Genomic DNA, 230,686 nt, shown 5'->3' with positions numbered 1-230,686 from the left:
TTGCTTGACCAGAAAAGCGCCCTCGACACCCAGCGCGACCAGTTGGACAAGGTCCGCAAGGAGCGCCAACTGGCCCTGGCCAAGCTCAATGACGATGTCAAAGTCCGCGACGCCAAGCTCCAGGCCCGCGAGCAAGACCAGGCCGACCTGGCCAAAGTGCTCAAAACCATCGAAGAAACCCTGGCACGCCAGGCACGCGAGGCAGAAGAGGCGCGGCAAAAAGCGCTGATCGCCCAGCAGGAAGCGGAAAAAAAGCGCCAGCGTGAGGCCGAACTGGCTGCTACGACGGACGCACCGGCGCCCCGCAAACCCGCGCATTCAGCACCTGGCCCACTGGTGTCCAGCGCGGGCGAATCGTTCGGCGGCCCTTTTGCTTCAGCCCGCGGCAAACTTCCATGGCCTGTTGATGGTCGATTGTTGGCACGCTTTGGGGAAACCCGTGGCGACGACACCCGCGCCAAGTGGGATGGTGTGATGATCAGCGCCTCTGCTGGCAGCCAGGTGCACGCCGTCCACGGTGGCCGCGTGGTGTTCGCCGATTGGCTGCGCGGCGCCGGTTTGCTGGTGATTCTTGACCACGGTAATGGCTATTTGAGCCTTTATGGCCACAATCAGACTTTACTCAAGTCGGCAGGTGATGTTGTAAAAGCCGGTGAATCCATCTCCACTGTCGGTAACAGTGGTGGCCAGGACACCCCGGCGCTGTACTTCGCTATTCGTCAGCAGGGCCGCCCAAGCGATCCTGCACAATGGTGCCGTTCCCAAGGATAGGGCCGCATCTACATTAGGAGTTCGTTCGACATGCTGCATTTGTCCCGCCTCACTTCGCTGGCCCTGACGATCGCCCTGGTGATCGGCGCGCCTCTGGCTTTTGCCGACCAGGCCGCACCGGCTGCACCTGCCGCCACGGCTGCGACCACCAAGGCGCCGCTGCCGCTGGACGAGCTGCGCACGTTTGCCGAGGTCATGGACCGGATCAAGGCAGCCTATGTCGAGCCCGTAGACGACAAGACCCTGCTGGAGAATGCCATCAAGGGCATGCTCAGCAACCTCGACCCGCACTCCGCCTACCTCGGCCCCGAAGATTTCGCTGAGCTGCAGGAAAGCACCAGCGGCGAATTCGGCGGCCTGGGCATCGAAGTGGGTGCCGAAGACGGCCAGATCAAAGTGGTGTCGCCGATCGACGATACTCCGGCGTCCAAGGCCGGGATCCAGGCCGGCGACCTGATCGTGAAGATCAATGGCCAGCCGACCCGTGGCCAGACCATGACCGAAGCCGTCGACAAGATGCGCGGCAAGCTCGGCCAGAAAATCACCCTGACCCTGGTACGCGACGGCGGTGCTCCGTTCGATGTGACCCTGGCCCGCGCGACGATCACGGTCAAGAGCGTGAAGAGCCAGTTGCTGGAGTCGGGCTACGGTTACATCCGTATCACCCAGTTCCAGGTCAAGACCGGCGACGAAGTGGCCAAGGCCCTGGCCAAGCTGCGCAAAGACAACGGCAAGAAGCTCAACGGCATCGTGCTCGACCTGCGCAACAACCCGGGCGGCGTGCTACAGGCGGCGGTGGAAGTGGTCGACCACTTCATCACCAAGGGTCTGATCGTCTACACCAAAGGCCGTATCGCCAACTCCGAGCTGCGCTTCTCGGCCACCGGCAACGACCTGAGCGAGGGCGTGCCGCTGGCGGTGTTGATCAACGGCGGCAGCGCCTCGGCCTCGGAAATCGTCGCCGGCGCCCTGCAGGACCAGAAGCGCGGCGTGCTGATGGGCACCACCAGTTTCGGCAAAGGCTCGGTGCAAACCGTATTGCCGCTGAACAACGAGCGCGCATTGAAGATCACCACGGCGCTGTACTACACGCCCAATGGTCGCTCGATCCAGGCTCAGGGCATCGTCCCGGACATCGAGGTGCGCCGGGCCAAGATCACTAACGAGACCGACAGCGAGTTCTACAAGGAAGCCGACCTGCAAGGTCACCTGGGCAATGGCAACGGCGGCGCAGACCAGCCGACCGGCAGTGGCGCGAAGGCCAAGCCGATGCCGCAGGACGACGACTATCAACTCGCCCAGGCGCTGAGCCTGCTCAAGGGCTTGAGCATCACCCGCAGCCGTTGATATGCGTTTTGCTCTGATCATCGCTGTACTGTGCAGCCTGGCAGGCGTCGCCCACGCGACACCTGCGGGCGAGCCACACAAAGCCTACCTGACCTTGATCATTGACGACCTGGGGCAAAACCTGCCCCGGGATCGTCGCGTGCTGGCCCTGCCGGGACCTGTGACCACGGCGATCATGCCCGACACGCCCCACGCCGCCGAATTCGCCCGCGAAGCCCATAAGGCCGGCAAGATCGTGATCCTGCATATGCCCATGGACCCGGCCACCGGCCCGTTTGCCTGGCACCCCGACCTGCCCATCGAAGAACTGGGCAAACGCCTGGACGCAGCCTTCCAGGCAGTGCCCTACACCGCCGGTATCAACAACCACATGGGCAGCCGCATGACCGCGCAGCCGGCCGCAATGGCCTGGTTGATGGCCGAACTGCAACGGCGCAACAAGTTCTTTGTCGACAGCCGCACCAGTGCGCAAACCGTCGCCGCCGCCGAAGCACAGAAGATCGGCCTGGCCAGTGTCTCACGAGACGTGTTTCTCGATGACGAGCGCACCGAAGCCGCAATCACCACGCAACTGCAAACCGCGATCAAGCTCGCCCACAAGCAGGGTTCAGTGGTGATGATCGGCCACCCCTACCCGCAAACCCTGGCAGTCCTGGAGCGGGAACTGCCCAAGCTCAAGGCCCAGGGTGTGGAGTGGATCGATATCAAGTTGATGATCAGCGTGCGCAGCAATCAAGCGATGGCCGGCCACGGAAAAAACGGCGCTTATTTACCCGCGCGTAGATAAGTACTGCCCGGCCAACCCGGCATTTTTCGATAGTGACGCCTCCCACTCATAGGAGAGCTTTCGAATGCCACATTTACAATTCAAGGACCTGCTCATCAGCTTCACCAGCGAATTCCTGCCGCTATGGAATGACCTGGGGTCCGGTGCTCACAAAGCGGTCAGCATGTGGCGCCCCAGCACCTCTGCCGACACCCTGGGCCAGTTTTTCCCCGTGGGTGACATCGCCACCGACAGCTATCGCAATATCAACCAGCGCAAGATCGTGGCCGTAGTCAGTGATGCCAACAAAGTTGACGGCACTGCGTTGCGCTCGCCGGAAAATTACCAGTTGGTCTGGAAAGACACGAACTCAGGCGCACACACCGACTTTTCCCTATGGCGGCCGCTGGCACCTGAAGGCTACGTCGCCATGGGCCTGGTCTGCGGCGTCGGCTATGAGAAACCTTCACGCAATGCCGTGCGCTGCGTGCGCGCCGATTTAGTCGTCAATGCAAAACCCGGCGATTTGATCTGGAATGACTACGGCAGTGGCGCATCCAAGGATTTCAGCGCCTGGTCGATCACGCCTCCGGACGCAGAGCCCGGAGAAATCTACCTGGCGCCCGGCACCTTTGTCGGCAATGCACGCTATGCCAAGCCTGATCTGCCGACCTATGCCCTGCGCCTGAATCTAACGGCGCAACTGGGCGAGCCGTTACCCCCGCCTACACTTACCGGTTACGAGCCGCCCACCGCAGAAGAGACACCGCCGGCCCCCCAGGAATGTGAGCTGCCCTGGTTCTGCGTGAAAGACCCGGAGCTGAGTGCAAGCGAGCAACTGCTATCGTCGCCGATCTACCGACTGGAACGCACTGACCACCACCAATTGGCGGGTTTCGGGCACAACACCAGCGCCACCAGCCAGCCGTTCATGTGGACAGCGAGCAAAGGTGAGATCGGCGATTATTCACTAGCGCTGTCGGCAATCTCCCGCGTTTCGATGTGGCGGCATTGGTCGGCGAGCCTTCGTCCTTTCGAGTTGAGCTTCTCGGCAAACCTCGAGCCGGCCTTCACTCATACCCAGCGTTCGGCCAAAGGCTGGAATTATTCATCGCCACTGGAAATCATCACCTACATTCCAGCCCAAAAAGCCGTCGCGGCTTACCTGGTCCGAAGTGAATACCGCCTGCTGCGCCAAGACGGCAGCCAGGTGGCCGCCACCGTCAATTACATCAACGGCGATCACATTTACATGAGTGAATTTCCCGAAGATCAGGCGGTATTCGTCGGCCTCCCGGAAAATGCGTCAGCCGAGGACAAGCCCGTGACCGCGGTGGAGCTTGAGAATGCCGCCGCACAAGTAGAACCGGTGCTAGAGGTAGCGGGCCATGACCTCGTCAATGAAACCCTCGCTCCGTAACTGATCCAATGCTGCCTGGAGCCTGGTCACCACCTCATCCGGCACATCCTTGTTCAGCGCCAGGTACAGTTGCGCGCTGTTGAAGCGCAGCACGGTCTTGAGTCCGGTCACACCGACCTGGCGCGCCAGGTAGCGCCCGGCGGGATCGCCGGTGGCCCACAGGTCGATCTGGCCCTCCAGCAGCTTTTGCGCGTTGTCCTGGTCGCGCAGTACGACTGACGGCTTGAGCCCCTGTTTTTCCAGGGTCTCAGCAATCGCATCGCCCTTATAAGCGCCAATCTTGTAATGGCGGGCGTGCTCCAGGTCAGGCAGTTGGATCTTGCTGTCAGCCTTGGCCAACATCACCCAGTCGTCCGGGCCGATGGGGCCGACCCATTTGAACAGGCCTTCACGGTCCGGTAGACGCGCCATCACGAATACGCCGTAGCCGGGTTTCTCAAGGGCGAGTTTGTAGATCCGCTCCCATGGGAAACGCAGGGTGAGGTTGTAGGAAATGCCGGCACGCTTGAAAGTCTCGCGCACAATGTCGACGGCGATGCCTTCGATGTTCTCGTCCCTGGCGAAGTTCTTGCCGTTTTTCGCCATGTTGTAGGGCGGGAAGTTTTCCGTCAGCAACACCAGGGAGGCGTCGGCCGGCGCTTCGGCATTCGCCGAGCCGGCCAGCAGGACGGACAAGCCGGCGAGGGCGAGCAGCAGATGTTTGAACATGAAGGTTACCGGAATCCGTGGCAAGCGCAGAGAGTGCCCCGCGCCTGCCAGGGTGTCCAGCGGCGTTTAGCGAACGACGATACCGCGCGCCGCCATGTACGCCTTGGCTTCGGGAACGGTGTATTCACCAAAGTGGAAAATACTCGCCGCCAGTACCGCGCTGGCGTGGCCTTCGAGCACGCCGTCGGCCAGGTGCTGCAGGTTGCCGACACCGCCGGAGGCGATCACCGGAATGCCCAGCGCATCACTGATCGCACGGGTAACACCCAGGTCGAAGCCATTTTTCATGCCGTCCTGGTCCATGCTGGTCAGCAGGATTTCACCGGCACCCAGGCCTTCCATCTTCATCGCCCACTCCACCGCGTCCAGGCCGGTGGGCTTGCGGCCGCCGTGGGTGAAGATCTCCCAACGCGGGGTTTCGCCCGGGCCGGAAACCTTCTTGGCGTCAATGGCGACGACAATGCACTGCGAACCGAAGTGTTGCGCCGCTTCGCCGACGAACTCCGGGTTGAACACGGCAGCGGTGTTGATAGACACCTTGTCCGCACCCGCGTTGAGCAGGTTGCGGATGTCTTGCACGGTGCGTACGCCACCGCCCACGGTCAGCGGGATGAATACCTGGCTGGCCATGCGCTCCACGGTATGCAACGTGGTGTCGCGGCCGTCGACGCTGGCGGTGATGTCGAGAAAGGTAATCTCGTCGGCGCCTTGCTCATCGTAGCGACGGGCGATTTCCACCGGGTCGCCGGCATCACGGATGTTCTCGAACTTGACGCCCTTGACCACACGACCGTTGTCGACGTCCAGGCAAGGGATGATGCGTCTGGCTAAAGCCATAGGCTTATCTCCGATAAGAGTTGCAAGCTTTGAGCTACAAGCTGCAAGTAGAAGCAAATCTGCTTTTACTTGCAGCTTGCAGCTTACGACTTGGAGCTGGCCGCGTAGCCATCACAAAAAGCTTGAGCTTCAGCCACGTCCAGCGTGCCCTCATAGATCGCGCGGCCGGTAATGGCGCCGATGATGCCAGGCGCCTTGGCGTCCAGCAGCGACTTGATGTCGCCCAGGTTGTGAATGCCGCCGGATGCGATGACCGGAATCTTCGTGGCCGCGGCCAACGCAGCGGTGAACGGCACGTTGCAGCCCTGCATCATGCCGTCTTTGGCGATGTCGGTGTACACGATGGCGGACACGCCGTCGGCTTCGAACTGCTTGGCCAGGTCGATCACCTGCACGGTGCTGATCTCAGCCCAGCCGTCGGTAGCGACGAAACCGTCCTTGGCGTCCAGGCCCACGATCACTTTGCCTGGAAACGCGCGGCAGGCTTCGGCCACGAAAGCCGGGTCTTTCACGGCCTTGGTGCCGATGATCACATAGCTCACGCCAGCCTTGACGTAGTGCTCGATGGTTTCCAGGGAGCGGATGCCACCGCCGATCTGGATCGGCAGGTTCGGGTAGCGCTTGGCAATTGCAGTCACCACCTCGCCGTTGACCGGCTGGCCTTCGAAGGCGCCGTTCAGGTCCACCAGATGCAGGCGACGGCAGCCTCCTTCCACCCATTTGGCGGCCATGCTCACCGGGTCATCGGAGAACACGGTGGAATCTTCCATGCGGCCTTGGCGCAGACGTACGCAGGCGCCGTCCTTGAGATCGATAGCGGGGATAATTAGCATGCTTTTCCTTCGTCAAAGAGCTGCAAGCTGCAAGCTGTAAGCTGCAAGCAAGCACGCGTATCAATTCTTGCAGCTTGGGGCTTGACGCTTTCAGCTGCTCTTTTCAAGCGACCACAGGTCGCTTTCGATGCTTTCGAACCTTTCTTTAAGGAGCGTCTGCGTGTCGAAAATCGCCCGGTTGTAATAGTGCGGCGCTACTTCAGTGGTGAACAGCTCAAGAATCTCGGCCACCTCAAACGAGCCCAGCTTGAGCTCGAAGCGGTCTTCCATGAAGACCTTGATCTTGTGGTTTGCCTCACGCTCCTGTTCGGGCGTGAGGTTCAAGATCGGCGGTTTCGGCTTCCTGGCCATTTACCAGCGGCCATCCCAAACGGCGAAGTTCTGCAGCAATTGCAGGCCATGGGTATGGCTCTTCTCCGGGTGGAACTGCACGGCAAAGCGCGAACCCTCGGCCAGCGCGGCGGCGAAGTCGACGCCGTAATGCCCGCCACCCACCACCTGGCCGGGTTTACCGGCGGCAATGTAGTAGCTGTGCACGAAGTAGAAACGCGCCAGGTCCGGGATGTCATGCCACAGCGGGTGATCCACGGTCTGGCTGACTTCATTCCAACCCATGTGCGGGACTTTCAGGTGTTCGCCGTCTTCGTGCAGGTCCTTGCCGAAGAACTTCACCTGGCCCGGGAACAGGCCGATGCAGTCGACGCCGTCGTTCTCTTCACTGTGGTCGAGCAAGGCTTGCATGCCCACGCAGATGCCGAGGAACGGGCGGTCCTGGCTGACTTCGCGCACCAGGCTGTCAAAGCCCAGGCGGCGGATCTCGGCCATGCAATCGCGAATCGCGCCGACACCAGGAAACACCACCCGGTCGGCTTCGCGAATCACGTTGGCATCGCTGGTGATCAGCACCTTGCCGGCACCCACGTGCTCGAGGGCCTTGGCCACCGAGTGCAGGTTACCCATGCCGTAATCGATAACCGCGACCGTCTGCATTACAGGACGCCCTTGGTCGAGGGCATTTGCCCGGCCATGCGCTCATCCAGCTCCACGGCCATGCGCAGCGCGCGGCCGAAAGCCTTGAACACGGTTTCGATCTGGTGGTGGGTGTTGGTGCCGCGCAGGTTGTCGATGTGCAGGCTGACGAGTGCGTGGTTGACGAAGCCCTGGAAGAATTCCTGGAACAGGTCGACGTCAAAGCCGCCCACGGTGGCGCGGGTGTAGGGCACGTGCATCTGCAGGCCTGGTCGGCCGGAGAAGTCGATGACTACGCGCGACAGCGCTTCATCCAGCGGGACATAGGCGTGGCCGTAGCGACGGATGCCTTTTTTGTCGCCGATAGCCTTGGCAAACGCCTGGCCCAGGGTGATGCCCACGTCTTCCACTGTGTGGTGGTCGTCGATATGCAGGTCGCCCTTGCTGACGATATCCAGGTCGATCAGCCCGTGACGGGCGATCTGGTCCAGCATGTGCTCAAGAAAAGGTACACCGATATCAAATCGGGCCTTTCCGGTGCCATCCAGGTTGATCGAGGCTTTGATCTGGGTTTCCAGAGTGTCGCGCTCGACGGACGCCTTACGTTCGGCCATCACCAGCTCCGCAAAATCATTGGGCGAAAAAGGCAGCCATTATAGGGGCGCGGGCGCCAAACAGAAACATCGGAGGGGATAAGACTGACGAGTTGAAGCGAGGTATGGCGAGGATAGACATGTGCATACAAGCAGGCGCTCCAAGATGGTGCGCCCGCCTGCATTCAACTCAGTGGAACAGTACTGCCGTCTTCTGCAGGGTCACCCACACACCCCACGCCAACGGAATGCCCACCACCAGCCATGCGGCGATGGCTAACGGCACGCTGCCGGACGCGGCTTTCCACTCCAGGGAAGTGGAGGCATCTGCGCCTTTGTCATGGCCCAGCGCCTGTTCGGCGGCCAGTTCGGCATCGGTCATGAAGTACTTGTCAGCCACCGGGCGTACCAGCATGTTGCAGATGAAGCCCAGAACCAACAGGCCGGCAAGGATGTACAGGGTGATGTCGTAGGCAGCGGCTCGCTCGACACCGATGCTCAACTGGTACTCACGCAGGTAGTTCACCAGCACCGGACCCAACACGCCCGCCGCAGCCCACGCGGTCAGCAGGCGACCGTGGATCGCACCGACCATCTGGGTGCCGAACAGGTCGGCCAGGTAAGCCGGAACCGTCGCAAAACCACCGCCGTACATCGACAGGATGATGCAGAACGCCGCTACGAACAGTGCCACGTTACCCAGGTGCCCCAGGTTCGGAATCAACGCATACAGGGCAAAGCCCAGGGCGAAGAACACGAAGTAGGTGTTTTTACGGCCCAGGTAGTCGGAGAACGACGCCCAGAAGAACCGGCCACCAATGTTGAACAGGCTCAACAAACCCGTGAATCCGGCGGCGATCGCTGCAATGGAAGCCAACTGACCCGCATCCAACTGACCGAACGGCACGTCAACGCCCAGCAACTTGCCGCCAAATACTTCCTGCAACAGCGGAGAAGCCATGCCGAGGATGCCGATACCGGCGGAAACGTTCAGGCACAGCACCAGCCATACCAGACGGAACTGCGGGGTTTTCCAGGCCACGTTCACATGGACATGGCGATGGGTGATCATCGCGTTGCTGGCTTTTTTCGCCGGAGCGGTCCAGCCCTCGGGCTTCCAGCCGGTCGGCGGGACGCGGTAAGACAAGGCGCCACCGATCATGAACACGAAGTAAATCGCAGCCATCACCAGGAAGCTCTGCCATACGCCTACGCTGGTCGGCGACGCGAAGTGGCCCATCAGCGCCGCAGCCAGAGGTGCACCGACCATCGCACCGCCGCCGAAGCCCATGATTGCCATGCCGGTCGCCATGCCGCGTTTGTCCGGGAACCACTTGATCAGGGTCGATACGGGCGAGATATAGCCCAGGCCCAGGCCGATACCGCCAATGACCCCGGAGCCGATCCACATCAGCCAGATCTGGTGGGTGTAGATACCCAACGCCGAGATCAACAGCCCGCCGCACCAGCACAACGCCGACACAACGCCCGCCTTGCGAGGCCCGGCGTGTTCCAGCCAGCCCCCCCAGATCGCTGCCGAGCAGCCCAGGAAGATGAAGAACAGGGTGTAGATCCAGCCCAGCATGGAGATGGGCCAGTCGCATTGAGACGAGAAGACCTGGGCGATAAAGCTCATGTCCGGCGCGCAGGCGACGGGCGCGGTGATCCCCAGCGCCTTGGACAGTGGCAGCCAGAACACAGAGAAACCGTAGGCCATGCCGATGCACAAGTGGATCGCCAGAGCGGCCGGCGGAACCAGCCAGCGGTTGAATCCGGGCTTGGCGATGATGCGTTCCTTGGACAGGAACGCAGGCTGCGCGGCAGTACTACCCGCCGCAGTGCTAGTGCTCATTGATGTTTCCCCCAGTTATTGATTTTTGATCGTCGGGCGCTCTCTCACTCAGCCTTACACGCAAAGCGATGGCCGTTTTTTGTTGAGTAGAAGCTCCTATGGGCGCGACGCTGTGTCGCAGAAGGCAGACGAACCCGCGCAGATTAGCACCTGCGAATGACAGAAAAACCAAAATGACATCACCTTTTTGCGATAACTGTATTTTTTGGCGCCAAAATCCCGTTTCACACGGACTCGATACAATGTAACCATCCGTGAACTGACGGGGGCCTGCGGGCGTTATACTCTCCGGCTAAATTTTGAATTCGACATACAAGGACTCGCCCATGAAAGCGTTCGGCAAAATCCTGGGTCTGGTACTTCTCGGGCTGTTGCTGATCATTGTGGCCCTCGGCTTCGCCTTGACCCACCTCTTCGATCCCAACGACTACAAAGACGAGATTCGCCAGATTGCCCGCGACAAGGCCCACATCGAGCTGACGCTCAATGGCGACATCGGCTGGAGCCTGTTCCCCTGGCTGGGCCTGGAACTGCACGAAGCCAGCGTCGCCACCCTGACCAATCCGACCAAACCGTTCGCCGACCTGCAGATGCTCGGCCTGTCGGTACGCGTGTTGCCGCTGCTGCGCCGCGAAGTGCAGATGAGTGACGTGCGCGTGGAGGGCCTCAACCTTCGCCTGAACCGCGACAAGCAAGGCCATGGTGACTGGGAAGACATCGGCAAGAACGTACCGGTGGCAGGCACCGAAGCTCCAGCCTCCGCGCCTGTGGAAAAGCCTGCCCAACCGGAGCCTGAGAAACCGTCAAAGCCGATCCGCCTGGATATCGACAGCCTGACCATCAACAACGCCCGCGTTGAATACAACGACGAGCAGACCGGCAAGCAGTTCAGCGCCGAGAGCATCCAACTGAGTGCCGGTGCCGTGCACGAAGGCGCCAGCATCCCGCTGAAACTCACCGCATTCCTGGGCACCAACCAACCCCTGATGCGCGTCAAGACCGAGCTCAACGGCAACCTGCGTATCCAGAACGCCCTCAAACGCTATCAGTTCGAAGACATGCGCTTGAGCGGCGAAGCCACCGGCGAGCCGCTGCAAGGCAAGACCGTGACCTTCTCCACCCAGGGTCAGGTATTGGTGGACCTCGCCGCCAATATCGCCGAATGGACCAACCTGAAGCTGTCCGCCAACCAGTTGCGGGCGTTGGGTGAACTGAAGGTCAACGACCTGAACAAAACCCCGCAACTCAACGGCGCCCTGTCCGTCGCCCAATTTGACCTGGCCAAGTTCCTCGAAAGCATCGGCCACCCGTTGCCAGCCATGGCCGAGGGCAGCCTGAGCAAGGTCGAACTGGTCAGCCGCCTCAAAGGCACGCCCACCAGCGTGGCCCTGGAAGACCTGAACCTGAAGCTTGATGGCAGCACCTTCACCGGTCGCGTCGCCGTGGATGACTTCGCCAAACAATCCCTGCGCGTTCAGCTCAAGGGCGACACCTTCAACGCCGACAACTACTTGCCGGCCAAATCCGAATCCGCCAAAGGTGCAGCCGCCGCACGCCAGGCCGAAGTCCAGAACAGCGAAATGGGCGCCATGGCTGCCGGCGGCACCACTCCGCTGCCGGACGCCCCGACCAAAGGCGCCTGGAGTACCGACAAGCTGCTGCCGCTGATCCGCCTGCGCACCCTGGACGTGGACGCCGACCTGGCCTTCGGCCAACTGACGCTGAGCAAGCTGCCGATCCAGAACGCTGCGCTGAAAGCCTCCGGCCTCGACGGCCAACTCAAGCTCGACAGCCTGAGCGGCGGTATCTACAACGGAACATTCCAAGCCAACGGTACGCTTGATGTGCGCCAGGACATCCCGGTCGTGGCGGTGCAAACCCATATCAGGCAAGTGCCGGTTGAACGCATCCTGCAGGCCCAGGGGCAAAACCCTCCGGTCAAAGGCCAGGTCAACCTGGACAGCAACCTCACAGGCCGCGGTAACAGCCAGAAAGCGCTGATCGACAGCCTCAACGGCACCGCCAGCTTCGTGATCAATAACGGCGTGCTGCTCAATGCCAACCTTGAACAGCAACTGTGCACCGGCATCGCCCTGCTCAACCGCAAGACCTTGAGCAGCACGCCACAGGGCAAGGACACGCCATTCCAGGAACTGCGCGGCAACCTGACCTTCCATAACGGCGTGGCCAGCAACCCGGACCTGAAAGTGCGCATCCCGGGGCTGACGGTCAATGGTAATGGCGATATCGACCTGCGCGTACTGGGCATGGACTACCGCGTCGGCATCATCGTCGAAGGCGACAAGCGCGACGTTCCGGACCCGGCCTGTCAGGTCGGCAGCAACTTCCAGGGCATCGAAGTACCGCTACGCTGCCGTGGCCCGCTGGAGCTGGGCGCCAAGGCGTGCCGACTGGACAAGGATGGCTTGACCCAGGTGGCGATCAAAGCGGCCGGCAACAAGCTCAGCGACAAGCTTGAAGAGAAGCTCGACAAGGTCAACCCACAACTGAAAGACGCCCTGAAAGGCCTGTTCAAGCGATGAGAGACGAGCAATTTTCACAGGCGGTGCTCGATTGGTACGACCGCCACGGTCGCCATGACCTGCCTTGGCAACAGGGCATCACGCCGTACCGGGTATGGGTCTCGGAGATCATGCTGCAGCAGACCCAGGTCAGTACGGTGTTGAACTACTTCGATCGCTTCATGGCCTCGCTGCCAACGGTCGAGGCCCTGGCCGCTGCGCCGGAAGACGAAGTGCTGCACCTGTGGACAGGCCTGGGTTACTACACCCGCGCCCGCAACCTGCAGAAGACCGCCAGGATTGTCGTCGCCGAATACGGCGGCGAATTTCCCCGTGACGTCGAAAAACTCACCGAGCTGCCCGGTATCGGCCTGTCCACCGCCGGCGCGATCGCCAGCCTGAGCATGGGCCTGCGCGCGCCGATCCTCGACGGCAACGTCAAACGCGTGCTCGCGCGTTTTACCGCGCAGGAGGGCTACCCAGGCGAACCCAAGGTCGCCAGGCAACTGTGGGCGACCGCAGAGCGCTTTACACCCCATGACCGGGTCAACGCCTACACCCAGGCAATGATGGACATGGGCGCCACGCTCTGCACCCGCAGCAAACCCAGCTGCCTACTGTGCCCGCTGGAAAAAGGCTGCGAAGCCCACCTGCTCGGCCTGGAGACGCGCTACCCGGTCCCCAAGCCGCGCAAGACCATCCCGCAAAAGCGCACGCTGATGCCGCTGCTGGCCAACGCCGAAGGCGCGATCCTGCTTTATCGTCGCCCTTCCACGGGCCTGTGGGGCGGTTTGTGGAGCCTGCCCGAGCTGGATGACCTGGAAGACCTGGACCACCTCGCCAACCAGCACGCACTCGCACTGGGCAAGCAACAGGCACTGCCGGAACTGATCCACACTTTCAGCCACTTCCAGCTGGCCATCCAACCCTGGCTGGTGCAGGTTGAGGAAACCGCCCATCACGTGGCCGAGGCCGACTGGCTCTGGTATAACCTCGCCACCCCGCCGCGCCTGGGCCTTGCCGCCCCGGTAAAAAAACTGCTGAAGCGCGCGGCCGATGCATTGAACGCAGGAGAGTTGTCATGACCCGCACCGTAATGTGCCGCAAGTACAAAGAAGAACTGCCGGGCCTGGAGCGCCCTCCCTATCCGGGCGCCAAGGGCCAGGATGTGTTCGATCACGTCTCCGCCCAGGCCTGGGCCGACTGGCAGAAACACCAGACCCTGCTGATCAACGAAAAACGTCTGAACATGATGAACGCCGAAGACCGCAAATACCTGCAGGGCGAAATGGACAAGTTCTTTTCCGGCGAAGATTACGCCAAGGCCGACGGCTACGTGCCACCTGCTCAATAACTGATCAAAAATCGGGGTCGGAACGTAAGCGACGGTAATAATTAAATATTTTTTGAAAACTTGCTTGACGACCCCCTGAAAAACCCGTTTAATGCGCCCCGTTGCCCAGATAGCTCAGTCGGTAGAGCAGGGGATTGAAAATCCCCGTGTCGGCGGTTCGATTCCGTCTCTGGGCACCACTAATACCGAAAAACCCCAAGCGAAGATAATTCCTTGGGGTTTTTTATTGCCCGCGATTTAAGGGTGCCCGGGCAAGCTCAAGGCCTGGCCCTACTCAAGAAAGAACGGAACAGCCTGATTCAAACGATCACGCCGAACCGTCTCCCCGCCTGAAGCTTGTTTATCGCGCGGCTCAACCGTTTAGCTTTTATATTTCTTGCTGCAAGGTAGTGATTTGATGACCCGGTATGTGTTCTGCGCGCTGTTACTGCTGACTGCATTGCTCAGTGGGTGCGCCACGCAAATGGATGTCTCGATCAACGCGACACCTGATCCGGACTATGACTTTGATCGACAGGCAACCGTGCTGGTGACCACGTCCGTCGGGGGCAATGCGCAGAACACGCTCAATGCCCGCTACTACCTTCGAGACATGGTCAGAGCCCTGAAGGACCAGGGCTTTCGAGAGGTGTTCACTGACACCACCCTGCCTCAGAACCATGCACCGATCAGAATGACCGTCACGCTCGATGTCGACAGCCGGCAGGTCACTTATCGCTATACCGCCACCGAGTACGGCCAGGTACCGACCAGCACCACCACTGAGTGCAAGAAGAACAAGAAAAAAGACGACCAACTGACCTGCACCAGCAAACCCAACACCACCTATGGCCCAGTGGGTACCTCGGAGCGAACCGGCTACACCACGCTTACCACGTTCACGGCTACTGCCCGGGATGAAGCGAGCAGGCGCGCGGTGTATGTACTCCGGGCGATGTCCTACAACGAAGATTGCCAGGCCGCCAAAGTCGAGGCGTTCCTGGTTGAACAGGGTCTGCAGAACCTGAACTTCCAGGACCGCGTGCAACGCAACTACACCGTCAAGATGCCCGAGGGTTACCAGTGCAATTAGCCTGCACTGGATCAGCCATCTACTTGAGCAAAAACACCATCAACGGATTGTCATTCAAACGCCCTTCATAGCTGGGTGCCAGTTGCTCCACCGGGGTCCCTTTCAACAGCGCAGTCTCTTTGCGCGAGACAATCACCCAGGATGGGCGGGGCAACGCGTTCAACTTCTCAAGCTCATTACGCCCCACAAACAGCGGCTGCTCATCGTGGTCCAGGTTCATCATGTAGCGCACCGCCCAGGTGTCGCGCGCCAGATTGACAAACACCAGCGGGCCGGGCTGCGATACCCGAAGCGTTTCCACCTGGCTGACAAACCGCCGCGTGTCGAATTGCAGGTCCTTGGCGGGCTCGATCACCACCACCAGCAGCAGCCATTGCGCCGCCAATGCGATGACGCTGAGCCACACCAACCTCAGCTCCCGCCGCCAGGCCACCAACGCCACCGCTTGTAGAATGACCAGCACACCGATCAGCAGCGGTAACGAAACATCAGGCCAGTAACCGTGCTTTTGCCACGTATACCGACAAACAAAGAGTACAACCACGCCCAAAGCCGGTAGCGCCGCGACAAGCCCTTCATAGCTGCGACGCACGCCCGCGAACCAACCTTGCGCGTGAAGCAGCCCATAGGCGGCCACAGCGGCAAACATCGGCACCATCGGCAGAATGTAGTAGGCACGCTTGAAGTGTGGCACCGACAGGCCGAGCAAAATCATCAAGCCACAAGCGCCGAGACGCGCCAATAGTTGCACGTCTTCATTCGCCCACCGCTCAGACCAACGATGGCGCAGCGCAATCATGGTCGCCAGCGCCAATGGCACCACAGGGAAGTAGCGATACAGGCTCAGCTGGAAGTAGAAATAAAACGGCTCGCCCGATTCATCGAGACGGCCGCCAACCTGCATCTTGAACACTTCGTCGGCAAAGGCATCGCCACCACTGACCCGCGCAAGCTTCATCAGCACCCACCAGCACGCCGCAAGCAGCCCTAACCCGACAACGCCGTGGACCAGCACCCGCTTGACCCTTTCACCTGGCCGACCCAGCGCCCAGTACACGCACACCACCCCACAGACCTCGATCAACCCCAACGGCCCGCGGATCGCGAAGCCCAGGACGAACAGCGGAAAAACCGCCAACTGCCGTACCCGCGACCCCAGACGCTCGCCGCTGTGCAGCAGATAGAAACTGCCGACACACAACAACGCCACCATCTGGTCCAGGCACACCGAGCGGGATTTTTCCAATAACTGGGTTGTGAGCAGCGTCAGCAACACCGTGAGCAGCGCCCAAGGACGACTGGCAGGCGCCAGCAGGCGATAGATCAGGGCAACCACCCCCGCCGAGGCGAGCGCCGTCGGCAGCACATTGGCCAAGTGATTCGGCGCACCAAACAACCGGGCAAATACAAAACTGAAGAAAGTCGCAGTGCCGGGGTAATCCGCATACGGCTGGCCGTAGGTAGTGGGGAAAAGGCTCGCACCATGGCGAAACATTTCCTGCATGAACAGCGCCCAACGCCCGTCAAAACCTTGGGGTTGCTGATCCCAGATGCCCAAGGTGAATAGCAGCAGGGCGATCAGGAAAATGCCCAGGGACTCCAGGCGAAAACGACTGCGGTGATCCATTGGTTGTCCTTTCAGATAGGGTGCGCCGGCTATATGGTGCCGCAGCGCGTCCTGAATAACGCCTGAACAAACCCCAACATTCACGCTTTACCGATTGGCGGGCCATACCCACAGTGGCACCAGGCGAACGTAGATCAGCTCACCCACCAACTCGACCAGTGTTTGCAGAATGACCGCCGTTGCGGCAATGCCACGCACATCTTCGGGCAGAGCCAGTGCCAGGGGCAGCACCACCAGCGAATTGCGCGTCGATGCGCTGAAGGTCACCGCACGCGCCGTCATGGCCGGCAACGCGAACAGCTTGGATGCCAACGCCCCCATCAGCGGCGCCAACAGCAGGAACCCCAAGTAGACCGGAATCACCGGCAACAACAGGCCGATATCGCGCACCACCGCCGTGATCTGCGAGCCGATCACCACAAACAGCACCAGCGCCATCGCCGGCACCGGCAGCCAGGCCCAGGCATTGCTCCACAGGCGTGCAACGCTGGAGCGGCGTGCCAGGGGCATGGTCAACACCGCGAGGAACATCGGTGCCACGATCAACCACAGGAACGCCTCGACGAATGGCCCCACAGCCACCACCCCTTCGAACTGCGCGCCCAACATGAAACTCAGGTATACCGGCAGAAACACCAACTGCAGCAACAACAGCAGCGGCGTCGCCGCCAGCATCAACCGCGAATCGCCCTTGCCGATATGGGTAAACACCACCACGTAGTCGATGCACGGCGTGAGCAGCACCAATAGCGCCCCCACCAGCAAAGCCGGGTGCCCCACCAGGCCACGGGTCAACGCCCACACCAGCAACGGCACCAGAACAAAATTGGCCAGCAGCAATGCCGCGAGGAAGCGCTTGTTGATCAAGCCCTGGCGCAGCTCCAGAAACGGGATTTGCAGGAACATCGCATACATCAGGATCGCAATGGCGGGCATGACCAGCGTGCCAAGACCTTGGGCCGCCATGGGCGCAAGCAGGCCGAAAGAGGTCGCCAGGATGACAGCAGCGAAGTAGATCGGGATCTGGTGGTGTTCAAGGGTGTCGCGGGTCATGGGCCAACTCTGGTCAATCAAAAAAGATCGCAAGCCTGGGCAGCCAATGCGATACGTCGAGCATACCGGCACTTTCTGCACGCATGGCCGGTTAAATTTGATAATTTCGGCTTCTTATAAAAAGCGCGTGTGTCTCCGAGCCCACCCAACAAGCGCATGGATTGAACCAACCGATGAACCTGCCGACCCGACCTGCCCCAGAAGCATTTCGACAGCCTGCCGCCGACGGCTACCTTATCGGCGGCTTCACCTGGCGTCATATTCGTACCGACGCCACGCGCCCGGTGGTGATCATCAACGCCGCCACCTCCGTGCGTTGCCGCCATTACTCACGCTTCGCCGACTATCTGTTTGCCAATGGCTTCGACGTCATCACTTATGACTATCGCGGCATCGGCGAATCCAGAAAAGGCTCTTTGCGAGGCTTCAATGCCTCCTGGTCAGATTGGGGCGTGCTGGATTTCGAGGCGATGCTGCAGCGCGCTCAGCGAGAATTTCCCGGACAACCGATTGATGTGGTCGCCCACAGTTTTGGCGGTTGCGCGGCCGGACTGGGGGCATCGGGCGCGGTGATTCGGCGGATCGTCACGGTGGGCGCACAGTTCGCCTACTGGCGCGATTATCACGCGAGCGAGCGCTGGCGGATGCTTGCCAAATGGCATGTGGCGATGCCCTTGATAACGGCCCTGTGTGGGTACTTCCCAGGCAAACGGCTGGGCTGGCTGGAGGACACGCCCAAAGGCGTGGTGAGAGACTGGGCCACGCCGGCATCGAAGTACGAACAGCGCCCCAGCGGACGTACCCTGGGTGAGTTGCCATTCCGGCGCGTGAAGGCTCAGCTACTGGCCATCAGCATTACTGACGACCCGTTTGGCACAGTGACGGCCATCGAGCGATTGCTGGGCTATTTTGACAGCAGCGAGCGTACTCATTTGCGTATTGCCCCCGAAGATATCGGCGAGAAAACCGTCGGGCATTTCGCGTTCTTTCGCAGTGAGTATCAGCATCGACTGTGGCCCATCGCGCTGGCGTGGCTACGGCAAGGGGTGCTGGCAAACGACACGCCCGGGTACCGAGTGACGGAACGCACGTAGATTCCCTTGGGATTTCCCCCAACCTGCGCTTCAATACCCGGCCCAGATCCTGAACCAAGGACGCAAGCCCATGGCTTCGCCAAACAAACAGCAAAAACGTGCCCACCGGGCAAAGGCCAAGGCCAAGCAAAACCGCACCCAGCGCGCCGTTGCGGCGAAGCCGGATGCATTCGCCGGCGATGACAGCCGTATCGACCTTAAATCGGTGGATTTGACCGAGCTGTTTGTAGAGATGCGCACGGCAGGTGATATCAGCCAACAGGCGTTGTGCGCGGCATTCCTGGCGCATCCACTGCTGGCACTGGTGCTGGAGCAGGAGGGCGAAGAGGAAGCCACCGACTTTATCCTGGCGGCGCTGATTGAATATCGACAGTGGGTCACGGACAGCGATGACGAAGCGGCTGCGCTGGCGTGGATCGAGTCACCGCAGTTCCAGGCGGATTACGTGGCGGCGTCCCAGGCACTGACCCAGTCAGCGGACTGACCCAAAACCAAATGTGAGAGGGACTCGCTCCCTCCCACACTTGAACTGCAGCACATCAAGCACTGCATTCAATCACATCAATTGAGTACCGCAGTACCCAGCTTCTGTGCCTTGCGACGGCTCGCCACAAGCAACCCCGCCAGCACCACCAACAAGCTCAAAATACCGGTCGCGATAATCTCGACCCGGTGCGCTTCCTGGAACAGCATGATGGTCAACGTACCGACGATGAACACCATCACTGCGTAGGTCAGGCCGGGGAACAGCCACATCTTGAACGCGATCTTCTCGCCCGCCGCCGTGCGCTTCTGGCGCATGCGCAATTGCGACACCGCAATCACCAGGTACACCAGCAACGCAATGGCACCAGAGCTGGCCAGCAGGAACTCGAACACGGCCGCCGGGGCCACGTAGTTGGCAAATACCGCCAGGAACGCCGCGCCAGTGGACAGCAAAACCGCCCAGTAAGGCGTACCGCTTTTGTTGGTGCGCTTGGACACGGCCGGGGCATCACCGCGACGGCCCAGGGAAAACAGCATGCGCGAGGCGGTATACAGCGCCGAGTTCAGGCAACTGGTCACGGCAACCAATACCACCAGATCGACGATCATCTTGGCATTCGGGATGCCCATGCGCTCCAGCACGGTCTGATAGGAACCTACCGCAGCCAGGGAAGGATCGTTCCATGGCACCAGGGACACGACGATGAAGATCGACAACAGGTAGAACAAACCAATCCGCCAGATCACCGAGTTGGTGGCCTTGGTGATTTGTTGGCCGGGGTTCTTTGATTCAGCTGCAGCGATGGTGACGATCTCGGTACCCATGAACGAGAACATCGTCGTCAGGATGGCCGCCAATACCGCGCCCATGCCGTTAGGCATGAAGCCTTGGGTGTCGAACAGGTGCGAAACGCCGCTGACCTGGCTGGTTGGCAGGAAACCGAAAACGGCCGCCAACCCGAGGATCACAAATCCGACGATTGCCACCACCTTGATCAGCGCAAACCAGAACTCGAACTCGCCATAGTTCTTCACGCTGAACAGGTTAGTCGCCGTCAGCAGCAACGTGATGATCAGGGTAAACGCCCAGATCGCCACACCGGGGAACCAGGCATGAAGGATGGTCGCAGCGGCGTTGGCCTCCAAAGGAATCACCAGCACCCAGAACCACCAGTACAACCAGCCAATGGTGAAACCAGCCCAGTGGCCGATCGCACGGTCGGCATAAGTGGAAAACGAACCGGTGTCCGGCGACGCAACGGCCATCTCGGCCAACATCCGCATCACTAATACCACCAGCGTACCGGCAGCCGCATAGGCCAACAGAACGGCCGGGCCGGCTGCAGCGATCGCATGGCCGGAGCCGACAAACAAACCGGCACCAATTACGCCGGCAATCGACAGCATCGTGACGTGACGCGGTTTGAGCCCCTGTTCGAGGTCATTGGAGCTTTGCGTACTACTCATTGACACACCTTTGCGAGGAATTGCGAAAACGGTCCGTCCCGCCTGCAGTCTTTCTCGTGAAAAGAATGCAACGGGGCGTTCTTTATTTTTTACGCAAGAACTGCGCCAAAATGTTACAAAGTCCCGATTGATGCGGCTTGTAGGACGATTCCATAACCGTCGCAAGTCATTGAGAACAATGGCATTCCGCTATAGCGTTACCGTGCGACTCACATTCACCCCAACAAACGCACCAAAAACACACACACAAAATTACGTGACGCCTCATAAAAGGGCTGATATGCGCCGTTTGCCCGGTTAACCCTTCCAACACCCGGCCAAAGCTGGCACCATCGCGCCCTTTTTTACGCGAAGCCTGTGGATTTTCCGGGGTCAAACGTCTGTAGGTTGTAGATGGCGCGACACGCTGCTGTGCCGATGCGACACCCTGCCGCAGACCACCGGTCAACCGTCCGCAGCGCTGTTGGCGGCCATCCAAACGCATGCTAGCTTGGCGCCTCGCTAGGAAGGCGGCCCAACAGCGAAGAACGCAACGAACACAATGAGGACCGCACATGGCCGAGGCCACGCCCGCGCTTGAAATCCGCAACTTGCATAAACGCTATGGTGAGCTGGAGGTACTTAAAGGTATCTCGCTGACCGCCCGCGACGGCGACGTGATCTCGATCCTGGGTTCCTCCGGTTCCGGCAAGTCCACCTTTCTGCGCTGCATCAACCTGCTGGAAAACCCCCATCAGGGCCAGATCCTGGTAGCCGGCGAAGAGCTCAAGCTCAAGGCCGCGAAAAATGGCGAGCTGATGGCCGCCGATGGCAAGCAGATCAATCGCCTGCGCAGCGAAATCGGTTTTGTGTTTCAAAACTTTAACCTGTGGCCACACATGAGCATCCTCGACAACATCATCGAGGCGCCCCGCCGTGTGCTCGGCCAAAGCAAGGCCGAAGCCATTGACGTAGCCGAAGCCCTGCTGGCCAAGGTCGGCATCGCCGACAAGCGCCACGCTTACCCTGCGCAACTCTCCGGCGGCCAGCAACAACGGGCAGCCATTGCACGCACCCTGGCGATGCAGCCCAAGGTCATCCTGTTCGACGAGCCGACCTCGGCCCTTGACCCGGAAATGGTTCAGGAAGTACTTAATGTGATCCGCGCGCTGGCCGAAGAAGGTCGCACCATGCTGCTGGTCACCCATGAAATGGGCTTCGCCCGCCAAGTGTCCAGTGAAGTGGTGTTCTTGCACCAAGGCCTGGTCGAAGAGCAAGGATCGCCACAGCAGGTGTTTGAAAACCCGCTTTCGGCGCGCTGCAAACAATTCATGTCCAGCAACCGCTAACGGAGCAACATGCATGCAGACCTATAAAAAATTCCTTCTGGCCGCGGCCGTCTCGATGGCGTTCAGCGCCACGGCCATGGCAGAAACCTTGAAGATGGGGATTGAGGCGGCCTACCCGCCCTTCAACAATAAAGATGCCAGCGGCAACGTCGTGGGCTTCGACAAAGACATCGGCGACGCCCTGTGCGCCAAGATGAAAGTCGAGAAGTGTGAAGTGTATGTGTCCGACTGGGACGGCATCATCCCGGCCTTGAACGCCAAGAAGTTCGACTTCCTGGTGTCTTCGCTGTCCATCACCGATGAACGCAAGCAGGCCGTCGACTTCACCGACCCGTACTACTCTAACAAGCTGCAATTCATTGCGCCGAAAGCCACTGCGGACTTCAAGACCGATGCGGCGTACCTGAAGGGCAAAACCATCGGCGCACAACGAGCGACCCTGGCCGGCACTTACCTGGAAGACAAGCTGCCGGACACCACCGCCAAGCTCTATGACACCCAGGAAAACGCCTATCTCGACCTGACGTCCGGGCGCCTCGACGGCATCCTTGCCGACAAGTACGTGCAGTACGAATGGCTCAAGAGCAAAGACGGCTCGGCCTACGAGTTCAAAGGCGACCCCGTGGTGGAGAGCGACAAGATCGGTATCGCCGTACGCAAGGGCGACCCTCTGCGCGAGCGCCTGAACAAAGCCCTGGCGGAGATCAAGGCAGACGGCACCTACAAGAAGATCAACGACAAGTACTTCCCGTTCAGCATCGAATGATCTGAACGACTTGCCCGGCGTGCTCACTTGGGCACGCCGGCTTTTAGCAATGCCTTGCGATATGAAAACACCATGAATTTCGATCTCTACGGATTCGGCCCGGCGCTTGCCGCCGGCGCGCTGATGACCGTCAAACTGGCGCTCACGGCCCTGTGCCTGGGGCTGGTGCTGGGCCTTGCCGGCGCCTTGGCCAAGACCTCCCCGTACAAGCCGCTGCAATGGCTTGGCGGCGCTTACTCGACCATCGTTCGCGGCATTCCGGAATTGTTGTGGGTGCTGCTGATTTATTTCGGCACGGTCAACCTGATGCGCGCCCTCGGCGAGTTCTTCGGCAACCCCGATCTTTCTCTCAGCGCCTTTGCCGCCGGGGTGATCGCTCTGGGGCTGTGCTTTGGGGCCTATGCCACGGAAGTGTTCCGTGGCGCGATCCTCGCGATTCCCAAGGGCCACCGCGAAGCGGGCGTGGCGTTGGGGCTGTCGAAACTCAGGATTTTCACCCGCCTGATCATGCCGCAGATGTGGCGCATCGCCCTGCCGGGCCTGGGCAACCTGTTCATGATCCTGATGAAGGACACCGCGCTGGTCTCGGTGATCGGCCTCGAAGAAATCATGCGCCACGCACAGATTGGCGTGACCGTTACCAAGCAGCCGTTCACCTTCTTCATGGTCGCGGCGTTCATGTACCTGGGCCTCACCGTGCTGGCCATGACCAGCATGCACTTCCTGGAAAAACGCGCCGCCCGCGGCTTTGCAAGGAGCACCCAATGAGCGGCGACTACAGCTGGCTGGCGCATTTCGACCTGGGCCTGAACTGGGCCGTGATCATCAAGTGGCTACCCAAACTGGCCCAGGGCGCCATCCTCACTCTGGAACTGGTGGCCATCGCGGTTATTGCCGGCCTGCTGCTGGCGATCCCGCTGGGCATTGCCCGCTCCTCACGCCGCTGGTATGTGAGCGCCCTGCCCTACGCCTACATTTTCTTCTTCCGCGGCACGCCGTTGCTGGTGCAGTTGTTCCTGGTCTACTACGGCCTGGCGCAGTTCGATACGGTGCGCGAGAGCTTCATGTGGCCGTACCTGCGCGATCCGTTCTGGTGCGCCACGGCGACTATGACTCTGCACACCGCCGCCTATATCGCCGAGATTCTGCGCGGCGCAATCCAGGCCATCCCGCCGGGTGAAATCGAAGCGGCACGCGCCCTGGGCATGTCCAGGCCCAAGACGTTGTTCTACATCATCCTGCCCCGCGCCTCGCGCATCGGCCTGCCGGCGTACAGCAACGAAGTGATCCTGATGCTCAAGGCCAGCGCCCTGGCCAGTACCGTAACCTTGCTCGAACTGACTGGCATGGCGCGCACGATCATCGCCCGTACCTGGCTGCCGGTGGAGATCTTCTTCGCCGCCGGGCTGTTCTATCTGCTGATGGCTTATATCCTGATACGCGGCTTCAAACTGCTCGAACGCTGGTTGCGCGTCGATGCCTGCCAGGGACGCTGAAGCGCGTTTCGAGGCGCTGGATGCGTTTCTGATCGAGCACCAGGGGCTGTGGCGACCACGGCCCTTTACGCACCTGCAATTACCCTGGGAAGCCGAGCATCCCGAGCTGGCCCAATGGCTTCGCCAACGCTCGTTGGCGGATGCCGAAGCCAGTCACAACCACGCCCATGAGCTGCCGGCACCTGCGCCTTTCCCACAGCTGGCGGAGCGGGCATTGCGCCTCAGCGCGGTAGACGAGCTGCCAAAACGGCCACTTGCTCCCGCTCGCCACCGTCTGAACGTCGATGTGCCGGGCCGCAAATGGCAGCAGATCGAAGCCTTCGGCGCCGCATTGCAGTTCGCCGAAACACCTGGCCACTGGCTGGACTGGTGCGCCGGCAAAGGTCATCTCGGCCGCCGCCTGCTGCAATCCAACCAACAACTGACTTGCCTGGAATACGACCCAGCCCTTGTCGCCTCGGGCCAGGCGCTGAGCGAGCACCATGGATTGGCCGTCACGCATCGCCTGCAAGACGTAATGGCGCAGGTGACACTCAGCCCCGAACACACGCCTGTGGCCTTGCACGCCTGCGGCGACTTGCATGTGCGCCTGCTGCAACTGGCCAGTGCGGCTGGCTGCAAACAGCTGGCGGTGGCGCCCTGCTGCTACAACCGCATCAGCGCCACACACTACCAACCGCTCTCCAGCGCCGGCCGCAGGTCAGCCCTGCGTTTGTCAATTGATGACCTGGCCCTGCCACTGAGCGAAACCGTCACCGCCGGCAACCGCGTGCGCCAGCAACGCGACACGTCCATGGCTCGACGCCTGGGTTTTGATCAGTTGCAGCGGCAGTTGAGCGGCCGCGACGAATATTTACCCACACCGTCGCTGCCCGCCAGTTGGCTGGACAAACCCTTTGCCGACTACTGCCGCGACTTAGCCAACCTCAAGGGTTTATCCACAGGTGAACAGGATTGGGTGGCGCTGGAGGCCCATGGATTGCGCCGGCTGGCGCAGGTGCGAAACCTGGAGTTGGTGCGTGGCTTGTTTCGGCGCCCGTTGGAGATGTGGCTCGTGCTGGACCGCGCACTTTATCTGTCGGAACAAGGCTACAAGGTTGAGATAGGCAGCTTCTGTGAACCCGCACTGACCCCACGCAACTTGATGGTGCTGGCCGAGCGCGATTAAGGGGCAAAAATTCCTACATGCCCCTGTGGATAACTCTGTTGATGAATTCTTTACAGAGGCTGTCACCATCAGCGCTACAGCCCAAAAGGCGAGCTGGTCATTTTTTGTTCACAAAATAAAACGCACACAAAACAGGCAGTTGCAGCGTGTTGAGAACCGCGCCACAAAATGGCTGTTTCATGACAGCCTCAACCAATCGATTGTGCATAAGCATCTGGCGTTAAGCCTATAAACAGCGTTTTTACGCGCTTTTTTTCGGCGCCTTCAACACCCGACAAATCTCGTTGATATCGTCACTGGCCAGGTGTTTGGCCACGTTATCCAATGGATCGGCCGCAAACGCCAGCGCCTCGTTGATCGCCACGTCGCGATGAACCTCCAATGGAGGTTTCTCCAGGCGCTGCTTGAAGGCCTCGACCATGTCCAGGCTGAAGGCATCGCTCTCATCCACCTGGTTGACCACTACATACACACAGGGTGGGCGCTCACCTTCAAGGTAGGGCGCCAGCAATGGGTCCAAATGGTCCAGGGTGCCCAGACACGCCGCATCTGGATGAACCACCAGCAGCACCACATCAGCAACACTCAGCGCTTGATGGAAGTAGACATTATTACCGGCAGGCGTATCGATGATCAGCGTTTGCCGCTCGCTCAGGCACAGGGACGAAAGACGCCGTGCCAGCCAGCCAGGTTCGTGCTTGAGCCAGCGCTCCAGGTTTTCCTGCTGTTGGGTATCGATATCGCCAAAGGTAATCACCTGACAACCGGCAAACCCGACCTGTTGCAAATCCCGCCATTGACCATGTTCCAAGCTGGTGCGGCCAATACCGGGCAACGTCGCACTGACGCCGAAGTGGTGGTGCAGGGCATTTTGCGGATCCAGGTCCAGCGCCACCACCGACTCACCATGACGCTGCAACCCGCTGCTCAAAGCCGTAGCCAGCGTGCTGCGGCCAACGCCGCCGTTGATAGACACCAACGCGACAACTTTCGCGCGCACGACGGCGGTATCGGCGGGCTGGGAATGTAATGGGGGGGGTTCGTCGGCGGGCACACTGCCAAAAAAATGCATTCGCGCATTGATGCCTTGGGCATCGTGGCTGACATCTTTGCCAAACAGCGCCAGAAGTTCTTCGCTAAGGCTCATAGCCCTCTCCTCACGACGCAACTAAAGACGTGATGCTCGGCAAGCAGGCACTAGCCGCAGGTCTTATTATAGGCGTCTCAGTCGACGCATTTTGTGACAGGCATGGCAGAGTGTCATTATTTTGTTGTTTTCATCGATCACTTTTTAGACAAGCGGTAGTTCGTCAATTTTATGACCAAGCCCTCCGTTCAGCACATTTCCAGCGCCTTCGTATCAACACGTACATAAGTCTCTCGCCAATACACAACGAGACAAAATCCAACACCGACGACACAGACCAGATACCTCACCGGCGCTCAATGGCCTCACCCACCATTGACTCCAAGAGGACATCACCATGAACCCCAACAACTGGAAAGCCTTCTTCGCCGCCAGCCTGTTAGCCGTCACCTTCACCGCCCACGCCGACGTCGCCCACAAACCCGACATCCAACGCGTGTTGTCGACCAGCGAAACCACCCTCCCGGGATGCGGCGTGGTCAATGCACGGATGACCTATCTGGACTCCGAAGGTGAGACGCAAGTATTGGAGTACATGAAATTCACCGACCATTGTGGCGACGGCAATTGAGGCTGATTTAAAGCCTCTGGCTGGCTGAAAAATCACCAATCGCAAAAAAACCTCCGTCTCTGCAAAAATAGTCAGAATTCAGGGGTTTACAGAAGCTTGCCAATCGCTATAATCGTCGCCCTAACACGCCGGTATAGCTCAGTTGGTAGAGCAACTGACTTGTAATCAGTAGGTCCCGGGTTCGACTCCTGGTGCCGGCACCATATAAGACGAAGCCCTCACAGCAATGTGAGGGCTTTGTTGTTTCTGGAGTTTGGGATGCACCGTGTCCACAAAACGTCCACGCCCTTCCCTTCGTATTAAGCCCCATCCGCTTTCCTTGCTCGTATTGTCTAGCCCTCCCAAACACCAAACGCCCACACCACCTGCATATAACTCCTATTCAGTAGACGACTCTACCTCAGCGCCCAGTACGAACTCGCCGGCCCACCGGATCAAGCAAACCGACCACCTTTTCTGCGCAGGTACATCATCTGCGCGGTGACGCCGATGATCAGCGCCACTGCGATGCTGGCTTGTGCGCCGATCAGTACAGGCGATTTCAAGTCGGTGACGAAGGGATGCCCGTCGGGTACTCGGCGCAGTGTTTCGGAGACGGTGGGCACCATCAGGAAAAATGCCGTAAGGCTCAGGAAAATGGTTTCCAGGTACGCCCGTGCGCGTCCCAGCCAAGCCACGTGCCCTACGCCGTAACCCGCCACCAGCAAGGCAATCGTGATGACGCCAATGAGGTTGCTGACCGGCTGCTTGGCGACCAGGAACACGCTGAAAGCGCCGATCAGCATCGACACCAGGTAGAACCTGCCCGGTGCTGAACGGGGAACAATGCGGCCGGAGCGGATGAACATGTAAGCCGCCAGTGGAATGGCGGGCAGGCTGCCGAGGGTGTGGATCCAGCCAAGGGCGGAGATTCCGAACATTTTGCTTTTCCCGTGTGATTGGAAGATAGGCATAAACGACCGGCGCTGGAAACGTTCATCCAGATCGCCTCAGAGCGTTATGATCCGGGAATCAGCTTATTGAAGGCATGGCCGGACAGACATGACCAATCCCCTCGAAAATTTGATCATTCATCCGGAAATGCAGCTGGAAGGCTTGGCCAAGGGCGACCTTTTGTCTCAGGTACTGGCGCAGATTCGCCTGACGGGCGACCGCGTCTATGCATCTGAGCTGGTTATCGGGCAGCCGCTCATGCTCGATGAAAAGAGCGCGCATATCTGCGTAGTCCAGCAAGGTCAGTTGCATCTGGAGGGCGGCGGCCAACCATCGGTGACGCTGGAACAGGGCGACGTGCTCCTGTTGCCTCACGATCCCACAGGCATCACGATTACGGCGCGCAACGAGCCAGCCGCAGTGGTGGTCTGCCGATTCTGGTTCGATGCGAGCAGTTTCCAGGCGATGCTGTTTGCCCTGCCCCAGTTGATCCACATTCGACAAACCGAGGCGGCGGCCTGGGCCGAAGGCATTCTGCATTTCATGCTGCTCGAAGCGCATGACACGCAGCCGGGCGGTGCGTTGATGATTTCTCGCCTGATTGATCTGGTGGTGATTCGCATCCTGCGCACCTGGGTTCAGCAGGGTGGCGCTTCGGGATGGCTTGGTGGGTTATCGGATGCGCGTATCGCGCGGGCGCTGAGGGCTCTGCACGAAACGCCTGGCCGGCAATGGCGCATTGACGCGCTGGCGGAAGTTGCCGGCATGTCGCGCTCCAATTTCTGCGAGCGGTTCAGCGCGCTGGTCGGGCGCTCGCCGTTGCGTTATCAGAATGAATGGCGGCTGACCTTGGCGAAAACCATGCTTTCCAGGCAGGGAGGTCGCATCGGCGAGGTTGGTTTTGCGGTTGGCTATGAGTCCGAGGCCGCATTCAGTCGAGCCTATAAAACCTTTTTCGGGCGTTCGCCTCGGGACGACAACGCCCGACGCTCTTCAGACAAATGATTGCCTGGGCATAAAAAAACCCCGAACCAGTCGGGGTTTTTATCGCCTGTCGTCAGGCGCGACTTGCGATCAATCAGAAAACGTTGATCGGGTAGTCGGCGAACAGACGGATTTCGTTACCGCCTACGTTGTAGTTGCTGGCGTTGTTGGAGACGCGCAACCAGGACGCACGAGCGCGCAGGCTCAGGTCTTTGGCTGGGCCGCTCTGTACGACGTACTTGAACTGGTTCCAGATTTCACGCTCGGTGCCGTCGCCACGGTTGCTACCGTCGTCGATGTTGGTACCGCGTACGTAGGCAACGTTGTAGGTCAGGCCCGGTACGCCGAAGGTGGCGAAGTCGATGCCGTAGCCAACCTGCCAGGAACGCTCGTCCTTGCCGTTGAAGTCAGACCAGTAGGAGTTGGCCAGCAGGATGGTGTTGCCACCGTCGCCGATGCCGCTGTCCTTGGTGTTGTCGCGGTAGCCGCCGTACAGGTACCCGGTGTCACCGGTGCTGCGCTGGTGGGCCACTGTGAAGCTGTGCGGGCCGACCGCCCAGGTAGCGCCCAGGCTCCAGATCTTGTTGTCGCGGGCGTCTGCGTCACCTTGGGTCTGCTGGGCGAAGCTCTTGTCCAGCTTGGTTTTGTAACCGTTAAAGTCAAACGTCAGGGACTGTTTCTCTGGCAGGGCCAGCACGTAGTTGACATTGACATATTGCTTCTTCAGCACGTCCTGCATGTTGGAGGCATACAGTGCAGCCGACAGGCTTTCGGTGAATTTGTAGCTACCACCGATGTAGTCGATGCTTTTCAGGTGGCCGCTGTCGCTGCCTTCGGCGCTCTTGCGCGCTTCTTTGGTGAAGTGACCAGCGTCCAGTTGCAGGCCGGCGATCTCTTTGGAAACGATCGAGGTACCTTCATAGGTTTCCGACAACAGGCGGGAGTTGTCGTACTGCAGGACCGGTACGGCTGGCATCTGCTGACCGTATTTGATTACGGTGTTGGAAATGCGTGCCTTGACGGCTGCGCCACCTTTGGCCAGGTCGTTGGCAGCTTCGCCGCTGTCGCCTTGTTTGAAGAAGTCGATACCGCCAGCGCCGCTACGGCCTTTACCACCGTCCAGACGGATAGCGTATTGGCCGATCACGTCCACACCCACACCGACGGTGCCTTGGGTGAAGCCGGACTCGAACTTGCCGATGAAGCCTTGGCCCCATTCGGCTTTGTCTTTCTTGCCGTTTTTGTAGTCGCGGCTGATGTAGGCGTTACGGGCAGCGATGTTCAGGTGGCTATCATCGACAAAACCCTTGGACTGCTCCTGGTCGTTTGCCATGGCTGTCGATGCGCTCAAAATCCCCAGAGCGATCAAACTCATCCGTTGCTTCAACATGTTCTTATATTCCTTATTACTGGTTGAGTACGCACTGTGACACCAGGCTCCGTGTCGCTTTCTGGTGTCGACTTTCTCCGGAAAAAAGAAGGCCCGCGGACGACTGAACTGCCGCGGGCCTTTTTTTATTGGATTAAGTCATGGCGGTTAGCCACAGGCGTTGGGCGCAATCCTATGCGCGCGTTGAACTATGTGTCAATTTCGTGAATCGTCTGTATTTAGGCGAAATAATTCTAAGCCCCCATCTGCACGCCCTTTAGTTTTTCAACAACTCACATAACGCTTGCACTTCATCTTCACTGAAGAACCCCGCCGGGTAGCGCTCAATCATCACGCTGCGCAGGTCTTCCCGCCTGGCATGTCGCGAGCCGTTTGCCTTCAACCACAGCCCCAATGCATGGATCGCATCACCGTTGACCCGCGTCGGGTGGAACGGGCGCGTGTAGATCCGGTTGATATCGGCATTCATTTAAGCGCTCTCTCCTACTGCTTGAGCGGCTAACTTACTCAAGGTTTATGACAGAACTGCGCAGTCATCAAACCTGAATTACGGAGGCAATACCGATACAAAAGCTATGCCAATGTCCCGTGTTTATAGGCTTCCGGACACAAAAAAGCCCGCGACCGTGATGGGCCGCGGGCTTGCTGTGCACGCTAAAAAAGGGTAGCGCGCAGGTAGGGTTCAAACACTGTTACAACTGCACTCAGTTTTTGTGCGGCGCCGGCTGTTGTTGGGTCAGGCAATGGATGTTACCGCCGCCCAGTAACAGTTCACGACCTGGCACCATCACCACTTCGTGTTGCGGGAACAGGTCCTGCAGGATTGCCCTGGCCTGGGCGTCCATTGGGTCGTCAAAGCTCGGTGCAATGATGCCGCCGTTAACGATCAGGAAGTTGACATAGGAACCGGCCAATCGCACGGTCGGGTTGCGCTCCTGGCTGCCATCCACCGGATCCACGCCCGCGCACTCTTCCTCGGTGGCGAACAGCGGCCCCGGGATCGGCATTTTGTGCACGATGAACGAGCGGCCCTGAGCGTCGGTGCTGCTTTTCAGCACATCCATGGCAGAGTGGCAGCGCGCGTAGTTCGGATCTTGCGGGTCGTCGGTCCAGGCCAGCAGCACTTCACCCGGGCGCACGTAGCAGCAGAAGTTATCCACATGGCCGTCGGTTTCGTCGTTGAACAGACCGTCCGGCAACCAGATGATCTTATCCACAGCCAGATTGTCGCTCAGCACGGCCTCAATGGCCGCGCGATCCAGGTGCGGGTTGCGATTACGGTTCAACAGGCATTCTTCGGTGGTGATCAGCGTGCCTTCGCCGTCGACATGGATAGAACCGCCTTCCAGCACAAACCCTTCGTTGCGGTAACGCGGCGCGCGCTCGATCTCCAGGATCTTGCCGCCCACCTGCGAGTCACGGTTCCACGGTGCATACAAACCGCCGTCAAAACCGCCCCAGGCATTGAAATCCCAGTTCACCCCACGCACTTCGCCACTGTTGTTGATGACAAAAGTCGGGCCGGTGTCCCGCACCCAGGCATCATCGCTGGACATTTCCACTACACGGATATTGGGCACGTCCAAACGCGTACGGGCGTTTTCGTACTGACCGGCTGAAACAGCCACCGTCACCGGCTCAAAACGTGCGATAGCCTTGGCCACCGCTACGTGAGCCGCCTGCGCCGGCTTGCCGCCCAGACGCCAGTTGTCCGGACGCTCGGGCCAGATCATCCAGGTTTGGGTCTGTGGCGCCCATTCGGCGGGCATATGGAAGCCATCGGCGCGAGGTGTGCTGTGCAGGGTAGTCATGGCGTTCAGGGCTCCGAATGAGTGGATGGCCGACTTTATAGCGGATAAAAATCGGCTTTAAAAGAGACAAAAGATCATGGCAAGCAAACATTACAAAAAATAGCCGATAAAAATCGAATGATCATAATTGCTCATCCAGCACCTTCGACAGCATGTCGACAAAGAAATCCACGCTGCGTCTGGACGTGACCATGGGAGGCTTGATCTTCAAGATGTTGAGATAGTCACCGGTCGGCTGCATGAAAATTCCCAACTCCCGCAGACGATCACACAACAGTGCGGTTTCGAAGGTGGCGGGCTCCAGGGTTTGCCGATCACGAACCAACTCCAATCCCAAATAGAAGCCAGAGCCATGAACGGCCCCCACCAACGGGTGACGGTCGATCAGTTCCTCCAGGCGCGCTTTAAAATGCCCACCGACTATCTGGGCGTTTTCCCACAGTTTTTCTTCCTCCATCACATCCAGCACCGCCATGCCGATGCGGCAACTGACCGGGCTGCCCCCTGCCGACGAAAAGAAATACCCTTCGGCTTCCAACGCCTCGGCAATTTCCCTTCGGGTGATCACCGCACCCAGTGGCTGGCCGTTCCCCATGCCTTTGGCCATGGTGATGATGTCCGGCACCACGCCTTGCTCTTCAAACCCCCAGAAAAAATGCCCCATGCGGCCGTAGCCCACCTGCACCTCATCGGCGATGCACACACCGCCCTGGGCACGCACCAGGCTATATACCTGCTGCAAATAGCCCGGGGGCAGGGAGATGCCACCGGCATTGCCGTACACCGGCTCGCAGATGAAGCCCGCCAGCTGACGTTTACTCGCAGCGATTTTCGCCAGGTTGTGTTCCACACTACGTACGTAATCGGGAGCACTGTCCGGCCCGCGGAACTCACCGCGATAGGTGTTCGGCGCCGTCACCGGGTGCACCCAATCCGGGCGGCTGCTCAATGCCTGAGGGTTGTCGGCAATCGAGGTGGACACCGCATCCGCCGCCACCGACCAACCGTGATACGCCTCGAGCACACTGAGCATGTCACGCCCGCCGCTATAGGCCCAAGCCAGGCGGATCGCCAAGTCGTTGGCCTCGGTGCCGCTATTGACCAGGAAGACCCGGTCCATGCCGTCTGGCGCCAGCGCCAGCAAACGCTCGGAAAACTCGGCAATCGCCGCGTAGTGAAAGCGCGAGTTGGTATTGAGCAGCGCCCATTGCCGCGCCGCCACCGCCGCCATGCGCGGATGACCATGGCCCAGCACGGCAACGTTGTTGAGCATGTCCAGGTAGGAACGGCCCTGCATGTCGATCAGGTGGTTGCGCCAACCCCGCTCGATACGCGGCGGGTCGACGTAATAGTGTTTCTGCGAACGCGCAAAACTGGCGTCACGCCGCGCCAGCAGGGCTTCGGGGTCCAATTCCGGCTCGGCGTCACAGGCCAGGCCCAACAGTGCCGCGGGTGAGGGACAGAGCGCTTGCCATGCCGGAGCCCTGGACGGCGTGCAGAACAACGGCGGCTCAAGGTCTGCATGGCACAGCTGAACCGTGAGCGGCGCATGAACTTCGCCCAGGATTTGCCCTTTGACCACTACCGAGCCAGGCGCCAACTGCGTTTTCACACCCCATAAACGCAGGCTCAACGGCGTGTCATGCAAGCACAGCAAACCGTCGTCACCCTCGCGCAGGGTCCCGGCAAAAGGGGCTTGTACGACGGTGCCGTGGGGAAGGTGCAGCTCCACATGAAGGGGAAAGGTATCCGGTTCGGCGGCGCTGTCGGGACGCGTGCGCGACAACCGATACTGCCCATATCGACTGGCGGCGAGCCCATGCACCGCCGCCGCCTCATCCAGCAGCCGTCGGTCGATACCCGGCACTTCCCAGTTGCCGGCCTCGAAATGCGGGCTGAGTACGCCCAGGTCGATCAGCGCAAACTCACGCCCCACCAGGCCCGGCAGCAATGGGGCGAAATTGTGTTCGGCACTCGTCGGCGACGCTTCACCGGCACACTTGAGGATCGCGGCCTCCATCAACTCGAACGGCACCGATGTCGCCACACGGAAGATTTCCCACTCGTGCTCGGCGTTTTTCAACAGGTAAGCATTGTCCGGGTCCAGGCGTTGTTGCTTTTCGCTGCTCAGCACCAGCACTGCCGCACGGGCGACGATCAACGGCCATAGCACCTGCAGCTCTTCACGTTGCAACGGCGTGACCACGTGGCAAGCCTGGATCGCCGGCAAGATGACGAACGGGTCCCCTTCGGCGTGGTGCAACAGCGCCGCACAGGTGACTGACAGGTCGGCAATGCGCCAGGTGCGCACCAGGTCACCGAAATCAATCACGCCCTGGCATTGCCAGTGCCGTTGGGCGTCGCGCTGCCACACGACGTTATCGTCGGTGATGTCCATATGCACTGCCTGCCATGGCAACCGGTGTGCCAAAGGCCTGATGCACTCGTCTACCTGTCGAGCCACCTGTGTCAGGGCGACACGGTGAGGCAGGTCGTCGAGTGTATTCAACAGATGGGTGATCAGTTCCTGTGCATGGCGCGGGTCCCACTGCAGGGTACGCTCCAGGCCAGGGTGCTCGAAACCGGCCAGGGCCTGGCTCATCCGGCCGCACAGCGCACCGAAACCTGCGATCACTTCGCGGCTCAAGTGCGGCAAATCGGTCAAGGGCCGGCCGTCGATATACTCCAATAGCCGCACATGCAGGGTTTGGCCATCGAGGCTTACAGTCAGCAGTTCATCGCCCTCGAGGGTCTGGATGACCTTCGGCACACGTATGTGCTCTCGCCCCTGCAAGTCCTTGAGGGCTGCATGCTGGGCCTGTAATTCAATGGCGGCGTAGTCGCCCCGGCTGATTTTCAGAACAAACCGGCCACGCTCGCTGTCGATCTTGTAATTGAGGTCTTGTTGGCTGCCCAATGACCGCAATGAACCATCAAGGCCATAATGCTGCTTGAGTAATTGCGCCGCCTGGTCAGGGCTCACTTGGGGGCAAGGTAAACTGGCACGATGGATCAATGTGGCAAGCAACATTGTGACGACCTCTGTTTTTTCAGGCGTCTATATCGCCATTGTTATGGACAGTTAATCAACCCCTCATGCTCGCCGTGCTTGCACGAGCCCGGTTCACAACTCAAGCTATGCTTCTTTCGCCCAGTGTCCGTCTAAGGAAAAGGCCCTCGACATGCGCATTCTCATCACCGGTGGTGCCGGATTCATCGGCTCCGCCCTGATCCGCCACCTGATTGAAAATACCGAGCACGAAGTGCTCAACCTGGACAAGCTTACGTACGCCGGCAACCTTGAGTCGCTGGTCAGCATCGCGGCTAACAGCCGCTATGAGTTCGTCCAGGCCGACATCATCGACCAGGCCACCGTCAGTGCCGTACTGGCACGCTTTGAGCCTCAGGCGATCATGCACCTGGCGGCCGAGTCCCATGTCGACCGTTCCATCGACGGTCCGTCGGATTTTATCCAGACCAATATCGTCGGCACCTACAGCCTGCTGGAAGCCGCGCGCGCTTATTGGCAGAAACTGGCAGAACCGGAGAAAAGCGCGTTCCGCTTCCACCACATCTCCACGGATGAGGTATACGGCGACCTGCACGGTGTAGACGACCTCTTCACTGAAACTACGCCTTACGCCCCCAGCTCGCCGTATTCCGCAAGCAAGGCAGCCTCCGATCATCTGGTACGCGCCTGGCAACGCACTTACGGACTGCCGGTGCTGCTGACCAACTGCTCGAACAACTACGGGCCGTTCCACTTCCCCGAGAAGCTGATTCCGCTGGTCATCCTCAACGCCCTCGCGGGCAAGCCACTGCCGGTCTATGGTGACGGCCTGCAAGTGCGCGACTGGCTGTTCGTCGAAGACCACGCCCGCGCACTGCTGAAAGTGGTGACCACCGGCGTAGTGGGCGAGACCTACAACATTGGTGGGCACAACGAACAGAAGAACATCGATGTGGTGCGCGGCATCTGCGCCCTGCTGGAAGAACTGGCACCCCAGCGTCCGGCCGGCGTGGAAAAATTCACCGACCTGATCACCTTCGTCAAGGATCGCCCAGGCCACGATCAGCGCTATGCGATCGATGCCAGCAAGATCGAACGCGAACTGGGCTGGGTTCCGGAAGAAACCTTTGAAACCGGCCTGCGCAAAACCGTGCAGTGGTACCTCGATAACCTGGAATGGTGCCGCAGGGTCCAGGATGGCAGTTATCAAGGTGAACGACTCGGCAACACTGACGCAAAGGATCTGATCGCATGATGAAGGGAATTGTATTGGCCGGCGGTTCCGGCACCCGTTTGCACCCCATCACACTGGGCGTGTCCAAACAACTGTTGCCGGTGTACGACAAACCGATGATCTACTACCCGATCTCCGTGCTGATGCTGGCGGGGATCAAGGACATCCTGGTGATCTCCACACCAGCGGACTTGCCGCAATACCGCAATCTGTTGGGCGATGGCAGCCAGTTTGGCGTACGTTTCAGCTATGCCGAGCAGCCCTCTCCAGACGGGCTGGCCCAAGCCTTCATTATTGGTGAAGAGTTCATCGGCAATGACCCGGTTTGCCTGATCCTGGGTGACAACATCTTCCACGGCCAGCACTTCGGCGACCAACTGCGCACCGCGGCCGAGCGCCCGTCCGGCGCCACGGTGTTCGGCTACTGGGTCAAAGACCCGGAGCGTTTCGGCGTGATCGACTTCGACAAAGAGGGCCGTGCCCTGTCCATCGAAGAAAAACCAGTCAAGCCCAAGTCGCACTACGCCGTAACAGGCTTGTATTTCTACGACAACGACGTGATCGGGATTGCCAAGGCAGTCAAGCCTTCACCTCGCGGCGAGTTGGAAATTACCGACGTCAACAATGCCTACCTGCAACGCGGTGACCTGCACGTTGAGCGCTTCGGCCGTGGTTTCGCCTGGCTCGATACAGGTACCCATGACAGCCTGCTGGAAGCTTCAACCTATGTGCAGACCATCGAGCACCGCCAGGGCCTGAAAGTCGCCTGCCTGGAAGAAATCGCCTACGAAAACGGCTGGATTGATCGTGATTACCTGCTGGAGCGCGCCAAGTACTTCGGCAAGACCAGCTATGGCCAATATTTGTACACACTAGCCGGGGATACTAAATGAATGTAATCGCCACTGAGCTGCCCGGTGTATTGATCATCGAGCCGAAGATTTTTGGCGATGAACGCGGCTTTTTCTACGAGAGTTTTAATGCCCGGGAATTTGCCCGGGCCAGCGGGCTGCAGCTTCAATTTGTACAGGACAACCACTCCCGCTCGCAGAAAGGCGTGCTACGGGGCCTGCACTATCAGCTGGAGCACGCTCAAGGGAAGCTGGTACGCGTGATAGCCGGTGAAGTGTTGGACGTGGCGGTGGATATCCGCCGTAGCTCCCCACATTTCGGCAAGTGGACCAGTGTGCGCCTGTCTGCCGAAAATAACCGTCAGCTGTGGGTCCCGCCGGGTTTTGCCCACGGGTTTGTCGTGCTCAGTGACCATGCCGAGTTCCTCTACAAGACGACTGACTACTACACACCGTCTGCAGAACGCTGCATTCGCTGGGATGACGCCGACCTCAACATCGATTGGCAGTTGAGTGCCTCGCCGACCTTGTCCGCCAAGGATCAAAACGGCAAAAGCCTGAAAGAAGCAGATCTGTTCCCATGAAAATCCTCATTACCGGCCAACACGGGCAAGTCTCTCAAGAGCTGCAACAGCGGCTCCTGGGCCTGGGCGAGCTCATCGTAGTGGGCCGCGATCAGCTCGATCTGGCCAACGTCGACCAGATCCGCCAGCAGGTGCGCACCCATAGCCCGGACCTGATCATCAACGCTGCGGCTCACACCGCTGTCGATCTCGCCGAAAGCGAACCGGACGCAGCGTTTGCCATCAATGCAACCGCGCCCGGTATCCTCGCCGAGGAAGCCAAGGCCTTGGGCATCCCGCTGATTCACTACTCGACCGACTACGTGTTCGACGGCAGCAAGCCCGCGCCGTATACCGAGAGCGATGTGCCAAACCCGCTGGGCGTCTACGGCCAGAGCAAACTGGCGGGCGAGCAGGCGATTGCAGCCGTGGGTGGCGAGCACCTGATCTTACGCACCAGTTGGGTGTATTCGAGCCACGGCAAGAATTTCCTGCTGACCATGCAACGCCTGCTGCAAGAAAAACCGCACATGCGTATCGTCGCTGACCAGATCGGCGCGCCGACCTGGGCCGGCAGCATCGCCAACAGTACCCGCGCCCTTATTGAACGCTGGTTGGCGGGTGAGGCAGGGGAATGGGGTGTCTATCACCTGACCGCTCAAGGCGAAACCTCATGGTTTGGCTTTGCCCAGGCGATTGGCGAACACCTGCGTGCGCAGGGCAAACCTTGCGCCGAGCTGGAAGCGATCCCGTCAAGCGCTTACCCGACGCCCGCCAAGCGCCCGCTGAACTCGCGCCTGGATTGCAGCCGCCTGCAGCAACAATGGCAGGTCGGCCAGCCGCACTGGCAAGACGCATTGCACGAGTGTCTTGCAGAGCAGCACTAGGCATAATGCGCCTGTACCCACAGGCGCATGACTCCCATGACTCCACCCCTTCCACGAAGACCTCGCTGGCGCAGCCTTGCCCTGTTGGCGTTATGCCTGGCCCCGCTGCTGTGGCCGCTGGAACACTTGGCCGAGCGTTACTACCGCAGCGAATTGGCCGGCCAGAACCGCCAGACCCTCGACCTGTACGTCGCCAACCTGTTGGGCACCCTGCACCGCTACGAAATCCTGCCGCAAATCCTGGGTGACCTGCCGGCCCTGCGTACAGCCCTGGATGCACCTCAGGTGAGCACCAACCTGGCCAACGCCAACCTGCTGCTCAAGGACGTCGCCGCGCAAGCCGGGGTGGAGGTGATGTACCTGATGGACACCACCGGCAAGACCCTCGCGGCTTCCAACTGGGACAAGCAGGACAGTTTCGTGGGCCGTAACTTCTCGTTTCGACCCTATTTCAGCGAAGCCATGGAGGGGCGGCTGGGTCGGTTTTTCGGCCTGGGCACCACTTCAGCCAAGCGCGGCTACTTTTTTGCCGCCGCCGTGCGCGATGGCGAAAAAATCGTCGGTGTGCTGGTGGTCAAGGTCGACTTGGACCATACCGAAAGCCTGTGGGGTAACACGCCGGAACAGTTGTTGGTGACCGACCATAATGGCGTGGTGATCCTGACCTCGCGCCCGCAATGGCGGTTTCGTGCCACCCGGCCGCTGACCGCAGAAGAGCGTGAGGCGATTATCGCGATCCAACCTTATCCGACCCGCGACCCGAAACCGCTGGCGCTGAGCGCCACGGCATGGCTGCGCCAATCTACCGCCATCGCCGAAACCGGCTGGAATGTGGAAATCCTTGCGCCACGCTCGCTGATCAATCGCCCTGTACGCACAGTGGTTGCCGTCGGTGGAGCGACGCTGTTGGTGTTGATGCTGCTGCTGGGTTTGATGATGCAACGTCGGCGCCACTACCTGGAGCGCATTGCCTTCGAAGCCAAGGCGCGCCGCGAGCTGGAGGCACGCGTAGCCGAACGCACCAGCGATCTGGAGGGCCTTAACCGGCGACTGAAACAGGAAGTGCTGGAGCGCGAGCACGCCCAACAGGAATTGGTGCGCGCCCAGGATGACCTGGTGCAAGCCGGCAAGCTGTCAGCCCTGGGTACCATGTCGGCGAGCATCAGCCACGAGTTGAACCAGCCCCTGGCGGCCATTCGCAGTTACGCGGAAAACGCCGAAATCCTGCTCGACCATGAACGCACCAACGACGCCCGCGGCAACCTCAAGCTGATCAGCGAACTGACCGGGCGCATGGCGTCGATCATCGCTCACCTGCGCGCATTCGCCCGCCGCGACCGCCATGCGCCGGAAAGCGTGGCCCTGCAGCCGGCGCTGGATGATGCGCTGGCGTTGCTGGCCAAACGGCGGCGCTCGATGGAAGTCGAGCTGATCCGCGATCTGCCGGAGGCGACCTTATGGGTGCAAGCCGGGGAGACCCGCTTGCGCCAAGTGCTCGGCAACCTGCTGGCCAACTCCCTGGACGCCCTCACCGAAAAAGGCCCACCGCGAAAACTCTGGCTGAGTGCCCAAACCACCGAACAGGGCGTCAATCTGTACATTCGCGACAATGGCCCGGGCTTTTGCATGGAAGCCCTCGGCCGAGCCAGCGAGCCGTTCTACACCACCAAGACCCGCACCCAGGGCTTGGGGCTGGGCCTGGCGATCTGTGACACCCTGATGCGTGCCTTTGGCGGCGAACTGCTATTCGCCAACCACAAGGAAGGCGGCGCGTTGTTAACCTTGAAATTGCGTGCCGGCTCGCCGGGCGTCAGTCTGCAACCGTCCGAGGACCGCAGTGTATGAGTATCGATAACCAGATTCAGGTGGTGTTGATCGACGACGATCCACACCTGCGTCAGGCCCTGTACCAGACCCTGGACCTGGCCGGGCTGGCGGTCCTGCCCCTGGGCGAAGCCACCGGCCTCACCGCGCGCCTGTCGCGGGACTGGCCAGGCGTGGTGGTCAGCGACATCCGCATGCCCGGCATGGACGGCCTGGAGCTGCTCGCCGAATTGCACGGCCAGGACCCGGACCTGCCGGTGCTGCTGATCACCGGCCACGGCGACGTGCCGCTGGCGGTGCAGGCCATGCGTGCAGGCGCCTACGACTTCCTGGAAAAACCATTCGCCAGCGACGCCCTGCTCGACAGCGTGCGCCGTGCCCTCGCCCTGCGTCGCCTGGTGCTGGACAACCGCAGCCTGCGTCTGGCCCTCAGCGACCGCCAGCAACTGAGCACACGCCTGGTGGGGCATTCACCGCAAATGCTGCGCCTGCGCGAGCAGATCGGTGCCCTGGCGGCGACCAAGGCCGACGTGCTGATCCTCGGCGAAACCGGCGCCGGCAAGGAAGTCGTAGCCCGCGCACTGCATGACCTGTCGAGCCGGCGCAGCGGGCCGTTCGTGGCGATCAACGCCGGGGCCCTGGCTGAGTCGGTGGTAGAAAGCGAATTGTTCGGCCATGAGCCGGGCGCCTTCACCGGCGCGCAGAAGCGCCGTATCGGCAAGTTCGAATTCGCCAACGGCGGCACATTGTTCCTCGATGAAATCGAAAGCATGAGCCTGGATGTCCAGGTCAAGCTGCTGCGTTTGTTGCAGGAGCGCGTGGTCGAGCGCCTGGGCGGAAACCAACTGATCCCGCTCGATATCCGCATCATTGCCGCCACCAAGGAAGACCTGCGCCAGGCCGCCGACCAAGGCCGCTTCCGTGCCGACTTGTATTACCGGCTCAATGTCGCGCCGTTGCGCATTCCACCGCTGCGTGAGCGAGGTGAAGATGCATTGATGCTGTTCCAGCACTTCGCGGACGAAGCCGGCAGCCGCCACGGCCTGCCATTGCAGGAACTGCAACCGGGCCAGCGCGCGTTGCTGTTGCGCCACAACTGGCCGGGCAATGTGCGCGAACTGCAGAACGCTGCCGAGCGCTTTGCGTTGGGACTGGAGTTGGCACTGGACAACACCCGGGACAGCCCATCTACCAGCGTGCTCACCTCCACATCGGGCGGCTTGAGCGAGCAAGTCGAACAATTCGAAAAGAGCCTGATCGCCGCCGAACTGACCCGCCCCCACAGCTCCGTGCGCAGCCTCGCCGAAGCCCTCGGCGTACCGCGCAAAACCCTGCACGACAAACTGCGCAAGCACGGCCTGACCTTCGCCAACCAAAGCACTGACGACGAATGACCCTCACCACACGCCAAGAGGCCCAAATGAACCGCGACAGCCGTCACCTGGAATCCGTGCTTCACCACGACATTCCCCTCACCCGGGAAATGGGTCTCAAGGTACTTGGCTGGGAGCATGGGCAATTAGAGCTGCATCTGCCGTTGCAGGCCAACATCAACCACAAGAGCACCATGTTCGGCGGCAGTCTCTACTGCGGCGCGGTATTGGCAGGTTGGGGTTGGCTGCACTTGAAGCTGCGCGAAGAAGGGATTGAAAACGGGCACATTGTGATCCAGGAAGGGCAAATCAGTTATCCGCTGCCGGTCACACGGGATGCGACAGTGGTGTGCCCAGCCACCGAAGAGAAGGCGTGGAAGCGCTTTCTGGCGACATACAAGCGCTACGGCCGTGCACGGCTGATGCTGCAGACATGGATTGTGAATGAGGGCAGTGCAGACCACGCGGTGGCCTTTACCGGCCAGTACGTGCTGCATCGATAAATGCAGGAAGGGCTACTCCGATGAGGGAGTGCCCATCGCGGATACGATGACCGATGCGTCGCTATCGAGAATAAACCGAACCGTCGCACCGCCCTTTCCACATAGGGATTGCCGTGGCGCTAGGATCGGGCCAGGGCCAGCAACCGTTCGCGCCAGGCAGCCTTGGCCGGCAGAGCCAGGAAGAACGGATTCAACAACGATTCCCGGGCCGGGTAAGTGAACGGCTCGCCACTCAACTCCAACACTTCACCGCCAGCGCCTTCCAATACACCTTGAGCCGCTGCGGTGTCCCACTGCGAAGTCGGTGCCAGCCGCGGGTAGCAATCGGCGCTGCCCTCGGCCAACAGGCAGAACTTCAACGAACTGCCGATATTGGCCAGTTTCAGTTCTCCCAATCTTTCACTCAAACCGTCCAACAGGCGTTCCTGCTCAGGGCTGGTATGGCGACGGCTGGCAACCACGGTAAAGGGCTCGCCCGCTGCCGGTGCCTCGCGCACCTGAATCTGCCTCGGTGCTTCATTCACATCGGAACGCCAGGCGCCCAGGCCCGCTCCACCGAAATAGCAGCGGCCGCTGGTAGGCATGGATACCACGCCAAACACCACGCGGCCCTGCTCAACCAGCGCAATGTTGACGGTGAACTCTTCACTGCCGCTGATAAATTCCTTGGTGCCATCCAACGGGTCCACCAGCCACCATCGCTGCCAGCCGGCACGCACGCTCTGGTCTATATCCGCATCTTCTTCGGACAGTACCGGAATGCTCGGATCCAGCGCGGTCAGGCCCGCCAGGATCAGGTGATGAGCGGCCAGATCCGCCGCCGTCACGGGGGAATCGTCCGCCTTGGAGGTGACCTCAACATCGGCCCGCCAGTATGGCAGGATGACTTCACCGGCCTGGCGCGCCAGCTCGATTACCGGGGCGATAAACGGATGACCCAAAAACAGTTCGCTCATGCGGTAAACGCTCCACGCTGGGTCAACAAGTCTCGGACCAGGTACAACGCCGCCAGGGCGCGGCCTTCGCTGAACTGCTCGTTCTGCGCCAATCGCGACAGCTCGCGCAGGTTGACCCGGTCAACCCGCATCGGCTCGGGCTCATCGCCCTCCAGGCGTTCTTCGTAGAGATCGGTGGCCAATACCACCTGGATTTTCTGGCTCATATAGCCAGGCGACAGCGAGAGTTCAGTGAGGTGTTCCAACTGGTGCGCGCCATAGCCGGCCTCTTCCTTGAGCTCGCGGTTTGCCGCCGCCAGCACGTCTTCGCCGGGTTCGATCAACCCTTTGGGCAAGGACAACTCATACTCATCGGTGCCGCCGCAGTACTCTTCCACCAGCAACGCGTGATCGGCGTCGATCATCGCCACAATCATCACCGCCCCGTAGCCGGTGCCGCGGCCCACCAGCCGCTCGTAGGTCCGCTCAACGCCGTTGGAAAAGCGCAATTGCACTTCCTCCACGCGGAACAAACGGCTACTGGCGACTATTTCTCGGGCGAGAACGGTGGGTTTCTGGCGCATAAGCGGCTCCTTGGCGTGATCGGGTTACTATACCGTGGCTTTTCCGATTGTCTGTGTCGGATATTTTTACTTACATGAGACCGCACCATGCCTTCTTTGCCCTGGCACGCCATCGACACCGTCCTGTTGGACATGGACGGCACCTTGCTCGACCTGCATTACGACAATCACTTCTGGCTGGAGCACCTGCCCCAGCGCTATGCCGAACTGCATGGGGTAAGCCGGGCCATGGCCGAGATGGAGTTGCAGCCTCTCTTCGAGCGTAACGCCGGACAGTTGCAATGGTATTGCCTGGATTTCTGGACCTCGGAGCTGAAGATCCCGGTGCGTGAGCTCAAGCTGGAAACCGCTCACCTGATCGCCCTGCGCCCGGATGCAGATACCTTCCTGGAGGCGGTCAAACAGGCCGGCAAGCGTGTGATCCTGATCACCAACGCTCATCGTGACTCGCTGTCATTGAAGTTGGAACGCATTGAACTGGCGCCATATTTCGAGCGGTTGATCAGTTCCCACGACTACGGCTTCGCCAAGGAAAACCCGCAGTTCTGGCACGCCCTGCACGCCGACGCCGGCTTTGACCCGGCACGCAGCCTGTTCATTGACGACACCTTGCCGATCCTGCGCAGCGCCCGGGATTTTGGGGTGAAGCACTTATTGGCGGTGAAGGAGCCGGACAGCCAGAAAGGGCCCAAGGATACCGCGGAGTTTGCCGCCGTCGGGGGCTACCGCGATCTGATTATCGGACTCTGACCCAATGTAAGAGGGGCTTGTCCCGATAACGCAAGTACCAGTCAGAGATGCTGTGACTGAACTTGCGTTATCAGGGACAAGCCCCCTCTCACATTCGTATTACTCAGGGATACGCAGCGTCTGTCCTGGGTAAATCTTGTCCGGGTGCGACAACAGAGGCTTGTTGGCCTCGAAGATCTTGTTGTACTGGTTGGCGTTACCGTACACCGCCAGGGAAATCGCACTCAGGGTGTCGCCTTTTTTCACCACGACAAAACGAGCTGCGGTAACAGCAGGCCCGGAAACCGTAATCTGGTCATCTACACTGGCCACACCGGCAATATTGCCTGCTGCCAGAATGATTTTTTCTTTCTCTTCCTGACTGGCCACTTCACCGGTAATCGTGACCTTGTCGCCGTCAACGGTGGCGTGCACGTTCGGATTACCCAGCCCGACATCCTCGATGTGCTTTTTCAAATCGTCACTGGCGCTGGCGTTACCCGGCGTCAACAGATCAATCAGCTTCTCGCCGGCTTCCTTGACAAAACTAAAAAGACTCATAGTGCGCTCTCCTTGGGATTTGGTTTCCAGATGCCCAAGACTAGACCAGTCCTACAGACTTGGGTTCCCCGTTGGCCAAAGACACAAACGCGCTAACTACGGCCGTGATTGGAATAAGCCAACGCCTGCTGCATGAAGCCGGGCCAGAGCTTTGATCGACGCCATCTATCAATACATCAATACTGGCAATTAGACGCGACTCTTTGTCGCGCCTAGGCTAAACAGTGATTAATCCATCGGTGGTATCGCGCCGCGAACGCCAGGCGGCCAGTTTGCGCGGCGCCGCTCTTGAAACGCCTGCCCGCTGCGAGCCTGAGCGACCCCTATTGCAATCTTGACCATACAACTGTCGCTAACACGGCGTTGGAGAACCAGCCATGAGCAATCATCACCAAGCCGACCAGACCCCAACCCCACGCTACAAGCCTTATAAAGGCCCGGCCGGCGGCTGGGGCGCGCTGATCAGCGTGGCACAAGCCTGGCTGACCAGCGACAACGCGCTGAAGAACCTGCGCATGATGCTCAAGACCAACCAGAACGGTGGCTTCGACTGCCCGGGCTGCGCCTGGGGCGACTCGCCGGAAAGCGGCATGGTCAAGTTTTGCGAAAACGGCGCCAAGGCCGTTAACTGGGAAGCTACCAAGCGTCGTGTCGATGCGGCTTTTTTTGCCAAGCACAGCGTCACCGCGTTGCTGGAACAGAGTGACTACTGGCTGGAGTATCAAGGCCGCCTGACCGAACCAATGCGATATGACGCCGAGACGGACCGCTACAAGCCCATCAGTTGGGAAGCCGCATTCGACCTGATCGGCAAACACCTCAACGCGCTGCCAAGCCCGGACATGGCCGAGTTCTACACCTCGGGTCGGGCCAGTAACGAAGCAGCCTACCTGTATCAGCTGTTCGTGCGCGCCTACGGCACCAATAATTTTCCGGACTGTTCGAACATGTGTCACGAGGCCAGCGGCGTGGCCCTGGCGCAGAGCGTAGGCGTGGGCAAAGGCACCGTGACCTTCGACGACTTCGAACATGCCGACGCGATTTTCGTATGGGGCCAAAACCCTGGCACCAACCACCCACGCATGCTGGAACCACTGCGCGAAGCCGTTAAGCGTGGTGCTCAGGTGGTGTGCATCAACCCGCTCAAAGAGCGCGGCCTGGAGCGCTTCCAGCATCCGCAACACCCACTGGAAATGCTGACCAACGGCGACAAGCCGACCAACACCGCCTACTTCCGCCCAGCACTGGGCGGCGACATGGCCATCCTTCGCGGCATGGCCAAGTTCTTGCTGCTGTGGGAACGCCAAGCCCTGGCTGAAGGCAAGGAAGCAGTGTTCGATCACGACTTCCTCAACGCGCACACTGCCAACGTGCTCGATTACCTGGGCCAGATCGACGACACCTCCTGGGATGACATCGTCAAGCAGTCCGGCCTGACCCTGTTGGAAATCGAGCAAGCGGCGCGCATGTACGCCACCGGCAAGAACGTGATCATGTGCTGGGCGATGGGCATCACCCAGCACCGCCACTCGGTGCCTACCATCCAGGAAATTGCCAACCTGATGCTGCTGCGCGGCAACATCGGTCGTCCTGGCGCCGGCCTGTGCCCGGTGCGCGGCCACAGTAACGTGCAGGGTGACCGCACCATGGGCATTAACGAACGCCCGCCGGTGGCCTTCCTTGACGCTCTGGAACGCCGTTTCCAGTTCCAGGTGCCGCGCACTAATGGCCATAACGTGGTCGAAGCGATTCACGCCATGCTCGAGGGCCGTTCCAAAGTGTTTATCGGCCTGGGCGGCAACTTCGCACAAGCCACCCCGGACAGCCTGCGAACCTTCGAAGCCCTGCGCAACTGCGACCTGACGGTGCAGATAAGCACCAAGCTCAACCGCAGCCACCTGATGCACGGCAAAGATGCGCTGATCTTGCCATGCCTGGGCCGTACCGATATCGACATTCAAGCCAACGGCCCGCAAGCGGTGACAGTGGAGGACTCCTTCAGCATGGTTCACGGCTCCAACGGTCAATTGCAACCGTTGTCGAAGCTGATGAAATCCGAGCCTGCGATCCTGGCCGGCATCGCCGCCGCTACCCTGGGCAGGAAACCGGTGGATTGGAACTGGCTGGTGGCTGACTACGGGCGCATTCGCGACCTGATCGCCGACACTATCCCGGGCTTCAAGGACTTCAACGAGAACATCAAGCATCCGGGCGGCTTCTACCTGGGCAACGCTGCTGGCGCGCGTCGCTGGAACACCCCGTCAGGCCGCGCCAACTTCCGTCCGAATATCCTGCCTGAAGACCTGATTCACGAACGCACCCATGCCACCGGCCGTGTGCCGGACCTGATCATGCAGTCGATGCGCTCCCACGATCAGTACAACACCACCATTTATGGCCTGGATGACCGCTACCGTGGCGTGAAAGGCCAACGTGACGTGCTGTTTGTCAACGAAGCCGACATCATCCGCCTGGGCTTCAAGCCTGGGCAGAAAGCCGACATCGTGTCGTTGTGGGAAGACGGCCGTGAGCGCCGCGTGAAGGGCTTCACCTTGCTGGCATTTGATATTCCGGCGGGGCAGGCAGCCGCTTACTATCCGGAAGTGAACCCACTGGTGCCACTGGAAAGCATCGGGGATGGCAGCCACACACCCACGTCGAAGTTCGTGGCTATTTGCCTGGAGGCGGCGAGTGACGACGGCCTGATCATGGCGCGCTCGGCGTAAGTTTCAGGCACAAAAAAGGCCGCTTTTGCATAAAAGCGGCCTTTCCCAAGTAGCTAAAGACTCGTAAAAAAGATTTAAGTTCCTTAGTTAAAACAGTAAGTTAGAGAATTGTGTACAACTCGTGCTACTGGTCGGATTTCCATTGTCACAATCTCGATACAGCCCCAAGATCGCGCCGTCATCCTCTTGAGGTCTCCCTAATGAAGTTCTCCTCGATTCTCTTGTTGTCCCTTGGCCTGGTCAGTGGCGCAGCCATGGCTGGCGGCACCACCGAAGCAGGCGTGGGCGGCGCATTGGGCGGGGTTCTAGGTTCGGTCGTTGGCCAGCAGCTAGGTGGCAACACCGGTTCGACCATTGGTGCTGCCTTGGGCGGTGCAGGTGGTAGCGCCGTCGGTGCCGACAAGCGCAGCCGCGGCGAAGCTGCCATTGGCGGCGCACTGGGCGCAGCGGGCGGCAACGTGGTTGGCCGGAGTGTCGGCGGCAGCACAGGCAGCCTGATCGGCGCAGCAGCCGGTGGCGGCGCAGGTGGCGCACTGGGCAACTACATGGGCAACAAGAGCGATAACGATGACCGCCACTATCGTGGGCGTGACAACCGTCGCTATGACCGTGATGACCATCGTGGGCGCGGTCATGCTTATGGGCATCGCAAGAACAAGCATCACTACCGTTATGATTGATAAGGCCTGAAGCCTTCGTCCTGGGTGTGGGCGTTCGCGCCTACACCACCAAACGCTGCAACGCCTCGCGCAACATGCCCGGAATAGTCACCGGCTGGTTCGACCCTCGATCCACGAACACATGTACAAAACGCCCCGCCGCACAGGCCTCCTCCTCACCCATCTTGAACACCGCCAGTTCATATTGCACTGAGCTGTTGCCCAACTTGCCCACTCGCAAGCCAACGTCAATGCGTTCGGGAAAGGCAATCGACGCGAAGTAGTCGCACGCAGAACTCACCACAAACCCCACCACTTCACCGTCATGAATATCCAACCCACCTTGTTCGATCAGGTAGGTATTCACCGCCGTGTCGAAGAAGCTGTAGTAGGTGACGTTGTTCACATGGCCGTACACATCGTTGTCGTGCCAACGCGTGATGATCGGCTGGAAGTGTGGGTAATCGGCACGTTGCGGCACTAAGTCGGGCATGGGCAAGTCTCATGAAAAGTAGGTTTACAGGTCGTTCAGATGGGCCTGAGCCCACTCGCGTACCTCGGCGTACGGGTAATCTTCCAGAGCAGCAAAGCCCGGAATGCCGCGGGCCTTCAACTTGGTGAACAACGGTACGCTGACGCCTGCGAGGAAACGTGTGAGGCGTTCCGCCTCAGGCAGTTGGCCGGTGTGCTCATGATGCCTGTGGATAAAATCACCGCACAATCCCGTAAAGTTCTTATCCACAAGCGGCGGCAGGCCTGGCGGTGGTGGAAGGTACGCAACATGGCCGTGGCACACCGAGCAATGCCCGCAGCGTCGGGGGGCGTTTTCATCACCGAAATACTGCGCCAGGCGCTGCCCCAGGCAGCGGTCCGTGGCGAACAGATCAAGCATCGCGTGAATCCGCGCGACTTCGCCTACTTCATGCGCCTTGAAGCCTGTGTATAACTCGGCGCTCAAGGCCTGTGGATCAAAGTCGGTATCCTGCAGGCTGTAGACCTCGGTCATCTGCTTGCTCTCAAGCTCAATCAGGCCTTGTTCCTGGAAGTAATCCAGTGCTTTCACCACGCGATTGCGTTCGGCATTGTGCTGCTGATACAGCGCGTCGAAATCCACCGTCGCCCAGGTTCGCGCGCGCTTGCACACCTCGATGATCGCCGCGACGAACTGTTGCCGCTCACCGGAAAACCGTGCAAGCAACGCCTCAGGCTCGATCAGGTATTTGAAACGGTATTCAGCATAAAATGCGTAGCGGGGCGCAATCACACCTCTGAGTTCCAGCTGCACCAGCAGCGTCTTGAGCGGCAATTCACGGATATTGCTGTGCTCCGACAATGACCTCAGCAGAAACTCCCATTGCCCCTCTTGCCGTGCCGCCTGCAACTCCTCCAGCACACGCAGGATGCCCTCTTGCTCCGGTGTATCACCGTAGACGAAATTCTTGAGCACATTGAGGCTGTCGCGGTTGGCCAACACCAGGCAATCGGAGGGCTCTCCATCACGCCCGGCGCGGCCGATTTCCTGGCTGTAGTTCTCGATGGATTTGGGCAGGTCGAAGTGCACCACATTGCGGATATCACTTTTGTCGATGCCCATGCCAAACGCGATGGTGGCAACGATGCAATTGGAGCGTCCGCCCATGAAGCGCTGCTGAATGCCCTCACGTTTATCGTGGGGCAAACCGGCGTGGTAGGCCTCAGCCTGGATGCCATTGCGATTCAGGTGTTCGGCAATCTGCTCGGCGGTCTTCTGCAAGGTGACATAGACGATGCTCGGCTGATCGGCTCGTTCGCTCATCCATTCGACCAAGCGCCGACGTTTGTCGTGGCCGCTCACCGGCTCCACCAATAGATTGAGGTTGGGCCGGTAGAAGCCCGTGGTGACCACGTCCTGCGGCGCAATGCTGAACTTGGCCTGCATGTCGGCAATCACCTTAGGCGTGGCCGTAGCCGTCAGCAGCAGCGCCTGTGGGATATTGAACTGACGCTGGTAGGCCGGCAGCTTCAAATAGTCCGGACGGAAGTTGTGGCCCCACTCGGAAATACAGTGTGCCTCGTCCACCACCAGCAGCGAGATCTGCACGCTTTGCAGGAAGTTGCGAAAGCGCTCGTTCTTCAGGCGCTCCACGGAAATCATCAGAATCTTCAGCTCGCCGGAACGCGCACGGGCCATCACCTCATTGGCCTCATCGCGGCTCTGGGCCGAATCGATACTGCCCGCCGAAATGCCATGGCGCTGCAAGAACCCAAGCTGGTCCTGCATCAACGCCAACAGTGGCGACACCACCAACGTCAGGTGCGGCAGCAACACCGCCGAAAGCTGATAGCACAGGGACTTGCCTGATCCTGTTGGAAAAATGGCGGCCGCAGAACGCCCGGCAAGCACGGCGCTGACCGTTTGTTCCTGCCCTGGACGGAATTGTGGATAACCAAAGACCTGTTGGAGGGTGTCGTGCATAGGCTGTCACTCCATTGACCGCTGAGTAGGCTCAAAACATAGCCCGTGAATCTCAGCGAATCGAGAAAGGTCGCAAGTGAAAAAGAGACAGGATGATACACAGGCTCAAGGATGGCCTAGGGCCGAAGAGGAATAAACCGAGGTGATAGCAGGAAAGACGCAGATCCAAATGTGGGAAAGGGCTTGCTCCCGATTGCAGTGCGTCAGTTAATGAATCCGTGACTGACGTGTCGCAATCGGGAGCAAGCCCCTCCCACATTTTCTAGTTATCTACCCGGGCTGAATCAGCGGTTCTGCACCCGCTCGATCGCCGCGTCATACACAGGGTTGGCTTTCTGCTCTTTGGCTAACTGGTAGTGACGCAAGGCATCCTGGAACTGCCCAGCAGCCTCGTAGATTCGCGCAATGTTGTAGTAGGACCCTGCGCGCACAGTTGCGGCATTAGCGCCGGTGGCCAGGGCAATAGCCTTGCGGTTGGCCCAGATCGACTCGGCGGTGTTACCGGCTTTCTGATAAGCCAGGCCCAGGTTGCCGTAGGCTTTACCGAAGCCATTGTCCAAGTCGATGGCCTGACGGAACAGGTCGATTGCCTGATCCAGATTGCCTGCCTGGTAAGCAGCTTCCCCCTGTAGGTTCAGACGCTTCGCATCGGTTTGCGCGGAAGAGCTGACGGCCACGGCGGTCACAGCAACACTGTCGTCCAGCAACGCCTTCACTTCATTAAGCACGTTCGGAGCATCAACTGTTACACCACTGAAATTGTTGATGTCCTGGAAATCGCCGCTGCCGGTCATGCGGAACACCGTCCACAGGTTACCGCTACGGTTTTTCGGTACGTAGTAGGTGCGCACCAGAGATTGGCCCATATATACGAATACCTTGGCCTCACTGTTGGACAGCTGGCGAGAGCCTGGATTGTTGCTGTTGGTGAAGTCATGCACGGCGTAGACATAACTTTCGCCGTAGTGCTTTTTCTGCAGCGTGATGGTTTCCGGGCCGTAGCTGTCGACGTCGTCCACATCCAGTTCGGCGTCGGTGCCGTTCTTGTTCTCGAAGTAGATGTTATTGCCAGGGAAAATCATGTGGGAATCGAGGTCTTCCGGGGTTTTGCCCCAGGTCAGGACTACACGCAGGCCGTCAAGATTTTCCATCACCGGGCTGATGGCATAGGTCATGCCTTTGCATGGGCACTTCACCACCAGGTTGGAGTAGCCGGGCTTCTTGATGATCAGCAGGTTGGACGCATCGTCGGCGGCTTCGCTGGTCAGCGTCACCTGGCCCTGGGCGTTGGTGCGGCCCACGACATTCTGTGCACCGTTGCGCTGCAGCAACACTTCGGCGTCGGCGATTTTCTGGTCCTTGACCACCGCACTCAGCACTTCAATCGGCAATTGCTCGGCCTGGACCGAAAACGCCACCGCACACAATGACATCGCCGAGGCGACACGAAGCAAACCCATGCTTAACTCCCTTTAAGTGGTGGGCGGAATCGCCCTACAAGATTTTGCGGTGAAACATACGCTGAATTCAGTCTGCTTGCGGATTTTTTATACAAAATGTGACGTGGGTTTTATACCGCCTGCCCGCTGAAGCATTGCGCTACAACCAAGCCTTGCGACCCAGGAGCACACTGCGATGAGCGAACTGACGTTTGCGCAAAAACAGGATCATTACCACAAGATCCGCCGCTCCAATTACCTGGCCAGCTTGCGCCTGGAAGGATTCAACGCCCAACCGGCCGAAGTCGACAAACCTCTGCCGACCCGCGAAACCGTCCTCGCCAAGTACCGCAACACCCTGCGCTGATGCTCGACAAATATGGGGGTGGGCCAGGATCCGTGCTGCTACTAATTTCACCGATACCCATCCGCTTATCATCGATACGCAAGCCAAAGCCGAAGACATCCAGTCCGCCCGCCGCCCATCAACGCATTCGCGCAGCCACCGATCTGCTTGAAACCTTTTCCTGCCTGACCTTCGAACACGCCGACCTCAAAGACATCTCCCACCTCACCAATGCCTTGTACCTGCTCGTGCAGGACGGCTGTGATCTGCTGGAAGCTGCGCAACACGTTCAACTGCAACCCGCACAACCGCAAATTTAAGCGACACCCTCTGTAGGAGCGAGCTTGCTAGCGAAATCCTCAACGATGACGCGGCAAACCAGAAGGCACGCGGCCTTCTTGAGTTTTTGGCGAGCAAGCTCACTCCTACATTGACCCGTGCTGCCTGTTGAATCACCGCCAAGCCTTCATGCCATGCGCAATGCCCTTGATATTCGGTCTTCCCGACGTCGCCATTGTCCTCAGCATTCAGCGCCTTCCTCTGCTTCTATTCTTGCTAGGCTTGGAACGCCTTCTTACCCGAAAAATTCGCCGACGACACACCTTTCCCTCACCCACTCCCGCGTGCCACTACCAATGAACCTCGCCCCCAACTTCCCCGAAGACGTCGTTATGCAGCAACTCCTGCAACTGCTGCACGAAGAAATCGGCCTGCCGGAACACAAGACCCTTCGCCTGCAAACCTCGATCAACTTTGACCTGGGTTGCGACGGCGGCGAGGCCAAACTACTGATGGAAGCACTGGAGCAGGAATTTGCGCTCGACCTGGGCGATTTCGACACTTATCGTTACTTCAACCCGCCGGTATTTGATGTATTTCTCAAACGTCGAGCCAAGGGGCGAGGCGACAAAGTGCCGCTGACCATCGGCATGCTCTACCTGGCCATCAAGACCCACAGCTGGGACACGCAGACGCTGGAAAACCTGAGCTGAAACACAAGGACCTTAGATGGACGTAATAATGGGCCTGCTGGCCGCCCTGCTCTGGGGTGGCACGGATTTTCTGGTGGGCCTCAACGCCCGAGCCGTGGGCGTTAAACGCGCGGTGTATTTCGGCCAAGCCCTGGGCTTCCTGATCATGACCCTGCTGCTGGTCATTCGCCCAAGCTTCCTGTTCAAATCCCTCGGAGCCCCGCTGAACGTCTGGTTCCTGGGCATCGCTGCCGCCCTGCTCACCGTCTCCGGCGCCCTCGCGCTGTCCAAGGCCTTCGCCCTCGGCAAAGCGGCGATTGTCGCGCCGCTCGTGACGTCCTACGGCGTGGTGACCACCTTGCTGTCCTGGGCCAACGGTGAGCACATCAGCCTGACGCAGCTGGGTTGCATCGCTTTGTGCGTGATCGGCGTGATCCTCTCCAGCGTTCACAAGGACAACGGTGTCCCTCACAACAACCCACGCCTGTCCATCGCCTACGCCATGCTCGCGGCTTTGCTGTATGGCACCAGTTTCTGGCTGCAAGGCCGCTACACACTGCCGGCGCTTGGGCCAATCACCATGCTCTGGCTCGGCTACCTGGTGGGGCTGTGCGTGTTGGTGGTGATGGTGCTGAAGATCAAGGATGGCCTGAAAATCCCACCGCTGAAAAACTGCGCGACGCTGACCGGGGCAAGTCTGATGAACCTGGGTGGATTCTCGGCGTTTTCGTGGGGGGCGATGGCGGGTTCGGTGTCGGTGGTGACGGTGATCAGTACATTATCGGGCGGGATCGCGGCGATTCTGGGGTTTGTGTTTTTCAAGGAGCGGTTGTCGGCGGTGCAGGTGTTGGGCGTAGTGCTGGTGTTGACGGGAGCCTTGGTTTTGCATGTTGCTATATGAACAGCAGCTGCGACTTTGAAAAAATAGATCTTTTCACAATGAGCCCTTCACATAGGCCAAAGAGCCACACTAAAGATATTCTTGGCTACTAAAAAAAAGCCGCCTACTAGAGGCGGCTTTTTCACAACAAGCGAATCTTACAACTTCGGACCCGCAGCCTTGATCGCATCGCTCACTTCAAACTTCTTGAAGTTCTCGATGAACAGGCCGGCCAGCGCTTTCGCCGCTTCGTCGTACGCAGCCTTGTCGGCCCACGTGTTACGCGGGTTCAACAGACCGGTTTCAACGCCCGGTACGGCTAATGGCACGTCGAGATTGATGGTGTCGAGGTGCTCGGTTTGCGCACCAATCAACGCGCCGCTCTGGATCGCTGCGATCACACCGCGAGTGGTCGGGATGTTGAAGCGTTTGCCGACGCCGTAGCCACCGCCGGTCCAGCCGGTGTTGACCAGGTAGACCTTGGAGCCGAAGCCACGGATGCGCTTGATCAGCAGTTCTGCGTATTCACCGGCCGGGCGTGGGAAGAACGGCGCGCCGAAGCAGGTGGAGAAGGTCGACTTGATGCCGCTGCCGGAACCCATTTCGGTCGAGCCCACCAGAGCGGTGTAGCCGGACAGGAAGTGGTAGGCCGCTTGCTCTTCGCTGAGGATGGACACTGGCGGCAGGACGCCGGTCAGGTCGCAGGTCAGGAAGATCACAGCGTTTGGCTCGCCGCCCAGGTTCTTCTCGGAACGCTTGGCAACGTGCTCCAGCGGATAGGCTGCGCGGCTGTTCTGGGTCAGGCTGACATCAGCGTAGTCGGCGTGCTTGGCGTCGTCGATCACGACGTTTTCGAGCACCGCGCCGTGCTTGATGGCTTTCCAGATAACCGGCTCGTTCTTCTCGGACAAGTCGATGCACTTGGCATAGCAACCGCCTTCGATGTTGAACACCACGCCTTCGCCCCAGCCGTGTTCGTCGTCACCGATCAGGTAACGGCTTTCGTCGGCGGACAGGGTGGTTTTACCAGTGCCCGACAGACCGAAGAACAGGGTCACGTCGCCTGCTTCACCGATGTTGGCGGCGCAGTGCATCGGCAGTACGTCGGAGGCCGGCAGCAGGAAGTTCTGCACCGAGAACATGGCTTTCTTCATTTCACCGGCGTAACGCATGCCGGCGATCAGCACTTTTTTCTGTGCGAAGTTGAGGATCACGCAACCGTCGGAGTTGGTGCCGTCACGCTCTGGCACGCACTCGAAGTTGGCCACGTTAAGCACCTGCCACTCTTCACGACCGGCCGGGTTGTACTGGGCCGGGTTGATGAACAGGCAACGACCAAACAGGTTCTGCCAGGCAGTCTGGGTGGTCATTTTCACAGCCAGGTAGTGCTCTTGCGCAGCACCTACGTGAACGTGGGAAACGAAATGCTCTTGCGCATTGTTGAAGGCTTCGACACGAGCCCACAGGGCATCGAACTTGTCGGCCGGGAACTTGCGGTTGATCGGGCCCCAGGCGATGGCGTCCTGGGTGGAAGGCTCTTCAACGATGAAACGATCGACTGGCGAACGGCCGGTGCGGTGACCGGTTTCTACGACCAGCGCGCCAGTATCGGCAAGCACGCCTTCACCGCGCTGCAGGGCTTCTTTGACCAGATCATCAACACTCAGATCGGTGTATACAGCGTTATTGGCTTGCGTCATGAGGTTCCCCGTCGGCCTGTAGCCGAGTGCTCCAAACGTTTTGTAGTAGAAAGTTGCGCACTACTACCGCGAAAAAAGTGGGCCGGATTATGCCAGAAAAGCCCAAAAAGAGTAGGGCCCTCCCGTCAGAACTGCGCTAATCCGGCGTTTGTCAGGTGATTTACCTGTGCTTAAACGTTTTAGTGGCGGGTGTCGGAAGGGGTGTCGATGCCCGCGCCAGCGAACAGTTGGGCTACATCAGCCGCATCGAACAGGTAGCGCTGGTTGCAGAACTGGCAGTCGATCTCAATATTGCCGCCATGTTCCACCACCAGATTCTGTGCATCTTCAAGGCCCAGGCTGACCAGGGCATTGGCCGAGCGCTCGCGGGAGCAACTGCAATGGAAGCGCAGGCTTTGTGCATCGAACAACCGCACGGCCTCTTCGTGGTAGAGACGGTGCAGGATGGTTTCGTTGTCCAGCGCCAGCAACTCCTCGGTGGTCAGCGTGCCGGCCAGGGCGGTGAGGTTGCGCCAGCTTTCGGCGCGGTCGTCGTCGTCCTTGATACGGTCGGCCGGCAGTTGTTGCAGCAACAGGCCACGGGCACGCTTGCCATCGGCTTTAAGCCAGAAACGCGTACCGATTTGCTGGGACATCACGAAATAGTTGGTGAAGCAGTCCGACAGGGTTTCACCATCAAGGTCGACAATCCCCTGATAGCGCTGGCCCTCGGTCGGGTCGACGGTGAGCGCCAATACACCATTGGGCATCAGGTCGGCCAGGGCCGCGTCCGGGGCGATCAGGTCAGCGTCGTAACGGGCCAGGCCACGGATGTCGCGCTCACTGGAGCACTCGATCATCAGCAGTGGAATCGGGCCTTCGGAACGCGCCTGCAGGATCAGCAAACCGTCGAATTTCATGGTGCCCACCAGCAGCGCCGCCGCCGCCATAAGCTCTCCGAGCAGTTGCGCGACCGGCTCCGGATAGGGATGCTTGGCGAGGACTTCGGCATAGCTGCGCTCCAATGAGACCAGTTCGCCGCGGGCATCGGTCTCGTCGAAGATGAAGCGTTGGGTGAAGTCGGTATCCGGTAGATCAGTCATAGGTCTGGGTATCTGAGTTGAAGAATAGTGACGCGAAGATGACGCAGTTTATGAACAATCCTGGTTTGTTCCAAGCCAAGTGAAGCCCCAGGCGATTACCGGCGACTTTATTCATCGCCGCCACCGCCACGGAACTTGAACAGATCGCGGCGTTGCTTCTTGCTCGGCTTCCCATCGGTAGTCACCCCCATGGCCCCCGCCTTGCGCATTGCCGCCGCGTTCTCACGCTTGGCGATACTCGCATCAGTCTCGACATACAACGCCTGAGCTTCGGGCGCGCCACGACGGACAATGGAAAGTGCTTGAACCACAATGGTCTTTTCATCAAAACCGGTACGAATCTGGAACTCATCACCCACGCGCGGCTCCTTGCCCGGTTTGCAGCGCTCACCACGGTGATGCACCTTGCCACTCTCGATGGCAGCCTTGGCCAGGGCACGGGTCTTGTAAAAGCGTGCAGCCCATAACCATTTGTCCAAACGGACTTTTTCTTCCTCTTCCTGCTTTTGAGCCACTTGAATTCCTCGCGCTGAAAAATGTCGCAACTTTAACGTTGAATCCCTTCGACGCATAAACCCCAAGGCTCACCTAAGATACGCCAGGTAGCACCCTGTTTTCGCGAGGACACGCCGTGACCGACTTCCCCACTTCACTCACCTCGCCTGACCAACGTTGCGTGGGCTGCCAGCAAAGCGAGCCGCTGGGTTTCGACTTCGATTTCGCCTACCAGCCTATCGTAGACCTTCGCGATCACTCCATTTTTGCCAACGAAGCCCTGGTGCGCGGGGTCAATGGCGAAGGAGCGCTGTCCATACTGAAACAGGTCAATGAGAGCAACCGCTACCGCTTCGACCAGCGTTGCCGTACCCAGGCGATTGCCGGCGCAGCCGCACTGGGGATGCAGACTCACCTGTCCATCAACTTCATGCCTAATGCCGTCTATCGGCCAGAACTGTGTATACGCAGTACCCTGGAAGCGGCTCGGTTACACAACTTTCCAATCAACCAGCTGATTTTCGAGACACTTGAAAGCGAGCATGTAGATAACTATCGCCATTTGACGAATATTCTGCGTGAATATCGCGAATTCGGCTTTAAGACCGCCATCGACGATTTCGGCGCGGGCTATTCGGGGCTGAATCTGCTGGCCGATTTCCAACCTGACTTGATAAAACTCGACATGGCGCTGATCCGCGACGTCGACCAGGATCGTGTCCGTCAGGTGATCGTCCACGGGATTGTCACAATTTGTGAGCAGTTGGGGGTTACCGTCATCGCCGAAGGCATTGAAAGTGCCGGCGAGCGCGACTTCTTGTCCGACTGTGGAATATTTCTGATGCAAGGCTTCTGGTTCGCCAAGCCCGCATTCAAAGCCCTGGCCGAGGTTCCCCCTCACGCCTGGGCGAACTGACCGGTTACCTATATTGAAGACATTTGACCATTTGACCGTTGTGGGTCTGCGTGAGTGGGTGGCCCTTCCCGACTTGGGGGTGGCGGGCCTGCGTGCGAAGATCGACACCGGCGCCAGCACCTCCAGCCTGCATGCCACCGATATCGAGCCGTTCGAGCGTGACGGTGAAAAATGGGTTCGTTTTACCGCGCACCTGGGCAGCGTTGTGCAACTGCGTCACCGCCGTTGCGAAGCGCCCCTGGTGACGATGAAGACCATCAAGAGTTCCAACGGGCATGCGCAGGTACGTTACGTGATCAGCACTACGTTGGCGCTGGGTGACCGGGTGTGGCGGGTGGAGTTCACCCTGGCCTGCCGCAAGGCCATGCGTTATCGCCTGTTGCTCGGTTCCAAGGCGCTGATTGACGGCCAGTTGGTGGTCAATCCCGGCATCAAGTACGTTCAAGACAAGCCGGTGTTCCCGGTCTCAACTATTTCTGTCCCAGGTGCTGCATGAAGATTGCTGTGCTGTCGCGAAACCCGCGTCTGTATTCCACCCGCCGCCTGGTTGAGGCCGGCACCGAACGTGGCCATGAAATGGTGGTGATCGACACGTTGCGAGCCTACATGAACATTGCCAGCCACAAGCCACAGATCCATTACAGGGGCAAGCCGCTGGAAGGGTTTGATGCGGTGATCCCACGTATCGGTGCCTCGGTCACTTTCTACGGCTGCGCGGTGTTGCGCCAGTTCGAAATGATGGGGGTATTTCCCCTTAATGAATCGGTAGCCATCGCACGCTCTCGGGACAAGCTGCGTTCGCTGCAATTGCTCTCGCGTCGAGGCATTGGCCTGCCGGTCACCGGTTTTGCTCACTCACCGGACGACATCCCCGACCTGATCGACATGGTCAACGGCGCGCCGCTGGTGATCAAGGTGCTGGAAGGCACCCAGGGCATCGGCGTAGTGCTGTGTGAAACGGCGACGGCGGCGGAATCAGTGATCGAGGCATTCATGGGCCTCAAGCAGAACATCATGGTGCAGGAATACATCAAGGAAGCCGGTGGCGCGGATATCCGCTGCTTCGTGGTGGGCGACAAGGTGATTGCGGCGATGAAGCGCCAGGCCAAGCCAGGGGAGTTCCGTTCCAACCTGCACCGTGGCGGCAGCGCCAGCCTGATCAAGATCACCCCGGAAGAACGCATGACCGCGTTGCGCGCAGCCAAGGTGATGGGGTTGAGCGTGGCGGGTGTGGATATCCTGCGCTCCAACCATGGGCCGCTGGTGATGGAGGTGAACTCGTCCCCGGGCCTGGAAGGCATCGAGACCACCACGGGCAAGGATGTGGCGGGGATCATCATTCAGCATCTGGAGAAGAATGGCGGGCCGAATATGACCAGGACCAAAGGGAAGGGGTAATGAAGCAGCTGCAATCTGCAAGCTGCAAGAGAAAGGCAGGCTGCTTTTTCTTGTGGCTTGTAGCTTGTAGCTTGTAGCTTGTAGCTGCTCCTACACCTATACCGCGTCCCTGGGCAGCATCAAGCCAAGCGGCAGGCGCACTCGTGCCTCCAGGCCACCTTCCTCACGATTACGCAGCTCGACATTGCCACCGTGCATCGAGGCAATCCGCCGCACGATCGCCAGCCCCAGGCCAGTGCCTTTGCCCCCACGGGCACGATCGCCACGGGTGAAGGGGTTGAAGATACCTTCCAGCTCCGCCGGGTCGATACCCGTCCCCCGATCCATCACGCTCAGCACCACATAGGGCGCGGCGCTGTCGCCGGACACATAGGCCGCCACTTCCACATCTGAACCGGCGTGATGCAAAGCGTTGCCGATAAGGTTATTCAGCAGACGCTTCATCGACACCCTGCGCAGCGCAAACGGTTGGATCGGTTCCAGACGCATGCGCACCTGCTCGCCGTTCTGGTTGTAAGGGGCCACGACTTCACGCACCAGGTCCGTGAGGTCGACCTCTTCAACCACTTCATCTCGCCCGTCCCGAATAAACGCCAGGAACTGATCAAGAATCGCGTCCATATCCTCGATGTCGCGGACCATGTCATCCGTCAGGTCGTTATGGCTGCCCATCAACTCCAGGGACAGCCGCAAGCGCGTCAATGGCGTGCGCAGGTCATGGGATACGCCCGCCAGCATCAGTTCGCGTTCGCGTCCTGCCTGTTCGACGTCCTCCGCCATCTGGTTGAACGCGCTGTACACCTCGGTCATTTCACTGGGCGTATCGCTGACCGGCAGACGCACGCTACGCCCCTGCCCCAGTTGGCGAGCAGCGAACACCAGACGTTTCAGGGGCTGGTTGAGCTGACGGACGAAAATCCAGGCGGATGCGGTAGAAAGCAAACCAATGGCCAGGAACCAACCCAGCACGTTCCAGATCTTCTGCCCCCGCAGCGGGTGCGGATAAAGCGGTACTTTCAGCCAGTCCTGACCCAGGCTGGGCGCCCTCACCCATAGCGCGGGTGACACATGCATGCGCAGCCGCACCTCGGTGTCATCACCCAGCTCGGCCTGCATCTGTCGCTGGTAGATCTCACTGTAGGGCCAGTGCTGCTCGCCCTCCGGCACACCCGCGCCCGCCACGCGAACCAATGTCGCAGCCTTGGCGATCTTCTCGCGGTTCTCCGGATCGGCAGCCCAATAGGCACGCAGGGTCAGCGCGACGCCGTGACTGTATTGCCGATCCACCAGCACGTCTTCGTTCATCAACAGATAAACCAGCGTGAGTGCCTTGGAAAACAGAACGACGATCAGCACCAGCCAGAGCGTGCGGGAAAAGAAACTTTGCGGGAACCACAGCGGGGTTTTCATAGAAGACAGCTAGATACCTTGCAGGAACGAAGGGCGCTCGCAGAATTGCAGACGCCGGGCATCCCGTTGACCCTCATGGAGCCAAACGCCGAAATACCCGTCCCTGCAAATCATCGGTCAACTGGTTTTATTGCCATCCGGCACGAACACATAACCCACGCCCCACACCGTCTGGATATACCGCGGCTTGGACGGATCAGGCTCGATCATCCGGCGCAGACGGGAGATCTGCACGTCGATGGAACGCTCCAGGGCATCCCACTCCCGGCCACGGGCCAGGTTCATCAGCTTGTCGCGGGTCAACGGTTGGCGCGCGTTCATCACCAACGCCTTGAGTACTGCGAATTCGCCGGTGGTCAGCATGTGCACTTCATCGCCACGCTTGAGCTCACGGGTGGCCAGCGACAATTCGTAGTCACCAAAGGTGACGCTTTCGTCCTCGCTGCCTGGGGCGCCCGGTACCGGCGGAGCCTGGCGGCGCAATACGGCCTTGACCCGGGCCATCAACTCGTCCGGGTTGAACGGCTTGGCCAGGTAATCATCAGCGCCCAGCTCAAGGCCCTTGATGCGGCTCAGCTCATCGCCCTTGGCGGTCAGCATGATGATTGGAATCTGGTTGTTCGCGCCACGCAGGCGCTTGCAGGCGGTAAGACCGTCTTCGCCGGGCAACATCAGGTCGAGGACGACCAGGTTGAACACCTCGCGCCCCAGCAGACGATCCATCTGCTCGGTGTTCGGCACCGCGCGGGCGCGATAGCCTTTGGAGTTGAAGAAGCGCTCCAGCAGGCTGCTCAGCCCCGGATCGTCATCAACGATGAGAATTTTTTCGCCTTCAGCAGTTTGTACAGTGCTGCTCATTGGATGCTCCTCTTATCTCGGCGCGCATTATGGCTTAGGTGCCGTTATACGCACCGTGTGCATTGTTAGCAGATTTTTCCTCTGCCGCCAGCGAACCCGCGTGCGGCGACCACCGGCGCGTTACCACCCAAGGTCGGAACGCTGGTTATAATGCGGCGCCTTCGTGCGGGGCAACGTCAGATCGTTACCGTTTACTGCCGGGCTTTTTTTCATTCGCTTGTCGTGATTTTTTCAATTTCGAGGGTCAATAGGCTGCCTATCGACCCAGGCAGCGGCCCCAGTCGGGCCGCTCAACCAGCCTTGCAAGCCTTGTTTTCCGGGCCGGCAAGCTGCTTTCAAGAATTTCAGGTGGTTTTATGGACAGCATCAACAGCCGCATCGCCGAGGAACTCGGCGTACGCCCACAACAGGTCGAAGCGGCCGTCGCTCTACTGGACGAAGGCTCCACGGTGCCCTTCATCGCCCGTTACCGGAAAGAAGTGACCGGCAGCCTCGACGACACCCAACTACGCCACCTGGAAGAGCGCTTGCGCTACTTGCGAGAACTCGACGAACGGCGCATCAGCATCCTCGCCAGCATCGAAGAACAGGGCAAGCTGACCCCACAATTGGAACGCGACATCAAGCTCGCCGACACCAAGACCCGCCTCGAAGACCTCTACCTGCCGTACAAGCAGAAGCGTCGCACCAAGGGCCAGATCGCCCTGGAAGCCGGCCTGGGGGACTTGGCCGACGGTCTGTTCAACGACCCGTCGCTGACGCCGGACACTGAAGCGGCCCGCTTCGTCAACGCCGACAAAGGCGTCGCCGACGTCAAGGCCGCCCTTGAAGGCGCCAAGTACATCCTGATGGAGCGCTTCGCCGAAGACGCCAGCCTGCTGGAAAAACTGCGCACTTACCTCAAGCAGGAAGCCACGCTCAGCGCCCGCGTCATCGCCGGCAAAGAGGAAGAAGGCGCCAAGTTCCGCGATTACTTCGAGCACGACGAACCGCTCAAAAGCATGCCGTCCCACCGTGCACTCGCCATTTTCCGTGGGCGCAACGAAGGCATTCTCAGCACCGCGCTGAAAGTCGGCGACGAACTGCCGGGCACCATGCACCCGTGCGAAGGCATGATCGGTCAACAATTCGGCATCCAGAACCAGAATCGTCCTGCGGACAAATGGCTCGGTGAAGTCGTGCGCTGGACCTGGAAGGTCAAGCTCTACACCCACCTGGAAACCGACCTGCTGGGTGAACTGCGCGACGGCGCTGAAACCGAGGCGATCAACGTGTTCGCCCACAACCTGCACGACCTGTTGCTGGCCGCCCCGGCAGGCCCGCGCGCGACGCTGGGCCTGGACCCGGGCCTGCGCACCGGTTGCAAGGTCGCCGTGGTCGACGCCACCGGCAAGCTGCTGGACCACGCCACCGTGTACCCCCACGTACCCCACAACAAGTGGGACCAGACCCTGGCGATCCTGGCCGCGTTGTGTGCCAAGCACGCGGTGGACCTGATTGCCATCGGCAACGGCACTGCCAGCCGCGAAACCGATAAACTGGCCGCCGAGCTGATCAAAAAATACCCAGCGATGAAGATGACCAAGGTCATGGTTTCCGAGGCCGGCGCTTCGGTCTATTCGGCGTCGGAACTGGCGTCCAAGGAATTCCCGGACCTCGACGTGTCGATCCGTGGCGCTGTGTCCATCGCCCGCCGCCTGCAGGATCCGCTGGCCGAATTGGTGAAAATCGACCCTAAATCCATCGGCGTCGGCCAGTACCAGCACGACGTGTCGCAACTGAAACTGGCGCGCGGTCTGGACGCGGTAGTAGAAGACTGCGTGAACGCCGTGGGCGTAGACGTGAATACCGCCTCCGTAGCGTTGCTGGCGCGTATCTCCGGCCTCAACGCCACCCTGGCGCAGAACATCGTCACCCACCGCGATGAAAACGGTGCATTCAAAACCCGTGCGGCGCTGAAAAAGGTCGCACGCCTGGGTGAAAAAACCTTCGAACAAGCCGCCGGCTTCCTGCGCGTGATGAACGGTGACAACCCGCTGGACGCCTCCGCGGTCCACCCGGAAGCCTACCCGCTGGTGCAGCGCATCGCCGCCGAGACCAACCGTGACATCCGCTCGCTGATCGGCGACGCGGCATTCCTCAAGCGCCTGGACCCAAAGAAGTACACCGATGAAACATTCGGTGTGCCGACCATCACCGACATCCTGCAGGAACTGGAAAAACCTGGCCGCGACCCACGTCCCGAGTTCAAGACCGCCGAGTTCCAGGACGGTGTCGAAGACCTCAAGGATCTGCAACCGGGCATGATCCTCGAAGGCGTGGTCACCAACGTGACCAACTTTGGCGCTTTTGTGGATATCGGCGTGCATCAGGACGGCTTGGTGCATATTTCCGCGCTTTCGGAGAAATTCATCAAAGATCCACGCGAAGCGGTGAAAGCCGGTGACGTGGTCAAGGTCAAGGTCATGGAAGTCGACATCCCGCGTAAACGCGTCGGCCTGTCGATGCGCATGAGCGACACCCCAGGTGAGAAAATCGACGGCGCCCGTGGTGCCCGCCCCGGCTCGGCGCCGCGCCAGTCGCAGAACAACGCGCCGCGCAAGGAAACCGCCACTGCCGCACCAAGCAACAATGCCATGGCGTCACTGTTCGCCAATGCCAAGCAGTTGAAGAAACGCTGATGGAAATCCCGGCGGGCTTGACCCAGAGCGCGTTCAGCGAGCTGATCGGCTGCCGCCTGCAACGCCTCGACGAGGGCGTTGCCGAGGTGGCCCTGACCCTGGAGCCGCAACTGCGCAACCGCGCAGGCAAGCTCCATGGCGGGGCGATCTTCAGCCTGGTAGACATTACGATGGGGCTGGCCTGTTCCAGCGCCCATGGCTTTGACCAGCAGAGTGCGACCATCGAGTGCAAAATCAATTACATCCGCGCCGTGTCTGACGGTGACGTGCTGTGTACCGCCCGGGTGATCCACGCGGGTCGACGCACACTGGTGGTCGAAGCGGATGTGTATCAGGAAGAAAGATTAGTCGCAAAAGCACAAGGCACGTTCGCTGCCCTATAGCTCCCCACCCTCGATTTGAGTTAATTTCGGCGCTGCGATAACAGCGTCGGAATTTTCTTGCCGCGCTATAGCCCAACTCATGGAGTGAAGTCGGCTTTTACTGATCGGGTCAGATCGACTCTAAACCAGGCGATCACGCCAGTTTTAACTTCACCCTTGTAGACCGTCCTGCCCACCCCCATATTGGGGCGACTGACGCGTGAAGGAATCCAACTTGAGCGAACTTCTCAACCGCCGCCTGGCTTTGCTCGGCAAGCGCGAACACCTCTCCCTGCTAGAGCAGTGCCTGCATGGCATCGAGCGCGAATGCCTACGTGTCACAGGTGAAGGTCGCCTGGCGCAAACGCCCCACCCTGAAGCCCTGGGCGCTGCGCTGACCCACGAACAGATCACCACCGACTACTCGGAATCGCTGCTGGAGTTCATCACTCCCGCCCTGCCCAACCCGGCCGATACCCTGAGCAGCCTGGACAAGATCCATCGGTTTGCCTACACCAAGCTCGGCAGCGAATACCTGTGGAGTCCCTCGATGCCGTGCCCGTTGCCGGCCGAGGAAGACATTCCGATTGCCTACTACGGCACCTCCAATATCGGACAGCTCAAGTACGTGTACCGCAAGGGCCTGGCGTTGCGTTATGGCAAGACCATGCAGTGCATTGCCGGCATTCACTACAATTTTTCCCTGCCGGAACAGTTGTGGCCTTTGCTCAAGGAGACCGAAGGATTCGTCGGCACCGACCGCGATTACCAGTCCAATGCCTACATCGCGCTGATCCGCAACTTCCGCCGCTACAGCTGGCTGCTGATGTACCTGTTCGGTGCCTCGCCGGCTCTGGATGCCGGTTTCCTGCGTGGTCGCTCGCACCAGTTGGAAGTACTGGACGCCGACACCCTTTACCTGCCGTACGCCACCAGCCTGCGCATGAGCGACCTAGGTTACCAGAGCAACGCCCAGGCCGGACTCACGCCGTGCTACAACGACCTGGCCAGCTACACCGACAGCCTGCGCACAGCGGTGGCAACACCCTACGCCCCGTACGTCGAAGTCGGCACCCACAAGGACGGTGAGTGGGTTCAGCTCAACACCAACATCCTGCAGATCGAAAACGAGTACTACTCCAACATTCGCCCCAAGCGTGTGACCTACACCGGCGAGAGGCCGATCCAGGCGCTGATGGCCCGTGGCATCCAGTACATCGAAGTGCGCTGCCTGGACATAAACCCGTTCCTGCCGATGGGTATCGACCTGCCGGAGTCGCGTTTCCTCGACGCCTTCCTGCTGTACTGCGCCCTGAACGACAGCCCGCTGTTCGCCAACAACGAGTGCGGCAACGCTACGTCCAACTTCCTCAGCGTGGTCAAGGAAGGCCGTCGACCGGGCCTGCAGTTGCAGCGTGACGGGGCACCGGTGGACATGAGGGAATGGGCCACCGAGTTGCTGGAGAAGATTGCGCCGTTGGCCGCGCTGCTGGATGAAAGCCACGGCATCACCGAGCACAGCCAGGCGCTGGACGCCCAACTGGCGAAGGTCAAGGATCCGTCCCTGACGCCATCGGCCCAGGTGTTGGCGGCAATGGCCGAACGTAAAGAGAGTTTTGCGCAATTCTCCCTGCACCAGAGCCAGCTGCATGCCGAACACTTCCGCAAGGAGCCGTTGCCGGCCGAGGAGCAGGCGCGCTTCGAGGAGCTGGCACGCACATCGCTGGCACAGCAGGCGGAGCTGGAGCAGAACGAAGTAGGCGACTTCGATGTGTTTGTGGGCTCCTACCAGGCCAGCATCCTCGCCATCAGTAACTAAGAACCCGCGCAGCCCTCTGCAGGAGCGAGCTTGCTCGCGAAAAACTCAAGAACACCGCGTTCATTCAGGCTGAACGCGTCATCGTTAACGTTTTTCGCGAGCAAGCTCGCTACTACAGTTTTAAGCTAATTCGAAAAGGTTATTTATTTTCGGATTCTTAGATCATTTAGTCTCCTCACACGCCGATCCTCGGCCGCCTGATTGAGGAGCTTCCCCTTGAAACGTTCAACCCCACTGCGCCTTCTGGCGGCGTTGTCCCTGGCCGGTGCCAGCCTGTTTGCCCAGGCGGCGGATGTAACCGTCGCTTACCAGACCACCGTAGACCCGGCCAAAGTCGCCCAGGCTGACGGTGCTTACGAGAAAGCCACCCAAGCCAAGATCAACTGGCGCAAATTCGACAATGGTGCAGACATCATCGCCGCCATTGCCTCCGGCGACGTGCAGATCGGCTACCTCGGCTCCAGCCCGCTGACCGCGGCCGTTACCCGCAAAGTGCCGGTGGAAACCTTCCTCGTCGCCACCCAGATCGGCGGCGCCGAAGCCTTGGTGGCGCGCGACGGTTCAGGCATCAATAGCCCGCAGGACCTGATCGGCAAAAAGATCGCCGTGCCATTCGTCTCCACCGGGCATTACAGCCTGCTCGCTGCGCTGAAGCATTGGAATATCGACCCTTCCAAGGTGACCATCCTCAACCTCGCGCCACCGGCAATCATCGCCGCCTGGAAGCGCGGCGACATCGACGCCACCTACGTATGGGACCCGGCCCTGGGCGTGGCCAAGGAAAACGGCAAAGTGCTGATCACCTCCGGTGAACTGGCCAAGCTCGGCGCACCGACCTTCGATGCCTGGATCGTGCGTAAAGACTTCGCCGAAAAGCACCCGGAAATCGTCAGTGCGTTCGCCAAAGTGACCCTGGATGCCTACGCCGCCTACCGCAAAGACCCACAAGCCTGGCTGGCCGATAAAGGCAACGTCGACAAGCTGGTGAAACTCTCTGGCGCCAAGGCCAGTGACATCCCGCTGCTGCTGCAAGGCAACGTCTACCCGCTGGCCGCCGATCAGGTAACCCTGCTGGGCGCACCGACCACCAAGGCCGTGACCGACACCGCGACGTTCCTCAAGGAACAAGGCAAAGTCGACGCCGTCCTGCCGGACTACGCCCCTTACATCAGCGCCAAATTCATCACCAACTGATCGGGAGTTTATTGCGATGGCCTTGCTACAACTGGAGCGCATCAGCGCACAGTACCCAGGCGCCACAGAACCGGTACTGGCTGACATTTCACTCGACCTTGGGCCCCGGCAATTGCTGGTGGCCCTCGGCCCTTCCGGCAGTGGCAAGACCTCGCTGTTGAACCTGATTGCCGGTTTCGTCGAACCCTCTGCCGGGCGTATCACCCTGGACGGCGTGCCGGTCAAAGGGCCCAGCGCCGAACGTGGCGTGGTGTTCCAGGACGACGCCCTGCTGCCCTGGCAGGACGTACTGGCCAATGTCGGTTTCGGTCTCGAACTGGCCGGTGTGCCCAAGGCACAACGTGAGGTGCGTGCACGCGAAATGCTTGCCCTGGTGGATCTGGCGGGTTTCGACAGCCGTCGTATCTGGCAACTGTCCGGCGGCCAGAAACAACGTGTGGGCCTGGCCCGCGCCCTCGCGGCCGACCCGCGCGTGTTGCTGATGGACGAACCCTTCGGCGCCCTCGATGCCTTCACCCGCGAACAAATGCAGGAGCTGTTGCTGCAAGTCTGGCGGCGCACGGCCAAGCCGGTGTTCCTGATCACCCATGACATCGAAGAGGCGGTATTTCTCGCCACCGAACTGATTTTGCTGGCGCCCAACCCAGGTCAGATCGTCGAGCGCCTGAGCCTGGACTTTGGGCAACGCTACGCCGCCGGTGAGTCGGCGCGGGCAATCAAGTCCGACCCGCGCTTTATCGAAACCCGCGAGCACGTGCTGGGCAAGGTGTTCTCCCAACGGCAGGTGTCCGCATGAGCAGCTACGAACTTCCCGCCACCGCCACCAAATCGGTGACGCACGCGGTTATCCCGGTACGTCGCAGCCTGAGCACGCGCTGGATCAGCCTGCTGACCCTGGTCGCCTTGCTGGCCATCTGGTGGGCCGTGACCGCCACCGGCTTGATCGAACCGCTGTTCCTGCCGCCGCCATCCGCCGTGCTGCAAAAAGGCTGGTTGCTGGCGACCACCGGCTATATGGACTCCACCTTGTGGCAGCACCTGGGCGCGAGCCTCAGCCGCATCGGCCTGGGCCTGGGCTTTGCCGTGCTGACCGCCGTGCCGGTGGGCATCGCCATCGGCGCCAATCGTATTGCCCGCGGTATTCTCGACCCGCTGATCGAGTTCTACCGACCGATCCCGCCGTTGGCCTACCTGCCGTTGATCGTGATCTGGTGCGGCATCGGTGAGTTGTCCAAGGTGCTGCTGATTTACCTGGCGATCTTTGCGCCGATTGCCATCGCCACTGCGACCGGCGTACGCACTGTCGACCCCGCCAAATTACGTGCCGCGCAATCGCTGGGGGCCACCCGCGCCCAGTTGATTCGCCATGTGATCCTGCCGAGCGCGCTGCCCGACATCCTCACCGGTGTGCGCATCGGCCTGGGTGTGGGCTGGTCGACCCTGGTCGCAGCCGAGCTGATCGCCGCCACCAGCGGCCTGGGCTTCATGGTGCAATCGGCGGCGCAGTTCCTGGTCACCGACGTGGTGGTACTGGGCATTCTGGTGATCGCCCTGATCGCCTTCGCCATGGAAATGGGCTTGCGTGCCCTGCAGCGTAGATTAGTGCCTTGGCATGGCCAGGCACATTGAGTGAGAACAGCATGAGCAGCCTGACCGTTACCCCATTAAGCACCGCCCTGGGCGCCCAGATCAGTGGCGTCGATATCACCCAGCCGCTGAACCTCGAACAGCGCAACGCCATCGAGCAGGCGTTGCTCACCCACTCGGTGCTGTTCTTCCGCGGCCAGGAAATCAACCCGCAACAACAGGCGCGGTTCGCGGCGAATTTCGGTGACCTGCATATCCACCCGATCTACCCCAACGTGCCGGAACAGCCCGAAGTGCTGATCCTCGACACCGCCGTCACCGACGTGCGCGACAACGCCGTGTGGCACACCGACGTGACGTTCCTGCCCACCCCGGCACTCGGCGCGGTACTCAGCGCCAAGCTGCTGCCGGCGTTTGGCGGCGATACGTTGTGGGCCAGCGGCATTGCCGCGTATGAGGCACTGTCCGAGCCTTTGAAGCGCTTGCTCGACGGGCTGACGGCGACCCATGACTTCACCAAGTCCTTCCCGCTGGAGCGCTTTGGCAACACCGCCGAAGACCTCGCGCGCTGGGAAGAAACCCGCAAGAAAAACCCTCCGCTGTCGCACCCGGTAGTGCGCACGCATCCAGTGAGTGGGCGCAAGTCGCTATTCGTGAGTGATGGGTTTACCACCAAGATCAATGAGCTTGAGCCGGCGGAAAGTGAAGCGATCCTGAAGCTCTTGTTCGCCCACGCGACACGTCCGGAATTCACCATCCGCTGGCGCTGGCAGGAAAATGATGTGGCGTTCTGGGATAACCGCGTGACGCAGCATTACGCGGTGGACGACTACCGGCCACAGCGACGGGTGATGCATCGCGCGACCATCCTGGGCGACGTCCCCTTCTGACCCCGCCCACTACTGTAGGAGCCGGCTTGTCGACTCCTACAGGGTTTATCGGTGAGGTTATTCAGCAGTAGATGGCTTTTCCCACAAGTTGATCCCGCCTTCCTGCGCAAACCGATCAATCTCCGCCAGCTCTTCAGCGCTGAAGCTCAAATTCTTCAACGCACCGACGTTCTCGATAATCTGCTCGGGCCGACTTGCGCCGATCAACGCACTGGTCACCCGCGGATCACGCAGGGTCCACGCCAGGGCCAGTTGCGCCAGGCTTTGGCCGCGACGCTGAGCGATTTCGTTCAACGCACGTACATGAGCAAGGTTGGCTTCGGACAAGTGCTTGGCCTGCAACGAACCGCCACCCGGGCGATTCACCCGCGCGTCGGCCGGTACCCCATTGAGGTACTTGTCGGTCAGCAGTCCCTGGGCCAGCGGCGTGAACGCAATGACACCGGTGCCGAGCTCTTCGGTGGTGTCCAGCAGGTCTTTTTCTACCCAGCGGTTAAGCAGGTTGTAGGCCGGCTGGTGGATCAGCAGCGGCACTTTCCACTCTGTGAGCAGCGCGGCCATTTCGCGGGTTTTGACCCCGGAGTAGGACGAAATGCCGATATACAGCGCCTTGCCCTGTTGCACTGCGGTGGCCAGGGCGCTGGCGGTTTCTTCCAGTGGAGTGTCGGCGTCGAAGCGGTGGGAGTAGAAGATATCCACATAATCCACGCCCAGGCGTTGCAGGCTCTGGTCCAGACTAGCCAGCACGTATTTGCGCGAACCGCCGCCCTGACCGTAAGGACCGGGCCACATGTCCCAACCGGCCTTGCTGGAGATGATCAGTTCGTCGCGGTATTGCTTGAAATCTTCGCGCAGCAAACGTCCGAAATTGATCTCGGCGCTACCGTAGGGTGGGCCGTAGTTGTTGGCCAGATCGAAGTGGTTGATGCCCAGGTCGAATGCGGTGCGCAACAGGGCACGCTGGGTATCGATCGGGGTGCTGTCGCCAAAGTTGTGCCACAGCCCCAGGGACAGTGCCGGCAGCACCAATCCACTGCGGCCTACGCGGCGGTACGGGATAGATTCATAGCGGTTTTCGGCAGCAATATAAGTCATCGAATCCTCTCTTGAACTTGGGACAAATAAGGCCCGGGAATAAGGTTATTCCCAGGCCTTTTAAGCGGCTGAATCGCTTAAGTCTGCCCTTCCGTTTTACAGCAATTGGCTACCAGAGTGGAACGACATAGCTGACGTAAAAGCGGTTTTCATCTTGCACGGTGGCACCGGTAATGTCCGGGCTGGCGTGGGCGTTTTTCCAGGTAACACCCAGGCCTTTGAGGGTGCCGGTCGGTACTTGATAGGCCACGGCGATATTACGTTCCCATTCGCTGGTCGTGCCTTGCGCGGTGCGGATGTCATCACCGTGGGCGTAGGCGGCGGAGAACGTCAGGCCGGTAAGACCGAGCTTGCCGAGATCATATTTGTATTGCGCCAGCCAGGTGCGTTCGCCCGCGTGCTGGAATTTGTTCAACTGCATATTGGTCAGCGCCGGTGTGTCAGCGCCCGAGCCCGGGCCTTGGCGCGCATCGCCGCTGTTCAGGCCGGAATCGAGATACGGGAAGTCACTGTTGCCGCTGTTTTTTTGGATGCCCAGGCCGACGGTGTGGCCGTCCAGCGTGTAGCTTTCGAGCAGGCTGGCGGTGGTTTGGTTGATGCGACCCTTGCCGGTGCCGTCACCGTAGAGGCCGGCACCGGCAAAGTCTTTGTCGCCATCGGCGTTGGCGCCGACGCCCAGGCTGCGGAAGACGCGCACGTCGGTATCGATCGCACCGACCGACAATGCATCATGACGCTTGGCGCCCAGGAAGAACTGCTGGTAGTAATCCTCGAGGTTGGAGTACCACAGGCTGACAGTGGTGTTCTGTATGCCGCTGTAGTCCGCGCCGCCGAACAGAAAGCGATCGCTTTCTTTGGTACCGCCAGCGGTGATCATGCCCTGATCACCGGTTTCATTACGGATCTTGGTCTTGAAGATATCGCCGCCGGTGAAGGTGAAGTCGGTGAGGTCCTTGGATACCAGTTGCACACCGGTGTTGGTCTGCTGGTACAGGCGACCGTCGGTGTTGGCCAACACCGGGTTGTTGCCAAACAGCGTACCGACGCGCAGCTCATCCTTGGCGAAGCGCATCTTGAAGGTCGGGCTCAAGACGCCGAACTGGTCGGCTGATTTTCCGTTATCCAGCGGGAACATGCTGCCGGGGTAGCGCCCCTGGTGATCCTTGTCGTTGAGGTCGCCTCCGGAATCCAGCTTCAGACCATAAAAGGCCTGCAGATCCAGACCAAAACCCACCGGGCCTTCGGTGTAGCCCGACTTGAAGTTGAACTCGAACCCCTGGCCCCAATCGCGAATGCTATGAGCCTTGGCGTTGCTGTTCACCACATCACGCCCCTGCTGGTTGAGGTAGCGGTTGAGCAGGGTTACATCGGCGTGGCTGTCATCGATGAAATCGGCATGGGCGGACAGCATAAAGCTCGCCATGGCGGCACCCACCATGGGGCTTATCAACGTCTTCATTGTTACTGGTCTCCGTCACTGTTCTGAAATGAAAGCGTCAAACGCTTCACACAATTACGCAGTGGCCAGATGACAGTTACGCGTCAAATCGCAGCGTGAACGGATGAAATTAAATTTATGAAACCCTTCTACTACGCGGCTTAGACGGCGTTTTCGAAAATTTCGGCGAGCCAGTCGACGAACACTCGCACCCTCGGCGACATGTGTCGGTTCTGCGGGTAGAGCACTGACACCGGCATCAAGGGGGGCGGTGTTTCGTGGAGGATCTCGCGCATCACACCCTGCTCGATCAACTCGGCCATGCGGTAATGCGGGCACTGGATAATCCCCAATCCGGCCACTGCACTGGCGGAATAAATCTCCGCACCGAACACCGACAGCGCGCCTTCGATACTCACTTCCTGCAACTCGCCATTCACCATGAATTCGAACGGAAACAGCTTCGCCGTGGTGCGCGAAACGTAGTTCACCGCACGGTGCTCACTCAACTCGGCCAGGCTTTTGGGTTCGCCGTATTTGCGCAAGTAGGCGGGACTTGCGCAGGTCACCTGGCGCAGGTTGGCGACGCGTCGACCGATCAACGCGGAGTCGCCCAGAGTGCCGGCGCGCAGCACGCAGTCCACGCCTTCGGCGATCAGGTCGACAAACCGATCCGCCTCGCTGATGGACAGTTCGATGTCCGGGTAACGCGTCATGAATTGCGGCAGCGCCGGCACCACAAAATACTTGGCCAGGGTGCCATGCAAATCCACGCGCAAACGGCCCTTGGGCGCCACGCTGCGAAACGCCAGTTCGGCTTCTTCCAACTCCGCCAGCAGCTGCACGCAGCGTTGGTAATACGCCTCGCCATCCAGGGTCGGGCGCACGCGACGGGTACTGCGCTCCAGCAGGCGCGTGCCCAGCCAGGCTTCGAATTGGTTGAGCGTGTGGGTCAGGGTCGCGCGAGGCAGATTCAAGTCATCGGCCGCGAGCGTGAAGCTGGAACGCTCATAAATACGCACGAAGACCTTCATGGCTTTGACTTGATCCACGCTGCACTCCTACGGCCAGATTGTTGGCGATTATTGAACAGTCAAGGCAACTCTCGCGCATTTATCGGCCTGGGTAAACATGTGAATCTGCTTCCACACCCACTGCAAGGATCCCTGATCATGACCACCCAAGTCGCAATCATCACCGGCGCCTCCCGCGGCATCGGCGCCGTCATCGCCAAACAACTCGCCGCCGACGGTTACGCCGTGGCAATCAACTACGCCAGCAGCGCCACTGAAGCGTCGAAGCTGGTGGTGGAACTGCGCCAGGCTGGCCACCAAGCCATAGCGATCCAGGGCGACGTCGCCAAACCCACCGACATCAAGCGCCTGTTCGACGAGACCGAAGCCCAGTTGGGCAAGGTCGATGTGCTGATCAACAACGCCGGCATCCTCAAGACGCTGCCCTTGGCCCAGCACAGCGATGAGCTCTACAACCAGAACTTCGACATCCACACCCGTGGCACTTTCAACGCCCTGCGTGAAGCCGCCACCCGCCTGAATGACGGAGGGCGCATCGTCAACTTCTCCAGCAGCACCGTCGGCCTCAACTTCCCAGGCTACGCGGTGTACATCGCCAGCAAGGCGGCGGTGGAGTCCTTGACCCAAGTGTTCGCCAAGGAAATGCGCGGGCGCCGTATCACCGTCAACGCCGTGGCCCCAGGGCCGGTCGCCACCGAATTGTTCCTGCACGGCAAGAGCGAAGAACAGATCCAGGGCATGGCCAAGATGCCGCCGCTGGAGCGCCTCGGCCAACCGGAAGATATCGCCCGTGTGGTGTCGTTTCTGGTGAGCCCGGCCGGTGGCTGGGTCAACGGGCAAATCCTGCGCGCCAATGGCGGGCTGGTCTGAATCCCACTTGAGTTTGCGGAGGCAACAGCATGAAATCGATTATCCTGATTACCGGCGCGTCCAGTGGTTTCGGCGCCCTCACCGCCCGTGCCCTGGCCGACGCCGGCCACACGGTGTACGCCAGCATGCGTGAAACCCTGGGGCGCAATGCGCCGCAGGTGGCCGCGGTACGGCGTTATGCCGAGGACAACCAGGTGGACCTGCGCAGCGTCGAGCTGGATGTGGCCTCCAGCGATTCGGTAGAAGCCGGCGTCGCTGCAATCATCGCCGATTGCGGGCGACTGGATGTGGTCATCCACAACGCCGGGCATATGTCCTTCGGCCCGGCCGAAGCCTTCACCGCCGAGCAGTTCGCCCAGCTCTACGACATCAACGTGCTGAGTACCCAGCGAGTCAATCGTGCGGCGCTGCCGTACTTGCGCAAGCAGGGTAAAGGCCTTGTGCTGTGGGTGTCATCCAGCAGTGCTCGTGGGGGTACGCCGCCGTTTCTTGCACCGTACTTCGCGGCCAAGGCGGCAATGGACTCCCTGGCGGTGTCCTACGCCAGCGAGCTGAGCCGCTGGGGCATCGAGACGTCGATCATCGTGCCCGGCGCGTTCACCAAGGGCACCAACCACTTTGTCCACTCCGGCAAACCAGCGGACCAGGCACGCGTGAGCGCGTACAACGACGGCCCCTATACCGGTGTGGCCGACGCTGCGCTGCAAGGCCTGGCAGCTTTGGAACCTGCAGATGCGGACGTGGCAGAAGTGGCCAGGGCCATTGTCGAGATCGTCGACTTGCCCTTCGGCGCCCGCCCGTTCCGTCGGCATATAGACCCTTCCGAAGATGGCTGCGAAGTGGTCAACGGCATGGCGGATCGGGTGCGGGCGGAGCTGTTCTGGAAGATCGGCTTGCACGACCTGCTCAAACCCAAATCCTCGTAGGAGCGAGCTTGCTCGCGAAAAACCCGAGATCGCCGTGGAGCATCAGACACCCTACGTCATCGTTAACGACCATCGCCGGCAAGCCGGCTCCTACAGGAGACATTCACATGCATACCCTTGTGGTGGTCGGCTGTGGTCTGGCTCTGCTGGTGCTGATGCTGTTCATCGGCCAAAAGCTGGGCGTCAGCCGGCACGCCCTAGCCTACAGCTTTGTCGGGATCTGGCTGGTGGTGGCGGTGATCAACGGCGCAGTGGGGGTGATCACTGCCGGCCAGCCCCTGGTGTCGGAGCTGGTGATCGGCAGTGGGGTATTTGGCGTTCCCATAATGGCACTGGCCCTGTCTCTCAGGGCCTGAGCCTCAGCGCACCAGGTGCAAAAACTGCAGGTGCCGCTCGTATTGGTCGAGGATGTCGTTGATGATCTGCTCCTTGGTGTAGCCGACCAGATCGTAGTCCTGGCTGCCCTCACTCAAGTGCACTTCCGCCCGATAATAGCGACGGTTGTTGATCTCTTTCTTGCCCATGCCACCCCGGGCAAACGACGGCGTGAAGTAGCCGCGCATCTGCACCTGGTAAACAAATGGGCGCTCCTCGCCATGACCGATTTCCAGGCTGACGTTGTCATTGGCCGGGTCCGGCTGCGTGACCACGTTCAAACCCTTCTCGGCAAATACCGCGCTCACTTCTTCGATGGCCGGACGCACGGTGGAGTCGAGGAAGCGGTACACCTCATCTCGCGACGGGAAGTGCACCGCCTGGCTCAAGCGCTGGCGCCAACCGCCACGGCCTTTGCGCGCAGCGGATACCGGCGCCAGCGAATGCAACTGGGCGATCTGCTTCTGCGACTCCAGGTAAAAGGCCTTGTGCAGCCCCCACATCATCAGCAGCAGGATCAGCGAGAACGGCAACGAGGTCAGCACCACCGCCGACTTGAGCGAGTCGATACTGCCGGCAAACAGCAACGCACTGGTGACCAGCGCAGTCATCGCGCCCCAGAACACCCGCAGCCATTTCGGCCCGTCTTCATCGGCGCTGCCGCCCTTTGAAGACAAGGTCGACAAGACCACGGTGCCGGAGTCGGCCGAGGTCACGAAGAACACAAAGCTGATAAACACCGTGACCGCGATGACGGTTTTGCTCCACGGGTAGGTTTCCAGCAGCAGATAGAGGCTCATCGACGGCTCATCAATGGCCGACTGACCGAGCGCCGTCATACCGTGGTTGAGCACTTGGTCGATAGCGCTGTTGCCGAAGATCGACATCCACGCCAGCGTGAAACCCAACGGGATCAGCAGCACACCGAACACAAACTCACGGATGGTGCGGCCACGGGAAATCCGCGCGATAAACAGACCCACGAACGGCGACCATGCAATCCACCAGGCCCAGTAGAACACCGTCCAACCACCCAGCCAGTCGCTGGGCTTGTCGTAGGCGTACACATCGAAACTCTTGGTCGGCAACGCGCCGAGGTAGTCACCGACGTTCTGGATCAGGGTATTGAGCAAGTGCTGGGTAGGCCCGGCGAACAACACGAACAGCAACAAGGCACAGGCCAGCAGCATGTTGATGTCGGACATTACCCGCACGCCCTTGTCCACACCGGCCACGGCGACGATGATCGCGGCGCCCATCATCAGGGTGATCAGGCCGACCTGAATCCATTGGGTGTGGGCAATGCCGAACAGGTAGTCCAGACCGGAATTGAGGTGCAGCACCCCGAAGCCCATGTCGGCGCCCAGGCCGAACACCGTGGCAATGATGCCGAAGCCATCCACCGCGTAGCCGATAGGGCCGTTGATGCGCTTGCCGATCAGCGGGTACAGCGCCGAGCGCAGCGCCAGCGGCAGGTTATGCCGGTAGGCGAAATACGCCAGGGCCATGCCGACAAAGGCGAACACACCCCAGCCGTGCAGGCCCCAGTGCAGAAACAGAATCTGCATGGCCTGGCGCGCGGCATCCGGGTTCATCGGCGCACCTTGGGGCGGTTGCACGAGGTGCGTCAGCGGTTCCGACACACAGAAGAAAAACAGCGTGATGCTGATCCCGGCGGCGAACAGCATGCCGGCCCAGGACAGGTAGCTGAACTCGGGCTCGTCGTGGTCGGCACCGAGTTTTATCTTGCCGTAGCCCGATAGCGCGGTGACCACCACGAAGACCAGATACAGCGTCATCGCCAGCATGTAGTACCAGCCGACCGTGTTGGCCGCCCAGTTTTGCGCCGCCAGCAGCCAGGCTCCAGCCTGTTGCGGGATAGCGATGACAGTGATGCCAAATAGCAGGATTGCGGTTGCGGCAAAGTAGAAAACGGGCGCATTCATGCGCACCAGGCCGCTGGATGGGGTGGACGATGCACTCATGAACGATGCACCCCGAGAGTATCGGCTGTGATTGGAAATAACGGACTCAGCAAAGGTAAGCCTCCTGTTGTGAGCGGGCAGCGAACCACCGGATTTAACTTGAACGAACGTTCAAGTTAAACATGGATAGGCGGTTTTGGACTAATCCCGGGGCTGAATGGTAGGTAATTCCTACGCTAGCTCAAGGAGTTGTATGACGTGTGGGGAGAGGAAATCGTTCGGTGCAGTGCGGTCAAAAGTGTGGGAGGGGCATGCCCCACCCACATTGGACGTGCGCAATTTTTTATTTCTGCGCTCCATCATCATGCTGCAAGTTCGCCTGCGTGATATTCGCCCCAGCCGGCACGCTGCGGGTCAGCCACACATTGCCGCCAATGGTGGACCCCTTGCCGATGGTGATGCGCCCTAGGATCGTCGCTCCGGCATAGATCACCACATCGTCCTCGACAATCGGATGACGCGGGTGGCCCTTCTGCAATTGCCCATCCTCATCCGCCGGGAAGCGCTTGGCACCCAGTGTCACGGCCTGGTAGATGCGCACACGCTCGCCGATGATTGCGGTTTCGCCGATCACCACACCGGTGCCATGGTCGATAAAGAAACTCGGACCGATCTGCGCGCCGGGGTGGATATCGATGCCAGTGGCCGAGTGGGCGATCTCTGCACTGATCCGCGCCAACAGCGGCAGGCCGGCGCGGTACAAATGGTGCGCCAGACGGTGGTGAATCACCGCCAGGATGCCGGGGTAGCACAGCAGCACTTCGTCCACACTGCGTGCGGCCGGATCGCCGTGGTAAGCGGCCAGCACATCGGTGTCCAACAGGCTGCGCAGGGATGGCAAGGCCAGGGCGAAATCCTGGATCAGCCGGATAGCCAGGGCGTCGACTTCGCTGTCATTCCTGCCGCCCTGGCGCGCGGCATAGCGCAGCTCCAGGCGGGCCTGGGCGAGCAGCGCGTTGAGCGCAACGTCCAAGGTATGGCCGACGTAAAAGTCTTCACTTTCCTCACGCAGATCCACTGGCCCCAGGCGCATGGGAAACAGCGCCCCGCACAGTGACTCGAGGATCTGCGCCACCGCTTCACGGGAGGGTAATTCGCGGCCGCCATGCTCGCCGCTCAAGCGACCATTGCGCGTACGCCACTGGTCCCGGGCGCTGCGCAGTTGGCTGACGATGGTCTGCAATTGCCAATGACTGGAACGCTCACTCACGGTATTCACTCCTGACGTAATGGCGCTCACTTTACGGTATGCACCCTGGCCGCTCTTAAGAACCAATGGTGTGATACTAAGAACCATACGGCATAAGCGATTGGCGGTTGCCCGATGAAATGTGCCTGCCTATAGTCGCCCCATCACTTTGCAACCGTGCGTAGCCATGATCAAACAACAGCTCGACCGCTTTAACCGTCTGGAACTGCTGGGCGGCGCCACCGCCCTGGAAAAACTCGAGCGGCTGTCGGCCTGGCTGGGCAGGGATATCTACGTCAAACGCGACGACACCACGCCTCTGGCCATGGGCGGCAACAAGCTGCGCAAACTCGAGTACCTGGCAGCCGATGCCATCGCCCAGGGCGCCGACACCCTGGTGACCGCCGGCGCCATCCAGTCCAACCACGTGCGCCAGACCGCTGCGCTGGCCGCCAAGCTCGGCCTGGGCTGCGTCGCACTGCTGGAGAACCCCACCGGCACCGAAGACCCCAATTACCTGGGCAACGGCAACCGCCTGTTGCTGGACCTGTTCGACGCCAAGGTCGAGCTGGTGGAAAACCTCGACCACGTCGACGAACAGCTCAACGCCCTCGCCGATCGCCTGCGCAGCAACGGCAAGAAACCGTACCTGGTGCCCATCGGCGGCTCCAATGCCCTCGGTGCCCTGGGCTATGTGCGCGCCGGGCTGGAGTTGGCGGCGCAGATCGAAGACAGCGGGATCGAATTTGCCGCCGTGGTGTTGGCGTCCGGCAGTGCGGGGACCCACAGTGGTCTCGCCCTGGCCTTGAGCGAAGTACTGCCGAACCTCCCGGTGATTGGCGTCACGGTGTCCCGCACCGACGAAGCCCAGCGTCCGAAAGTACAGGGCCTGGCCGAGCGCACCGCTGAGTTGCTGGGTGTGGATGTTCCCGAAGCCTTCAAAGTGATCCTATGGGACGAATACTTCAGCCCGCGCTACGGCGAACCGAACGCCGGCACGTTGTCTGCGGTCAAGTTACTGGCGAGCCAGGAAGGCCTGCTGCTGGACCCGGTCTACACTGGCAAGGCCATGGCCGGCCTGCTGGACGGCATCGGACGTCAGCGCTTTGAAGACGGCCCGATCATTTTCCTGCATACCGGTGGGGCACCAGCGTTGTTTGCCTACGACTCTGTCTTCTGATTCACGCCTACCCCTGCAGGAGCGGGCTTGCTCGCGAAGAACCACCAGACGCCAACGCTCACCCCATTCACCCAGTGATCGTTGACGTTTTTCGCGAGCAAGCTCGCTCCTACAGAATCTCTTTTATCCAATAAAGAAATAAGCAGGGCAATTTATATTATTTTCAAGTCTTAAAAACCGGCTTTATAGTCGCGCCGTAGGCGAAGACGCGCTACGCGCTTTAAGGCAGGATACGACTACTGCGTCACCTGCTTCGCTCAACATAAAAACACAGGGGCTCTTCATGACTATTTCTGTATTCCGTCGCACGTTGTTGGTTGGCACTTTGGGCCTGGCACTCGGAGCTGGCCTGATGGGCCAAGCTATCGCAGGTGAACAGCTGGACAGCATCAAGAAGGCGGGCGAGATCAAGATCGGCCTGGAAGGCACCTACCCACCGTTCAGCTTTGTCGATGAAAACGGCAAGCTCAGTGGCTTCGAAGTCGAGCTGTCCGAAGCGCTGGCCAAGGAGCTGGGTGTGAAGGTCAAGCTGCAGGCCACGCCGTGGGACGGCATCCTCGCCGCCCTGGAATCCAAGCGCCTCGACGCCGTGGTCAACCAAGTGACCATCTCCGAAGAGCGCAAGAAGAAGTACGACTTCTCCAAGCCGTATACCGTCTCCGGTATCCAGGCGCTGACCCTGAAGAAAAACGTCGACACCATCAAGACCGCCGACGACCTGGCCGGCAAGAAAGTCGGTGTGGGCCTGGGTACCAACTACGAACAATGGCTCAAGGACAACCAACCCAAAGCCATTATCAAGACCTACAACGACGACCCCACCAAGTTCCAGGACCTGCGCATCGGCCGTACCGACGTCATCCTGATCGACCGCCTGGCCGCCCTCGAATACGCCAAGAAAGCCACGGACACCGCCGCTGCCGGCGCTGCCTTCTCGCGTCAGGAAGCCGGTATTGCCCTGCGCAAAGGCGAGCCTGAATTGCTCGATGCGGTGAACAAGGCCCTCGACAAGCTGCGCGCCGACGGCACCTTGAAAAAGCTGTCCGAGAAGTACTTCAACGCTGACGTCACTGAATAATGGAAGCAGGCTTCCAACTCGCGCTGGACTCCGCGCCCTTTCTGCTCAAGGGCGCGTACTACACGGTGATTCTCAGCCTCGGCGGGATGTTTTTCGGCTTGCTGCTGGGCTTCGGCCTGGCCTTGATGCGCCTGTCGCGCTTCAAGCTGTTGAGCTGGATTGCACGGATCTATGTGTCGTTCTTTCGCGGCACGCCCTTGCTGGTGCAATTGTTCCTGATCTACTACGGCTTGCCGCAAGTGGGCATCGAGCTGGACCCTATCCCGGCGGCACTGATCGGCTTTTCGCTGAACATGGCCGCGTATGCCTGTGAAATCCTGCGTGCCGCCATTGCCTCCATCGAGCGCGGCCAGTGGGAAGCAGCCGCCAGCATCGGCATGACCCGCGCGCAGACCCTGCGCCGGGCCATCCTGCCGCAGGCCATGCGCACAGCGTTGCCGCCGTTGGGCAACAGCTTTATTTCGCTGGTCAAGGACACCGCGCTGGCCGCCACCATCCAGGTGCCCGAGCTGTTTCGCCAGGCACAACTGGTGTCGGCGCGTACCTTCGAAATTTTCACCATGTACCTGTCCGCCGCCCTGATCTACTGGATACTGGCAAGCATCCTGGCGCATTTTCAAAATCGCCTGGAAGACCGGGTCAACCGGCACGACCTGGAGTCTTGAAGCATGATCGTGGTTGAAAAACTGACCAAACAATTCAACGGTCAGGTGGTGCTCAACGGTATCGACCTTGAGGTCAAGGAAGGCGAAGTCGTCGCCATCATCGGCCCCAGCGGTTCCGGCAAGACCACCTTCCTGCGCTGCCTGAATTTCCTCGAAGAACCCACCAGCGGCCGCATCAAGGTGGGGGATATCGAGATCGACGGCAGCAAGCCGCTCAACCAGCAACAGGGCCTGGTGCGACGTTTGCGCCAGCACGTGGGTTTTGTGTTCCAGAACTTCAACCTGTTCCCCCACCGCACCGCACTGGAAAACGTCATCGAAGGGCCGATAGTGGTCAAGAAGATGCCACGCGAAGCCGCGACCGAGTTGGGTCGCAAGCTGTTGGCCAGGGTTGGCTTGGCGGGCAAGGAAGCGTCGTACCCCAGGCGTTTGTCCGGTGGTCAGCAACAGCGTGTGGCGATTGCCCGTGCGCTGGCCATGGAGCCGGAGGTGATCCTGTTCGATGAGCCCACCTCGGCCCTCGACCCGGAACTGGTAGGCGAAGTACTGGCGACCATCCGCAGCCTCGCCGAAGAAAACCGCACCATGGTGATCGTCACCCACGAGATGAGTTTTGCCCGGGACGTGGCCAACCGAGTGATCTTCTTCGACAAGGGTGTGATCGTGGAGCAGGGTGAAGCCAAGGCGCTGTTTGCCAACCCCAGGGAAGAACGGACCAAACAGTTCTTGAGCAAATTCCTCGCACACTGACAGCCTTGCAGTGTGGCGAGGGAGCTTGCTCCCGCTGGGCTGCGTAGCGGCCCTGAAATCCTGGGAGCGCTTCGCACTCCAGCGGGAGCAAGCTCCCTCGCCACAGTCCTACAAAAAATCCTCATTCCAATCGGTAAAGCGCCCCGCGCCAGCGTGCTTAAAACCCCCTGCCCAGTCAGCCCTTTCTGAATCTGCTCCAACCCGCCGTTTAGCCTTGTGCCGCCATTGACGCCTCCTGGCCAACCCTCTTATCTAGCCCCCAGAGGATTGGATCCTATCCCGGCTATTCACTGAATCGTTTCTTTCGGCACCCTGCGCGCAACCGCGCAACCGCTGCTGGAACGATTGCTGCTGGCTGCATCAAGGAGATTACTTATGACGCGCACTGCAACCCCGGCCATGCTCACCGCTCCGACCCTGCCCCAGGCGCAACGGCATGGCATCAATGCCCTCGCCGCCGCCCAATTGCAGGTGGACATCGCGCCCTACCCCGGGATGGAGGAAGGCGACCTGATCGAGTTGTTCTGGAACAACTGCTTTACCGCCTCACGGCGGATAACTGCCTGCAAGGTCGGTACGCCGACACACCTGCGTGTCCCGGAAAGCTTTGTGCTGGATGGCCAGGCCCAGGTTCATTACCAAGTCATGCAAGTCGGCTACGGCCCGGCCCGCTCCGCGGTAACGCACGTACGGGTGAAGACCAACTACCCGGGCGGCCTGCCTTCGGTGCTGTTCAGCGACGAAAACCAGAACCTTGCCCCCGTCGGGCTGCCCGATACCATCCGCCGCCATGGGGTCAACCCGAGCCAGGTTCGGCGCGGCATCCCGCTGACCATCGAGCCCTACCTGAACATGGCCAGCGGCGACGCCATTACTCTGCGCTGGGGCGATGTGCGGATGGACCTGCCGAAAATCCAGGCCAAGGGCATCGGGGTGGCGGTGCAGGTGTGGGTGCCCTCGACGATGATCCTCGAAGCCGGCGACGACATCCGCCTGGACGTGACCTACTGCATTCTCGATTGCGTCGGCAATAATTCACGCTGGGCACCGAGCCGCACCTTGAACATCGCCGCCTGTGCGCCACAGGCGCCGGCCCGCCCGGCCAGGGCTGCGTCGATCTATCAACCGCGTCACCCCGGCTCACCCTGCGAGCCGGGGTGACAGCCCTTCTATGCATATTCCTAAAAGTTAGTTTATTAAAAAAATAAACACGCTTAGGGTATATGCACCGGACCACCGGACATCTCTGATTTTTCTGGTTTTATTTCATTGAATGCGAGGTCGGTATGGTCAGAATTACCCCGGTGCATAACGCCAGGGCATTACGTGCAGCCAAGGAGCGGCGCTGATGTCTAATTTGGCTCTAACACCCCCCCAGAGTGATCTGGACGTAGCCCCACTGTTGTTGCCGGCCACTGTGCTGCGCAGCGACGCCCAGGCGCTGGAGGCAGCCCACGAGCTGGCCCAGGCCGCGCGCCTGCAGGCGGCCAAGCGCGACCGCCAACGCCAGTTGCCGTGGGCACAGATCGAACAGTTCACCCGCAGTGGGCTGGGCAGCATTTCCATTCCTCGTGAATACGGCGGGCCGCAGGTGTCATTCGTGACCCTGGCCGAGGTGTTCGCGATCATCAGCGCGGCGGACCCGGCCCTCGGGCAGATCCCGCAAAATCACTTCGGCATCCTGTACCTGTTGCAGGGCACCGCCACCGAGCGCCAGAAGAAACACCTGTTCCAGAGCGTGCTCGACGGCTGGCGCATCGGTAATGGCGGCCCGGAACGCGGCACCAAAAATACCCTGGAGCTCAAGTCCCGCCTCACCGCCGAGGGCGATGGCTACGTCGTCAGCGGGCAGAAGTTCTATTCCACCGGTGCGTTATTCGCCCATTGGGTGGCAATCAAGGCGTTGAACGATGACGGCAAGCAAGTCATGGCGTTTGTGCGCCGTGGCACCGAAGGGCTGCGCATCGTTGATGACTGGTCGGGCTTCGGCCAACGCACCACCGCCAGCGGCACTGTGCTGCTGGACCGCGTGCCGGTGGACGCAGAACTGGTGGTCGATAACTGGCGCATCGGTGAAACCCCGAATATCCAGGGCGCGGTTTCACAGTTGATCCAGGCCGCCATCGACGCCGGCATCGCCCGGGGTGCGCTCGATGACACCATCGCCTTCGTGCGTGAACGTTCACGCCCGTGGATCGACGCCAAGGTCGAACGCGCCAGCGATGACCTGTATGTGATCGCCGATATCGGCAAGCTGAAAATCGAACTGCACGCCGCCGAAGCCCTGCTACGCAAGGCCGGCAAGGTGCTGGACGAAGTCAGTGCCGCGCCGATCACCGCACAGTCCGCCGCCAGGGCCTCGATTGCCGTGGCCGAGGCGAAAGTGCTGACCACCGAAGTGTCGCTGCAGGTCAGTGAAAAGCTCTTCGAGCTCGCCGGCAGCCGCGCCACCCTCGCCGAATTCAACCTCGACCGCCATTGGCGCAATGCCCGGGTGCACACCCTGCATGACCCCGTGCGCTGGAAGTATCACGCCATCGGTGCCTATCGCTTGAACGGTACGTTGCCTGCTCGTCACTCCTGGATTTAACCGACCAGAAAACTTTTTCCACGAGCTTCTGGAGAACACACATGACTCTCTCTACAAACGTCGCGGTTATTACCAGCGATGAACAAGCGCTCATTGTCGCCAGCGACCTGGCCCAAGACTTTCGCCGCGACAGCGCCCAGCGCGACCGTGAACGCCGCCTGCCCTTGCCCGAGCTGGAAGTGTTTTCCCGCTCCGGCCTGTGGGGCATCAGCGTACCCAAGGCATACGGCGGCGCGGGCGTGTCCAACGTCACCCTGGCCAAGGTCGTCGCGCTGATAGCCCAAGCGGATGCCTCCCTGGGCCAGATTCCGCAGAACCATTTCTATGCGTTGGAAGTGCTGCGCGTCAACGGCAGCCCGGCGCAGCAAAAACGCTTGTATGCCGAGGTGCTGGCCGGCCAGCGCTTTGGCAATGCCCTGGCGGAACTGGGCACCAAAACTGCCCATGATCGCGTGACGGCCCTCACTCGCGACGGCGACGGATGGCGCATCACTGGTCGCAAGTTCTACTCGACCGGTGCGATCTACGCCCAGCGCATTCCCACCTCGGTGGTGGATGAACACGGCGTGCAGCAACTGGCCTTTGTTCCTCGTGACAGCGAAGGCCTGAGCGTGATCGACGACTGGAGTGGCTTCGGCCAGCGCACCACCGGCAGCGGCTCGGTGGTGTTCGATAACGTGTGGGTCGCGGCGCACGATGTGCTCCCGTTCCAGAGCGCCTTCGAACGCCCGACTACCGTCGGCCCGCTCGCGCAGATTCTGCATGCAGCCATCGACACCGGCATCGCCCGCGCCGCCTTCGAAGATGCGTTGCACTTTGTGCGCACCAAGACCCGGCCATGGATCGATGCCGGCAACGACAAGGCCAGCGAAGACCCACTGACCCTGAAAAGCTTCGGCCACCTGAGCGCTCGTTTGCATGCCGCCGAGGCGCTGCTGGAGCGCTCGGGAGAGTTTCTCGACCGCGCCCAGGCCCAGAGCAACGCCGAGACCGTTGCCGCCGCCTCCATCGCCGTCGCCGAAGTGCGTGCCTTGAGCACCGAGATTTCCCTGGCTGCCGGCAGCACCCTGTTCGAACTGGCCGGCAGCCAGGCCACACTGGCCGAGCACGGCCTCGACCGTCACTGGCGCAACGCCCGCGTGCACACCCTGCACGACCCGGTGCGCTGGAAGTACCACGCAGTGGGCAATTACTACCTCAATGATGAAAACCCGCCACTGCGGGGGACGATCTGATGCCCGCTCTTGAGAAAGTGAAAAAGAAAATCCTGCTCAATGCCTTCAACATGAACTGCATCGGGCACATCAACCATGGCCTGTGGACTCATCCACGGGACACCTCGACCCAGTACAAAACCCTCGAGTACTGGACCGAACTGGCCAAGACCCTGGAGCGCGGCCTGTTCGACGGTCTGTTCATCGCCGACATCGTCGGCGTGTACGACGTCTACCAAAACTCCATTGATGTGCCGCTCAAAGAGTCGATTCAGCTGCCGGTCAACGACCCATTGTTACTGGTGTCGGCCATGGCAGCCGTGACCCGCAATCTCGGCTTCGGCCTCACCGCCAACCTGACCTACGAGCCGCCCTATCTGTTCGCCCGACGCATGTCCACCCTCGACCACCTGAGCCGTGGCCGGGTGGGCTGGAACATCGTCACCGGCTACCTCGACAGCGCCGCCAGGGCCATGGGCCTCACCGAGCAACCCGAGCATGACCGGCGCTACGACCAGGCCGACGAGTACCTGGAGGTGCTCTACAAGCTCTGGGAAGGCAGTTGGGAAGATGATGCGGTGCTCAACGATCCGCAGACGCGGGTGTATGCCCAGCCGAACAAAGTGCACAAGGTCGAGCACCACGGCGAGTTCTATCAGGTAGAGGGTTATCACCTGTGCGAACCCTCGCCGCAGCGCACGCCGGTGCTGTTCCAGGCAGGCAGTTCCGAGCGTGGTTTGCTGTTCGCCGGACGACATGCCGAATGTGTGTTCATCAGCGGGCAGAACAAGCCGGCGACCAAAGCCCAGGTGGACAAGGTGCGCGCCAGCGCGGTCGAGGCCGGCCGTAACCCGGATGACATCAAGGTCTTCATGGGCCTCAACGTGATCGTCGGCGCCACCGAAGAGCTGGCCTGGGCCAAGCATGCCGAATACCTGAGCTACGCCAGTGCGGAAGCCGGCGTGGCGCATTTCTCGGCCTCCACGGCGATTGATTTTGCCCAATATGAACTGGACGAACCAATCCAGTACGTGAAGAGCAACGCGATCCAGTCGGCGACCAAGAACCTGCAGAACAACGATTGGACCCGGCGCAAATTGCTGGAGCAGCACGCCCTTGGCGGGCGCTACATCACCTTGGTCGGCTCGCCGGAACAGGTCGCTGATGAGCTGGAATCCTGGATCAGCGAAACCGGGCTGGATGGTTTCAACCTGACGCGGATCGTGACGCCGGAAAGCTATGTGGATTTCATTGACCTGGTGGTGCCGGAGCTGCAAAAGCGCGGGTCGTACAAGACTGAATATGAGAACGGCACGCTGCGTGAAAAAGTCTTCCACGCCGGTGCTCACCTACCCGAACAACACACCGGTTCCACCTACCGCCACTGAGCGAAAAATGCGCGAGGGGCAAGCCGCCTCTCACCTTGGATCTCGACTGTTTGCATCAATCACTTATGACTGGAAAGACCATGAAAAAAACACTGCTCACCCACCCAGTCAAAGTACTGGCCCTGGCCCTCGGTTTGTTCAGCTCAGCGGTGTTCGCCGCCGACGCGCCACTCAAGATCGGCACTACCGCCGCTTTCGCGATTCCCCTGGAAGCTGCCGTGGCCGAGGCCGGCAAGCAAGGCCTGAACGTCGAACTGGTGGAGTTCACCGACTGGATCGCGCCCAACGTCAGCCTGGCGGCCGGTGATATCGACGTGAATTACTTCCAGCACATCCCGTTCCTGGAAAACGCCAAGGCCGCCGCCGGCTTTGACCTGGTGCCGTATGCGCCGGGCATCATCAACAACATCGGCCTGTACTCGAAGAAGTACAAAAGCCTGAATGACCTGCCCCAGGGCGCCAGCGTGGCCATCGCCAACGACCCGATCAACAGCGGGCGCGGCCTGCAGTTGCTGGCCAAGGCCGGGTTGATCACCCTCAAGCCGGGCGTGGGCTACAAGGCCACTGAAGAAGACATCATCGCCAACCCGAAAAAGATCAAGATCCTGCAAGTGGAAGCCGTGCAACTGGTGCGCGCCTATGACGACGCCGACCTGGTGCAGGGCTACCCGGCGTATATCCGCCTGTCCAAGACCTTCGATGCCGAATCGGCATTGCTGTTCGACGGCCTCGATCACCCGGAATACGTGATCCAATTCGTGATCCAGCCGAAAAGCAAAACCGACCCGCGGGTGATCAAATTCGTCGATATCTACCAACACTCGCCGGTAGTCCGCGCCGCCTTGGATAAATCCCTCGGCAAGCTCTATCAAGTCGGCTGGGAAGGCTGAAGATGACCGCCGCCAACAGCCAACTGCGCGACCTGGGCGCCGCGCCCAGGGAGGCCCGGCAGACCGAATTGCACCCCGACCTGAACCGCGCCCATGTGCGTTTTATCAACCTGGGCAAAACCTATGACGGCACGGTGCATGCACTGCAAGGCATCGACCTGGCCATCCAGCGCGGCGAAGTATTCGGCATTATTGGCCGCAGCGGTGCCGGTAAATCCTCGCTGATACGCACCATCAACCGCCTGGAGCAACCCAGCAGCGGGCGAGTGCTGATCGACCAGGTGGACATCGGTGAGTACGACGAAGACCGCCTGGTGGCGCTGCGTCGGCGCATCGGTATGATCTTCCAGCACTTCAATTTGATGTCGGCCAAGACCGTGTGGCAAAACGTCGAGTTGCCGCTCAAGGTTGCCGGCGTGCCCAGGCCGCAGCGTGAGCAAAAGGTCCGTGAGCTGCTGGAACTGGTGGGCCTCAGGGACAAACACAATGCCTACCCGGCGCAATTGTCCGGAGGGCAAAAGCAGCGCGTGGGCATCGCCCGTTCATTGGTGCACGATCCCCAGATCCTGCTGTGCGACGAGGCCACCTCGGCCCTCGACCCGGAGACCACCCAATCGATCCTCGGCTTGCTGCGCGAGATCAACCAGCGACTGGGCCTGACCATCGTGCTGATCACCCATGAGATGGCGGTGATCCGCGAGATCTGCGACCGCGTGGTAGTGCTGGAACACGGACGCATCGTCGAACAAGGCCCGGTGTGGCAAGTGTTCGGCAACCCGCAGCACGAGGTCAGCAAAACCCTGCTGGCGCCGCTGCAACATGGGCTGCCGCAAGAGCTGCAAAACCGTCTGCAAGCCACCCGGACCTCGGCTGACGCTGCGCTGGTTTTGCGCTTGCAGTTCACCGGCAGCGCCCACGACGAGCCCGACCTGGCCGCGCTTTTCGGCGCCCTCGGCGGGCGGGTGCGCTTACTGCAAGGCGGCGTTGAACGTATTCAGGGTCATGCCCTGGGGCAATTGCTGTTGGCGGTGAATGGCTCGCCCCACGACGCCACGGAGCTGCGCAAGCGTGCCGCAAATTGGGCGCAACAGGTGGAGGTGCTGGGTTATGTGGTTTGATCGTTTGCTGCAAGGCGCCATCGATACGCTGTTGATGGTGGGTGTTTCGTCACTGATCGCCTTGCTGGTGGGGATCCCACTGGCGGTATTCCTGGTCACCAGCGACAAGGGCGGAATCTACCAGGCGCCGGCGTTGAATCGCGTGCTGGGCGCGTTCGTCAATCTGTTCCGTTCTATTCCATTTTTGATTCTGATGGTGGCGCTGATCCCGTTCACCCGGCTCATTGTCGGTACCACCTATGGCGTGTGGGCGGCCGTGGTGCCACTGACCATCGCCGCCACGCCGTTCTTTGCACGTATCGCCGAGGTGAGCCTGCGCGAGGTCGACCACGGTTTGATCGAAGCCGCACAGGCCATGGGCTGCCGGCGCTGGCACATCATTTGGCACGTGCTGTTGCCCGAGGCGCTGCCGGGGATTGTCGGCGGGTTCACCATCACCTTGGTGACCATGATCAACTCGTCGGCCATGGCCGGGGCGATTGGTGCGGGCGGCTTGGGCGACATCGCGTATCGGTATGGCTATCAGCGGTTTGATACCCAGATCATGCTGACGGTGATCGTGCTGCTGGTGGTGCTGGTGGCGGTGATTCAGTTGGGCGGTGATCGCCTGGCGCGGGTACTCAACAAACGGTGAGGTATAGTCGGGACATCCCAGTAATCGGTATGGCCCGCCATGACTCTCAAGCCCGACGATCTCAACCGGATCACTTCCACCACCCTCGACCACTACAACAAGGTGGCCGAAGACTTCCGTGAAGGCACTCGCGATCACGATGTGAGCCAGAACATCGACGCCTTGCTGCGACACATCCACGGCACGGCGCCGTTTACCGTGCTGGATTTCGGTTGCGGGCCGGGTCGGGACTTGCAGACATTTACGCGCAAGGGCCATATCGCCGTGGGGCTCGACGGCTCCGAGCGGTTTGCGCAGATGGCGCGGGAAGACAGTGGCTGCGAAGTGTTGCAGCAAGACTTCCTTAAGCTGGATCTGCCTGGCGAACGTTTCGATGGGATTTTTGCCAATGCCGTGCTGTTCCATATTCCCAAGCAGGAATTGCCCCGTGTGCTCAAGCAACTCCATGGTGCGCTGAAGCCGGGCGGCGTGCTGTTCAGCTCCAACCCTCGGGGTGAAAACCAGGAGGGCTGGAATGGGCCACGCTATGGGTCCTATCACGACCTTGAGGCGTGGCAGGCGTTGCTGACGGCGGCGGGTTTTGTGGAGCTGGAGCATTACTACCGGCCGACGGGTTTGCCGCGGGAGCAGCAGCCTTGGTTGGCGAGTGTGTGGCGCAAATCATAGGTTTTCGTTGCCCGGCCTGACGCCATCAGGAGCAAGCCCCTAGTCCACTTGATACACCACGGGGTTTTCACCCACCACCAGCGCCGTCACGCTGCGCGCTGCGTACCCGCCCTGTTCCTGCGCAGCAAAATTGGCCACCAGCCGCGTGCCATCGGCAAAGGTGGTCTGCTGCACCAGTTTGTCTGCCGTCAGCCAGCGAAAATCCGTCATGGCCTGAGTGGCCAGGCGCTGATGCAACGGCCGGAAAAAACGCTCCTGGCGCGCAATCACCGGCAGCCGTCGCTTAACCGTCGAGGCACTCAGGTGGTACAGCGGCGGCACGTTGTAGAGCAGTTGGGTCAGCTCGTTCTCAGCCTGCACATTGCTCAGTTTCAGGCTATCGAACAGCCAATGATGGGTGGTGATCACCGAGCCATGGAACACCGCCTGATACAACGGCAACCGCATGGCCGGCGCGAAATGCACGGTACGGAACGGCTCGTTGAGCGGCACCGGCTTGAAAAATACGGTCGGCTCCTCCGGTGGATACCAGTTGCCCACGTAATAGGGCGACTGTTTGTCCTGGGTCATCTGGCGGTCCCCCCAGCCGATCACCGGCGTCTGCATGCCATGGGCGAACAGAATGCCCTGGGCGGTGATGGCGTTGCCGTCTTCGGAACCGGCAGGCAGCTTGAGTACTGTGTTGAGCCAGCGCGACGCGTCGATATTGCCTTCGGCATTTTGTGCCTGGGTCATCGTGGCGCCGTCGCGGTAACTGTCGAAAACCATACTGGTGGCATAGGCATCGAGAAACCAGGCATTGAACCCGGCCTTGGCCTGGATCGCCTTCACTCGGGCTTCCAGCAGAGGTCGCACGCAGCGCGGGTCGGTGTAATGGCCGGATTGCTGGAAGCCGGTCTTCAATGCGCCGCTCTTCAACACAATCGCGCAGTCGCGGTAGGCCGTGCTGCCCAGATGGGCGGTGGTCCAGTCCGGGTTTTCCGTTGCTGATAACGCCGTTTCATAAGAGTCGTACGGCGCCATCAGGTAACCGGCCTCAACTCCGACACGTATCGCTTCGGGATGCCAGAGGCCGCCTTCCCAGCCTTCGCCGAGGGTCAGCAACACGCGTTGCAGCCCGGCGTCGCGCAGCGAGCGGATAGCCTGGCTGCCCCAGGTTTGCGGATGATCACGCAAGGCGCCGGCAAAGGTCACGGCCAGCTCGTTGCGCAGCTCGCCGTAGCGGGCGGCGAGTCGGCTCATGTCGGGTGCGTCCACCTGCCAGCTCTGCCGGGCTTTCTTGTTGATTGCCGCATTGAGGCCGCGCAACAGCACCGTCTGCTCATAGCGATTCAACGCCGTGGTCTGCGCCAGCACCTGTGCGGACTCCTTGTCCAACAAACCCTTGAGTTCATGACCACGCAGGCGCTTGAGCAACAACGACCAGTCACGCACATCCTGCGCAGCCAACAGGTCATTGCCCCACAGGTAGACATGGCTGGCGCCCAGCAGCTTGTGTGCCTCAGGCGTTTGCCGCAGTTTGTCCGCCAACGGCTCATAGCGCCCCTGCTCAACCAGCCACTGGCGGTAGCGCTTGGCGCCGGCCAACGGGTCGGCGTCGCCCAGGTGCAATAACAGGGTCATCGGCGCTGAAGGATCAAGCGCGGTAAATTCATGGGCCAGGGAAAATGCCAAGCCTTTCTGCCAGTGCAGGCGGTTGTTGTAGGGGTTGGTCAGCAACCAGTTCAAGGTGAAACCGCCATGGTCCATACCCCATAGCGGCAGGCTGAGGTCCTGCGTGGTATTGAGCTCGCCCTGCTCCAGCAAGAATGCCTTCCACACCGGGTTGTCGGCCGGCACGTAATGCCCCTCGGCCAGCGGCCAGATCAAGCCCTTGCCGATTGCTTGAGCGGGTTGGCGCAGCAGCGACAACTCGCCCGGCTCGCGAGCGGTGATGGTCAGGGAAAGGTCGCGTTGCTCGAGGCGGGCGGTCAGGCGATAGGCGCCGTCATCCCATTGCCAGGTGGCTTGTTCGGCGTCCGCCTGCAGTGCGCTGACGGCATGCGCGGCAACACCGCTGGAGGCTTGCACGGGCGCTTCATCGGCAGGTGTGACACGCAGCGCCAGCGTCGCGGGGTCAAGCTCAATACGCCAAAGGGGGTTTTCCAGCACGGTCGCGGCGAAGGCCAGGGGCGAGATCAGTAAGCCGCAGACCAGTAAGACAGGACGCAGGCAGTTCATGGGATCGACCTGTTCGGAAAGGGGGGAACGGAGGGTAAAACACTCGAGGGCGTGCAGGGGAAGGGCAAGGTATTTCGGGAAGTTTCTTACAACCGCTGAAGCCTGTGAAAATTCAACTGTGGGAGCACGCTTGCTCCCACATTTTTTTGATTTCACTCGGCCTGATGTTCCTGCTTGGGTTCACGAATCTTGTACCAGGCCACGTACAGCGCCGGCAGGAACAGCAGTGTGAGTAACGTGGCAATGATGATGCCGCCAATCATCGCGTAGGCCATCGGCCCCCAGAACACTTCACGCGCAATCGGGATCATGCCCAGGCTCGCCGCCGCAGCGGTGAGCAAGATGGGCCGGCGCCGATGCTCGGTGGCTTCCACCACCGCATCCCACGGTGTGTAACCCGCCAGTTCATATTCGTGGATCTGCGTTACCAGAATCACCGAGTTGCGGATGATGATGCCGATCAGGGCGAGGATACCCAGGATCGCCACGAACCCCATGGGTGTGCCTGTGGGTATCAACGCCAGCACCACGCCAATCAACCCCAGCGGCGCGACACTGGCGACCAGGAACATCTTCTGCACGCTGTGCAGCTGGATCATCAGGAAGGTCGCCATCAAGAACAGCATCAGCGGCACCACCTTGGCGATAGGGCCTTGGGCCTTGCCGCTTTCCTCCACGGTGCCGCCCGTGGCAACCTTGTAGCCCACCGGCAACCCGGCGCTGAATTTCTCGATGGTCGGCGCCAGTTGTTTGACCAGGTCTGTGGGCTGTATCTCATCGCGCACCGAAGCCTTGATGGTGATGGTCGGTTTGCGGTCGCGACGCCACACTAACGGCTGCTCCAGCTCATAGCGCACGGTGGCGAATGCCAGCAGCGGAATCGAGGTGCCGTTGGGCGTGACGATCTGCAGGTTCTGCAAGGTCTCCGGGGAGCCCCGTTCAGCGTCTTCGGCACGGCCGACCACGTTGATCAGGTAGATATCGTCGTGCACCTGGGTCACCGAGGCACCGCTGACCACGCTGTTCATCAACTGCGCCACGTCTTCCGACGACAGCCCGAGTTGCCGCGCCTTGTCCTGGGCGATGTCCACGCGCAGCACTTTGCCCGGCTCGTTCCAGTCGTAGATGATCTCCCCCAGGTGAGTATTCTGATCAAGCAAAGTCGCCAGTTCGATGGCGTGCTTGCGCACCTGGTCGGTGTCTTTGCCGGACACACGATACTGGATCGGACGCCCCACCGGTGGCCCCATCTCCAGCGGCTGCACAAAGCTGCCGATGCCGACGAAGTCATCGCGCAGGCGCTTTTGCAGGCGCGCAATCAAGGCACCGCGTTCTTTCAGGCCCTTGCTCACGATGACCAGCTGTGCGTAGTAGGGGTTTTCCAGTTGCTGGTCGAGGGGCAGGTAGAAACGGATCGCGCCCTGGCCGATGTAGGTGCTCCAGCGCGTGATATCCGGGTCATCCTTGATGATCGCTTCAAGGCGGTCGACGGCCTTGCGGGTTTCATTGATCGAGGCGTTCTGCGGCAGGTTGAGGTCGACGAGGATTTCCGGGCGGTCCGACGACGGAAAGAACTGGTTCTGCACAAACTGCATCGAGAACACCGACGCCACGAACAGCCCCACCGTGATGCCGATGGCCCACCAGCGGTTGCGCATGGCCCACAGCATGCCGCCATTGAAGGCTCGGCCAATCCGCCCAGGCTCTGCGTCGTGCGGTTTCACATTGGCGCTGAGGATATGCACGCCGATGACCGGCGCAAACAGCACGGCCACCACCCACGACACCAGCATCGCCACGGCAATCACCGCAAACAGGGTAAAGGTGTACTCGCCCGCCGAGCTGGCGTTGAGACCAATCGGCACGAAGCCTGCGACGGTCACCAGCGTCCCCGTGAGCATCGGGAACGCGGTGGAGGTGTAGGCGTAGGTGGCCGCCTGTTCCTTGCTATCACCTTTTTCCAGGCGCGTGATCATCATCTCCACAGTGATCATCGCATCGTCCACCAACAGGCCGAGGGCGATGATCAAGGCGCCCAGCGATACCCGTTGCATAGTGATCCCGCTGTATTCCATGAACACGAACACCAGCGCCAGCACCAAGGGAATCGAGCACGCCACCACCAGCCCGGCGCGCATACCGAGGCTGATAAAGCTCACCACCAGGACGATGATCACCGCCTCGAACAGCGCGCTGGTGAAGCCGCCCACGGCCTCCTCCACCACTTCGGCCTGATCGGAGACCTTGTGCACGCCGACGCCCACCGGCAGGTCGGCGGTCAGTTCATCCATGCGCTGATGCAGGGCCTTGCCGAAGGACTGGATATTGCCGCCCTTCTGCATGGCAATCGCCAAGCCGATGGCCGGCTTGCCGTTGAAACGGAACATCGGTCGCGCCGGGTCCACGTAGCCACGGCTGATGTCGGCGATATCCGCCAGGCGATAGAAGCGGTCATTAAGCCGCAGGTTGACGTTGGCCAGATCCTTTTCCGAGGCGAACTGCCCCGAGGTGCGCACGGAAATCCGCTCCGGCCCGGCCTCGATCACCCCGGCAGGCGTCACGGCGTTCTGTGATTGCAGGCTTTGCACCACTTGGCGCTGATCGATGCCCAACGCCGCGAGTTTGCGCGTGGAGAAGTTCAGGTAAATCACTTCGTCCTGCTGGCCGATCATCTCGACCTTGCCCAGGCCCGGTACCGAGCGGATTTCGGCGCGCACCTGTTCGACGTAGTCACGCAACTGACGCATCGACAGGCCGTCGCCGGTAAACGCGTACACCGAACCGAATACATCACCGAACTCATCGTTGAACGATGGTCCCTGCAACCCCTGGGGGAAGGTGCCGCGAATGTCGTCGATCTTCTTGCGCACCTGGTACCAGATCTCAGGGATGGCCTTGGCGCTGGTAGTGTCCTTGAGGAACACAAACACCGTGGACTCACCCGGGCGCGTGTAGCTTTTCACGTAGTCGAGGGAGTCGAGTTCTTCGAGCTTCTTCTCGATGCGGTCGGTGACCTGCTTGAGGGTTTCTTCTTGGGTCGCACCCGGCCAACGGGTCTGGATCACCATGGTCTTGATGGTGAACGAGGGGTCTTCCTCGCGACCCAGGTTCATGTACGAGAACACGCCCATCAGCAGCGCGACGAACATCAGGTACCAGACGAAGGACTGATGCTTGAGGGCCCAGTCGGATAAGTTGAAGCTCCCTTTCATCGCGGGCTGTCCTCATCGATTTTGACTTTTTGCCCTGGTTTAAGGCTGTTCACGCCAGCGGTGACAATACGTTCGCCGGGTTTGACGCCGCCGTTGAGCAAGGCGCTGTCGGCGTCACGGCTGAGTACCGTGACGTCACGCGGCTGCACAGTCTGGCTCTGGGTATCGAGCAGCCAGATGCGGGTCTTGCCGTCGACCTCCTGCAAGGCGCTCGACGGCACTTCGATACGCGGCGCAATGGCGGTGCTCAAGGTCACGCTGATCGCGGTGCCGAGGCGAAACGCGGGCGGCGTCTCGGCCAATGTCAGGCGAGCACGACGAGTGCGCGTGGCGCTTTGGGCCTGGGGTTCGATCTCACGGACGATGGCGGTGGTATGGACGCTGGGGTCAAGCTGCCCGGCGACCAGGAACACCACATCGGCGGGCAGTCTCTCGGCGAGGCCGGCAGGCAGATCGATCACCGCTTCCTTGATGTCCGGACGGGCCAGGGTCACCACCTGCTGGCCGGCGCTGACCACCTGGCCGGCCTCGGCATTCCAGGCGGTAACAATGCCGGCGTGATCGGTGCGCAGCTCGGCATAGTTGAGCTGATCCTTGGCCTGGTTGACCGATGCCCGTGCCTGGTCGAGGGAAGCCTGGGTGGTTTTCAGATCGGTCTGCGCCGCGTCGAGCTGGGCCTGGGCGCCAACGCCCCGGTTGAACAATTCCTGCTGGCGGCGCGCACTGGCCTGGGCGTTGATGAACTGTGCCTGCACCCGGGCCAGGTCGCCCTGAGCCGCACGCAGTTGGTTTTGTTGGTCGGTGGGGTCGAGCACGGCGAGCAATGCGCCCTGCTCCACCTCGGCGCCCACATCCACGGCGCGCCGTGCGATACGCCCGGCCACGCGAAACCCCAGGTTGCTTTCATAACGCGCCTGGATGGTGCCGGCAAAGCGGCCGAGGTTTTCCTGGTCTTCAGCCTTCACTTCCATGGACAACACTGGGCGCACGGGCTCGGGCGGTGCTTCTTCCTTGGAGCAGGCCGCCAGCAACAGGCTGGCGGCGAGTAATGCCGTCAGGCGCTTCATTGCTGGGCTCCTTGCTGGGCAATCTCGACCAGCATGCCGGGGTGCAGCAGTTGCCCGCCGGCCACCACGACTTTTTCGCCGCCCTTGAGGCCGTCGCCGATGATCACTTTGCCGGTGAGGTAACGCGCCACACTGACTTTGTGCAGTTGCGCCTTGCCGTCAGCGTCGATCAGCCAGACGGCGGGTTCGTTGAGGTCTTTGGTCAACGCCGCCCACGGCAGCTCGATGCTGGCCTTGGCCGGGCCATTGGCGGTGGCGCTCACCACCGACCCCAACTCCATGCCTTTGGGCAGGCTTTGCAAGGCGATTTTCACTTGGACGGTGCCGGTATTCGCGGCCACGGCCGGGGTCACTTCACGCACCTTGCCCACGGCCTTGATGCTGGGGTTATCCAGCAGGCTGACCGTGATCGGTGCATCCGGCGGCGGTTCCACCAGCAGGGATTCGTAAACGTTGAATACCGCGTCGCGCTCGCCGTCCCGGGCCAGGCTGAAGATCGGCACAGTGGCCTGCACCACCTGGCCGACTTCGGCCTGGCGTGCGGTGATCACGCCGGGTGCTTCGGCCACCAACGCGGTATAGCCGAGCTGCTCGCGGGCATTGGCCAGTTGGGCCTGGGCCGCGGTAAGCGCGCTTTGGCTGCTGCGCAGTGCGGCCTGGGCGGCATCGTATTCGCTGCGGCTGGTATAACCCTTGGGCAGCAGCTTTTCCTGGCGCACAAAGGCGGCGGCCGTCTGCTTGACCCGGGCCTGTTCCGCCACGACCTGGGCTTGGGCGGAGGCGACATTGGTCTGCAAGTCCTTGGGGTCGAGCTTGGCCAGCACTTGCTTGGCACTCACGCGGTCGCCTACATCCACCATGCGCTGGATGATCTTGCCGCCCACGCGAAAGGACAGGTCGGTTTGCACCCGCGCCTGGATATCACCGGTGAGCGTGACCGCCGCGGCAAAATCCGCCGGCTGCACGGTCTGCACGAATACCCTGGAATGTTGCTTGGGTTCAGCCTTCTCCTGGCCACAGCCGCTTAATAGCGTCAGTAGACCAAGGCCGAGAATACAGGTGGAAATACGACCGCCCATGCAGGCTCCTTTCGCGTGATGCCGACTCGCCAGTCTATGCGACTGTGAGCTTAGTTGAGGGTTCCTTATCTGCATGGAGACTCCCATACTCCAATGGTTCCCACAGCGACCGACCCCTTATGCTCAAGACCCTGGCGGTAGCCAATTACCGCTCGATCAATAAATTGGTGGTGCCCCTTGACCGGTTGAACCTGATCACCGGCCCCAATGGCAGCGGTAAGTCCAACCTGTATCGCGCGCTGCGCCTGCTGGCGGAAACCGCCCAGGGTGGAGTGATCAATGCCCTGGCCCGAGAGGGCGGGCTGGGCTCGACCTACTGGGCCGGGCCGGAAAACATCAGCCGGCGCATGCGCAACGGCGAGGTGCCGGTGGAAGCCACCGCACGCCAAGGTGTGAAACGCCTGCGCCTGGGTTTTGCCGGGGAGGACTTCAGTTACGCCATCTCCCTGGGGCTGCCTGAGCCGTCAATGTCGTTTTTCTCCCTCGACCCCGAGGTCAAGAAGGAATGCATTTGGGCCGGCCACCTCTATCGCCCGGCCAGCCTGCTGGTGCAGCGCTCCGGCCCCATGGTGCGAGCGCGTGACGGGCGCTCTTGGGACGTACTGGCCCAACATACGCCCAACTACCACAGCCTGTTCGATCAGGTCGGCAGCCTGCGCAGCTCGCCAGAGGTGCTGTTGCTGCGCGAAAGCATTCGCGGGTGGCGCTTTTATGATCACTTTCGCAGTGACGTGGAGGCCCCTGTCCGCCAACCACAACTAGGCACGCGCACGCCGGTGCTGCACCACGATGGTCGGGATCTGGCCGCGGCGTTGCAGACCATCCGCGAAATCGGTGACCCCGAGGCGTTGCAGCGCGCAATCAGCGATGCGTTTCCCGGTGCGCGCCTGAATATCGAACCGTTGCAGGGCGGGCGCTTTGCCATTGAGTTCTATCAGGAAGGTTTACTGCGGCCACTGTCGGCGGCGGAGCTATCGGACGGCACCCTGCGCTATCTGCTGCTGATCGCGGCACTGCTGACGCCACGCCCGCCGACCATGATGGTGCTGAACGAACCGGAAACCAGCCTGCACCCGGATTTGTTGCCGGCGTTGGCGCGCTTGATTATCCAGGCGTCCCAGCAATGCCAGGTATGGGTGGTGTCCCATGCCAGCCGCTTGATTGCGGCGTTGCAGCAGGATGAGGGGTGTAACTCGATAGTGTTGGAAAAGGTAATGGGAGAGACCCAAATCGTCGGGCAACGGGTTTTGGATGCGCCGGCCTGGCATTGGCCGGAGTAGGCGCAACCCCCTGTAGGAGCGAGCTTGCTCGCTCCTACAGGGGTAAGGCTATCAGCCCTGCCATTTTCCGCCTTCGACAATCACGCTCTCAGGCTTGGTGTCATCGCTCAGCTCCTTACGCACATACTGGTCATACAGCTTGAGCAAGAACTTCTCTTCACCCAACTTCGCCAATTCGGCATTCACCCAATCACGCAGCTCGGTATTGCCCTTCTTCACCGCCGGCGCAATCGGCGCTTCGTCACCGAGCTTCTCCTCCAGCACACGATAGCCCGGGTTCTGCTTGGCCCAGCTGAACAACACCAGGTTGTCCTGGGCATAAGCATCACCACGGCCGGCCGACAGCGCTTGCAGCGACTCGGAGTTTTTCTCGAACTTGAGCAGTTTCCAGTCCGGGTGGTTCTTGGTCAGCCAGATATCGGCGGTGGTGCCGGTGGTCACGATGGTGGTACGGCTGGCCAGGTCATCCAGGCGCTTCACCGCACTGTCGTTGGGCACCAGGGCCTGTACCGCGACTTTCAGGTTGGGATTGGTGAAATCTACCGCTTCCTTACGCTCCGGCGTCACGGTCATGTTGGCGAGGATCAGGTCGACCTTGTCGCTTTGCAGAAACGGAATACGGCTGGCCGGCTCCACGGCTACGAATTCGACCTTGTTTTCATCCCCCAGCAGGTCCTTGGCGAATTGGCGGCCGATGTCGGTATCGAAGCCGACATAGCGTCCGGCTTCGTTCACAAAGCCAAACGGCGGTTTGTCGGTGAACACGCCGACGATCAGTTTGTCCCGTGCCTTGATTTTGTCGATATAGCTCGCGGCAGCGGCGACAGGTTTTGCAGGCTCTTCGGCCTTTTTATCGCAACCGGCCAGCAGTGCGACGGCAAACAGCGGCAGCAGTAATTTTTTCATATCAGCTCCAGTTCCTTGGTTTTCTTGGGCAGTGTTGACACAAAGGAGAACTTCTCGAGGAACTGCTGCGCGCGTGCGGTTTGCGGGTTCGTAAAGAATTCTTCGGGGGTGTTGTGTTCGAGGATGCGGCCCGCCTCCATGAAAATCACGCGGTCGGCGACGGCGCGGGCGAAGGCCATTTCGTGGGTGACGATCAACAGGGTCATGCCATCGCGGGCCAGGCCTTGGATCACCTCCAGCACCTCCTTGACCATTTCCGGGTCGAGGGCGGCGGTGACCTCATCAAAGAGCATGACCTGAGGGTTCATGCACAACGAGCGCACGATGGCGATGCGTTGCTGCTGGCCGCCGGAGAGCTGGCGCGGGAAGGCGTCCCGCTTGTCGGCAAGGCCTACGCGCTCCAGCAGTTTTTCCGCCTGGGCGCGGGCTTCGCGGGGGTCACGCTTTTGCACTTTCAAGGGGCCGAGCAGGATGTTGTCAAGCACGCTCATGTGCGGGAACAAGTGGTAGCTCTGGAACACCATGCCGATGTCCTGGCGCACCTGGCGCCAGTCAGTGGATGTATCCAGCAATTCCCTACCTGCAAAACGCAGGCTGCCGCTATGCGCGACCTCAAGCCCGTTGAGGCAGCGCAGCAAGGTACTTTTGCCGCAGCCGCTGGGGCCGAGGATCACCACCACTTCGCCGCGTTGCACGCTCAGGTCGATGCCCTTGAGCACCTGCGCCTCGCCAAAGAATTTGTTGAAACCCTGGAACTCGATCAATGCACTCATGCTTGGGCCCAGCGCCGTTCCAGCACCTTGGAGGCAGCCGACAACGGGTAGCAGATAAAGAAAAAAAACAGAAACAGCACGCCGTACATCAATACCGACTCATAGGTGCGTTCGATGATTTGCTGGCCGACCTTGATCACATCCACCACGCCGATCAGTACGGCCAGCGAACTGGTCTTGATGAGGCGTGTGTAGACGTTGATGGTGGGTGGCGTCATGCGCTTGAGGGCCTGGGGCAGCAGCACGTAGCCGTACAGTTGCGGCGCGGACAGGCCAATCGACAAGCCCGCTTCGCGCTGGCCACGGGGCAATGAATGCAACGCGCCGCGCACCACTTCGCCGACTTCACTGGCGCCCCATAGCGACAACACCAACACCGCACACCAGAAACTGGGGAGGCTCAGGCCAAAGAAAATCGGCAGGCCGAAAAACAGCAGGTACAACCACACCAGCACCGGAATCGCCCGGAACAGTTCCAGGTACACCCGCAGCACCAGGTTGATCGCCCGCTTGTTCAGCGTGCGCAACACGCCATATACCACGCCGCCGACGGTGCTGAAGGCGATGCTCAAGAAAGAAATCGACAGGGTTTGCGCAGCGCCCTTGCCCAGTTGCGGCAACGACACCCACAACAATTCAAGACCCGAACTGGCCATGCTGGAGCCTCCTTTCCAGACGGCTGAGCAGCAACGACAGCGGCAAGAACAGCAACACGCAGATCAGCGTCAACACCGCGAGCATTTCGTAAGTCTTGTAGTAGAGCGCGATGTAGCTCTTGGTGGTGTAGAGAATCTCCGGCACCGCCACGGCAGACACTACGGTGGTTTCCTTGAGCAGGAAGATGAAATTGGCGAACAGCGCCGGCAGGCTGAGGATGCCGGCCTGGGGCAGAATTACATGGCGCAGCAACTGCCAGTCGGACAGGCCGATGGACTTGCCCGACTCGATCTGCGCCAGAGGCACCGCTTCCACACCGGCACGCAGCACCTCAGTGAGGTAGGCGCCGCCGAGGAACGTCATGGTGATAATCGCTGCCCAGAACCCGGAGATATTCAAACCCAGGACCGGCAAGGCGAAGTAAACGAAGAACAGCTGGATCAACAGCGGGGTGTTGCGCGCCAACTCTACATAGAGCGCCACCAGGCGCGACACATACGGCGTGCGAAACACCAGCAGCGCTGCGTTGATCAACGCCACCAGCAGCGAGGTGGCGATAGCGATCAGGCCCACTTGCAGCGTCACACCCACGGCCTTGAGAAATGCCGGCAAGGTGCTGAGGATAAACGCGAAATCGAAGGTCATTGTGAGTCCATGACGCCGCAGGGGTAATGCAGCGAGAGCGGTCCATATCAACGTGGGTAACGTCGGGTAGCGCGAACTTTAAAGGTATAAAAAGTAAAATTTAAATACCTAAATAGCATATTGATATCACCCAAAAAGATAACCGCCGGGTTCGCGGGTTTCACCGCTGGCAGCTAAGGTCTTGGGGTCAAAAGATTCGAGGGATCGAACCATGAACGAAGCGAAACCGATGGATCCGCAGGAGTTGGTGAAGTGGCTGGTGGCGTTGCGCAGGGCGATCAACAGCCGCTCGCTCTAACCACTGTAGATCCAATGTGGGAGTGGGCTTGCTCCCGGTAGTGACCTGCCGGCTTATCGATATGCTGACGGAACCACCGCTATCGGGAGCAAGCTCCCTCCCACAGTTTTTTGCCTGCCAAGGCCCAATAAAAAAACGCCGACGCTGTAGGAGCCGTCGGCGTTCAAACCTTGAAGGGGGTTTGGCTTACATCAGAACGCAGGCACGACCGCGCCGTTGTACTTCTTCTCGATGAAGGCTTTGACTTCCGGGCTGGTCAGGGCCTTGGACAGTTTCTGGATAGCGTCGCTGTCCTTGTTGTCCGGGCGAGCCACCAGGAAGTTCACGTACGGCGATTTGGCGTCTTCGATGATCAACGCGTCCTTGGCCGGGTTCAGGCCAGCTTCCAGGGCGTAGTTGGTGTTGATCAGGTCCAGGTCCACTTGGTCCAGCACGCGCGGCAGCAGGGCCGATTCCAACTCTTTGAATTTCAGGTGTTTCGGGTTGCTGGCAATGTCTTTCGGCGTGGCCAGGGCGTTACTTGGGTCTTTCAGAGTGATCACACCGGCCTTCTGCAGCAGCAACAGGGCACGGCCGCTGTTGGAGCCCTCGTTTGGAATGGCAACGGTCGCGCCATCCTTGAGCTCAGAAATGTTCTTGATCTTTTTCGAGTAGCCGCCGAAAGGTTCAACGTGCACACCGACCACGGTCACCAGGTTGGTGCCCTTGCCCTTGTTGAAGTTTTCCAGGTACGGCAGGGTCTGGAAGTAGTTGGCGTCCAGACGCTTCTCGGCCACCTGCACGTTTGGCTGCACGTAGTCGGTGAAGACCTTGATGTCCAGGTCCACGCCTTCTTTGGCCAGGGTCGGCTTGATCAGCTCGAGGATCTCGGCGTGCGGGATCGGGGTCGCGGCGACCACCAGTTTCTCGTTGGCCTGGGCCAAGCTTGCAGTCAGGGCAGCCGCCAGTGCGGTAAACAACAGAACCTTTTTCATGCAGTGTCCTTATCGAAATTCCGGGGCGTCTCTGACGACCGTTCTTATGTGTGTGCCAGCGAAGTGCTATCGCGGCGTGAATGGGACAATACCTAGATTTTTTATTCCCGAACAATATCTTTTATTCACGTTGATATTCCATTTTGTACATGTAGCCATTTGCGCAAGGTTTCCTGCTCGGCCGCCGTGGCGCTATGGAATATCCGCTGCACCTGTTCCAGCGGCGAGCCCGCCACCGGCAGGTTCAAATGCTCGGGCAAGATTTCATCGCCACTGCTCACCAGCAACGCAAAGTGGATGACGTTTTCCAGCTCGCGGGTATTACCCGGCCAACTGTGGCGTTCCAGCACATGCTGGGCGGCTTCACTGATCAACGGCACCGGCAGGTCCAGGCGCTGGCTGTAGATGCCGAGGAAGTATTCGGCCAAAGACAGGATGTCACCGACACGTTCGCGCAAGGCAGGCAGTTCGAGTTGGCCTTCGCTCAGGTAATGGAACAGGCGCTCATGGAACTTGCCGGCGGCCACGGCCTGGGCCAGGTCGATACTCGTCGCGGCCACCAGGCGCACATCCACCGGACTGGGCTGATGGGCACCGACGCGGGTGACCTCATGGTTTTCCAGGGCGGCGAGCAGTTTCACCTGGATAGGCAGTGGCAGGTCGCCGATCTCGTCCAGGTACAACGTGCCGCCATTGGCCGAACCAAACCACCCGGCGCGGCTGCTGGCCGCGCCACTGTGGCTGCCGGCGGCGTACCCGAACAACTCGGCATCGGCATAGGTGGGGCTGATCGCGCCGCAATTGACTGAGACGAACAGCCCGGTGCGGTCACTGCCGCGGTGGATCTGTCGCGCCAGCAACTCTTTGCCCGTACCCGTCTCGCCGCGAATCAACACGGGCAGGGCAAGCGGTGCGAGGCTTTCCAGGTCTTCGCGCAATTGCCGCGAACGCGGGTCGACAAACACCAACGCTTTGGCGCGGATGCTCAGCGGGCTTTTTTCCGAATCGGGGAAGGTCAGCAGCGGCTGGCCGTAGGTTTCATGACTCATGGCAGGCTCCCGCCCCAAATCCACTCAAGGGACGGGGCGTTGAAAAAATATCAGGCAGTGCGCCGGGCGTGATGTTCGAGGCGGCTTTGCAGGCGATAAAGGTAGGCGAAACCCTGCTCCCATCGCTGGTGGCCGGACTTCACATTGATATGGCCGGCCCCGGACAAAATACCGGCCTCGGCGCCCCAATGGCGCGCAAGCTCCAAGGCTCTTGGAGCGCTGACGGCGCTGTCGTTGTCGGAACTGACCACGTGACTGGGAAACGGCAACAAGTCGGTCGGTATCGGCGCGAAATTGCGCAGAGCGGGAGCACAGGCCGGGCGCTCGACATCGGCCGGGGCCACCAGCAAGGCGCCACGCACCTGACGCAAAAACGCCAGCGGTGCCGTGGCAGCCCAGTGGGCGACCGTGATGCAACCCAGGCTGTGGGCGATGAGAATCACCGGCGTACTGTCGGCGGCGATGGCCTCGGCCAGCGCGGCCACCCAGTCTTCGCGACGTGGCGTCAGCCAATCGGCCTGCTCCACGCGCGCACTGTTGGGTAGGCTGTTCTGCCAATGACTCTGCCAATGATCTTCTGGCGATCCTTGCCAGCCCGGCACGATCAGGTAACGAATCGACTCGCTGTGCATGGGTGTGCCCTCCTGCAGCGTTTAACGTTGCCGATCAGTATAGGGACGGGGTTTATGTTCGTTAAGGAATAAGAAGCTATTTATTAATAACTGAAAGTTAGTTTTTAGCTACAAGCTGCATGCTGCAAGTTGAAAGCAAAAAAAAGGCCGCACCCTGCCAAGGAGACGGCCTAAAAAAGCAGCTTCGAGCGGTTAGCTGCAAGCTACAAGTTAAGAGCGAATCCGCTTTTACTTGTAGCTCGTAGCTCGTAGCTTGCAGCTGTCCGCTAACGCGCCGTTATTACCGATAACTTGGTAATTCCCGCACGTTCGATAGACGCCATGGCTCGCGCCACTTCGCCGTAGTTCACACCGTCGTCGGCCTGCAGCTGCACCCGCACATCGGGGTCTTTGGCCTTGGCCGCCTGCAGGTTGAATTCGAGCAGGTCCGGCTGGATTTCGTCCTTGTTGATAAAGAGTTTGCCGGTGCCGTCGATGCTCACCACCAGCGGGTCTTTCTGTTCCACAGGAGCCACGGCCTGGGTCTTGGGCAGGTTGATCGGAATCGCGTTGGTCAACAGCGGCGCGGTGACGATAAACACCACCAGCAGCACCAGCATCACGTCCACCAACGGCGTCACGTTGATCTCGCTCAGCACCTCATCGCTGTCTTGCGTGGAGAAGGCCATCTCAGGATGCCTCCTTCACTTTTTGCGGGTTGCCGGCCGCGTTCTTGGTCAGCGTCGGATGCAGCAGGACGCGGAAGGCGTTCTTCTGCGCCAGGCTGTAAAAGTCGTGGGCAAAGTCATCCAGATCGGCAGCCGTCAGCTTCAGGCGACGCAGGAAGTAGTTGTAAACCAACACTGCAGGCACGGCCACGGCGATCCCCACCCCGGTGGCGACCAGCGCTGCACCAATCGGGCCGGCTACGGTTTCGAGGCTGGCGGAGCCGGCAGCGCTGATGCCCTTGAGCGCTTCCATGATCCCCCACACGGTGCCGAACAGGCCGATGAACGGCGAAGTGCTGCCGATACTGGCGACCACGGCCAGGCCGGTTTCCAGGGAGCGACGCTCGCGCACGATCTGTTGGCGCAGGGCACGTTCGAGGCGGTCCTGATGATTGATCGCCTGGCTCAGGTCTGTTGCATGGGGCGCCTCGCCGACCTGGATCGCCGCATAACCGGCCTGGGCCACACGGGCCGCCGCGCCCGGTTGGGTCTCGGCCAGTTCTGCAGCGGAATCGAGGCTCGACGCCGCCCAGAACTGCTTGTGGAACTTGCGATCCTGGGCCTTGAGGCGCCCGAATTGCACGCCCTTCAGCAATGCCAAGCCCCAGGTGGCGACCGAAAAGACCACCAGCAGCCAGATCACCGCGCTTTCGATGGATTCAAGTGGAGATGCTAATGCCATGATGTTTTCCCTCTGTACAGATTGCGGCGTGTACGGCACACCGCAGCGCGATAGTTAGTGAATCTTGAAATCGATCGGCACGCTGACCCAGCCGTCCTGGGCTACATCGCCCTGCTTGGCCGGTACAAAGCTCCAACGCTTTACGGCGGCCAATGCGGCGTCATCGAGTTGCTGGCGACCGCTGCTTTTCTGGACCTGGATCTCACCCGGCTTGCCGCTGGCCAAGACATGTACCCGTAGCAACACCGTGCCCTCCCAACCGCGGCGCTGGGCCAGTGAGGGGTATTCGGGCGCCGGGTTCTTCAGGTAAGCGGCGTTGGCCGAAGCCGGTGTGACCGGTGCTGGCGCGGCGACAGGGGCAGGTGCTGCCGGAGTCGGCGGCGCAGGCGTCGGTGGCGCAGGCGGTTGTTCGACCGCTTTCGGTGCCGGCTCAGGTTTTGGCTTGGGCTTGGGCACGGGCTTTGGCTTGGGGATCGGTTTTGGCGGTGCAGGTTTGGCCGCCAGCTCATCCACTACCGGTGGCGGTGGCTCGACCACGGGAGGTGGCGGTGGCGTTACAGGCGGTGGCGGTTCAACCACCGGCGGTGCCGGCTGAGAGAATTCGATGGTCATCGGCGGGATTTCCGGCGGCACGACCGGCAGCACCGGTGTGGGCTTCTGGCTGAGCCAATAAATCACCGCACCGTGCAAAGCCAACACCAGCAACCCCAGCAGAATCCCTTCGCGGCGACTCGAGATACGCTTCGGTGTCCTCTGCAATCGCAGTTGCCCCAACGGCGCGCGGTGCGGCCGGCCAAGGTCGACCAACTCACCACCCGGTGCCTGACGCCATGGCGCCTCGTGTGCACTGGCGGCGGTCTGGACATTGCCCATTGGTTCACTCCCTACGGTTTTCACACAAAAAAACCGACAGGCCTGCCAAAGCGGCCGTCGAGGGCTGAATCATCGGGGCCAGACGCTTATCTCTTAAAGTAATCTTTAAAGTTATAGATATGCCTGTTTTGAATAAGGGGAACGTGCTGAGACGCCAAACCCGCGCCCGCCGTGGCCTCCGGCGAAGGCTTTATTTTTCAATGCTTTGCAGGCATACAAAATATTCTGCAAAGGCATGGTTCAACCCGGGCTGTTTGCACACAAATCGAGCAATTGGCGCTGCAACGTCTGCCCCGCCGCCCCCAAACCGCTGCGGCCATACACCGCCAGCCGTACGCCCTGCACCGTCGGCAAACCGCTGTCTTCGCCGAGTACCACATGCCCAGGCTGCACCACCCGTCGCGGCAGCAGGCTGATCCCCAACCCCGCCGACACCGCCGAACACACGCTGGCCAGACTGGCGCTGGAATAGCCGATGCGCCAGCGCCAGCCACCCACCTCCAGATGGTGGAGCATTTCATTGCGATACAACCCACCCACCGGAAACGCCACCAGCGGCAGCGGGTCGCGCCCTAGGGATGGCGTGTTACGGCTGTCGACCCAGCACAACGGTTCCGGCCAGGAAGCCAGGCAGTCATCGCTGTCGCCCATTTGCTTGACCAGCAACACGTCAAACTCACCGCCCCGGTACTGGCGCTGCAATTCAGGGCCCAGGCCGCTGGTGACCTCCAGACGCACCCTGGGGTGAGCCACCACAAAAGCCGAGAGCAACGGCATCAGGCGTTCGGCGGCAAAATCCTCCGGCACTCCCAGGCGCAACACACCGTCGCTTTGCTGGTTGACCAACACATCGGCGGCCTCTTCATGCAGCGCCAGGATGCGCCGCGCATAAGCCAGCAACCGCTCACCCTCGACGGTGGCGACCACCCGGCGCTGGTCACGGTCGAGCAATTGGCACGCAACCGCCTCTTCCAGGCGGCGAATCTGCTGGCTCACGGTGGATTGGGTCAGATGCAGGCGTTCGGCGGCGCGGGTGAAATTGCCGCAGTCCACCACGGCGACAAAACTGCGCAATAACACAGGATCGAACATGGACGTCACCATCGTATTTGCCACTGATTGGCATGGTTATATTTAATTTCAGAATACCAAGACGACTGACCATACTTCACCCTCCATCCTGCCCAGAGGAACGTTCATGAGCGCCGATCAACAGCACCTGCTCCGCGCTGTCGCCCTGGCCCGGGCCAATGTGGCCCAAGGCGGTCGCCCATTTGGCGCCGTGCTGACGCACAAAGGTGAAGCACTGGTGGAAGCCGTGAATGAAATCCACCTCAGCCAGGACCCCACCGCTCATGCCGAGCTGCTGGCGATCCGCGCTGCCAGCCGGCAGCTCGGCACACGCCTGGAAGGCTGCGTAATCTACGCCAGCGGCCAACCTTGCCCGATGTGCCTGAGCGCCATGTACCTGTGCGGCGTCGAGCGTGTGGTGTTCGCCGCCAGTAACGCCATGGCCGAGCCGTACGGTTTGTCGACGGCGACCATTGGGCAACAGGTCGGCTTGCCTTTGAGCGAACAACGCCTGCCCATCCAACACCGGCCCGATGCGGCCATGACCGCGCTGTACCAACACTGGAAAAACCTGCATGCAGCTGAATAAATCCCTCGCCGGCTGGGGCCTGCTGGTAGTGCTGGGGCTGAACCTGCGGCCGATCCTCAGTTCCATCAGCCCGTTGCTCGGGGAAATTCGCCAGGCCACCGGTTTGAGCTTCCAGAGCAGTGCCCTGCTGACTAGCCTGCCGGTGATCTGCATGGGCCTGGTGGCGCTGGTGGGCGTGCGCGTGGAGGCGCGCCTGGGAGAGCGGCGCGGCATTGCCCTGGGCTTGATGATGATTCTGCTGGCCTGCCTGGCGCGCTGGCTGATGGGCCAGGCATCGGCCCTGCTGGTTACGGCGCTGCTGGGAGGCGCCGGTGTGGCGCTGATCCAGGCGTTGGTGCCGGCAATGATCAAGCGCGAATTCCATCACCGCGTGCCGGTGGCGATGGGCGTGTACTCCGCGTCATTGATGGCCGGTGGTGGGCTGGCGGCCCTGCTGAGCCCGGTGGTGGCCACACACTTTCAGCACTGGCAGGCGGGCCTGGGGATCTGGCTGCTGCCTGCGATAGCCGCCCTGTTGCTGTGGGGGTTCGTACCGTTGGGTGCGGCCAGGAGCGCCAAGGTAATCCCCGCCTTCAAGGGCCTGCGCAATCGTCGGGCATGGCTGCTGGCGTTGTACTTCGGCTTGGTCAATTGCGGCTACATGAGCATGGTGGCGTGGCTGCCTGCGTACTATCAGCAACTGGGCTGGGGCGTGTTGCCCAGCGGTTCGTTGCTGGCGTTCATGACCATCTTCCAAGTGATTGCCGCACTACTGATGCCGGTGTTGGCACAGCGCGGCATCGACCGTCGTCCCCTGCTCGGTATCAGTTTGCTGGCACAGACCGTGGGCTACCTCGGCCTGCTGATAGCGCCGCAACAATTCCCCCATGTGTGGGTGGCGCTGATCGGCTTCGGCTTGGGTGCCTGCTTCGCCTTGAGTTTGCTGCTGACCCTCGACCACCACCGCGACCCGCGCCAGGCCGGGCAACTGGCGGCTTTCGTGCAAGGCGTAGGTTTTTTGATCAACGCGATTTCACCCTGGCTGACCGGCTGGCTGCGTGAGCTCACCGGCACTTTTGTCAGCGCCTGGGTCGTGCTGATCGTCACGGTGGTAGCGATGCTGATGGTGACGCGGGTGTTCAGCCCGGCCACCTATCGCACCGGGTCAGAAGTCGTAGCGCCCGGTCACGCCTAGGGTGCGCGGTGTGCCCAGCAAGCCTTCATAGCCGCCGTTGCCGCCCGTCCACAGCGTGGTGTAGTAGGTTTTGTCGAAGGCGTTCTTCAGCCACAACGACACGTCCCACTGCCCTTGCTGGTAGTTGCCGCGCAGGCCGGTGGACAGGTTGACCACGGCGTAGGCCGGAATCTGTCCGTAATCGGAATCCTCCACGGTACCCACCGCTTTGGAGCGGAACGCATAGCTGGCGGTCACGTAGGGCTCGAAGCCGTTATCCAGGTTCCATTTGTACTCACCATTGGCGTTGGCGATCCATTTCGACGCGCCGACCACTTGATGCCCCGTAAGGTCGCAGGATGCCGGGGCGCCGGGGCGCAAGCTGACTTCCGGCGGGCAGGGTGCATCCTTGTATGACAGGTAGCTCACATCGTTGAACGAGCCGTTGAGGTTCAGCGTAAGGCCCTTGATCGGCACCAGGGTGCTTTCCACTTCAACGCCACGCGAACGCACGGAACCGGCGTTGGTCAGGTACTGCACGCGGTTGTCCTGATCGTAAGCGTTGGTTTGGTAGCCGTTGACCTGGGTCCAGAACAGGTTGGCGTTGAGCTGCAGGCGACGATCCCACAGCGTGCTCTTGAAGCCCAACTCGGCGTTGTTGGCGCGCTCGGTGCCGATCAGCAAGGAGTCGGCACCCGCAGTCGGCGCCGAACCCACTGCCAGGTTGACCCCGCCGGACTTTTCGCCATGGGACAGCGTCGCGTAGCCCAGCAGGTTTTCATTGAAGTGGTAACTGAGGTTGAGCAGCCCCGACGGCGTGGCGCTGTACTGATTAAGGTCGCCCGAATCATACGCTCCCGTGCGCCCGCGTCGTGCCGTGGCAGCGGCGCCGGCCACCGCGGCACCACCAAGTGGGGCATTACGCGTGACCCACGCGCTTTTCTCTTCATAGGTGCCGCGCAAGCCGGCGGTGAAATCCAGGCGCTCCGTAAGGTGCCAGGTGCCTTGGGCGAACAATGCGAAGCTGTCGGTACGGATATGCCCGTTACCGACACTGCTGACATTGTTCAAGGCGCCAGTCGGCGTGCCGTTCCAGATATCGGCCTTAGGCCCGTAATAGGCGAAGGAGCTGTTATCCAGGTCGGAGCCGAAGTAATACGCGCCCAGCACGTAGTCGAAGAACCCACCCGTGGGCGAGGCCAGCCGAAACTCCTGGGACCACTGTTTATCTTCCACCGACACGCCAGCGTTATAGGACGCCGGCACGTTGAGCCCATCATCGTTGCGCGGGGTGAAATTCCACCAGCGATAGGCACTGACCGACGTCAGCGTGAAGTCACTCGGCAGCGTCCAGTTGGCCTCCAGCGATGTACCGCCCTGGAACACCGTGACGTGCTGGTCGCTGTCCAGGTTGACCTTGCGATGAGTGCCATCCACCAGCGTCGCCCCCGCTGCAGCGGCCCGAGACGCATAGAGGTTGGTGCCATTGATGGTCGGCCCGGTGCTGTACAACACGCGGGTGCCGGCGCTGGAGTCTTCCTCGTTGTAATCGCCGATCCAGCGCAGGTTGAACGTCTCGCTGGGCTTGTACAGCAGTTGCCCGCGAAAGCCCTGGCGCGAGCCGCCATTGAGGTCGTGGCCGTCGTATTCGTTCTTGATATCGCCGTCGCTGCGCGTGCGATAGGCCGAGAAACGTCCCGCCAGATCATCGCTGAGCGGGCCGGAGATCGTGCCCTTGGTCTGGAAGTAACCGTCCTCGCCCAACGACGTCTCGATACTGCGCTCGGGGGTGAAACTCGGCGCGCGGGTGCTGATGTTGATCACACCCGCCGTGGTGTTCTTGCCGAACAGGGTACCTTGCGGGCCGCGCAACACTTCAAGCTGCTCGATGTCCATCAAGTCGAACACCGCCATGCCCGGTCGTCCAAGGTACACGTTGTCGATATACAGGCCCACGCTGCCTTCCAGGCCGTCACTGGCCGGGTTGTTGCCCAGCCCGCGAATCGACACGCTGGACTGGCGCGCATGCATATAGGCGACGTTGACGCTGGGCACCAGTTGCTGCAGATCCTGGATCCGATACACCCGCTGACTTTCCAGAGCCTGGCCGCCGATCACGCTCATGGGCGTGGGCACCTCCTGGGCGCTTTCGGTACGCCGCCGGGCGGTGACCGTGACGGTTTCCAATTGGCCGCCGGCGCTTTCGCCCTTGCTTGCCGACGCGGGTGCTTCGGCGGCCTGGGTCGGCGACCAATTGGTGCTGCCGGCCACTAACAGGGCCATGGGCAAGGACTTCAACAGACTCATAAGCGGCTCCCAAACCTGGAAATATCCAATAGCGCATATTCCACAAAGTTATTTATTTATGTTTTATCGAACATTTACTGCATAAGAGATAGCCTTTATAAGGAGTCGACCTGATGCATAGCCAATGCATTTCCCGGATATTTTTGATGTGAAAAATGCATATCGACCTGCGCCAACTCCGCCACTTCATCGCCCTCGCCGAACACCGCAGTTTTGTTGCAGCGGCGCTGGCTGTGAACCTGTCGCAGTCGGCGCTCAGTCGCAGCATCCAGGCGCTGGAACATAGCGCCGGGTGCCAACTGGTCGACCGTGGCCGCAAGGACCTGGCGCCGACCAAACAAGGCCAGGTGCTGCTTGAACATGCGCGGCGCCTGGTCAGTGGCGCGCAGCAACTGGCCAACGAGATCAGCCAGTTCAATGGCCTGGAGGCCGGCGAACTGCGCTTCGGCTGCGGGCCGGCACCGGCTGGCGGCTTGATCCCCCGCGCCATCGGCAGTTTCATCGGGCGCTACCCCAAGGCACGCGTGCAATTCCAGGTGGATGACTGGCAAAGCCTGAACAAGCGCCTGCTCAGCGAAGAGTTCGAATTCTTCGTCGCCGACACCCGCCACTTCGAAGCCAACCCCGACTACCACACCCATCGCCTGCGCGCGCGCCGCTGGTATTTCTGCTGCCGCGCCGGCCACCCGCTGGCCGGGCAAACCAGCGTCACCGCCGCCGAGCTGATGAGTTATCCCCTGGCCGTGACCATCCGCCCGCCGAACCTGCGCAAGGTCATCGTCGACCTCAGCGGCCGCCCGGATTACCTGCCCAACGTGGAATGTGAAAACGGCTACAGCTTGATGGGTGTGGTACTGCGCTCGGATGCCATCGGTATCGTCAGTGCCAACAGCGACGTGCTGCACATGGCCCGGGGGGAATTGGTGTGTTTGACGATTGATGGGCTGGCTGAGGACTTGGAGGAGCGTTACACCCGCTATGGAATTGTCAGCCGTGCGGGGTACCGATTGTCGCCGTTGGCGGAGGCGATGATTGAGCAGATCAAGCAAATCGATGAGCTGGACGAGGATGTGTGCGCCCTGGAAAATCTCGCGATCTGATTCGCTGCTTTTGCGAATCACCCCATGCACGCCCTGCATAAAAACCATTCGCCGAATGCACTTGCCGATCACCCAGCCGAACGGCGAAAACGTAAGCCTTTCCTCCGTTCGGTGCCCTTCCCATGCCTCAGCCAAAACCCCTGCGCAACGTGCTGTACATCATGTGCGACCAACTGCGTCGCGATTACCTGTCGTGCTACGGCCATGCCCATTTGCACACTCCGAATATCGACCGTCTCGCCGCAGCCGGCGTGCGTTTCAGCCGGGCCTACACCCAGGGCACCATCTGTGGGCCGTCGCGGATGTCGGCGTACACCGGGCGCTATGTCAGCAGCCACCAAGTAGCGTGGAACGCCGTACCGCTGCCCCTGGAAGAACTGACCATCGGTGATTACCTGCGCCCTCACGGCATCCGCACCGCGCTGGTGGGCAAGACCCACGCCACGCCGAACCTGGAAGCCTTGCAGCGCCTGCATATCGACCCCGACAGCGCACAGGCCGAGCCGCTGAATGAGGTCGGCTTCGACGCCTACTTCCGACACGACGGCATCTACCCCGACAGCCCGTTATTTGCAGACAAGCGCGAGTCCGCGCCTTACACCCACTACCTGCGCGAAAAAGGCTACGACGGCACCAACCCTTGGCATGAATGGGCCAATGCCGCCGCCGGTGAAAACGGTGAGGTGCTCAGCGGCTGGAAGATGCGCAACGCCGGGCTGCCTGCGCGCGTCGCCGAAGCGCATTCGGAAACGGTCTACACCACCGACCGCGCCATCGACTTCATTCGCGAGCAAGCCGAGCAGCCGTGGTGCCTGCACCTGTCCTACATCAAGCCGCACTGGCCCTATATTGCCCCAGCGCCCTATCACGCGTTGTACGGCGCCGAGCATATCCAGGCGCCGATCCAGCCGGAGCACACCAGCGATCACCCGGTATACCAGACTTTCCGTCAGCACCAGGAGAGCGTGAATTTTTCCCGTGACGAAGTACGGCTGACGGTTATTCCAACGTACATGGGCCTGATCAAGCAGATCGACGATCAACTCGGGCGGCTGTTCGATTATTTGCAAAGCAACGGCCGCTGGGACGACACCTTGATCGTGTTCACCAGCGACCATGGCGATTTTCTCGGCGATCACTTCCTCGGTGAAAAAGAGTTCTTGCTGGAGCCGGCGGTAGGCGTCCCCTTGATTGTGCGCGACCCTCGCGCCAGCGCCGATATCACCCGGGGCTCAGTAGACGAACGCCTGGTGGAAACCATCGACGCGCTACCGACCTTCCTCGACGCCCTGGGGCTGCCTGCGGCCGACCACCGCCTCGAAGGTCGCTCGCTGATCCCGCTGTTGCACGGCGCCCCCCTGACCTGGCGCAACTACGCCATCGCCGAATACGACTACGCGTTCCAAGCGCCTGCCCGCGAACGCCTGGCGCAACCCATCGACCGCTGCCGCATGACCATGGTGCGCAGCGAACGCTGGAAGTACCTGGCGTACGACGGCTTTCGCCCACAGCTGTTCGACCTGGAAAACGACCCGCAGGAAGTGCACGACCTGGGTGCCAATCCGGCCTATGCGGCGGTGCGCGAGACGCACGTGGGTTATCTGTTTGAATGGCTGCGTGGCTTGAAGCGGCGCACCACCATCAGCCACACGGAGATCGATGTGCGTGGCCGGCAGTTCAGATACGGTGAGCCGGAGGCGGAAAAAGTGGTTCAAATCGGGGTTTGGTAGGCCCTTCGGGAGCTACAAGCTTTCAGCTTTTAGCTACAAGTAAGAGCAAGGTGGCTTTTACTTGTAGCTTGTCGCTGAAAGCTTGCCGCTCAAAGCCCCTGACTGCGCTGCCCCTGCACACTCACCGGCACGTCGCCCTTGAGGGTCACCCGGCGCACGATACGTTCCTGGGTCCCATAGTCATCCACCGCGTAATGCTGGGTGGCGCGGTTGTCCCAGATCGCCACGTCGCCAGTGTTCCAACGCCAGCGCACGGTGTTTTCCAGACGGGTGACATGGCTTTGCAGCAGGTTGAACAGCTGCGTTGAATCCGCCTGGGAATAACCTTTCAGGCGTTTGACGAAGTGTCCCAATAACAGGGTTTTCTCACCGCTGACCGGGTGCACACGCACCACCGGGTGTTCGGTTTCGTACACCGTGGAGGTGAACACCTTGCGGTATTCCTCAAGCTTTTCCGCCGACACGTCTGGCTTGCGTCCGGCGTAGTCGTATTCGTTGCTGTGCACCGCCCACAGGTTGTCGGCCAATGCACGCAGTTCGACGCCGAGGTCGTTGTAAGCGCTGGCCGTATTGGCCCACACCGTGTCGCCACCCGCCTTGGGCGCCAGCACCGAACGCAGGATCGAGGCTTTCGGGTAGGCATCGACGAAGGTCACGTCGGTGTGCCAGGAATTGGCGCGCTGGCCGCGCGTGCCGTCCAGCTCCAACAGAAAGCGCGTACCGTCACGCACCGGCACCGTCGGGTGGGCGATCGGCTCGCCGAGCAGGTGAGCGAAGGCTTCCTGGCTCTGGTCATCGAGGTGGGTCTGGTCGCGGAAGAAGATCACTTTGTACTGCACCAAGGCCTGCTGGATGGCCTCAACAGTTGCAACATCCAGATCGCCGGACAGTTTGATGCCACGAATCTCGGCCCCGATACGACCGGCGACCGGGTGAATGTCCAGTGCCTGGACGACGGGTTGAACAGCAAATGCGGCATTGCTCATGGTGACGCCCCTCTTGTGCGCTCTATCCATATGCTATTTAGGTCTAGCAAATTAATAGATGCTTCGTTGACGGAATAAGAGCTTGCATTTAAAACCTCAGCTCCCACGGTCGCAAATGCCTTCGACCTATTTTTCAGATGCCGGGAAAGCATATGGATCTTCGCCAACTTCGGTACTTCATCGCCCTCAACGAACACCGCAGTTTCGTGCGCGCGGCAGACGCCATGGGCATCACCCAACCGGCGTTCAGCCGCAGCATACAGGGGCTGGAGCAAGAGTTCGGCTGCGTGCTGGTGGACCGTGGTCACAAAGACTTGCGCCCCACGCCGGAAGGCCAGGTAGTGCTGCAACATGCCTTGAGTCTGGTGCATGGCGCTGCCCTGTTGAGCAGTGAAGTGACACGCATGACCAAGCTCGACGCCGGAGACCTGCGCTTCGGTTGCGGCCCGGCTCCAGCGGTGAAACTGGTACCCGATGCAGTGGCGCGCTTTATCACCGCCCACCCGAAAATCCGCACCAGTTTCCAGGTAGATAACTGGGAAAAACTCAGCCGCGCCCTGAGCCGTGAAGAGATCGAATTCTTTATCGCCGACATCCGCCAGTTCGAAGCCGACCCGAATTTCCAGACCCGCGCACTAACCCCCAAGCGCGGCGTCTTTTTCTGCCGCCCGGGCCACCCGTTGCTGGCCAAGGACAGCCTGTCGACCAACGACATGTTCGACTACCCGCTCGCCTCGCCACTGATCTCCCAGGGCATCCGCAAACTGCTGGCGAACCTCAGTGGGCGCATGGATTTTTCACCGAGTATCCAGACCGAGCATTTCCCTGCGCTGGTGAAGATCGTGCTGCAATCCAATGCCATTGGCGTGGGCACCGAGGAAGCGTTTGCCGAAGACATCGCCAGGGGCGCGCTGGTGCTACTGCACTGGCGCAATCTGCCGCAGAACATGGAAACCATGAGTGCGCGATGCGGCGTGGTCAGCCGCACCGGCTCGCGGTTATCACCGGCAGCTAAGGCGATGATCGAGACGCTGGTGGAGGTGGACCGCCAAGAGGTAAGTGTGGCGGTCTAAGAGCTTCATCGGAAGCAAGTCGAACCGTCGCACCGCGACGCCCGCTTGGGGAGGGGGCTTGCTCCCGTTGGCAATAGCCCAGGACCTCAGAGCCCTGCCGCCACAACGTTCGGCGCCACCCAATCACTCACCTGGAACGACTTGCGAATCAGCCGCTCCTTTGATGCCAAGTCCACCGCATCCTGCAATTTCCCAAGGAACACCGGGTCCAGGGTCGAGGGGAAAATCTCGCTGAGCTTCTGGTCCTTCAAATCGTTGGTGAGGATCACCGACGGGTAACTCGCGCGCCCCGACACCAGCTCGATGTAAGCCTGCTTGTGGTTGTCATCGGTCAACCATTGCACAGCCTGTTGTTGGGCCTTGAGCAACGTCGCCACGACCTGCGGGTGCTCGTCGACAAATTTGCCGCTGCCCACCAGCACCGCCTGGACACTGCCCGCGCCGCCCAGGTCCTTGGTGGACAAAGGTATCTCGGCCAAGCCCTTGGCCTGCAGCGCGCTGAGGCCCGAGCTGCCCCAGGTGGCATCGATCTGCCTGGCCGCCAGCGCAGCCACGGCGGCGTTGAAGTCCAAGTTGATGACCTTCAGGTCTTTTTCGCTCAAGCCTTGGCTGGCCAATGCTGCGTCAAACGACAACTGGCTGGCCGTGCCTCGAAACACCGCGACGCGCTTGCCCTTGAGGTCTTGCAGGGTCTTGATGCCCGACCCCGGCACCACGCCGAGGTAGTGCTTCACGCCACGCGCCGAGGCGCTGAGCAAACGGGTATCCAAACCATTGGAACGTCCGATGATCGCCGCCAGGTCGCCCAGGTAAGCCAGATCCACCTGACCATTGGCGAACGCTTCATTGATCACCGGGCCGGCACCCTTGAAGTAATTCCACTGGATCGTGATGCCTTGGTCAGCAAAGGCTTTTTCAAAAATCTGCTGACTGTGCAGTACGTCGGTGATGCCACCCCCGCTGTGCTGGCTGCCGGCACTCAGGTCGGGCACGGCGATACGGATTTCCTTGAGGTCGGCGGCATGCACCAGGCCGGCCAACGCGGTGCCCGCGAACAGCGTGATCAGTCGTTTGAATGGCAATTTCATAAGCGCAGCTCCTGGTGGGCGGGGGTCGCCTGGGGAGCAGAAAGTACGCACAGGCCGATCAAAACTTTAAATACTATAAATTCACAATTTAATAGCTTTTTGGACTATGCGAGCTAAAACGCAGGCTCTAGGAGGATATGCATCGACAGCATCGAAAATATTCTTCAAATGCATTGGATGCGTATTGGAGGGAAGCTTTAAATGATTTTTCTTATCCCTCAATCATATTGATTGCGCGTTTATAAGATCGAAATCACATAACGTCCTTGGCGACAACGGAGGTCCTCCATGGCCCGAATTTCACTGTTGAGCCTGCCCCTCGCAGCCCCCGCCAAAGGCGCCGCACCGCGTTGGCCGAACCTTGGCGAGCGCCTGTTGCCGTGGCTGCTGCCGCTGACTCTGTTTGCACTGTGGTGGCTGGCCAGCCGCAATCATTGGATGAGCGAACAGATCCTGCCACCGCCCTCGCTGGTGTGGAGCAGTGCAGTGGAACTGGCCAGTGGCGAGTTGTGGAGCCACCTGGCGATCAGTTTGCAACGTCTGTTCTGGGGGTTGCTGGCCGGTATCGGCATCGGGGCTCTACTGGGCGCGCTGCTGGGTTTCAGCGCGCGCGCCGAGCGCCTGGTGTTTCCCACGTTCAGTGCGCTTTCGCAGGTGCCGACCCTGGCCTGGATTCCGTTGTTCATGGTGTTTTTCGGTATCGGTGAAACCTTGAAACTGGTGGTGCTGGTGAAAGCGATCGTGGTCCCCGTCACCCTGCATACCCTGGTCGGCGTGCGCGATGCCCAGCCCGCGTTGCGTGAGGCGGCCCGTGTGTTGCGCCTGCCCAGTCACCTATTGATCCGTCGACTGATCCTGCCCGCCGCGCTGCCGGCCTTCATGGCCGGGGTGCGCCTGGCATTGGCCGCCGGCTGGACGTCGTTGCTGGCGGTGGAGCTACTGGCCTCCAGCGAAGGCATCGGCTACCTGATGGTGTGGGCACGCCAGTTATTCATGCTCGATATCGTCTTCGTATGCATCGTGGTCATCGGCGTGCTGGGCGTGGCGATGGACCGCGGCGTCGGCTGGCTGGACCGCCTCTGGGTGCACTGGCCCCACCCGGCCACCGCACAGATCCGCCGCGGGCCACGTTATACCGGCTGGCAACGCCTGCAACCGTGGCTGTTGCCGCTCCTGTTGCTGGCGTTGTGGCAAGTGGCGACGCAACAGGCGTGGGTAGACCCGAACATTCTGGTCAGCCCCTGGACCGTGCTGCACAGCGCAATCGCCGGGGTACTGGATGGCAGCTTGAGCGCAGCCTTGGGTAAAAGCCTGGGGCGCACGCTGGGCGGGCTGCTGCTGGGCGGCGGACTGGGCTTTGCAATGGGCCTTTGGCTGGGCTTGTCGCACCGCAGTGAACGGGTGCTCGGCCCGTCCTTGGCCGCGCTGCGCCAGATCGCGATTTTCGCCTGGGTGCCGCTAATTACCGCCTGGTTCGGGCTGGGGGAATGGGCCAAATCGGTATTTATCGCCCTGGCGGCATTTTTTCCGCTGTTTATTGCCACTCAACGCAGCGTCCTGAACCTGTCACCGCAACTGCGCGAAGCCGCACAGGTGCTGCGCCTGAACCTGTTCCAACGCCTGCACCGCCTGGTGTTGCCGGGGGCGGCGACGGGCATCTTCGCCGGCCTGCGCCTGAGCCTGATTTACGCCTGGCTGGGCACCATCGGCGCGGAGTATTTCATGCCCTCCAACGGCGGCATCGGCAGCCTGATGATCGGCGCCCAACAACTGCTGCGCATGGACCTGATCATGAGCGGCATGTTGCTGGTCGGCCTCACCGGCGCCACTCTCAACCTGATCGGCCAACGCATCGAAACCCGCGCCACCCGCTGGAGACACGTATGAACGCACCTATCGTCAGCTTCAACCATGTGGGCAAGAGTTTTGACGTCGACGGCTTCGAGTTGGAAGCCATTCGCGAATTCAACCTGGACATTGCCGAAGGCGAGTTTGTGGCGATTGTGGGTTCCAGCGGTTGCGGCAAGTCCACCCTGCTGCGCCTGTTGGTAGGGCTCGACACACAGTTTCGCGGCGAGATCCAGGTCGACGGTAAAGCCGTGACCGGCATCGGTGGTGAACGCGGCATCGTGTTCCAGGAACACCGCCTGTTCCCCTGGCTGACAGTGGCGCAAAACATCGGCCTGGGCCTGGTCAACGAAGCGCTAAGCGAGGCTGAGCGCAACCGGCGCATCAGCGACTTTATCGCGCTGGTCGGCCTGGCTGACTTCAGCCGGGCCTATCCCCACCAGTTGTCCGGCGGCATGGCGCAACGGGTCGCCATCGCCCGCGGGCTGGTGGCCAGCCCGCGCATCCTGTTGCTGGACGAACCGTTCGGCGCCCTGGATGCACTGACCCGTCAACAGATGCAGGACGAGTTACTGGCCATCCGCAGCCGCGCCAGAATCACCACGGTGCTGGTGACCCACGATGTGGAAGAAGCGATTTTCCTCGCCGACCGCGTAGTGGTAATGGAGCCACGGCCTGGGCGGATCAAGCGGGTGGTGGACATCGCCCTGCCCCATCCGCGCCAGCGCAGCAGCTTCGAATTCCACCAACTGCGCGAAGAGCTGTTGCATGAACTGACCAGCGACGGTCACTACCAGCCGCCCGTGCGCGAACAGATTCGCGACCTGCCCCTGGCCTTTATTGCTTGCTGAAAGACAGCGCGGCGTCGGGTTGCTCGTGGCGCTCAAAACGATTGGCCCGGGCAAACGTGCCGAAGTCATTGAAGCGCACGCCCATCTCGGCCATGACTTTGTGCGCCACTTTGGCCGTCATCTGGCGGATGTAAAACGGCTCCTTCACCACGAAATGGTGGATGCCATGGGTGCTGCCGAAGTTAAAGCAGAACGCCTGCAAGGGCCATAACCACCACGGGTTCAACACCTGGGTCTGCTGGATCACATTGCCCAGTTCCACATCACCGTAGTAGTGCATGTTAGAGCTGACGAAGTGCAGGCAGAAGGTGCGCAGCACATTGGGACCGATGATCACCACGGCGGCGATGTCGATCACCTGCATCATCTGCAAAGTACCGCCGGACCACTCAATCGGCGTGCCCAGCAGGCCGGCAATGCCGTTGGCGGCATGGAAACCCAGGAACACATACCATGCGCCCCAATGCAGTAGCGCCAGCGGTGCGTAAACCAGCAACGAGCGCTTCAGGATCTTGAATTTATGGCTCCAGGTCTTGGCCCGCAGCATGCGGATAAACGCTGACATCACGTTATCGCCCACCATCAGCAACCGCGCCAGCCCCCAGGGCTCGCCGTTGGTGATCGCGCGTTCTTCCATATCGGTTTCGGTGCCGGAAACCTTATGGTGGTTGAGGTGCAGGTGCCGGCGTATCCACGGGTTGATCGTGCTCGGCCGGGCCAGCCACACCAGGCCCATCATCAGGTTGTGGGGCAAGCGCTGCTTGCGAAAGTACATGCTGTGGATCAGGTCGTGTTCCAGCTCATGGGTCAATGAGGCGAGAAAGGCATTGAGCAACAGGCATACCCACCAGGCCATGTGCCCGGTGATATAGAGCGCCGCCGAACCCAGCATGCCGACCAGCGCAAACGCCAGGATGCCTGCACCCAGTGCATCCTGATGCAGCAACCAGGGGTGCTGCTGACGCAGTCGGGCACCCTCGGCCAGCACGACTTCACGGATGTGCGCCGACCGTTGCTGTGCATTCATCTGTTGGGGACTTGCAGAAGTACCGTCCATGCTTCCATCCTCTTGTGTACGGATAGATGCATCCTGGCCCAAGCGGTGCGCCAGGGCATCAGCCCCACACGCCAATTTGTTGACCGCAAGCGCCAATCGCCATGACCGAACCCACCTCACTCGCCAGCTGGACCCGCGCCCTGCGCAAGCAGCTCGACGCATTGGGCCTCGACAGCGTCGCGTTGTGCGTGGAAGCCGGGCTCGACCCGCAGCAAATGGACGACCCCAATGCGCGCTACCCACTGTCGGCCACCACCCGCTTGTGGGAACTGGCGGTGCAGGCCAGCGGCGATCCAGCGATTGGCTTGCGGGTGTCGCGGTTTGTCAGCCCCACCACATTCCATGCGCTGGGTTATGCGCTGGTGGCCAGCGGCAGCTTGCGCGAGGTATTCGAGCGCATCGTGCGCTATCACCAAGTGGTCAGCGACGCCTTGACCCTGGAGTTAAGCGGCGATGGCGAGCGCTACCGCTTCCGTCTGTTGCAACCGCCAGGCAGCCCGGCGCCGGCGTTCGAAGCCATCGATGCATTCGCGGCGATCTACGTGCGCACCTGCCGCAATCGCCTGGGCCGTGAATACGCACCACTGGCGGTGCACCTGCGACGACCCGAGCCGGCCGACGCCAAGCCATGGCATACGGTGTTTCGCGCACCGGTGTTTTTCGGCGCAGCAGAAGACCGCCTGGAATTCGCCGCCCAGGACTTCGACAGCCACCTGGACGATGCCAACCCCGAGCTGGCCGAGCATAACGAAACCGTGCTCAAGCGAACCCTCGCCCAACTGCAACCGCTGACCTGGGAGCGCAAGGTACGTGCGTCCATCGAGGCGCAACTGCCCGACGGAGAACCCAGCGCAGAACGTGTCGCTCAAGCGCTGCACCTGAGCCTGCGCAGCTTGCAGCGCCATCTGGCGGATGAGGGCTGTCGGTTCGATACCTTGCTCAACGAGTGCCGCGAGAACCTGGCGTTGTTGCACCTGCGCGACCCGCAGTGTTCATTGGCGGAAATCAGCCATTTGCTGGGGTTTGCCGACACCAGCAGTTTCAATCGGGCGTTCAAGCGCTGGACGGGAATGACGCCGGGGCAGTTTCGCGACAGCTTACGCTAGGTGTGCGCTGCCTCACGCAGCCGCTGTAGATCGAGGACCTCGATTTCGCCATAACCCAAACGCACCACACCTTGAGCTTGCAAGTCCTTGAGCAGCGCATTGGCCGTCTGGCGCGACAGGCTCAACATCGCCGCGAGGTCTTCCTGGGGCAGTTGCAGCACGCGCCGTGAGTGCTCGTTGTCACCGTACCCTTCAACGATCATCAATAAACGGTGGGCCAGGCGTACCGAGGCCGGCATGAGGCTCAGTTGTTCGAGGCCGATAAAACTCAGGCGCAGCTTCTGGCTCATCAGCAAGGCCAGGTCGCGCCAGTACCGGGGTGTTTCATCGAGGATATTCAACAGCGCCTGCTGCGGCACCTGCAACAGTGTGCAGGGCCCGACGGCGCAGGCATCGTGGGTGCGCGGCAGGCCGTCGAACAGGCAAATTTCGCCGAACCAGTAGGGCGGCTCCACCAGGCTCAAGAGGGCCTCCTTGCCCTGTTCATTGACCGCGCTGATGCGCAGGCTGCCATCGAGCACCGCATACAGGCCGCAAGGTGGGTCGCCGCGCTTGAACAGGTATTGCCCGGCCTCCAGCTGTCGCTGCCGGGCATGGGCCAGCAGGCTATGCTGAAAAGACCCAGGCAGATGGCTGAACCAATGCCCACCGGCCAGCCGTGAGTGCCATTGCGCTGTGTCCATGCAAACTCCGAAGATTGTCGGCCAACTGACAGTCAGTCGCTGGCTGACAGGGCATGATCAAACATCCTACAGGAGGAACAATAATGAAAAGCCTCGTCGATCACCTCAGTCAATACGCCGCCTACCATCGCGACCCGCGCAATATCGCCAGCCACTTTATTGGCATCCCGCTGATTGTGGTGGCAGTTGCCGTGCTGCTGTCACGCCCCGAATGGGCCGTGGGCGGGCTGCGACTATCGCCAGCGGTGTTGCTGGGGCTGTTCTCGGCATGGTTTTACCTGCGCCTGGAACTGGCGCTGGGGCTGTTGATGACGGTGCTGATGGGCTTGTCGGTGTGGGCCGGGCATGCACTCGCCGCGCAGAGCACGGCGGTGTGGCTGGGCAGTGGCGTCGGAATGTTTGTGGTGGGTTGGGTGATTCAGTTTGTCGGGCACTACTACGAAGGCCGCAAGCCCGCGTTTGTGGATGACGTGTCAGGGCTGATCGTCGGGCCATTGTTTGTGGTGGCGGAGCTGGCGTTTCTGCTGGGGCTGCGCCATGGCCTCAAGCAACAGATCGAAGAGCGTTCAGGCCCCGTAGCGCGCCGTGATCTGAAGCCCGGCGAAGCCTGAATGTGGGAGGCGAGCATGCCCCCCTCCCACATTGTTTCCACTTCACATCGGGTTTCGCGTTGCGCTTAGGCCTTTTGCCAGACCTTGGGTTTGAAGAACAAGGTCTCGCCCCGTGCCAGGCCGGTCAGGCTGTCGTGGTCCTTCACCACCTCGGCCTCGATCAGCTCACTCTGGCCTTCGACTTTCAGCGTCACCCGCGTAGTCGCGCCCAGCGGGCGGATATCACGCACTTCTGCCGCATGGTGATCTTCCAGTTCATGGCGCGACAATGACACTTCATGCGGGCGAAACAACACGTGCTTGTCCTCACCCAGGTGCAGGCGGTTGGAGTCCCCCAGGAAGTGGTACACAAAGTCGCTGGCCGGATTTTCGTAGACGTCACCCGGTGAGCCGATCTGCTCGATCACGCCTTTGTTCATCACTACGATGCGGTCGGCGACTTCCATGGCCTCTTCCTGGTCGTGGGTCACGAACACCGACGTCAGGTTGATGTCTTCGTGCAGGCGCGCCAGCCAGCGGCGCAGTTCCTTGCGCACCTTGGCGTCGAGGGCGCCGAAAGGTTCATCCAGCAGCAGCACCTTGGGCTCCACCGCCAGGGCGCGGGCCAGGGCGATACGCTGGCGCTGGCCACCGGACAGTTGTTCCGGGTAGCGATCGGACAGCCAATCCAGTTGCACCATGTTCAGCAGTTCGTGCACCTTGCTCGCGATCTGGCTTTCAGTCGGGCGCTGGTTTTTCGGTTTCATGCGCAGGCCGAAGGCGACGTTGTCGAACACGGTCATGTGGCGGAACAACGCGTAGTGCTGGAATACGAAGCCGACGTTGCGATCACGCACGTCGTGGCCGGATACGTCTTCACCGTGAAACACGATATTGCCGGCGTCCGGGGTTTCGAGACCGGCGATGATGCGCAACAAGGTGGTCTTGCCGCAGCCGGACGGGCCCAGCAACGCCACCAGCTCGCCACTCTGGATGTCCAGATTGATGCTGTTCAGGGCCTTGAAGGCATTGAAGTTCTTGCTGACATTACGGACTTCGATCGACATGACTTATTCCTCACCGGCGCTGTTGCGCAGGCGGTTGATACGGTTCTCGCTCCACTGCTTGAGCAGCAGGATAAAGAGCGCCAGGATCAGCAACAGGCTGGCCACCGCAAACGCGGCAACGTGGTTGTATTCGTTGTAGAGAATCTCGACATGCAGCGGCAAGGTGTTGGTCACGCCGCGAATGTGGCCGGACACCACCGACACTGCGCCGAACTCACCCATGGCCCGTGCGGTACACAGCACCACGCCGTAGATCAGGCCCCACTTGATGTTCGGCACGGTGACATGCCAGAACATCTGCCAGCCATTGGCGCCCAGCAGGCGCGCGGCTTCTTCTTCCTGGGTGCCCTGCTCCTGCATCAGCGGGATCAGCTCACGGGCCACGAAGGGCACGGTGACGAAGATGGTCGCCAATACGATGCCGGGCAAGGCGAACACAATCTGGATGTCGTGGTCCTGCAACCACGGGCCAAAAAAGCCCTGGGCGCCGAACATCAGCACATACACCAGGCCCGCGATTACCGGCGACACCGAGAACGGCAAATCGATGAGCGTCACCAGGATGCTCTTGCCACGGAACGAGTATTTGCTCACGCACCACGCGGCGCTGACGCCGAACACCAGGTTGAGCGGCACCGAAATCACCACGGCGATCACCGTGAGTTTCAAGGCTGACAGCGCGTCGGGTTCGAGGATGGCGGTGAAGAACGCGCCGAGGCCGTTTTTCAGGCCCTGGGTCACCACGATAAACAGCGGCAACAGCAAGAACAGCGCGAACACCAGCCAGCCAAGGCCGATCAGGATACGGCGCGAGGCAGCACTGCCACGACGGGCAGCGTTGGCCGAGGACGCGGCGGAAATAGACGATTGGGACATGTTCCGCGCCTCCTTATGGACGTTCGATACGCCGCTGCAACAAGTTGATCAGCAGCAGCAGGACAAAGGAAACCACCAGCATCAGCACACCGATGGAGGTGGCGCCGCGGTAGTCGTACTGGTCGAGCTTGACCATGATCAGCAAGGGCAGGATCTCGGTTTTCATCGGCATGTTGCCGGCAATGAAGATCACCGAACCGTACTCCCCGACGCCACGGGCAAACGCCAGCGCGAAACCGGTCAACCAGGCGGGCAGCAACGCGGGCACCAGGATGTGGCGGAACACCTGCAACGGTTTGGCCCCCAGGCAGGCAGCGGCTTCTTCGACTTCCCGAGGGATATCGGCCAGTACCGGCTGCACCGTACGCACCACGAACGGCAACGTGACGAAGGTCAGCGCCAGGGTGATACCCAACGGGGTGTAGGCGATCTTGAAGCCAAGGTCCGCGGCGAACTGGCCGACCAGGCCATTAGGCGTGTACAGCGCAGTCAGCGCGATACCGGCCACGGCGGTGGGCAGGGCGAATGGCAGGTCGATCATCGCATCGATGATCTTGCGCCCGGGGAAGGTGTAACGCACCAGCACCCAGGCCAGCAGCGTGCCGATCACGCCGTTGATCAATGCGGCGTACAGCGCGGTGCTGAAGCTGAGTTGCAACGCCGCCAGCACGCGCGGTGCGGAAATGATGTTCCAGAACTGATCCCAGGTGAGTTGAGCGGCGTGTACAAACATCGCCGCGAGGGGGATGAGTACGATCAGGCTGAGGTACACCACGGTGTAGCCCAGCGTCAGCCCGAAGCCGGGTATGACGGGGGAGATACGACGCGACATAAGAGTCCTTGGTTAAAGGGTAAAAACCACTGTAGAAGCTAGCCGGGCCTGCAAAAGTAGCCAACTGTGGCGAGGGAGCTTGCTCCCGTTGGAGTGCGAAGCGCTCCCAAATCGGTTTGCGCGTTGCATCAGATGCAACTCGGTCGCCTGGTTTGGGGCTGCTACGCAACCCAACGGGAGCAAGCTCCCTCGCCACAGTAAAAACCTTGCCGGAAAAGCGGGCTCCTACGGGGAGTTCGGCTTACTGCGCCGTGTAGATCTGGTCGAACACGCCACCGTCGTTGAAGAATTTCGGTTGGGCAGTTTTCCAGCCGCCGAAGTCTTTGTCGATAGTCACCAGGTCCAGTTTCGGGAACTGCTGGGCGTATTTGGCGGCGATTTTCTCATCGCGTGGGCGGTAGAAGTTCTTCGCCGCAATCTCCTGGCCGGCCGGGCTGTACAGGTGTTTGAGGTATTCGGTGGCGATCTCGGTGTTGCCCTTTTTCTCGGCGTTCTTATCGACCACGGCCACCGGCGGCTCCGCGAGGATCGACAGGGACGGCACGACGATATCGAACTTGTCGGCGCCGCCGTCTTCTTTCAACGCCAGGAACGCCTCGTTTTCCCAGGCCAACAACACATCGCCCTGACCGTTGTTGACGAAGGTGATGGTCGAACCGCGCGCGCCGGTATCCAACACAGGCACGTGCTTGAACAGCTCCTTCACATATTCCTGGGCCTTGGCTTCACTGCCGCCTGATTTGAGGCCGTAGGCCCAGGCGGCGAGGAAGTTCCAGCGTGCACCGCCGGAGGTTTTCGGGTTGGGTGTGATCACCGAGACATCTTTCTTGATCAGGTCGCCCCAGTCCTTGATGCCTTTAGGGTTGCCCTTGCGCACCAGGAACACGATGGTCGAGGTGTACGGGGTGCTGGCGTTCGGCAGGCGGGTTTGCCAGTTCTCCGGCAGGGTCTTGCCCAGCTTGGCAATTTCGTCGATATCGCCGGCCAGGGCCAGGGTCACCACGTCGGCGCGCAGGCCGTCGATCACCGCCCGGCCTTGCTTGCCCGAACCACCGTGGGATTGCTGGATCTTGACGTTGTCACCTGGGTGGGACTGTTTCCAGAATTGGGTGAACTCAGCGTTGTAGTCCTGGTACAGCTCACGAGTCGGATCGTACGAGACGTTGAGCAACTCGTAGTCCTTGGCAACAGCGGAACCGGCAAATACGGCACTGGTCAAGGCGGCCAGGGCATAACGGCGAATCGACGACATAGAAGGCTCCTGAAATTCGGGGTGTTGGCTTTTTCTTATAGTTGCGGGGTCTATCGCCGTTCTGGCTTAGCTCGGTTTGTTACCCGGGTTCTGCAGACGGAATTTTTCCTTGCGTTCGATCTGCACCACCTGGGCGTTATGCACGGTGATTTCTACCGCGCCAAACCGCAGATCGCGCAGGGCGCTCTGGATCTCACGCAAAATGGCTGCTTCGTCCTGGCCGTCGACGCTACGTAGAGATGCGCTCATGATTTCGCTCCTGAAATAAATAGTGCCTGGCAGTGGCGGCACTGCTTGCGGCGTGAGAGCGATAGTAGATAAGCGCGGATATTCTTAAAAATACTATTTAAGAATGTTTATATAACTAGAAAGAATTTTCTGACGATACGCGCAGTTGCGCGTTTTTCTTGTGCCTGTGCGCCGAAACAAGGCCCTGCAAAGTTCCAGACATGGGAGGGGCTTACCCCCTCTCACCTTTGATTGCAGTTCAGATGTGAATGGTCGGCGCCCTCGCCCAATCAATCTCCTGCGCCGGCATCGGCCGCCCAAACCAATACCCCTGCCCCATATCGCAGGCCTGCTCCAACAAGAACCTTGCCTGCTCCACCTGCTCAATCCCTTCGGCATGCACTTGCATGCCCATGCTTTTCGCCAGGGCGATCACCACGCGCACAATTGCCGCGTCGTCTTCATCCCACGGCAACCCGGCGACAAAGCCCTGGTCAATCTTGAGCTTCTGCACCGGCAGGCGCTTGAGGCGCAGCAACGAGGAGTAGCCGGTGCCAAAATCATCGATGGCCAGGCGCAACCCCAGCTCGCGCAGGCGGTGCAGTTGCTCCAGGGCGACTTCAGGGTCATCCATCACCGCACTTTCCGTGACTTCCAGCTCCAGGAACGCCGGGGCCAGGCCGGTGGTATGCAGAACCTGGGCGACTTGTTCATACAGTTCGCGTCGGGCGAACAAGCGGCTGGACACGTTGACCGCAATAAAACTCAGCGGCACCCCCTCGGCCAGCCATTGGCACATCTGGCGACAGGCGTGGTGCATCACCCAGGCGTCGATCTCGGCTATCAGGCCGGTACGTTCAGCGATGGGAATAAACTCCCCCGGCGGCACAAGGCCGCGCTCCGGATGCTGCCAGCGGACCAGGGCTTCGACACCGACCAGGCGGCCGTTATGCAGGTCATGTACCGGTTGGTAGTAGACACGCAACTCTTGCTGATCAAGGGCGCGGCGCAATTCGCTGGCGATTTCCACCCGATACTGGGCGTGCGCGGTGAGTTCTTCGGTGTACAGCGCGTAGCCTTCGCGCCCAATGCTTTTGGCCTTGAACAGTGCCGAATCGGCATTGCGCAGCAGTTGTTCGGCGCTGAGGGCGTCGCTGGGAAACAGGCTGATACCAATGCTGGCACTGATAAACAGCTGGTTGCCATCAAACACAAACGGCTCTTTCATCGCCTCGAGCATTCTCTGGGCCAATGCCGCCGCCTGGACCACCTGTGGACAACTCTCCACCAACACGGCGAACTCATCCCCGCCGAGGCGCGCCAAGGTCACGCCGGGGCCGAACAGACCTGTCAGGCGCTCACCCACCGCCTTGAGCAACTGATCGCCGGTCGTGTGGCCAAGGCTGTCGTTGATGATCTTGAAGTGGTCCAGGTCCATCAACAGCAACGCGCAGCCGCGTTTGTGTATTTGCGCCGAAGCCAGTGCCTGTTCCGCACGGTCGGTGAAGAGCAGGCGGTTGGGCAGGCCGGTCAGCGGATCGTGATGGGCCAGGTGGGCCAGTTCGTGCTCGGAATCCTTGATGGCGCTGATATCGGAAAATACCGCCACGTAATGACTGGCTTTGCCGTGGTCGTCACGGATCACGCGGATGGTTTGCCACTGTGGATAAATCTCACCACTTTTACGCCGGTTCCAGATTTCGCCGCTCCATTCGTCGGTGCGCTCCAGGGTCTTGAACATCTGCTGGTAGAAATTCGATGAATGGCGCCCCGACTTGAACAGGCTCGGCTGCTTGCCCATGACGTCTTCGCGGCTATAGCCGGTGATCGCCATAAAGGCCCGGTTGACGTGCACGATCAACCCCTGGGCATCAGTGACCAGAACCCCTTCGCGGGTGCAATCGAACACCGCGGCAGCCTGTTGCAGGCGCTCGCGGTTCTCTTTCAAGGGCTGCTGCACCTGATGCGTACGGGCAAAACGTAGGCAAATCAGGTAAATCGCCAGCGCACTCAAGGCCACCCACACATAGCCGCGCGCCTGCAGCCAACGTCCCAACTCCCAAGGGTCATCGAGAAAGTTGATCAATAAATGGTTGCTGAGCTGGAGCCACACAATGGAAACCAGCAGGTATACCAGCCCCGCACGTAGGGCACCTCGGTATGAAAACAGCATATGATCAGTAATCCTTACCAAAAAAACAGAATCGCCCTACAAAGGCTGCGGATTATAGAATAAGAAACATCCAGTCACTCCTATCTGAAACGGTGGCTGGTTTTCTCTGTTGGCTTAGTGATAATGCATGAGCTGTTTTTTACTTTATCTGAGGGCCATACAGCCTATGTGGTACAACGGTTTTCTTGATCTGTCGGCCTGGCAACTGGTGGCAGTCACGCTGTTGATGACCCATGTGACCATTGTTGGGGTCACCGTCTATCTGCACCGTTATTCGGCCCATCGCTCCCTGGAGCTCAATGCCGGCCTGAAACACTTCTTCCGCTTCTGGCTGTGGCTGACCACGGCGCAGAACACCCGCGAGTGGACCGCCATCCACCGCAAACACCACGCCAAATGCGAAACCGTCGACGACCCGCACAGCCCGGTCATCAAAGGTTTGTCCACGGTGCTGCGCAAAGGTGCCGAGCTGTACCGCGCCGAGGCGGAAAACCCCGAGACCCTGCGCATCTACGGCAAGAACTGCCCGGACGACTGGATCGAACGCAAGCTCTACACGCCTTACCCGCTGCTGGGTGTGGCGATCATGGGCGTGATCGACCTGCTGCTGTTCGGCACGATCGGTATCACCATCTGGGCGATCCAGATGATGTGGATCCCGTTCTGGGCCGCCGGCGTGATCAACGGCCTGGGGCACGCCGTGGGCTACCGCAACTTCGAATGCCGTGACGCGGCGACCAACCTGGTGCCGTGGGGCATCATCGTTGGCGGCGAAGAGCTGCACAACAACCATCACACCTACCCCAACTCGGCCAAGCTGTCGGTGAAGAAGTGGGAATTCGACCTGGGCTGGGCGTGGATCAAGGTGTTCAGCTTCCTGCGCCTGGCCAAGGTGCAGCGTGTCGCGCCTATCGCGCACCGCGTCGAGGGCAAGGGCCACCTGGACATGGACACCGCCATGGCGATCCTCAACAACCGCTTCCAGATCATGGCCCAGTATCGCAAGCTGGTAATCGGCCCGCTGGTCAAGCAGGAGCTGGAGAAGGTCGATCACTCGGTGCGTCACCAGTTCCGCCGTGCCAAACGCCTGCTGTCGCGGGAAACCAGCTTGCTGGATGATCGTCACCACCTGCGTATCCAGAGCATGCTGGAACACAGCCACGCACTGACCGTGATCTACGAAAAGCGCCTGGCGTTGCAGCAGATCTGGCTGAAGACCAGCTCAAATGGCCACGACATGCTGGCGGCGATCAAGGAATGGGTCCACGAGGCCGAGGCCAGCGGCATCCAGTCCCTGCGTGATTTTGCTCACCAATTGAAGACCTATTCGTTGCGCCCGACGACGGCCTGACCAGAGCTCAAAGCCCTCCTGTGGCGAGGGCGCTTGCTCCCGCTGGGCCGCGAAGCGGCCCCAGCCTTTGGTTTGAATGGGACTGCTGCGCAGTCCAACGCGAGCAAGCTCGCTCGCCACGGGTAGAGCGTTCCCTTTAACTTAACAGCACCCCGGATTTAGCTCGCCACCGGTTTCTGACGTCATTTCTTAGTCAGCCGGATCATGGAACTTCACCGCAATTCCCCTCTCTCAATGAACACTTCGCCATCATTGTGGCCCTTGTAGCGACCGCCGCCCCACCCTTGCGGCGAGCCCAGAGAGAGTTGTGCCGATGGTTCACGAAAAGCCCTTTCAACCTGACCTTCCGACGACCGAACACACTCGCCCGGCTGCGGCGGCAACCCTGTTGGCACTGATGCATGCCCAGGGTGAAGTCGAGCGGCTGAGTGAGCGCGAGCAGTTGCTCAGTTCGCTGCTGGTCAGCGTGAATGCCGTGCTGTGGGCCATCGACTGGGAAACCCGCCGCGTGCTGTACGTGAGCCCGGCCTACGAACGGATATTCGGTCGTTCCGCCGTCCTGCTGCTGGCGGATCAACGTGAATGGCGCAACAGCATCCATCCCGAAGACCTCGACTACGCCGAGCACAGCCTGGCGCGTGTGCTGGAGCAAGGCGCAGTGGAGGACCGCGAGTACCGCATCATCACCGCCGACGGGCAAATTCGCTGGCTGAGCGACAAGTGCTACATCAACCAGCAGGCCGAGCCCGGCAAGCCCGTGATCGTGGTCGGCATGGCCGAGGACATCACCGAAAAAAAGCAGTTGGAGCTGGAGCTGCACCGCCTGGCCACCACCGACGTACTGACCCAAAGCAGCAACCGCCGGCACTTCTTCGAGTGTGCCAACCAGGCGTTCGACAGCGCCTGTGCCCAGGGCACCCCGCTGGCCTTCCTGTTGCTGGACATTGATGACTTCAAGGACATCAACGACTCCTACGGCCATCTGGAGGGCGATCAGGTATTGAGGCGTATCGCCGAGAGCGGTCGAAACGTACTGCGCCGTGGTGATCTGTTCGGGCGCATTGGCGGCGAAGAATTCGCTGCGGTGCTGCCCGGTTGCTCACCGGAGATGGCGTTGCAGGTCGCCGAGCGGCTTGGCAAGGAAATCCAGGCGTTGAGTTTCAGCTACGAGGGCCGGGAGTTTACCGTGACTATCAGCCAGGGCCTGGCCGGCCTGCGCGAAGACGACTCAACGTTGGACAGCCTGTTCGCCCGGGCCGATGCCGCAATGTACGAGGCCAAACGCCAGGGCAAGAACCGTGTGATTACGGGGTAGCTACCGAGCTGGCCCACTCCCCAAAGATCGCTTCAGCATCGACAAAATCATTTTGTTGCCCTTGACGAAAGGCTTAACGAATTGCGGTGAAACCAGTTCGGCCGTGTGCCCCGAGGCCAACTGGCGCGCGACAAAGCCGCGATCCCGCACAGGCTTCCATTACCAACGTGCAGCTCGGTAAGTGGCCGAATAACTGCATCGTCTGCGCTCGCGAGAGCTTCCTGCGAAACACCTCACAGCCCGAGTTATCCTCACCGTGGAGGTGGAAATCATGTGTGCCGTGATCGATACCGATCAGTGCTGACGCGCTCATGATAATGGCCTCCAAAAACAAAACACCCTGCGAAAGCGTAGCTCTCGCAGGGTGTGGGGGTGACCATCTACCCGCCGAAGCGGGTTTTTCAGTCGAGCCTCCGCTTACAGCTCGGAGAAGCACTCTTCGATGATTGCCAAGCCTTTGTCCAGTTGCTCGTCCGGTGAGGTCAGCGGGACCAGTACGCGCAGCACATTGCCGTAGGTACCGCAGGACAGCAGGATCAGGCCCTTGTCACGCGCCTTGGCCACGATGGAAGCCACGGCGGCGGCGTTCGGCTTGTGGCTGTCGCCATCTTCGAACAGCTCGACCGCGATCATCGCGCCCAGGGCACGCACTTCGCCGATCACCGGGTACTTGGCCTGGATCGCCTTGAGGCCAGTCACCAGGCGCTCGCCTACTGCCTTGCAGCGGTCCAGCAGGTGCTCTTCTTCGAACACTTCCATCACGGCCAGGGCCGCGGCGCATGCGATCGGGCTACCGGCATAGGTGCCGCCCAGGCCGCCTGGAGCGATGGCGTCCATGTATTCGGCCTTGCCGCACACACCGGCCAGCGGGAAGCCGCCGGCGATGGATTTGGCAAAGGTGGTCAGGTCGGCGGCAACGCCCATCTGCTCCATGGCGAAGAAGGTGCCGGTACGGCCGGCACCGGTTTGCACTTCGTCGGCGATCAGCAGGATGCCGTGCTTGTCGCACAGTTCGCGCAGGCGCTGCATGAAGGCTTTAGGCGCGACGTAGAAACCGCCTTCGCCCTGGACCGGCTCGATGATGATGGCTGCGATATCACGCGGCTCGGCATCGTTCTTGAAGATGCGTTCGATGCTGGCGATCGAGTCATCGATGCTCACACCGTGCAGTTCGTTCGGGTACAGCGCACGGAAGATACCGCCTGGCATCAGGCCCATGCCGGCCGAGTACGGCACGACTTTGCCGGTCAGGCCCAGGGTCATCATAGTGCGGCCGTGGTAAGCGCCGGTGAACGCGATCACGCCGGCACGGCCAGTGGCGGCACGGGCGATTTTCACGGCGTTCTCAACGGCTTCGGAACCGGTGGTGACCAGCAGGGTTTTCTTGGCGAAATCCCCAGGTACCTTGGCGTTCACTTTTTCACACAGTTCTACGTAAGGCTCGTAGGCCAGAACCTGGAAGCAGGTGTGGGTCAGCTTGTTCAGTTGTTCGGTCACCGCCGCGATGATTTTCGGGTGCAAATGACCGGTGTTCAGCACGGCGATACCGCCGGCGAAGTCGATGAACTCGCGACCTTCAACGTCGGTCACGCTGGCGTTCTTCGCGGATTCGGCGAAGATCGGGTGAATCTGGCCGACGCCACGGGGTACAGCGGCTTCGCGGCGTTTCATCAGGGATGCGTTGGTCTTGCTCATAAAGTCCTCATTCGCCACTCATCGGGTGGCGTGGTCCAAGGCATACGTGGCGGGAGGCAACTACGGCAGCATGCGATGATCGACTGCCACAGCTTTCCCGGCCACTACGAATAACGGGTAAAACACGCAAAGGGTCAGCGCTCTCGTGCCCTTTGCGTTTACAGCAATGCCTTGCCGCGCAGCTTAGATGCCCAGGCAGAGGTATTTGATTTCCAGGTAATCCTCGATCCCGTACTTGGAGCCTTCACGGCCCAGGCCCGAAGCCTTGATGCCGCCGAATGGCGCCACTTCGTTGGAGATCAACCCGGTATTGACGCCCACCATGCCGTATTCCAGGGCCTCGGCCACACGGAACACACGGCCCAGGTCGCGAGCGTAGAAGTAGGAAGCCAGGCCGAATTCGGTGTCGTTGGACATCGCAATCACTTCGGCTTCGTCTTTGAAGCGGAACAACGGTGCCAGCGGGCCGAAGGTTTCTTCCTTGGCCACGGCAGCGTCTTTCGGCACGTTGGTGAGAATGGTCGGTTCGAAGAAGTTGCCTTCCATCACCTTGCCACCGGCCAGCAGCTTGGCGCCTTTGCTCAGGGCATCCGCAATGTGTTCCTGGACCTTGGCCACGGCTTTTTCGTCGATCAACGGGCCGGTGGTGGTGCCTTCGTCGAGACCGTTGCCGATCTTGAGCTTGGCCACGGCCACCTTGAGTTTTTCCGCGAACGCGTCGTACACCGAGTCCTGGATATACAAGCGGTTGGCGCAGACGCAGGTCTGGCCGTTGTTGCGGTACTTGGAAATGATCGCGCCTTCGACGGCCTTATCCAGGTCGGCGTCGTCGAACACGATGAACGGCGCGTTGCCGCCCAGTTCCAGGGAAACTTTCTTGATGTCCTTGGCGCATTCGGCCATCAGTTGGCGACCGATTTCGGTCGAGCCGGTGAAGGACAATTTACGCACGATCGGGTTACTGGTCAGCTCACCGCCGATATCGCCGGCGCTGCCGGTGACCACGCTCAGTACGCCTTTCGGGATGCCGGCGCGGTGCGCCAGCTCGACCAGGGCCAGCGCCGAGAACGGGGTTTGCGAAGCCGGCTTGATCACCATGGTGCAGCCGGCGGCCAGGGCCGGGCCGGCTTTACGGGTGATCATGGCGGCCGGGAAGTTCCACGGGGTGATGGCAGCGGTCACGCCGATGGGCTGCTTGATCACGATCAGGCGCTTGTCGGGTTGGTGGCCAGGAATCACATCGCCGTAGATGCGTTTGGCTTCTTCGGCGAACCACTCGATAAAGGACGCGGCGTAAGCGATTTCGCCCTTGGCTTCGGCCAGCGGCTTGCCTTGTTCGAGGGTCATCAGGCGACCGAGGTCGTCCTGGTTTTCAATCAGCAGTTCGAACCAACGGCGCAGCTTGTTGGCGCGCTCCTTGGCAGTCAGTGCACGCCAGGCCGGCAGGGCCTTGTCGGCGGCTTCGATAGCGCGGCGGGTTTCAGCGGCGCCCATCTTCGGCACGGTACCGAGAATCTCGCCCGTGGCAGGGTTGTTGACCTTGATGGTCTGGTCATTGTCCGCATCGACCCAAGCGCCATCGATAAAGGCTTGCTGGCGGAACAACTGGGTATCTTTGAGCTGCATGTCGGCTTTCCTTAACAGCACCGCGCGCACGCGGAGCGAATTAGAGTTGTTGAAAGGCGCCTTGTGGGCAATGTCGTTCAGTCATGTTTTATGTAGGAGCGAGCTTGCTCGCGAAAAATTCAAAGGCGCCGCGTAAAACCAGAAACGCTGCGTCATCGTTAACAGTTTCGCGAGCAAGCTCGCTCCTACACTGAACGGCATCAGCCAGGGGCTGCCGTCAGGGAAATCAGTCCAGCACGCCAGGATAGGCGAAAGCGCACGGGAGACAGAGCGTTTGAAATCTCAAACGAATCCTAGGATCAATGGGGGGTCAGGGCAATAGTCTGTTCGAAAAAAAGAACGAAAACCGGCGTATTTGGCTCACCTTTCGGATCAAGCGTCCAAACGACAACACCCCCGGCGCCTTTTGGGCGACGGGGGTGTCGGGGGCGACTGCGGTTTAGGATTGGAACGATTTGAGGATGGTCAACAGGCTGGTCAGGTTGTCGGCCACACCGCCCTGGGCGACTTTCTCGGTAGCCGACGCGCCGGCGGTGGTGTCGACGCTGTAGATCTGCATCACGCCCTGGTTGGTGGCGGCCTGGGCCAGGGTGTTTTGCTGCTGCTGCGCCGAAACCGAGTTCTGGAACAGGATCGCCGTGGCCTGGCCCATCGATTGATAGATCGTGCTCATGGCCATTGCCGGTGCCTCGGCAACGACCTTGACGTTGGTCTGGGTAACGGCATCGGTGATTTGCGGGCTGACAGTACTCATGGGTGAAACTCCTTTGTTGAGAAAGAACAACATCCGTTATTGCTCAGTGCTTAAGACTGGAAAGACTTGAGCACGGTCAACAGGCTGGTGAGGTTATCCGAGACGCCGCCCTGGGCGACTTTCTCGGTAGCCGCCGCGCCGGCAGTGGTGTCGACGCTGTAGATCTGCATCACGCCCTGGTTGGTGGCGGCCTGGGCCAGGGTGTTTTGCTGCTGCTGCGCGGACACGGCGTTCTGGAACAGAATCGCCGTGGCCTGCGCCATCGATTGATAGATGGTGCTCATCGCCATCGCTGGCGATTCGGCAACGACCTTGACGTTGGTCTGGGTGACCGCGTCGGTAATTTGTTCGTTAACAAGTGGCATGATCAATTTCCTTATTTAGTACACGGCGCATTCCGTGTTCATGAATGAACGTTGCGAAACAAGCGCTGTGAAGTGTGCGGTTTCAGAATCCGGCAGACTTGGCCAGGGCGGCCTCGATCTGCGCAATCAACTTCTGGATCTCCCTGTCTACTTCACGCTCGAGCTGCGCCCGATCGGCGCTTTCGTCAGGCGTGCCGCTCAACGCCTTGCGTACCGCTTCTTCACTCTGCTCGGCGGCCTTGCGGATGGCCTGCTCGTTGGCCTTCGATTGCTCAAGTACCTGGGCGGCGCGCTTGAGGGTTTCGTCGACGATGGCTTGGGGTGTTCCGGCGAACATCTGCGGGTTGCGCAGCATCGCTTCCAGCCGTTGACGGTCACCGTTGGATAGCACTGAGGGTGTGGAGGGGGGAGCCATGTCGATCTCCTTGGGCACTGCGTAGCCGGCTGAAGGGCCGCTAAAGCCGCACCTCATTGTTGTCCTGCCAGAAACCGGCAAAATAGAAGTCCGTGGCGTTATCGCAACTGGACGCCAGCTCCCAGGGGGTCATCACGGTGGGTCGAGTGTCGAAGATCGGTGCTGGCGGAGGCAGCAAGTTAGCGTTGCTATACAGGTTGCCGACTTCATAAGCGTTCGCGACAAACTGCGAACAGAATGCGGCATTGCTGATAGACACCGACTCATTGATACGGCTCATGATGCCGGGTTCATAAGCCGACACTTTGAAGATCGACAACATCGCGTTCCATTTACTGTAGCGTCCGCTGATGTCCTTGGTGGCCACGTCCCCCAGGAACTGACCGGCGGCATAGGCTGCCGCATTAGCCAAGTCTTCCTGGGTGCAACTGAACACCATGGCTCCGCGCGCAGGGACTTCGGTGGTCAGATCCGTCAGTTGAATACCCTCCCCCACACTTTCGATGACATGCGTGGCATCCACCGCAATGGCCGCGTGTACCACTGGCACATTGGGATCGCCAATTCCAAAAATCCTGGCCTTAAGCCATTGCCCCGCACGGATAAACGCACGGGGAATACTGGTGGACACTTTGTCATCCACTTGTGCCACTGAAAAAACAATATCTCCAGGCTGCATGATGTCGCTCCTCACTTAAGAAAAGTTGCTTTCAAGTTGCTGTTGCACCGTTCCAGCAGACCGCTGGAACGCTGTGCTCGGTTCAGGCCGCTGGCGCAGCCCGGTTGGCCAACGTGTCGGCGTACTTGGCGATGCTCTGGTCGATCTTGTCGATGGCCACGCTGGCGGCCTCGGCTTCCATCGCACCGGCGGCGGCGGCCACCGCGGCTGCCGCGCCCACCAACAGGTCGGTGGCCAAGGCGCCCAAGGCATCCTCGGCGGCGGCCGGCAGGTTGTCCTTGACGATGTTCTCGGTCATTTGCTGGAGCAGCACAGCCTGGGCTGCCAATGCGATCTTGCTGACCCCATCGAAATACCCCGCCGCCGATTGCGCGACCAACCCTGCCGCCTGGCTGATCATCATGTCGGCCGGCACCGCGATCTGGGCCGGCGCATAGGCGAAATTCTGCGCATTGGTGAACTGCACCGCCTGGACAATCTGGCTGTTGAGCGCCGCTGTGCTGTCAGACGGAGGCGTGCTCGCCTGGTTGAGCAAATGCTCGTTCATGCGCGCCATGATCGAGCGCGCAGGGGGTGCTGCCGGGGCGGACGCCGGGGGCTGCGCAGCGGGTGTTTCAGGAGCGGGGCTGGGCTTCTTTCTGCTGAACCATGACATGGCAAGTCTCCCCAGGGTTTAACCCTTCTCGCCAATCTGCATGATCAACGCAACGGCCTTGGAGATCACCGCGTTGGAAATCTGGTTCATGGCCTGCTGGCTATTGACCGCGTTCTGCAACGACAAGCCTGCCGCACTGCTAGCCACCTGATACAACGACGCGATGGCCTGGGCCGGTGCCTCCGCTACCACCTTGACGTTGGTTTGGGTCACCGCGTCGGTGATCTGGCTGTTGACCTCTGTCATACATCTCTCCTTGATGGAATTCACCCGATCAGGGTGGTGGTGGCGTGACGCGCTCCTAAACTAGAACGCCTCGCGCCGACGTCTGTGAACGGAATTCAGCGCAAAACGCTGCGTAGCAATTGCACCCGCTTACGCACCAGCGGCAGCTTCACCTGCAGCTCAGCCGCGATCTGGGGGTAAGGCAGGTCGTCGACAAAACGCATCTCAAACAAACGCTGTTGCGCGACAGGCAACCGCGCCACATGCGCCTCCAGCTGTTCCAGGCGCTCATAACACTCCACCCACTCCAGCACTGATGCGCAGGGGGCGGCGAGCACAGCCAGGTGATCGTGCTCAAGGTCGATGGAGTCATCGAACAACTGCCCCTCACGTTTACCGCGCCGCAGGCTGTCGAGAAACACATGGTCGAGCACGAGAAACAGAAACCCCTGGGGGTCCCGGATACGCTCGGGCGAGCGCCGAAAAAACAGCAGGGCCTTGATCGCCGTGGCCGATAACCACTCCTGGCCCTGATCCTGATTGCCTTTGGCACGCCGCAGCGCGCGACGCTTCAGTTCGCCCTGAACCGCACGCCAACTGGCTTCAAACAAGCGGTCGTCCGCCACCCATTGGTCCTTGAACTGAACAGTCATCCCCATCGCAAGCACTCCTGTGCATCCTTGATGAAGGGCCAGTTTGCGAGCCACAAACAGGCGCCCGCTGTTACCTGGGGAACACCGTGAAAGTTAATTCAAGGCAGACGCCTTGCGCCGCAAATGCTCCAGATCGTTGATCACCATCCGCTCCAGACTGCCGCTGATCAGGCCACTGCGGCGCCACAACTGCAGTTGAACATTGAGCTTGGGGCGACTGGTGTTGAGCATGGCCGCCAACACCCCCTGGTTGGCGGGCAGTGAGACGCTGGGCATGGCAAGGGCCAGGTCGATCTCGCCCATATTGGCCAGCAGAAACCGCGCCAGCCGCGACTCCAGCCGATGCAGGCACACCAATTCGAGCAATTCGATGGCATGGAGCAAACGCACCATCATCAACATCAACAAACGCCGCAGAAACACCGGCTCTTCAAACAACAGCGCAAAATGTCGACGCCCCAGTTGCAGCAAGCGGGTCGGGCCGCCGGCAAAGGTCGAAGACTCACGGCCATGGTCCTCGATCAGCGCCGTCTCACCCACAACCTGCCCCGCGCCCATGCTGCCGATGATCTGCTCGCGGCCGTCCGGCCCGTGAACCACCGAATAGATCCGCCCCTCCACCACCAACGCGATAAATTCGAGGGAGTCGTCCTTGAAATAGAGCAGTTCACGATCATCCAGCGTGCGCTCCACCATATGCGTGGCGACGTAGCGCAAGAGCGGCTCCGGCAGACCTCGGAATAAATCGGAGCGGGCGAGCAAGGTTTGTCTCAGCGGGAGATCGAGCATCACGGTTCCTTTGGAATGCATGCGTTCACCTGGCCAGGGGAAGGGAATTGCGGCGTCACAGCGGTGCTGGCGCTACCAGAGCAAAGCAAACAAAGGGACGTACGGTATGAGGAGTTGTGAAGATAATGGCAAATAGCCGCTTTTGCGGTAACCCAGCCTACTATCGCCAGCGACAACACCGGCATGGACGCATCTGGCCGACATGGGTATGATGTCGCCCGCACAAGCATCCGTAGCTCAGCTGGATAGAGTACTGCCCTCCGAAGGCAGGGGTCGTGGGTTCGAATCCCGCCGGGTGCACCATATAGCAGTCTCGGGCTGTCTCAGACAGTCTACGAAACACCCCAAGAAGCCCGCCCTGTGCGGGCTTTGTTGTTTCTGGCTACCGGATGAGCTGGCACAGCGCGCTGATGCGCCAGTGGTGTTGTATGAGGGTGAAAGGCTGCTGGCACCTCCGCTGTACTGATGCCCGACCACGTTAGCAACTGCTGACCGAACGGCTCCAACTCTTGGCACAAGGCGACCTGACGCCACTCAAAGGGCGTGCTGTGGTGCTATGGCCGGATAACGAAGCAAGCGGCAAGAGCTGCATGGAGGCCATCGAGCTCGAGTTAATTGAGCTGGGGGGCCACTTCAGTACAACGAATCTCGCTCGACGTGTTCAAGCTCAAGCCCAGCAGCAAAGGTGGCAACCCGACACTGATCAAGGGTGGCAAATGGGCGGATGGCGATGATGCAGCGGATGCGTTAGCCAAAGGTTGGACCGCTGACCACCTGACCGAGCTGGTGCGTAACGGCGAGTTTTTCGGCACTGTCACTAAGCCCACTGAGGCCCAAGAACCGAAGGCTAAGGCACCTGCAAAACGTCTTGCGAAATCGAAAAATGACCTGTTATCGGGCGGCTTTCGCCTGACGCCTGAAGGGCGTCTTTTATTTCGGCGATGATGGCGAGGCGCGCCCCGTGTGCTCGCCTCTGGAAATCATCGCCCGCACTCGTGACGACAAGGGCACAACTGGGGCTTGTTGGTTGAGTTCGACGACCCGGACGGAGCCAAAAAACGCTGGAACATTCCGGCCCGAACCATGACCGGCGACTTAGGCAAAGATGTACTTGGCCCACTGGTAGGCATGGGTCTGCGCCTAGCCGGAAGCCGATCAGGGCGCAACGCACGCAATGACCTGCAGAGCTACCTCGGCGACTTCGATAGCGCCCAGTGCGCACGATTGGTGACGCGCCTGGGCTGGCACGACAACGCCTTCCTTTTGCCCGAACAGCAAATCGGCTCGCACGCCGAACACCTGCATTTTTATGAAGCCGGTGCCCAACTGCCACCGATCAGCGAGGCGGGTTCTCTAGAGCAGTGGCAGCAGCAAATCGGCGCACTGTGCGTTGGCAACCACCGCTTGGCGTTTGTCGTCTCTGTGGCCTTTGCAGGGCCTCTGTTGAACCTGCTGGGACATGAGTCGGGCGGCTTCCACCTCTACGGCGACAGCTCTGGAGGCAAGACCACACACTTGCAAGTCGCCGCCTCAGTCTATGGCGGACCGCGTCTGGTGCGTTCATGGCGCTCGACAGATAACGCCCTAGAGTCCATCGCCGCCGCACACTCAGACGGCCTCCTGGTGCTGGATGAAATCGGGATGTGTGACCCACGCATCATTGGCGAAACCGTGTACATGCTCGGCAACGGCACCGGTAAGGCTAGGGCGAATGATCGAGGACAAGCGGGCCGACAGGTACAGGAGTGGCGCTTGCTGTTTCTGTCGACCGGCGAGAAGACTTTGGCGCAGCACATGGCAGATGCCAACAAGGAGCTGAAAGCCGGTATGGAGGTGCGCATGCTTGCCGTGCCTGCGGATGCCAGCAAAGGCCTCGGCATGTTCGATGTGCTGAACGGTTTTGAGGACGCTGCGGCTCTCTCCGATGCGCTCAAAGCCCGTGTAGCGAAATACTACGGCACTCCCCTCACCGCCTTCCTGCACGCACTGTGCGCGCCAGGAGACGTGCTCAGATGGACGGTGATCATTCGCCGCACGGTGGAGCAGTTCATCAACCAAAACCTACCCGCATCGGCCAGTGGTCAAGCCCAACGTGCCGCCCTTCGCTTTGGCCTCGCAGCAGCGGCCGGAGAGTTGGCCACCGCCTTCGGCGTCACCGGTTGGCCTGATGGTACGGCCACGACCGCCGCACGTGTGTGTCTGCATGCGTGGCTAGCAGAACGCGGAGGCGCCGGAAACTTCGAGGGCGATGCGATTTTGGCGCGGCTGAGGCAGGTCATCGAGCGCTTTGGAGAAAGCCGCTTTACGCGCTGGGAATCTGCCGCCGCCAAGATCGACGAACACGGCCCACGCACGATTGATCGGTTGGGCTTTCGCAAGACGATGGAGCACGGCATGGGCGAAGCCTTGCACACCACCAACACCTACTACGTGCTGCCGGAAGCCTGGAGGGCCGAAATCTTCAAGGGCATGAATATCAGTGCGGTGAACAAGGAACTGCTGCACGGGGCGTGCTGGAGCCCGGAAGCGACGGAAAGGCGTACAGCTTGATTCGCCTGCCGGGGTTAGGACCTCAACGCTGCTATGTGGTGAAGACAGTTCCTGGAACGGATGAAAGCGAGGCCAAGGCCGCCTGATGGCATGCCTGCTGATCGAGGTAGCGCCGGCTCAATCCCGGCCTCGCCAGCCATTCGACAACCATCTCTATCAACCACACCACCCAGAGACAATACAGATGAACACTATCCAAGAATTGAAAGACCGCCGCGACCAACTGACCCTTGAAGTGGAGAACATTCAGCTCGACCTGGCGCCCTTTGAAGCTGCACTGGAAAGTCCAGAGGTTATCCAACAGGGCCGTCAACGGGCCGTGCAGGATGAAATCAACGATCACAAAAGATGCATCGACTCGCGAAATCTCGAGATCAGCGCACTGAACCAGAAGATTGATCGCTTTGAGACATTGGGAAACCGTGAGAGCTTGGCTGCGGGCTATCTCAACGATATGGCGAACTGGAAAGCCGACGAGATGGAACTCAACGAAAAGCGCAGCAGCATCGAGACCCGGTTGCAGCAGGTCCGCCAGAGCGATCAGGAAGACATGGCAAAAGCTCGACAAGCTGAAACGGATGCAGCCACCGCCTATGCGCAGGCTGTCGCATGGGGCGACGTGGAGGCGAGAAAGCCGCTAATGCAGAAGCTCAAAAGGCAGCAAAAAACCTCACAGCCGCGGTTGAGCATCACCGCCGTCAACAACTGCTTATCACCGCCCTGGAACAAGAGCTGGTGACGATTGATCTGCACATCACAGAGGCACAAAAAGAACGCGCCAAGATCGAGAAAAAAGCGGCTCACCTGGCTAACACTGTGCTGGAGGAACAATGGAATGAGGCCGCGAAAGCGCTGCTGGAAACAGGCGGTAAGTTGTGGGCCGCACGCGACCTGATTAATAGAGACCCGGTTGCATTGATGAAGCTGGATATCCCTGAACAGGGCGAGCGCTTTGGAAGCTGGACCTGGCAAGAACTCGCAGATCGCTCACGCCAACACAGTCTGATTGACCTATTGGCGGCCTAAACCAAACCTCCCCCGAAGCAGCCTGCGAAAGACAGGTTGTTTCGGGCATACCAACGGTCTCCCCATGAACAAAGCACCACTGAACAGCGCACAGATGCCTGATTACCTAAAGGCCCGCAAGCTTCACTTGAGCGAGATAATTACCGTCATAGCGGGCATGAAAACGCTCAATGCAACGGCAAACAAAAACACCAAAGTTGAGACGCTCACGATTAATGCAATCAAGGCAGAGCTTGATTTCATTGACCTCCAGCTCAAAAGAAAGAGCGTTTGAAAAAGAAGCGGAAGCTCAAGCGGCTTCCGCTTCGCTAGATCCTCCCATTACAAACAAGGCTTCAGATTTTTCGGCTCTGATCTGTGGCGGCTGTGGGATTATGACCGCTTTCAGCCAAAAGTAGCCAAAAGCAGCCATTCACAAACCACAGTGCATTATCTCAGATTTGATAGCGAGTAACCTTTACTCGCACTCCATCGATATAGACCTGATTATTTAAGAATTTATCAATTTCCGCCTCGCAACGAGAATGCTCGTCAGGGGTCATAATAGAGATTTCAGAAAGTTTATTTCCAATTGAATTGAAAGAGGTGCCAATGCGTAAGCCTTGTCCTTTGCTGAGTAGCCAGCGATCATGAATAAGCTCCTTACCGTCTAGCTTATCAATACCATAAATGTATGTTTCAGGAGCAGTCTGGTCAGAAATATTATTCCAAGCTTCTTCAAATGCGTCGCTTGATGAGCAAGCCTCGGATTTTAGATGAGAGGCACGGGCAAGAATATGAATAGGACAGTTGGGATTGGCAGCTTGGATGGATTGCACAACATCAACATCGTCAGCTGTAAAATAAGGATCGCAGAATTTTACGTAGTCAATGCAATACCTGTTCATCCATTGTTGTATATAGGCCAAGCTTTCATCACGACTGTTCGGCCGCACCATCATTCCAACAACCGACTGTGAATCAGAAGCATGAGAAGTGCTTGGTAATTTTCTGCTGACGATAGAAAATGCAAGCTCAGTTGAAAGAAGTATTACTTCACATAGAGGTAAAACATTGAGCTTGGCTTCTTCTATAGTCAGGCTCTTTCTTGATGCATTCTCTATGTACCAGCATAGAAATGGATACGTATCATATAATCCGAGTGAGCTTTTTGGAGATATAAGACCAGCCAATTTAAAATAAGGCTTCGCAGTGATTCTATTTGCCTGTAATGCGGACAAATTTTTCCAGCAAGCCTCTGGAAGATACATGTCAGCGATCTCACGCGAAGAATCAGCCGAGTCGGCGAGATCTTTTTTTGCCTTTATAATATCTATGTTATGTTTCGCATGCATTTTCGCATGCTTTCGAGCTGGGTCATCATCGAACAGCTCTAGAAGAGCATCAGCAAAGCCTGGCTCTAGCTGATCCGCTGCATCGATTAAAGATTTTTGTATAGATGCAGCCTCCTCAAAATCCTCAACATCATGAGACATTTGGAGTGATCTTTTGAGTGCGCTTTTTGCCTCAGCGAGGCTAAAACCTTTACAAGCAAGGGAGTACATTTCTAATCTACCAAGTTTATCACTCAGAGATGGAATGGCATCCGAGCAGTTTTCAGCCTCACTGAATGTATCCTTGAGCAGTTGTAGTTCCTTTCCCGGCAAACATCGTGCAATCTGAATCAGCACGAAAGCTTTATCTGCAATATTTGGGATTTTACGGGCGTCCTCAATTAGCGCCTTCCAAACTCCGGCCCCACTTTCTTTGAGAGTAGATGCACATGCCATTGAGCATATTTTATATCCGTCGTGCTGAATATTTACTGGGTCAGGTAGCTTGGAGTCAATAATTTTTACAAGCCTGTCATAAAAGTCCCGTTTTTGTTGCTGGGTAGTTCTACCTTTGTTCTTTTTGCTTATAACAGCTTCTGTGAATTTTTTTATAACAAGGTAAATACCTGCGTCATAGGTCATATGACCAAGCAAGTCCAACACCATGTGCGCCTCAGTTTGCTCGAACACGCACTGATCGCTATCATCATTTTGAGGTGGATCGTACGTTGTTAACTTTCTGCGAAGTAATTCACATGTATTAAATATTGTTCGGTTTCGTTGCGGCTCGTCTAAAATACTCAACTCGGAAATTGCTGTTTGAGGGCTAGATAGATATAGAGCGGGGAAGGCAATCTCAAACATCTCACGATAAAGAAACTCATTTTTTGCCTTGGTGCGACTTAGTAATGGCCAGCAGTAATCTCTAACAAGGGTTTGGAGCATACTGTCAGAAATCCACGCACGACAAGCTAAGTCAGTATATAGAGAGATTTGCCGTGTTAGTGAGGAAAGTCGCGATACAAGCGATTCGAACCTAGGAATCATGCTCTCGTCCAAGCACTTTTTCTTAAGTGCTACACCGAGAGCACGCGCTAGCAAGGCCAAACATTGGAAAAATGTTTTTTGACTGTTTCTATTCTCGGTCTCAAGATTACCACGTAAGTTAACTGTTTCCGAATAAAGCTCTTCGGCTTTTTCTGAATAATTACATGCCAGCGCCTCTGCAGCTCTAAAACAGATATCATCGCGTCCTGGTGTCGAATGAGTCTTTTCCAGAAGCATTGAGATAGCTTTAGTTAGGTATTCAGCGTCAAGCGGAGTAGTCGATACCTCATATATTTTAAAAATATCTATAGCGCAATCCGCAAAAATTGCGGGGTCTTTTACTCTTAGTACTGCTGTTTTAAGAGTGGCCGCCCAGCCTTCATCGAATTTTTGCTTAGATAAAATATTTGTGCACGAGAGTAATACCTCGTTAAGCACTTTAGATATTTTAATCTTACCTAGAATTTTGATGAAGATCGAACATCTAATTTCTGACGAATTCCCTTTAACCAGTAGCTCTAGGATTTCCGCATACGCAGCAAGCCTATTTTGCTGAGTATTCATTTTCTCTGCAATAGCGACTGCATGATCTAAATCATGCTCTATCATCGCTGGCAAAATTGGTTCAATGCTAGAAAATTGCGAAGCGGAATTTTCCAAAAGTGCCGTAACACATGTACTCAGAGCCTCATCAATTACAGACTTCAGACCCTCCTTAGCATCAAAGCTATTATCCTTATCTATATCTCGCAATGCGTAGAGAAGCCTAGCATAGCATTCTGATTGAATTTCGAGGTTGTTAACTTCGCAAACGTCATAGTACACGTTCAAGAGTCTATTGCACGCGGCGACTCGGTTATATCTTGCCTCGGCATAAGCTAGCGACGCGCTTAATCGAACCCAATCTCGGGTTACAGAAGACTTTTTTATAAGCCCGGATTGACCATCAAACCTTGATACGAAATCTTCTATTTCTTGTTTGCTAATATCTTGGAGATTTAGAGGAGTTGCTAGGTCTGCATAGTCTTTAGCTTTCGGCAAATAAGCAGTCTCCTTGATGATCAATGTCAACGCGTAGTCGATTAACTCTGCTACGCCATCGCGTTTCCCTTGGACAGCTACAAAATCAATAATCAATCTTATTTTGTTTTTATCGGGAATAGCATGCAGAAGTTTTATCAGGCCCTTAGCGCTCTCATTCTTATGATAGTGACTAAAAGCCATTGTAAATGCCTGAAGGGATCTATTTTTTATTTTTCCTTCTAAGTCAGTTTGGACACCGAAAGTTTCGTTTTTTTGATTGGCAATAATGCTAAGTCGTGAAAATGCGAGGTCCCTAACTTTTAAATCATTTTTTTGAAGAGCCTTTTCCAGGACAGCAGTCGCAAGATTAACATCCACCAAAAGCAAATCCTCTGCAATTTGGGATGCCACCTCTTCCTCACCGTTTAGGTCTACCGAATGGGCAAGCGATACAATTTGCTCCATCAAATATGGGTCTATGTTTTTACCGCCTTTCCGTAATCCACTCGCATAAGCCGCAAGCAGCCATAGCTTGGTAACCTTCGTTACTGCGCGCTCGACCAAAATCATTGCGTGCTGCATCTTGCCAATAGCAACCAGTGCATTGATTTCAGCTTTCGACGTCGAAGATTTTGCTAGATCGATAAACAAACTTTTTTGAAGTGAAAACCGAAAGCTATGTATAGCATGAGAAAGCACGTGAGCGCTTTGCATACCTTCTTCAGCACGACTCCTTAATTGTGATAAAGACTGCGTAGAATCTAACAAGCTCTGATAGTGTTCAGCTGAAATCAGTTCCACGAGTTCTAAGTTTTTATTCGTTTGTTGCAGATAAGATGCCAAGTACAGAAGAGAGGTTTCACTTGCAGGTGCCGAGCGTAGGAAATTAATCTGCATATCATTCACCTCTGATCTAAACTCGGCAAGCTTAGATTCTGCAGTTCTCCTGTGTGCAGTCGAGACGAACGTTGCGCTATGGTCTGAGATATCAAAAATTGTGAGTTTCTGGAATGTTTCTAAAACAAATGCCTGATCACAAGTAGCAATTTCCGATATATCTCGAAATCCTACGTTTTGCTTAGAAAATGCCAGTATAGCTACCAGTTTTTTTTCGTCGGTGGACAACTCTTCAAAGTTCTTGAAGTCTAGATTGATAAAGTCGAGATTTTGTTCCGGCCCCGAGGATAAAATTTCTCCCAGCTGCGCTCCCGACTTTATTTGGCGTCGAATAGTGCTCAACCGGCTGGGAATACCTCGACATAGATGAAATATCTCATCGATATCCTGCTCGCTCAAACTATATTCTTTGAAAAAAACTGTAGTTTCCGCCTTGGTCAGTCGTTTTAGCTGGTATGGCTTAGACCCTGTGCCATTTAGATATTTACCAAGGCGATCTTGCGATCCGGAAATTAAGAATCGAAAACCCTCCATGCCTATTGGAAGCGCTTGGGTCATCAGAGCTTCTATATAGGTCTCGTCGTCTTTGGGGATATGGCAGAGCCCATCGATTACGAAATACGCTGGTTTACCGCGCATTCTGGATCGTGTTCTATTTATTAATGTTTGATATTCAGCCTCGTCAATCGCTCCTTTGTCAAAATTAGTGCCATCCAGAAACAGCTTAAGTTGTTCGGCTATTCGCACTCGAATGTAAGAAAGGTCATATGACAACCTGCTTGCTGGGCTCATAAATAGAGAAAAGCACTGTTTTTCATCCCGGCAGACGAACTGTGCAAGCGTGCTGGTTAGGCCTATACCGCTGTCGCCTTCTAAAAATACTACTGCAGTAGAAGAGGTGAAAATCTCTGAAATGGTTTCGAGCACATCATCGCGTGATACTTCACTGCCAACGACTCGAGGAAACGAGTTTCCATAATTCCAGTTATTTAAAATGTGAGTTAATTGATTCATTATTCGTCCTGAAAAAAAATCCGTCGTGATGGCCTTTTACCATGACTCTTCCAAGGTGTGAAGCCCAGCGTTGCGCACACAATGCAAAATATTCGTTGGTACAGGTTGGAAATTTGAAGCTGATGTACCAAAGCTTGGCTGTATCGGCCCATACGTTAGCCAGTGGAATCAGAGCGGGCATTCGGGCAAGTGAGAGCATGTACTTCAGTGGGTGCCCGCACTGCGATAATTCATGCCTGCTCGCCTAATATTGCGTTTACAAGTGGCCACAAGATGTAGAGCTGGTGGGGACTTCGGAAATGTGATGAGCTGCCGAGCGGGCGCTGAGCCTTTCTTCATTACTGAGTAAAGTGATTTCGAGGTCGAAAAAAGTCAGAAGACAAACAGAAATCCGGAAGCTACCGGGGACGTCAATCGATGCCAACGTAGGGGCGATGCAGGCGGCTCGGATGGTTTTGATGCCGACACGTAATCTTGAACCTGCGTGAAGCAAATTTCCGAGATGATCACTTCTCACGGTTCAGCGCTCCATCCACTAGCGGGTTTTGGCCGATATGGGCCATCCACGACCGGTGCTGTCGACCCATGGCTGCCGGTCGCGGAATGCAGCAATCGACCACAAGTGGACACCCGAACTCACGTATCTGTAACGTCTAATTGCCGTGTAACACGCTTATCGGCGAAGCAGTCGCAGCTGTGTAACACCATATTAATCATTTAAAATCATATGCTTATCTACGCCTGTAACACAGGTAACACGCGTAACACGGTTTTATTGTGGTATCCCCTAGCCCCATTAGTGTTGCTACTCCAGCGAAGCAAGGTGGGTTATGTTCTTGGCTTTGATTCGATAGTGGGGACCCTGGAGCATTCTTGAAGGTACGGCGCAGGAAACTCGCGCGTTCGTGTTAGCGGCTGGATTTTTCAAGTTGGTTGACACCCAGGTGTTCGCTATCAGCAACAGATACAGCCACCTTTATCGAAGATGTAACGATGGCCCTTTTTCTTCAAGATCCTTTCAATTTCAACGATTGAAATTTCAGTAACTTCTAGCACCTCCCACTAACTCGATCCCGCGGGTTTCATGCCCCGTACCTTCAAGAATGCTCCAGGGTCCCCAGCGACATATCAGACCTACCCTCCCACCAGATTCGGGGGTATTTTCTCCGGTCACCCACTGGAGTAGGAAACACCATGTTCTGGCGCAGAGACAAACCGCTGAGGGTAGAGCTGCTTACACCCATTCACGTCGCTGCTTCCTCAGCCCCTGCACATCACGAGACATTCGATGACCCAGCTGCCAAGGAGGCGAAAACCAATACAGACTTGGCTTTCAAGCTGATTACATTTGGAGCGCTAGCATCGCAGGCCGCGCTGGTGATCTACGGGTACTCGCTCCTATCCGGCAGATTTCAGCAGTTCGGTATCGACCAGAACGAGCTATCACTGAGCACACCAACACTGCTGCTGCATGGGTACACCAGTCTATTTTCTGGTGCATTGGGCGCTGCGGAACGATGGCCCATCGTAGGACCCGGCCTCCTGGCTTTCGCATTTGTGGCGATTGCTGCGCTCTTTGTTGCGGTTATAACGAGGAGGCCCAAGGCCAACGTAGTGATTGGACTTGCAGCATGGATAGGGATTGCCATGTTTATGGCGTTCTTCGCTCCTGGCGCAGGAGTTCAACAAGGTAGGGGGGCGGGGCTTGCAGATTTTAAAAGGTATACCCAGTTGGAAACTGCCGGGGACCTCGAAGCTGTGGATACCGTGGTAACCGACAAGGGCGAACGCCTGATAGGCCATTTGATCCTGGCGGACAGCAAAAGTACGTTTCTACTCGTGGGCAGGACCCTATTTAAGCTTGATGGTACGACTGGCCGCGTAATCCGTGAGACGGAGCTGAAACAACGTCCTCCTGAGATGGAAAAGCTCCCACCAAAGGCGTAAATCCAAGCGCAGCAGAAAGGGCCATGTATGCCCACGTGTATGCCTAACCGACACACAACCTACGAGACCCAGTAAATACGGAAGCCTAACCGCCCAGTTCAAACGACGCCGGGGCACCAGACACACACAAAAAAGCCCCAGGTCGAAAGACCTGGGGCTTTTTTGCATCCGTTCAGCACGCCCAACGAAAATCCTGAAAGTGCACGCTGCTCGCAGGTACCGCCGCCGGTCGCTTGCTGGCCTGCAGCGAGGCGGCATAACTGATGCCTGGCCCCAGCCCATCGACTATCTGGAACATGCCCTCCAGGCTGCAATCCAGCAGCAAGGCCATGCCCGAATAATCGCTGGCCGGTTTGGCCAGGGGTTCGCGCCAGGCCAGTTCATGCGGTGACAGGTCGATCAACAGCCAGCTGCGGTGTTTGAAGCGCACACCCACCTCCCTGAGTACTTCGTTCCATTCCATGGCAAAGCCTCATCGACTGGCAATCAGTACAGGGATGGCGTTATTCAGTGAAAACGCGACGAGGAATACCGCGAGCCCAACGTCGATCTGCCGCGTGTACTTGAGGAACAGTGCCTTGATCGGGCCTTGGCCAAACAACAGCGCCACCAGTGAGTACCAGATGACCTCCAGGCTTGAACACAGCATGACGACCAGGACTTTATCCAGGTCCGAACGCGGCGAAGAGAGAAAACCCGCATAGATGCTGATCATGAAGGCGATGGTTTTCATATTGCTGATGTTGGTGATGACCCCCACCCGATAAGCCTTGGCAAAGCTGGTCACACCTGGCGCCGAGCTTTCGGCGGTGCCGGTGTTTTTCGCCAGTACACTTTTGATAATGCTGTAGGCGATGTACAGCAGGTAGGCCGAACCGCACAGCGTGGCCACCTTGGAAAACGCCGGATACTGATGCAGCAACGCCGCCAGGCCCAGCAGGGAAATGGTCGAGAAGAACACGCCGACGGTACAGATGCCCAAGGTGGCGCCGATGCCGGTGGAGACTGACCCCAGCGACGAAAACCGGCTGACGATGATGAAGTTGGGCCCGGGGCTGATCACCGCCAGGATGTAGATCAATGCGGCTGTAAACATGAGAACTCCTTGTATGAAGCAGCAGCCGGCAACGGCTGCTGCCGGGTCGGATCAGGCCAGTGCCTGCTCCGGCGCCTCGGTCAACGCCAGCGTTTCCTCCAGGGCCGACAGGATATGCTCGACCCGCAGGGAGATCAGGCTGAACGAACCGGCGTCCCCCAGACCGTGGGAGCTTTCGCATAACCCGTTGAGGTACACAGCGGGCAAGTCGTCCAACGCGGTCAGGCTGTAATCGCGGTTGACCACCAGCGCCCCCTGGGCATCGGTGCGAAACCGCCGGTGATAAGGCGCCAGCAGCGGCGGGTAAAGCTCGCCGTTTTCCTTGGCGGCGATGTCCTTGAAGCCGGTGGCCAGCACCAATGCATCCAGTGCCAGGGTCGAGAGCGTGAGCTGGTTGACCTCCGTGAGCGCCAGTTCCACCTGCCCGGAAGCAGCTATGGACACCTGCTCGATAGCAACATTGTTGAGAATGTGGATGCGTTGTTTGCCCTGCAGTTTTTCTTCATGAATGCGCACGTACAGCGCGTTGATCACATCCTCATCGGCCGAGCTGTAGTTGGTCCCACGCAATTGCTTGTCCACCCGTGCCTTGGCTTCGGGCGGCAGGTTGAAGTAATAGTCGATGAACTCCGGAAAATACACCTTATCGCTGAATGGGCTGGTGTCCTTGAGGCGGAAGCTGAAGCTGCGGTGCAACGAATAGATTTCCTTGTCCGGAAACCTGGCGGTCAGGTCGAGGACAATTTCCACCGCGCTCTGGCTGGAACCCACCACGCCGATGCGTTGCGCAGTCGGCGGCAGCGCATGAATACGCTCCAGGTAGTGATTGAGGTGGAACACCTGCGGGCCAGGCAGGCCCTCGAACACTGCCGGAATGTTCGCCGTGCGCCCTGTGCCCAGCACCAGGCTACGCCCGTAGATGACCCGCTGATCGTTATAGGTGACCTTCCACACCGGCTCGCCCTTGACGTTCAGCGGTTCGACGCGCCTGGCGAACGCCGATGACTCGACGCTGCCCAGAAAATGCCCGGCCACCCATTTGATGTATTCGGCATATTCGCGCCGCAGCGGATAGGTCAGCGGCAAGTTGAGGTAGTCGAACAGGCGACCGGTTTCTTTCAGGTAATTGACGAAGCCATAGCGGCTGCGTGGGTTGCGCGGTGTCACCAGGTCCCTCAAGGGGTTGTTCTGGATGTCCGAGCCGCTGAGCAACATCTCATCCTGCCAATCCGGTTTCTGCTTGGCATCCAGGAAACGGTAGGTCAATGGTGACGCGGCTTCTTCCAGCGCGACGGCCAGCGCCAGGTTGGAGGGGCCGAAGCCGATCCCGACGATATCGTAAATAGTCTCTGACATGGAAAGCTCCTATCCTTGGGCATGGGCCAGTGGAAGATGGTAATAGTGGTAGTCCGCGTTCTCGATAAAGCCAAAGCGCGTGTATAAGTTTCTGGCCCGCGGATTATCCTCAGCACCTTCGATAAACAGTTGTTTGGCGTTAGTTGTCAGCGCGAACTTGCGCGCCGCCGTCAACAATGCCAACCCTACTCCCGCACTACGCTTGGAGGCTTCTACATATAAGTCATTCAATATCCAGAGACGCTCCAGCGTCACACTGGAAAAACTCGGGAAGAGTTGTGTAAAACCAATCACTTCGTTATTTATCTCGGCAACAATAATGATCGACTCGCCCAAAAAGAACCGTTGCTGAATAAAGGCCAGTGACCGCGACACATCGGGCGCCTCCCCATAAAACTCACGGTATTTATCCAGCAGCGGCGCAATAGCCGGCGCGTCATCCAGGGACGCATGTCGGGTAACAATCGCTTGGCTCATGCAGTCACCTCGGCGAACGCTTGCTCCAGTATCTGCAGCCCTTGGGTGATCTGCGCGGGGGTGATGGTCAGCGCCGGGAGGAACTTGAGCACCTGATCGTCGATGCCCGAGGTTTCAATGATCAAGCCCCGCAGGTAGGCCTGGGCCGCGATTCTTTGCGCCAGGGTCTTGTCTTCGAATTCGATGCCCCTGAAAAAACCACGCCCCTTGAGACGGTTGGGCGCCTTGGCGGCGAAATTCTGCGAAAGCGCCGTCAGCGACGCCTGCAGGAAGTCGGCCTTGGCCTTCAACGCCTGGGTAAAACCCGTGTCGCGCCAATAGTGCTCGATCACCGCCTTGCCCGTGACGAAGGCCAGGTTGTTGCCCCGGAACGTACCGTTGTGCTCGCCGGGCTCCCACACGTCCAGATGCGGTGCCAGCAACACCAGGGACATGGGCAAGCCGTAGCCACTGATGGATTTTGACAACGTCACAATATCCGGCGTGACTCCCAGGGTTTCGAAACTGAAAAAGTCGCCGGTACGGCCACAACCGGCCTGGATGTCATCGATGATCAGCAGGATGTCGTGGGCCCGCGCGATATGCTGTACAGCCTGCACCCACGCGGCCGACGCACTGTTCACACCGCCCTCGCCCTGCACGGTTTCCAGCACGATCGCCGCCGGCTTGTCGATGCCACTGCCGCTGCGCAGCATGTTGGCCAAGTACTGCGAAGTGTCCACGCTGTCGCCGAAATACTGGTCGTACGGCATGAACGTCACGTTGTTCAGGGTAACCCCGGCCCCGGCTCGCTTGCGTGGGTTGCTGGTCAAGGCGAGGCTGCCCAGGGACATGCCATGGAACGCATTGGTGAACGCCACGACGTTCTGGCGCCCGGTGTACTTGCGTGCCAGCTTGATGGCCGCCTCCACCGCGTTGGTGCCGGTCGGCCCGGGGAACTGCACTTTATAGCGCAGGTTACGCGGCGCCAGGATGTGCTCCTCGAACGCGGTCAAGAACGCCTTTTTGGCCGTGGTCTTGAAGTCCAGGCCGTGGGTGATGCCATTCTCGGCGATGTACTCCAGCAGCGCGGCCTTCAGCACCGGGTTGTTATGCCCGTAGTTCAGGGCTCCGGCACCGCTGAAGAAATCGATGAATACCTGACCCTGTTCACTGGTCAGGGTCGAGCCTTCAGCCGTATGGAAAGTGTCGGTAAAGTCCCGGCAATAAGAGCGCACGTTCGACTCTTTGCGCTCGAAGATATCCAGGGGTTGTTGAATCTCGGGGACAACTGTATTTGCCAGCGGGTAATTCAGCGTAGCCGTCATGTGAGGCACCGTTTATCAATCCAATTGATGGACTTCTAACAGGCAGAGCGATTTCCCAGTGGCCATGTAGCGAATGCTGAGAAGACTTTAATCCCTTGAAGTCCGCATGCAACTTTTCATCCGATGAAACATGACCCGCTCTGTTGGCCAGCAGGAACAATGACGTCTTTCGCTGATTAAACTAGCAGCAATTGTAAGCGCAGCGACTAATTATAAATTCATATGCTTATGACCTGTTGCCGGGAGGCCGGCGATGGCATGCAAAGATGCCATCGCCATAAGCTCAGCGAGGCGGCAGGGCCTTTAGCTGCTCCTCGATGTTTTGCGAGGGAAAGCGCTGCTTCAACTCCGCCAGTTTCGCCGTCGCCGCCGCTTCGTCCCCTGCCGCACGCAAGCGCACCACCTCCAGCAGCCCCTGCTCCAACGACTGCGGCGCAGCCCGCTTGGCGAACTTGCCCTGGGGCAACGCATCACTGCGCAGCGGAGCACTGTAGGACTCCGCCTGCGGTGGTGCGCTCATGGGCGCAGGCGCGGAAAACGTTGCCGGAGCAGCCAGGCGCCCTTGTGGTCCGGGGTCGAGCTCGTTGGTACGCATCACCACGCCCAGCATCAATGCCACGCCGGCAACCGTGGCGAATGCCATTTGCCAGCGCGGCTGACGGCATGCACGCCCCCAGCGCTGCCATAGGCTGAGCCTGGGCGCAGGCACCTCGCGTCGGGCAGTGGCCAGGATGAAGGCATCCAGCGATGCGGGCGGCTCGCCGGTGCTGTGCTGACGAAAGTGCCGGGTCAGCGCGTCGTCGGAATCTGGAGTATGTCGGGAGTCGGTCATACAGGTATCTCCTCGGCCAGCAGCCGACGCAATTTCTGCTGGGCGTAACGCAGGCGGCTTTTTACGGTTTCCAGCGGGGCGCCGGTGAGGACCGCAATTTGCGGCACCTCGAGGTCGCCGTGCAGGCGCAGCAGGAAAACTTCGCGCTGGTCTCCGGGCAGGTCTTGCAACGCGGCGTCGAGGCGCGCCTGGTCGCGGCTCAGGCTCAGTTGCTGCTCAGGGCCGGCGCTGTCGTCGGCCTGGGCGTGCAACTGTTCGTCGTAGCTGTCGTGCAACGGGTTGTGGATGCCGTGCTTGCGCCAGTAATCGATCAAGCGGTTGCGGGCGATCTGGAACAACCACGTACGAAAACTTGCCCGGCCCTGGGGCTGGGTGGTGCTGCGGATCAGGCTGAGCCATGTGTCCTGGTAGATTTCTTCGGCCAATTCGGCCTTGTTGCTCAAGGACACGAGGAACCGGTGCAGCCCTTGACGGTGCCGCGCATATAGCACTTCGAATGCGGCGGCGTCACCGGCGCGGTAGCGGGCCAGCAGTGATTCGTCGCTGGGGGGATCGTCTGGAACGGCCATGTAGGTGGCGAACTCCTTCTGTCAGCCGAAGCGGGTAACTGTGGCAGGGGGTCGGCCCCCTACCACATTGAATTGTCGGGGTGGTCCAGATCAGTGTTTCAGGCTTTGGGCCAGCTCTACGAGTTGCACGAATTCATTGCGCAGTCCGAACGGATCGTCGCCCCGGGCCGAGCGTGCCAGTGCCGCCGTGTCTTGCAAACTCATGCTGCCAGTGTAGCGGCCATCGCCCTTGAGTTGTTGCGCGAACGCGGCCACGGCGGCGCTGAAGCGCAGGTCATCACTGGGCATGGCGGAGGTTCTATCGACGGCCCGCTCGATCAACCGGCTTTCACCGCCCTCCGCAGGCTTATAGCGCACACGCACCATCGCCAGTTCAGCGGATTTGCTTTCAGCCGCAGGCGCAGCGGCGTAACGCAACGGCTCCAACCAACCCTGCTCGCCCTTGGGCACTATTTCATACAGCGCGGTCACGGTATGCCCTGCACCAATTTCGCCAGCATCCACCTTGTCGTTGTTGAAATCCTCACGCTTGAGCGTGCGGTTTTCATAGCCAAGCAAGCGGTATTCGCTGACCCGGGCCGGGTTGAATTCCACTTGCAACTTCACATCCCGCGCCACCGCCGCCAGGGTCGAGCTGAGCTGCTCCACCAGCACCTTGCGTGCTTCGCGCAGGTTGTCGATATAGGCGTAGTTACCGTGGCCCGCGTCGGCCAGTTGTTCCATCAGGTGTTCGTTGTAGTTATCCACACCAAAGCCGAGCGTGGTCAGTGATACACCGCTTTTACGCTGGTCGGCCGCCATCTGCTTGAGGCTGTCGAAGTCGCTGACGCCTACGTTGAAGTCACCGTCGGTGGCCAGCAGAATGCGATTGATGCCCTTGTCGATAAAGCCTTCGCGGGCCATCTGGTAGGCCATTTCAATACCCGAGGCACCTGCGGTAGAGCCGCCGGCGCTGAGCTGGTCGATGGCGTTGCGGATCTTCACCTTGTCGCGGCCCGAAGTCGGTTTGAGCACCACACGGGACTCACCGGCGTAGACCACCAGGGACACGCGGTCCTGCTCGCGCAGTTGATCCACTAATAATTTCAGCGTGCTTTTCACCAGCGGCAACCCTTCGCGGCGGTCCATGGAGCCGGACACATCGACCAGGAACACCAGGTTGGCGGGCGCCAGTTCCGCCATGGCTTTATCGGACGCTTTGATGCCAATGCGCAGCAGTCGGGTATGCGGGTTCCACGGCGTGGCGGCGACTTCCGTGGTCACACCAAAGGGCGAGCCGTCGGTGGGCAGTGCGTAGCTGTAGGGGAAGTAATTGAGCATTTCCTCCAATCGCACCGCGCCTTCGGGCGGCAGGCGGCCTTGGTTGAGGAAACGTCGTACGTTGGCGTAGCTACCGGTATCGACGTCCACACTGAAGGTGGAAACCGGCGCTTCGGCGACGCGATGCACCGGGTTCTGCGGCAGGTTTTCGTATTGCTCGCGGGGTTCGCTGCGATAGTCCGTCACCGCTGATTCCGGCATCTTCAAGCGGGCGGTCATCGGCGCCGGCGCCATCGCGTGTTTCACCAAAGCCCCTTGGGGCACCACGCTTTGCAACTCGGAAAGGGGCGCCGAGGCATCCGGTTTGGCAACTTCCGGGGCCGACGATGCCCCACACCCGGCCAGCGTGACCAGCACGGTAATGGCAAAGCCCTGAGCGGTAGGGCGCAGGAAGAGCAGAGGGTGGGACATGGGCTGAACCTCGTGAATGAATAATCCGTTCACAAGGTCAGACGCGAGTTAATAGTGGTTCGGGTTAATTCGCGCGCATCTGCGCGACAGAGCGTCTCGAACAAAAAACTACTTAAGTTCTTTGACCAGGTACTCGCCGGATATCCGGGTGATACCGGTCAACGCCCGACGCACGGCTTCCGGGTCGGTGCGGTAGGTCAGCGGTGTATAGCCATAGACATTCTGGCCATTGAACGGCGTGATCGCCTCACTGGTGCGCCAGATCATCTTGTCACCGCGATCCATCTGCGCGACCACGTTGAGGGTGGGGTAAATCACGCTGCTGAAACCCTGAGTGAGACGAAAGCCCCACTCGGCCACGGTCAGCTGGATCTGCGCATCGGCGAGCTCATCGTCACCCACGACCTTGAGGGTCGAGGTCTTGCCCAACGCATCGATAAAGCCTTGCTTGAGCAATACACCTAAATCGATTTTTTCGGCTTCCATCACCGTCAGGATTGCCACCGGCGTCGGCATCTCGGCCAGTTGCCCAAGCTTCATGCCCGCCGCAAACCCCGCGCCGCTCAATGCCGCAGTGCCAACCTTGGACGCACCGCTGGCCATGCCAACACCCGCGCCAAGCCCGGCGCCCAACGCCGCGCCCCAGGCTTGTTCACGACCGAAGTACACCATGTTCTTTTCCCACTTCACGGGCAGGACTTTCACGGTCTTGATCTGCGCGCGATCTTCGGGGGTCATGGGATGGCTGACGCAGCCGCCGAGGATGAGGGTGGTGAGAAGGATGAAGAGGAAGTTTTTCACATCAGTCCTTGAAAGTTTACGCAGAAAAGGTAGTGGCCTGCCGAGCCTGGAGCCCGGCAGGCTTCAAACGGTTTAACTCACTTGCTTTCTTTTGCAATGGTACCCAGCGACGCATCCTTGACCAGGTAACGACCCTCGACATCGCTCAACACTTTGAGGCTGTTACGCGCGATGGCGAAGCCCATTTCGACTTCCTGCTTGAGGTACACAACCTCACCCGCTTTGACGTCGATCGGCATGTCCGCCCAGTTTTCAGCCTTGGAGCTGATCACATGCTTGCCCGGCGTCACGAAAAAATAGATGTATTGGTTGCCACGGTTGTAACCCATCTCAGAGTCGGCTTCCTTGTCATCCAGGAACACGTTGAAGCGCACCATCATCCCGACATTGCTGGGGCGTACGACATACACCAAACCTTTGTCGGCAACGGCCGCTTTGGGCAGCGAATAGTTCGCTACATCAGCCTGCATCTTCTCGACCGACGGTGTCGAGGAACAGCCAAACAATGTGGCCAGGGATAGAACGACAGCCGCTTTACAGAACAGCTTGATCATGTATTTCTTCCTTGTGGGTTGCGGTGGGGCGAATTTTGAGGGTGTTGCTCGTTGCCTGTGTATCGGCAACGGATGATACAAGGCATTGTGCCACTATTGTGATGCCTTGCGCGGTTTTGGGTGAGGGGCTTATAGTCCGGCCGTCGCCCCACAGGGCGATCGGGTTTGGCGACCCGATAACGAGTGCAAAAACGGTCTGCGTTTTTTTGCAGACTTTTTTGCACCCGCAGAGTCGCGTTTATGGCGGCTGTGCGCGGGAGACCTTCGGGTCTGCCGGTTTCTCGTTTCCGGTTCGCCAACCTGCGTACAGCTGCCACCCAATTCGTTTGGCGACGAACAGGTGATGGCGCTCATATCATCAAAACGAGGCTTCAAATGAACCAATACATGCCCCTCACGGGCAACGACAGCACCGTCCCCGCTCTACTCATCGACACCAGTGCGCCCCTCGACGTCCTTCACGGCGCCGCCATGCACCGCATTCGGGCTGTCACCCAACTGCTGGAAAACCTGGCCTTCCGAGAACAACTCAGTAGCGATGCCGTAGTACTTTCAGACTTCGCCCACTTGCTGGCCATTCCGCTACGCGACGGGTGTGATTTGCTGGATGTCATCAGTCGTAGGCTTAATGCTGATCCGTCCTGAGTGAAAATCGGGCGGCTGTAATGTCGCCCGCTTTGGCTATGCACGCGGATGGAAAGGCATTTAAAAGAGCAACTCTGCTGACCTTCAAAAAAACGTAAAACCGTGGTCCGACCCTTATTTTTATCTATCAAGTATCTTTTGACGGAATTATCGAAGAAGCCGAAAGAAAAACTTCAATAATTTTTCGATCTGCATCATTCTTCGCAAAACGCTTAAGCACAGGGATAAGATGATAAAACAATAACTCTATCCTGCTAGGATCTTTGGGCAATGCATCGTTAATACATGCAACCATTAACTTAATTGACATGATTGACGCGAACACTTCATACCCTCTAGCGCTAGAGAACGGAATCTTCTTGAAATAATAGTCCGCCAAACGTTTCTGTTCTGGTTTTTTCCAAGATCTATGAGGAAGAAGCAATAAAGCCTCACCCCAATTATCTGAAGAAAGAGGGTACCGGCTCAATATCCAAGCTGCCGCCTGATCAGAAGTCATTTTCGCCAGCTCTTTACGGAGTGACATTAATCTAGAATCCATACCAAGCTATCTCCTTGGACTAAATGATTTTTTCGGCAACCCAGAGTTAGCCTTTAGGGTAGCAGGAGGAAAATAGGGGGCAGACCACTATTTTCCTCTAATTGGATAAGAGCTTACAGCTTAGCCGCCCATCACCAGGCCAACAAAACCGAATAATTACGAAAAATAAATGACATTTTAAAAGAGCAATTCTTCTGACCTCAAAAAACATAAAACCGTGGTCTGACCCCTATCCCTTCTAGTACTCCTATGCACTCAAGACGAACGAACTCACATCACCAAAATTCAAAAACTCTTGAAAACAAGAAGTAACGACGCCTATATCTCTAGTTATGAAACTCGCCGGGTAATAGTCGCCCAAAATCCCAACTGAACTTGTTCCCATCGACGTATTATTAAGAGTACGCACGACGTGCTCCCCATCTTCAAGGTATTGATTTAGCATCAAAAGGTAATTTCCAGAATCAGCGTAAAGATTAATTTCATACGGTCCGTATTCAGGCGTCGGCGAAATAGACAACGAAGCGACGCCGTCAAATTTTCCATACATGCTTATAATGAATTTCACATCTTCTAGGGACGGTTGGCGAACAAGAGGGATTTGCAATCTAACGTGTTCAGGATTAAGTCTATACCCTCCAATTATCATCTATTTTTTCTCCATAATGGACTTCATGCCTGACTCCCAGGAAAATAGGGGGTCAGACCACTATTCTTCTCTAATTGGATAAGAGCTTACAGCTTAGCCGCCCATCACCAGGCCAACAAAATCGAATAATTACGAAAAATAAATGACATTTTAAAAGAGCAATTCTTCTGACCTCAAAAAACATAAAACCGTGGTCTGCCCCCTATTTTCCTTCTCAAGTAATTTTCTATGGAGATAAAAAGGTAGAAAATTACTGGTTAGCATTCAACGGAACCGCTCAATCAAATCCGCCTCGATCTGACCGAGCAAGTTATCCTTATCTTCACCATTTTCCACAACTAAATAATTCCCTATCTGACTGTCGTGATAAACAGTTAACGTGACCCCATTACATATCAATACCCAACGTCGAGAATAAATATTATCAGCAGATTGAACTGGGCTTGCCTGCCAATATTTTTTTAAATATTTTACAATCGAGTCAAAACCATCCCAGTCAGAAGAAAAGCCTAAATGACACTCGACTTTCCCATCAGGGTTAATTCTTCTCGTTATGGTTGGCAACGACTCATCCATTCAGTCAACTCCAAGACGCTTATTAACTTCCGCTCTAGTTCTTTGAGAGCTTTCTAAAATAGCTTTATAAATATCATCACCTGACAAGCCTTGGGATTTTCTGTAGTCGATCATTTCGGACCACGTCATATTAGGTTCCTCTCCAATCAACCGATCTGCACTTACTCTATCCGACATGAACTCTCTAGCTTGCGCTCTATTTTCATTCCTCATATCGAAAGCTTGTTTAGCTTGAGCTTCCAATGGTGCGCTCTTATCGACACGATCTAGAATTTTCGCATCCTCGCTCAAATACCATTGACGTGCTTGTAGATTTGTTTTTGTACCTCTTAGCGGGTTATCTCCATACAGAGCGTAAAACTCCGAACTTCTGAGGTTAACGATATCTGGACTGAAAGAGGTCCCTTCTAGGGTCGGTGTACCACCCGAAAATTCAATGGGCTTGCTTGGCAGTGTATTTGTGCTACTACGTAGAGTCCAACGCCCACCAATCCACTCAACTGCCTTACCGCCTACACCGGCGGTAATTGCCCCCGTAGCTGCATCGAATACAATTCCGCCAAGCTTATCCGGAGTTGCAAAAATCAGCTCGTCGCCGGCCCGCTCGAGGCTCTGTGCTGGTATGGGGCTATTAATCCAATTGACACCATCCTTACCAGCCTGAAGTAGATTTGCCGGGATGTCTGTCAAGTGAGTGATCGTGTCGTAAACCTTACCTGGCCAATCGACAGCCCTATCAATAACCCCAGAACCCATTTTGCCCGCGATATATCCCAGCTCATGAGCGGGTTCGTAGCCGGTCCAGACTAACTCGCTTCTATCGATTCCATTCCAATAAGAATCCAAGGCATCCCTGTACTCTCCAGGTGTCATTCCTTCTTGATAGTTAGCTAAATCCACCTGACGAATCTGATCAGCTCGCTCCATATTTCGGGCTTTATCAAGACTGTCCATCGCTTGCGTGATACGTCGCTGACAGCCGGCGACGTCTCCTCCACGTGCACTACATCCCTCACGCGCTTTGTCCGCCGCTTCTATCTCTCCATGCAATAGCCAGTTGTACTGAGTAGCATTGCCAGCAACCCAAGCCCCGGTCTGCAAACTTTTGCCGTCAGCATCACTGTCCACCGACGCCGCAAGCACACCAATCAACTGCGAGCTCATCACCAGCAAGCTCTTTCTCTTATCCTCCGGCATGCTGGCGTACTGTTTGGCGAGGCTGTCCACCAGAGCTTCATTCACACCTGCTGCCAGCGCACCCGTGCGGAAATCGCCGCCAGACGCTTCAGCTGCCAGCCCGCCCATCAACGCATGCAGCCCAATCTTGGTGATACCGCCGTCGGCGAATCGATTCTTGGAGACATCGCCAATCATGTTGAAGCCATAAGCAGCAAATGCATTGGCGAGGCTGCTTTGCAATGCATCCCCGAGACTGGCCTCTCCTCCCAGCGCTTTAGTCAGGATAGCCGACGTGCCGTTTTGCAGAACCTGATTCGCAGTGAATTGGCCAACACCTTGCCAGGTACTCAATGGGCTGGCAGATGTGACTGCGCCTGAGTTAGGCAGCGCAGTAGTAGTGCCTGTCTGCGTGCTGGTCCAATCGTCGTAGAACCCTGCGGTCAGCCCCGCAGTAACACCCGAGACAACATAGCCCCGCATCGCATCGCGGGAGGTTACGTCTTTGAACACCGCGCCTAAATTGCCACGGTTGTTGATTGTACTGATCGCGCCATTACTGGCCATGCCACCAAGCACGACGCTGCCCGCAGCATTAGCCCAGCCTGCGGCAGACGTCGCGGTGGCAGCAGCCGTCGCCCCAGCCATCGACGTCCCGCTACCTGCCGCAGCGATTGCACCACTGGCGGCCCCCATCGTGAAGTAGGTAACAATGATCGCTATGACAATTTGCGCGCCAGCACCGAGGCCCGAATTGCTGTATTTGAAGCTATCGTGCAGCTCTTTGACTTCGCGCCAATCAACGTCACCGCGTTGCTCCATTTGTTTGATCCACGCGAGGCTTGGATCCGCCTTAACCATCGCGTCAATGGTCTGGCTTACGGTGTTCTGGTCGACCTGCCTTACATCAATCTTCAAGCCATCCACGGCCTTTATCGCCAGCTCTCCATGCGCCATCAACTCACTCTGGCGCAACGTCTCGTCGGTATTTCCCTTGCCCTTAGCACTGGTCCACGCCAAGTCACCCTTACTCTTCTCGTGACTCTCCTGATGCAGGTCTTTAACCGCTTCAAACGTCACCGCGCCGCCGCTGGCAATCGTCAGGTCATTACCGCTGTCGAGCTTGGCGCGCTGATACAACTGGTCGCCGCCACTGACAAGCGATAAATCCCCCCCCGTCTTGATCTCAGTGCCAACGTTGGTAACGCGAGTAACCTCATCCCGCTTAGTCTCCTTCGCGCCCCAGCCGCCCTTCTTTTTCATGTCGTAGAGGGTGTAGGTGCTGTCCTGCGCCGCCAACAAACTCAACTTATCCCCGCTATAAAGATAAGCCTCATTCCCCGCGCTGATCCTGCTCGCCACAATCGTGGTGTCACGCCCAGCCTGGCTGACAAAATCCCCACCCGCCGTCAACACGCTCGCCACTTGGGTGGTCTGGTCGTCCGAGGTCTTGATGCGTTTTTTGCCGTGTTTTTCCTTGCCCTCGACGTTGTGCATGTCGCTGACCGAGGCGACGTTGAGGTCGCGGCCGGCGGCGATGTTGAGGTCTTTGCCAGCGGTGGCGGTGCTGCCGATAATGTTGACGTCTTGCCCGGCGTGCATATTCAGGTTGCCACCCGCCGTGACACTGGCGGCGAGGTTTTTGACGTCGGTGGTGATGCTGGATTTCTCGCCACCGTCGCGGGTCTCGTGCTTGACGCTGGTGTCGCTGGCGGCGATGAGGTTGAGGTCACGGCCGGCGGTGAGATTAGCGTTGTTGCCTGCTACCAGTGCGCCTCGGTTGGTAAGGTCGCGGCCGGCGTCGATGGCGAGGTTTTCGCGGGCGACGATGGTGCCGGCGCTGGTGTCGGTGAGGGTGCGCATGCCGACGCCGTCACGCACCTGGATGGCGGTGTTGTCGTTGGTGACATCGCCTTTGAGCGCCGTGAGGCTGACTTGCTTGCCGCGAATTTCGCCGGCCATGGCGTTGCGGATGCTGTCCTGGGCCAGCAGGCTGAGGTTGTTACCGGCTTCCATCAGGCCACCGGTGTAGATGCTGCCGCTGCTGACCGCGGAGAGGTTGTTGCTGGCGCGCAAGGTGCCGACGTTGATCAGGTCGCCGCCGGTGACCAGGTTGAGGTCGCGGCCCTGGATTAAGCTGTTGCCGCGCACATTGCGAGATTCGGCTTGGGCCAGGTACAGCACGGGCACGAGGACGGTCTGGCCGTCGACAACGCGGTTTTCCATCCACACGATGTCGTGGGTCAGGGCACCGACTTGCTGGCTGGTGAGGGACACGCCGAGGCTCAGGCGCAGGGCATCTTTGCTGGCGAGGCCGTTGTCCATCAGGTAGCGGAACTGGTCGGCGTCGCTGTATAGGCCGCCGGCGAGGAAGCGCTGGCCGGTTTGCGCGAGGACGGCGTCGCGGATCAGGCGGGTTTCGTATTGGCCGTCACCCAAGCGGCGCCAGGCGTTGTCAGCGTTGTAGCCGAGTTTGCCGAGCATGTAATCGGAGCTGAAGAATCCGGACGCCGAGGTGAACTCGGGGTTGGTCTCGATCAGGTAGTGGCTGGTAGGGTCGGCGTTTTTGACGAACAGGCCGTACTCGCCTTTGGGCAGTTGGAAGTTGGGCGAAGTGGTGGGGTCGACCGCAGCGAACGCGGTGCCGGTGTAATCGACGGGCACGAAGCCGCCGCCGGGAGCTGCAACGACGACCGGCAATACCGTGCCGGGCGCCTGGGCGCTGGCGTCGTTGGCGTGTTTGCTCAGGTTGATGTTGATGCCGCCGACGGGGATGCCGGTCTGGTCGTCGCCGAGGCTGCCGGTCAACTGCGCCAGGGTGTTGTTGTGCAGCGTGCCGTTTTGCAGGGTGCGGGCGACGTTGAGGTTGACCGTACCTCCGGCTTGCAGGGTGGCGTCGTAGCCGGGGCCGCCGTTGCTGGTCCACGTGGTGACGTCGCTTGAGTGGACGAAAGGCCAGCTATTGGGTGAGCGGTTTTTCAGCTCTTCGAAGCGCGCCTTATCGAAATTCCCTGCCGCCGTGGCCGCATTGAAGGCCGGAACGTCGACATATTGCATGCGTTCAAACAAATCATCGGGAACGTGCCCTGGCGTGTTGACGACAATCTTGCGCTGTCCCGTGCGCGTGGCGGCACCTTGGTTGAGCAAGTCACCGGCGGTGATACTCAGGTCGCCATTGGCGGCCATCAGGCTGTAGCGGTTCTGCACATTGTCACCTTGCAGCAGCATATTTTTGCCAGCCACCAGGCGCGCCGCTACCGAATCCTTGGTCGCCGCCTCAAGGTACGTTTCGTAGATGGTGATCTCACCACGCTCCCAGTTGTCTTGCTCGCCGCAGTGCTGGTGACAGATCCAACTCAAGCTGCCGGTGGTCAGCGTCTGCCCGAGTTCGAATTCATCTTTGGCGTTTTCGATAAAGCCCGCATTGATGCCGATCGAGCCTTCGCTTTCCACGGTGCCGGAGCGGTTGCTGAACAGCACGGCACGCCCGCCATCGCGTGCGGCGAAGCTCAAGTCGCCTTTGCTGTAGACGTCGCCATAGCTGTTGCTGAAGCCATTGCTGCGCAGAGTCATGTCGCCGCCGCTGAACAGCAGCGTGTCTGCGGCATTGGTGATGCCGTTGACCGCCGTGAGGTTCACTGCGCCCTGGGCACCGAGGGTGCCACGGTTATTGATCTGCGCGGCGGCGATATCCAGTTGCTGGCGGGCGGTGAGGAAGCCAAGGTTGTCCAGGGTGCCGCCCAGGGTCAGGCGGGCATTGGTTGCCGCCAGGCGGCCGCCGTTCTGACTGAGGTTGTTGGCTGCGACGGTGAGTGTTTGCAGAGCCGATACGCGGCCACTGTTGGTCAAGTCGCCGGTGGTGATGCTCAGGTCGCCGTCGCTGAGCAGTTCGCCGCCGTTGTCCAGGCCCGCCACGTTGAGGATCAAGCCCTTGGCGCTGGCCATGCGGTCACCGGCCTTGAGGGCCAGCGCCTGGTCGCTCTTGTAGGTGAGCACGTCGTTGAGTTGCACACGGCCCAGGCCATCGACTTTGCCGAAGGCCCAGTCGGCGCTGCCCATGCCTTGGATATTGCCCTGGCTGCCGGAGAGGCTGGCGGTGTTGAGGTGGAACAGGCCGGTGCCGGCGTGTTGCAGCATCCCGTTCTGGTTGTTGAGGCTGGCTGCATCAAGGCTGAAGGCCTGACTGCCGAATTCGAGGGTGCCGTTCTGGTTGTTCAACGCCCCGCTGAGGTTGAGACTGCTGCTGGTGCCGCCCAGGGCGCGCAGTTGCCCGCTGGCGCTGTTATCCAGGTTGCCGCCGGCGAGGGTCAGACCCTGGTTGGCCTCGATCAGGCCGCCCTGGTTGGTGAGGGTGTCGCGTGAGGTCAGGCTGATCTGATTGCCGCTGACTTGGCCGCCCGCGCTGTTGTCGAGGGTGCCGCCGCTGACGGTCACTTGTTCTTTGCCGAACAGTTTGCCGCCACGGTTGGCCAGGGCTTCGACCGTCAGTTGCAGGTTGCCGACCAGGCTTGCCATCAGGCCGCCGCTGCCGTTATCGACGCTGTTGGCGGTGACGTTCAGGCTGTCGCCCTGCACGGTGCCGCCCTGGTTGTGCAGGCTGGCGGTGGTGAGCACGGTGGGGGCGCCGCTGCTGAGGATCAGGCCCTTGCGGTTGCTCAGGTCCTGGCCGCTGTAGGTCACGCCTTCGGCGCCGGCCAGCAGTTGGCCGTTGTCGTTGTTCAGCTGCTGGGCGGCAATGTCCAGGCGCTTGCCGCGCAGGGTGCCGCCGTCGTTGTTGAGGGTGGTGAGTTGCTTGACCAGTACGCTGCGTTCGCCCGCGTCGATCTGGCCGCTGACGTTGGTGAGCAGGTCGCTGACCTTGAGCACCACGTCGCCGCCATCGCTGACCAGCGCGCCTTTGTCGCTGTTGTTGAGGGTCTGCGCGGTCACGTCAACGGTCTGGCCCAGCAGGATACCGGCGCTGTTGTCGAAGCGCTCGCCTTGCAGTTGCAGCAGACCTTCGCTCTGGATACGGCCTTTGGCGTTGAGCAATTGGCCCGGGCCTTTGAGCAGCAGGCTGACGCCTTGGGCGCCACCGGCCAGCAGGCCGGCGTTGCGGTTGTCGAGGCCGGAGGCTCGCACGTCGACGTGGTCGCCCAACACGCGTCCGGCGCGGTTGTCGAAGTCGCCACCGGCCACGTCGAGCAGCAGTTGTTTGCCGACGATCACGCCGCTCTGGTTATCCAGGTTCGCGGCGTGCAATTCAATATCGCCCTGCCCGGCCTGCAGGCGGCCCTGGGCGTTGCTGAGCTGTTGCGCGGCGGTGACGGTGAGCTTGCCGGCATCGGCACTCAGTACGCCGCCTGCGTTGCTGCTGAGGGTCCCGGCCGTGACGTTGAGGTCGGTGCTGGCCTGGGCGAAACCCTGGTTGTTATTGAAAGCGTTGGTGACGTTCAGGTTGAGCACGCCGCCGTCTGCCTGGATCAAACCCTTGAGGCTGTTGTCGAGGTCGTTGGCCTTGACGGTGGTGGTTTTGGCTACCAGCACGCCATTCTGGTTGTTCAGGTTGCCGGCATTGACGGTCAAGTCGTTGGCGATGACTTGCCCGCCGCTGTTGTTCAGGTCGGCACTGGTCAGCACCAGGCTGCCACCGGCCATTTCAATACGGCCTTGGCGGTTATCCAGGGACGCACTGTTGAGGGTGGCGGCCTGGCCTTCACCGAAGCGAATCAGCCCGCCGAGGTTGACGATGGCTGGCGAGTTGATCGCCAGGCTCTGCTCGCCGAACAGGCGTGCACCGGCACCCTGGTTGGTGAGTGTGGCGCTGCTGACGTCGACGGTCTTGGCCTGGATGATCGCGCCCTGGTTGGTCAGCGCTTGGGCGGCAGTGATCGCCAGGGCCCGGCTGGCCAGCAGGTTGCCGCTGGTGGTGACGGTTTGCGCGTTGACCACCAGATCGCCCGTGGTGTTGCGACTGTTATCGGCGGCTACACCGGCTTCGATGATGCCGGGGTTGGTGACGCTGGCCGCGTTGATTTCGATGCGCTGGCCGGCGGCGATGCTCTTGCGGTTGACCAGCGCCTGGGCGCTGGAGACCTGCACATTGCCATTGGCGTAGACCTTGTCGGTGAGGTCGACAGTCTGCGCGGTGACCTTGACGTTCCCGGTCGCCGCCGCCTGCGCCATGCTCAGGCGCCCATTGGCATCCAGCTGAATATCCCCACCACTGGCCGCCAACGTGCCGTCGAGCTTCACGCCCACACCGGCTTCGGTGCCCACCAGTTTGATCGCGCCGGCATACATGCCGCCCAGGGCCGACGAGTCAATCGCCAGCTCCGGCTTGGCGCTGCCGTCGTCGGCACGCGCGGTGGTTTTCAGGCTTTGGGCGTCGACGTCGTTGCGCCCGGCGATCACGGTCAGTTCGCGGGCGTTGATCTGTGCGTTGATCTTGGCCGAGCGGGTGATGATCTCGAAGCGGTCGACGTTACTGGCATTCAGGCCCTGGCCGTCGATGGTCACGGCGCCGCCGTCGACCTGGTAGCGCTGCAGCTGACCGCTCGCGTCGAGCACGGGTTTGCCGGTGGTCAGCGTAACGTTGGGCGTGTTGATAAAGCCGCAACCGCTGCACGTAATACCGTACGGGTTGGCCACGATGACCTTGGCCGACTGCCCCGCCACTTCGGTATAACCGCGCAACTGGCTCGGGCTGCCGCCGTTGACTTCGTTGAGGATGACGTTCGCCGCGCCGCCCTTGAGGTTGGGGTTGCCGACGATGTAGCCGCCCAGTTGGGTGTTTTGCACCGCGCCGGTGGCGTTGTTGAGGATCACGCCGTTGGGGCCGACGTTGTAGTCCTTGAATTGGTTATGCGACAAGCCCGCGCCATTGGGCGTGGCGATGTTCACCACCGGTACGCCATTGCCGGCCTGGCCGACACTGGTGGCCGGGTTGCTGACCACAATGCCTTCGGCCTGGGCCAGCAGCGGCTGCCAGAACAGTGCGTTGGCCAGGATCAATACCAGGCCGCGCTTGGGCAGGCCGAAGAACGAGTCCCGTGGCTTCAGCGCAGCGGAAGGTTGACGGGCCAGAAAGGCAAATTGGCGAACATCCATTGTCAAATTCTCGATGTAACGGGCGTTGAATTACAGGAAGAAATCCATGCGGAAGTAGATCGGCGCTTCGCGCTCGGTCACCACCCCCGGTCTTTCCAACGAATGGGCAAAGGTCACGCTGGTGCTGACGTATTTGCCGCGGGCGAACAGTTCCACGGAGTTGCTTGAGACTCGGCCGTGGTTGTCGCCGTTGTAACGGTCGTTGCGAATCACGCCCTGGTCGTAACCAAGGCTGGTGCCGTATTCGGCGAAGGCGGGGCGTAACCACTCCAGGGTGACCGGGCGTGCCCAGCGCACTTCGTTGCGCCAGTAGCCGCCGCTGTCGCCGGACAGTTGCTGGTCCTTGAAACCGCGCACCGACGATGAGCCGCCAAGGCTGATGCGTTGCGGCGAGAACAGCACGTCTTCACTGCGCTGCCCAGTGGCCAGGCTGGTGAAGCTGAACGACTCGCCCCACAGGGTGAAAGGCTGCAGATAGCTGACGGTGGCGGTATATTTGCGGTAATCCGGGGTGGGTGTCAGGTTGCCGAACTGATCGCGATGCTGGTCGTCGCGCTGAGCATCAAAGGCGCCGATGCCGTTCTGCACGCCCAAGTCGACGTTGACGAAAGCACTACCGATACGGCGACCGTGGTTGATGCCCAGTTGCAGTTCGCTAAGGCGGTTGCTGCTGATTTCGAGGTGGGCGTCGTTGACGTAGTTGTTGGTGCGCAGGTGAGCCAGGCCGACGTTGAGCGAGGTCTTGCTGACGTCATCGCGGTGGATCACACGCTCGGCCCGCAACTGATGGTTCTGGTTGTCGCCCGACTGTTTGAACTTGAAGGTGTCGGTGTAGCCCAGCGTGCGGTAATCACTCTCGCTGTAGGTGTAACTGAAGTTCCACCACCCCCACGGCACGTTGTAATAAAGCATGCTGTTTTTCGAGGTTTTCTGGTGGTCGCTGATGGCGTCGTGGCCGCCGCGCAGCACCAGTTGGTCGGCCAGGCCCAGCGGGCTGTCCCACTCCAGGCCCGCGCCCCATTGCTGTTCACCGGTGCTGCGTTGCCCGTCGTTATTGCGCGACAGGCTGGCGCGCCAGGGCTTTTGCGGGGTGTTCTTGACCACCACGTCGCTGCCGCCGATCTGCTGGCCGGGGGTCAGCTCCATTTGCGCCTGTTTCGACGGCAGGCGGTTGAGCTGGTCCACCAGTTGCTCGACCTCACGCAGGTTCAGCGCTTCGCCGACCTTGCCGGGAAACGCCATGGCCAGTTCGCGGTCGGTGACGTTGCTGCCTTCTGCGCTTCTCACCGCTTCGAGTTTGCCTTCCACCACCAATACCTGGAGATGGCCGCTGGAAAGGTCCTGCTGCGGCAAGTAGGCACGGCTGGTGACGCGGCCTTTGGCGATGTAGTAATCGGTGATGACCTTGAGCAGTTCATTGAGCTGCGAGACGCCCAGGCATTGGCCTACATACGGCTTGAGCAGGCGTTCGCGGTCGGAGGCCGGCAGGCTGTCGGCGCCCTTGAGTTCGATGTCTTTGATCGGGAAGCAACGGGTGTCCGCCGGCGTGGCCGGGGCCTGGGGCTTGGCCTCTTTGCCGGGCAGGTCCTTGAGTTCTTCAAGGCGTCGCTGCTGCTCTTCGAGCAGGCGGTTCTGCCGGTCGCGGATCAAGTCTTGATCCCCTGGCGTAGGCGCAGCGATGGCGCTGTTCAGGCTCAGGTATGCGAGCAGGACAGTGCACAGTAAATACCGAGTCCGTGATAAAAAAAGCATGTTCGATCCATCGAAAAATCAAGGGCGGCAAACTAACATCGAACTTCCAGCGTTCAAAGAAACTGGCTTAGTTGCGCGTTCGGACTAGTTAAACCAATAACCCATTGATTAATAACAATTAAAAACTATCAAAAATGAAGCGCGCCGAGGTCATGCATGATTATTCCGACAGGTGGCGCCATTTTTGACGGCAATAAGGCTAAGTACGGCTCAAGGGCCATTATTAGGCCATCAAGCTCTTGCCGAGTTAGGTTAGTACCGGGGATCCGGGAAAAGTTCGCAGGTATTGTGTGAATTGGATCCCATTTATCGGATCCATCCACCGACTGGCCCCGGTACCCGTCGGTTAATTCTCTGTAGAAGCGAGCTGGCTCGCGAAAAACTCACAGGCGCCGCGCCCGTTCAGGTAGCACGCGTTATCGTTGACGCTTTCACGAGCGAGCCCGCGCCTACAGGCTGCCGGCGTCGTTGCCTTTTGGCTGGCCGGGCACCAGGGTCAGCGGCGGGCGCTCCACGTCCCGGGACACATGGGACTTCACTTCCTCCACCCCGCCCTCTTCGTCGTTGTGGATCACCAGCACACCGGGTCGGCGCAATTGCTCCAGGTCGCCTTCGCCCAGGTTGAAACTCTCACTCAGGCGCTTATCGCTCAGGGCATTGGCCTCGGCGCGGCGCTGGGCGAACTTGCGGCCTTTGCGTTGTTGGTAACGCGCCCAACCGATCAGGATCACCGCATTGAACACGGCGATCCAGAGGTATGTCTGCAGGGTGTTGAGTGCGGCAAAGATCGGCGCCTCCAGGCGTGGGCCGCCGTGGGTTTCGAGCATCGCGCTCATGCCGCGCGCCAGCAGCCAGATCAGCCCGAACCAGGCCAACAGGGTCAGCAGCACATCGATGATCCACATCACGGCGTTTTGACGCGTTCTGACCAGTTTCATGATCACGCCTCCTCTTCGCTTGGTTTGATACCGCGATCCGGGCTGACCCAGCGTGCGCGCTTCTGATGTTGCTTAAACAGCACCCGGGGGAAGCTGACCAAGGTGGTAAACAAGCTGACCAGCCAGAACACCATCGGGTACCACACGGTCCAGAACAGGGTTTTCCACAGGTCTTTTTCATAACGCCGGTCGATCAGGATGCTCACCGCAAACTGCAACAGGCACACCATTGCCAGCACCAGGCCGGTAAACGCCGGTGGCACCAGGGAGTCCACGGCAATCGCCGGTGGCAGCACGATGAACTTGCCCACTGCCCAGAAGATCACCGACAACAGGAAGGTAAAGGCCCAACCGGTGGACAGGCAGTATTCGAACAGCAGTGGCCACAGGTAACGATGGCGCCATTGCCAGATGCCACGGATGTTCTTGAACAACACTTCGGCACCGCCCTGGGACCAGCGCAAACGCTGTTTCCACAGGCCGCCGACGGTTTCAGGCATCAAGATCCAGCACAGGGCACGGGGTTCGTAGAAGATGGCCCAGTGATCGAGTTGCAGCTTCCAACTGACATCGATGTCCTCGGTGATCATGTCGGTGCTCCAATAGTCGATGCGGTCCAGCGCCTTTTTACGGAACGCCACCACCACCCCCGACACGGTGAAGATCCGGCCGAACACCCGCTGGGTGCGCTTGATCAAGCCGATGATCGAAGAAAACTCGCCCACCTGCACCCGGCCAATCAAGGTGGAGCGTGTGCGGATGCGCGGGTTACCGGTCACGGCGCCCAGGCGCGGGTTGTCGAGCATCGGCGCAACCATGTAGGCGGCGGCGTTTTTGTCGAGCAACGCATCGCCGTCGATGCACACCAGGTATTCACTGCGGGCGGCCACGGCGCCCATGCGCAGGGCCACGGCCTTGCCCTGGTTCTGCGCCAGGTGCAGCACGCGCAGGCGCGGGTTTTCCAGGGCGAGGGCGTCAAGCACAGCGGCGGTGTTGTCTGAGGAGCCGTCGTTGACCGCGATCACTTCGATATTCGGGTACAACTGATCCAGCGCCGCGTGAATGGTCTCGGCAGCGTTATCGCCTTCGTTGTAGCAAGGGATGATGATCGAGATCATCGGGTTGCCCGCCAGGGTCGGCGCCGGGGTGTCTTCCTCCCACGGCCAGTGGCGCTCCCAATGCAGCCAGAAGTACAGGCCGCCGGCGATCCACAGCCCCGACATAAACAAGGGGTAGAAAAACACGAAGTCCATCAGGAACTGCCCGGTGACCAGGAAGATCAGGCCCAGGGGCACGCCCAATACCAGTGCCAGGACGAATAGAGCCAGGATTCTGTCGAACATGATCAAGGGTTCCACTGGTTGGAAAGGGCCGGACGCACGGTGTTCAGGTCCGGTGAGTTTTCCAGGAAGTTGTCCGGGTAGTAGCCGAAGCTCTTGACCCCCTGGCGTTTGAGTACCCCCATCCATTCAGCCATCTGCGCACCGTTGATATCGGTCGCTTCTTTAGTGCGCCAGTCTTTGGCTTGCAGCTCGAACACCGTGCGTTCAAGCGCGCCGGGGCGGGCTTTGACCTTGGCGACCAGTTTCTCCAACCAGGCATTGGAGTTTTTCAGCGTTTCGCCTTCCATCAACGGCATGGCCATCGGTGCGGTCCAGTCATAGCTCTGGAGGAAGTCGTCGAGGTTCTGCGCGAACCAGGCTTCGCTGCCCGGGTTGAGCATCGGCTCGGCAAAGATATTGCGCGCCGTCAGCACCTGCGGGCCGCCGATGGCGCGGACCTTGGCCGTCAACTCATGGGTGAAATCGATCAGGTAGCGGCTCTTGAAACGGGTCCAGCGTTGCATCACCGCAGGATCGGCGCGCAGGGCCGCGATGCTGCCGGGCAAGCCGTTGGCGGCGTAGGCCTTGAGCGCAACGGGACTGGCGTCTTCGAAATCCGACAGAACAGCATCATCGTGGTACAGCACGCCGTCGATGGCACTGTTGCGCGCCAGGTCTTCGTAGATCTCACCGATGATCTTGCGCACCTGGGGGTCAAACGGCGACAGGCGTTGGTATTGATCCGGGTCGAGCGCGACCTTGCCGGTCTGTGGGTCCCAACGCGTTACGCGCGGCAGCTTGGGGTCAAGGGCGAAGCTGAGCACCGGCATCCACGCATAGACGCTCGCATGGGCACGGGTGTGCAGTTGCCAGGAAACGCGGTTGAACAAGTCGGCGCGCACCGGCAGGTGACGGTTGGGGAAGTACAGCGAGTGCACCAGGCCGTCTCCCTTGGGGTCGGCAAAGGCCTGCAGGAAGACGGTGCCCGCGCCCATGTCCACCACGCGCTGCACCAACTGGTCGAGGTTGCGCGCTTGCTGCGCAGGGTCCGGGTCATAAACGTTATCCAGGTCCACATGCAGCACGCGCAGCGGCGCCGGGGTTTGCACGGCGACGATGCTGTTGGCGAAATGTTCGCCATCGGGGTCGGAGGCCACCAGGAAGCGCGGGCTGTTCATCAGTCTACCCAGGTCATCGATACCGTCGTCCAGGGTCAGCGCCATCTGGTAACCCTGCTCGCTGACGATCGCCAACGTAGTGCCTTTGGCCGCACCGTACGGCCACACCCATACCCGCGGCGCCTTACCGGTGACGGCCTGGATTTTCTTCGAGATCGACGCGACATCGGCACGCATCCGCGCATCGAACTGCGCCTGGCTCTCATAGCGGCCGGTGGCCGGATCAAAACGCAGGCTGGTCGCGGCCGGCTCCAGGTTGCCTTGAGGGTTGGCCAGCACGCCTTTGTGGCTGGCATCGGTGTGCGCGGCGATCTCCACCAAGCCGGATTGGGACACTTCGCGAATCTGCTGCCAGGTGAGGAATTCCCCACGTGGCCGTGGCATCCCGGCGAAGTCCACCGGTTGGTTGAGCGGGGTATCGATCCAACTGCCCACCGGTGCCAGCAACGCCGGCCAATGGTAGGCGCGCAGTATCGGCATCACCCGCGTGTAAAAGCTGGAATAACCATCATCGAAGCTGAGCATGATGGCCTTGGGCGGCAACTCGGGCCCGCCCCGACGCGCCGCCAGGATCTGGTCGACGGAAACCGGCTGGTAGCCGTTCTCGCGCAACCACGCCAACTGTTCGATCAGACGCTCAGTACGCACCGCCACCACGGCCTGGTCGGGATCACGGTCCTCCACGTCGTGGTAGGCAATGCCCAGGAAGTGGTTTTTCGGCCACGGCGCTTCGTTGAGCGGCGTCGGCCGCTCGGCGGGTGGGGTATAGGGCGCGGGTTGCTGGGCGCAGGCGCCGGCCAGCACTACACCCAGGACCAACAAGCAATGGCGGAGGACAGTCATGGTCAGGCTCTTTTTAGAATCGGTAAGTGAGGTCGACGAGCAGACGCAGATCGCGCTCTCGGTCGCCGTCGTAAGGGCGGCTGATCAGGCTCAGGTTGGCACCCACCTCCAGCACATCGTTCCAGAGCAGGCGCTGGCCGTAGCCGATCAAACCGATACCGCCAGTGGAGTAATCCCGCTGGCTGTAGGTACCGGCACCGATCTGGAACTGCTGACTCCACTGGGTCTCGTAGCGGTGGTAGAGCACGTGATTGACCGTGACAGTGGGCAACACGGTGAAGTCCGACTTGGGGTTGAAGTACACCGTGTCGTTCTTGGTGTTGCGGCTGGCGCCGACTTCCAGGCCCAGGTCGACTTGCACATGAGGCGAGCTGTAGATGCCCTCGCGGCCGGTGAGCAACGCTTCGAGACGGTCATTGCCGTCGCTGAAGTGGGACGGGCTCAATGCCAGCTTCCATTCACGGCTTTCGTTGGCTCGCCAGCGAATGAAACCGCTGCCGCCATTGGCCGTGATGTCGGCATTCAGCGCCCGCAGCGGCGTAGTGGCCAGGAGGTAGCCGAGGCTGCCGCCGTATTGCCAGTTGTCGTTGATGTCGCGAGCGATCGACACACTCGCCCCTTGCTTGGAGCCAAAACCGTAGGAGTGATTGGAGACTTCGGCCTGCAGGGTCATGTCGCGCGTGCGCCGCTCCACGCCGACACGTTGCCAACGGTGCTGGCCGGTGCCTTCGCTGAAGTTGGCAGTGGCGTAGCCAAGGCCGGCGAACACGCGCCAATCTTCGTCGATGGGCGGGCTGTAGAGCACGCTTTCGATGCCCCAGTCGCGGCTGCCGGCCACGGCACCGACGTCGCCATTGTTGCCGCCTCCATAGCTTTTACCGGTGTAGGCTTCGACCCGCAGTTCGGCCATGTCATGCACATTACGCAGGCGGTTAAGGCGTTGTACCTGGCGGTTGTCCGGGTTGCGGGCCAGCACGTCGTCGGTGAGCGTGTCCATCTGCCGCCACTCTTGCAGGTCCATGGCGGTATAGGCCTGGGACACTTCCAGGCTGATATCCCGCGGCGCCTGGGCTTCGGTTTCCTTGAGCGCGCCCTCGGAGCGGCGCGGCCAATCGCGGGCGCGGTACATATTGGCTTGGGCCAGTTGCAAGCCGACATTGCCCGGGGCTTTGCGCACCAGCGCTTCAAGGCCGGCTTCGCTGCCTGGCAGGTCGCCGGCGAAGGTGTCGGCCTGGGCGGCCAGCAGTTGCGCGTCCATCCAGTTGTCGTTGGGGTTGCCGATGGGCAAGCCCTTGAGTTCTTCGCGGGGGTTCTGGCTCTTGGCCAGATTGCTGGCGACCTCGCGGGCATCGAGGGCTTTGTCACTTTCCACCAGGGCATAGAACAGCGCGGTGCTGTCTTCCACACGGTCGGCTGGGTCGGCATCCGGCGCGGCCAACGCTTGTCGGTAGAGCGGCTCAGCTTTTTCCGGCAGGCGCTGGTCAAGGTAAGCGGCGGCGACCCAACGGATGGCGTACGTCGGCAACTGCACGCCTTCACCTTGCAGGGTCTGGTACTCGCGGATCACCTCGGCGGTGCGTGCCCGCGCCTTGAGGGCGCCCAGGCGGTCGATGCGCCAGCGCACCACGTCATCATGGGCGCTTGCGTCCGGCGTCCAGCGGGCAAGCAGTTGGTCGTAGTCGTTGAGCGCGCGGTCGGCGATCACATAGCGCTCTTTCTCGCTGCGCGTGGCGAACTCGGCCATACGCACGCGCTCGGCCGCAAGATCGCCTTCCAGGCGGCGCTGGGTCACGGCGTCCAGCGCACCCGGATGTTTGGCCGACAGGCGCAACGCCGGCTCCGGCAGACGGGCCTTTTGCAGGGCGACAATGTACTCGCGCACTACCTCAGGCTTGTCGCCTGCCAGCACAAATGCCTTGTCGAATTCATTCAGGGCATCGTAGTTCAAGCCGGCGCGGGTCAACGCGTAGCCCAAGGCCATGCGCCGGTTGGCGTCATCCGGCTTGGCGGCCACCAGCGCGCGGGTGCGCAACACCGCTTCGTTGATTTGGCCACCGTCAGCCTGGGTCAGGGCCTCGCCCAGTTGCAGGTCGACATTATTCGGCTCCCGCAGCAGCGCCTGCCGGTAGACCGCCAAGGCCTGCGGCCACTGCTTCTGGTTGCGATAAGTACGGGCCACCGTGGCCAGCGCCTGGGTCGTCAGGTTGCGATGTTTGCCTTGGGCTTCGTACACCTTCAGCACTTCGGCGTCTTGCCCGGCCCAACCGGCTATTACCAAGTGATCGCTGATCTGCCCAGGCGTCTGGCGCTCGGCGGGCAGTTGGCGCAGTTGGGTCAGGGCGGGCGCGAAGTTGCCGTTACGCGCCTGGATGATCAGGGCGTCGTAGGCTGGATCGGCCAAAGCGAAGGCCGGGATCAGCAACTGGCTGCAAAGAGCGGCACCGATGAGCAGGCGCAGCCGGCTTGGCGCACTGAGAGGGAGGGTTCGCAGCATGTCGTGAGCTTCCTTACACACGGAAAGCTACAACGATAGGTGGTCCTGAGCAGTTTGCATCAGGGGTGTCGGCGTCTAGTGACCCGACCTAGCTTTCCTGTAGGAACTATCCATTAGGAATGTAGGAGAAAGGGCAATCAGGAACAATTGTTCAGAATTGCCCTGACCGCCAAAAACCAACGGGGGAAAGGGGTTACCGCGATAACGAGCGCTCTACGGCGGCTACGCCGAGAGTTTGACGCTTATCCCGCGCAGCCTCGCTCCCCCTATTTATGTCTTACCGATGTCAGCAGTCTTACTGCGCGTGGCTGACGGTCCCGACCTTAGCCATGACAAAACCAATGAACTGCTCGACGGTCATCTTCTGGCCGTTGAAGGTCACTTCATTGTTGGCGTAATGCAGCTTGGAGACTACATCGGTACCGACCAGGGTCGCCAACTGAGTGCCAACGCCCATGCCGCTGACCATTTCGGCCTCCATCTGAGATTGCTGCTCGATGGCTTTCGGATCAGTGACCCCGCTCACCTGGGCCTGCAACGCCGCGACATCGCTGATCATCGGCTTGGACAGGGTCAGATTGGCATCCAGCAAGGCAACCATTTGCTTGCCCAGCTCAACCGGCGGCAACTCCATGGAGGTCGGTTTGGTCAGGTCCAGGACCAGGTTGAATTTGCTTTCGCCGTGGGTGGTTTTCAGCGACAGGTTTTCCACCGCCAGCTGTGGCTTGGCAGCCAACACCTGATTGACGTTGGTTTCAGCCAAGGTCTGTTCGGCTTCGGTCAACTGCAGCTCAGGCACTGGCTGGCCGGCGGCGGATGCGGCTTGCACCGGTTGCATCTTGTCCTGGTAAAGCTTGGTCAGTACCAGCATCGCCGGGATATCGATGTTCTTCATACTCAGCGCCATGGCCGCCGAACCCACCGGTTTACCCTGGTAACCGATCTCGTCGATCTTGTAGTCGACACGGCCTGCCAGGTTGTTGTCCTTGGCCTCGCTGGTGTCTTTCTGCTCGAAACCCTTGAGGGTCAGCACGGCTTTCTGCGGGCCGAAGGTGACTTTGGCATCGGTCAGCTCAACGGTGTTTTGCCCGGTGTAGAAACCGAAGGTGGACTTTGCCAGGTTACTGGCCACAGTCAGGCCAGCCAGCTCGGCTTCGAACGCCTCGCCATTACCATCGATGGCGCTGACCTTGAGGCTGTTCATGTAGCCGTTGGCCTTGACCTTCTGCCCTTCGGCAGTGCTGTCGAAGTCCAGGTTGGCGCCGGAGAAGCTCACCGAGGATTTGTCGTCCTTGAGCTCCAGCGGCAGCAACTCAACGTTGCCGTTGACCGAGCGGCTGTAGCCGATATTGGCCACACCTTTGAGCGGCGACACGTCTTTGCTGGCAGCGAACCATTTTTCAGTGGTGGCGTTCTTTTCCAGCATGTAGTGACTGGTCGCCATGACCGGCAGCCACTTCAGCGTGACCAGCCGCGAGAACGGCAGAGGGCCGTGTTCGATATGGTCGACGAACAGCAGCTCGGGGTTCGGGTTGTCCTGGCCGAATACCGTGCCCTGCCCCTTGAGGCGGTAATGCGCGGTACTGCTGAACACGCCGCGCTCCAGGGACACCAGCTCCAGGCTCACGCTACCGTCGACGCCGGCCATGGAGGTCTGCAGTTCCTTGTTGGCGTTCTGGATTGCGGTTTGCAGCACCGGTTCCAATTGCTTACCGGTGTACCAGGCACCGCCTGCACTGACAGCACCAATAGCGACAACAAATCCCAAGAAAACAACAGCTGGCTTATTCATGAAGTGACCTGATCAAATCCTGTGAGAAGTGGGCTGTCTTCCTTGAACCCCTCAGGGTTGGCTCAAGCCCGCCGAAAACGGGGGAAGATTAGCACTGGCGGCCGCGTACGGCCCAGTTTTCTCAGAACGATCAAGTCAGCACTTGGTTCAGGAATACTCCATGTCGATCTCGTCGAGCTGGTGGTCAAAACTCTTCAGGCGCGCCGTCCAGGTGTATACCAGCACCTCGAATTCCCGGTGGATTACGGCATTGCCCGGGGTGTCGGCCTTGGGATCACAGAAGTCCAACTGGTAGCGTTCGCGGGCCATCTGGTTGGCCACATCCGACAACTCACGCGCGTTATTCAGCCAGTGCCTGCCGTCGGCGACCTGCCGGTCGAGTACCACGCATTGTTTTTTCAGCGCTTCGAGGCTTTTTTCCAGGGGCGTACCGGTGAGTTCGCCCATGACTTCTTGGAAGGTGCGCCCAGGTTGCCAGTAGCTGCCCCAGAAATAACGGTCGAACACGGTTTCGACGCGACGCAGGGCCACTTTGGTGTCCCAGATCGCCACGCGGGTCTTGCCTTGTTCGAGAAGTTTTCGCTTCACCCGTTGGTTCTGGTAAGACGCCCAGGCCACCACGCCGATGGACAAGGTGCCGATCACCAGGCAGGCGCTGTCGAGGAACACCATCGCCTTGTCGAGTTGATGAGCGAGCATGACACCGTAGAAATAGGCAGCCGATAACAGCACCAGCGCGAAGACCACGCACCAGAAAGCGGGAGCATAAGGGTTTTTCATTATTGGAATCCCCATGAGCAAACGCGAGCAGTGACTCGCGGGCATCTGTGGCTGGAAAACCACCGGAGCCCGCCTCTCAAAGCATAGCTATTTGCTCAGGGTTTGCTGGCTGGCGCCGCTTGCGTTCGTCCGCTTTCCCAACCCCCGCCCAAGGCCAGGAACAGGTCGATCTGGCTCATGGCAACCTGAGTGTTTGCCGCCGCCAGTTGCGCACGCACATCGGTGTAGGTACGGGTGGCTTGCAGATCGGCCAGGAACGACGCGCGGCCGGCCTGGAAGAAACGGTGTGTCTGCTCCGAAGCCTGCTTGGCCGACGCGCCGGCATCGGCCAACGCATCGCGGCGTTGCAACTGTGCGGTGTATTGCGCGAGGCCCGTCTGGGTTTCGCGAATCGCGTTAAGCACCACACCGTCGAAGTGCGCCAGGGCGCCCTGGGTCGCGGCTTCAGCTTCGTGGATACGCGCACGCGCACCGTTGGTCGGCACCGTCCAACTGATCAGCGGGCCAAACCCCCAGCGGTTGGTGGGCGCCGTACCCAGGTCGTCCAGAATCCCCACGGTACCCACGGTGGCACCGATGCTGATGTCCGGGTACAGCGCGCCGGTAGCCACGCCGATCCGGGCGGTGGCGGCGGCCAACTGGCGTTCGGCCTGGCGCACGTCGGGGCGACGCTTGAGCAGCGCGGCGCCGTCGCCCACCGGCAGTAACTGGGCGATATGCGGCAGCTCGGCGCACGTGGCGGTGCCGGCCGGGAGTTGGTCCACCGGCTTGGCCAGCAACATCGACAAACGGAACAAGCCCGCCTGGCGTGCGGCGGTGTAGCGTGGCATGTCAGCGCGCAAGGATTTGTATTGGGTTTGCGAACGGGTCACCTGGGTTTCATCGCCACGCCCGGCATCGCGCAGGCGCTGGGTCAGCCGGGTGCTCTGGCCTTGCAGGTCGAGAGACTCGTTGGCAATCGCCAGCTCTTCGTTGGCGGCGCACACCTGGGTGTAGGAGCGCACCACATCGGCCACCAGGGTGATGCGTGCGATATCGGCGGCGGCTTGCGCGGCGTCGGCGCTGGCTTGGGCGCTTTCGATGCCGCGTTGCAAGGTGCCGAACAGATCGAACTGATACGAGGTGGTGATACCGACGCTGCCGATGTTCGCCACCGGGACTTTTTCCGTGAGCAGAAATGCCTCGCCGGACTCCTGCAAGCGCTGCGCTTCGGCCTTGACCCCGGCGTTCCAGCCACCGGCGGATTCAGCCTCCTGGGTCTGGTAGCGCGCCCGCTGCAGGTTGGCGGCGGCCACCCGCAGGTCGGTGTTGGAGGCCATGGCCTGGCGCACCAGCTCATCCAGACGCGGGTCTTTGTAGAGCTTCCACCAGTCGGCCGGCACCGGCGCCGACACCACGTTGCTCCCCTCTCCTGCGAGGGTCCCTTGCAGGTCGCTACGGTTGATAGCCGATTGTTCCGGCAGCTTGTAATCCGGGCCTACCGCTTGGCAGGCCGACAACAGCACCCCCAGCGCAGCGGTTGCCAGAAGCTGCTTCATGGCTTGGCTCCATCTTGATCTTGAGGCTTGTCACCGATGATCGACACCGTCGCCGTGCGCCCGGCGATCATACGAAAGTCCGCCGGCACGTCATCAAAGGCGATCCGCACCGGAATCCGCTGCGCCAGGCGCACCCAGCTGAACGCCGGATTGACGTTGGGCAGCAGGTTGGAGCCGCTGCTGCGGTCACGGTCCTCGATGCCTGCGACAATGCTTTGAACATGCCCGTGCAGGCGGGCATTGTCGCCGATCACGCGGATATCCACGCCCATGCCGACGTGAATGCCATCGAGCTTGGTCTCTTCGAAATAGCCATCGATATGGAAGGAATTGCTGTCCACCACCGACAGCACCGGGCGCCCGGCGGTCACGAACTCTTGGGTGCGTGGCGCACGGTCGTTGACATAGCCGTCCACCGGGCTGCGGATCACCGAGCGGTCAAGGTTGAGCTGGGCAGCGTCCACAGTCACCTGTGCTTCGGCCAAGGCCGATTGGGCACGGGCGACGCGGGACTGGCTTTCTTCCAGTTGCTCGCTCGGCACCAGGTTACCCAGGCCCCGGTTACGCTTGTACTCACGCTGGGCCTGGGCCAGGGTCTCCTGGCGATCAGCCACGGCGGCCTGGGCCTGGCGCAGAGCCAGCTTGAAGCGGTCCTGGTCGACCGCGAACAGCACCTGGCCCTTGGTCACCAGCTGGTTGTCGCGCACGTCGACTTGCTGGATCAGCCCGGACACGTCCGGCGCGATCTGCACGATGTCGGCACGGATATGCCCGTCACGGGTCCAGGGCGCAAACATGTAGTACATGACCATGCGCCACACAACGACGACCGCGAACGATACGATCAACAACGTCAGGACTACACGGCCGATGGTCAAAAAAGGTTTTTTCATGTCATCAGGTATCGACTGAGTGAGTCCACCGCGCCCAGCAACAGCGCGTAGAGCCCCACATTGAACAATGCCCGGTGCCAGACCAGGCGATAGAAGTGGATGCGGGTCAACAGCCCGTGCACCACCAGGAACAACACATACGTAATGCCCATCAGCACCAGCAGCGTGGGCAGGAACACCCCGCTGATATCCAGATCACCGATCATAAAGGCGCTCCATCAGGCAGCGGCGCTTCCATTTCGGTGCCGCCAATAAATTCCACGCCGGGCAGCAACGACAGGCGCAAGCCGGCCAGTGCATGCAGCAGATGCAGGCGAGTGTCGTCTTCGTCTTGCAGGCCCTGGCCGTTGAGGGCGCGGCGCGTGCGGTCCAGGGTCATCAGCAGACCGCTGGGCGCGGGCAAGCGTTCACCGGCCTTGAGGCACGCCTTGAAGTAACCACCCACGCCTTCCACCACCTGGTTGAGCAGCACCCGGGGCACACCATAGATGCGCGGCGCGTAGGCCAGCAGGTCAAGCAAGTTGAGGGCCACGCGCAAATCGCGCAGGGCGGTGCCGGTGTCCTGGTTGATCAGGGCCAGGCGTGGCAGGTGCTGCATCAGGCGATCAAGCATTTGCACGGCCATGTGGCGGTGTTCGGCCAGGGTCGCAGGCTCGGTCAGGCTGACAATGTCACGCCAGCTGAAACGGGTCAGGCGTTTGGCCGCCAGTTCGGCGCCGAAAGGCCGTGCGATCAGCGTCCACACAAAGGCGAACAGCAGGCCAACAGGCCCGGCCAGGTTGACGTTGGCGAAATTGAGGAAGTCTGCGTCATAGGCACCCTGGATGCTGATGAACGACGAGGTGTTCACCAGCGTCAGCAACATGCCCAAGTAAAAACGCGGCTGCACCGTCAGTGTGCCGATGCAGATGAACGGCACGGCAAACGCCAGCACCAGCATCGGGAAATCGTGCAGGTTGGGCAGTACCAGAAACAGATAGAGGCTGGCGAGCAACACCGACATCGCCGTCCAGAAAAAGAACCGGTAGATCTGCGGCGCCGGGTCGTCCATCGAGGCGAAAAAGCTGCACGCCACGGCGGCCAGAATCACCGCGCTGCCGCCGTCGGTCCAACCCAGCAGAATCCACAGCACCGAAGCGACGATGATCGCGGTGACGGTGGAGAATGCCGAGTAGAACATCAGGCCACGGTCGAGAAACGGCGTAAGTCGGCCCAGGCGCCAATGGCGGTACACGGCACGCCAGGCGTCCTGGCTTTCGCACTGGATGGCGGCTTGCAGGCTGCGGCAGTCCTGCCACAGGTCGATCCACTCGGCCAGGCGATACAGGGCGTTGGAGAACAACAACGTGTGACGGTCGTCCAGGGCTTCGCCCTGAGGTTGCTGGGCGTCGACCTGATCACGCAGGGCACGCCAGCTTTCCATGGGCGCGCTTTCCTGGGTGTTTTCCAGCCATTGACGGGCAGCCTCAAGCACGGGCGTGATGCGGTCGAGAAACTCCGGTGCGCGATGTTCGATGGCATACAGCGCGTCGTCCAGGGCATCCACCACCGGCAACAGGTGAATCATGCGCCCGCGCAGCTCCTTGGTGTTGCGCACCGTCTGCGGCCGCGCGCCTTCGTGGGGCAACTGGCCGATCATCAACTCAAGGGTGTTGAAGGTAGCGACCATACCGCTGCGCAATGTGCTGATCTGTTCAGGGTCGACGTTGCGCGCAAGAAAGCGCTGGCTGTAGACCTGGGCGTCGGCAAACCACTTGGCCACCGAGCCATCGAACACCGGCATCAGGCGGCGCGGCCAGAACATCGCGCCCACCACCGCCGCCACGGCGATACCGAGGAAAATTTCTTCGGTACGCGCCTCGGCCACGTCCCACACCGCCAGCGGGTTATCCACTACCGGCAAGGCGATCAGCGGCAAGGTGTAGCCGGCCAGCATCAACGCGTAGTTATTCGCGGTACGCAGGTGCATGGACAGGAACAGCAAAATGCCCGTCCACAACGCAATCACCACCACCAGCACATAGGGTGACTGCACGAACATCGGCACAAAAAACACGGCCGCCGCCGCCCCCATAAAGGTGCCGATGGCGCGGTACAACGCTTTGGAACTGGTAGGGCCGACAAACGGACTGGAGACGATATACACGGTCGCCATCGCCCAATACGGACGCGGCATTTGCATAAGCATGGCGATATACAGCGCGATCATCGATGCCGCGAACGTACGGACCCCATAGAACCAATCGCGGGCCGGCGGCATGCCGGAAAAAAATCCGTTCAAAGCGACGCCGCCTCGAAGGCGCGCAGCACACGCAGCGCGGCTTCTAAGTCACTGTGGGGAATGTCTGCCAGCACTTCCCGGCGCAGGCGCACCAGTTGCACTTCCACCGCCTCTACCAGCTCACGGCCACGCTCGGTGAGGCTCAACGCCTTGGCGCGGCGGTCGTGGATGTCTTCGGTGCGGCACACATAGCCGCCGCTGCACAACTGGTCGAGCAGACGCACCAGGGACGGGCTTTCCATCCCGGAAGCCTGGGCCACTTTGACCTGATGCACACCGTCACCCAGGCGGCCGATCATCAACAGCGGCACGGCGCAGGCTTCGGAGATGCCATAGCTCACCAGCGTGGTCTGGCAGATTTTGCGCCAATTACGGGCGCCCACCACCATGCTGCTGCTGAGGTTCATCTGGAGTTGTTCGAGGGCTTGGGACACGGGATAGTTCGCATACTGTTAGTTTGCTAACTATCAATATGGTGGATCATTCGAATGCCGTCAAGTTTTGATACAAATTTGCGGATGGGTGGCGGGCTCGATCATCGCGGCAAGCCGTGCAGCAGCAGATTGAGCTCATCCACCACCTCGGCCCAATCCGCATCTTCGAGGATTTCACTGCGCAAGAATTTCTTCTGGCTGTCTGTCCAGAAAAACGCCTCTTCCAGCTTCTGGTCGCGCTTGAGCGGCGAATGCACCGCTACGAACTTCTCGATACTCACCGGGTCATCCGGCAGCCCAAGCTGTTTGAACAACGAAGGCAAACTATGCACAGGCGGTTCCATGGGCGACTCCTGAAAAGATCACTCCCCAGAGTCTAGTTCAGGCGAAAGCCATACCAATAACCGCTCGACGCACTGCTGCGCCGACAGGACGCCGGTATCCAGCACCAAGGATGCGTGCAGCGGTTGTTCGTACGGTGAGCCAACCCCGGTAAACCCCGGCAACTCCCCACGTCGTGCACGGGCGTAATGCCCCTTGGGGTCGCGCCCTTCGCACACCGCCAGCGAGGCGCTGCACCAGACTTCCCGATAGTCGGCAGCCAGGCGTTCGGCAAACACCGCGCGCAGTTCGACCAGCGGCGCGATCATCGCGAGGATCACGATTTGCCCGTTTTCCACCAGCAATGCCGCGAGTTCGCTGGCCCGGCGGATGTTTTCCAGCCGGTCGCTGTCAGCAAAGCCCAGGTCTTTGTTGAGGCCACCACGCAAGGCATCGCCGTCGAGCACCAGGCTTTGCTTGCCTTGTTCGAACAGCGCCGCTTGCAGGCCCTGGGCCAGAGTGGATTTACCCGATGCAGGCAAGCCAGTGAGCAGGATCGCTACGCCTCGGTGCCCATTACGCGCCTCGCGCTGACGACGAGTGATGCTCGCCGTCGGCGCCACCAGGTTATTGAGCGACGGCACGCGGCACCGGCGCCGTGATGTTGCCCGCAGCCCACGCCGATTCACGGCTGGCCAGCGCCGTAGCGATGGCTTGCACGCGGTCGGAGTCCAGCTGTTCAGGCAACGGGTCAAGCCCGGCACTGGCGAAGATCTGGCCGTAGGCGTTGCGCAGGTCAGCGTAGGCCAGGTCGCGGCGCAGGTCCGCTTGCAAGGTGTTGAGTTCACCCTGGATCAGGTCCAGTTCACCCAACCCTGCGGCCTGGTGTCGATTACGCAGTTGGGTGAGGATTTGCCCGTCGATATTGGCCAGCTGTTCGTTGGTCTTGAACTGGCGTACCGCGTCCTGATAGTTGGCATTGGCCACGTAGATCTGCGCCAGCACCGCGATGGACATCGCCTGGCGCCGTGCAGTGGCGACTTCTTCACCGGCCTTGGCCACATCGATGGCGGCGGGTGCGGAGATCACATTGAACAGGTTCCAGGTGACCTTGGCGCCATAGTCAGCCCAGCGGTTGTCAGTCAGGAACGAGTTGCTGTCGTAATGCCCACCGGCCGAAAACTCCAGACCGGGCAGCAGGCGCAGCATGGCTTTGCGGGTTTCGGCGGCGCTGATGCGGGTCTGATAGTCCTGCTCGCGCAGTTCCGGACGGTTCGCCAGGGCTTCCTGTTCCAGGCTGGCCAGGTTGACCTTCAACTGCGGCACACTGTAGTCATCCGGCGTGGCCAGCTTGAGTTCGCTGCCCATGGGCAGATTGATAAGCGTGGCCAGTTCGGTCTTGGCCAGGGACAACGCGCGGCGCTGCTCTTGCAACTGGCGCGTGGCTTCGATCAGCGAGCGTTGGTAACCCAGCGCCTGCACCGGGTCGCCGATGCGTTGTTCGCTCATGCTCTGGCTGTTCGTCTGGGCCTGGTCGACCCGCGCCATCAGGCTATCGATCTGGGTCAGCAAGCGTTCGGCCGCCTCCGCGCGCCAATAGGCCGAGCGTACGTCCTGCACGATGGTGTTGATCACCTTGCGCCGACGCTCCTGGATGATCAGGCGCTGGTCGCCTTGCTGCTTGGCGCTGATGTAGCTGACGCCAAAGTCGAGCACGTTCCACACCATGGTCAGGTCGGCTACGCGGCGGTCGCGGTCCTGGGAGGTCGACGGCTCCAGGGACTGGGTGCCGGTGCGCACACTCTGGCTGCTGGAAGCGTTGGTGTTATTACGCCCGGCATAGCCTGCGGACAAGGCCATGCGCGGCAGCATGTCGAAGCTGGAGAGGTCCGATTGGCGTTTGGCCAGCGCCTCTTCCATCACCTTCAAGCGGCCTTCGAGGTTGTATTTGACAGCGCGGGCCATGGCCTGGTGCAGCGTCAACGGGCCGTTCAACGGCTCCTGATCCTTGTACATCCCTTGCAGATCGCTACGGGCTCGCTGCTCACTGACGCTGCGCTCAATCGGCTCACTGGTGACCGCACAACCGCTGATCGCCAGCGCCAGCAAGCTGGCGCCGAACAACTTATGACCTGTTTTCATCCTTGGACTGCCCCTGTTACTGCGCCTGGAGTTAAGTGTGTTCAAGCCTGCATTTCGCTGATGCCGACTTGTTGCAGTGCGTGCGCCAGGTCCATCACCTGGCGCTGTTCTGTGTCTTTGAGTTGCTGCAGTTGCTGCCCGAGGCTCGGCGCGCCAAACACGCCGCGCAGCCCCTGGGCCGGGTCGCCCTGGCCGTTGATCGGCTTGCCGTCGAACGCTTTGAGGGCACTGTCATCGCCGTGGGTTTCACGGTTGAACAGGCTCGACAGGGTGCTTGAGCCGAAGATCCCGCCATCGCCGCCGCCGAAACCGAGGAAGCCTTCGCCGGAGCCGTCCCCGACGTTATCGCTGCTGGTAAACACCTGAGCGATAAAACTTGGGCTGGTAGCACCGTTGTTAATGAAAATGTCCCCCAGCGGGCGGATACCGTCGCCGAGGACACGCTGTTCAAACAGCGGCGCGAACGTCAGTGGTGAACCGAGGTTGCCGGTTGGCGGGGCAAAGACACCCGGTTGCAATGGCAGGTGCGGCGGGTCGATCACGGGCCTTGCAATACCGCCGGTAAGGGTCAATGGATCGGCCGTGACACTGATGCTGTTGATGGCGTAGCTGTTGGACTCGCTGACGCCTGCGCCGACGTTGCCGGCCAGGTCGCGAATCGTGCTGTTATCGACGGAGATGACGTTGCTGCCGGCATTTACGTTGTTGTTCGGCGTCAAGGTCGCGGTCCAGTAATAGCCGCCCTCGCCACTTTGCAGGTTGGACAAGGTGCCGTTCTGTACTCTCAGGCTGGACAGGTCGAAACCGCGCACGGGCTCACTGAACCAGATAAACACCTCGGTGCCCTGCCCGGCCTTGAGCTGGGTATCCGACACCTCGATGTAGACCTGTGGGCCTTGCGTATCGACATGAAAATAATTGGAGTACGTATACGACTGGCTTGTATTGCCGGCAGCATCCTTCACTCCTCGACCATCCAGCACCACCAGGTCCGTCCAGTTCTGCAGGTGAGCCTCTGGAGTCAAGGTGGCCGTCCAGGTCACGCCACCATCGATGCTTTTCAAGTTGCTCAGAACGCCGCTGTAGACCCGCAGGTTATCCAGCTTAAGGCCGGAAACCGCCTCACTGAAGGTGATGGTGACATTGGCCGTGTCGCCGCCGGCGAGCGCGTCTTTATCGACCACAATCGTCGCAGTGGGTGGCCGGGTGTCGATGGTGTAGTTGTTTGACGTGCTGGTACCCAGCCCCGCGTTGCCGTTGAGGTCATAAACGCGGGTGTTGTCCAGGGTCACGATATTGCTAGTGTCTTCGATGTAGCCCTGAGGCGTGAGGGTCGCGGTCCAGGTGATGCCACCGTCGACGGTTTTCAGGTCACTCAGCCAAGCGTTCTGGGCTTGCGGGTTGTTATAGAACGCTACCGCCTCACTGAAGGTGATGGTCACCGTCGCCTGGTCTCCAAGGGCCAGGCTTGTTTTGTCGATGACAATGGTTGAGGTAGGGCGCTGGGTGTCGACCGTGTAGTTGCGTGAAGTGGTGATGCCCACGCCGACGCTGCCGCCGTTATAGGTCACGCCCGCGTTGTTGAGCCGAACTACGTTCTGATCACTGGTGGTGTTCGCGAACGGGGTCAACGTTGCCTGCCAACTGACGCCACCATCGCTGCTGCGAAGATTGGAGAGCACACCGTTATCCGCACTGAGATCGCTCAGGTCAAAGTTAGTCACGGGCTTGTTGAAGTAGATAGAAACGGTGGTCAGTCCGTTGCTCGTCAAACGTTGGGAATCCATGTAGACGTAGGAGGTCAGCGGCGTATGGTCGACCTGGTAGGAGACCATCGGCGTAGGGAGGCCGTAGTTTAAGTTGCCGGCCAAGTCCCGGACATATGCCATAGACAAGCCGATCAGGTAGTTTCCCGACGAACCTGCCCCCGGAGTAGGCGTAAGCGTTGCTCGCCACGTCATGCCGCCATCCGGGCTATAAAACGTACTCAGCGTGGCTGACTGCAAATTAACGATGGAATTGTTGTCGAACCCGGTGACCTTCTCCGAGAACGTCACGGTGACAATGGCGGTTTCACCAGGCTCCAGCAAGGTATCGGAAAGCGTCAGGGTGGCGGTGGGCAGTACTGTGTCCACTGCGAAAGCTGGCGACACCGCATTGCCGACGCCTGCATTACCGTAGGCGTCATGAACAGTGGTGGTATCCAGAGTGATTACATTGTTACCGGCGGTTGTATCAGCGTTCGGCGTGAACAACACCGAATACAGCGTGGAGCTATATTGGGTCAGTTCGCTGAACGTGCCATTGGCGGCTTGCAAGCTGGCGAGGCTGAACCCGGACACCGGCGTAGAGAACCTAATCGTGACAAACTGCCGCTCGAATTTGCCCAGCACCGGGTCACTGATCTCGATCGTCGCAATGGGCCTTGAGGTGTGGACGTCGTACGTATTTGAAAGGGTCGAACCAACCCCTGTATTCCCCGTAAGGTCTTGAAGACCGCTGTTATTGAGAGAAATGAAATTGCCGGTTGTATCGAAGCCAGCGTTGGGCGTAAGCACACCGGTCCAGGTGCGTCCACCATCGGCGGAGGCCAAGGCAGTGAGCGTCCCATTGCTGATTAGCAAGTCGCGATTGTCGAACCCCGTCACCGGCTCCGAAAAAGTAACCGTCACCAGGCTGGTTCCACCAGCGTTCAAATTGGGGTTGGCAATCACAATGGTCGCCGTCGGGCGCTGCGTGTCGATGGCGTAGTTGTTGGAATCAGTCGTACCTATACCGCTGTTGCCGGCGGCATCCTGAACACCACTATTATTCAGGCGCACGGTATTGCTGGTATTGGTAATGCTGGTAAAGGGTGTCAGGGTTGCGGTCCAGGTTACGCCACCGTCGCTGCTGCCAAGCCCGCTCAAGGAGCCATTGGCGACAATCAGGTCGGCGTTGCTGAAGCCGCTCACCGCTTCGGAAAACGTCACCGTCACCCGCGAGGTCTGGCCGATACCGAGGGCGGTATCCGCCACCACAATGGTCGCTGTAGGCCGCTGGGTGTCGATGGCGTAGTTGTTGGACGTGGTGGTACCACTGCCGGTGTTGCCCGAGGCATTCTGTACGCCGCCGTTATCCAGCGTGATCAGGTTACTGGAGTCGGTGATGTTGTTGGTCGGCGTGAAAGTCGCCGTCCAGGTGATGCCACCATCGCTGCTGCTTACCGCCGTCAAGGTGCCGTTAGCAATCGTCAGGTCGGCATTGGTAAAACCTGACACCGCTTCACTGAACGTTATGGTCACCAACGAAGTTTCGCCAACTTTCAACGCGTTGTCGCCGACCACGATGGTCGCCGTCGGTTGCACGGTATCTATCGTGTAATTGGCTGAATTGGTGGTGCCCGAACCTGCGTTGCCGGCCAGGTCGGCGACGCCAGTGTTCGCCAGGGTAATGACGTTGGTGGCATCGTTGATGCCGGCTGTCGGGGTGAAGGTAGCGGTCCAGGTGATGCCGCCATCGCTGCTGCTCACCGCTGTCAAAGTGCCGTTGGCGACAGTCAGGTCGGCGTTGGTGAAGCCGGTCACGGCTTCACTGAAGGTAATAGTCACCAGTGACGTTTCACCGGCTGTCAGCGCCGAATCAGCCACCACGATGGTCGCGGTCGGGCGTTGGCTGTCGACGGCGTAGTTATTGGAGTCGGTGGTGCCGCTGCCGGCGTTGCCGGCCAAATCGGTGGTGCCGGTGTTATCCAGGGTGATGACATTGCTGGTATCGGTGATACCGGCTGCGGGTGTAAACGTCGCTGTCCAGGTAATGCCACCATCGCTGCTGCTCACCGCGCTCAATGTGCCGTTGGCAATCGTCAGGTCGGCATTGGTAAAACCGGTGACCGCCTCGGAGAAGGTAATGGTGACCAATGAAGTCTGCCCGATGCCCAGCGCGGTATCCGCCACCACAATGTTCGCTGTTGGCCGCTGAGTATCGATGGCGTAGTTGTTGGACGTGGTGGTACCACTGCCGGTGTTGCCCGAGGCATTCTGTACGCCGCCGTTATCCAGCGTGATCAGGTTGCTGGAGTCGGTGATGTTGTTGGTCGGCGTGAAAGTCGCCGTCCAGGTGACGCCACCATCGCTGCTGCTTACCGCCGTCAAGGTGCCGTTAGCAATCGTCAGGTCGGCATTGGTAAAACCTGACACCGCTTCGCTGAACGTTATGGTCACCAACGAAGTTTCGCCAACTCTCAACGCGTTGTCGCCGACCACGATGGTCGCCGTCGGTTGCACGGTATCTATCGTGTAATTGGCTGAATTGGTGGTGCCCGAACCTGCGTTGCCGGCCAGGTCGGCGACGCCAGTGTTGGCCAGGGTAATGACGTTGGTGGCATCGTTGATGCCGGCGGTCGGCGTGAAGGTAGCGGTCCAGGTGATACCGCCGTCACTGCTGCTCACCGTGCTCAGGATGCCATTGGGCACGCTCAGGTCGCTGTTGGTGAAACCGGTGACCGCCTCACTGAAGGTAATAGTCACCAGGGTGGTTTCACCGGCAGACAGCACGGGGTCGGCGACTACGATGGTCGCGGTCGGCCGTTGGGTGTCGATTGCATAGGTATTGGACGTAGTCGTGCCGGTACCCGTGTTGGTCGCGGTGTCGGTATAGAGGGTGTTGTCCAGGGTGATGACGTTGCCGGTGCTGCTATTAGAGGCCGTCGGCGTCAGGGTCGCGGTCCAGTGGATATTGTCGCTGGTAGCCAGGTTACTGAGCGTGCCATTGGACGCGGTCATGTCGGACACGGTGAAACCGCTTACCGCTTCGCTGAAAGTGATGTTCACCGTCGAGTTGACCGTGGTGCTCAGCGTAGGCGCGACCACCGAGACGGTGGCGGTGGGGCGCACGGTATCAATGCTGTAGTTATTCGATGCGGTGGTGCCGCTGCCCACCGTGCCTGTCGACACACTGGCAACCCCGGTGTTGTCGAGGACGATATGGTTGGTCGCGCTGGTAGTGCTTGAGCTCGGGGTGAAGGTGGCGGTCCAGGTGGTGCCACCGTCACTGGAACTGACAGCAGACAGGGTACCGTTGGCGACCGTCAGGTCGGCGTTGGTGAAGCCCGTCACCGCCTGGTTGAAGGTAATGGTTACCAGCGAGGTGCTGCCGAGGTGCTGTGCAGCGTTGCTCACCACGATGGTCGCGGTCGGCGCAGGCGCGTAGGCGGTGTTCAGTGTGCCGCCGTCGTTGAAGATATTGTTCGTGGCCGCCACGGAAGCACCTGTGGCACCTCCGCCCGCCGCCTGGCCGCCGGATCCGCTGCCGCCAATGTTGCCGCCCATGGCCGCAAAGTTGGCGGCGGTCATCAACAGCGTGCCTTTGTTCCAGATTGCGCCGACGCCTTTGCCGGCCGCACCGCCTGGGTCGGCACTGCCACCATTTCCCCCGCCGCCACCGCCACCACCACCGGCCGCGATGTTATTGGAGATCACCGAGGTGCCGACAACGGTCAGGGTGCCGGTGGTAGCGTTGTAGATACCGCCACTGGCGGAGGCACCGGCACGGCCGGGCCTGTCCCATCCGGAACCACCACCTCCGCCACCAATGGCAATAATGCCGTTGTTCGCCGTACCGCCGCTCCCCCCGTTACTGTAACCAGCAACCCCCGTACCGCCTGCGCCGCCCACGTTACTGCCACCCTTGCCGCCCATATAACTGGGGTTATAGGAGCCGCCCGTGCCGCCGTGGTTGGCGCTGCCAGCAGTACCGGCATACACCCCTGTGCCCATGCCGGAGCTACCGCCACGACCACCATTTTGCCCGCCGAGAGCGCCACCGCCGCCACCACCACCGCCGACGGCACCACCGGCGTATGGCGCAGTCACCCCGCCGCCGCCACCGCCACCCGAGGCGGCGTTGCTGGTCACCGTGACGTTATTCAAGGTCAGGTTACCGAAGTTGGCGATACCGCCGCCCATCGCCGCGGTGCCGTCGACACCGGCCTGGGCGCCATTACCGGCCACCAGTCCCTGGGTGATAACCAGGCCATCCAGTGTCGCGGTAACCCCGCTGTTCACTCTCAGTACCTGGGTTTTGTACTGCCCGCTGAGGGTCACGTCCGCCGCGCCGTCGCGGTTCAGATCACCTTCGACCGTGACGTTCTTCGTGATGATCAGTTGTGAGTTCAGGTTCACCGTCATGCTTGAGCTGAAAGTGACGGTGTCACCCGCTACCGAATCGCTCAGGGCCTGGCGCAATGAGCCGGCGCCGATGTCGCTGTTATTGGTCACCGTAATCGTGGCCAACCCGTACTGGTAAGCCGACATGGCCTGGTACGACAACGCGGTATGGCTCTCGATGGAGCCCGTGGCTATTTCCAGCGTCCAGTCGCCGCCCCCGCCGGTGCGGTTGCTCGACGCGGCGATATCACGGCCCGTCAGTTGCGCCAGGGAATCGACAAAGTCCAATCCGCGGGTGCCCTCTGCCGTGTTGCAGGCATAGATCAGGATGTCGCCGCCCACATTCATGTCCTGGCCGATCTGCGCCAACACTTCGCTGCGGGCAGCGACGTTGTCCGCCGACAAATAGGTACTGCCCAGCCACAAGTCACCGGTGTTGCCGTGAGCGATGAGCTGCACCGAGCTCACGCCTTGATGGCTGCCCAGGTAATCGGCAATCTGCTGCAGACCGTCCTTGCTGGCATCCAGTTGCACCACCTGCGTGCCGGGAGCAGCACCCTTGAGCAGCTCGGCGGAGTCTTTGACCCGGGCGTCGACGAACACCACGGTCTGCCCCGGTACAGCCACGGGTGCCGGGGCCGGTGTCGCCGGCGCGTCGGTTTGCCCATGGGTGTCTTTACTGGCGGAGGGATGTTCGGCCGCGGGCGCCTTGGCTGCCGCATCGGCGGTGGCGTGGCTGTCAACCTGCGCGGCATCAGCCACGGTGGCGGCGACCGCGCCGTCAAACAACATGCGCGGTTCCAGGAACATGATCATCGGCGTCGCCAGAGTGTTTGCGCCTGTCGCTGCCTGCCGTGCCTTGCCTTTACTCCACCACATGCTGCTCACCCGCTTGTCGAATGCAAATATCCGCTATGAAAAAACCGCGATCAATTGATCACGGCGTCGGCTTTGGTGCGAATCACATTGGCGGCGCTCAGGGTTCCATCCCGCCAGAAGTCCATCTGCGCAAACTGCTCGAAGAGGTCCGGCGGCAGGATCGTACGCCGAGGTTGCAGCGCGACTTTTGGCTTGACCCGATGCAAACCGCTGACGCCCAGCGCCTCGTCGAAGTCCGGTGCGTCATAGCTGAGGTTGTCGAAGTCATGCTCGAACCACGGTTCGCCGATAAATTCGTAGATCAGCCGCATCACGCGCTCAGGCGCCTGGGACAGCAGGTCGTAGTCGACGATCAGCATTGAGCCGGCGTTTTCGCCGTAGTAAGCCTCTTTGAGGGCCGACCAGGCATAACCCACGAGGCGATTGCGCTGCCCGAGGGTTTCGACGCGGCTGTACACGGTGTTGCGCTCGATATCGTCGTTGAACAGCTTGGTGTTCTCAAACGGGTTGGCGCGGTAAAGGCGCTCCAGGCTGTCCATGATCCACGCAACGTTGCGCACACAGGCAATGACTTTGGCCTGTGGGAACAGGTCGTGCAGTGCAGGCATGCGCGCGCACCACTGGCGATTGGTGTCGAACACCACAGGGGTGGAGGGCTTGTCGCCGTAGTAAGCATTAAACAGGCCGCGCAAAAGACGGCGGCGGGTGTCCGGATCAATGACCGAGCCAAACTCGCTGCCGGCGCTGCACTGCGCCAGCACGCCATTGAACAACGTCCCTACGGGGCTGCTCATGCCCGCTCGAAAACGTGGGTTCTGCAACAGGATCGCAGAGAGCAAGGTCGAGCCGGAACGCGGCAGACCGGAAATAAAGTGATACCGCAATCCCTTCACCACTTTGCAGGACAAATCCATTTATGCACAAAGCGTAGCTGAGGAATGCAGGAGCGCCTAGTGGTTATTTGCCACTATTTCAGCGTTTTCTTAATGTCTATTCACACTCAGCGGCAACCCTCAGGCTGCAAAGGCTCTGGCCCGCGGCACACTACAAACAGACGCGCTCTTGCCCCGCCGCCATCCTGACGTAAAAGTTCGCGCCAATCGGCAGGTATCGGTGCGAACTCATCCGGCGGCTCAGCACCGCTGATCAACCATACACGGCGGGTATCAGCCGGCAATGCCGACAGGCGGTCGAGATAAATGCGCCCACCGTCCTGGTCCACCAAGGTGCCAAAGCCGTAAGCGGTCGGCCGGGTCGGCGTGCCGTCGGGTTTGGGTGGTGTGTAGAGCTGAAGCTGGGCGTCGGTCTGGTCGTAATACACGTAGCTGAGGTACCACAGCATGTCACTGAGGACGATGCGGTCATCTTCCTGGTAGTTACGGTTGACGAACTCCACCGGCACGTTGAATTGGTCGTGCTCGTCTACGGTGGCGTTGTTCTTCACGCCCAGCAGTTCCACGCTGATAAACAGCACCAGGAATGCCGTACCCCAACGTGACAAGCGTTTGGGCAGGCGGTCAATGGCCAGGGCCACCAGGATCGGCAGGCCAAGGGCATACACCGTGAGGTAGCGCTCGATGAATACCGGCGAAATAAACGACACCGCATACACCAGCAACAGCGGCAACAGGAAAAACAGCGCCAGCATGCCGGCCGGCCGATGGGCCTCACGGTCATACCAGGCGGTCACACCCACGACACCAATCAGCAACAGCGGGAACAGCCAGAACAACGGCGTCCAGAAGCCGATGCCCTCATCCTGGAGCATGAACTGCCAGACCATCGACGGCACGGAGATCAGCGTGACCGGGTCTTCCCAGCCGATATCGCCGCCCACTTTGAGCTGTTCGACATGTTGGGTCAGGTCCAGCAGGTTCGGCAGCCAGGGCAGGTACAACGCCACGATCAGAGCATTGGCGCACCACCACGAGGGGCGCAGGATCAAACGCCGGCCCGGCGCCTGGGACGTGCACAACAGCCCCAGGTAGGCCCAATGCACCAACACACACAAGGCTGTGAAGTAATGGGTATAGAAACCGGCCGCCATCAACAGCACGTAGGCCGCCAGGTAGCGCATGCGCTCGGGCCGGCGCACCCAGTACACCAGCGCCAGCGTGGCGGCGAGCAGCCATACGGCCAGCAGCGAGTACATGCGCACTTCCTGGCTGTAACGCACGGCAGTGGGGTACAGCGCCAGCAGCACACCCGCCAGTACGGCAGCGCGACGGGTGGACAGTTGCCGCGTCAGCCAGATACCCAGGCCCACCGCGACCACGCCGGGAATCGCACTCATGCCGCGAATCGACCAGATGCCGTCGCCGAACAGCCCGATCCAGCCGCGCAACATGAAAAAGTACAGGGGCGGGTGCACATCATGGGCCGCGTGAAACCACAGGTCGTCGATGGCGTATTCACTGAGCAGCAGGCTCGAACCTTCGTCGCCCCAGATCGCCGAGGCTGTGAGGCCATAAAAGCGCACGGCCATGGCCAGCGCCAGAATCGGCACCCACCATAAACGGCTGAGCCAACCGGCACCTTCCCAGGCCGCCGAGAGGCGATTGACTGCGGGAAAAACCCCAACTTTATCGTCTTGCTCTACCACAGACCGTCGCACCTCAATTCCCCTGAAACTGCCGGCTTCCCGGGCAAACCCCGCACCGGCGTCAACATGCGCCACTCTAGGCCAAAAGCCATGGTTTCGCTCGCGGTTTCGCAACTGCCAGACACAGCACAAAAGCAGCGTCTACGCTCTGCGATGACGCCAGATCAATTTGCGTCACACCCCCATAGAGCCATCAGCAAGGATGAACGATCCATGGAAGTATTCATCGGCACTATTCAACCGTTCGCGTTTAATTTCGCCCCCAGAGACTGGGCCTTGTGCGCCGGTCAGACCTTGTCCGTCAACCAGTACCAGGCGCTGTTCGCCCTGATTACAACCACGTACGGCGGCGACGGGGTGCAGTCCTTCAAGCTGCCGGATTTGCAGGGACGACTGCCCATCGGTCAAGGCAACGGCGCCAACTTGTCGCAGCGGGTCATCGGCGCGTTCGCCGGCGCCGAGAGCGTCACGCCCACCCTCGCCAACCTGCCTATCCACACCCATGGCACCACAACATTCACCGCCACCACCACGGTGCAACTGGCCAGCGTCATCAGCAATCCAGTCACTGCACCCACCGCCGCCAACTCGTTTATCGGCGCTTCCGGCTCTGGCCCGGGCAGCGCGACGATCTACTCCGACCAACAGGGTACCAACCCGGTGCCGCTCAAGGGTGTCAGTACCACCCTGGCCGGCACCGTCGACCCCGCGGGCCAAGGCCAGGCCATGGCCACGATGAACCCGTTCCTGGTGATCAACTTCAGCATAGCGCTGAACGGCATCTTTCCATCTCGCAGCTAAGCCTCTGGCCGAGGCCCACGGGCCTCGGCTTTGCTTAAACGGAGCCTCTTCTTATGTTGAACCTGATAACCCCCGAACATTTCCAGCCCTTGTTGAACCAGACCGGCGTGCTTCACCTGCCCGATGGTTGCGCATTGCCAATCCAGATCCAACAGCTCACTTACGCCCCTAAGGCCAGCCTGCCCGGTAGCCCACGCACAGCGTTCAGCGTGCTGCTCGAAAGCCTTGTACCAACCGATTTCGTCGATGGTTTGTGCCGCCTGCCTCTGGCGGACACATGCCTTGAAAACGTCTTCGTGTCCCGCGAGCCGGCCATGGGCCGCGACACTCAGCGCGGTTACTTCTGCATCGTGTTCAACTGAGACGGGTACCACACCAACCGCTGCGCGGCAGGCGTCTCTTCTTCCACCTGAAACCCCAGCGCCAGGTAATGCTGGCGCGCATGGGGGTTGCTCGCCCACACCACAGTCGCCACCGGGCAACACACCTGGGCGGCGGCCTGCTGCACCCCTTGCAACACCGCGCGCCCAAAACCCTGCCCCCGGGCAGCGGGGACAAATGCCAGGTACAACACTCGGATTTCGTTAGGCCCGAAGTCAGCACTCAATGCACCGATGGGCGTGGCCAATTTTTCGATCACGTAATGCAGGGCGCCGGGAAAATGCTCGTCCATGCCTTGTTCCTGGACCTGGAACTGCTGGGCAATCACGGCCTCTACCAACGCCTGCTCGCCATCGATCCACTGCAGATCCGCGCGCGCCGAACGGTAAAGGCTCTGCAAAAACGGCCCATCGGTGCCACGTGACGGGCGCACCACCAAGCCCTGCGCCAAGGCGCCATCCTTGTTCAACATATCCAACTCCTGTCAGAACCCGCTTTCCCGTACCCCCAACGCTGCCGCCCGACGCCAGGCAACACCCAGTACCGACTCGCTGCGCCCTTGCAACACCACCACGCCGCGCAGGGGTTGACGAGGTGTCTCGATCGGTTGCGCAGTTTTCAACCGCGCGCCGTACTGGGCCTGAACCGGCTCCGGGCGCTGGTTTTCATCACGGCGCACGGCGATTGGCCCATGGTGGTCGGAGGTCAGCGCCTCCTGGTCCAGGTAGGCCACGCCGTTGGCATCGATATCGATTAATTCAACGGGGACAGCCGCATGCATCGGGTCGTCGGCAATAAAGCGTCCGGTAGAGCCCGGTGCCACCCGCCACAACTCTGCCTCGGCCAGGTAACCACGCAGACGTGCCCCCTCTTCCACTACTTGTGCCAGCGCGTCCTTGGGCGACAGCCAACGACCTGCACTCAATTGCGGTAACACGTCGCGCACCGTGCCGGCATGAGGTGCACGCAACAGCAGCCGCTCACGTTGGGCGGCCAGGCCTCGGTATTCGGCCAGGGCCTGGGCCAGACGCTGATCGTTGATCCCCGCATCCGCCGCCGTTTCACTGCGCCCGGCCTGACGGCGCATCTGCAACTGCAAAATCTCCACTTCGCGGCGCACGATGCTTTGTCGCGCGTCCAAATCCGGCGACTCCAATTCGAACACTACCTGGCCCTGAGTGACGGCCTGCCCATCGACCACCCGCACCTGCTTGACCCGCGCCGCCACCGGCGCATGCAGCGCACTGGCACGCCCGGCTTCGAGCATGGCCGGCAACTCCACGGCACTGCGCCACGGCACCACCAGCGCCAGCAGTATCAACAGCAGGCCCAGACCGCTGAGCAACACCCGCGAGCCATGGGCCTGGGCGCGGCGGCTCCACCATTCACGCCACTCCTTGAAAATCGGCAAGAAGATGAACCACACCAACTCCACCAACATCAGGAAGATCCCGAGCAGCTTGAAGAACAGGTGATACACCGCCAACGCAATCCCCAGGAACAGTGCCGCCCGCCATAACCACGCCAGGTAACCCCACCCTAACAAGCGTCGTTGCATTGTCGGCGACCACGGCTCCGGCGCCGGCTCGCCATAGCCGAACAACAGTTCGCGCAGGCGCCAGCGGCACAGCGCAAAGGCGCGCCCTTGCAAGTTATCCACACCCCACCAATCGCTGATCAAAAAGTAGCCATCAAAACGCATGAACGGGTTGAGGTTGATCGCCAACGTGGTCAACCAAGTGGCGCTGGCCAACATGAACGCCGCCGTGCGCGCCGGGCCATCCGGCAACAATGACCACGCAAGCAAGGCGATGCACGCCAGCAGCAACTCTGCCATCACTCCACCTGCGCCGATCATCAACCGCGCGCGGCGGTCATTGACCCGCCAGGCATCGCTCACGTCGGTGTAGAACATCGGCAGCAGCACCATGAATGCCACGCCCATGCTCTGCACCCGGCAGCCGGCGCGCTTGGCCATGAAGGCATGGCCGAACTCATGGCACAGTTTGGCGAAAAACAGCGCCACACCAAACGCCAAGGCGCCGCCGAGGCTGAACAGGTGCGGAAACGTCGCCAGAAAGCGCTGCCAGTCGCGCGCGACCAGAAACACGCCCAAGCCCAGGATGATCGGCAAGCCGTAACGCAGCAATCCCGGGCCAAAGCGCGCCAGCCATGGCCACACGCGGTTGAGAAACGCATCCGGGCGCCACAGCGGAATGCGGAAAAACAGGTACTGATGCAGCAGCACCTGCCACAGGCTCTGTTTTTGCGCGGCTGCTTTATAGAGATAGCTCGCGCGCTGCTGCGGGTCGAGGGCGGCGATCAGGTCATGGGCGCGCAAAAAGCTCAGCAGTTCCTCAACTTCGCTGCCGCCCAAGGGCAAACCCGGCTCTCGGTTGGCGGCTTGCAGGACTTTTTCAGGATCGCCCAGTGACCAGTGGTGCAGCAAACGAATCGCAGTGGCACCGAGCTTGAAATAGCGCCCACGCACGGGGTCGGCCAGGGTCCAGCGTGGCGAGCCGTCCAACGCCGCGCCAGCATTCGACAGTTGCAGGTCTTCGCGTAGCTTGGGCAGGCTCATCAGAGGCCAACGCTCTGGCGCAGGCCCGCCAGCGGCCGGCGCAGCAGGTACAGGGCCAGCGGTGCACGGTCGCCATAAAGCTTCGCCGTGCCGCGCAAACCGATACGAGGCGGCGCATCATCGAATTGCGCATCCAGGCGATAAGCCAACTGACCACCCGGCGTAGGTTGCGCTTCATAGGCAGCCCGCTGCAGGGTGGCAAGGTGGCGTTGCAGCGGGTCGCTGTCGAGAAACATTGCGACTTGGGCGTTGGGCTCCAGGGCAATCGCATCGCCCACCGCCAGCTCAATGCGCAACTCGGCCTGGGCGGGGTCGGCGATCTGCAACAAACGCTCGCCGGTTTGCACCGGTTTGCCGGTCCAGCGGTCGGCGTCAGCGAAAACGGCAATACCGTCGCGTTCGGCGCGCACTTCGCTGCGTTTGAGCAGCTCACGCGCATAGTCACGTTCAGCGCGTTTTTGCTCGACGCGCGCGGCCAGCAGGTCAATCTTCGAATTGGACTCGGCATCGGCAAAGGCACGCTGGGAATTGGCCTTCAATTCGGCCTCGGCCACGCCCAAAGCCCGCGCCGCCACGTCCGCCTGGGCCGTCAGCGTGGTGCTCTCAAAGCGCAACAACAGATCGCCGGTTTTCACCGTCTGGTTGGGCTTGACCAGGAATTCGGCGATGACCCCGTCTAACGGCGCCGCGACGACCTGCCCCGCCAACGGCACCACTTCGGCCGGCGCCAGCACCGATTGGCGCACCGGGATCAGCAACATCAGCAGCAACGCCACCACCGCCGCTATCTGGCGCTTGCGGGTCAGGCGCAAGCGCCACGGCTGACGCGGTTGCAATGCATGCCAGGCATGGCTGCAGGTGTCGCCCAGTTGCGCCAGCAGCACTTGCTCGGCCGGATTCCACGGCGTATCTCGTGCCAGCCACAGACCGCCGAACACTCGGCCTTGGGGATCGATCAGCGGCAACCAGAACACGTGCCCGGCGGACAGGCTCTGCCAATCAGCCTGCACCGCGCCACTCAACTGTTCAGCGGGCACCGTGCGTGCGGTTTGGCTCAACGCCAGCTTGTGCAACTGCGCCACCGCTTGCTCGACAAAGGCCACGAACGGCGCGTTGGGGTCGACGCTGCTCACCGCCGTCACCGCCCGTACCTTGCCGGCGATCAACAGTGCGGCATGACGATAGCCGAACAGCGGTTGACCATCGTTGACCAGGCTATAGGCCAGTTGTTCGGTAGTACGCGCAGCACGGATCTGACGCTCAAGGTCGAGAAACTGCGCAAACACACGTTCGGCGTGGCCCGGCATCGGTGCGTTCATTGCAATTGCGCAAAGTGAGCGGTACCGCTCATGCCTGCCAGCAGCCCGGAGGCGTTCGGCAAGGTGGCGACCAGCAGCAGCGTCTGGCTGCCTTCATCGATACGGGCCCCGAGGCGTTTGACCGTGGCCGTGAACGCCTGGCCGGTTTCGTCGGGAGTGAAGTTGAACGTCTGACCGGGCTTGAGCTTGCCCATCCAGCGTGACGGCACCAGCAAGTGGATTTCCAGGCTATGGTTGTCGACGATCTCCAGCAACGGCGCGCCGGCCGAGACGCTTTCATAGCGCTGGACCTTGCGCTGCACCACCTGGCCGTCATACGGCGCCAGCACACTGCAGCGTTTGACCTGTACTTGATAGACCTGGGACTGGGCCTGGGTTTCAGTGAGCTTGGCTTCAGCGCGGGCCACTTCAAAACGCCCGACGGAGTTGAGTGCCGCCAGCTGTTTGTTGTGCGCAAGCTCCTCACCGGCGCCACGACTGGCGGCCTGGGCGGCATTCAACTGGGCCTGGTAGGCCGAACAATCGAAGCGCGCCAGCGTGTCACCCTTCTTGAACGATTCACCCTCGCTGAAAGGCAACTCGACGATTCGCCCTGACAACTCGCTGGCCAGCATCGCCTGGTCGCGGGCGCGCAACACGCCGCGCGCCTCGTTGGCACTCGCTGCCGCCGCAGGAGGATGATCCAGCAACGGGTCATCGGCCATCGCCAGTTGCGCCATGCCCATCAGGCACGAAACTCCAAACACCCAACTACGCAACTGCTCCATATAACGACTACTCCCTGATGATGTCGGCAGTCTAGGGCAGAGAATTCAAAATGCCACTACCCAAAACGGACAAATCTGAATTTATTGTAGGGCGCTGCCGACGTCTTCGCAGACGTACGTTATGATTGCGACCTTCCAAGGATCCAGGATCAAAGGACACGTCATGCGTATCGGCTTTCTGCAACCTCTGGGACTGGCGCTGCTCGCCGGCCTTTCCTTTCAAGCCCAGGCCAGCAGTGATGACTTTTGCTACCCCGACTGGCGGGTATCACGCGACAGCCTTGAAAGTTGTAGCAACCTGCCCTTCCTGAGCCCGGGCAATGACAGCCGGGTGAACCTGCGCTTGTTGCTGGCAGACAAACAGGTAGCGCCCCTGACACCGAACGCACTGAATGAAACCGACCTGGAACAAGGCTTCGGCCCGGTGCCGTTCCCGGTGTATCGCCTGACCTCAAATGACACCCCGCCCGCAGAAGTAGACGACTCATCGGCGCCCGGCCTTGACGAACTGCTCGCCCCCTTGGGCATCCCGCGCGGCGATACCAAGACCGCCGGCCAAGCCTTCCTCAGCGGTGAAGGCAGCCGCTGCCGCAGCAATGATGACGACAGCGCCGCTGCGTTTATCGCCCAGGTCGTCAAGGCCGACATACCGGCGGCTGAGCGCGAATTGCTGGTAAAAGCCCGCTTGCAGTTGCTCACAACGTGCGACTGGAATGGCCAAGTCGTGGACGCGCAACAGATTCAGTCGCCCGAAGGCCAACTGCTGCGCACCTATCTGCAAGCCGCCGCCGACTTCTACAGCGGGCGCTTCAGTGACGCCGAACGCGGCTTTGCCGCTGCAAGCAGCAGCGCCCAGCCCTGGCTCAAAGAAACCGCGCTGTACATGACTGCACGTACTTCGCTGAACCAGGCGCAGGCCGAGGCGTTTGACGAGTACGGCATGCCGAAACTCGAGCGTGTGGATAAGTCAGCCTTGAGAAACGCCGAAGAAGGCTTCCTCGGTTACCTGAAAACTTATCCACAGGGCGCGTACGCAGCATCTGCCCATGGCCTGCTGCGTCGGGTTTACTGGCTGGCGGACGACGTCGACAAACTGGCCCAGGCCTACGCCTGGCAACTGACCCAGGCGACGGATGCACAGCGCAATGCGTCGGTAGAAGAGCTGGTGGAAGAAGCTGACCTCAAACTGTTGATGATCAATCGCAGCACCGTGCAAAACCCGATGATCCAGTTGGTCACCGACCTGATGTCGATGCGTGCCTATACCCCGCCGGAACTCACTCGCGAAGACCTCGACGAGCAAAAAAGCGTATTTGCCAACGAACCGGCACTGTTCGACTACGCAAAGGCCGCTTATGCGCTGTACGTCGAACATCAGCCGGACAGCGCCTTGAAGCTGTTGCCCGAGCAGGTGCCCTCGAACCTGGATTATTTCGCCTTCAGCCAACAGACCCTGCGCGCATTGGCCCTGGAAGAGAAAAAGGACTGGCAAGCCGCCGAAGCGTTGTGGCTGAAACTGCTGCCGCTGGCCAAGCTGCCACTGCAACGCGACCAGTTGGAATTGGCCCTGGCCATGAACTATGAACGCAGCGGCCAGCTGGCCAAGGTGTTTGCCGCCGACTCACCGATCAGCGCCCAGCAAGTGCGCTATATCCTGCTGCGCAACGTAGCCGGACCGGACTTGCTGCGCCAGCAACTTGCCAAGGCCAACGACCCCGTGGAGCGCAACACCGCGCAATTCGTGCTGCTCTACAAAGACCTGCTGCACAGCCAGTTCGCCAACTTCGCCGACGATCTCAAACAACTGCCGGCCCAGGCGCCCGAAGATAAGTTGGGCACCAGCCTGGGCTATGTCTATAGCTCCAGCCAGAGCCTGAAACTGTTCCAGTGGAATGGTGAAAAGGCCGAATCCGGCTATGCGTGCCCAAGCATCGCGCAAACCGCCGCGACCTTGCAAAACGACGCGAAAAACCCGCAGGGCCTGAACTGCTTCGGTGAATTCATCCTGCGTAACGGCCTGGACGGCATGCCGCTGGAACAAGCGCGTGCCGCCGGTAGCCTGGGCAGCACGGCGTCGGACTTCAAAGGTGAAACCTTCTCGCGGCTCGAGGGCTACAAACGCGTTATCGCCAACGCCAAGGCACCGAAGAACGACAAGGCCTATGCCCTGTTCCGTGCCATCAACTGCTACGCACCCTCGGGCTATAACAGTTGCGGCGGCGATGACGTTGAACCGGCCGTGCGCAAGGCGTGGTTCCGCCAGCTGAAAACCACTTTCGCCGACACCCAATGGGGCACGTCGTTGCAGTACTACTGGTGAAGCACCTGTGGCTCGGTTTGCTATTGTTGGCAAGCCCAGCCTTCGGCGCCGTCGATGCCCGGGACTATGACGCCTTCTGGCTGTGGAGCGGCGTCACTCCGCAGCCGGTGCTCAAGCAGGCTAAAACCCTGTATATCCTCCAGGGCCAGATCAACTCGACCCGCCGCGCACCCCAGCGCGGCGTGCAACTGATCGCCCAGGGCATCAGCGTACCGCGCCTGACCCAGGGCGAGGTCTGGGTGGTCTACCGCGCCCACACCCTGCACTGGCCGGAGCGAATCTACGCCCAAGTGTTCGGCCAGGTGCAACGCTGGCGCGACGCGGGCAACCCGGTGGTGGGCATCCAGATCGACTTCGATGCGCGCACCCAATACCTGCACGAATACACCGCCTTCCTGCGTGACCTGCGCCAACGCCTGCCCGCCGACCTGCGCCTGAGCATTACCGGCCTGATGGACTGGAGCAGCAACGCCGACCCGGCCGCTATCGCCCAGCTCAAGGGCGTGGTAGATGAGGTGGTGGTGCAGACCTATCAAGGACGCCTCAGCATCCCGGATTACGCCGCGTATCTGCCACGGATGAACCGGCTGGGGCTGCCGTTCAAGGTAGGGCTGATCCAGGGAGGGGCTTGGGAAGCGCCGGGGTATCTGCAGGGGAGTGAGTGGTTTCGGGGGTATGTGGTTTTTTTGCAGAATCCCTGAGAGGCCGGGCCGATCTTTAGTGAGCGGCTCAAACCCGCTCACCACAACAGCCCGCTTTGCGCTTACCAGTCATACGTCAGGCTCGATACCGCCGTGCGCCCTGCCCCGTAGTAGCAGTCCAGGTTACTGGTGCACTGCGATACGTAGGTTTTGTTGGTGAGGTTCTGCACGTTCATCGCCAGCTTCACACCCTTGAGTTTCAGCGGCGACTTGCCCAGGTCGTAGCTCAGGCTGGCGTCGTAGACGCTGTACGAAGGTACGCTGAAGGCGCCCTCGTAGTAGTCGCCCAGACTCTGGCGCGCATAGCGTACACCCAGGCCGGCGCCCAGGCCGACCAGCGGCGTATCGCCCAGCACGGTGTAGTTGACCCACATCGACGCCGTCAGCGGCGAGATGCCAGCGGGGTGGCGGCCTTGGCGACCGTCGTTGTCCTTGGTGTATTTGATGTCGTTACGTGCAGCCGAGGCGACAACGTCCCAAGCGTCGCTGAGCGCGGCCTTGGCTTCCAGCTCTACACCTCGCGAACGCATGGCGCCGCTTTGGGTGCTGAAGGTGGTGTCCGCCGGGTTGGTGGTCAGCACGTTTTCCTGATCCAACTGGTAGACCGAGACCTGCACAAAACTCTTCTGCCCCGGCGGCTGGTACTTCACACCGACTTCGTACTGCTTGCCGGTCGACGGCTCAAAAGGTTTGCTGTTGGCGTCGGTGCCAGCCAGCGGCAGGAAGGATTCGGAATAACTGACAAACGGCGCCACACCGCTATCGAACAGGTACACCAACCCCGCACGGCCGGTGAACGCCTGGTCCTTGCTGGCAAAGCGGGTATCGGCCAGCGGCTCCTTGTTCACCACATTGGCCCAGTCGTAACGCCCACCCAGTACCAATGCCCATTTATCCAGTTTGATCTGGTCCTGCAGGTATAACCCGGTCTGGGTGATGGAGCGGTCCCAACGGTAAGGTTGACCAAAATTCAGGCGCTGGCCGTAGACCGGTTTGAACAGGTCGATGATCGGCGGGTTACGGTCGTACAAGCCGTGGAACTGTGAGTTGGAATGGTAGTAATCCAGGCCGACGATCAAGGTGTGGGCCAACACGCCGGTGTCGAATTCGGCCTGAGCGATGCTGTCCACGCCGAACACTTTGTTGTCTTGCGCCCAGTCCACGCCAAAGCGTTGCAGGTAGCGTTGGTCCTTCACGCCGGTCGCCGGGTTGGCGACGAAAGCGTAGCCGTGCAGAGGCGCGGTGTAGCGGTCATCCACCTCGGCGTAGCGTGCGTTTTGCTTGAGGGTCCAGGTGTCGTTCAGGCGATGGGAGACCTCGTAGCCCAGCACATATTGCTCGCGGTTGTACTGGTTCACGCCGGGTTCGCCGAGGAACAGGTCGCGCTTGATCTTGCCGTTGGGGTTGGCCCACAACGTGCCGGACGCCGGCAAGCCTTGGGCTTCGGGTACGCCTTTGTCTTTCTGGTATTGGGCAAACATGGTCACGTGGGTGTCGTCGTCGGGGCGCCAGGTGAGGCTGGGGGCGATGAACTGACGTTTGTTCTGGACGTAGTTGATTTCGTCCTGCCCGTCATTGGCCAGGCCGGTCAGGCGATAGAGAAATTGCCCTTGCTCATCCAGCGGTCCACCCAGGTCGATGGCCGCGCTTTTATGTTCGTAAGTACCGGCCTCCAGCACCACCTGATGAATCGGCGTTTCGCTGGGGCGCTTGCTGACCATGTTGACGATACCGCCGGGCTGATTCTGCCCATACAGCACCGAGGCCGGGCCCTTGAGCACTTCGATGCGCTCCAGCCCATAAGGCTCGATCTGCAACGCACCGCCGGTGCTGCCGCCACCGTAGGGCAGGTGCAAACCATCGAGGTACAGCGGCGTGGGCGAGAACCCGCGAGAGGTCGGTTCATCGAACAACTTGACCCGGTCAGAGAAACCGCCCGCCGTCATGCCCGGCGTGTAGAGCAACGCCTGGGTAACGCTCTGGACTCCGCGCGCCTTGATTTCGGCGGCGCTGATCACGTTGATGGTCTGGGGGATCTCCACCAGTGCCGAATCGGTCTTGCTGCCGGACGCACTGCGCGTGGCGACGATACCCTCCACAGGCCCCCAGGCACTTTCCCGGGCCTGCTCGGCGCTGATTTGCGTCGCGCCCAACTGCAACGGGCCGCCCTCGGGCATTGCCTGCAACGACCAACCACCCTGGGCTTGCACTGCCGTCAAACCGCTGCTCGCCAGCAGCCGCTCCAGGCCGGTCGCCACTCCGTAACGGCCCTGCAGGCCAGCACTGCGCTTACCCTGAGTGAGCGAGGCATCGACCGACAGCAAAATTCCGGAAGCGCTGGCAAAGCGGTTCAATGCCTGATCGAGACTGCCCGCAGGAATGCTGTAGGCGTGCAGGGCCTCGCTGCTCTCTTGGGCCTGAGCCAGCGCCGGCACCGTCGGTACCGTGGCCAACAGGCTGACGAACAGGCCCCGGCGTAGAGCGCGGGCCAAGGGTTGGATTGGGTGGTGCGACATCGCTGGGCTCCCCGTGAGAACGCTTCTTGATTGGCTTTCAAGAGCTAACCCGAGCGAAGTGCGCAAACCGACAAGCACCGGCAAAAATATTTTCAGACCCTGGCCTTGATCGTCACCCAGAAGCGCGTCACCGTCTGGACCTGCACCGGCAGCGTACGCTCCAGTGCCGCGAGGATCGCGTTGGTGTTGCGCAGTGGAAACACACCGGTCAGCAGCAAATCGGCCACTGCCGGGTCGCACCGCAGCACGCCTGGTCGATAGCGGCTCAACTGCGCGACAAACTCACCCAGCGGCTGGCGCTCGGCGACCAGGCGGTGCTCGGTCCAACTGCTGGCATTGGCGTTTACCGCAGGCAATGCCGAGCTTTCGCGTGCGTTGAACCATAAACTCTCGCCGGCACTCATCTGCACCGCCGCCCCCTGCAGCGGGCTGACGCGCACGCGGCCTTCGAAGAGGTCGACGCGGCTGCCATCGGGCAGTTCGCGCACCGCAAAGCGGGTACCCAGCGCCTGCACGTCACCGGCCGGGGTCTCGACGATCAACGGGCGCAAGGGGTCATGGCCGCTGGTCAGCAGGATCTCGCCACGGATCAGGCGAATGCGCCGCTCACTGCCGTTGAAATGCAGGTCAAACGCACTGTCACTGTTGAGGTCCACCCGCGTGCCGTCGCTGAGGATCACGCGGCGAATCTCGCCCGTGGTGGTGCGGTGCGCGGCGAAGGCCACTTGCCAAGGTTCGCTACGCTGCACCAGATAACCGCTGCCACCGGCGACCAATAGCAAGCCGAGCAACTTGAGGGCCGCACGGCGTTGGGTATCCGGCGTGTCGCGCAGCACCGCGCGAGCGCTCTCGGCAGGCACGCCGCCGAGGGTCTGTTGCAGTTGCTGCAAGCGTTGCCAGGCGCGGCGGTGTTCCGGGTCGGCGGCCTGCCATCGGGCAAATGCCTGGTGTTGCTCACCGTGCAGGTCGCCGCCCCACTGCAGCATCAGCCACTCGCTGGCCTGCTCGACAACTTCCTCGGCAATCGGGGCGTCCTGCTTCATTCGGCGTAGGCCACCTGGTAACAAGCGACGATGGCGCGGGTCATGTACTTCTGCACCGAACTGACCGTGACCTCCAGGCGCTCAGCGATCTGCGCGTAGCTCAAGCCTTCGAATTGCGACAACAGAAACGCCCGGCGTACGTTGTCGGGCATGCGGTCGAGCATGGCGTCGATGTGCAACAGGGTTTCCAGGATCAGCGCGCGGGTTTCCGGTGACGGCGATTCAGGTTCAGGCAGATGCGCGATGCTCTCCAGATAGGCGCGCTCGATACGCAGGCGGCGCCATTGGTCGATCACCAGGTTGCGTGCGATCTGCGCTAAATAACTTCGACTTTCCTTGTCTCCAGGAAAGCGCCCGGACACCAACAGACGCAAAAAGGTGTCCTGGGCCACGTCGGCAGCCTGCTCGCGGTCGCCCAGGCGCTTGCGCAGCCAGCCTTGCAGCCAGCCGTGATGGTCGCGGTACAGGAGGTGAAGCTGTTGCTGGCCGTCAGTCGCGGTGTCCATGAAAAGCTCAGATACACTATTGAGAGCAATTATCATTACACCTTATTTCGCGACTGACAAAACTCTTTGTGGTTCAGCGCCCGGCGGTTTGCAACGGGTACACCGATTCCCAGCCACCGCCCAAGGCTTTGTACAAGCCCACCATGGCTAACGACACGCCCGTGGAACTTTCAACCCACTGTTCCTGCGTCGCCAGCAGCGCGCTTTGCACGGTGAGCACATTGACGAAATCCACCACGCCTTCCACATACTGATGTTGCGCGGTGGCCAGGGCGATCTGGTTCTGGCGCACCGCTTCGGCGAGGCTGTCGCGACGCAATTGGCTGGCGTTGTAGCGGGTCAACTGATCGTCGATTTCATGCCAGGCGCGCAGCACGGTTTGCTGGTAAGCCAGCGCCGCTTCCTGCTGCTGGGCCTCGCGCAAATTCAACATGCCTTGCAGGCGCCCACCATTGAACAGCGGCAGGCTCAATTGCGGGCCGATGGAAAACGCGCGGGAGCCCCAGGAACCGAAATCCGACAGTTGCATGGCCTGGGAACCGACGCTGCCGGACAGGGTGATACGCGGGTAGAAGTCGCCCTTGGCCACGCCAATGCTGGCGGTAGCCGCGTGCAGACGTGCCTCGGCCCGACGGATATCGGGGCGGCGCTCGGCCAGTTGCGACGGCAGGCCAATCGCAACCTGGCGCTGGGTTTGCGGCACGGCGGCGTCCTTGGACAATTGCGCGTGCAACGCCTGGGGCGGCTCACCCACCAGCAGGCTCAGGGCGTTGATCAATTGGTCCTGACGCTGCTGCAAGTCCGGCAGGCGCGCCTCGATGGTCGCCACCTGGGCCGCGGCTTCGGCCACGTCCAGGTCCGTGGCCACGCCATCGGCCAGGCGCAGTTGCGAGAGCTTGAGGCTGTGACGGGCGACTTCGAGGTTTTGCTCGGTAACGGCGCGGGTGTTCTGCACGCCGCGCAGTTGAATGTAGTCCTGAGCCGTCTCGGCGAGCACCGACAACAACACGGCGCGGCGGTCGTCTTCGGCGACTTGCAACGTGGCGTCGGCGGCTTCGGTTTCACGCCTGACCCGGCCCCAGAAGTCCAGCTCCCACGCGGCAGAGAAGCCCACGTCCCATTGGCTGTAAGCCGAGCGGCCATTCTCGCCGGAGGGGTCGTTCAACCCTTTGCCGCTGTTGCGTTTGCGCTGGTAGCCACCCGTTGCATCAAGGTTCGGATAACGCTCGGCAGTACTCACCTGGCGCACGGCGCGGCTTTGTTGCAAGCGGCTGCTGGCGAGTTTCAGGTCGAGGTTGTCGGTCAGAGCGCGGCGCGTAAGCGCCGACAGTTGCGCGTCGTGGAACACGTCCCACCAGCGCTCCTGCAAGGGCTCGCTGACGGCGCGGCTGGCAGCCTGGCGCCCTTGGGGTTCGTTCCATTGAGCGACTTGCGAGCCCTGAGGCCGCTGAAAGTCCGGGCCTACGGTACAGGCGCTCAAGCTGATCAGGCTCAAGGTGAGCCAGGCAATTTTTCTCATTGCTGGGCCACCTCACGCGGCGGCGCAATAGCCTGGGTGTCGACGCTGGCCTCTACCGACATGCCGACGCGCAGGCGCTCGGTCAGCGGCTGGTTGGGTTCGAGGACGATCTTCACCGGGATCCGCTGCACCACCTTGGTGAAGTTGCCGGTGGCGTTATCCGGCTTGACCGAAGCAAATGTCACTCCGGTGGCCGGCGCCAGGCTTTCCAGATGACCATTGAGCAATTCGCCATCGAGACTGTCCACACGCACTTGCACGGCTTGGCCGGCATGCATGTGGGACAGCTGGGTTTCCTGGAAATTGGCCACCACATAGGCGTCGGCCAGCGGCACCACCGCGAGGATCTTACTGCCCGGCGTCACGTAAGCGCCGACGCGCACCGCACGCTCGCCGACCATGCCATCTACCGGCGCGACGATGCGCGTGTAGGACAGCTGATAACTGGCCATTTCCAGTGCGGCCTGGGCGCGCTTAAGTCCACCTTCGGCGGCGTCGCGCTGGGCGGTGAGGATCTCCACCTGCTTGCGTTCGGCCGCCAGCACGGCGGTGGCATTAGCCAGGCGCGCAGTGGCCTGGTCAATGCGGGTCTTGGCTTGCTGGGCGTTCTGCACCGTGCCTGCGCCAACACCGGCGAGGTGGTTGTAGCGGTTCAGTTCGTGCTCGGCGAAGGCCATTTCGGCGCGATCCGCCGCTACGGTAGCCTGGGCCTGGGCGATCACCGAGCTTTGGCGCTCCAGGGTTGCATTGGCATTTTTCAATTGAGCCCGGGCGACCAAGGTGTCGGCGTCGGCAGCCTGGGCGGCGGCGCGAAAATCACGGTCGTCGATCAATGCCAATAATTGGCCGGCCTTGACGCGCTGGTTGTCCTCCACCAGCACTTCCTTGATAAAACCGGCAACACGCGGCGCGACCAACGTGAAGTCGGCCGCGATGAAGGCGTCGTTGGTGGTCTGGCGCTTGCTGCCCAACATACCCGGCGCGACCAGGTACACCAGCACGCCAACGGCGAACACGGCAATAACGGAGACGGCAATTTTGTCTTTGCGTTTCATGAAAAGTCCTTGGGCTATGTCGGTGCGCGAGGCGGAAAGATCCGCGTGGGCATCCAGAAAATCAGCAGGATCAACGCCACCGCGATACCTGCCATGACGCAGTAGAGATCCGCAGAAGTGAGTACCACCGCCTGCTCGTGCAGGCGGCGGGCCAGACCAGGCGCGTCAGCGTCGACCAGGGGTGAATTGCCCAGGCGGTCCACCAGCATCGTCGAGTGAAAGTGCAGGCGCTGGGTGGTCAGGGTATCCAGCACGGCGGTGGCAACCACCGCGGCGAGGCCCTTGACGGTGTTGAACCAGGCCGAGGCGAACGGCCCGTCCGTCGGCTGGATACTGCCGGTGGAGAGCATCAGCAGCGGCAATACGGCCATCGGCTGAGCAAAGATTTGCAGCAGGTACCAACCAAAGAAATCGTCGCGAATCCACGCTGAAGTCAGGTGCGAGCTGCCGATGCAACACAGCACCAACATGCTCAAACCAACGCCCAACACCCAACGGCAGTCGACCCAGCGCAAGTTGCACAGCGCCGCCACCAACGGCAGTGCGATCAGTTGCGGCAGCGCCATCAGCAGCATCACCGGTGCGGTCTGCAGCGGACGATAACCCTGGACCTGAGCCAGGAAACTCGAGGGGATGATGATCACCGAGGTCAGCACCATCAGCACGCCGGCCAGCACGATGAGGGCAAACGCCAGGTTGCGCAGGCCAAGCATCTGCAACTTGAAGAATGGCAGCGGGTGCGACCATTCGTTGAGCATGAACAGCACCAGTAACAGGCTGCCGCCACTCAGCAGGAACGTAATCAGGCCGGACTCGAACCAGTCCAGGCGATTGCCCTGCAACAGGCCGATCACCAGCATGCAGATCGCCGGGAACCCAAGCAGCAAACCGCGCCAGTTGAACTGCTTGAAACGCTCCAGGCGCAGCGGGTCTTGCGGCAAGCCGTAGGCCACCGCCGCCATCGCCAACAGGCACGGTGCAACAATTTGCCAGAACGCCCACTGCCAGCCGACATATTCGGTCCACAACGCCGCCAGCGGCGTGCCCAGGCTCGGACCGAAAGTGGCGGTCAGCGCGTAGGCGGCCAGGCCGTACAGCTTGACGTTGGCCGGCAGGAAACGCAGCGCCACGGTCATCAACATCGGCGGCAACGCCCCACCGGCCAGGCCTTGCACAGTGCGCAGCAGCAGCAGGCTTTCGTAGTTCGGCGCGAACGGGCACAGGATGCCCAACACGGTGAACAACGCAATGGCACACAGCGTGAAACGGCGCAGGGAAAAGGTCACCGAACACCAAGGTGCAAAGGCCATCGCCGCCACGGAGGTAGCGGTGTAGGCCGCCACCAACCAGGTGCCTTCGTCAAAACCGATGTACAGCGCACCGCGGATATCAGCGAGTGCGACTTTGGTGACCATTTCGTTGAGTCCCGACACCAGCACCGCCAGCAACACGCCGACCAGGCCAATGACGATGCGCGGGCCGAACACCGGCGGGTTGAGCGCAGTAGGTTTGGCTGCAGCCTGGAGAGCCGGGGCAGCGAGGGAAGTCATGGACACTTAACTCGAAAATGAAAGTACCCGAGCAGTTTAATCAGGCATATCCATGACAAAAAGTTACTTATCGGCAAGTTATAAGTGCGCCAAACGCAATCCACTGTGGAAGCTTCCCCGACTGTGTCAGCGATGAATTTGCACCTGACCTACCGCCATCGGGAGCAAGCTCTGTCCTACATTGTGGCGCGCGTTGAAACTAGGTCGGCTGGGCTTCCAGCCAGGTGGCGTGGCAACTCTCGCGCATGATCTCGCGCAGCCACTTGTGGGCGGGGTCTTTGTCGAAGCGCGGGTGCCAGGACTGGGCCAGCACCAGTGTCGGGAGCGAAATCGGCAGCGGGAATGCACGCAACGGCAGGTTCAAGCGATTGGCACTGTAGAGCGCTTCCTTGGGTACCGGCAGGATCAGGTCGGAGTCGGGCAACATGAACATTGCACCGTGAAAGCCTGGGGCGATCATCGCCACGCGTCGCTCCAGGCCCTGGGCATTCAGCGCTGTATCGATCGGGCCACGGGAGATACCGCGCCGCGAAATACTGATGTGGGAATAACTGGCAAAGCGCGCGGCGGTGATGTCTTCGTCAAACAACGGATGGCCTTTGCGCGCCAGACCGATGAAGGTGGTCGAAAACAGGTTCTGCACTTTCACTTCAGGGCTTGCGGGCTGGGTGTTGCTTACGCGCAGATCCAACCGCCCCTCACGCAGCGCTTCGTCGTCGGTGTCGCCTTCGGGCACGAAACACAGCTCGCACAGCGGGGCCATGCGCTCCATGGTGTCGAACAGGCGACCGCCATACACACCGATAAAGAAGTCGTTGGCCCGCACACTGAAACGACGGCGCAAGGTACTCAAATCCACTTGATCCGCCGAACGAAACAGCAACGCCGCCTGCTCGACCACATTGCGCACTTGGCCTTGCAGTTGAAGGGCCTTGGGTGTGGGCACCAGGCCGCGGCCGGCGCGCACCAGAATCGGATCGCCCACCGCTTCGCGAATGCGCGTGAGGGTGCGGCTCATGGCCGCCGGGCTTAAATTCATGCGTCGCGCAGCGCCGACCACACTGCCCTCGTCGAGCAAGGCGTCGAGGGCGACCAGCAGGTTCATGTCCGGTAGTTGCATGCCAAGCACTCATGATCAGTGGGGAGTGAATGGGGTGCAATCGTAGCAGGGTTACGAGCGCTGCATGCCCCAGCGCTTCACCGTAAGCCGTTCGAAGGTGTTGAACACCAGGTTCTCCACTAACAAGCCAATCAGGATCACCACGGCCAGCCCGGCAAACACCTTGTCGGTGTACAGCTCATTGCGGTTCTGGAAGATGTACCACCCCAACCCGCCCTTGCCGCTGGTGGCGCCGAACACCAGTTCGGCGGCGATCAGGGTACGCCAGGCAAATGCCCAGCCGATCTTCAGGCCGGCCAGGATCGAGGGGAGCGCCGCCGGGATCAGGATAAACAGCACGAAGCGCATGCCCTTGAGGTCATAGTTGCGGCCGGCCATGCGCAGGGTTTCGGACACCCCGAGAAAACCGGAGTAAGTGTTCAGCGCCAAGGCCCACAACACCGAGTGCACCAGTACGAAAATCAGGCTGTTCTGCCCCAGGCCGAACCACAGCAACGCCAGCGGCAGCAGCGCAATCGCCGGCAGCGGGTTGAACATCGAGGTCAGGGTGCTCAGCAGGTCGCGGCCCAGCTGGGTCGACACCGCCAGCGTGGTCAGGGCAAACGCCAGCACGATGCCGATCAGGTACCCCTTGATCAGAACCGCCAGCGAGATGCTGACCTTACTGAGCAGTTCGCCGCTGAGCAGGCCGTCGAACAGCGCCTGAGCGGTTTGCAGAACGCTCGGCAGCAGCAAGTCATTGTTCTGATAGCGCGCAACGGCTTCCCAGAGAATGGCGAGCACGATCAGGATCAAGCCCTTGCGCAGCCAACCTTGTTGCCAAAGGCGGTGGCGCAAGGGCAGCTCGCGTTCCACGGGGACGCTGAGCAGCGGTTCGAGGTTGACTTCAAATTCCTGGCGCATGAACGACCCCTTTCAATAAGCGATGCGGATATCGGCGAAACCCAACTCACGTTCGGCCTCAGGCGCTTCGTCGAACAGCAGGCGATGAATGCGCCGCGCCGAGGCCTGGAACTCTGCACCGCCAAGGCTGTGCAGGTCGTATTGATGGCTGTGGATTTCAGCGCGTACTCGCCCGGGATGGGGCGACAGCAACAGGATGCGATTACCCACCACCAACGCTTCTTCGATGGAATGGGTGACGAACAGCAGGGTGAAGCGCACCTCTTCCCAGAGCCGCAACAGCTCTTCCTGCATCTTGCGTCGGGTCAGGGCGTCGAGGGCGGCGAAGGGTTCGTCCATCAGCAGGATCTTCGGCTGCATGGCCAAGGCGCGAGCGATGGCCACACGGGCTTTCATGCCACCGGACAAGGTGTGCGGATAAGCATCGGCGAAGGCACTGAGGCCGACTTTGTCGAGGTAATGCAGGGCCCGTGCTTCGGCTTCGCGGCGCTTCAGGGTTTTCGACGCCAGCAGCGGGAACATCACGTTCTGCTTGACGGTTTTCCAGGGCGGCAACTGGTCGAACTCCTGGAACACCACGATACGGTCCGGGCCTGGTTGCTCGACTCTCTGCCCCAACAGGCGGATCTCACCTTCACAGGGTTTGATAAACCCGGCGATGGACTTGAGCAACGTCGATTTGCCGCAACCCGATGGGCCGAGCAGCACGTAGCGGTCGGCCGGGTCAATCTCGAAACTGACTTGGTGGGTGGCCCGCACCACACGTTCAGGCGTGCGGTATTCGAGGCTGACGTTGTCCACCGCCAACAACGGTTGGGCCGTACTCGGGGTGCTGGCCGCGTGGCCTTGCAGGGGCGCGTTCATTTCGTCTCTCTTGCCGGGTATGGGTTTCAGAACGGCGCATCGCCCTGGATGGTGGTGCGAAACAGCTTGCGTCGCAGGTGGCTTGGGCACCCGGCGGCCAGGTGGATCAGCGAGCGGTTGTCCCAGAACACCATGTCGTGAGGCTGCCACTGGTGGCGGTAGATGTTCTGCGGCAGCACGCTGTGGGCGTACAACTGGGCCAGCAGATCGCGACTTTCGTCTTCCGGCAAGCCGATAATGCGCGTGGTGAAGCCTTCGCTGACAAACAGCGCCTTGCGCCCGTTTTCCGGATGAGTGCGCACAATGGGGTGCACCACTTCGGCGACCTGAGCGAGCTGCTCAGGGGTCAGGGTCGGGCGCCAGTTGCCTTCGAATTTGGTTTCGCTGTAACGCGCCGTGTATGAGTGAGCGGCACTTCGGCCTTCCACGGCTTTGCGCAGGTGTTCAGGCAGTTGGTCCCAGGCTTTGTGCATGTCGGCAAAGAGCGTGTCGCCGCCTTCGGAGGGCAACTCCTGGGCGTGCAGCATAGAGCCCAGGCTGGGCAGTTCTTTGTACGACAGGTCCGAGTGCCAGAACTTACCCGCATCGCCCAGGCCGATGGATTGGCCGTTTTCGATGATGTTGGAGACGATCAGGATTTCCGGGTGGTTGGCCAACAGGAATTGCTTGAGCACGTGGATCTGCAACACACCGAAGCGGCGGCTGAAGGCGATCTGCTGCTCGGGGGTGATGCGTTGGTCACGGAACACCACAACGTGATGGTCCAGGTGCGCACGGTGGATGCGGGCGAAGTCGTGGTCGTTGACCGGGCGCGACAAGTCCAGGCCGATGATCTCGGCACCGACGCTGCCGGGGAGTGGGCGAACTTCGAAAACCTGGGTGGATGAGGTCGCTGTTGGAACAGTAGAGGTGGCAGACATTTGGGCACTCCCGGTCGGACAGGAGAGTGACTTTATAGCTATAAGAACCGGCTATTAAATACCGTTAATGAATATACATATGCTTTGAAAGTGGAATCCGTGGGGAGGCTGATGACCCCATCGGGAGCAAGCCCTCTCCTACATTTTGATCTGCGAATACATTCAAAATGCGGGAGGAGACTTGCCCCGATAGGCCGGGACAGGCGCTGAAGATTACCGCTCGTGCAACGCCTCGGCGCGTGCCTTGATGATCGGCTTGAGCAGGTAGCTCAGGATGCTCTTCTTGCCGGTGATGATATCCACCGAGGCGACCATGCCGGGGATGATCAGCAACGGCTTCTCGTCTGTGCCCAGGTGGCTGCGATCGGTGCGCAGGGTGATCATGTAGTAGGTGGTTTTTTTGTCTTCGTCGGTGATGGTGTCGGCACCGATGCGTTCGAGCTTGGCTTTCAGGCCGCCGTAGATGGTGTAGTCATAGGCGGTGAATTTGACGATCGCTTCCTGACCTGGGTGGAGGAAGGCAATGTCTTGCGGGCGGATCTTGGCTTCCACCAGCAGGGTGTCGTTCAGCGGCACTATTTCTACCATGTCGCTGCCCGGCTGGATCACACCGCCGACGGTGTTGACCAGCAATTGCTTGACGATCCCGCGCACTGGCGAGGTAACCAGTGTACGGCTGACCCGGTCTTCCAGGGCGCGGCCAGTGGACTCGGCCTTGTTCAGTTCAGTGCGGGCTTCGTTGAGCTGGGTCAGCGCTTCGCTGCGGAACTTGCCACGGGTTTCGTCGATCTTGCGTTGCACTTCCTTGATCGCCGATTCGGCACGGGGAATCGCCAGGGTGGTGGCGTCCAATTGGCCACGGGTTTCCATCTCGGCCCGCTTGAGGCGCAGCACTTCCACCGGCGACACCGCACCCTGGGCCACCAGTGGTTCGGACATGTTGATTTCCTGGCGTTGCAGGGACAACTGGCTGCGGTACTGGCTTTGTTTAGAGGTGAACTCACGCAGTTCCTGCTGACGCTGCACCAGTTGCTCCTGCAGGCCACCGACTTCGTCTTTCAACTGCTGGCGGCGACTGTCATACAACGAGCGCTCGCTGGCGGCCTGGCTTGGCGCGGCCTTTAGCACGTCGTCGGGGATGTTCAGCGGGCGGTCATCCACCTGGGCACTGAGGCGCTCGACACGCAATTGCATGGCCAGGCGCAGGGCCTCGGTTTCGCCGGCATTGGAAACGAAACGTGTGTCGTCGAGGCGAATCAACGGCGCGCCGGCTTCCACCACCTGGCCTTCCTTGACGTACAACTCGGAGACGATACCGCCTTCCAGGTTCTGGATTTTCTGCAGCTTGGACGAAGGGATCGCCTTGCCGTCGCCACGGGTGACTTCGTCGATGCTGGAGAAGCCCGCCCACGTCACCAGGAATATAAAGAACGCAATGATCGCCCAGATGGTCAGGCGGATAACCCGCGGTGCATCTTCGATCAGCGCTTTGTTGACCTCGGGCAGAGGCTGGCCCTGCAGCGAATCGGAACCTTTGAAATAGCGGCCAACCGCGCTTTTGATGGAATTAAGCAACACTGATCTGCCCCTTTTTCAACGCTTCCATGACCACGGCTTTCGGGCCGTCTGCGAGGATCTGCCCACGGTCGACCACCAGCAGGCGGTCTACCAGCGAGAGCAGTGAGGCACGGTGGGTGACCAGCACGATGGTTTTGTTTTGCACCACGGCTTGCAGGCGTTGTTTCAAGCGCTCTTCACCCGTGTTGTCCATGGCGCTGGTGGGTTCGTCCAACAGCAGGATAGGCGGGTTGAGCAGCAGCGCGCGGGCCAGGGCGACGTTCTGGCGCTGGCCGCCGGAGAGGTTCTGCCCACGCTCACCGACTTGCAGCTCATAGCCTTGCGGGTGCAGGCGGGCGAATTCGTGCACGCCGGCCAGCTCAGCGGCCTGCAGGACCATTTCGTCTTCGACATAACGCGCACCGGACACCAGGTTGTCGCGCAGCGTACCCGCGAGCAATTGGATGTCCTGGGCAACGTAGCCGATGTTGTGGCGCAGTTCACTGACATCGATCTGGCGCACATCCACGCCATCCACCAGCAAGGCGCCGGAGTCTGGCTGATAAAGGCCGACGATCAGTTTGGCAAGGGAGCTCTTGCCCGAGCCGCTGCGGCCGATGATGCCGATTTTCTCGCCGGGCTTGATCATAAGGTTGATGTTTTTCAGCGCGGCGTTCTGTTGATTGGGGTAAGTAAAGCTAAGGCCGCGGCACTCGATGGCGCCTTGCAGGGTGCGGCGGCTCATGGGGCGTTCTTCGAAATTACGCTCCTGGGGCAGCTCCATCATCTGGTCCGTCGACATCATGGTGACCTTGGCTTGCTGGTAACGGGTCAGCAGGCCCGACAGCGAAGCCAGTGGGCTCAAGGCGCGGCCACTGAGCATGTAGCAGGCGATCAGGCCACCCATGCTGAGGTTGCCGTCGATGATCTGGTACACCCCGAACACGATCATGATCACGCCGGCCAGTTGCTGGATGAGCAGGGTCATGTTCATCGACAGGCCCGACAGCAACTTCACCCGCAGCTCAAGGCGGCTCAAGGTGCCGATGGTCTGTTCCCAACCATACTGGCGCTCGCTCTCGGCGTTATTGACCTTGACCGCATCCAGGCCGGCGAGCGTTTCGATCAGGCTCGACTGGCGCTCGGCGGCCAGCGCCATGGTGCGCTCCATGGTCGCAACGAGCGGTTTCTGCAGGGCATAGCCGATGCCCAGGGCAATCGGGAACGCCAGCACCGGAATCCACACCAGGTGCCCGCCGAGGATGGCGATGACCAGGAATATCAGCAGGGTAAATGGCAGGTCGATCAGACTGGTGAGGGTCAGCGACGCAAGGAAGTCGCGCAGGCTCTGAAACTCGTGGATGTTCTGCGCGAAGCTGCCGACCCGTGCAGGGCGGTACTTCATGGACATGCCAACAATGCGCTCGAACAGCGTGGCCGAGATGATCAGGTCGGTCTTTTTACCGGCCAGGTCCAGGCACAGGCTGCGCAGGCTTTTGAGGATCAGGTCGAACAGATAGGCACCGCAGATGCCCACAGCCAGCACCCAAAGGGTGGCGGTGGCCTGGTTCGGCACCACACGGTCGTACACATTCATCACGAACAACGGCGCGGCCATCGCGATGATATTGATCAGGAAGCTGGCGGCGATGGCGTCGGTATAGAGCCAGCGCGAACGCTTGAGCGTGTCCCGGAACCACGAACGCGCGCGAGGAATCAGGGTGCCGTGGTTGACGTCGAATTTGTGCTGCGGTTGGGCGAAGAAAACTTTGCCGACATAGTCGTCAGCCAGCAACTCGCGCTTGACGATGACTTCACCGCCGTCGCTTTCGCTGAGCAGGATGCGGGCTTCGTCATCGCCCTGCCAGCCCACCAGCACGGCACTGCGCCCCTCTTTGAGCAGCAGCAACGCCGGCAGGGCAATCGTGGGGATCTGTTCCAGTTTGCGTTGCAACACCCGCCCTTGCAGCCCGGCCCGCGCAGCTGCACGGGGCAGCAGCTCGGCACTCAACCGCTGCGAAGGCAGCGGCAGGCCAGTGGTGAGCATGGCCGCGCTGGCCGGCTTCTGATGCAGGGCACAGAGTGCAAGCAGCCCGTCAAGTAACGGGTCGTCGTGCAGCGTGCGGGGATCATGGTTGAGATGAACTCGACTGACTTCGGATTCCACGCGGTGCACTCTCGACTAACAGATGGGGCTATAGGGGTGGCTCAATTCATCCCGGGCAGTTGGACTTTAGGCTTCACGTCGGTTTGCACGACGGAGGCCATCGGTGCGACCACTCCCTGGCTTTTGAGCAATTCGCCCATGGTCGCCTTGATTCGATACTGAGTAAATAACTGAATGTTCTTGATCTCTTCCAGACGACGGGAAGCGGTGAACAATTCGTTCTCACTGTCGAGCAAGTCGAGCAGGGTCCGTTGGCCAAGGCTGAACTGCTGCTGGTAGGAAGTGCGCACGCGGGTGCTGTGATCCACGTACTGCTGGGCCACCGGCAACTGCGCGCTGGCGTTGTTCAGGGCGTTCCAGGCCAGGCCCAGTTCTTCGTTGAGTTGGCGCAGGGCGTTGTTGCGGATGTCCAGGGCCTGGTTGGCCTGGTACGACTTGGACTGCAGGTCGGCTTTATTGCTGCCACCGGCAAACAGGTTGAAGCGCATACGCACCATGGCTTCCCAACCATTATTGTGGCTGGCGTCACCCGAGACATTGTTGTCGGCGTTGGTGCCAAGCTCGGCATCAAAGCGCGGGTAGAAGGTGGACTTGGCGGCTTCGTACTGCTTCTCGGCGGCGGAGATGTCCGATTCGGCCGAGCGCAGGACCGGGCTGTTGTCGAGCATCTGGCGGCGCGCTTCATTCAGGTCTGCCGGCAGCATGGCCATGAACGGCGCCGGGCGCTCCAGTTGGTCGGGCATCTGGCCGACGGCGCTGAGGTAGTTGACCTGAGCGTCGGCCAGGTTGGTCTGCTCGGTGATCAGGTTGTTGCGAGCCTGGGCCAGACGCGCTTCGGCCTGATCCTGGTCGGCACCGTTGCCGACGCCGCGCTGGGTGCGCAATTTGATCTGATCGTAGATGCGTTCGTGGTTGCGCAGGTTTTCTTCGGCCAGGCGCACGAATTCACGACGGGTCAGTACATCCAGGTACACCTGGGCGACGGTCAAGGCAGTGCGCTCGGAGGTGCCGAGCAGGGAGTAGGCACGGGAGTTGACGTTGGCTTGCTGGCGGCCGACTTCGCTGGAAGTGGCAAAGCCGTCAAAAATCATCTGTTGCAGGCGCAGGCTGGACTCACCGCGGTTGAGAGTGTCCCAGTGGTTGCCATTCGGGCCGTTGGCGGCGCGGGTAGTGGAGTTGTCGGTACCTTCGCGGCCATAGCCGGCGTTCAGGTCAACGCGTGGCAGGTAACCCCCCTGGGCGGCGCGCAGTTGGTAATCAGCGGCGATACGGCTGTTCACACCGGCCTGAATTTCAGGGTGCACATCCAATGCCTGCTGCATGGCTTGGGGTAATGTCTGGGCTTGTACGAAACCGGCGGCGAGAACGAACGGTATTGCCTTGAACAGGTGCAGACGCATTTAAAAATTCCCCAGGACTTCTTGTCTCAAATCACAGCGATTCACGTCGCTGCGTCGGATAATGGCTACCGTAATGACCGTACGTCGGAAAGTTCAAAAAGCGGAACTGCTTCACACATGTAGGACGGTTCGCCGCGTAAATATCAATGTGACATTATGGGGGCGATTGTTTAGGATGGCGCCCATAAGGTCAATAGTTTGGCATAAACTAGATAGCGAAAAAATCTAGCCAATTATTTGACGAAGTCACCCTTACAGACTACGCCCCTCCTGTTTGGCCCTCTTCCGAGCGGCCACATGGAATTCATCAGAAACGGATCGCCGGAGAAAATTTAATGAGCAGTGTTGTTGCCATTGTCAAAAGCATTGTTGGTCAAGTTTTCGTTATTTCTCCGGAAGGAACGCGCCGTGTTCTGGTAGAAGGTGATCGCCTGTTTGCGGGCGACCAAGTCGACACCGGCATGTCGGGTGCCGTCAGCCTGGAACTGGCCGATGGCCGCACGCTGGACCTGGGCCGGGATACCCAATGGAGCGCCGACCTGCCGGACTCCACCCTCGACCTGGCAGCTGCCGCTCAGAACGCGGCGCCGTCGGTTGCCGAGTTGCAACAAGCCATCGCCGCAGGCGCGGACCCGACCACCGACCTGGAAGCCACTGCCGCAGGCCCAACCGCTGCCGGTAATGGCGCGGCAGGCGGTGGTCACAGTTTTGTTGTGCTGGACGCGACCGCCGGCCGCGTTGACCCGACCATTGGCTTCCCGACCGCTGGCCTGGGCCAGGCCAATTCGACGCTGACCCAGAACGTCGGTGCTCAGCCTGGCGGCAATAGCGGTGGCCTGGCTCTGCAAACCGCCACGCTGACATTGGGCGCCACGCCGACCATCACCGAAGCCGGTGGCGTGCTGACCTACACCGCCACCGTGACCCAGGCGCCAATCGGCAACCTCACCATTACCTTGTCCAATGGCGCGGTAATCACCATCCCGTCGGGCCAACTCACCGGTACCGTCAGCGTGCCCCTGGCCGCGAATGACAGTCCGTACATCGATCCAAGCCAGATCAGCGTCAACGTCACCGGCACCACCGGCGGCAATAACCTGGTGCTGAACATCGATACCACGCCGGCGGTGACCCAAGTCACCGACACCATCGACACCACCACCGTTACATTGACGGCGGGCAACACGGTCACGGAAGGCGGCGCCATCACTTACACCGCCACACTGACCAACCCGGCGCAGACGCCAGTGACCGTCACCTTGAGCAACGGCTCGGTGATCACCATCAAGGCCGGCGAATCCACCGGTACCGTGGTCGTGGATACTCCGGCCAACGACGTCTACAACAACGGCTCCACCGTCAGCACCACGATTACCGGCGCGACTGGCGGCAACTTTGAAAACCTGGTACCGAGCACGACGCCTGCGGTCACCACGATCACTGACTCGATCGACACCACCACTGTTTCGCTGACAGCGGCCCAAACCGTGGCCGAAGGCGGTCAGATCACTTACACCGCCACGCTGACCAACCCGGCGCAGACACCGGTGAACGTCACCTTGAGCAACGGCTCGGTGATCACCATCAAGGCCGGCGAATCCACCGGCACCGTGGTCGTGGATACTCCGGCCAACGACGTCTACAACAACGGCTCCACCGTCAGTACCACGATTACCGGCGCAACCGGCGGCAATTTTGAAAACCTGGTGCCGAGCACGACGCCTGCGGTCACCACGATCACTGACTCGATCGACACCACCACTGTCTCGCTGACAGCGGCCCAAACCGTGGCCGAAGGCGGCCAGATCACTTACACCGCCACGCTGACCAACCCGGCGCAGACACCAGTGAACGTCACCTTGAGCAACGGCTCGGTGATCACCATCAAGGCCGGCGAATCCACCGGCACCGTGGTCGTGGATACCCCGGCCAACGACGTCTACAACAACGGTTCCACCGTCAGCACCACGATTACCGGCGCAACCGGCGGCAATTTTGAAAACCTGGTGCCGAGCACTACGCCTGCGGTCACCACCATTGTTGATTCAATCGACACCACCAACGTTTCGTTGACCGCCACCGGCACGGTTGTCGAAGGCGGTCAGATCACTTACACCGCCACCTTGACCAACCCGGCGCAGACACCAGTGAACGTCACCTTGAGCAATGGCTCGGTGATCACCATCAAGGCCGGCGAGTCCGTTGGCAGCGTGGTTGTCGACACCCCACCGAATGATGTCTACGTCAACGGCAGCACTGTCAGCACTACCATTACCGGCGCGACTGGCGGCAATTTCGAGAACCTGGTGCCGAATACGGCTCCGGCAGTCACCACGATTACGGACTCGGTCGACACCACGACCGTGACGCTCACCGCACCGGCGGAGGCGAACGAAGGTGGTCAGATCACCTATACCGCGACGCTTTCCAATAAAGCGGGCACCGACGTCACGCTGAAGCTGGACAATGGCTCATCCATCACCATCAAGGCTGGCGACACCGTCGGCACCGTAACCGTCCCGGCGCCAAGCGATGAT

The 230,686-nt window shown here is 60.2% G+C and carries 193 protein-coding genes, 3 tRNA genes and 5 pseudogenes (1 of these 201 cut by a window edge); 81 read left to right on the top strand and 120 right to left on the bottom strand.

Features of this window, described 5'->3' with window-relative positions:
* The 4 genes from M5B97_RS20105 to M5B97_RS20090 form a co-directional block, all read left to right on the top strand.
* Positions 1-771: the 3' portion of a murein hydrolase activator EnvC gene (locus tag M5B97_RS20105; RefSeq protein WP_248732441.1), read on the top strand. Its footprint begins 525 nt before the window's first position; only the last 771 of its 1,296 coding nucleotides appear in the window; its start codon lies off the left edge, out of view; the stop codon is at positions 769-771.
* A 30-nt stretch (positions 772-801) separates the two neighbouring features.
* Positions 802-2,118, top strand: coding sequence for a S41 family peptidase (locus M5B97_RS20100; RefSeq protein ID WP_123716276.1), 1,317 nt, complete (start codon positions 802-804; stop codon positions 2,116-2,118).
* A gap of 1 nt (position 2,119) precedes the next feature.
* Complete coding sequence (locus M5B97_RS20095) at positions 2,120-2,905, top strand: divergent polysaccharide deacetylase family protein (protein ID WP_123716277.1); 786 nt, start codon at positions 2,120-2,122, stop codon at positions 2,903-2,905.
* A 64-nt stretch (positions 2,906-2,969) separates the two neighbouring features.
* Positions 2,970-4,304, top strand: coding sequence for a Vps62-related protein (locus M5B97_RS20090; protein WP_248732440.1), 1,335 nt, complete (start codon positions 2,970-2,972; stop codon positions 4,302-4,304).
* Here the strand turns inward: M5B97_RS20090 and M5B97_RS20085 are convergent.
* The 7 genes from M5B97_RS20085 to M5B97_RS20055 all read right to left on the bottom strand — a co-directional run bounded on the left by M5B97_RS20085 (position 4,257) and on the right by M5B97_RS20055 (position 10,096).
* Positions 4,257-5,012, bottom strand: coding sequence for an ABC transporter substrate-binding protein (locus tag M5B97_RS20085; protein WP_248732439.1), 756 nt, complete (start codon positions 5,010-5,012; stop codon positions 4,257-4,259). The two genes, M5B97_RS20090 and M5B97_RS20085, sit on opposite strands and share 48 nt — an antisense overlap.
* 66 nt (positions 5,013-5,078) lie before the next feature.
* Positions 5,079-5,849 carry an imidazole glycerol phosphate synthase subunit HisF gene (gene hisF / locus M5B97_RS20080; protein WP_123716280.1) on the bottom strand — a complete coding sequence of 257 codons (771 nt, stop codon included), beginning with the start codon at positions 5,847-5,849 and terminating at the stop codon, positions 5,079-5,081.
* A gap of 83 nt (positions 5,850-5,932) precedes the next feature.
* Complete coding sequence (gene hisA, locus M5B97_RS20075; protein ID WP_123716281.1) at positions 5,933-6,682, bottom strand: 1-(5-phosphoribosyl)-5-[(5-phosphoribosylamino)methylideneamino]imidazole-4-carboxamide isomerase; 750 nt, start codon at positions 6,680-6,682, stop codon at positions 5,933-5,935.
* 90 nt (positions 6,683-6,772) lie between these two features.
* A complete protein-coding gene (locus tag M5B97_RS20070; RefSeq protein WP_134660411.1) occupies positions 6,773-7,033 on the bottom strand; it encodes a DUF2164 domain-containing protein in 261 nt (86 codons plus the stop codon).
* Positions 7,034-7,672 (bottom strand): imidazole glycerol phosphate synthase subunit HisH, encoded by a 639-nt coding sequence (gene hisH / locus M5B97_RS20065; RefSeq protein WP_248732438.1) that lies wholly within the window; start codon positions 7,670-7,672, stop codon positions 7,034-7,036.
* A complete protein-coding gene (gene hisB / locus M5B97_RS20060; protein WP_017849940.1) occupies positions 7,672-8,265 on the bottom strand; it encodes an imidazoleglycerol-phosphate dehydratase HisB in 594 nt (197 codons plus the stop codon). Before hisB ends, hisH begins: the two co-directional genes overlap by 1 nt.
* Positions 8,266-8,434: 169 nt before the next feature.
* Positions 8,435-10,096, bottom strand: coding sequence for an OFA family MFS transporter (locus M5B97_RS20055; RefSeq protein WP_248732437.1), 1,662 nt, complete (start codon positions 10,094-10,096; stop codon positions 8,435-8,437).
* Between the two features lie 326 nt (positions 10,097-10,422).
* Between M5B97_RS20055 and M5B97_RS20050 the strand changes: the two genes are divergently transcribed.
* The 5 genes from M5B97_RS20050 (at position 10,423) to M5B97_RS20030 (ending at position 15,044) form a co-directional block, all read left to right on the top strand.
* Complete coding sequence (locus M5B97_RS20050) at positions 10,423-12,639, top strand: AsmA family protein (protein ID WP_248732436.1); 2,217 nt, start codon at positions 10,423-10,425, stop codon at positions 12,637-12,639.
* Positions 12,636-13,703 carry an A/G-specific adenine glycosylase gene (mutY, locus tag M5B97_RS20045; protein WP_123716286.1) on the top strand — a complete coding sequence of 356 codons (1,068 nt, stop codon included), beginning with the start codon at positions 12,636-12,638 and terminating at the stop codon, positions 13,701-13,703. The genes M5B97_RS20050 and mutY overlap by 4 nt, the downstream gene beginning before the upstream one ends.
* Complete coding sequence (locus tag M5B97_RS20040) at positions 13,700-13,972, top strand: oxidative damage protection protein (RefSeq protein ID WP_123716287.1); 273 nt, start codon at positions 13,700-13,702, stop codon at positions 13,970-13,972. The genes mutY and M5B97_RS20040 overlap by 4 nt, the downstream gene beginning before the upstream one ends.
* A 103-nt stretch (positions 13,973-14,075) precedes the next feature.
* Positions 14,076-14,151: transfer RNA gene (locus tag M5B97_RS20035), tRNA-Phe, on the top strand.
* A 218-nt stretch (positions 14,152-14,369) separates the two neighbouring features.
* Positions 14,370-15,044, top strand: a complete 675-nt coding sequence (locus M5B97_RS20030) for a hypothetical protein (protein ID WP_248732435.1) — start codon at positions 14,370-14,372, stop codon at positions 15,042-15,044.
* A gap of 19 nt (positions 15,045-15,063) precedes the next feature.
* Here the strand turns inward: M5B97_RS20030 and M5B97_RS20025 are convergent, their stop codons facing one another.
* Positions 15,064-16,671, bottom strand: a complete 1,608-nt coding sequence (locus tag M5B97_RS20025) for a glycosyltransferase family 39 protein (RefSeq protein WP_248732434.1) — start codon at positions 16,669-16,671, stop codon at positions 15,064-15,066.
* Positions 16,672-16,758: 87 nt separating this feature from the next.
* The gene (locus M5B97_RS20020; protein ID WP_248732433.1) at positions 16,759-17,724 is read right to left on the bottom strand and encodes an arsenic resistance protein; all 966 of its coding nucleotides are present in this window, start codon (positions 17,722-17,724) and stop codon (positions 16,759-16,761) included.
* A gap of 173 nt (positions 17,725-17,897) precedes the next feature.
* On the opposite strand from M5B97_RS20020, the gene M5B97_RS20015 reads away from it, so the two are divergent.
* Positions 17,898-18,818 carry an alpha/beta fold hydrolase gene (locus M5B97_RS20015; RefSeq protein WP_248732432.1) on the top strand — a complete coding sequence of 307 codons (921 nt, stop codon included), beginning with the start codon at positions 17,898-17,900 and terminating at the stop codon, positions 18,816-18,818.
* A gap of 70 nt (positions 18,819-18,888) precedes the next feature.
* Entirely contained in the window at positions 18,889-19,302 is a 414-nt protein-coding gene (locus M5B97_RS20010) for a hypothetical protein (protein WP_248732431.1), read from the top strand.
* A 77-nt stretch (positions 19,303-19,379) separates the two neighbouring features.
* Here the strand turns inward: M5B97_RS20010 and gabP are convergent, their stop codons facing one another.
* Positions 19,380-20,771, bottom strand: coding sequence for a GABA permease (gene gabP / locus M5B97_RS20005; protein ID WP_123717107.1), 1,392 nt, complete (start codon positions 20,769-20,771; stop codon positions 19,380-19,382).
* Positions 20,772-21,325: 554 nt separating this feature from the next.
* On the opposite strand from gabP, the gene M5B97_RS20000 reads away from it, so the two are divergent.
* The 5 genes from M5B97_RS20000 to M5B97_RS19980 all read left to right on the top strand — a co-directional run bounded on the left by M5B97_RS20000 (position 21,326) and on the right by M5B97_RS19980 (position 25,529).
* Positions 21,326-22,099, top strand: coding sequence for an ABC transporter ATP-binding protein (locus tag M5B97_RS20000; RefSeq protein ID WP_248732430.1), 774 nt, complete (start codon positions 21,326-21,328; stop codon positions 22,097-22,099).
* Between the two features lie 13 nt (positions 22,100-22,112).
* Complete coding sequence (locus M5B97_RS19995; RefSeq protein WP_123717106.1) at positions 22,113-22,865, top strand: ABC transporter substrate-binding protein; 753 nt, start codon at positions 22,113-22,115, stop codon at positions 22,863-22,865.
* Between the two features lie 72 nt (positions 22,866-22,937).
* Positions 22,938-23,633 carry an ABC transporter permease gene (locus tag M5B97_RS19990; protein ID WP_003187757.1) on the top strand — a complete coding sequence of 232 codons (696 nt, stop codon included), beginning with the start codon at positions 22,938-22,940 and terminating at the stop codon, positions 23,631-23,633.
* A gap of 38 nt (positions 23,634-23,671) precedes the next feature.
* Positions 23,672-24,361 carry an ABC transporter permease gene (locus M5B97_RS19985; protein ID WP_248732447.1) on the top strand — a complete coding sequence of 230 codons (690 nt, stop codon included), beginning with the start codon at positions 23,672-23,674 and terminating at the stop codon, positions 24,359-24,361.
* The gene (locus tag M5B97_RS19980; protein WP_248732429.1) at positions 24,342-25,529 is read left to right on the top strand and encodes a methyltransferase; all 1,188 of its coding nucleotides are present in this window, start codon (positions 24,342-24,344) and stop codon (positions 25,527-25,529) included. The genes M5B97_RS19985 and M5B97_RS19980 overlap by 20 nt, the downstream gene beginning before the upstream one ends.
* Before the next feature lie 241 nt (positions 25,530-25,770).
* Here M5B97_RS19980 and bcsQ read toward each other — a convergent pair whose 3' ends face one another.
* Positions 25,771-26,676, bottom strand: a complete 906-nt coding sequence (gene bcsQ, locus M5B97_RS19975) for a cellulose biosynthesis protein BcsQ (protein ID WP_248732428.1) — start codon at positions 26,674-26,676, stop codon at positions 25,771-25,773.
* Positions 26,677-27,013: 337 nt separating this feature from the next.
* Here bcsQ and M5B97_RS19970 point away from each other — a divergent pair, with 337 nt between their 5' ends.
* Together M5B97_RS19970 and M5B97_RS19965 are read left to right on the top strand one after the other, a co-directional pair.
* Positions 27,014-27,247: a DUF2790 domain-containing protein gene (locus M5B97_RS19970; protein WP_248732427.1), complete on the top strand. Its 234-nt coding sequence runs from the start codon at positions 27,014-27,016 to the stop codon at positions 27,245-27,247.
* Between the two features lie 127 nt (positions 27,248-27,374).
* Positions 27,375-27,450: transfer RNA gene (locus tag M5B97_RS19965), tRNA-Thr, on the top strand.
* A gap of 231 nt (positions 27,451-27,681) precedes the next feature.
* Here the strand turns inward: M5B97_RS19965 and M5B97_RS19960 are convergent.
* Entirely contained in the window at positions 27,682-28,167 is a 486-nt protein-coding gene (locus M5B97_RS19960; RefSeq protein ID WP_134660391.1) for a hypothetical protein, read from the bottom strand.
* Positions 28,168-28,288: 121 nt separating this feature from the next.
* On the opposite strand from M5B97_RS19960, the gene M5B97_RS19955 reads away from it, so the two are divergent.
* On the top strand, positions 28,289-29,185 hold the full coding sequence (locus tag M5B97_RS19955; protein ID WP_248732426.1) for an AraC family transcriptional regulator: 897 nt from the start codon (positions 28,289-28,291) through the stop codon (positions 29,183-29,185).
* A gap of 73 nt (positions 29,186-29,258) precedes the next feature.
* On the opposite strand, the gene M5B97_RS19950 is transcribed toward M5B97_RS19955, so the two are convergent.
* The 4 genes from M5B97_RS19950 to M5B97_RS19935 all read right to left on the bottom strand — a co-directional run bounded on the left by M5B97_RS19950 (position 29,259) and on the right by M5B97_RS19935 (position 35,396).
* On the bottom strand, positions 29,259-30,554 hold the full coding sequence (locus M5B97_RS19950; RefSeq protein ID WP_060754639.1) for an OprD family porin: 1,296 nt from the start codon (positions 30,552-30,554) through the stop codon (positions 29,259-29,261).
* 256 nt (positions 30,555-30,810) lie between these two features.
* The gene (locus M5B97_RS19945) at positions 30,811-31,023 is read right to left on the bottom strand and encodes a hypothetical protein (protein WP_123717097.1); all 213 of its coding nucleotides are present in this window, start codon (positions 31,021-31,023) and stop codon (positions 30,811-30,813) included.
* 235 nt (positions 31,024-31,258) lie between these two features.
* Complete coding sequence (gene aguA / locus M5B97_RS19940) at positions 31,259-32,365, bottom strand: agmatine deiminase (protein ID WP_248732425.1); 1,107 nt, start codon at positions 32,363-32,365, stop codon at positions 31,259-31,261.
* A 121-nt stretch (positions 32,366-32,486) separates the two neighbouring features.
* The gene (locus M5B97_RS19935) at positions 32,487-35,396 is read right to left on the bottom strand and encodes an aminotransferase (protein WP_248732424.1); all 2,910 of its coding nucleotides are present in this window, start codon (positions 35,394-35,396) and stop codon (positions 32,487-32,489) included.
* A 151-nt stretch (positions 35,397-35,547) separates the two neighbouring features.
* Here M5B97_RS19935 and rfbB point away from each other — a divergent pair, with 151 nt between their 5' ends.
* Genes rfbB through M5B97_RS19900 form a run of 7 tightly spaced genes read left to right on the top strand, consistent with a single transcriptional unit; the run spans position 35,548 to position 42,610 of the window.
* On the top strand, positions 35,548-36,630 hold the full coding sequence (gene rfbB / locus M5B97_RS19930; RefSeq protein ID WP_123717094.1) for a dTDP-glucose 4,6-dehydratase: 1,083 nt from the start codon (positions 35,548-35,550) through the stop codon (positions 36,628-36,630).
* Positions 36,627-37,502 carry a glucose-1-phosphate thymidylyltransferase RfbA gene (gene rfbA, locus M5B97_RS19925; protein ID WP_248732423.1) on the top strand — a complete coding sequence of 292 codons (876 nt, stop codon included), beginning with the start codon at positions 36,627-36,629 and terminating at the stop codon, positions 37,500-37,502. Before rfbB ends, rfbA begins: the two co-directional genes overlap by 4 nt.
* Positions 37,499-38,044 carry a dTDP-4-dehydrorhamnose 3,5-epimerase gene (gene rfbC / locus M5B97_RS19920; RefSeq protein WP_248732422.1) on the top strand — a complete coding sequence of 182 codons (546 nt, stop codon included), beginning with the start codon at positions 37,499-37,501 and terminating at the stop codon, positions 38,042-38,044. Before rfbA ends, rfbC begins: the two co-directional genes overlap by 4 nt.
* Positions 38,041-38,910 carry a dTDP-4-dehydrorhamnose reductase gene (gene rfbD, locus M5B97_RS19915; protein WP_248732421.1) on the top strand — a complete coding sequence of 290 codons (870 nt, stop codon included), beginning with the start codon at positions 38,041-38,043 and terminating at the stop codon, positions 38,908-38,910. Before rfbC ends, rfbD begins: the two co-directional genes overlap by 4 nt.
* 36 nt (positions 38,911-38,946) lie before the next feature.
* On the top strand, positions 38,947-40,755 hold the full coding sequence (locus tag M5B97_RS19910) for an ATP-binding protein (RefSeq protein WP_248732420.1): 1,809 nt from the start codon (positions 38,947-38,949) through the stop codon (positions 40,753-40,755).
* On the top strand, positions 40,752-42,128 hold the full coding sequence (locus M5B97_RS19905) for a sigma-54 dependent transcriptional regulator (protein WP_248732419.1): 1,377 nt from the start codon (positions 40,752-40,754) through the stop codon (positions 42,126-42,128). Before M5B97_RS19910 ends, M5B97_RS19905 begins: the two co-directional genes overlap by 4 nt.
* Positions 42,129-42,154: 26 nt before the next feature.
* Complete coding sequence (locus tag M5B97_RS19900; RefSeq protein WP_248732418.1) at positions 42,155-42,610, top strand: YiiD C-terminal domain-containing protein; 456 nt, start codon at positions 42,155-42,157, stop codon at positions 42,608-42,610.
* Positions 42,611-42,729: 119 nt separating this feature from the next.
* On the opposite strand, the gene cysQ is transcribed toward M5B97_RS19900, so the two are convergent.
* Together cysQ and nudE are read right to left on the bottom strand one after the other, a co-directional pair.
* The gene (cysQ, locus tag M5B97_RS19895) at positions 42,730-43,566 is read right to left on the bottom strand and encodes a 3'(2'),5'-bisphosphate nucleotidase CysQ (protein WP_248732417.1); all 837 of its coding nucleotides are present in this window, start codon (positions 43,564-43,566) and stop codon (positions 42,730-42,732) included.
* Positions 43,563-44,129 carry an ADP compounds hydrolase NudE gene (gene nudE, locus M5B97_RS19890; RefSeq protein WP_248732416.1) on the bottom strand — a complete coding sequence of 189 codons (567 nt, stop codon included), beginning with the start codon at positions 44,127-44,129 and terminating at the stop codon, positions 43,563-43,565. Before nudE ends, cysQ begins: the two co-directional genes overlap by 4 nt.
* 87 nt (positions 44,130-44,216) lie before the next feature.
* Here nudE and yrfG point away from each other — a divergent pair, with 87 nt between their 5' ends.
* Entirely contained in the window at positions 44,217-44,879 is a 663-nt protein-coding gene (yrfG, locus tag M5B97_RS19885) for a GMP/IMP nucleotidase (RefSeq protein ID WP_134660379.1), read from the top strand.
* A gap of 99 nt (positions 44,880-44,978) precedes the next feature.
* Here the strand turns inward: yrfG and lysM are convergent, their stop codons facing one another.
* A complete protein-coding gene (gene lysM, locus M5B97_RS19880) occupies positions 44,979-45,419 on the bottom strand; it encodes a peptidoglycan-binding protein LysM (RefSeq protein ID WP_134660378.1) in 441 nt (146 codons plus the stop codon).
* Between the two features lie 377 nt (positions 45,420-45,796).
* On the opposite strand from lysM, the gene M5B97_RS19875 reads away from it, so the two are divergent.
* Positions 45,797-48,145 (top strand): FdhF/YdeP family oxidoreductase, encoded by a 2,349-nt coding sequence (locus M5B97_RS19875; protein WP_134660377.1) that lies wholly within the window; start codon positions 45,797-45,799, stop codon positions 48,143-48,145.
* 200 nt (positions 48,146-48,345) lie between these two features.
* Complete coding sequence (locus M5B97_RS19870; RefSeq protein ID WP_123717082.1) at positions 48,346-48,825, top strand: glycine zipper domain-containing protein; 480 nt, start codon at positions 48,346-48,348, stop codon at positions 48,823-48,825.
* A gap of 40 nt (positions 48,826-48,865) precedes the next feature.
* On the opposite strand, the gene M5B97_RS19865 is transcribed toward M5B97_RS19870, so the two are convergent.
* The 3 genes from M5B97_RS19865 to M5B97_RS19855 all read right to left on the bottom strand — a co-directional run bounded on the left by M5B97_RS19865 (position 48,866) and on the right by M5B97_RS19855 (position 52,719).
* Positions 48,866-49,297: a thioesterase family protein gene (locus M5B97_RS19865; protein WP_248732415.1), complete on the bottom strand. Its 432-nt coding sequence runs from the start codon at positions 49,295-49,297 to the stop codon at positions 48,866-48,868.
* Between the two features lie 24 nt (positions 49,298-49,321).
* Entirely contained in the window at positions 49,322-51,259 is a 1,938-nt protein-coding gene (locus M5B97_RS19860) for a RecQ family ATP-dependent DNA helicase (RefSeq protein ID WP_248732414.1), read from the bottom strand.
* A gap of 284 nt (positions 51,260-51,543) precedes the next feature.
* Positions 51,544-52,719: a tetratricopeptide repeat protein gene (locus M5B97_RS19855; protein ID WP_248732413.1), complete on the bottom strand. Its 1,176-nt coding sequence runs from the start codon at positions 52,717-52,719 to the stop codon at positions 51,544-51,546.
* A 175-nt stretch (positions 52,720-52,894) separates the two neighbouring features.
* On the opposite strand from M5B97_RS19855, the gene M5B97_RS19850 reads away from it, so the two are divergent.
* From M5B97_RS19850 to M5B97_RS19835, 4 genes and pseudogenes are all read left to right on the top strand, one after another.
* On the top strand, positions 52,895-53,065 hold the full coding sequence (locus M5B97_RS19850; RefSeq protein ID WP_248732412.1) for a YhfG family protein: 171 nt from the start codon (positions 52,895-52,897) through the stop codon (positions 53,063-53,065).
* A 10-nt stretch (positions 53,066-53,075) separates the two neighbouring features.
* Positions 53,076-53,364: pseudogene (locus M5B97_RS19845) on the top strand (hypothetical protein).
* Between the two features lie 315 nt (positions 53,365-53,679).
* On the top strand, positions 53,680-54,036 hold the full coding sequence (locus M5B97_RS19840) for a DUF1493 family protein (RefSeq protein WP_134660372.1): 357 nt from the start codon (positions 53,680-53,682) through the stop codon (positions 54,034-54,036).
* 16 nt (positions 54,037-54,052) lie between these two features.
* Positions 54,053-54,916: a DMT family transporter gene (locus tag M5B97_RS19835; protein WP_248732411.1), complete on the top strand. Its 864-nt coding sequence runs from the start codon at positions 54,053-54,055 to the stop codon at positions 54,914-54,916.
* A 137-nt stretch (positions 54,917-55,053) separates the two neighbouring features.
* Here M5B97_RS19835 and M5B97_RS19830 read toward each other — a convergent pair whose 3' ends face one another.
* The 3 genes from M5B97_RS19830 to M5B97_RS19820 form a co-directional block, all read right to left on the bottom strand.
* On the bottom strand, positions 55,054-56,595 hold the full coding sequence (locus M5B97_RS19830) for a phosphoenolpyruvate carboxykinase (protein ID WP_123717077.1): 1,542 nt from the start codon (positions 56,593-56,595) through the stop codon (positions 55,054-55,056).
* Positions 56,596-56,774: 179 nt separating this feature from the next.
* On the bottom strand, positions 56,775-57,677 hold the full coding sequence (gene hslO / locus M5B97_RS19825; RefSeq protein WP_248732410.1) for an Hsp33 family molecular chaperone HslO: 903 nt from the start codon (positions 57,675-57,677) through the stop codon (positions 56,775-56,777).
* Positions 57,678-57,784: 107 nt separating this feature from the next.
* Positions 57,785-58,192 carry a S4 domain-containing protein gene (locus tag M5B97_RS19820; RefSeq protein ID WP_123717075.1) on the bottom strand — a complete coding sequence of 136 codons (408 nt, stop codon included), beginning with the start codon at positions 58,190-58,192 and terminating at the stop codon, positions 57,785-57,787.
* 116 nt (positions 58,193-58,308) lie between these two features.
* On the opposite strand from M5B97_RS19820, the gene M5B97_RS19815 reads away from it, so the two are divergent.
* From M5B97_RS19815 to rimK, 3 genes are read left to right on the top strand one after another with little or no spacing between them, the layout of a single operon-like run.
* Positions 58,309-59,088 (top strand): EAL domain-containing protein, encoded by a 780-nt coding sequence (locus tag M5B97_RS19815; protein WP_248732409.1) that lies wholly within the window; start codon positions 58,309-58,311, stop codon positions 59,086-59,088.
* A gap of 46 nt (positions 59,089-59,134) precedes the next feature.
* Positions 59,135-59,584: an ATP-dependent zinc protease gene (locus M5B97_RS19810; protein WP_177421603.1), complete on the top strand. Its 450-nt coding sequence runs from the start codon at positions 59,135-59,137 to the stop codon at positions 59,582-59,584.
* A complete protein-coding gene (gene rimK, locus M5B97_RS19805) occupies positions 59,581-60,486 on the top strand; it encodes a 30S ribosomal protein S6--L-glutamate ligase (protein WP_010214091.1) in 906 nt (301 codons plus the stop codon). Before M5B97_RS19810 ends, rimK begins: the two co-directional genes overlap by 4 nt.
* A 96-nt stretch (positions 60,487-60,582) precedes the next feature.
* Here the strand turns inward: rimK and M5B97_RS19800 are convergent, their stop codons facing one another.
* Positions 60,583-61,896 carry an ATP-binding protein gene (locus M5B97_RS19800; RefSeq protein ID WP_060754665.1) on the bottom strand — a complete coding sequence of 438 codons (1,314 nt, stop codon included), beginning with the start codon at positions 61,894-61,896 and terminating at the stop codon, positions 60,583-60,585.
* Positions 61,897-62,013: 117 nt separating this feature from the next.
* Positions 62,014-62,754, bottom strand: coding sequence for a two-component system response regulator OmpR (ompR, locus tag M5B97_RS19795; RefSeq protein ID WP_090367501.1), 741 nt, complete (start codon positions 62,752-62,754; stop codon positions 62,014-62,016).
* 356 nt (positions 62,755-63,110) lie between these two features.
* On the opposite strand from ompR, the gene M5B97_RS19790 reads away from it, so the two are divergent.
* The 7 genes from M5B97_RS19790 to tauD all read left to right on the top strand — a co-directional run bounded on the left by M5B97_RS19790 (position 63,111) and on the right by tauD (position 71,287).
* Positions 63,111-65,435, top strand: a complete 2,325-nt coding sequence (locus M5B97_RS19790; protein WP_134660368.1) for a Tex family protein — start codon at positions 63,111-63,113, stop codon at positions 65,433-65,435.
* Positions 65,435-65,818, top strand: coding sequence for a PaaI family thioesterase (locus M5B97_RS19785; RefSeq protein WP_134660367.1), 384 nt, complete (start codon positions 65,435-65,437; stop codon positions 65,816-65,818). Before M5B97_RS19790 ends, M5B97_RS19785 begins: the two co-directional genes overlap by 1 nt.
* 214 nt (positions 65,819-66,032) lie before the next feature.
* Entirely contained in the window at positions 66,033-67,616 is a 1,584-nt protein-coding gene (gene gshA, locus M5B97_RS19780) for a glutamate--cysteine ligase (RefSeq protein ID WP_123717071.1), read from the top strand.
* 216 nt (positions 67,617-67,832) lie between these two features.
* Entirely contained in the window at positions 67,833-68,810 is a 978-nt protein-coding gene (tauA, locus tag M5B97_RS19775) for a taurine ABC transporter substrate-binding protein (protein WP_248732408.1), read from the top strand.
* 16 nt (positions 68,811-68,826) lie between these two features.
* On the top strand, positions 68,827-69,606 hold the full coding sequence (tauB, locus tag M5B97_RS19770; RefSeq protein ID WP_248732407.1) for a taurine ABC transporter ATP-binding subunit: 780 nt from the start codon (positions 68,827-68,829) through the stop codon (positions 69,604-69,606).
* Complete coding sequence (gene tauC / locus M5B97_RS19765) at positions 69,603-70,439, top strand: taurine ABC transporter permease TauC (RefSeq protein ID WP_248732406.1); 837 nt, start codon at positions 69,603-69,605, stop codon at positions 70,437-70,439. The genes tauB and tauC overlap by 4 nt, the downstream gene beginning before the upstream one ends.
* A gap of 11 nt (positions 70,440-70,450) precedes the next feature.
* Complete coding sequence (gene tauD / locus M5B97_RS19760) at positions 70,451-71,287, top strand: taurine dioxygenase (protein ID WP_248732405.1); 837 nt, start codon at positions 70,451-70,453, stop codon at positions 71,285-71,287.
* A 57-nt stretch (positions 71,288-71,344) separates the two neighbouring features.
* Here tauD and mgrA read toward each other — a convergent pair whose 3' ends face one another.
* From mgrA to M5B97_RS19745, 3 genes are all read right to left on the bottom strand, one after another.
* Complete coding sequence (gene mgrA, locus M5B97_RS19755; RefSeq protein WP_248732404.1) at positions 71,345-72,382, bottom strand: L-glyceraldehyde 3-phosphate reductase; 1,038 nt, start codon at positions 72,380-72,382, stop codon at positions 71,345-71,347.
* Between the two features lie 109 nt (positions 72,383-72,491).
* A complete protein-coding gene (locus M5B97_RS19750; RefSeq protein ID WP_248732445.1) occupies positions 72,492-73,820 on the bottom strand; it encodes an OprD family outer membrane porin in 1,329 nt (442 codons plus the stop codon).
* A 161-nt stretch (positions 73,821-73,981) separates the two neighbouring features.
* A complete protein-coding gene (locus M5B97_RS19745; RefSeq protein WP_248732403.1) occupies positions 73,982-74,872 on the bottom strand; it encodes a LysR family transcriptional regulator in 891 nt (296 codons plus the stop codon).
* 120 nt (positions 74,873-74,992) lie between these two features.
* On the opposite strand from M5B97_RS19745, the gene M5B97_RS19740 reads away from it, so the two are divergent.
* Positions 74,993-75,724 (top strand): SDR family oxidoreductase, encoded by a 732-nt coding sequence (locus M5B97_RS19740; RefSeq protein WP_248732402.1) that lies wholly within the window; start codon positions 74,993-74,995, stop codon positions 75,722-75,724.
* 29 nt (positions 75,725-75,753) lie between these two features.
* On the top strand, positions 75,754-76,650 hold the full coding sequence (locus M5B97_RS19735) for an SDR family oxidoreductase (RefSeq protein ID WP_248732401.1): 897 nt from the start codon (positions 75,754-75,756) through the stop codon (positions 76,648-76,650).
* Here M5B97_RS19735 and M5B97_RS27725 read toward each other — a convergent pair.
* Positions 76,646-76,753, bottom strand: a pseudogene (locus tag M5B97_RS27725) (outer membrane lipoprotein carrier protein LolA); the annotation flags it as partial. The gene M5B97_RS19735 and the pseudogene M5B97_RS27725 overlap by 5 nt on opposite strands.
* Positions 76,754-76,757: 4 nt before the next feature.
* Between M5B97_RS27725 and M5B97_RS19730 the strand changes: the two are divergent.
* A complete protein-coding gene (locus M5B97_RS19730; protein ID WP_248732400.1) occupies positions 76,758-77,006 on the top strand; it encodes a hypothetical protein in 249 nt (82 codons plus the stop codon).
* Between the two features lie 3 nt (positions 77,007-77,009).
* Here M5B97_RS19730 and betT read toward each other — a convergent pair whose 3' ends face one another.
* Positions 77,010-78,971 (bottom strand): choline transporter BetT, encoded by a 1,962-nt coding sequence (gene betT / locus M5B97_RS19725; RefSeq protein WP_248732444.1) that lies wholly within the window; start codon positions 78,969-78,971, stop codon positions 77,010-77,012.
* A 322-nt stretch (positions 78,972-79,293) separates the two neighbouring features.
* Complete coding sequence (gene epsC, locus M5B97_RS19720) at positions 79,294-80,220, bottom strand: serine O-acetyltransferase EpsC (protein ID WP_123717064.1); 927 nt, start codon at positions 80,218-80,220, stop codon at positions 79,294-79,296.
* A 166-nt stretch (positions 80,221-80,386) separates the two neighbouring features.
* Between epsC and M5B97_RS19715 the strand changes: the two genes are divergently transcribed.
* The 12 genes from M5B97_RS19715 to M5B97_RS19660 all read left to right on the top strand — a co-directional run bounded on the left by M5B97_RS19715 (position 80,387) and on the right by M5B97_RS19660 (position 92,372).
* On the top strand, positions 80,387-81,379 hold the full coding sequence (locus tag M5B97_RS19715; protein WP_134660360.1) for a D-cysteine desulfhydrase: 993 nt from the start codon (positions 80,387-80,389) through the stop codon (positions 81,377-81,379).
* A gap of 283 nt (positions 81,380-81,662) precedes the next feature.
* Positions 81,663-82,457, top strand: coding sequence for a cystine ABC transporter substrate-binding protein (tcyJ, locus tag M5B97_RS19710; RefSeq protein ID WP_123717062.1), 795 nt, complete (start codon positions 81,663-81,665; stop codon positions 82,455-82,457).
* Positions 82,457-83,122 (top strand): cystine ABC transporter permease, encoded by a 666-nt coding sequence (gene tcyL / locus M5B97_RS19705; protein ID WP_123717061.1) that lies wholly within the window; start codon positions 82,457-82,459, stop codon positions 83,120-83,122. The genes tcyJ and tcyL overlap by 1 nt, the downstream gene beginning before the upstream one ends.
* A 3-nt stretch (positions 83,123-83,125) precedes the next feature.
* Positions 83,126-83,872, top strand: coding sequence for an L-cystine ABC transporter ATP-binding protein TcyN (gene tcyN / locus M5B97_RS19700; RefSeq protein ID WP_123717060.1), 747 nt, complete (start codon positions 83,126-83,128; stop codon positions 83,870-83,872).
* 375 nt (positions 83,873-84,247) lie between these two features.
* The gene (locus tag M5B97_RS19695) at positions 84,248-85,033 is read left to right on the top strand and encodes a hypothetical protein (protein ID WP_134660358.1); all 786 of its coding nucleotides are present in this window, start codon (positions 84,248-84,250) and stop codon (positions 85,031-85,033) included.
* 187 nt (positions 85,034-85,220) lie between these two features.
* Positions 85,221-86,462 (top strand): SfnB family sulfur acquisition oxidoreductase, encoded by a 1,242-nt coding sequence (locus tag M5B97_RS19690; protein WP_248732399.1) that lies wholly within the window; start codon positions 85,221-85,223, stop codon positions 86,460-86,462.
* A gap of 41 nt (positions 86,463-86,503) precedes the next feature.
* Complete coding sequence (locus M5B97_RS19685) at positions 86,504-87,697, top strand: SfnB family sulfur acquisition oxidoreductase (protein WP_248732398.1); 1,194 nt, start codon at positions 86,504-86,506, stop codon at positions 87,695-87,697.
* Positions 87,697-89,064, top strand: a complete 1,368-nt coding sequence (locus M5B97_RS19680; RefSeq protein WP_248732397.1) for an LLM class flavin-dependent oxidoreductase — start codon at positions 87,697-87,699, stop codon at positions 89,062-89,064. The genes M5B97_RS19685 and M5B97_RS19680 overlap by 1 nt, the downstream gene beginning before the upstream one ends.
* A gap of 80 nt (positions 89,065-89,144) precedes the next feature.
* Positions 89,145-89,954: a MetQ/NlpA family ABC transporter substrate-binding protein gene (locus M5B97_RS19675; protein ID WP_134660355.1), complete on the top strand. Its 810-nt coding sequence runs from the start codon at positions 89,145-89,147 to the stop codon at positions 89,952-89,954.
* 2 nt (positions 89,955-89,956) lie between these two features.
* Positions 89,957-91,072 carry an ATP-binding cassette domain-containing protein gene (locus tag M5B97_RS19670; protein ID WP_123717054.1) on the top strand — a complete coding sequence of 372 codons (1,116 nt, stop codon included), beginning with the start codon at positions 89,957-89,959 and terminating at the stop codon, positions 91,070-91,072.
* Positions 91,062-91,706, top strand: coding sequence for a methionine ABC transporter permease (locus tag M5B97_RS19665; protein ID WP_056858169.1), 645 nt, complete (start codon positions 91,062-91,064; stop codon positions 91,704-91,706). Before M5B97_RS19670 ends, M5B97_RS19665 begins: the two co-directional genes overlap by 11 nt.
* A gap of 39 nt (positions 91,707-91,745) precedes the next feature.
* Complete coding sequence (locus M5B97_RS19660; protein ID WP_123717053.1) at positions 91,746-92,372, top strand: class I SAM-dependent methyltransferase; 627 nt, start codon at positions 91,746-91,748, stop codon at positions 92,370-92,372.
* Positions 92,373-92,411: 39 nt separating this feature from the next.
* Here M5B97_RS19660 and M5B97_RS19655 read toward each other — a convergent pair whose 3' ends face one another.
* From M5B97_RS19655 to M5B97_RS19640, 4 genes are all read right to left on the bottom strand, one after another.
* Complete coding sequence (locus M5B97_RS19655; protein WP_248732396.1) at positions 92,412-94,592, bottom strand: glycoside hydrolase; 2,181 nt, start codon at positions 94,590-94,592, stop codon at positions 92,412-92,414.
* 152 nt (positions 94,593-94,744) lie between these two features.
* Positions 94,745-97,804 carry an efflux RND transporter permease subunit gene (locus tag M5B97_RS19650; protein WP_248732395.1) on the bottom strand — a complete coding sequence of 1,020 codons (3,060 nt, stop codon included), beginning with the start codon at positions 97,802-97,804 and terminating at the stop codon, positions 94,745-94,747.
* Positions 97,801-98,871, bottom strand: a complete 1,071-nt coding sequence (locus M5B97_RS19645) for an efflux RND transporter periplasmic adaptor subunit (RefSeq protein ID WP_248732394.1) — start codon at positions 98,869-98,871, stop codon at positions 97,801-97,803. Before M5B97_RS19645 ends, M5B97_RS19650 begins: the two co-directional genes overlap by 4 nt.
* Positions 98,868-99,950, bottom strand: coding sequence for an efflux RND transporter periplasmic adaptor subunit (locus M5B97_RS19640; protein WP_248732393.1), 1,083 nt, complete (start codon positions 99,948-99,950; stop codon positions 98,868-98,870). The genes M5B97_RS19645 and M5B97_RS19640 overlap by 4 nt, the downstream gene beginning before the upstream one ends.
* Positions 99,951-100,069: 119 nt before the next feature.
* Between M5B97_RS19640 and M5B97_RS19635 the strand changes: the two genes are divergently transcribed.
* Positions 100,070-101,230, top strand: coding sequence for an AAA family ATPase (locus tag M5B97_RS19635; RefSeq protein WP_248732392.1), 1,161 nt, complete (start codon positions 100,070-100,072; stop codon positions 101,228-101,230).
* 51 nt (positions 101,231-101,281) lie between these two features.
* Here the strand turns inward: M5B97_RS19635 and M5B97_RS19630 are convergent, their stop codons facing one another.
* The 12 genes from M5B97_RS19630 to M5B97_RS19575 form a co-directional block, all read right to left on the bottom strand.
* On the bottom strand, positions 101,282-102,136 hold the full coding sequence (locus M5B97_RS19630) for a transporter substrate-binding domain-containing protein (RefSeq protein ID WP_134660347.1): 855 nt from the start codon (positions 102,134-102,136) through the stop codon (positions 101,282-101,284).
* Positions 102,133-102,909, bottom strand: a complete 777-nt coding sequence (locus M5B97_RS19625; protein ID WP_248732391.1) for an amino acid ABC transporter ATP-binding protein — start codon at positions 102,907-102,909, stop codon at positions 102,133-102,135. The genes M5B97_RS19630 and M5B97_RS19625 overlap by 4 nt, the downstream gene beginning before the upstream one ends.
* Positions 102,906-103,565, bottom strand: a complete 660-nt coding sequence (locus M5B97_RS19620; RefSeq protein WP_248732390.1) for an amino acid ABC transporter permease — start codon at positions 103,563-103,565, stop codon at positions 102,906-102,908. Before M5B97_RS19620 ends, M5B97_RS19625 begins: the two co-directional genes overlap by 4 nt.
* Positions 103,546-104,211, bottom strand: a complete 666-nt coding sequence (locus M5B97_RS19615) for an amino acid ABC transporter permease (RefSeq protein WP_248732389.1) — start codon at positions 104,209-104,211, stop codon at positions 103,546-103,548. The genes M5B97_RS19620 and M5B97_RS19615 overlap by 20 nt, the downstream gene beginning before the upstream one ends.
* Positions 104,212-104,337: 126 nt before the next feature.
* Positions 104,338-104,493, bottom strand: a complete 156-nt coding sequence (locus tag M5B97_RS19610) for a hypothetical protein (RefSeq protein WP_167659666.1) — start codon at positions 104,491-104,493, stop codon at positions 104,338-104,340.
* A gap of 207 nt (positions 104,494-104,700) precedes the next feature.
* Positions 104,701-105,483, bottom strand: coding sequence for a MetQ/NlpA family ABC transporter substrate-binding protein (locus M5B97_RS19605; protein WP_123717045.1), 783 nt, complete (start codon positions 105,481-105,483; stop codon positions 104,701-104,703).
* A gap of 125 nt (positions 105,484-105,608) precedes the next feature.
* Entirely contained in the window at positions 105,609-106,532 is a 924-nt protein-coding gene (locus tag M5B97_RS19600) for a sigma-54 dependent transcriptional regulator (RefSeq protein ID WP_248732388.1), read from the bottom strand.
* A 50-nt stretch (positions 106,533-106,582) separates the two neighbouring features.
* Positions 106,583-107,164: an alpha/beta hydrolase gene (locus M5B97_RS19595; RefSeq protein ID WP_123717043.1), complete on the bottom strand. Its 582-nt coding sequence runs from the start codon at positions 107,162-107,164 to the stop codon at positions 106,583-106,585.
* Between the two features lie 266 nt (positions 107,165-107,430).
* The gene (locus M5B97_RS19590; protein WP_134660344.1) at positions 107,431-107,832 is read right to left on the bottom strand and encodes a biopolymer transporter ExbD; all 402 of its coding nucleotides are present in this window, start codon (positions 107,830-107,832) and stop codon (positions 107,431-107,433) included.
* Position 107,833: 1 nt separating this feature from the next.
* Complete coding sequence (locus M5B97_RS19585; protein WP_123717116.1) at positions 107,834-108,556, bottom strand: MotA/TolQ/ExbB proton channel family protein; 723 nt, start codon at positions 108,554-108,556, stop codon at positions 107,834-107,836.
* Positions 108,557-108,607: 51 nt separating this feature from the next.
* The gene (locus M5B97_RS19580; RefSeq protein ID WP_248732387.1) at positions 108,608-109,426 is read right to left on the bottom strand and encodes an energy transducer TonB; all 819 of its coding nucleotides are present in this window, start codon (positions 109,424-109,426) and stop codon (positions 108,608-108,610) included.
* A gap of 240 nt (positions 109,427-109,666) precedes the next feature.
* Entirely contained in the window at positions 109,667-110,518 is an 852-nt protein-coding gene (locus M5B97_RS19575) for a LysR family transcriptional regulator (protein ID WP_248732386.1), read from the bottom strand.
* 106 nt (positions 110,519-110,624) lie between these two features.
* Between M5B97_RS19575 and M5B97_RS19570 the strand changes: the two genes are divergently transcribed.
* Both M5B97_RS19570 and M5B97_RS19565 read left to right on the top strand, forming a co-directional pair.
* Positions 110,625-111,086 carry a nucleoside deaminase gene (locus M5B97_RS19570; protein WP_134660341.1) on the top strand — a complete coding sequence of 154 codons (462 nt, stop codon included), beginning with the start codon at positions 110,625-110,627 and terminating at the stop codon, positions 111,084-111,086.
* Positions 111,073-112,260 (top strand): CynX/NimT family MFS transporter, encoded by a 1,188-nt coding sequence (locus M5B97_RS19565; RefSeq protein ID WP_134660340.1) that lies wholly within the window; start codon positions 111,073-111,075, stop codon positions 112,258-112,260. The genes M5B97_RS19570 and M5B97_RS19565 overlap by 14 nt, the downstream gene beginning before the upstream one ends.
* Here the strand turns inward: M5B97_RS19565 and M5B97_RS19560 are convergent.
* Positions 112,231-114,546, bottom strand: a complete 2,316-nt coding sequence (locus tag M5B97_RS19560; RefSeq protein WP_248732385.1) for a TonB-dependent receptor — start codon at positions 114,544-114,546, stop codon at positions 112,231-112,233. The two genes, M5B97_RS19565 and M5B97_RS19560, sit on opposite strands and share 30 nt — an antisense overlap.
* Positions 114,547-114,701: 155 nt before the next feature.
* Here M5B97_RS19560 and M5B97_RS19555 point away from each other — a divergent pair, with 155 nt between their 5' ends.
* Both M5B97_RS19555 and M5B97_RS19550 read left to right on the top strand, forming a co-directional pair.
* Positions 114,702-115,646 carry a LysR family transcriptional regulator gene (locus M5B97_RS19555; RefSeq protein WP_248732384.1) on the top strand — a complete coding sequence of 315 codons (945 nt, stop codon included), beginning with the start codon at positions 114,702-114,704 and terminating at the stop codon, positions 115,644-115,646.
* Positions 115,647-115,768: 122 nt separating this feature from the next.
* The gene (locus M5B97_RS19550) at positions 115,769-117,376 is read left to right on the top strand and encodes an alkaline phosphatase family protein (RefSeq protein WP_248732383.1); all 1,608 of its coding nucleotides are present in this window, start codon (positions 115,769-115,771) and stop codon (positions 117,374-117,376) included.
* An 89-nt stretch (positions 117,377-117,465) separates the two neighbouring features.
* On the opposite strand, the gene M5B97_RS19545 is transcribed toward M5B97_RS19550, so the two are convergent.
* A complete protein-coding gene (locus tag M5B97_RS19545) occupies positions 117,466-118,362 on the bottom strand; it encodes a TauD/TfdA family dioxygenase (protein ID WP_248732382.1) in 897 nt (298 codons plus the stop codon).
* A 152-nt stretch (positions 118,363-118,514) separates the two neighbouring features.
* Between M5B97_RS19545 and M5B97_RS19540 the strand changes: the two genes are divergently transcribed.
* Positions 118,515-119,435 carry a LysR family transcriptional regulator gene (locus tag M5B97_RS19540; RefSeq protein WP_134660326.1) on the top strand — a complete coding sequence of 307 codons (921 nt, stop codon included), beginning with the start codon at positions 118,515-118,517 and terminating at the stop codon, positions 119,433-119,435.
* 86 nt (positions 119,436-119,521) lie between these two features.
* On the opposite strand, the gene M5B97_RS19535 is transcribed toward M5B97_RS19540, so the two are convergent.
* Entirely contained in the window at positions 119,522-120,523 is a 1,002-nt protein-coding gene (locus M5B97_RS19535) for an ABC transporter substrate-binding protein (protein WP_123717035.1), read from the bottom strand.
* Between the two features lie 288 nt (positions 120,524-120,811).
* Here M5B97_RS19535 and M5B97_RS19530 point away from each other — a divergent pair, with 288 nt between their 5' ends.
* Together M5B97_RS19530 and M5B97_RS19525 are read left to right on the top strand one after the other, a co-directional pair.
* Positions 120,812-122,410, top strand: a complete 1,599-nt coding sequence (locus tag M5B97_RS19530; RefSeq protein WP_248732381.1) for an ABC transporter permease subunit — start codon at positions 120,812-120,814, stop codon at positions 122,408-122,410.
* Positions 122,407-123,222 carry an ABC transporter ATP-binding protein gene (locus M5B97_RS19525; protein WP_134660324.1) on the top strand — a complete coding sequence of 272 codons (816 nt, stop codon included), beginning with the start codon at positions 122,407-122,409 and terminating at the stop codon, positions 123,220-123,222. Before M5B97_RS19530 ends, M5B97_RS19525 begins: the two co-directional genes overlap by 4 nt.
* Here M5B97_RS19525 and M5B97_RS19520 read toward each other — a convergent pair.
* On the bottom strand, positions 123,209-124,279 hold the full coding sequence (locus M5B97_RS19520; RefSeq protein WP_248732380.1) for a fatty acid desaturase: 1,071 nt from the start codon (positions 124,277-124,279) through the stop codon (positions 123,209-123,211). The genes M5B97_RS19525 and M5B97_RS19520 overlap by 14 nt on opposite strands.
* A 101-nt stretch (positions 124,280-124,380) precedes the next feature.
* Here M5B97_RS19520 and M5B97_RS19515 point away from each other — a divergent pair, with 101 nt between their 5' ends.
* Positions 124,381-125,385, top strand: a complete 1,005-nt coding sequence (locus M5B97_RS19515) for an AraC family transcriptional regulator (protein ID WP_123717031.1) — start codon at positions 124,381-124,383, stop codon at positions 125,383-125,385.
* Here the strand turns inward: M5B97_RS19515 and M5B97_RS19510 are convergent.
* Positions 125,382-126,068 carry a Crp/Fnr family transcriptional regulator gene (locus M5B97_RS19510; RefSeq protein ID WP_134660322.1) on the bottom strand — a complete coding sequence of 229 codons (687 nt, stop codon included), beginning with the start codon at positions 126,066-126,068 and terminating at the stop codon, positions 125,382-125,384. The genes M5B97_RS19515 and M5B97_RS19510 overlap by 4 nt on opposite strands.
* Before the next feature lie 83 nt (positions 126,069-126,151).
* Between M5B97_RS19510 and M5B97_RS19505 the strand changes: the two genes are divergently transcribed.
* Positions 126,152-126,679 (top strand): Mpo1-like protein, encoded by a 528-nt coding sequence (locus tag M5B97_RS19505; protein ID WP_248732379.1) that lies wholly within the window; start codon positions 126,152-126,154, stop codon positions 126,677-126,679.
* Positions 126,680-126,744: 65 nt separating this feature from the next.
* Here the strand turns inward: M5B97_RS19505 and M5B97_RS19500 are convergent, their stop codons facing one another.
* The 6 genes from M5B97_RS19500 to dibA form a co-directional block, all read right to left on the bottom strand.
* Positions 126,745-127,725 carry a sulfate ABC transporter ATP-binding protein gene (locus tag M5B97_RS19500; protein ID WP_123717028.1) on the bottom strand — a complete coding sequence of 327 codons (981 nt, stop codon included), beginning with the start codon at positions 127,723-127,725 and terminating at the stop codon, positions 126,745-126,747.
* Between the two features lie 3 nt (positions 127,726-127,728).
* On the bottom strand, positions 127,729-128,601 hold the full coding sequence (cysW, locus tag M5B97_RS19495; protein ID WP_123717027.1) for a sulfate ABC transporter permease subunit CysW: 873 nt from the start codon (positions 128,599-128,601) through the stop codon (positions 127,729-127,731).
* A gap of 13 nt (positions 128,602-128,614) precedes the next feature.
* Positions 128,615-129,433: a sulfate ABC transporter permease subunit CysT gene (gene cysT / locus M5B97_RS19490; RefSeq protein ID WP_010214167.1), complete on the bottom strand. Its 819-nt coding sequence runs from the start codon at positions 129,431-129,433 to the stop codon at positions 128,615-128,617.
* A 241-nt stretch (positions 129,434-129,674) separates the two neighbouring features.
* On the bottom strand, positions 129,675-130,685 hold the full coding sequence (locus tag M5B97_RS19485; protein WP_248732378.1) for a sulfate ABC transporter substrate-binding protein: 1,011 nt from the start codon (positions 130,683-130,685) through the stop codon (positions 129,675-129,677).
* Positions 130,686-130,751: 66 nt separating this feature from the next.
* Positions 130,752-130,934: a sulfur starvation response protein OscA gene (gene oscA, locus M5B97_RS19480; RefSeq protein ID WP_003170956.1), complete on the bottom strand. Its 183-nt coding sequence runs from the start codon at positions 130,932-130,934 to the stop codon at positions 130,752-130,754.
* A 238-nt stretch (positions 130,935-131,172) separates the two neighbouring features.
* Positions 131,173-133,086: a phosphodiesterase DibA gene (gene dibA, locus M5B97_RS19475; protein ID WP_248732377.1), complete on the bottom strand. Its 1,914-nt coding sequence runs from the start codon at positions 133,084-133,086 to the stop codon at positions 131,173-131,175.
* Positions 133,087-133,252: 166 nt separating this feature from the next.
* Here dibA and desA point away from each other — a divergent pair, with 166 nt between their 5' ends.
* Both desA and M5B97_RS19465 read left to right on the top strand, forming a co-directional pair.
* Complete coding sequence (desA, locus tag M5B97_RS19470; protein ID WP_123717023.1) at positions 133,253-134,437, top strand: delta-9 fatty acid desaturase DesA; 1,185 nt, start codon at positions 133,253-133,255, stop codon at positions 134,435-134,437.
* A 313-nt stretch (positions 134,438-134,750) separates the two neighbouring features.
* Positions 134,751-135,752, top strand: coding sequence for a sensor domain-containing diguanylate cyclase (locus tag M5B97_RS19465; protein WP_248732376.1), 1,002 nt, complete (start codon positions 134,751-134,753; stop codon positions 135,750-135,752).
* Positions 135,753-135,777: 25 nt separating this feature from the next.
* Here the strand turns inward: M5B97_RS19465 and M5B97_RS19460 are convergent.
* From M5B97_RS19460 to M5B97_RS19410, 11 genes and pseudogenes are all read right to left on the bottom strand, one after another.
* Positions 135,778-136,065: pseudogene (locus M5B97_RS19460) on the bottom strand (IS110 family transposase); the annotation flags it as partial.
* 104 nt (positions 136,066-136,169) lie between these two features.
* Entirely contained in the window at positions 136,170-137,447 is a 1,278-nt protein-coding gene (gene gabT, locus M5B97_RS19455) for a 4-aminobutyrate--2-oxoglutarate transaminase (protein WP_248732375.1), read from the bottom strand.
* Between the two features lie 183 nt (positions 137,448-137,630).
* Positions 137,631-139,073: an NADP-dependent succinate-semialdehyde dehydrogenase gene (gene gabD / locus M5B97_RS19450; protein WP_248732374.1), complete on the bottom strand. Its 1,443-nt coding sequence runs from the start codon at positions 139,071-139,073 to the stop codon at positions 137,631-137,633.
* A gap of 439 nt (positions 139,074-139,512) precedes the next feature.
* Positions 139,513-139,827 (bottom strand): RebB family R body protein, encoded by a 315-nt coding sequence (locus M5B97_RS19445; protein ID WP_123717018.1) that lies wholly within the window; start codon positions 139,825-139,827, stop codon positions 139,513-139,515.
* Between the two features lie 50 nt (positions 139,828-139,877).
* On the bottom strand, positions 139,878-140,192 hold the full coding sequence (locus tag M5B97_RS19440) for a RebB family R body protein (RefSeq protein WP_123717017.1): 315 nt from the start codon (positions 140,190-140,192) through the stop codon (positions 139,878-139,880).
* A gap of 82 nt (positions 140,193-140,274) precedes the next feature.
* Entirely contained in the window at positions 140,275-140,607 is a 333-nt protein-coding gene (locus tag M5B97_RS19435) for a hypothetical protein (RefSeq protein WP_248732373.1), read from the bottom strand.
* 40 nt (positions 140,608-140,647) lie between these two features.
* Positions 140,648-141,286, bottom strand: coding sequence for a hypothetical protein (locus M5B97_RS19430; protein ID WP_123717015.1), 639 nt, complete (start codon positions 141,284-141,286; stop codon positions 140,648-140,650).
* An 82-nt stretch (positions 141,287-141,368) separates the two neighbouring features.
* Complete coding sequence (locus M5B97_RS19425; RefSeq protein WP_248732372.1) at positions 141,369-141,941, bottom strand: hypothetical protein; 573 nt, start codon at positions 141,939-141,941, stop codon at positions 141,369-141,371.
* Positions 141,942-141,959: 18 nt separating this feature from the next.
* Positions 141,960-142,187 carry a RebB family R body protein gene (locus tag M5B97_RS19420; protein WP_003187543.1) on the bottom strand — a complete coding sequence of 76 codons (228 nt, stop codon included), beginning with the start codon at positions 142,185-142,187 and terminating at the stop codon, positions 141,960-141,962.
* 95 nt (positions 142,188-142,282) lie between these two features.
* A complete protein-coding gene (locus tag M5B97_RS19415) occupies positions 142,283-142,825 on the bottom strand; it encodes a sigma factor-like helix-turn-helix DNA-binding protein (protein WP_248732371.1) in 543 nt (180 codons plus the stop codon).
* 87 nt (positions 142,826-142,912) lie between these two features.
* On the bottom strand, positions 142,913-143,629 hold the full coding sequence (locus M5B97_RS19410; RefSeq protein ID WP_134660314.1) for a Crp/Fnr family transcriptional regulator: 717 nt from the start codon (positions 143,627-143,629) through the stop codon (positions 142,913-142,915).
* Between the two features lie 205 nt (positions 143,630-143,834).
* On the opposite strand from M5B97_RS19410, the gene M5B97_RS19405 reads away from it, so the two are divergent.
* The 4 genes and pseudogenes from M5B97_RS19405 to M5B97_RS19390 all read left to right on the top strand — a co-directional run bounded on the left by M5B97_RS19405 (position 143,835) and on the right by M5B97_RS19390 (position 147,458).
* A tRNA-Arg gene (locus tag M5B97_RS19405) sits at positions 143,835-143,911 on the top strand.
* A gap of 85 nt (positions 143,912-143,996) precedes the next feature.
* Positions 143,997-146,244: pseudogene (locus tag M5B97_RS19400) on the top strand (DUF927 domain-containing protein); the annotation flags it as partial.
* A gap of 98 nt (positions 146,245-146,342) precedes the next feature.
* Positions 146,343-147,184 (top strand): annotated as a pseudogene (locus tag M5B97_RS19395) (chromosome segregation protein SMC).
* 64 nt (positions 147,185-147,248) lie between these two features.
* Entirely contained in the window at positions 147,249-147,458 is a 210-nt protein-coding gene (locus M5B97_RS19390) for a hypothetical protein (protein ID WP_248732370.1), read from the top strand.
* A 160-nt stretch (positions 147,459-147,618) separates the two neighbouring features.
* Here the strand turns inward: M5B97_RS19390 and M5B97_RS19385 are convergent, their stop codons facing one another.
* Positions 147,619-152,478, bottom strand: coding sequence for a hypothetical protein (locus M5B97_RS19385; RefSeq protein ID WP_248732369.1), 4,860 nt, complete (start codon positions 152,476-152,478; stop codon positions 147,619-147,621).
* 1,194 nt (positions 152,479-153,672) lie between these two features.
* Here M5B97_RS19385 and M5B97_RS19380 point away from each other — a divergent pair.
* The gene (locus M5B97_RS19380) at positions 153,673-154,425 is read left to right on the top strand and encodes a hypothetical protein (protein WP_248732368.1); all 753 of its coding nucleotides are present in this window, start codon (positions 153,673-153,675) and stop codon (positions 154,423-154,425) included.
* Between the two features lie 172 nt (positions 154,426-154,597).
* On the opposite strand, the gene M5B97_RS19375 is transcribed toward M5B97_RS19380, so the two are convergent.
* The 10 genes from M5B97_RS19375 to M5B97_RS19330 form a co-directional block, all read right to left on the bottom strand.
* Complete coding sequence (locus tag M5B97_RS19375) at positions 154,598-154,888, bottom strand: hypothetical protein (protein WP_248732367.1); 291 nt, start codon at positions 154,886-154,888, stop codon at positions 154,598-154,600.
* A 9-nt stretch (positions 154,889-154,897) separates the two neighbouring features.
* Positions 154,898-155,521 (bottom strand): LysE family translocator, encoded by a 624-nt coding sequence (locus M5B97_RS19370; protein ID WP_123717006.1) that lies wholly within the window; start codon positions 155,519-155,521, stop codon positions 154,898-154,900.
* 51 nt (positions 155,522-155,572) lie between these two features.
* Positions 155,573-156,877 carry a SidA/IucD/PvdA family monooxygenase gene (locus M5B97_RS19365; RefSeq protein WP_248732366.1) on the bottom strand — a complete coding sequence of 435 codons (1,305 nt, stop codon included), beginning with the start codon at positions 156,875-156,877 and terminating at the stop codon, positions 155,573-155,575.
* A 9-nt stretch (positions 156,878-156,886) separates the two neighbouring features.
* Entirely contained in the window at positions 156,887-157,354 is a 468-nt protein-coding gene (locus M5B97_RS19360) for a GNAT family N-acetyltransferase (RefSeq protein WP_248732365.1), read from the bottom strand.
* Positions 157,351-158,601 (bottom strand): diaminobutyrate--2-oxoglutarate transaminase, encoded by a 1,251-nt coding sequence (gene ectB, locus M5B97_RS19355; protein WP_248732443.1) that lies wholly within the window; start codon positions 158,599-158,601, stop codon positions 157,351-157,353. The genes M5B97_RS19360 and ectB overlap by 4 nt, the downstream gene beginning before the upstream one ends.
* Positions 158,602-158,944: 343 nt before the next feature.
* Positions 158,945-159,493: a hypothetical protein gene (locus tag M5B97_RS19350; RefSeq protein WP_248732364.1), complete on the bottom strand. Its 549-nt coding sequence runs from the start codon at positions 159,491-159,493 to the stop codon at positions 158,945-158,947.
* Positions 159,490-160,062 (bottom strand): RNA polymerase sigma factor, encoded by a 573-nt coding sequence (locus M5B97_RS19345; protein WP_248732363.1) that lies wholly within the window; start codon positions 160,060-160,062, stop codon positions 159,490-159,492. Before M5B97_RS19345 ends, M5B97_RS19350 begins: the two co-directional genes overlap by 4 nt.
* A gap of 90 nt (positions 160,063-160,152) precedes the next feature.
* Positions 160,153-161,793: a VWA domain-containing protein gene (locus M5B97_RS19340; RefSeq protein WP_248732362.1), complete on the bottom strand. Its 1,641-nt coding sequence runs from the start codon at positions 161,791-161,793 to the stop codon at positions 160,153-160,155.
* A 108-nt stretch (positions 161,794-161,901) separates the two neighbouring features.
* On the bottom strand, positions 161,902-162,594 hold the full coding sequence (locus M5B97_RS19335) for a hypothetical protein (RefSeq protein ID WP_248732361.1): 693 nt from the start codon (positions 162,592-162,594) through the stop codon (positions 161,902-161,904).
* 77 nt (positions 162,595-162,671) lie between these two features.
* Positions 162,672-163,064 carry a DUF2846 domain-containing protein gene (locus M5B97_RS19330; protein WP_185021910.1) on the bottom strand — a complete coding sequence of 131 codons (393 nt, stop codon included), beginning with the start codon at positions 163,062-163,064 and terminating at the stop codon, positions 162,672-162,674.
* A gap of 471 nt (positions 163,065-163,535) precedes the next feature.
* Between M5B97_RS19330 and M5B97_RS19325 the strand changes: the two genes are divergently transcribed.
* Entirely contained in the window at positions 163,536-163,793 is a 258-nt protein-coding gene (locus M5B97_RS19325; protein ID WP_248732442.1) for a hypothetical protein, read from the top strand.
* A 127-nt stretch (positions 163,794-163,920) separates the two neighbouring features.
* Here the strand turns inward: M5B97_RS19325 and M5B97_RS19320 are convergent, their stop codons facing one another.
* The 21 genes from M5B97_RS19320 to M5B97_RS19220 form a co-directional block, all read right to left on the bottom strand.
* Entirely contained in the window at positions 163,921-164,334 is a 414-nt protein-coding gene (locus M5B97_RS19320) for a hypothetical protein (protein WP_248732360.1), read from the bottom strand.
* A 913-nt stretch (positions 164,335-165,247) separates the two neighbouring features.
* Positions 165,248-165,559 (bottom strand): hypothetical protein, encoded by a 312-nt coding sequence (locus tag M5B97_RS19315; RefSeq protein WP_248732359.1) that lies wholly within the window; start codon positions 165,557-165,559, stop codon positions 165,248-165,250.
* Complete coding sequence (locus M5B97_RS19310) at positions 165,560-173,824, bottom strand: DUF637 domain-containing protein (RefSeq protein ID WP_248732358.1); 8,265 nt, start codon at positions 173,822-173,824, stop codon at positions 165,560-165,562.
* 30 nt (positions 173,825-173,854) lie between these two features.
* Positions 173,855-175,576, bottom strand: coding sequence for a ShlB/FhaC/HecB family hemolysin secretion/activation protein (locus M5B97_RS19305; RefSeq protein WP_248732357.1), 1,722 nt, complete (start codon positions 175,574-175,576; stop codon positions 173,855-173,857).
* Positions 175,577-176,025: 449 nt separating this feature from the next.
* Positions 176,026-176,514, bottom strand: coding sequence for a poly-beta-1,6-N-acetyl-D-glucosamine biosynthesis protein PgaD (pgaD, locus tag M5B97_RS19300; protein WP_248732356.1), 489 nt, complete (start codon positions 176,512-176,514; stop codon positions 176,026-176,028).
* A 2-nt stretch (positions 176,515-176,516) separates the two neighbouring features.
* Positions 176,517-177,857: a poly-beta-1,6-N-acetyl-D-glucosamine synthase gene (gene pgaC / locus M5B97_RS19295; RefSeq protein ID WP_248732355.1), complete on the bottom strand. Its 1,341-nt coding sequence runs from the start codon at positions 177,855-177,857 to the stop codon at positions 176,517-176,519.
* 2 nt (positions 177,858-177,859) lie between these two features.
* On the bottom strand, positions 177,860-179,857 hold the full coding sequence (gene pgaB / locus M5B97_RS19290) for a poly-beta-1,6-N-acetyl-D-glucosamine N-deacetylase PgaB (RefSeq protein WP_248732354.1): 1,998 nt from the start codon (positions 179,855-179,857) through the stop codon (positions 177,860-177,862).
* A 13-nt stretch (positions 179,858-179,870) separates the two neighbouring features.
* Complete coding sequence (pgaA, locus tag M5B97_RS19285) at positions 179,871-182,351, bottom strand: poly-beta-1,6 N-acetyl-D-glucosamine export porin PgaA (protein ID WP_248732353.1); 2,481 nt, start codon at positions 182,349-182,351, stop codon at positions 179,871-179,873.
* Between the two features lie 295 nt (positions 182,352-182,646).
* Positions 182,647-184,143 carry a YdgA family protein gene (locus M5B97_RS19280; protein WP_248732352.1) on the bottom strand — a complete coding sequence of 499 codons (1,497 nt, stop codon included), beginning with the start codon at positions 184,141-184,143 and terminating at the stop codon, positions 182,647-182,649.
* A gap of 147 nt (positions 184,144-184,290) precedes the next feature.
* The gene (locus M5B97_RS19275) at positions 184,291-184,923 is read right to left on the bottom strand and encodes an NADH:ubiquinone oxidoreductase subunit N (RefSeq protein ID WP_123717489.1); all 633 of its coding nucleotides are present in this window, start codon (positions 184,921-184,923) and stop codon (positions 184,291-184,293) included.
* A 95-nt stretch (positions 184,924-185,018) separates the two neighbouring features.
* Positions 185,019-186,461, bottom strand: coding sequence for an efflux transporter outer membrane subunit (locus M5B97_RS19270; protein WP_123717490.1), 1,443 nt, complete (start codon positions 186,459-186,461; stop codon positions 185,019-185,021).
* Complete coding sequence (locus M5B97_RS19265; protein ID WP_123717491.1) at positions 186,458-187,354, bottom strand: efflux RND transporter periplasmic adaptor subunit; 897 nt, start codon at positions 187,352-187,354, stop codon at positions 186,458-186,460. Before M5B97_RS19265 ends, M5B97_RS19270 begins: the two co-directional genes overlap by 4 nt.
* Positions 187,351-187,560 carry a DUF1656 domain-containing protein gene (locus tag M5B97_RS19260; RefSeq protein WP_016969155.1) on the bottom strand — a complete coding sequence of 70 codons (210 nt, stop codon included), beginning with the start codon at positions 187,558-187,560 and terminating at the stop codon, positions 187,351-187,353. Before M5B97_RS19260 ends, M5B97_RS19265 begins: the two co-directional genes overlap by 4 nt.
* On the bottom strand, positions 187,557-189,635 hold the full coding sequence (locus M5B97_RS19255; protein WP_248732351.1) for an FUSC family protein: 2,079 nt from the start codon (positions 189,633-189,635) through the stop codon (positions 187,557-187,559). Before M5B97_RS19255 ends, M5B97_RS19260 begins: the two co-directional genes overlap by 4 nt.
* Positions 189,632-190,042 (bottom strand): MarR family transcriptional regulator, encoded by a 411-nt coding sequence (locus M5B97_RS19250; protein ID WP_123717493.1) that lies wholly within the window; start codon positions 190,040-190,042, stop codon positions 189,632-189,634. Before M5B97_RS19250 ends, M5B97_RS19255 begins: the two co-directional genes overlap by 4 nt.
* Before the next feature lie 128 nt (positions 190,043-190,170).
* A complete protein-coding gene (locus M5B97_RS19245; protein WP_123717494.1) occupies positions 190,171-190,413 on the bottom strand; it encodes a DUF2789 domain-containing protein in 243 nt (80 codons plus the stop codon).
* A gap of 18 nt (positions 190,414-190,431) precedes the next feature.
* Positions 190,432-191,034, bottom strand: coding sequence for an adenylyl-sulfate kinase (gene cysC / locus M5B97_RS19240; protein ID WP_248732350.1), 603 nt, complete (start codon positions 191,032-191,034; stop codon positions 190,432-190,434).
* Positions 191,018-192,532, bottom strand: a complete 1,515-nt coding sequence (locus M5B97_RS19235) for a TolC family protein (protein ID WP_248732349.1) — start codon at positions 192,530-192,532, stop codon at positions 191,018-191,020. Before M5B97_RS19235 ends, cysC begins: the two co-directional genes overlap by 17 nt.
* A gap of 41 nt (positions 192,533-192,573) precedes the next feature.
* Positions 192,574-199,557 (bottom strand): Ig-like domain-containing protein, encoded by a 6,984-nt coding sequence (locus M5B97_RS19230; protein WP_248732348.1) that lies wholly within the window; start codon positions 199,555-199,557, stop codon positions 192,574-192,576.
* A 50-nt stretch (positions 199,558-199,607) separates the two neighbouring features.
* Positions 199,608-200,471 carry a sulfotransferase gene (locus M5B97_RS19225; protein WP_248732347.1) on the bottom strand — a complete coding sequence of 288 codons (864 nt, stop codon included), beginning with the start codon at positions 200,469-200,471 and terminating at the stop codon, positions 199,608-199,610.
* An 86-nt stretch (positions 200,472-200,557) separates the two neighbouring features.
* The gene (locus M5B97_RS19220; RefSeq protein WP_123717495.1) at positions 200,558-202,171 is read right to left on the bottom strand and encodes a glycosyltransferase family 39 protein; all 1,614 of its coding nucleotides are present in this window, start codon (positions 202,169-202,171) and stop codon (positions 200,558-200,560) included.
* A 201-nt stretch (positions 202,172-202,372) separates the two neighbouring features.
* On the opposite strand from M5B97_RS19220, the gene M5B97_RS19215 reads away from it, so the two are divergent.
* Both M5B97_RS19215 and M5B97_RS19210 read left to right on the top strand, forming a co-directional pair.
* Positions 202,373-202,960 carry a tail fiber protein gene (locus tag M5B97_RS19215; RefSeq protein ID WP_248732346.1) on the top strand — a complete coding sequence of 196 codons (588 nt, stop codon included), beginning with the start codon at positions 202,373-202,375 and terminating at the stop codon, positions 202,958-202,960.
* Positions 202,961-203,013: 53 nt separating this feature from the next.
* Positions 203,014-203,322, top strand: coding sequence for a hypothetical protein (locus M5B97_RS19210; RefSeq protein ID WP_248732345.1), 309 nt, complete (start codon positions 203,014-203,016; stop codon positions 203,320-203,322).
* Here M5B97_RS19210 and M5B97_RS19205 read toward each other — a convergent pair.
* From M5B97_RS19205 to M5B97_RS19190, 4 genes are read right to left on the bottom strand one after another with little or no spacing between them, the layout of a single operon-like run.
* Positions 203,298-203,813: a GNAT family N-acetyltransferase gene (locus M5B97_RS19205; RefSeq protein ID WP_248732344.1), complete on the bottom strand. Its 516-nt coding sequence runs from the start codon at positions 203,811-203,813 to the stop codon at positions 203,298-203,300. The two genes, M5B97_RS19210 and M5B97_RS19205, sit on opposite strands and share 25 nt — an antisense overlap.
* A 12-nt stretch (positions 203,814-203,825) precedes the next feature.
* Positions 203,826-205,922 carry a biotin/lipoyl-binding protein gene (locus tag M5B97_RS19200; protein ID WP_248732343.1) on the bottom strand — a complete coding sequence of 699 codons (2,097 nt, stop codon included), beginning with the start codon at positions 205,920-205,922 and terminating at the stop codon, positions 203,826-203,828.
* Entirely contained in the window at positions 205,922-207,241 is a 1,320-nt protein-coding gene (locus tag M5B97_RS19195) for an HlyD family efflux transporter periplasmic adaptor subunit (protein WP_248732342.1), read from the bottom strand. The genes M5B97_RS19200 and M5B97_RS19195 overlap by 1 nt, the downstream gene beginning before the upstream one ends.
* Complete coding sequence (locus M5B97_RS19190; protein WP_134660286.1) at positions 207,238-208,008, bottom strand: efflux RND transporter periplasmic adaptor subunit; 771 nt, start codon at positions 208,006-208,008, stop codon at positions 207,238-207,240. Before M5B97_RS19190 ends, M5B97_RS19195 begins: the two co-directional genes overlap by 4 nt.
* A 163-nt stretch (positions 208,009-208,171) precedes the next feature.
* On the opposite strand from M5B97_RS19190, the gene M5B97_RS19185 reads away from it, so the two are divergent.
* Together M5B97_RS19185 and M5B97_RS19180 are read left to right on the top strand one after the other, a co-directional pair.
* Positions 208,172-210,328: an outer membrane assembly lipoprotein YfiO gene (locus M5B97_RS19185; RefSeq protein ID WP_248732341.1), complete on the top strand. Its 2,157-nt coding sequence runs from the start codon at positions 208,172-208,174 to the stop codon at positions 210,326-210,328.
* The gene (locus M5B97_RS19180) at positions 210,325-211,029 is read left to right on the top strand and encodes a DUF3142 domain-containing protein (protein ID WP_248732340.1); all 705 of its coding nucleotides are present in this window, start codon (positions 210,325-210,327) and stop codon (positions 211,027-211,029) included. Before M5B97_RS19185 ends, M5B97_RS19180 begins: the two co-directional genes overlap by 4 nt.
* Positions 211,030-211,091: 62 nt before the next feature.
* Here the strand turns inward: M5B97_RS19180 and M5B97_RS19175 are convergent, their stop codons facing one another.
* The 13 genes from M5B97_RS19175 to M5B97_RS19115 form a co-directional block, all read right to left on the bottom strand.
* Positions 211,092-213,545, bottom strand: a complete 2,454-nt coding sequence (locus M5B97_RS19175) for a TonB-dependent siderophore receptor (protein WP_248732339.1) — start codon at positions 213,543-213,545, stop codon at positions 211,092-211,094.
* A 92-nt stretch (positions 213,546-213,637) separates the two neighbouring features.
* Positions 213,638-214,588, bottom strand: coding sequence for a FecR domain-containing protein (locus tag M5B97_RS19170; protein WP_134660283.1), 951 nt, complete (start codon positions 214,586-214,588; stop codon positions 213,638-213,640).
* A complete protein-coding gene (locus tag M5B97_RS19165) occupies positions 214,585-215,094 on the bottom strand; it encodes a sigma-70 family RNA polymerase sigma factor (protein WP_134660282.1) in 510 nt (169 codons plus the stop codon). The genes M5B97_RS19170 and M5B97_RS19165 overlap by 4 nt, the downstream gene beginning before the upstream one ends.
* A gap of 73 nt (positions 215,095-215,167) precedes the next feature.
* Positions 215,168-216,613, bottom strand: coding sequence for an efflux transporter outer membrane subunit (locus M5B97_RS19160; RefSeq protein ID WP_134660281.1), 1,446 nt, complete (start codon positions 216,611-216,613; stop codon positions 215,168-215,170).
* Entirely contained in the window at positions 216,610-217,668 is a 1,059-nt protein-coding gene (locus tag M5B97_RS19155) for an HlyD family secretion protein (protein WP_248732338.1), read from the bottom strand. Before M5B97_RS19155 ends, M5B97_RS19160 begins: the two co-directional genes overlap by 4 nt.
* Before the next feature lie 14 nt (positions 217,669-217,682).
* The gene (locus tag M5B97_RS19150) at positions 217,683-219,218 is read right to left on the bottom strand and encodes an MFS transporter (RefSeq protein ID WP_248732337.1); all 1,536 of its coding nucleotides are present in this window, start codon (positions 219,216-219,218) and stop codon (positions 217,683-217,685) included.
* A gap of 199 nt (positions 219,219-219,417) precedes the next feature.
* Positions 219,418-220,338 carry a LysR family transcriptional regulator gene (locus M5B97_RS19145; protein ID WP_123717504.1) on the bottom strand — a complete coding sequence of 307 codons (921 nt, stop codon included), beginning with the start codon at positions 220,336-220,338 and terminating at the stop codon, positions 219,418-219,420.
* A 51-nt stretch (positions 220,339-220,389) separates the two neighbouring features.
* A complete protein-coding gene (locus tag M5B97_RS19140) occupies positions 220,390-221,241 on the bottom strand; it encodes an ABC transporter permease (protein ID WP_248732336.1) in 852 nt (283 codons plus the stop codon).
* Between the two features lie 12 nt (positions 221,242-221,253).
* A complete protein-coding gene (locus tag M5B97_RS19135) occupies positions 221,254-222,105 on the bottom strand; it encodes an ABC transporter ATP-binding protein (protein WP_248732335.1) in 852 nt (283 codons plus the stop codon).
* A 26-nt stretch (positions 222,106-222,131) separates the two neighbouring features.
* Positions 222,132-223,025 carry a TauD/TfdA family dioxygenase gene (locus M5B97_RS19130; protein WP_248732334.1) on the bottom strand — a complete coding sequence of 298 codons (894 nt, stop codon included), beginning with the start codon at positions 223,023-223,025 and terminating at the stop codon, positions 222,132-222,134.
* A 213-nt stretch (positions 223,026-223,238) separates the two neighbouring features.
* Positions 223,239-224,603 (bottom strand): HlyD family type I secretion periplasmic adaptor subunit, encoded by a 1,365-nt coding sequence (locus tag M5B97_RS19125; RefSeq protein WP_123717507.1) that lies wholly within the window; start codon positions 224,601-224,603, stop codon positions 223,239-223,241.
* Positions 224,593-226,749, bottom strand: coding sequence for a type I secretion system permease/ATPase (locus M5B97_RS19120; RefSeq protein WP_248732333.1), 2,157 nt, complete (start codon positions 226,747-226,749; stop codon positions 224,593-224,595). The genes M5B97_RS19125 and M5B97_RS19120 overlap by 11 nt, the downstream gene beginning before the upstream one ends.
* Before the next feature lie 41 nt (positions 226,750-226,790).
* Positions 226,791-228,149: a TolC family outer membrane protein gene (locus M5B97_RS19115; protein ID WP_123717508.1), complete on the bottom strand. Its 1,359-nt coding sequence runs from the start codon at positions 228,147-228,149 to the stop codon at positions 226,791-226,793.
* A gap of 335 nt (positions 228,150-228,484) precedes the next feature.
* Here M5B97_RS19115 and M5B97_RS19110 point away from each other — a divergent pair.
* Positions 228,485-230,686, top strand: a 2,202-nt coding sequence (locus tag M5B97_RS19110) for a retention module-containing protein (protein WP_248732332.1), incomplete at its 3' end; no start/stop codon positions are given.

It is taken from the genome of Pseudomonas sp. MWU13-2517, assembly GCF_023242545.1.
Taxonomy (GTDB): Bacteria; Pseudomonadota; Gammaproteobacteria; order Pseudomonadales; family Pseudomonadaceae; genus Aquipseudomonas.
The sequence above is the reverse complement of the archived record's forward strand: the minus strand, read 5'-3'. Positions and strand labels throughout refer to the sequence as shown.

What these genes read in the sequence shown, in the direction of transcription:
- M5B97_RS19605 (WP_123717045.1), bottom strand. Translation starts at nt 105,483, where the DNA reads ATGAAAAAGGTTCTGTTGTTTACCGCACTGGCGGCTGCCCTGACTGCA.
- hisB (WP_017849940.1), bottom strand. Translation starts at nt 8,265, where the DNA reads ATGGCCGAACGTAAGGCGTCCGTCGAGCGCGACACTCTGGAAACCCAG.
- hisH (WP_248732438.1), bottom strand. Translation starts at nt 7,672, where the DNA reads ATGCAGACGGTCGCGGTTATCGATTACGGCATGGGTAACCTGCACTCG.
- M5B97_RS19390 (WP_248732370.1), top strand. Translation starts at nt 147,249, where the DNA reads ATGAACAAAGCACCACTGAACAGCGCACAGATGCCTGATTACCTAAAG.
- M5B97_RS19305 (WP_248732357.1), bottom strand. Translation starts at nt 175,576, where the DNA reads ATGCTTTTTTTATCACGGACTCGGTATTTACTGTGCACTGTCCTGCTC.
- M5B97_RS19485 (WP_248732378.1), bottom strand. Translation starts at nt 130,685, where the DNA reads ATGTCGTCGATTCGCCGTTATGCCCTGGCCGCCTTGACCAGTGCCGTA.
- M5B97_RS19235 (WP_248732349.1), bottom strand. Translation starts at nt 192,532, where the DNA reads ATGAAAACAGGTCATAAGTTGTTCGGCGCCAGCTTGCTGGCGCTGGCG.
- M5B97_RS19525 (WP_134660324.1), top strand. Translation starts at nt 122,407, where the DNA reads ATGAACGCACCTATCGTCAGCTTCAACCATGTGGGCAAGAGTTTTGAC.
- M5B97_RS19560 (WP_248732385.1), bottom strand. Translation starts at nt 114,546, where the DNA reads ATGAGTCTGTTGAAGTCCTTGCCCATGGCCCTGTTAGTGGCCGGCAGC.
- M5B97_RS20020 (WP_248732433.1), bottom strand. Translation starts at nt 17,724, where the DNA reads ATGACCCGCGACACCCTTGAACACCACCAGATCCCGATCTACTTCGCT.
- M5B97_RS19200 (WP_248732343.1), bottom strand. Translation starts at nt 205,922, where the DNA reads ATGAGCCTGCCCAAGCTACGCGAAGACCTGCAACTGTCGAATGCTGGC.
- M5B97_RS19150 (WP_248732337.1), bottom strand. Translation starts at nt 219,218, where the DNA reads ATGACTTCCCTCGCTGCCCCGGCTCTCCAGGCTGCAGCCAAACCTACT.
- dibA (WP_248732377.1), bottom strand. Translation starts at nt 133,086, where the DNA reads ATGCTGTTTTCATACCGAGGTGCCCTACGTGCGGGGCTGGTATACCTG.
- M5B97_RS19175 (WP_248732339.1), bottom strand. Translation starts at nt 213,545, where the DNA reads ATGTCGCACCACCCAATCCAACCCTTGGCCCGCGCTCTACGCCGGGGC.
- M5B97_RS19540 (WP_134660326.1), top strand. Translation starts at nt 118,515, where the DNA reads ATGGATCTTCGCCAACTTCGGTACTTCATCGCCCTCAACGAACACCGC.
- yrfG (WP_134660379.1), top strand. Translation starts at nt 44,217, where the DNA reads ATGCCTTCTTTGCCCTGGCACGCCATCGACACCGTCCTGTTGGACATG.
- gabT (WP_248732375.1), bottom strand. Translation starts at nt 137,447, where the DNA reads ATGAGCAAGACCAACGCATCCCTGATGAAACGCCGCGAAGCCGCTGTA.
- M5B97_RS19190 (WP_134660286.1), bottom strand. Translation starts at nt 208,008, where the DNA reads ATGGAGCAGTTGCGTAGTTGGGTGTTTGGAGTTTCGTGCCTGATGGGC.
- M5B97_RS19420 (WP_003187543.1), bottom strand. Translation starts at nt 142,187, where the DNA reads ATGACAGAGGTCAACAGCCAGATCACCGACGCGGTGACCCAAACCAAC.
- M5B97_RS19870 (WP_123717082.1), top strand. Translation starts at nt 48,346, where the DNA reads ATGAAGTTCTCCTCGATTCTCTTGTTGTCCCTTGGCCTGGTCAGTGGC.
- M5B97_RS19410 (WP_134660314.1), bottom strand. Translation starts at nt 143,629, where the DNA reads ATGCATTCCAAAGGAACCGTGATGCTCGATCTCCCGCTGAGACAAACC.
- M5B97_RS19275 (WP_123717489.1), bottom strand. Translation starts at nt 184,923, where the DNA reads ATGAAAAACCCTTATGCTCCCGCTTTCTGGTGCGTGGTCTTCGCGCTG.
- M5B97_RS19670 (WP_123717054.1), top strand. Translation starts at nt 89,957, where the DNA reads ATGACCGCCGCCAACAGCCAACTGCGCGACCTGGGCGCCGCGCCCAGG.
- M5B97_RS19645 (WP_248732394.1), bottom strand. Translation starts at nt 98,871, where the DNA reads ATGAAGCGCCTGACGGCATTACTCGCCGCCAGCCTGTTGCTGGCGGCC.
- rfbA (WP_248732423.1), top strand. Translation starts at nt 36,627, where the DNA reads ATGATGAAGGGAATTGTATTGGCCGGCGGTTCCGGCACCCGTTTGCAC.
- tcyN (WP_123717060.1), top strand. Translation starts at nt 83,126, where the DNA reads ATGATCGTGGTTGAAAAACTGACCAAACAATTCAACGGTCAGGTGGTG.
- M5B97_RS19675 (WP_134660355.1), top strand. Translation starts at nt 89,145, where the DNA reads ATGAAAAAAACACTGCTCACCCACCCAGTCAAAGTACTGGCCCTGGCC.
- M5B97_RS19640 (WP_248732393.1), bottom strand. Translation starts at nt 99,950, where the DNA reads ATGGGCGGTCGTATTTCCACCTGTATTCTCGGCCTTGGTCTACTGACG.
- M5B97_RS19685 (WP_248732398.1), top strand. Translation starts at nt 86,504, where the DNA reads ATGACTCTCTCTACAAACGTCGCGGTTATTACCAGCGATGAACAAGCG.
- pgaB (WP_248732354.1), bottom strand. Translation starts at nt 179,857, where the DNA reads ATGACTGTCCTCCGCCATTGCTTGTTGGTCCTGGGTGTAGTGCTGGCC.
- M5B97_RS19345 (WP_248732363.1), bottom strand. Translation starts at nt 160,062, where the DNA reads ATGGCCGTTCCAGACGATCCCCCCAGCGACGAATCACTGCTGGCCCGC.
- M5B97_RS19115 (WP_123717508.1), bottom strand. Translation starts at nt 228,149, where the DNA reads ATGCGTCTGCACCTGTTCAAGGCAATACCGTTCGTTCTCGCCGCCGGT.
- M5B97_RS19900 (WP_248732418.1), top strand. Translation starts at nt 42,155, where the DNA reads ATGAACCGCGACAGCCGTCACCTGGAATCCGTGCTTCACCACGACATT.
- rimK (WP_010214091.1), top strand. Translation starts at nt 59,581, where the DNA reads ATGAAGATTGCTGTGCTGTCGCGAAACCCGCGTCTGTATTCCACCCGC.
- M5B97_RS19550 (WP_248732383.1), top strand. Translation starts at nt 115,769, where the DNA reads ATGCCTCAGCCAAAACCCCTGCGCAACGTGCTGTACATCATGTGCGAC.
- M5B97_RS19740 (WP_248732402.1), top strand. Translation starts at nt 74,993, where the DNA reads ATGACCACCCAAGTCGCAATCATCACCGGCGCCTCCCGCGGCATCGGC.
- M5B97_RS19170 (WP_134660283.1), bottom strand. Translation starts at nt 214,588, where the DNA reads ATGAAGCAGGACGCCCCGATTGCCGAGGAAGTTGTCGAGCAGGCCAGC.
- M5B97_RS19945 (WP_123717097.1), bottom strand. Translation starts at nt 31,023, where the DNA reads ATGAATGCCGATATCAACCGGATCTACACGCGCCCGTTCCACCCGACG.
- M5B97_RS19790 (WP_134660368.1), top strand. Translation starts at nt 63,111, where the DNA reads ATGGACAGCATCAACAGCCGCATCGCCGAGGAACTCGGCGTACGCCCA.
- M5B97_RS19690 (WP_248732399.1), top strand. Translation starts at nt 85,221, where the DNA reads ATGTCTAATTTGGCTCTAACACCCCCCCAGAGTGATCTGGACGTAGCC.
- M5B97_RS19145 (WP_123717504.1), bottom strand. Translation starts at nt 220,338, where the DNA reads ATGCAACTACCGGACATGAACCTGCTGGTCGCCCTCGACGCCTTGCTC.
- M5B97_RS19360 (WP_248732365.1), bottom strand. Translation starts at nt 157,354, where the DNA reads ATGAGCCAAGCGATTGTTACCCGACATGCGTCCCTGGATGACGCGCCG.
- M5B97_RS19195 (WP_248732342.1), bottom strand. Translation starts at nt 207,241, where the DNA reads ATGAACGCACCGATGCCGGGCCACGCCGAACGTGTGTTTGCGCAGTTT.
- M5B97_RS19905 (WP_248732419.1), top strand. Translation starts at nt 40,752, where the DNA reads ATGAGTATCGATAACCAGATTCAGGTGGTGTTGATCGACGACGATCCA.
- M5B97_RS20085 (WP_248732439.1), bottom strand. Translation starts at nt 5,012, where the DNA reads ATGTTCAAACATCTGCTGCTCGCCCTCGCCGGCTTGTCCGTCCTGCTG.
- M5B97_RS19215 (WP_248732346.1), top strand. Translation starts at nt 202,373, where the DNA reads ATGGAAGTATTCATCGGCACTATTCAACCGTTCGCGTTTAATTTCGCC.
- nudE (WP_248732416.1), bottom strand. Translation starts at nt 44,129, where the DNA reads ATGCGCCAGAAACCCACCGTTCTCGCCCGAGAAATAGTCGCCAGTAGC.
- M5B97_RS19365 (WP_248732366.1), bottom strand. Translation starts at nt 156,877, where the DNA reads ATGTCAGAGACTATTTACGATATCGTCGGGATCGGCTTCGGCCCCTCC.
- M5B97_RS20100 (WP_123716276.1), top strand. Translation starts at nt 802, where the DNA reads ATGCTGCATTTGTCCCGCCTCACTTCGCTGGCCCTGACGATCGCCCTG.
- M5B97_RS19595 (WP_123717043.1), bottom strand. Translation starts at nt 107,164, where the DNA reads ATGCACAGCGAGTCGATTCGTTACCTGATCGTGCCGGGCTGGCAAGGA.
- M5B97_RS19375 (WP_248732367.1), bottom strand. Translation starts at nt 154,888, where the DNA reads ATGGAATGGAACGAAGTACTCAGGGAGGTGGGTGTGCGCTTCAAACAC.
- mutY (WP_123716286.1), top strand. Translation starts at nt 12,636, where the DNA reads ATGAGAGACGAGCAATTTTCACAGGCGGTGCTCGATTGGTACGACCGC.
- hisF (WP_123716280.1), bottom strand. Translation starts at nt 5,849, where the DNA reads ATGGCTTTAGCCAGACGCATCATCCCTTGCCTGGACGTCGACAACGGT.
- M5B97_RS19425 (WP_248732372.1), bottom strand. Translation starts at nt 141,941, where the DNA reads ATGTCATGGTTCAGCAGAAAGAAGCCCAGCCCCGCTCCTGAAACACCC.
- mgrA (WP_248732404.1), bottom strand. Translation starts at nt 72,382, where the DNA reads ATGACTTATATTGCTGCCGAAAACCGCTATGAATCTATCCCGTACCGC.
- M5B97_RS19260 (WP_016969155.1), bottom strand. Translation starts at nt 187,560, where the DNA reads ATGATCGGTGATCTGGATATCAGCGGGGTGTTCCTGCCCACGCTGCTG.
- M5B97_RS19950 (WP_060754639.1), bottom strand. Translation starts at nt 30,554, where the DNA reads ATGTTGAAGCAACGGATGAGTTTGATCGCTCTGGGGATTTTGAGCGCA.
- M5B97_RS19265 (WP_123717491.1), bottom strand. Translation starts at nt 187,354, where the DNA reads ATGAAAAAACCTTTTTTGACCATCGGCCGTGTAGTCCTGACGTTGTTG.
- M5B97_RS19830 (WP_123717077.1), bottom strand. Translation starts at nt 56,595, where the DNA reads ATGACGCAAGCCAATAACGCTGTATACACCGATCTGAGTGTTGATGAT.
- M5B97_RS19380 (WP_248732368.1), top strand. Translation starts at nt 153,673, where the DNA reads ATGTTCTGGCGCAGAGACAAACCGCTGAGGGTAGAGCTGCTTACACCC.
- cysW (WP_123717027.1), bottom strand. Translation starts at nt 128,601, where the DNA reads ATGTCCCAATCGTCTATTTCCGCCGCGTCCTCGGCCAACGCTGCCCGT.
- M5B97_RS19620 (WP_248732390.1), bottom strand. Translation starts at nt 103,565, where the DNA reads ATGGCCAGTTCGGGTCTTGAATTGTTGTGGGTGTCGTTGCCGCAACTG.
- M5B97_RS19130 (WP_248732334.1), bottom strand. Translation starts at nt 223,025, where the DNA reads ATGTCTGCCACCTCTACTGTTCCAACAGCGACCTCATCCACCCAGGTT.
- M5B97_RS19665 (WP_056858169.1), top strand. Translation starts at nt 91,062, where the DNA reads ATGTGGTTTGATCGTTTGCTGCAAGGCGCCATCGATACGCTGTTGATG.
- M5B97_RS19555 (WP_248732384.1), top strand. Translation starts at nt 114,702, where the DNA reads ATGCATATCGACCTGCGCCAACTCCGCCACTTCATCGCCCTCGCCGAA.
- M5B97_RS20050 (WP_248732436.1), top strand. Translation starts at nt 10,423, where the DNA reads ATGAAAGCGTTCGGCAAAATCCTGGGTCTGGTACTTCTCGGGCTGTTG.
- M5B97_RS19315 (WP_248732359.1), bottom strand. Translation starts at nt 165,559, where the DNA reads ATGGATGAGTCGTTGCCAACCATAACGAGAAGAATTAACCCTGATGGG.
- M5B97_RS20040 (WP_123716287.1), top strand. Translation starts at nt 13,700, where the DNA reads ATGACCCGCACCGTAATGTGCCGCAAGTACAAAGAAGAACTGCCGGGC.
- M5B97_RS19590 (WP_134660344.1), bottom strand. Translation starts at nt 107,832, where the DNA reads ATGGCCTTCTCCACGCAAGACAGCGATGAGGTGCTGAGCGAGATCAAC.
- M5B97_RS19415 (WP_248732371.1), bottom strand. Translation starts at nt 142,825, where the DNA reads ATGGGGATGACTGTTCAGTTCAAGGACCAATGGGTGGCGGACGACCGC.
- M5B97_RS19840 (WP_134660372.1), top strand. Translation starts at nt 53,680, where the DNA reads ATGAACCTCGCCCCCAACTTCCCCGAAGACGTCGTTATGCAGCAACTC.
- M5B97_RS19310 (WP_248732358.1), bottom strand. Translation starts at nt 173,824, where the DNA reads ATGGATGTTCGCCAATTTGCCTTTCTGGCCCGTCAACCTTCCGCTGCG.
- M5B97_RS19935 (WP_248732424.1), bottom strand. Translation starts at nt 35,396, where the DNA reads ATGTTGCTTGCCACATTGATCCATCGTGCCAGTTTACCTTGCCCCCAA.
- M5B97_RS19325 (WP_248732442.1), top strand. Translation starts at nt 163,536, where the DNA reads ATGCCCCTCACGGGCAACGACAGCACCGTCCCCGCTCTACTCATCGAC.
- M5B97_RS19625 (WP_248732391.1), bottom strand. Translation starts at nt 102,909, where the DNA reads ATGAGTGCATTGATCGAGTTCCAGGGTTTCAACAAATTCTTTGGCGAG.
- M5B97_RS19980 (WP_248732429.1), top strand. Translation starts at nt 24,342, where the DNA reads ATGCCTGCCAGGGACGCTGAAGCGCGTTTCGAGGCGCTGGATGCGTTT.
- M5B97_RS19855 (WP_248732413.1), bottom strand. Translation starts at nt 52,719, where the DNA reads ATGGGTTTGCTTCGTGTCGCCTCGGCGATGTCATTGTGTGCGGTGGCG.
- tauD (WP_248732405.1), top strand. Translation starts at nt 70,451, where the DNA reads ATGAGCAGCCTGACCGTTACCCCATTAAGCACCGCCCTGGGCGCCCAG.
- M5B97_RS19370 (WP_123717006.1), bottom strand. Translation starts at nt 155,521, where the DNA reads ATGTTTACAGCCGCATTGATCTACATCCTGGCGGTGATCAGCCCCGGG.
- M5B97_RS19330 (WP_185021910.1), bottom strand. Translation starts at nt 163,064, where the DNA reads ATGCAGGCTGATGTAGCGAACTATTCGCTGCCCAAAGCGGCCGTTGCC.
- M5B97_RS20030 (WP_248732435.1), top strand. Translation starts at nt 14,370, where the DNA reads ATGACCCGGTATGTGTTCTGCGCGCTGTTACTGCTGACTGCATTGCTC.
- M5B97_RS20090 (WP_248732440.1), top strand. Translation starts at nt 2,970, where the DNA reads ATGCCACATTTACAATTCAAGGACCTGCTCATCAGCTTCACCAGCGAA.
- rfbC (WP_248732422.1), top strand. Translation starts at nt 37,499, where the DNA reads ATGAATGTAATCGCCACTGAGCTGCCCGGTGTATTGATCATCGAGCCG.
- M5B97_RS19615 (WP_248732389.1), bottom strand. Translation starts at nt 104,211, where the DNA reads ATGACCTTCGATTTCGCGTTTATCCTCAGCACCTTGCCGGCATTTCTC.
- bcsQ (WP_248732428.1), bottom strand. Translation starts at nt 26,676, where the DNA reads ATGAGCCTTAGCGAAGAACTTCTGGCGCTGTTTGGCAAAGATGTCAGC.
- M5B97_RS20025 (WP_248732434.1), bottom strand. Translation starts at nt 16,671, where the DNA reads ATGGATCACCGCAGTCGTTTTCGCCTGGAGTCCCTGGGCATTTTCCTG.
- M5B97_RS19570 (WP_134660341.1), top strand. Translation starts at nt 110,625, where the DNA reads ATGAGCGCCGATCAACAGCACCTGCTCCGCGCTGTCGCCCTGGCCCGG.
- M5B97_RS19545 (WP_248732382.1), bottom strand. Translation starts at nt 118,362, where the DNA reads ATGAGCAATGCCGCATTTGCTGTTCAACCCGTCGTCCAGGCACTGGAC.
- M5B97_RS20055 (WP_248732437.1), bottom strand. Translation starts at nt 10,096, where the DNA reads ATGAGCACTAGCACTGCGGCGGGTAGTACTGCCGCGCAGCCTGCGTTC.
- M5B97_RS19520 (WP_248732380.1), bottom strand. Translation starts at nt 124,279, where the DNA reads ATGGACGGTACTTCTGCAAGTCCCCAACAGATGAATGCACAGCAACGG.
- M5B97_RS20015 (WP_248732432.1), top strand. Translation starts at nt 17,898, where the DNA reads ATGAACCTGCCGACCCGACCTGCCCCAGAAGCATTTCGACAGCCTGCC.
- M5B97_RS19445 (WP_123717018.1), bottom strand. Translation starts at nt 139,827, where the DNA reads ATGAGTACTGTCAGCCCGCAAATCACCGATGCCGTTACCCAGACCAAC.
- M5B97_RS19680 (WP_248732397.1), top strand. Translation starts at nt 87,697, where the DNA reads ATGCCCGCTCTTGAGAAAGTGAAAAAGAAAATCCTGCTCAATGCCTTC.
- M5B97_RS19225 (WP_248732347.1), bottom strand. Translation starts at nt 200,471, where the DNA reads ATGGATTTGTCCTGCAAAGTGGTGAAGGGATTGCGGTATCACTTTATT.
- M5B97_RS19320 (WP_248732360.1), bottom strand. Translation starts at nt 164,334, where the DNA reads ATGGATTCTAGATTAATGTCACTCCGTAAAGAGCTGGCGAAAATGACT.
- M5B97_RS19210 (WP_248732345.1), top strand. Translation starts at nt 203,014, where the DNA reads ATGTTGAACCTGATAACCCCCGAACATTTCCAGCCCTTGTTGAACCAG.
- M5B97_RS19205 (WP_248732344.1), bottom strand. Translation starts at nt 203,813, where the DNA reads ATGTTGAACAAGGATGGCGCCTTGGCGCAGGGCTTGGTGGTGCGCCCG.
- M5B97_RS19835 (WP_248732411.1), top strand. Translation starts at nt 54,053, where the DNA reads ATGGACGTAATAATGGGCCTGCTGGCCGCCCTGCTCTGGGGTGGCACG.
- M5B97_RS19655 (WP_248732396.1), bottom strand. Translation starts at nt 94,592, where the DNA reads ATGAACTGCCTGCGTCCTGTCTTACTGGTCTGCGGCTTACTGATCTCG.
- aguA (WP_248732425.1), bottom strand. Translation starts at nt 32,365, where the DNA reads ATGACTACCCTGCACAGCACACCTCGCGCCGATGGCTTCCATATGCCC.
- M5B97_RS19735 (WP_248732401.1), top strand. Translation starts at nt 75,754, where the DNA reads ATGAAATCGATTATCCTGATTACCGGCGCGTCCAGTGGTTTCGGCGCC.
- tcyL (WP_123717061.1), top strand. Translation starts at nt 82,457, where the DNA reads ATGGAAGCAGGCTTCCAACTCGCGCTGGACTCCGCGCCCTTTCTGCTC.
- M5B97_RS19955 (WP_248732426.1), top strand. Translation starts at nt 28,289, where the DNA reads ATGACCAATCCCCTCGAAAATTTGATCATTCATCCGGAAATGCAGCTG.
- M5B97_RS19385 (WP_248732369.1), bottom strand. Translation starts at nt 152,478, where the DNA reads ATGAATCAATTAACTCACATTTTAAATAACTGGAATTATGGAAACTCG.
- M5B97_RS19865 (WP_248732415.1), bottom strand. Translation starts at nt 49,297, where the DNA reads ATGCCCGACTTAGTGCCGCAACGTGCCGATTACCCACACTTCCAGCCG.
- tcyJ (WP_123717062.1), top strand. Translation starts at nt 81,663, where the DNA reads ATGACTATTTCTGTATTCCGTCGCACGTTGTTGGTTGGCACTTTGGGC.
- M5B97_RS19960 (WP_134660391.1), bottom strand. Translation starts at nt 28,167, where the DNA reads ATGTTCGGAATCTCCGCCCTTGGCTGGATCCACACCCTCGGCAGCCTG.
- M5B97_RS19910 (WP_248732420.1), top strand. Translation starts at nt 38,947, where the DNA reads ATGACTCCACCCCTTCCACGAAGACCTCGCTGGCGCAGCCTTGCCCTG.
- M5B97_RS20000 (WP_248732430.1), top strand. Translation starts at nt 21,326, where the DNA reads ATGGCCGAGGCCACGCCCGCGCTTGAAATCCGCAACTTGCATAAACGC.
- M5B97_RS20010 (WP_248732431.1), top strand. Translation starts at nt 18,889, where the DNA reads ATGGCTTCGCCAAACAAACAGCAAAAACGTGCCCACCGGGCAAAGGCC.
- cysT (WP_010214167.1), bottom strand. Translation starts at nt 129,433, where the DNA reads ATGTCGCGTCGTATCTCCCCCGTCATACCCGGCTTCGGGCTGACGCTG.
- M5B97_RS19185 (WP_248732341.1), top strand. Translation starts at nt 208,172, where the DNA reads ATGCGTATCGGCTTTCTGCAACCTCTGGGACTGGCGCTGCTCGCCGGC.
- M5B97_RS19515 (WP_123717031.1), top strand. Translation starts at nt 124,381, where the DNA reads ATGACCGAACCCACCTCACTCGCCAGCTGGACCCGCGCCCTGCGCAAG.
- hslO (WP_248732410.1), bottom strand. Translation starts at nt 57,677, where the DNA reads ATGACTGATCTACCGGATACCGACTTCACCCAACGCTTCATCTTCGAC.
- M5B97_RS19800 (WP_060754665.1), bottom strand. Translation starts at nt 61,896, where the DNA reads ATGAAAACCCCGCTGTGGTTCCCGCAAAGTTTCTTTTCCCGCACGCTC.
- lysM (WP_134660378.1), bottom strand. Translation starts at nt 45,419, where the DNA reads ATGAGTCTTTTTAGTTTTGTCAAGGAAGCCGGCGAGAAGCTGATTGAT.
- M5B97_RS19430 (WP_123717015.1), bottom strand. Translation starts at nt 141,286, where the DNA reads ATGCAGCCTGGAGATATTGTTTTTTCAGTGGCACAAGTGGATGACAAA.
- M5B97_RS19435 (WP_248732373.1), bottom strand. Translation starts at nt 140,607, where the DNA reads ATGGCTCCCCCCTCCACACCCTCAGTGCTATCCAACGGTGACCGTCAA.
- M5B97_RS19135 (WP_248732335.1), bottom strand. Translation starts at nt 222,105, where the DNA reads ATGAACGCGCCCCTGCAAGGCCACGCGGCCAGCACCCCGAGTACGGCC.
- M5B97_RS19850 (WP_248732412.1), top strand. Translation starts at nt 52,895, where the DNA reads ATGAGCGAACTGACGTTTGCGCAAAAACAGGATCATTACCACAAGATC.
- M5B97_RS19140 (WP_248732336.1), bottom strand. Translation starts at nt 221,241, where the DNA reads ATGCGCCAGGAATTTGAAGTCAACCTCGAACCGCTGCTCAGCGTCCCC.
- M5B97_RS19250 (WP_123717493.1), bottom strand. Translation starts at nt 190,042, where the DNA reads ATGAACCTCAGCAGCAGCATGGTGGTGGGCGCCCGTAATTGGCGCAAA.
- rfbB (WP_123717094.1), top strand. Translation starts at nt 35,548, where the DNA reads ATGCGCATTCTCATCACCGGTGGTGCCGGATTCATCGGCTCCGCCCTG.
- M5B97_RS19995 (WP_123717106.1), top strand. Translation starts at nt 22,113, where the DNA reads ATGCAGACCTATAAAAAATTCCTTCTGGCCGCGGCCGTCTCGATGGCG.
- M5B97_RS19510 (WP_134660322.1), bottom strand. Translation starts at nt 126,068, where the DNA reads ATGGACACAGCGCAATGGCACTCACGGCTGGCCGGTGGGCATTGGTTC.
- rfbD (WP_248732421.1), top strand. Translation starts at nt 38,041, where the DNA reads ATGAAAATCCTCATTACCGGCCAACACGGGCAAGTCTCTCAAGAGCTG.
- M5B97_RS19465 (WP_248732376.1), top strand. Translation starts at nt 134,751, where the DNA reads ATGGTTCACGAAAAGCCCTTTCAACCTGACCTTCCGACGACCGAACAC.
- pgaD (WP_248732356.1), bottom strand. Translation starts at nt 176,514, where the DNA reads ATGAAACTGGTCAGAACGCGTCAAAACGCCGTGATGTGGATCATCGAT.
- M5B97_RS19505 (WP_248732379.1), top strand. Translation starts at nt 126,152, where the DNA reads ATGAAAAGCCTCGTCGATCACCTCAGTCAATACGCCGCCTACCATCGC.
- M5B97_RS19990 (WP_003187757.1), top strand. Translation starts at nt 22,938, where the DNA reads ATGAATTTCGATCTCTACGGATTCGGCCCGGCGCTTGCCGCCGGCGCG.
- M5B97_RS19350 (WP_248732364.1), bottom strand. Translation starts at nt 159,493, where the DNA reads ATGACCGACTCCCGACATACTCCAGATTCCGACGACGCGCTGACCCGG.
- M5B97_RS19340 (WP_248732362.1), bottom strand. Translation starts at nt 161,793, where the DNA reads ATGTCCCACCCTCTGCTCTTCCTGCGCCCTACCGCTCAGGGCTTTGCC.
- M5B97_RS19695 (WP_134660358.1), top strand. Translation starts at nt 84,248, where the DNA reads ATGACGCGCACTGCAACCCCGGCCATGCTCACCGCTCCGACCCTGCCC.
- M5B97_RS19565 (WP_134660340.1), top strand. Translation starts at nt 111,073, where the DNA reads ATGCAGCTGAATAAATCCCTCGCCGGCTGGGGCCTGCTGGTAGTGCTG.
- M5B97_RS19580 (WP_248732387.1), bottom strand. Translation starts at nt 109,426, where the DNA reads ATGGGCAATGTCCAGACCGCCGCCAGTGCACACGAGGCGCCATGGCGT.
- M5B97_RS19155 (WP_248732338.1), bottom strand. Translation starts at nt 217,668, where the DNA reads ATGAAACGCAAAGACAAAATTGCCGTCTCCGTTATTGCCGTGTTCGCC.
- M5B97_RS19500 (WP_123717028.1), bottom strand. Translation starts at nt 127,725, where the DNA reads ATGTCGATCGAAGTCCGTAATGTCAGCAAGAACTTCAATGCCTTCAAG.
- M5B97_RS19630 (WP_134660347.1), bottom strand. Translation starts at nt 102,136, where the DNA reads ATGAAAAAATTACTGCTGCCGCTGTTTGCCGTCGCACTGCTGGCCGGT.
- M5B97_RS19165 (WP_134660282.1), bottom strand. Translation starts at nt 215,094, where the DNA reads ATGGACACCGCGACTGACGGCCAGCAACAGCTTCACCTCCTGTACCGC.
- gabP (WP_123717107.1), bottom strand. Translation starts at nt 20,771, where the DNA reads ATGAGTAGTACGCAAAGCTCCAATGACCTCGAACAGGGGCTCAAACCG.
- M5B97_RS19750 (WP_248732445.1), bottom strand. Translation starts at nt 73,820, where the DNA reads ATGGTGGGTGCCGCCATGGCGAGCTTTATGCTGTCCGCCCATGCCGAT.
- M5B97_RS19635 (WP_248732392.1), top strand. Translation starts at nt 100,070, where the DNA reads ATGCTCAAGACCCTGGCGGTAGCCAATTACCGCTCGATCAATAAATTG.
- desA (WP_123717023.1), top strand. Translation starts at nt 133,253, where the DNA reads ATGTGGTACAACGGTTTTCTTGATCTGTCGGCCTGGCAACTGGTGGCA.
- M5B97_RS19860 (WP_248732414.1), bottom strand. Translation starts at nt 51,259, where the DNA reads ATGCACGACACCCTCCAACAGGTCTTTGGTTATCCACAATTCCGTCCA.
- M5B97_RS19535 (WP_123717035.1), bottom strand. Translation starts at nt 120,523, where the DNA reads ATGAAATTGCCATTCAAACGACTGATCACGCTGTTCGCGGGCACCGCG.
- M5B97_RS19650 (WP_248732395.1), bottom strand. Translation starts at nt 97,804, where the DNA reads ATGAAAGGGAGCTTCAACTTATCCGACTGGGCCCTCAAGCATCAGTCC.
- M5B97_RS19715 (WP_134660360.1), top strand. Translation starts at nt 80,387, where the DNA reads ATGATCAAACAACAGCTCGACCGCTTTAACCGTCTGGAACTGCTGGGC.
- M5B97_RS20070 (WP_134660411.1), bottom strand. Translation starts at nt 7,033, where the DNA reads ATGGCCAGGAAGCCGAAACCGCCGATCTTGAACCTCACGCCCGAACAG.
- M5B97_RS19160 (WP_134660281.1), bottom strand. Translation starts at nt 216,613, where the DNA reads ATGAGAAAAATTGCCTGGCTCACCTTGAGCCTGATCAGCTTGAGCGCC.
- pgaA (WP_248732353.1), bottom strand. Translation starts at nt 182,351, where the DNA reads ATGCTGCGAACCCTCCCTCTCAGTGCGCCAAGCCGGCTGCGCCTGCTC.
- hisA (WP_123716281.1), bottom strand. Translation starts at nt 6,682, where the DNA reads ATGCTAATTATCCCCGCTATCGATCTCAAGGACGGCGCCTGCGTACGT.
- gabD (WP_248732374.1), bottom strand. Translation starts at nt 139,073, where the DNA reads ATGCAGCTCAAAGATACCCAGTTGTTCCGCCAGCAAGCCTTTATCGAT.
- M5B97_RS19730 (WP_248732400.1), top strand. Translation starts at nt 76,758, where the DNA reads ATGCATACCCTTGTGGTGGTCGGCTGTGGTCTGGCTCTGCTGGTGCTG.
- M5B97_RS19785 (WP_134660367.1), top strand. Translation starts at nt 65,435, where the DNA reads ATGGAAATCCCGGCGGGCTTGACCCAGAGCGCGTTCAGCGAGCTGATC.
- M5B97_RS19245 (WP_123717494.1), bottom strand. Translation starts at nt 190,413, where the DNA reads ATGGAACCGCCTGTGCATAGTTTGCCTTCGTTGTTCAAACAGCTTGGG.
- tauC (WP_248732406.1), top strand. Translation starts at nt 69,603, where the DNA reads ATGAGCAGCTACGAACTTCCCGCCACCGCCACCAAATCGGTGACGCAC.
- M5B97_RS19230 (WP_248732348.1), bottom strand. Translation starts at nt 199,557, where the DNA reads ATGTGGTGGAGTAAAGGCAAGGCACGGCAGGCAGCGACAGGCGCAAAC.
- oscA (WP_003170956.1), bottom strand. Translation starts at nt 130,934, where the DNA reads ATGAGCGCATCTCTACGTAGCGTCGACGGCCAGGACGAAGCAGCCATT.
- M5B97_RS19270 (WP_123717490.1), bottom strand. Translation starts at nt 186,461, where the DNA reads ATGAAGCAGCTTCTGGCAACCGCTGCGCTGGGGGTGCTGTTGTCGGCC.
- M5B97_RS19660 (WP_123717053.1), top strand. Translation starts at nt 91,746, where the DNA reads ATGACTCTCAAGCCCGACGATCTCAACCGGATCACTTCCACCACCCTC.
- M5B97_RS19280 (WP_248732352.1), bottom strand. Translation starts at nt 184,143, where the DNA reads ATGAATAAGCCAGCTGTTGTTTTCTTGGGATTTGTTGTCGCTATTGGT.
- M5B97_RS20095 (WP_123716277.1), top strand. Translation starts at nt 2,120, where the DNA reads ATGCGTTTTGCTCTGATCATCGCTGTACTGTGCAGCCTGGCAGGCGTC.
- betT (WP_248732444.1), bottom strand. Translation starts at nt 78,971, where the DNA reads ATGAATGCGCCCGTTTTCTACTTTGCCGCAACCGCAATCCTGCTATTT.
- M5B97_RS19575 (WP_248732386.1), bottom strand. Translation starts at nt 110,518, where the DNA reads ATGTTCGATCCTGTGTTATTGCGCAGTTTTGTCGCCGTGGTGGACTGC.
- M5B97_RS19440 (WP_123717017.1), bottom strand. Translation starts at nt 140,192, where the DNA reads ATGCCACTTGTTAACGAACAAATTACCGACGCGGTCACCCAGACCAAC.
- tauB (WP_248732407.1), top strand. Translation starts at nt 68,827, where the DNA reads ATGGCCTTGCTACAACTGGAGCGCATCAGCGCACAGTACCCAGGCGCC.
- M5B97_RS19530 (WP_248732381.1), top strand. Translation starts at nt 120,812, where the DNA reads ATGGCCCGAATTTCACTGTTGAGCCTGCCCCTCGCAGCCCCCGCCAAA.
- pgaC (WP_248732355.1), bottom strand. Translation starts at nt 177,857, where the DNA reads ATGTTCGACAGAATCCTGGCTCTATTCGTCCTGGCACTGGTATTGGGC.
- cysQ (WP_248732417.1), bottom strand. Translation starts at nt 43,566, where the DNA reads ATGAGCGAACTGTTTTTGGGTCATCCGTTTATCGCCCCGGTAATCGAG.
- M5B97_RS19600 (WP_248732388.1), bottom strand. Translation starts at nt 106,532, where the DNA reads ATGAGTCATGAAACCTACGGCCAGCCGCTGCTGACCTTCCCCGATTCG.
- M5B97_RS19970 (WP_248732427.1), top strand. Translation starts at nt 27,014, where the DNA reads ATGAACCCCAACAACTGGAAAGCCTTCTTCGCCGCCAGCCTGTTAGCC.
- M5B97_RS19875 (WP_134660377.1), top strand. Translation starts at nt 45,797, where the DNA reads ATGAGCAATCATCACCAAGCCGACCAGACCCCAACCCCACGCTACAAG.
- ompR (WP_090367501.1), bottom strand. Translation starts at nt 62,754, where the DNA reads ATGAGCAGCACTGTACAAACTGCTGAAGGCGAAAAAATTCTCATCGTT.